This window comes from Mucilaginibacter celer, from assembly GCF_003576455.2.
Taxonomy (GTDB): Bacteria; Bacteroidota; Bacteroidia; order Sphingobacteriales; family Sphingobacteriaceae; genus Mucilaginibacter; species Mucilaginibacter celer.
The window spans coordinates 230,686-461,371 of sequence record NZ_CP032869.1 but is presented as its reverse complement, the minus strand read 5'-3'; the positions used below and the strand labels follow the sequence as shown (position 1 = coordinate 461,371).

At 43.5% G+C, this 230,686-nt stretch carries 215 protein-coding genes, 1 tRNA gene and 1 pseudogene (2 of these 217 running past the window's edge); 118 read left to right on the top strand and 99 right to left on the bottom strand.

The window, feature by feature from the left end; translation table 11 throughout:
* The 4 genes from HYN43_RS01880 to HYN43_RS01860 all read left to right on the top strand — a co-directional run.
* Positions 1-1,000, top strand: the 3' portion of a protein-coding gene (locus HYN43_RS01880; RefSeq protein ID WP_119407839.1) for a fatty acid desaturase. It extends 38 nt beyond the left edge of the window; the window shows 1,000 of its 1,038 coding nt (coding positions 39-1,038); its start codon lies off the left edge, out of view; the stop codon is at positions 998-1,000.
* Between the two features lie 225 nt (positions 1,001-1,225).
* Positions 1,226-1,666, top strand: a complete 441-nt coding sequence (locus HYN43_RS01870; RefSeq protein WP_119407837.1) for a hypothetical protein — start codon at positions 1,226-1,228, stop codon at positions 1,664-1,666.
* 135 nt (positions 1,667-1,801) lie between these two features.
* Complete coding sequence (locus HYN43_RS01865) at positions 1,802-2,710, top strand: hypothetical protein (protein ID WP_119407836.1); 909 nt, start codon at positions 1,802-1,804, stop codon at positions 2,708-2,710.
* A gap of 208 nt (positions 2,711-2,918) precedes the next feature.
* A complete protein-coding gene (locus HYN43_RS01860) occupies positions 2,919-3,200 on the top strand; it encodes a hypothetical protein (RefSeq protein WP_119407835.1) in 282 nt (93 codons plus the stop codon).
* A gap of 144 nt (positions 3,201-3,344) precedes the next feature.
* Here the strand turns inward: HYN43_RS01860 and HYN43_RS01855 are convergent, their stop codons facing one another.
* The gene (locus HYN43_RS01855) at positions 3,345-5,564 is read right to left on the bottom strand and encodes a putative Ig domain-containing protein (RefSeq protein ID WP_119407834.1); all 2,220 of its coding nucleotides are present in this window, start codon (positions 5,562-5,564) and stop codon (positions 3,345-3,347) included.
* 328 nt (positions 5,565-5,892) lie between these two features.
* Here HYN43_RS01855 and HYN43_RS01850 point away from each other — a divergent pair, with 328 nt between their 5' ends.
* From HYN43_RS01850 to HYN43_RS01815, 8 genes are all read left to right on the top strand, one after another.
* The gene (locus HYN43_RS01850) at positions 5,893-6,258 is read left to right on the top strand and encodes a glycoside hydrolase (protein WP_119407833.1); all 366 of its coding nucleotides are present in this window, start codon (positions 5,893-5,895) and stop codon (positions 6,256-6,258) included.
* A gap of 173 nt (positions 6,259-6,431) precedes the next feature.
* Positions 6,432-6,791 carry a glycoside hydrolase gene (locus tag HYN43_RS01845; RefSeq protein ID WP_119407832.1) on the top strand — a complete coding sequence of 120 codons (360 nt, stop codon included), beginning with the start codon at positions 6,432-6,434 and terminating at the stop codon, positions 6,789-6,791.
* A 229-nt stretch (positions 6,792-7,020) separates the two neighbouring features.
* Positions 7,021-7,377 (top strand): hypothetical protein, encoded by a 357-nt coding sequence (locus HYN43_RS01840; RefSeq protein WP_119407831.1) that lies wholly within the window; start codon positions 7,021-7,023, stop codon positions 7,375-7,377.
* 77 nt (positions 7,378-7,454) lie between these two features.
* Positions 7,455-7,826, top strand: coding sequence for a hypothetical protein (locus HYN43_RS01835; protein WP_119407830.1), 372 nt, complete (start codon positions 7,455-7,457; stop codon positions 7,824-7,826).
* A gap of 318 nt (positions 7,827-8,144) precedes the next feature.
* The gene (locus HYN43_RS01830; RefSeq protein WP_119407829.1) at positions 8,145-10,502 is read left to right on the top strand and encodes a TonB-dependent receptor; all 2,358 of its coding nucleotides are present in this window, start codon (positions 8,145-8,147) and stop codon (positions 10,500-10,502) included.
* Positions 10,503-10,504: 2 nt separating this feature from the next.
* A complete protein-coding gene (locus HYN43_RS01825) occupies positions 10,505-11,956 on the top strand; it encodes a PepSY domain-containing protein (RefSeq protein WP_119407828.1) in 1,452 nt (483 codons plus the stop codon).
* 8 nt (positions 11,957-11,964) lie between these two features.
* On the top strand, positions 11,965-12,186 hold the full coding sequence (locus HYN43_RS01820) for a heavy metal-binding domain-containing protein (RefSeq protein WP_119407827.1): 222 nt from the start codon (positions 11,965-11,967) through the stop codon (positions 12,184-12,186).
* 222 nt (positions 12,187-12,408) lie between these two features.
* Positions 12,409-12,702, top strand: a complete 294-nt coding sequence (locus HYN43_RS01815; RefSeq protein ID WP_119407826.1) for a hypothetical protein — start codon at positions 12,409-12,411, stop codon at positions 12,700-12,702.
* A 6-nt stretch (positions 12,703-12,708) separates the two neighbouring features.
* Here the strand turns inward: HYN43_RS01815 and HYN43_RS01810 are convergent, their stop codons facing one another.
* Positions 12,709-13,947: a DUF3179 domain-containing (seleno)protein gene (locus HYN43_RS01810; RefSeq protein WP_119407825.1), complete on the bottom strand. Its 1,239-nt coding sequence runs from the start codon at positions 13,945-13,947 to the stop codon at positions 12,709-12,711.
* A 194-nt stretch (positions 13,948-14,141) separates the two neighbouring features.
* Here HYN43_RS01810 and HYN43_RS01805 point away from each other — a divergent pair, with 194 nt between their 5' ends.
* From HYN43_RS01805 to HYN43_RS01795, 3 genes are all read left to right on the top strand, one after another.
* Entirely contained in the window at positions 14,142-14,849 is a 708-nt protein-coding gene (locus HYN43_RS01805) for a DsbA family oxidoreductase (protein WP_119407824.1), read from the top strand.
* A gap of 118 nt (positions 14,850-14,967) precedes the next feature.
* Complete coding sequence (locus HYN43_RS30575; RefSeq protein ID WP_205589853.1) at positions 14,968-15,636, top strand: hypothetical protein; 669 nt, start codon at positions 14,968-14,970, stop codon at positions 15,634-15,636.
* Positions 15,637-15,828: 192 nt separating this feature from the next.
* Entirely contained in the window at positions 15,829-17,055 is a 1,227-nt protein-coding gene (locus HYN43_RS01795; protein ID WP_119407823.1) for an MFS transporter, read from the top strand.
* Here the strand turns inward: HYN43_RS01795 and HYN43_RS01790 are convergent.
* The 14 genes from HYN43_RS01790 to HYN43_RS01725 form a co-directional block, all read right to left on the bottom strand.
* The gene (locus HYN43_RS01790) at positions 17,039-17,290 is read right to left on the bottom strand and encodes a hypothetical protein (RefSeq protein ID WP_162996255.1); all 252 of its coding nucleotides are present in this window, start codon (positions 17,288-17,290) and stop codon (positions 17,039-17,041) included. The genes HYN43_RS01795 and HYN43_RS01790 overlap by 17 nt on opposite strands.
* 103 nt (positions 17,291-17,393) lie before the next feature.
* Positions 17,394-17,852: an SRPBCC family protein gene (locus tag HYN43_RS01785; protein WP_119407821.1), complete on the bottom strand. Its 459-nt coding sequence runs from the start codon at positions 17,850-17,852 to the stop codon at positions 17,394-17,396.
* Positions 17,833-18,174, bottom strand: a complete 342-nt coding sequence (locus tag HYN43_RS01780) for an ArsR/SmtB family transcription factor (protein ID WP_119407820.1) — start codon at positions 18,172-18,174, stop codon at positions 17,833-17,835. The genes HYN43_RS01785 and HYN43_RS01780 overlap by 20 nt, the downstream gene beginning before the upstream one ends.
* Before the next feature lie 170 nt (positions 18,175-18,344).
* The gene (locus HYN43_RS01775) at positions 18,345-19,469 is read right to left on the bottom strand and encodes a glycoside hydrolase family 26 protein (RefSeq protein ID WP_119407819.1); all 1,125 of its coding nucleotides are present in this window, start codon (positions 19,467-19,469) and stop codon (positions 18,345-18,347) included.
* Positions 19,470-19,708: 239 nt separating this feature from the next.
* On the bottom strand, positions 19,709-21,466 hold the full coding sequence (locus HYN43_RS01770) for an alpha-L-arabinofuranosidase (RefSeq protein ID WP_205589852.1): 1,758 nt from the start codon (positions 21,464-21,466) through the stop codon (positions 19,709-19,711).
* Positions 21,463-22,707, bottom strand: coding sequence for an AGE family epimerase/isomerase (locus tag HYN43_RS01765; RefSeq protein WP_119407818.1), 1,245 nt, complete (start codon positions 22,705-22,707; stop codon positions 21,463-21,465). The genes HYN43_RS01770 and HYN43_RS01765 overlap by 4 nt, the downstream gene beginning before the upstream one ends.
* Before the next feature lie 380 nt (positions 22,708-23,087).
* Positions 23,088-24,278 carry a glycoside hydrolase family 130 protein gene (locus tag HYN43_RS01760; protein ID WP_119407817.1) on the bottom strand — a complete coding sequence of 397 codons (1,191 nt, stop codon included), beginning with the start codon at positions 24,276-24,278 and terminating at the stop codon, positions 23,088-23,090.
* 12 nt (positions 24,279-24,290) lie between these two features.
* A complete protein-coding gene (locus HYN43_RS01755) occupies positions 24,291-26,123 on the bottom strand; it encodes a sodium:solute symporter family protein (protein WP_119407816.1) in 1,833 nt (610 codons plus the stop codon).
* Positions 26,124-26,361: 238 nt separating this feature from the next.
* The gene (locus HYN43_RS01750; RefSeq protein WP_119407815.1) at positions 26,362-27,240 is read right to left on the bottom strand and encodes an AraC family transcriptional regulator; all 879 of its coding nucleotides are present in this window, start codon (positions 27,238-27,240) and stop codon (positions 26,362-26,364) included.
* 86 nt (positions 27,241-27,326) lie between these two features.
* Positions 27,327-27,869 (bottom strand): carbohydrate binding domain-containing protein, encoded by a 543-nt coding sequence (locus HYN43_RS01745; protein ID WP_119407814.1) that lies wholly within the window; start codon positions 27,867-27,869, stop codon positions 27,327-27,329.
* A gap of 79 nt (positions 27,870-27,948) precedes the next feature.
* On the bottom strand, positions 27,949-29,148 hold the full coding sequence (locus tag HYN43_RS01740; RefSeq protein ID WP_119407813.1) for an IPT/TIG domain-containing protein: 1,200 nt from the start codon (positions 29,146-29,148) through the stop codon (positions 27,949-27,951).
* An 18-nt stretch (positions 29,149-29,166) separates the two neighbouring features.
* Positions 29,167-30,804 (bottom strand): RagB/SusD family nutrient uptake outer membrane protein, encoded by a 1,638-nt coding sequence (locus HYN43_RS01735; protein WP_119407812.1) that lies wholly within the window; start codon positions 30,802-30,804, stop codon positions 29,167-29,169.
* Between the two features lie 24 nt (positions 30,805-30,828).
* Positions 30,829-33,993 carry a SusC/RagA family TonB-linked outer membrane protein gene (locus tag HYN43_RS01730; protein WP_119407811.1) on the bottom strand — a complete coding sequence of 1,055 codons (3,165 nt, stop codon included), beginning with the start codon at positions 33,991-33,993 and terminating at the stop codon, positions 30,829-30,831.
* A 626-nt stretch (positions 33,994-34,619) separates the two neighbouring features.
* On the bottom strand, positions 34,620-36,020 hold the full coding sequence (locus HYN43_RS01725; RefSeq protein ID WP_119407810.1) for an IS4 family transposase: 1,401 nt from the start codon (positions 36,018-36,020) through the stop codon (positions 34,620-34,622).
* On the opposite strand from HYN43_RS01725, the gene HYN43_RS30100 reads away from it, so the two are divergent.
* Positions 35,989-36,261 (top strand): hypothetical protein, encoded by a 273-nt coding sequence (locus HYN43_RS30100; protein WP_162996254.1) that lies wholly within the window; start codon positions 35,989-35,991, stop codon positions 36,259-36,261. The two genes, HYN43_RS01725 and HYN43_RS30100, sit on opposite strands and share 32 nt — an antisense overlap.
* 267 nt (positions 36,262-36,528) lie before the next feature.
* Here the strand turns inward: HYN43_RS30100 and HYN43_RS01720 are convergent, their stop codons facing one another.
* Positions 36,529-40,677 (bottom strand): hybrid sensor histidine kinase/response regulator transcription factor, encoded by a 4,149-nt coding sequence (locus HYN43_RS01720; protein WP_119407809.1) that lies wholly within the window; start codon positions 40,675-40,677, stop codon positions 36,529-36,531.
* 683 nt (positions 40,678-41,360) lie between these two features.
* Between HYN43_RS01720 and HYN43_RS01715 the strand changes: the two genes are divergently transcribed.
* The 3 genes from HYN43_RS01715 to HYN43_RS01705 are packed head-to-tail and all read left to right on the top strand — an operon-like array spanning position 41,361 to position 43,975.
* Positions 41,361-42,170 carry an MlaE family ABC transporter permease gene (locus HYN43_RS01715; protein WP_119407808.1) on the top strand — a complete coding sequence of 270 codons (810 nt, stop codon included), beginning with the start codon at positions 41,361-41,363 and terminating at the stop codon, positions 42,168-42,170.
* A gap of 10 nt (positions 42,171-42,180) precedes the next feature.
* Entirely contained in the window at positions 42,181-42,954 is a 774-nt protein-coding gene (locus tag HYN43_RS01710) for an ABC transporter ATP-binding protein (protein ID WP_119407807.1), read from the top strand.
* A 31-nt stretch (positions 42,955-42,985) separates the two neighbouring features.
* Positions 42,986-43,975, top strand: coding sequence for an MlaD family protein (locus HYN43_RS01705; protein ID WP_119407806.1), 990 nt, complete (start codon positions 42,986-42,988; stop codon positions 43,973-43,975).
* 538 nt (positions 43,976-44,513) lie between these two features.
* Here HYN43_RS01705 and HYN43_RS01700 read toward each other — a convergent pair.
* The gene (locus HYN43_RS01700; protein ID WP_119407805.1) at positions 44,514-45,689 is read right to left on the bottom strand and encodes an acyltransferase family protein; all 1,176 of its coding nucleotides are present in this window, start codon (positions 45,687-45,689) and stop codon (positions 44,514-44,516) included.
* Between the two features lie 249 nt (positions 45,690-45,938).
* On the opposite strand from HYN43_RS01700, the gene HYN43_RS01695 reads away from it, so the two are divergent.
* Positions 45,939-46,406 carry a hypothetical protein gene (locus tag HYN43_RS01695; RefSeq protein ID WP_119407804.1) on the top strand — a complete coding sequence of 156 codons (468 nt, stop codon included), beginning with the start codon at positions 45,939-45,941 and terminating at the stop codon, positions 46,404-46,406.
* Positions 46,390-46,887: a hypothetical protein gene (locus HYN43_RS01690; protein WP_119407803.1), complete on the top strand. Its 498-nt coding sequence runs from the start codon at positions 46,390-46,392 to the stop codon at positions 46,885-46,887. The genes HYN43_RS01695 and HYN43_RS01690 overlap by 17 nt, the downstream gene beginning before the upstream one ends.
* A gap of 455 nt (positions 46,888-47,342) precedes the next feature.
* Here HYN43_RS01690 and HYN43_RS01685 read toward each other — a convergent pair whose 3' ends face one another.
* Positions 47,343-49,232, bottom strand: a complete 1,890-nt coding sequence (locus HYN43_RS01685; RefSeq protein WP_119407802.1) for an SPFH domain-containing protein — start codon at positions 49,230-49,232, stop codon at positions 47,343-47,345.
* A 291-nt stretch (positions 49,233-49,523) separates the two neighbouring features.
* On the opposite strand from HYN43_RS01685, the gene HYN43_RS30095 reads away from it, so the two are divergent.
* The 4 genes from HYN43_RS30095 (at position 49,524) to HYN43_RS01670 (ending at position 52,091) form a co-directional block, all read left to right on the top strand.
* Entirely contained in the window at positions 49,524-49,676 is a 153-nt protein-coding gene (locus HYN43_RS30095; protein ID WP_162996253.1) for a hypothetical protein, read from the top strand.
* An 82-nt stretch (positions 49,677-49,758) separates the two neighbouring features.
* Positions 49,759-50,166, top strand: a complete 408-nt coding sequence (locus HYN43_RS01680) for a hypothetical protein (protein ID WP_119407801.1) — start codon at positions 49,759-49,761, stop codon at positions 50,164-50,166.
* Between the two features lie 974 nt (positions 50,167-51,140).
* Positions 51,141-51,647 carry a GbsR/MarR family transcriptional regulator gene (locus tag HYN43_RS01675; RefSeq protein ID WP_119407800.1) on the top strand — a complete coding sequence of 169 codons (507 nt, stop codon included), beginning with the start codon at positions 51,141-51,143 and terminating at the stop codon, positions 51,645-51,647.
* A 72-nt stretch (positions 51,648-51,719) separates the two neighbouring features.
* Positions 51,720-52,091 carry a hypothetical protein gene (locus HYN43_RS01670; protein WP_119407799.1) on the top strand — a complete coding sequence of 124 codons (372 nt, stop codon included), beginning with the start codon at positions 51,720-51,722 and terminating at the stop codon, positions 52,089-52,091.
* A gap of 61 nt (positions 52,092-52,152) precedes the next feature.
* Here HYN43_RS01670 and HYN43_RS01665 read toward each other — a convergent pair whose 3' ends face one another.
* Both HYN43_RS01665 and HYN43_RS01660 read right to left on the bottom strand, forming a co-directional pair.
* Positions 52,153-52,518, bottom strand: coding sequence for a response regulator (locus HYN43_RS01665; RefSeq protein WP_119407798.1), 366 nt, complete (start codon positions 52,516-52,518; stop codon positions 52,153-52,155).
* Between the two features lie 1,142 nt (positions 52,519-53,660).
* Complete coding sequence (locus tag HYN43_RS01660) at positions 53,661-54,017, bottom strand: response regulator (RefSeq protein WP_119407797.1); 357 nt, start codon at positions 54,015-54,017, stop codon at positions 53,661-53,663.
* Positions 54,018-54,371: 354 nt separating this feature from the next.
* On the opposite strand from HYN43_RS01660, the gene HYN43_RS01655 reads away from it, so the two are divergent.
* The 5 genes from HYN43_RS01655 to HYN43_RS01635 all read left to right on the top strand — a co-directional run bounded on the left by HYN43_RS01655 (position 54,372) and on the right by HYN43_RS01635 (position 59,721).
* Positions 54,372-55,733, top strand: coding sequence for a GntT/GntP/DsdX family permease (locus HYN43_RS01655; RefSeq protein ID WP_119407796.1), 1,362 nt, complete (start codon positions 54,372-54,374; stop codon positions 55,731-55,733).
* Between the two features lie 12 nt (positions 55,734-55,745).
* The gene (locus HYN43_RS01650; RefSeq protein ID WP_119407795.1) at positions 55,746-56,558 is read left to right on the top strand and encodes an alpha/beta fold hydrolase; all 813 of its coding nucleotides are present in this window, start codon (positions 55,746-55,748) and stop codon (positions 56,556-56,558) included.
* A 73-nt stretch (positions 56,559-56,631) separates the two neighbouring features.
* Positions 56,632-56,976, top strand: a complete 345-nt coding sequence (locus HYN43_RS01645) for a glycine zipper domain-containing protein (protein ID WP_205589851.1) — start codon at positions 56,632-56,634, stop codon at positions 56,974-56,976.
* Positions 56,977-57,199: 223 nt separating this feature from the next.
* Positions 57,200-58,372, top strand: a complete 1,173-nt coding sequence (locus tag HYN43_RS01640; protein WP_245447118.1) for a BamA/TamA family outer membrane protein — start codon at positions 57,200-57,202, stop codon at positions 58,370-58,372.
* A gap of 89 nt (positions 58,373-58,461) precedes the next feature.
* Positions 58,462-59,721, top strand: a complete 1,260-nt coding sequence (locus HYN43_RS01635; protein ID WP_245447116.1) for a multidrug effflux MFS transporter — start codon at positions 58,462-58,464, stop codon at positions 59,719-59,721.
* 247 nt (positions 59,722-59,968) lie between these two features.
* Here the strand turns inward: HYN43_RS01635 and HYN43_RS01630 are convergent, their stop codons facing one another.
* Positions 59,969-61,069, bottom strand: a complete 1,101-nt coding sequence (locus HYN43_RS01630; protein ID WP_119407792.1) for a DUF922 domain-containing protein — start codon at positions 61,067-61,069, stop codon at positions 59,969-59,971.
* Between the two features lie 271 nt (positions 61,070-61,340).
* Here HYN43_RS01630 and HYN43_RS01625 point away from each other — a divergent pair, with 271 nt between their 5' ends.
* From HYN43_RS01625 to HYN43_RS01575, 11 genes are all read left to right on the top strand, one after another.
* Entirely contained in the window at positions 61,341-64,430 is a 3,090-nt protein-coding gene (locus tag HYN43_RS01625; protein WP_119407791.1) for a tetratricopeptide repeat protein, read from the top strand.
* A 29-nt stretch (positions 64,431-64,459) separates the two neighbouring features.
* Positions 64,460-66,334: a porin family protein gene (locus tag HYN43_RS01620; RefSeq protein ID WP_119407790.1), complete on the top strand. Its 1,875-nt coding sequence runs from the start codon at positions 64,460-64,462 to the stop codon at positions 66,332-66,334.
* A gap of 39 nt (positions 66,335-66,373) precedes the next feature.
* Entirely contained in the window at positions 66,374-67,429 is a 1,056-nt protein-coding gene (locus tag HYN43_RS01615; RefSeq protein WP_119407789.1) for an HU domain-containing protein, read from the top strand.
* A complete protein-coding gene (locus HYN43_RS01610) occupies positions 67,426-68,139 on the top strand; it encodes a MotA/TolQ/ExbB proton channel family protein (protein WP_119407788.1) in 714 nt (237 codons plus the stop codon). The genes HYN43_RS01615 and HYN43_RS01610 overlap by 4 nt, the downstream gene beginning before the upstream one ends.
* Complete coding sequence (locus tag HYN43_RS01605; protein ID WP_119407787.1) at positions 68,136-68,534, top strand: ExbD/TolR family protein; 399 nt, start codon at positions 68,136-68,138, stop codon at positions 68,532-68,534. Before HYN43_RS01610 ends, HYN43_RS01605 begins: the two co-directional genes overlap by 4 nt.
* Positions 68,535-68,702: 168 nt before the next feature.
* The gene (locus HYN43_RS01600) at positions 68,703-69,521 is read left to right on the top strand and encodes an energy transducer TonB family protein (protein ID WP_119407786.1); all 819 of its coding nucleotides are present in this window, start codon (positions 68,703-68,705) and stop codon (positions 69,519-69,521) included.
* Between the two features lie 83 nt (positions 69,522-69,604).
* On the top strand, positions 69,605-70,936 hold the full coding sequence (locus tag HYN43_RS01595; RefSeq protein ID WP_119409213.1) for a bifunctional folylpolyglutamate synthase/dihydrofolate synthase: 1,332 nt from the start codon (positions 69,605-69,607) through the stop codon (positions 70,934-70,936).
* A 406-nt stretch (positions 70,937-71,342) separates the two neighbouring features.
* Positions 71,343-72,341: an L-glyceraldehyde 3-phosphate reductase gene (mgrA, locus tag HYN43_RS01590; RefSeq protein WP_119407785.1), complete on the top strand. Its 999-nt coding sequence runs from the start codon at positions 71,343-71,345 to the stop codon at positions 72,339-72,341.
* Positions 72,342-72,442: 101 nt separating this feature from the next.
* On the top strand, positions 72,443-73,420 hold the full coding sequence (locus tag HYN43_RS01585; protein WP_119407784.1) for a Gfo/Idh/MocA family protein: 978 nt from the start codon (positions 72,443-72,445) through the stop codon (positions 73,418-73,420).
* Complete coding sequence (locus tag HYN43_RS01580) at positions 73,421-75,511, top strand: M48 family metalloprotease (RefSeq protein ID WP_119407783.1); 2,091 nt, start codon at positions 73,421-73,423, stop codon at positions 75,509-75,511. It begins immediately after the preceding gene.
* A gap of 23 nt (positions 75,512-75,534) precedes the next feature.
* Entirely contained in the window at positions 75,535-76,047 is a 513-nt protein-coding gene (locus HYN43_RS01575) for a hypothetical protein (protein ID WP_119407782.1), read from the top strand.
* A gap of 56 nt (positions 76,048-76,103) precedes the next feature.
* On the opposite strand, the gene HYN43_RS30090 is transcribed toward HYN43_RS01575, so the two are convergent.
* Positions 76,104-76,280: a DUF6496 domain-containing protein gene (locus HYN43_RS30090; RefSeq protein ID WP_162996252.1), complete on the bottom strand. Its 177-nt coding sequence runs from the start codon at positions 76,278-76,280 to the stop codon at positions 76,104-76,106.
* Between the two features lie 62 nt (positions 76,281-76,342).
* Here HYN43_RS30090 and HYN43_RS01570 point away from each other — a divergent pair, with 62 nt between their 5' ends.
* From HYN43_RS01570 to HYN43_RS01550, 5 genes are all read left to right on the top strand, one after another.
* Positions 76,343-77,029: an SGNH/GDSL hydrolase family protein gene (locus HYN43_RS01570; RefSeq protein ID WP_119407781.1), complete on the top strand. Its 687-nt coding sequence runs from the start codon at positions 76,343-76,345 to the stop codon at positions 77,027-77,029.
* Positions 77,030-77,255: 226 nt separating this feature from the next.
* Positions 77,256-78,350, top strand: a complete 1,095-nt coding sequence (locus HYN43_RS01565; RefSeq protein WP_119407780.1) for an AI-2E family transporter — start codon at positions 77,256-77,258, stop codon at positions 78,348-78,350.
* A 380-nt stretch (positions 78,351-78,730) separates the two neighbouring features.
* Entirely contained in the window at positions 78,731-79,696 is a 966-nt protein-coding gene (locus HYN43_RS01560) for an MBL fold metallo-hydrolase (RefSeq protein WP_119407779.1), read from the top strand.
* Between the two features lie 20 nt (positions 79,697-79,716).
* Complete coding sequence (locus tag HYN43_RS01555; RefSeq protein ID WP_119407778.1) at positions 79,717-80,604, top strand: alpha/beta hydrolase; 888 nt, start codon at positions 79,717-79,719, stop codon at positions 80,602-80,604.
* Positions 80,605-80,697: 93 nt separating this feature from the next.
* Positions 80,698-81,576, top strand: a complete 879-nt coding sequence (locus HYN43_RS01550) for an alpha/beta hydrolase (RefSeq protein WP_119409212.1) — start codon at positions 80,698-80,700, stop codon at positions 81,574-81,576.
* 256 nt (positions 81,577-81,832) lie between these two features.
* On the opposite strand, the gene HYN43_RS01545 is transcribed toward HYN43_RS01550, so the two are convergent.
* The 5 genes from HYN43_RS01545 to HYN43_RS01525 all read right to left on the bottom strand — a co-directional run bounded on the left by HYN43_RS01545 (position 81,833) and on the right by HYN43_RS01525 (position 84,997).
* Positions 81,833-82,402: a hypothetical protein gene (locus tag HYN43_RS01545; protein WP_119407777.1), complete on the bottom strand. Its 570-nt coding sequence runs from the start codon at positions 82,400-82,402 to the stop codon at positions 81,833-81,835.
* A gap of 132 nt (positions 82,403-82,534) precedes the next feature.
* Positions 82,535-82,798 (bottom strand): Ada metal-binding domain-containing protein, encoded by a 264-nt coding sequence (locus HYN43_RS01540; RefSeq protein ID WP_119407776.1) that lies wholly within the window; start codon positions 82,796-82,798, stop codon positions 82,535-82,537.
* Entirely contained in the window at positions 82,795-83,502 is a 708-nt protein-coding gene (locus HYN43_RS01535) for a 2OG-Fe(II) oxygenase (protein ID WP_119407775.1), read from the bottom strand. Before HYN43_RS01535 ends, HYN43_RS01540 begins: the two co-directional genes overlap by 4 nt.
* A 4-nt stretch (positions 83,503-83,506) precedes the next feature.
* On the bottom strand, positions 83,507-84,364 hold the full coding sequence (locus tag HYN43_RS01530) for a bifunctional helix-turn-helix domain-containing protein/methylated-DNA--[protein]-cysteine S-methyltransferase (RefSeq protein WP_119407774.1): 858 nt from the start codon (positions 84,362-84,364) through the stop codon (positions 83,507-83,509).
* Positions 84,365-84,460: 96 nt separating this feature from the next.
* A complete protein-coding gene (locus HYN43_RS01525; protein ID WP_119407773.1) occupies positions 84,461-84,997 on the bottom strand; it encodes a GNAT family N-acetyltransferase in 537 nt (178 codons plus the stop codon).
* A 357-nt stretch (positions 84,998-85,354) separates the two neighbouring features.
* Between HYN43_RS01525 and HYN43_RS01520 the strand changes: the two genes are divergently transcribed.
* A complete protein-coding gene (locus HYN43_RS01520; RefSeq protein ID WP_119407772.1) occupies positions 85,355-86,425 on the top strand; it encodes an NADH:flavin oxidoreductase/NADH oxidase in 1,071 nt (356 codons plus the stop codon).
* Between the two features lie 123 nt (positions 86,426-86,548).
* Positions 86,549-86,968 carry an OsmC family protein gene (locus HYN43_RS01515; protein ID WP_119407771.1) on the top strand — a complete coding sequence of 140 codons (420 nt, stop codon included), beginning with the start codon at positions 86,549-86,551 and terminating at the stop codon, positions 86,966-86,968.
* A gap of 154 nt (positions 86,969-87,122) precedes the next feature.
* Here the strand turns inward: HYN43_RS01515 and HYN43_RS01510 are convergent, their stop codons facing one another.
* From HYN43_RS01510 to HYN43_RS01490, 5 genes are read right to left on the bottom strand one after another with little or no spacing between them, the layout of a single operon-like run.
* On the bottom strand, positions 87,123-87,527 hold the full coding sequence (locus tag HYN43_RS01510; protein ID WP_119407770.1) for a hypothetical protein: 405 nt from the start codon (positions 87,525-87,527) through the stop codon (positions 87,123-87,125).
* A gap of 55 nt (positions 87,528-87,582) precedes the next feature.
* Complete coding sequence (locus tag HYN43_RS01505) at positions 87,583-87,984, bottom strand: hypothetical protein (protein WP_119407769.1); 402 nt, start codon at positions 87,982-87,984, stop codon at positions 87,583-87,585.
* Positions 87,985-88,001: 17 nt separating this feature from the next.
* Complete coding sequence (locus HYN43_RS01500) at positions 88,002-88,451, bottom strand: hypothetical protein (protein ID WP_119407768.1); 450 nt, start codon at positions 88,449-88,451, stop codon at positions 88,002-88,004.
* A gap of 45 nt (positions 88,452-88,496) precedes the next feature.
* Entirely contained in the window at positions 88,497-89,903 is a 1,407-nt protein-coding gene (gene dacB / locus HYN43_RS01495) for a D-alanyl-D-alanine carboxypeptidase/D-alanyl-D-alanine endopeptidase (RefSeq protein WP_119407767.1), read from the bottom strand.
* Entirely contained in the window at positions 89,881-91,317 is a 1,437-nt protein-coding gene (locus HYN43_RS01490) for an APC family permease (protein WP_119407766.1), read from the bottom strand. Before HYN43_RS01490 ends, dacB begins: the two co-directional genes overlap by 23 nt.
* A 155-nt stretch (positions 91,318-91,472) precedes the next feature.
* Between HYN43_RS01490 and HYN43_RS01485 the strand changes: the two genes are divergently transcribed.
* From HYN43_RS01485 to HYN43_RS01465, 5 genes are all read left to right on the top strand, one after another.
* On the top strand, positions 91,473-93,713 hold the full coding sequence (locus HYN43_RS01485; protein ID WP_119407765.1) for a sodium-translocating pyrophosphatase: 2,241 nt from the start codon (positions 91,473-91,475) through the stop codon (positions 93,711-93,713).
* Positions 93,714-94,148: 435 nt separating this feature from the next.
* Positions 94,149-95,705, top strand: a complete 1,557-nt coding sequence (locus HYN43_RS01480; protein WP_119407764.1) for an amino acid permease — start codon at positions 94,149-94,151, stop codon at positions 95,703-95,705.
* A gap of 98 nt (positions 95,706-95,803) precedes the next feature.
* Positions 95,804-96,967 (top strand): MFS transporter, encoded by a 1,164-nt coding sequence (locus HYN43_RS01475; protein WP_119407763.1) that lies wholly within the window; start codon positions 95,804-95,806, stop codon positions 96,965-96,967.
* Between the two features lie 15 nt (positions 96,968-96,982).
* A complete protein-coding gene (locus HYN43_RS01470; protein ID WP_119407762.1) occupies positions 96,983-97,555 on the top strand; it encodes a MarC family protein in 573 nt (190 codons plus the stop codon).
* Between the two features lie 33 nt (positions 97,556-97,588).
* Complete coding sequence (locus HYN43_RS01465; RefSeq protein WP_119407761.1) at positions 97,589-97,915, top strand: hypothetical protein; 327 nt, start codon at positions 97,589-97,591, stop codon at positions 97,913-97,915.
* Positions 97,916-98,206: 291 nt separating this feature from the next.
* On the opposite strand, the gene HYN43_RS01460 is transcribed toward HYN43_RS01465, so the two are convergent.
* The 5 genes from HYN43_RS01460 to HYN43_RS01435 form a co-directional block, all read right to left on the bottom strand.
* A complete protein-coding gene (locus HYN43_RS01460; protein ID WP_119407760.1) occupies positions 98,207-99,376 on the bottom strand; it encodes an RsmB/NOP family class I SAM-dependent RNA methyltransferase in 1,170 nt (389 codons plus the stop codon).
* A complete protein-coding gene (locus HYN43_RS01455) occupies positions 99,373-100,632 on the bottom strand; it encodes an ABC transporter substrate-binding protein (RefSeq protein ID WP_119407759.1) in 1,260 nt (419 codons plus the stop codon). The genes HYN43_RS01460 and HYN43_RS01455 overlap by 4 nt, the downstream gene beginning before the upstream one ends.
* On the bottom strand, positions 100,589-102,118 hold the full coding sequence (guaA, locus tag HYN43_RS01450; RefSeq protein ID WP_119407758.1) for a glutamine-hydrolyzing GMP synthase: 1,530 nt from the start codon (positions 102,116-102,118) through the stop codon (positions 100,589-100,591). Before guaA ends, HYN43_RS01455 begins: the two co-directional genes overlap by 44 nt.
* 381 nt (positions 102,119-102,499) lie before the next feature.
* Entirely contained in the window at positions 102,500-103,459 is a 960-nt protein-coding gene (locus tag HYN43_RS01440) for an SRPBCC domain-containing protein (RefSeq protein ID WP_119407756.1), read from the bottom strand.
* A gap of 266 nt (positions 103,460-103,725) precedes the next feature.
* Entirely contained in the window at positions 103,726-104,085 is a 360-nt protein-coding gene (locus tag HYN43_RS01435; RefSeq protein WP_119407755.1) for a hypothetical protein, read from the bottom strand.
* Positions 104,086-104,238: 153 nt separating this feature from the next.
* On the opposite strand from HYN43_RS01435, the gene HYN43_RS01430 reads away from it, so the two are divergent.
* Entirely contained in the window at positions 104,239-104,574 is a 336-nt protein-coding gene (locus HYN43_RS01430) for a single-stranded DNA-binding protein (RefSeq protein ID WP_119407754.1), read from the top strand.
* 255 nt (positions 104,575-104,829) lie between these two features.
* On the opposite strand, the gene HYN43_RS01425 is transcribed toward HYN43_RS01430, so the two are convergent.
* Together HYN43_RS01425 and HYN43_RS01420 are read right to left on the bottom strand one after the other, a co-directional pair.
* Positions 104,830-105,885, bottom strand: a complete 1,056-nt coding sequence (locus HYN43_RS01425; protein WP_119407753.1) for an agmatine deiminase family protein — start codon at positions 105,883-105,885, stop codon at positions 104,830-104,832.
* Between the two features lie 292 nt (positions 105,886-106,177).
* Positions 106,178-107,047: a carbon-nitrogen hydrolase gene (locus HYN43_RS01420; RefSeq protein ID WP_119407752.1), complete on the bottom strand. Its 870-nt coding sequence runs from the start codon at positions 107,045-107,047 to the stop codon at positions 106,178-106,180.
* A gap of 320 nt (positions 107,048-107,367) precedes the next feature.
* Between HYN43_RS01420 and HYN43_RS01415 the strand changes: the two genes are divergently transcribed.
* The 6 genes from HYN43_RS01415 (at position 107,368) to HYN43_RS01390 (ending at position 114,671) form a co-directional block, all read left to right on the top strand.
* Positions 107,368-108,327 (top strand): lysylphosphatidylglycerol synthase transmembrane domain-containing protein, encoded by a 960-nt coding sequence (locus HYN43_RS01415; protein ID WP_119407751.1) that lies wholly within the window; start codon positions 107,368-107,370, stop codon positions 108,325-108,327.
* A 103-nt stretch (positions 108,328-108,430) separates the two neighbouring features.
* Positions 108,431-110,209 carry an aromatic amino acid hydroxylase gene (locus HYN43_RS01410; protein ID WP_119407750.1) on the top strand — a complete coding sequence of 593 codons (1,779 nt, stop codon included), beginning with the start codon at positions 108,431-108,433 and terminating at the stop codon, positions 110,207-110,209.
* Between the two features lie 164 nt (positions 110,210-110,373).
* Positions 110,374-111,078: an SDR family NAD(P)-dependent oxidoreductase gene (locus HYN43_RS01405; protein WP_119407749.1), complete on the top strand. Its 705-nt coding sequence runs from the start codon at positions 110,374-110,376 to the stop codon at positions 111,076-111,078.
* Between the two features lie 66 nt (positions 111,079-111,144).
* Positions 111,145-112,575, top strand: coding sequence for a PAS domain S-box protein (locus tag HYN43_RS01400; protein ID WP_119407748.1), 1,431 nt, complete (start codon positions 111,145-111,147; stop codon positions 112,573-112,575).
* Positions 112,576-112,587: 12 nt separating this feature from the next.
* Complete coding sequence (locus tag HYN43_RS01395; RefSeq protein ID WP_119407747.1) at positions 112,588-113,127, top strand: hypothetical protein; 540 nt, start codon at positions 112,588-112,590, stop codon at positions 113,125-113,127.
* A gap of 110 nt (positions 113,128-113,237) precedes the next feature.
* Positions 113,238-114,671, top strand: coding sequence for a DUF4932 domain-containing protein (locus HYN43_RS01390; RefSeq protein ID WP_119407746.1), 1,434 nt, complete (start codon positions 113,238-113,240; stop codon positions 114,669-114,671).
* Positions 114,672-114,678: 7 nt separating this feature from the next.
* On the opposite strand, the gene HYN43_RS01385 is transcribed toward HYN43_RS01390, so the two are convergent.
* Entirely contained in the window at positions 114,679-114,918 is a 240-nt protein-coding gene (locus HYN43_RS01385) for a hypothetical protein (protein WP_119407745.1), read from the bottom strand.
* 14 nt (positions 114,919-114,932) lie between these two features.
* Here HYN43_RS01385 and HYN43_RS01380 point away from each other — a divergent pair, with 14 nt between their 5' ends.
* Positions 114,933-115,343: a LiaF transmembrane domain-containing protein gene (locus tag HYN43_RS01380; protein ID WP_119407744.1), complete on the top strand. Its 411-nt coding sequence runs from the start codon at positions 114,933-114,935 to the stop codon at positions 115,341-115,343.
* A gap of 93 nt (positions 115,344-115,436) precedes the next feature.
* Here the strand turns inward: HYN43_RS01380 and HYN43_RS01375 are convergent, their stop codons facing one another.
* Complete coding sequence (locus tag HYN43_RS01375; RefSeq protein WP_119407743.1) at positions 115,437-116,642, bottom strand: hypothetical protein; 1,206 nt, start codon at positions 116,640-116,642, stop codon at positions 115,437-115,439.
* A gap of 218 nt (positions 116,643-116,860) precedes the next feature.
* On the opposite strand from HYN43_RS01375, the gene HYN43_RS01370 reads away from it, so the two are divergent.
* The 7 genes from HYN43_RS01370 to HYN43_RS01340 all read left to right on the top strand — a co-directional run bounded on the left by HYN43_RS01370 (position 116,861) and on the right by HYN43_RS01340 (position 122,561).
* Positions 116,861-117,712 (top strand): LiaF transmembrane domain-containing protein, encoded by an 852-nt coding sequence (locus tag HYN43_RS01370; protein ID WP_119407742.1) that lies wholly within the window; start codon positions 116,861-116,863, stop codon positions 117,710-117,712.
* A gap of 39 nt (positions 117,713-117,751) precedes the next feature.
* A complete protein-coding gene (locus HYN43_RS01365) occupies positions 117,752-118,087 on the top strand; it encodes a DUF4288 domain-containing protein (RefSeq protein WP_119409211.1) in 336 nt (111 codons plus the stop codon).
* Positions 118,088-118,108: 21 nt separating this feature from the next.
* Positions 118,109-119,143 (top strand): sensor histidine kinase, encoded by a 1,035-nt coding sequence (locus tag HYN43_RS01360; protein WP_245447115.1) that lies wholly within the window; start codon positions 118,109-118,111, stop codon positions 119,141-119,143.
* Positions 119,140-119,886 carry a LytR/AlgR family response regulator transcription factor gene (locus HYN43_RS01355; RefSeq protein WP_119407741.1) on the top strand — a complete coding sequence of 249 codons (747 nt, stop codon included), beginning with the start codon at positions 119,140-119,142 and terminating at the stop codon, positions 119,884-119,886. Before HYN43_RS01360 ends, HYN43_RS01355 begins: the two co-directional genes overlap by 4 nt.
* A gap of 173 nt (positions 119,887-120,059) precedes the next feature.
* Entirely contained in the window at positions 120,060-120,563 is a 504-nt protein-coding gene (locus HYN43_RS01350) for a Crp/Fnr family transcriptional regulator (protein WP_245447113.1), read from the top strand.
* Positions 120,564-120,637: 74 nt separating this feature from the next.
* Complete coding sequence (locus tag HYN43_RS01345) at positions 120,638-121,609, top strand: quinone oxidoreductase family protein (protein WP_119407739.1); 972 nt, start codon at positions 120,638-120,640, stop codon at positions 121,607-121,609.
* A gap of 244 nt (positions 121,610-121,853) precedes the next feature.
* Positions 121,854-122,561, top strand: a complete 708-nt coding sequence (locus HYN43_RS01340) for a L,D-transpeptidase family protein (RefSeq protein ID WP_119407738.1) — start codon at positions 121,854-121,856, stop codon at positions 122,559-122,561.
* A gap of 86 nt (positions 122,562-122,647) precedes the next feature.
* Here HYN43_RS01340 and HYN43_RS01335 read toward each other — a convergent pair whose 3' ends face one another.
* Together HYN43_RS01335 and HYN43_RS01330 are read right to left on the bottom strand one after the other, a co-directional pair.
* The gene (locus HYN43_RS01335; RefSeq protein ID WP_119407737.1) at positions 122,648-123,538 is read right to left on the bottom strand and encodes a flavin reductase family protein; all 891 of its coding nucleotides are present in this window, start codon (positions 123,536-123,538) and stop codon (positions 122,648-122,650) included.
* A 133-nt stretch (positions 123,539-123,671) separates the two neighbouring features.
* Positions 123,672-124,667 (bottom strand): fumarylacetoacetate hydrolase family protein, encoded by a 996-nt coding sequence (locus HYN43_RS01330; protein WP_119407736.1) that lies wholly within the window; start codon positions 124,665-124,667, stop codon positions 123,672-123,674.
* A gap of 534 nt (positions 124,668-125,201) precedes the next feature.
* Here HYN43_RS01330 and HYN43_RS01325 point away from each other — a divergent pair.
* The 6 genes from HYN43_RS01325 (at position 125,202) to HYN43_RS01300 (ending at position 131,527) form a co-directional block, all read left to right on the top strand.
* Positions 125,202-126,359: a homogentisate 1,2-dioxygenase gene (locus tag HYN43_RS01325; RefSeq protein WP_119407735.1), complete on the top strand. Its 1,158-nt coding sequence runs from the start codon at positions 125,202-125,204 to the stop codon at positions 126,357-126,359.
* A 97-nt stretch (positions 126,360-126,456) separates the two neighbouring features.
* Entirely contained in the window at positions 126,457-127,581 is a 1,125-nt protein-coding gene (gene hppD / locus HYN43_RS01320) for a 4-hydroxyphenylpyruvate dioxygenase (protein WP_119407734.1), read from the top strand.
* Between the two features lie 422 nt (positions 127,582-128,003).
* Positions 128,004-128,474: a YciI family protein gene (locus HYN43_RS01315; RefSeq protein WP_119407733.1), complete on the top strand. Its 471-nt coding sequence runs from the start codon at positions 128,004-128,006 to the stop codon at positions 128,472-128,474.
* Positions 128,475-129,128 carry a DNA alkylation repair protein gene (locus HYN43_RS01310; RefSeq protein ID WP_119407732.1) on the top strand — a complete coding sequence of 218 codons (654 nt, stop codon included), beginning with the start codon at positions 128,475-128,477 and terminating at the stop codon, positions 129,126-129,128. It abuts the gene before it with no gap.
* Between the two features lie 454 nt (positions 129,129-129,582).
* Positions 129,583-131,067, top strand: a complete 1,485-nt coding sequence (locus HYN43_RS01305) for a PAS domain-containing sensor histidine kinase (protein WP_119407731.1) — start codon at positions 129,583-129,585, stop codon at positions 131,065-131,067.
* Positions 131,068-131,083: 16 nt separating this feature from the next.
* Entirely contained in the window at positions 131,084-131,527 is a 444-nt protein-coding gene (locus HYN43_RS01300; RefSeq protein ID WP_119407730.1) for a response regulator, read from the top strand.
* A gap of 44 nt (positions 131,528-131,571) precedes the next feature.
* On the opposite strand, the gene HYN43_RS01295 is transcribed toward HYN43_RS01300, so the two are convergent.
* Positions 131,572-132,552: a type I phosphomannose isomerase catalytic subunit gene (locus HYN43_RS01295; RefSeq protein WP_119407729.1), complete on the bottom strand. Its 981-nt coding sequence runs from the start codon at positions 132,550-132,552 to the stop codon at positions 131,572-131,574.
* A gap of 131 nt (positions 132,553-132,683) precedes the next feature.
* Positions 132,684-133,913 carry an NADP-dependent isocitrate dehydrogenase gene (locus tag HYN43_RS01290; RefSeq protein ID WP_119407728.1) on the bottom strand — a complete coding sequence of 410 codons (1,230 nt, stop codon included), beginning with the start codon at positions 133,911-133,913 and terminating at the stop codon, positions 132,684-132,686.
* Between the two features lie 215 nt (positions 133,914-134,128).
* Between HYN43_RS01290 and HYN43_RS01285 the strand changes: the two genes are divergently transcribed.
* Together HYN43_RS01285 and HYN43_RS01280 are read left to right on the top strand one after the other, a co-directional pair.
* Positions 134,129-134,839: a hypothetical protein gene (locus tag HYN43_RS01285; protein WP_119407727.1), complete on the top strand. Its 711-nt coding sequence runs from the start codon at positions 134,129-134,131 to the stop codon at positions 134,837-134,839.
* Positions 134,840-134,926: 87 nt separating this feature from the next.
* Positions 134,927-135,361, top strand: a complete 435-nt coding sequence (locus HYN43_RS01280) for a hypothetical protein (protein ID WP_119407726.1) — start codon at positions 134,927-134,929, stop codon at positions 135,359-135,361.
* A gap of 65 nt (positions 135,362-135,426) precedes the next feature.
* Here the strand turns inward: HYN43_RS01280 and HYN43_RS01275 are convergent, their stop codons facing one another.
* On the bottom strand, positions 135,427-137,223 hold the full coding sequence (locus HYN43_RS01275) for a DNA polymerase III subunit gamma/tau (protein ID WP_119407725.1): 1,797 nt from the start codon (positions 137,221-137,223) through the stop codon (positions 135,427-135,429).
* A 108-nt stretch (positions 137,224-137,331) separates the two neighbouring features.
* Between HYN43_RS01275 and HYN43_RS01270 the strand changes: the two genes are divergently transcribed.
* Positions 137,332-137,916: a Uma2 family endonuclease gene (locus tag HYN43_RS01270; protein ID WP_119407724.1), complete on the top strand. Its 585-nt coding sequence runs from the start codon at positions 137,332-137,334 to the stop codon at positions 137,914-137,916.
* Positions 137,917-137,956: 40 nt separating this feature from the next.
* Positions 137,957-139,093, top strand: a complete 1,137-nt coding sequence (locus tag HYN43_RS01265) for a hypothetical protein (RefSeq protein WP_162996251.1) — start codon at positions 137,957-137,959, stop codon at positions 139,091-139,093.
* 33 nt (positions 139,094-139,126) lie between these two features.
* Here the strand turns inward: HYN43_RS01265 and HYN43_RS30085 are convergent, their stop codons facing one another.
* Positions 139,127-139,366, bottom strand: coding sequence for a hypothetical protein (locus HYN43_RS30085; RefSeq protein ID WP_162996250.1), 240 nt, complete (start codon positions 139,364-139,366; stop codon positions 139,127-139,129).
* A 93-nt stretch (positions 139,367-139,459) separates the two neighbouring features.
* Positions 139,460-140,080 (bottom strand): hypothetical protein, encoded by a 621-nt coding sequence (locus tag HYN43_RS01260; RefSeq protein ID WP_119407722.1) that lies wholly within the window; start codon positions 140,078-140,080, stop codon positions 139,460-139,462.
* 135 nt (positions 140,081-140,215) lie between these two features.
* Here HYN43_RS01260 and rpsF point away from each other — a divergent pair, with 135 nt between their 5' ends.
* The 4 genes from rpsF (at position 140,216) to mtgA (ending at position 142,175) form a co-directional block, all read left to right on the top strand.
* On the top strand, positions 140,216-140,578 hold the full coding sequence (gene rpsF / locus HYN43_RS01255; RefSeq protein ID WP_119407721.1) for a 30S ribosomal protein S6: 363 nt from the start codon (positions 140,216-140,218) through the stop codon (positions 140,576-140,578).
* Complete coding sequence (gene rpsR, locus HYN43_RS01250; protein ID WP_022833472.1) at positions 140,578-140,841, top strand: 30S ribosomal protein S18; 264 nt, start codon at positions 140,578-140,580, stop codon at positions 140,839-140,841. Before rpsF ends, rpsR begins: the two co-directional genes overlap by 1 nt.
* 16 nt (positions 140,842-140,857) lie before the next feature.
* The gene (gene rplI, locus HYN43_RS01245) at positions 140,858-141,301 is read left to right on the top strand and encodes a 50S ribosomal protein L9 (protein ID WP_119407720.1); all 444 of its coding nucleotides are present in this window, start codon (positions 140,858-140,860) and stop codon (positions 141,299-141,301) included.
* A gap of 205 nt (positions 141,302-141,506) precedes the next feature.
* Positions 141,507-142,175: a monofunctional biosynthetic peptidoglycan transglycosylase gene (gene mtgA, locus HYN43_RS01240; protein ID WP_425373719.1), complete on the top strand. Its 669-nt coding sequence runs from the start codon at positions 141,507-141,509 to the stop codon at positions 142,173-142,175.
* A 125-nt stretch (positions 142,176-142,300) separates the two neighbouring features.
* On the opposite strand, the gene HYN43_RS01235 is transcribed toward mtgA, so the two are convergent.
* The 6 genes from HYN43_RS01235 to HYN43_RS01210 all read right to left on the bottom strand — a co-directional run bounded on the left by HYN43_RS01235 (position 142,301) and on the right by HYN43_RS01210 (position 146,813).
* On the bottom strand, positions 142,301-142,735 hold the full coding sequence (locus HYN43_RS01235) for a hypothetical protein (RefSeq protein WP_119407719.1): 435 nt from the start codon (positions 142,733-142,735) through the stop codon (positions 142,301-142,303).
* A gap of 14 nt (positions 142,736-142,749) precedes the next feature.
* The gene (locus tag HYN43_RS01230) at positions 142,750-143,364 is read right to left on the bottom strand and encodes a YdeI/OmpD-associated family protein (RefSeq protein WP_119407718.1); all 615 of its coding nucleotides are present in this window, start codon (positions 143,362-143,364) and stop codon (positions 142,750-142,752) included.
* Between the two features lie 99 nt (positions 143,365-143,463).
* On the bottom strand, positions 143,464-145,275 hold the full coding sequence (typA, locus tag HYN43_RS01225; RefSeq protein ID WP_119407717.1) for a translational GTPase TypA: 1,812 nt from the start codon (positions 145,273-145,275) through the stop codon (positions 143,464-143,466).
* Positions 145,276-145,441: 166 nt separating this feature from the next.
* Positions 145,442-145,750 carry a type II toxin-antitoxin system VapC family toxin gene (locus HYN43_RS01220; protein WP_119407716.1) on the bottom strand — a complete coding sequence of 103 codons (309 nt, stop codon included), beginning with the start codon at positions 145,748-145,750 and terminating at the stop codon, positions 145,442-145,444.
* Between the two features lie 3 nt (positions 145,751-145,753).
* Entirely contained in the window at positions 145,754-145,996 is a 243-nt protein-coding gene (locus tag HYN43_RS01215; RefSeq protein ID WP_119407715.1) for a DUF2281 domain-containing protein, read from the bottom strand.
* Between the two features lie 28 nt (positions 145,997-146,024).
* On the bottom strand, positions 146,025-146,813 hold the full coding sequence (locus tag HYN43_RS01210) for an alpha/beta hydrolase (protein WP_245447111.1): 789 nt from the start codon (positions 146,811-146,813) through the stop codon (positions 146,025-146,027).
* A 169-nt stretch (positions 146,814-146,982) separates the two neighbouring features.
* Here HYN43_RS01210 and HYN43_RS01205 point away from each other — a divergent pair, with 169 nt between their 5' ends.
* The 7 genes from HYN43_RS01205 to HYN43_RS01175 all read left to right on the top strand — a co-directional run bounded on the left by HYN43_RS01205 (position 146,983) and on the right by HYN43_RS01175 (position 156,100).
* Positions 146,983-147,690, top strand: coding sequence for an esterase family protein (locus tag HYN43_RS01205; RefSeq protein WP_119407713.1), 708 nt, complete (start codon positions 146,983-146,985; stop codon positions 147,688-147,690).
* Between the two features lie 81 nt (positions 147,691-147,771).
* The gene (locus tag HYN43_RS01200) at positions 147,772-148,884 is read left to right on the top strand and encodes an ATP-grasp domain-containing protein (protein ID WP_119407712.1); all 1,113 of its coding nucleotides are present in this window, start codon (positions 147,772-147,774) and stop codon (positions 148,882-148,884) included.
* A 135-nt stretch (positions 148,885-149,019) separates the two neighbouring features.
* Positions 149,020-150,117, top strand: a complete 1,098-nt coding sequence (locus HYN43_RS01195; protein WP_119407711.1) for a carboxylate-amine ligase — start codon at positions 149,020-149,022, stop codon at positions 150,115-150,117.
* 125 nt (positions 150,118-150,242) lie between these two features.
* On the top strand, positions 150,243-151,070 hold the full coding sequence (locus HYN43_RS01190) for a type 1 glutamine amidotransferase (RefSeq protein WP_119407710.1): 828 nt from the start codon (positions 150,243-150,245) through the stop codon (positions 151,068-151,070).
* 175 nt (positions 151,071-151,245) lie between these two features.
* Positions 151,246-152,439 carry an ATP-grasp domain-containing protein gene (locus tag HYN43_RS01185; protein WP_119407709.1) on the top strand — a complete coding sequence of 398 codons (1,194 nt, stop codon included), beginning with the start codon at positions 151,246-151,248 and terminating at the stop codon, positions 152,437-152,439.
* Between the two features lie 42 nt (positions 152,440-152,481).
* On the top strand, positions 152,482-152,664 hold the full coding sequence (locus HYN43_RS01180) for a FeoB-associated Cys-rich membrane protein (protein ID WP_245447109.1): 183 nt from the start codon (positions 152,482-152,484) through the stop codon (positions 152,662-152,664).
* Between the two features lie 61 nt (positions 152,665-152,725).
* A complete protein-coding gene (locus HYN43_RS01175) occupies positions 152,726-156,100 on the top strand; it encodes a trifunctional glycoside hydrolase family 18/polysaccharide deacetylase/glycosyltransferase family 2 protein (protein WP_119407707.1) in 3,375 nt (1,124 codons plus the stop codon).
* A gap of 247 nt (positions 156,101-156,347) precedes the next feature.
* Here HYN43_RS01175 and ispF read toward each other — a convergent pair whose 3' ends face one another.
* Both ispF and porV read right to left on the bottom strand, forming a co-directional pair.
* Positions 156,348-156,833 carry a 2-C-methyl-D-erythritol 2,4-cyclodiphosphate synthase gene (gene ispF / locus HYN43_RS01170; RefSeq protein WP_119407706.1) on the bottom strand — a complete coding sequence of 162 codons (486 nt, stop codon included), beginning with the start codon at positions 156,831-156,833 and terminating at the stop codon, positions 156,348-156,350.
* Between the two features lie 2 nt (positions 156,834-156,835).
* Positions 156,836-157,996, bottom strand: coding sequence for a type IX secretion system outer membrane channel protein PorV (gene porV, locus HYN43_RS01165; protein ID WP_119407705.1), 1,161 nt, complete (start codon positions 157,994-157,996; stop codon positions 156,836-156,838).
* A gap of 244 nt (positions 157,997-158,240) precedes the next feature.
* Here porV and HYN43_RS01160 point away from each other — a divergent pair, with 244 nt between their 5' ends.
* A complete protein-coding gene (locus tag HYN43_RS01160; RefSeq protein ID WP_119407704.1) occupies positions 158,241-159,899 on the top strand; it encodes an SUMF1/EgtB/PvdO family nonheme iron enzyme in 1,659 nt (552 codons plus the stop codon).
* A gap of 480 nt (positions 159,900-160,379) precedes the next feature.
* Here the strand turns inward: HYN43_RS01160 and HYN43_RS01155 are convergent, their stop codons facing one another.
* The 30 genes from HYN43_RS01155 to HYN43_RS01005 form a co-directional block, all read right to left on the bottom strand.
* Positions 160,380-161,804 (bottom strand): RagB/SusD family nutrient uptake outer membrane protein, encoded by a 1,425-nt coding sequence (locus tag HYN43_RS01155; protein WP_119407703.1) that lies wholly within the window; start codon positions 161,802-161,804, stop codon positions 160,380-160,382.
* A 13-nt stretch (positions 161,805-161,817) separates the two neighbouring features.
* Positions 161,818-164,871, bottom strand: coding sequence for a SusC/RagA family TonB-linked outer membrane protein (locus tag HYN43_RS01150; RefSeq protein WP_119407702.1), 3,054 nt, complete (start codon positions 164,869-164,871; stop codon positions 161,818-161,820).
* Positions 164,872-165,000: 129 nt separating this feature from the next.
* Positions 165,001-165,501 (bottom strand): acyl-CoA carboxylase biotin carboxyl carrier protein subunit, encoded by a 501-nt coding sequence (locus HYN43_RS01145; RefSeq protein WP_119407701.1) that lies wholly within the window; start codon positions 165,499-165,501, stop codon positions 165,001-165,003.
* Between the two features lie 174 nt (positions 165,502-165,675).
* Positions 165,676-166,335, bottom strand: a complete 660-nt coding sequence (locus HYN43_RS01140; RefSeq protein ID WP_119407700.1) for a DUF4159 domain-containing protein — start codon at positions 166,333-166,335, stop codon at positions 165,676-165,678.
* Positions 166,335-167,045: a 16S rRNA (uracil(1498)-N(3))-methyltransferase gene (locus tag HYN43_RS01135; protein WP_119407699.1), complete on the bottom strand. Its 711-nt coding sequence runs from the start codon at positions 167,043-167,045 to the stop codon at positions 166,335-166,337. Before HYN43_RS01135 ends, HYN43_RS01140 begins: the two co-directional genes overlap by 1 nt.
* A gap of 14 nt (positions 167,046-167,059) precedes the next feature.
* Positions 167,060-168,400 carry a hemolysin family protein gene (locus tag HYN43_RS01130; protein ID WP_119407698.1) on the bottom strand — a complete coding sequence of 447 codons (1,341 nt, stop codon included), beginning with the start codon at positions 168,398-168,400 and terminating at the stop codon, positions 167,060-167,062.
* Positions 168,401-168,405: 5 nt separating this feature from the next.
* Positions 168,406-168,954, bottom strand: a complete 549-nt coding sequence (locus HYN43_RS01125) for an inorganic diphosphatase (RefSeq protein ID WP_119407697.1) — start codon at positions 168,952-168,954, stop codon at positions 168,406-168,408.
* 23 nt (positions 168,955-168,977) lie between these two features.
* Positions 168,978-169,622, bottom strand: a complete 645-nt coding sequence (locus HYN43_RS01120) for a DedA family protein (protein ID WP_119407696.1) — start codon at positions 169,620-169,622, stop codon at positions 168,978-168,980.
* Between the two features lie 55 nt (positions 169,623-169,677).
* Complete coding sequence (locus tag HYN43_RS01115) at positions 169,678-171,060, bottom strand: NADH-quinone oxidoreductase subunit N (RefSeq protein WP_119407695.1); 1,383 nt, start codon at positions 171,058-171,060, stop codon at positions 169,678-169,680.
* Positions 171,061-171,082: 22 nt separating this feature from the next.
* Positions 171,083-172,558, bottom strand: coding sequence for a complex I subunit 4 family protein (locus HYN43_RS01110; RefSeq protein ID WP_119407694.1), 1,476 nt, complete (start codon positions 172,556-172,558; stop codon positions 171,083-171,085).
* Between the two features lie 24 nt (positions 172,559-172,582).
* Positions 172,583-174,487, bottom strand: a complete 1,905-nt coding sequence (gene nuoL / locus HYN43_RS01105; protein WP_119407693.1) for an NADH-quinone oxidoreductase subunit L — start codon at positions 174,485-174,487, stop codon at positions 172,583-172,585.
* Between the two features lie 187 nt (positions 174,488-174,674).
* A complete protein-coding gene (gene nuoK / locus HYN43_RS01100; RefSeq protein ID WP_090533902.1) occupies positions 174,675-175,004 on the bottom strand; it encodes an NADH-quinone oxidoreductase subunit NuoK in 330 nt (109 codons plus the stop codon).
* Entirely contained in the window at positions 175,004-175,507 is a 504-nt protein-coding gene (locus HYN43_RS01095; RefSeq protein WP_119407692.1) for an NADH-quinone oxidoreductase subunit J family protein, read from the bottom strand. Before HYN43_RS01095 ends, nuoK begins: the two co-directional genes overlap by 1 nt.
* Before the next feature lie 57 nt (positions 175,508-175,564).
* Positions 175,565-176,062, bottom strand: coding sequence for a NuoI/complex I 23 kDa subunit family protein (locus tag HYN43_RS01090; RefSeq protein ID WP_119407691.1), 498 nt, complete (start codon positions 176,060-176,062; stop codon positions 175,565-175,567).
* Between the two features lie 4 nt (positions 176,063-176,066).
* Positions 176,067-177,110, bottom strand: a complete 1,044-nt coding sequence (nuoH, locus tag HYN43_RS01085) for an NADH-quinone oxidoreductase subunit NuoH (RefSeq protein ID WP_119407690.1) — start codon at positions 177,108-177,110, stop codon at positions 176,067-176,069.
* Positions 177,110-178,099, bottom strand: coding sequence for an NADH-quinone oxidoreductase subunit G (locus tag HYN43_RS01080; protein WP_425373711.1), 990 nt, complete (start codon positions 178,097-178,099; stop codon positions 177,110-177,112). Before HYN43_RS01080 ends, nuoH begins: the two co-directional genes overlap by 1 nt.
* Before the next feature lie 148 nt (positions 178,100-178,247).
* Complete coding sequence (nuoF, locus tag HYN43_RS01075; protein ID WP_119407688.1) at positions 178,248-179,603, bottom strand: NADH-quinone oxidoreductase subunit NuoF; 1,356 nt, start codon at positions 179,601-179,603, stop codon at positions 178,248-178,250.
* A 3-nt stretch (positions 179,604-179,606) separates the two neighbouring features.
* Entirely contained in the window at positions 179,607-180,131 is a 525-nt protein-coding gene (locus HYN43_RS01070) for an NADH-quinone oxidoreductase subunit NuoE family protein (RefSeq protein WP_119407687.1), read from the bottom strand.
* Positions 180,124-181,335 (bottom strand): NADH-quinone oxidoreductase subunit D, encoded by a 1,212-nt coding sequence (locus HYN43_RS01065; RefSeq protein WP_205589850.1) that lies wholly within the window; start codon positions 181,333-181,335, stop codon positions 180,124-180,126. The genes HYN43_RS01070 and HYN43_RS01065 overlap by 8 nt, the downstream gene beginning before the upstream one ends.
* Positions 181,336-181,402: 67 nt before the next feature.
* The gene (locus HYN43_RS01060) at positions 181,403-181,906 is read right to left on the bottom strand and encodes an NADH-quinone oxidoreductase subunit C (RefSeq protein WP_119407685.1); all 504 of its coding nucleotides are present in this window, start codon (positions 181,904-181,906) and stop codon (positions 181,403-181,405) included.
* Positions 181,906-182,448 (bottom strand): NADH-quinone oxidoreductase subunit B, encoded by a 543-nt coding sequence (locus tag HYN43_RS01055; RefSeq protein WP_119407684.1) that lies wholly within the window; start codon positions 182,446-182,448, stop codon positions 181,906-181,908. The genes HYN43_RS01060 and HYN43_RS01055 overlap by 1 nt, the downstream gene beginning before the upstream one ends.
* A 124-nt stretch (positions 182,449-182,572) precedes the next feature.
* Complete coding sequence (locus tag HYN43_RS01050) at positions 182,573-182,944, bottom strand: NADH-quinone oxidoreductase subunit A (protein WP_119407683.1); 372 nt, start codon at positions 182,942-182,944, stop codon at positions 182,573-182,575.
* A 188-nt stretch (positions 182,945-183,132) separates the two neighbouring features.
* Positions 183,133-184,833 (bottom strand): tetratricopeptide repeat protein, encoded by a 1,701-nt coding sequence (locus HYN43_RS01045; protein WP_119407682.1) that lies wholly within the window; start codon positions 184,831-184,833, stop codon positions 183,133-183,135.
* A gap of 17 nt (positions 184,834-184,850) precedes the next feature.
* Positions 184,851-185,777 carry a PstS family phosphate ABC transporter substrate-binding protein gene (locus HYN43_RS01040; protein WP_162996249.1) on the bottom strand — a complete coding sequence of 309 codons (927 nt, stop codon included), beginning with the start codon at positions 185,775-185,777 and terminating at the stop codon, positions 184,851-184,853.
* 222 nt (positions 185,778-185,999) lie between these two features.
* Positions 186,000-186,830, bottom strand: coding sequence for an energy transducer TonB (locus HYN43_RS01030; RefSeq protein ID WP_119407680.1), 831 nt, complete (start codon positions 186,828-186,830; stop codon positions 186,000-186,002).
* Positions 186,831-186,870: 40 nt separating this feature from the next.
* The gene (locus HYN43_RS01025) at positions 186,871-187,416 is read right to left on the bottom strand and encodes an ExbD/TolR family protein (RefSeq protein ID WP_119407679.1); all 546 of its coding nucleotides are present in this window, start codon (positions 187,414-187,416) and stop codon (positions 186,871-186,873) included.
* Positions 187,417-187,422: 6 nt separating this feature from the next.
* On the bottom strand, positions 187,423-188,046 hold the full coding sequence (locus HYN43_RS01020; protein WP_119407678.1) for an ExbD/TolR family protein: 624 nt from the start codon (positions 188,044-188,046) through the stop codon (positions 187,423-187,425).
* A gap of 90 nt (positions 188,047-188,136) precedes the next feature.
* Positions 188,137-188,973 carry a MotA/TolQ/ExbB proton channel family protein gene (locus tag HYN43_RS01015; protein WP_119407677.1) on the bottom strand — a complete coding sequence of 279 codons (837 nt, stop codon included), beginning with the start codon at positions 188,971-188,973 and terminating at the stop codon, positions 188,137-188,139.
* A 427-nt stretch (positions 188,974-189,400) separates the two neighbouring features.
* Positions 189,401-189,736, bottom strand: a complete 336-nt coding sequence (locus HYN43_RS01010) for a translation initiation factor (protein WP_119407676.1) — start codon at positions 189,734-189,736, stop codon at positions 189,401-189,403.
* 5 nt (positions 189,737-189,741) lie between these two features.
* Positions 189,742-190,629 (bottom strand): diacylglycerol/lipid kinase family protein, encoded by an 888-nt coding sequence (locus tag HYN43_RS01005; RefSeq protein ID WP_119407675.1) that lies wholly within the window; start codon positions 190,627-190,629, stop codon positions 189,742-189,744.
* Positions 190,630-190,842: 213 nt separating this feature from the next.
* Between HYN43_RS01005 and metK the strand changes: the two genes are divergently transcribed.
* The 10 genes from metK (at position 190,843) to HYN43_RS00965 (ending at position 201,420) form a co-directional block, all read left to right on the top strand.
* Positions 190,843-192,093, top strand: a complete 1,251-nt coding sequence (gene metK / locus HYN43_RS01000; protein WP_119407674.1) for a methionine adenosyltransferase — start codon at positions 190,843-190,845, stop codon at positions 192,091-192,093.
* Between the two features lie 151 nt (positions 192,094-192,244).
* Positions 192,245-192,763, top strand: coding sequence for a hypothetical protein (locus tag HYN43_RS00995; protein WP_119407673.1), 519 nt, complete (start codon positions 192,245-192,247; stop codon positions 192,761-192,763).
* Positions 192,764-193,214: 451 nt separating this feature from the next.
* Positions 193,215-193,346: a hypothetical protein gene (locus HYN43_RS30840; RefSeq protein WP_281024310.1), complete on the top strand. Its 132-nt coding sequence runs from the start codon at positions 193,215-193,217 to the stop codon at positions 193,344-193,346.
* Positions 193,347-193,577: 231 nt separating this feature from the next.
* The gene (locus tag HYN43_RS00990; RefSeq protein WP_119407672.1) at positions 193,578-194,456 is read left to right on the top strand and encodes a trypsin-like peptidase domain-containing protein; all 879 of its coding nucleotides are present in this window, start codon (positions 193,578-193,580) and stop codon (positions 194,454-194,456) included.
* A 10-nt stretch (positions 194,457-194,466) separates the two neighbouring features.
* Positions 194,467-194,682: a hypothetical protein gene (locus HYN43_RS30080; protein WP_162996248.1), complete on the top strand. Its 216-nt coding sequence runs from the start codon at positions 194,467-194,469 to the stop codon at positions 194,680-194,682.
* A 635-nt stretch (positions 194,683-195,317) separates the two neighbouring features.
* Positions 195,318-196,283 (top strand): tRNA modification radical SAM protein MnmL/YtqA, encoded by a 966-nt coding sequence (mnmL, locus tag HYN43_RS00985; RefSeq protein ID WP_119407671.1) that lies wholly within the window; start codon positions 195,318-195,320, stop codon positions 196,281-196,283.
* Positions 196,284-196,575: 292 nt separating this feature from the next.
* Positions 196,576-197,808 (top strand): acyltransferase family protein, encoded by a 1,233-nt coding sequence (locus HYN43_RS00980; protein ID WP_162996247.1) that lies wholly within the window; start codon positions 196,576-196,578, stop codon positions 197,806-197,808.
* 12 nt (positions 197,809-197,820) lie between these two features.
* On the top strand, positions 197,821-199,176 hold the full coding sequence (locus tag HYN43_RS00975) for an acetylxylan esterase (RefSeq protein ID WP_119407669.1): 1,356 nt from the start codon (positions 197,821-197,823) through the stop codon (positions 199,174-199,176).
* Between the two features lie 21 nt (positions 199,177-199,197).
* Positions 199,198-200,046 carry a hypothetical protein gene (locus HYN43_RS00970; RefSeq protein ID WP_119407668.1) on the top strand — a complete coding sequence of 283 codons (849 nt, stop codon included), beginning with the start codon at positions 199,198-199,200 and terminating at the stop codon, positions 200,044-200,046.
* A 39-nt stretch (positions 200,047-200,085) separates the two neighbouring features.
* Positions 200,086-201,420 carry an acetylxylan esterase gene (locus HYN43_RS00965; protein ID WP_119407667.1) on the top strand — a complete coding sequence of 445 codons (1,335 nt, stop codon included), beginning with the start codon at positions 200,086-200,088 and terminating at the stop codon, positions 201,418-201,420.
* Between the two features lie 70 nt (positions 201,421-201,490).
* Here HYN43_RS00965 and HYN43_RS00960 read toward each other — a convergent pair whose 3' ends face one another.
* Positions 201,491-201,961, bottom strand: a complete 471-nt coding sequence (locus tag HYN43_RS00960; protein ID WP_119409207.1) for an SRPBCC family protein — start codon at positions 201,959-201,961, stop codon at positions 201,491-201,493.
* 384 nt (positions 201,962-202,345) lie between these two features.
* Here HYN43_RS00960 and HYN43_RS30935 point away from each other — a divergent pair, with 384 nt between their 5' ends.
* The 8 genes from HYN43_RS30935 (at position 202,346) to HYN43_RS00920 (ending at position 211,990) form a co-directional block, all read left to right on the top strand.
* Positions 202,346-202,423, top strand: coding sequence for a potassium-transporting ATPase subunit F (locus HYN43_RS30935; RefSeq protein WP_109606956.1), 78 nt, complete (start codon positions 202,346-202,348; stop codon positions 202,421-202,423).
* A gap of 9 nt (positions 202,424-202,432) precedes the next feature.
* Complete coding sequence (gene kdpA, locus HYN43_RS00950; protein WP_119407666.1) at positions 202,433-204,148, top strand: potassium-transporting ATPase subunit KdpA; 1,716 nt, start codon at positions 202,433-202,435, stop codon at positions 204,146-204,148.
* 159 nt (positions 204,149-204,307) lie between these two features.
* The gene (gene kdpB, locus HYN43_RS00945; RefSeq protein WP_119407665.1) at positions 204,308-206,338 is read left to right on the top strand and encodes a potassium-transporting ATPase subunit KdpB; all 2,031 of its coding nucleotides are present in this window, start codon (positions 204,308-204,310) and stop codon (positions 206,336-206,338) included.
* A 113-nt stretch (positions 206,339-206,451) separates the two neighbouring features.
* Complete coding sequence (locus HYN43_RS00940; RefSeq protein WP_119407664.1) at positions 206,452-207,018, top strand: K(+)-transporting ATPase subunit C; 567 nt, start codon at positions 206,452-206,454, stop codon at positions 207,016-207,018.
* Positions 207,019-207,518: 500 nt separating this feature from the next.
* Entirely contained in the window at positions 207,519-208,646 is a 1,128-nt protein-coding gene (locus tag HYN43_RS00935; RefSeq protein WP_119409206.1) for a sensor protein KdpD, read from the top strand.
* Positions 208,647-208,648: 2 nt separating this feature from the next.
* A complete protein-coding gene (locus HYN43_RS00930; protein ID WP_119407663.1) occupies positions 208,649-210,370 on the top strand; it encodes a HAMP domain-containing sensor histidine kinase in 1,722 nt (573 codons plus the stop codon).
* Between the two features lie 288 nt (positions 210,371-210,658).
* The gene (locus HYN43_RS00925; RefSeq protein ID WP_119407662.1) at positions 210,659-211,219 is read left to right on the top strand and encodes an NUDIX domain-containing protein; all 561 of its coding nucleotides are present in this window, start codon (positions 210,659-210,661) and stop codon (positions 211,217-211,219) included.
* A gap of 39 nt (positions 211,220-211,258) precedes the next feature.
* Positions 211,259-211,990, top strand: a complete 732-nt coding sequence (locus tag HYN43_RS00920) for a lysophospholipid acyltransferase family protein (RefSeq protein WP_119407661.1) — start codon at positions 211,259-211,261, stop codon at positions 211,988-211,990.
* Positions 211,991-212,145: 155 nt separating this feature from the next.
* Here the strand turns inward: HYN43_RS00920 and HYN43_RS30690 are convergent.
* Together HYN43_RS30690 and HYN43_RS30685 are read right to left on the bottom strand one after the other, a co-directional pair.
* A pseudogene (locus HYN43_RS30690) lies at positions 212,146-212,373 on the bottom strand (cupin domain-containing protein); the annotation flags it as partial.
* A gap of 12 nt (positions 212,374-212,385) precedes the next feature.
* The gene (locus tag HYN43_RS30685) at positions 212,386-212,541 is read right to left on the bottom strand and encodes a cupin domain-containing protein (protein WP_245447105.1); all 156 of its coding nucleotides are present in this window, start codon (positions 212,539-212,541) and stop codon (positions 212,386-212,388) included.
* A gap of 181 nt (positions 212,542-212,722) precedes the next feature.
* Here HYN43_RS30685 and HYN43_RS00910 point away from each other — a divergent pair, with 181 nt between their 5' ends.
* From HYN43_RS00910 to HYN43_RS00900, 3 genes are all read left to right on the top strand, one after another.
* Positions 212,723-213,112: a putative quinol monooxygenase gene (locus HYN43_RS00910; protein ID WP_119407660.1), complete on the top strand. Its 390-nt coding sequence runs from the start codon at positions 212,723-212,725 to the stop codon at positions 213,110-213,112.
* Between the two features lie 280 nt (positions 213,113-213,392).
* Positions 213,393-213,866 (top strand): ribonuclease H-like YkuK family protein, encoded by a 474-nt coding sequence (locus tag HYN43_RS00905; RefSeq protein WP_022834144.1) that lies wholly within the window; start codon positions 213,393-213,395, stop codon positions 213,864-213,866.
* 60 nt (positions 213,867-213,926) lie between these two features.
* Entirely contained in the window at positions 213,927-214,763 is an 837-nt protein-coding gene (locus HYN43_RS00900; RefSeq protein ID WP_119407659.1) for a sulfurtransferase, read from the top strand.
* 143 nt (positions 214,764-214,906) lie between these two features.
* On the opposite strand, the gene HYN43_RS00895 is transcribed toward HYN43_RS00900, so the two are convergent.
* The 4 genes from HYN43_RS00895 to HYN43_RS00880 all read right to left on the bottom strand — a co-directional run bounded on the left by HYN43_RS00895 (position 214,907) and on the right by HYN43_RS00880 (position 219,049).
* Positions 214,907-216,247 (bottom strand): sigma-54-dependent transcriptional regulator, encoded by a 1,341-nt coding sequence (locus tag HYN43_RS00895; protein WP_119407658.1) that lies wholly within the window; start codon positions 216,245-216,247, stop codon positions 214,907-214,909.
* 255 nt (positions 216,248-216,502) lie between these two features.
* On the bottom strand, positions 216,503-216,703 hold the full coding sequence (locus HYN43_RS00890; RefSeq protein ID WP_119407657.1) for a YqaE/Pmp3 family membrane protein: 201 nt from the start codon (positions 216,701-216,703) through the stop codon (positions 216,503-216,505).
* A gap of 52 nt (positions 216,704-216,755) precedes the next feature.
* On the bottom strand, positions 216,756-217,307 hold the full coding sequence (locus tag HYN43_RS00885; RefSeq protein WP_119407656.1) for an acyl-CoA thioesterase: 552 nt from the start codon (positions 217,305-217,307) through the stop codon (positions 216,756-216,758).
* Positions 217,308-217,588: 281 nt separating this feature from the next.
* On the bottom strand, positions 217,589-219,049 hold the full coding sequence (locus tag HYN43_RS00880) for a glycoside hydrolase family 30 protein (RefSeq protein WP_119407655.1): 1,461 nt from the start codon (positions 219,047-219,049) through the stop codon (positions 217,589-217,591).
* A 397-nt stretch (positions 219,050-219,446) separates the two neighbouring features.
* Here HYN43_RS00880 and HYN43_RS00875 point away from each other — a divergent pair, with 397 nt between their 5' ends.
* The gene (locus tag HYN43_RS00875) at positions 219,447-220,490 is read left to right on the top strand and encodes a quinone-dependent dihydroorotate dehydrogenase (protein ID WP_119407654.1); all 1,044 of its coding nucleotides are present in this window, start codon (positions 219,447-219,449) and stop codon (positions 220,488-220,490) included.
* A gap of 483 nt (positions 220,491-220,973) precedes the next feature.
* On the opposite strand, the gene HYN43_RS00870 is transcribed toward HYN43_RS00875, so the two are convergent.
* From HYN43_RS00870 to HYN43_RS00860, 3 genes are all read right to left on the bottom strand, one after another.
* Positions 220,974-221,147, bottom strand: a complete 174-nt coding sequence (locus tag HYN43_RS00870) for a spore protein (protein ID WP_119407653.1) — start codon at positions 221,145-221,147, stop codon at positions 220,974-220,976.
* A 30-nt stretch (positions 221,148-221,177) separates the two neighbouring features.
* Positions 221,178-221,248 (bottom strand) — tRNA-Cys (locus HYN43_RS00865).
* Positions 221,249-221,295: 47 nt separating this feature from the next.
* A complete protein-coding gene (locus HYN43_RS00860) occupies positions 221,296-222,045 on the bottom strand; it encodes a TrmH family RNA methyltransferase (protein ID WP_119407652.1) in 750 nt (249 codons plus the stop codon).
* Between HYN43_RS00860 and tamL the strand changes: the two genes are divergently transcribed.
* Positions 222,036-224,396 (top strand): translocation and assembly module lipoprotein TamL, encoded by a 2,361-nt coding sequence (tamL, locus tag HYN43_RS00855; RefSeq protein ID WP_119407651.1) that lies wholly within the window; start codon positions 222,036-222,038, stop codon positions 224,394-224,396. The genes HYN43_RS00860 and tamL overlap by 10 nt on opposite strands.
* 156 nt (positions 224,397-224,552) lie before the next feature.
* On the opposite strand, the gene HYN43_RS00850 is transcribed toward tamL, so the two are convergent.
* Both HYN43_RS00850 and HYN43_RS00845 read right to left on the bottom strand, forming a co-directional pair.
* Positions 224,553-225,086, bottom strand: coding sequence for a hypothetical protein (locus tag HYN43_RS00850; RefSeq protein ID WP_119407650.1), 534 nt, complete (start codon positions 225,084-225,086; stop codon positions 224,553-224,555).
* 65 nt (positions 225,087-225,151) lie between these two features.
* Positions 225,152-225,649 carry a TspO/MBR family protein gene (locus tag HYN43_RS00845; RefSeq protein ID WP_119407649.1) on the bottom strand — a complete coding sequence of 166 codons (498 nt, stop codon included), beginning with the start codon at positions 225,647-225,649 and terminating at the stop codon, positions 225,152-225,154.
* A 157-nt stretch (positions 225,650-225,806) separates the two neighbouring features.
* Here HYN43_RS00845 and HYN43_RS00840 point away from each other — a divergent pair, with 157 nt between their 5' ends.
* From HYN43_RS00840 to HYN43_RS00820, 5 genes are all read left to right on the top strand, one after another.
* Complete coding sequence (locus HYN43_RS00840) at positions 225,807-226,166, top strand: cupin domain-containing protein (RefSeq protein ID WP_119409205.1); 360 nt, start codon at positions 225,807-225,809, stop codon at positions 226,164-226,166.
* Positions 226,167-226,272: 106 nt separating this feature from the next.
* A complete protein-coding gene (locus HYN43_RS00835) occupies positions 226,273-227,046 on the top strand; it encodes an SGNH/GDSL hydrolase family protein (protein WP_119407648.1) in 774 nt (257 codons plus the stop codon).
* A 193-nt stretch (positions 227,047-227,239) separates the two neighbouring features.
* Entirely contained in the window at positions 227,240-229,162 is a 1,923-nt protein-coding gene (locus tag HYN43_RS00830; protein ID WP_119407647.1) for an ABC-F family ATP-binding cassette domain-containing protein, read from the top strand.
* A gap of 116 nt (positions 229,163-229,278) precedes the next feature.
* Entirely contained in the window at positions 229,279-229,713 is a 435-nt protein-coding gene (locus HYN43_RS00825) for a hypothetical protein (RefSeq protein ID WP_119407646.1), read from the top strand.
* A gap of 38 nt (positions 229,714-229,751) precedes the next feature.
* Positions 229,752-230,686: the 5' portion of a type IX secretion system plug protein gene (locus HYN43_RS00820; RefSeq protein WP_162996246.1), read on the top strand. Its footprint extends 286 nt past the window's final position; only the first 935 of its 1,221 coding nucleotides appear in the window; it begins with the start codon at positions 229,752-229,754; the stop codon falls past the right edge of the window.

Below are 230,686 nucleotides of genomic sequence, written 5' to 3'. Positions count from 1 at the left end.
TGAACCTCATCGTATTCGTACAAAGAAGATTTTAAAGGAGTTTCCGCAACTGCGTAAGCTTATTGGTAAAAACCCAAAAACCATATGGGCCATTATTGGGCTTGTATCTTTCCAGGTAGTTTTAGCCTGGTTTGTACGCGACCAATCATGGTGGATTGTTTTCGGGGCAGCCTATCTGTTAGGTGCTTTTGCCGATCATGCCTTGTTTGTAATGATTCACGAATGCACTCACCAGTTGCTCTTTAAAAATCGTAATGCTAACCGCTGGGCATCTATGTTTGCCAATTTACCGCAAATTTTGCCAAGTGCCATTTCGTTCGAAAAATATCACATCAAACACCATGCTTTTCAGGGAGTACACGAGTTGGATGCCGATTTGCCAAACAAATGGGAAGCAAAACTGATCAGCAATTCATTTTTTGGTAAGGCCTTGTGGCTGTTACTCTTCCCGGTATTCCAATTGTTCCGTTTATCACGTTTACGCGAAATCCATCCGTTTGATAAATGGATCCTAACCAATTGGTTATTGCAGGCAGCATTTACTACCGCCATAGCTTACTTTATGGGTTGGCATGCAGTAGCATTCCTGTTACTAAGCTTCTCATTTTCGGTTGGTTTGCACCCGCTTGGCGCCCGCTGGATCCAGGAGCATTACCTTACCGTTACCGAAGAGCAGGAAACATACAGCTACTATGGCAATTTTAACGCAGTTGCCTTTAACGTAGGCTTCCATAACGAGCACCACGATTTCCCTTCTATCCCATGGAATAAGCTCCCCGAAATAAGGAAAACAGCGCCGGAGTACTACGATACCCTGCACTATCACACCTCATGGACCAAATTGTTTTTCCAGTTTTTGTTCGATAGGGAGATCTCGCTCTTTAACCGCATTGTGCGCAGAGACCGGGGCAAGGTAGCCTTAACAGATATATCCAAACCGGATGTTGACCTGATAAAAGCTGAAACCTCAAAACCTCAGCTTGAAGAGGTAGAAAAATAATATAAAAAGGGCCTTGCAAAGAGGCCCTTTTTCATTAACAAAAAACCTTTGCGCCTTTGCATTTTTGCGCATTTAAAAAACCACATTATTCGTATTTCTTTAATAATAAAACCCTTTGCGCCTTCGCGACTTTGCGTGCCTACAAACAGTCCAAACCAGTCTTTTTTATTTACCTTCTTGCTTCCATCCAAATAATTTACGTATTTTGCTAATAAAATTAGCAAAATGAATAACCTAAGCGTATCCGAACAATTGATAATTTTCAGTCGCTATATCGGTCAACAATTATTGATTTATAGCAATTTAAATAATCAAATCAGCATTGGTACGCTCAGCGGCGTAAAATCAGACGCCGTAGCGGTTACTGTTGATGGGGTAAACCGTTGGATACCTTTACACAATAATTTTAAACTTTGCGAAATCAGGTTACTATTGAAACCATTAAGAAAATTGACAGAAGATATAAAAACCACGGCTAATAGTCTGCCTGGCCCGGCTTTTATAACGCCATATTACCAACAACAGGGTTATGATATGCCTGTGTTTATATCAGCCGGCCATCCCTGCAACGGCAGGTATCTTCATGAACTTAACCTGGCCGATTATCGCACTACTGCCGAAATTTACCAACAAAACACTTTACTCAATGCATTTAATTCGGCTTAAACTGCCTGCTGGTATGAATGTTGCTAATGAACTACGGGCCTGTAACAATAAATTCATATCGCTAACAAAACCCAATAATTAATAACATCTTCATACTAAAAAACTTTATTTGCGTTATTATTCGCAATAGATAACATGAGCAGATCAAAAAAACTAAATATACTGGTGCCCATTGTTTCCCTGCTTTTTATGGGAGCCTTTGCCAAACACAGGCTGCTCGATAAACAGGATATAACAGGCACGCTGAGCAGCAAGGAAATGGACGAGATTTCGGGCATCGCGGCCTCAACCATCAGTCCGGATACCTACTACGTGCATAACGATAGTGGCGATACCAGTCGTTTTTTTGCAATAACGCCGGAGGGTAAACTTAAAACCACGGTTTATTTTACCGGAGATGCCAATAACCCGCAGGGTGTGGCAGATTGTGAAGACATTGCGGTTGGCCCCGGCCCTAAAAAAGATAAAAGCTACGTTTACCTTGGCGATATTGGCGACAATACCGGCAAAAGAAAATATATAACTGTTTACCGCTTTTTAGAAAACAAGGCCTGGGCAACCGGAGCACCGGCAACAACAACAGCAACTGCCGTACCGGTAAATTTTAAATATCCCGATGGCCCCAAAGATGCCGAAGCAATGATGGTTGACCCCATTGATAAGCAATTGCTGATAGTAAGCAAACGCGGCGATACCGTGGCCATGTACTCGTCGCCATTAAATTATAAAGCAAACGATACTTTAACACTTACCAAACGCGGCACGTTGTTCTTTCCGGGTTTCAGGCCGTTTAAATGGATCACGGCGGGAGATATTTCGAAAGACGGGCGCCAGGTGTTGTTAAAAAGCTATGATAAAGTGTATTACTGGCGGCGCCAAAATAATGAGCCGATATGGGAAACCATGAGCCGGAAATATCATGAACTGCCTTATAAAGGTGAGAAACAAGGTGAGGCTATTGGCTTTACTCCCGATGGTAAAGGGTATTACACAACGAGTGAAGGAGTATTTTCGCCGATATATTATTATAAATCGCCTGAATAAAGATAAAATGAGTTGGTGATGATCTTATCGAACATATTGGGAAGGATCTTTGCGAATGCTTTTGTTATAAGAATATCTTAACGCTGAATTGGCAACACCTTACAATAGATATTATTTCGGGTTGCTATACGTTATTTGTTATAATTAATAATGACCAAAAGATTGAGTTGAAACCCAACCTCTAACAATTTATTCCGTTAAAATTGCAATGAAAATAAAGAAGTATTTGGCTTACTCTGGTCTTTCATTATTTATATTTTACTTTGGGTTTTCTGCTTACAAAATCTATGTAATGTTGAATTATGATTTTAACGGAAAAATTCAAAATGTATCATACAAGTCTGGCAAATATCGACCAACAATAACCGTAAACAATCATCAATTTGATTTGGAGTGGATAAGATGGATCGGCGATGAAAGCAATGTTAATGTAGGAGATAGTGTTGTAAAACACAAAGGCAGTCTGTGGATGATTTTAACAAAAAAATAAACAGGTATGATGCGATTAATAGTATCCTTAAAACCCTGCTGATACTCCCATTTCAAACACATACTTAAACCGTTAACATTTTCAAACAAAAAAGCCACTCAGCATTAAAAACTGAATGGCTTTCTTGTTTTTATTATTGGGGCTCTACTTTTCCAGCTTAACCAGCAACACCCCGTGCGGCGCTACTTTAGCTGTAAATGTTTTCCCAGTACTTACTATAAATTTCTGCTGCCAAACATCGCGGTATTTGGTGAATCCCTTTAAAACATCGCCGTTTTTATCGAGGTCGATGGTTTGGTATTTATCCGAAACGTTGAAAATGCCGATGGCTTTGCTGCCGTCTTTCAGCTCCTTAACCCATATCTGGTAGCCATCTTTTTTAACCTGCGGCATAGCGCCTTTGCCCAATGCGTCCTGGTCAATAGCCAATACTTCATCGTTGGTAAGCAGGCTCAATGTAAATCTATCTAAATGGCCCATATCGCAACCAATCAGCAACGGTGCCGAAAGCAGGCTCCATAAACTGATGTGGGTATATTGCTCATCAAAGCTCAGGCGGGTATTATGCAAACTTGGCCCCCAGCCTACTTTACCCACAACCAGCATATCCGGATCATTAAAATGCCCCGGACCAGCGTACGGCGACGCTGCATCCTGCCTGAAACCGATATCGCTCATGCTTCTCCAGGTATCTTCAATATCGCCGGTGGTGCGCCAGCTGTTACCACCGGTTTCGGCACCCCATTTCCATACGTCGCCCCAGCCGTACTGGCAAAAACTGTACATAATATCGCGGTTAACTTTATTAAGTGAGGCGCGCATTACTTCGTAAGGTTTTTTCAGCGCGGCCAGGTCCGGGTTGGCAGGAGTAACTTCCGAGTATGAGCACCAGTCGTATTTCAGGTAGTCAAAACCCCAGTCGGCATAGGTTTTGGCATCCTGGTCTTCGTGCTGCCAGCTACCTAAAAAGCCGCCGCAGGTACGCGGGCCCGGCGATGAGTAAATACCGGTATGTAAACCTAAGCCATGCACAAAATCAGTAAGGCGTTTCATATCCGGGAATTTGCTGTTTGATACAATTGCACCGTCGGCCGCACGGTTTTCGGCTTCCCAGCCATCGTCAATGTTTACAAAATTCCAACCGTAGGCACTCAGTTTATCGGCCATGGCTTGTGCCGAGATTTTTACTTTTTCCTCGTTAACGCTCAACCCCCAGGCATTCCAGCTGTTCCAGCCAAGGGCCGGTGTAAGGCCAATTTTATCGCCAATGCTAATGGTAAATTCTTTTGATTTGGTACCAAGACTGTTGGTTACTGTTAAAGTAACTTTATAATCGCCAGCCTGACTAACCGAACCTGTTATGATGCCCGTAGCCGGATCGAGCTTCAAACCCTCAGGAAGCCCGGCTGCTTTATAAGCAAGCGGCTTTTTACCGGTAGCCGGGATCAGATACAGGAATGGATTACCCGGCCTTGCACCATAAACATCCGGACCATTGATTTTTGGTTTAGCCGATGGATAAGGCGTTAAGATATAAGGTGTGGTTTCGGTTTTAACAATGTCCTTACCCGATTTCCCGTCATGGAAAGTATAAGCAATGGTATACGATTTTTTGGCAAGCCTGGCTATTGTAAATGAATAAGTAAAAGGCTTGCCGGCAGTAAAGCGGGCAGGGTTTGTTTTTTCGTAAATAACGGCACCCGTTTCCGGATCGGTTACTTTAAAAGCCAGCTGGCCTTCGTATTGGTATTTGTTTACCGTTTGCAGTTTAACAGCCTTTGCCAGGCTGTTATTCTCCTCAAAGCTAAAATCGCTATCGGTATTAACCTGTACATTATCCATAACATCGGCCATAGCCAGGGTAAATTTTTCGCCGTAAATACCGCCGTCGCCGCCGGTATCAAATATGCGGATAGCCAGCACGTTTTCCTTATCCCATAAAATTGAAGGATCATTAGCTGCGATATTATACGTACGCGGACCGTAATGACCATCTTTAATAGTACCACCGTTACCGCCGTATTTGGCAATCAGTTTGCCGTTTAGGTAAACCTCGTCGTTATCATCAACACTGGCCAGGCTTAAGCGGACACTGTCTTTTAAAAACGATTTTTCTTTAAGTGATGAGGGAATGGTTACATGGATGCGGTACCAGCCGAAACCATCATAACTCGGGTGCCCCTGGCGTTCCCAATTGTGGTTTACATCAATATTCTGCCAGTTTTTATCATTAAAAGTTGGCGACGCCCATTGTGCCGAATCGCCCACGGCAAATTTCCAGCCCTTATTTAACTGAATCTCCTGTGCAGATACGGCAAGGCAGCCGCCAGCCAGCAAAAGCATGGTAAAAATGTTTTTTATCATTAATTGTGGTTTAAAAATTTAACTGAAAGGCACAAGGCCCGGTTAGTATATGCATTTTAAAGGTACAACGATTTTGAAAAATAAGAAATGTATTGATAACATTTATTTTAACAAATTTTGGTACAATTTTATCCGGTACCTGCAGACATCGTCATAAAATACTAACCAGGCCCATACGGTTGTAATAATCTGTTTAAAAGCCGTTAATCTGCTCTGGTCAGCATAGTATTTGTTTATGGATACATTAAGTTAACTAAAGTAAACTTAATGTACAGTTTACATTTTGGTTTAATGCCCATTTTACATTTACTACCAGAAAAACAACACTATGAAAAAAGCTTTTTTAACCATCGCCCTTTTAACCACATTTGTTGCTATTTGTGTTGCTGCCATTAACGGGTTTGCCGGTAAATGGGAAGGCAAACTGGAAACCGAAACCGGCGAAGTTTATCCTTTACTGTACAACTTTCAGATTGATGGCGATAAGCTAACCGGCACAGCTAAAACCCCAAAAGGTGATATGCCTATTGAAGAGGGTAAAATAACCGGTAACGATTTTAAGTTTACCGTAAGCATTGAAGATATCCATATTGCCCACACCGGCAAATTTTATGGCGATTCGGTTGGGGTTGATATTGAGTTTAACGGGTCAAAAGCGCACAGTACTTTAAAAAGATGCCCTCCAACTCCATAAAGGGAGAATTTGAGATTAACTTCTTAATCTCTTGATCCCATAAATCGCGGTTCAGAAAAAATCGGCGTAATAAAAACAATCGGTATAATCCCGGAAATAAAAATCAGCGAAATCATCGTAATCAAAAAAATCAACGGTTCTTTCATTATATTTATGAATCAAATTAACATTTTATGAAAAAGAAAATTTTTACTACTACCCTACTGGTAAGTTGCTTTATGATTGTACTTGCCGCCATAGCCGATTTAAATGGTAAATGGGCCGGTAAACTGGTAATGAGCGATGGCCAGGAATATCCTTTGCTATACAATTTTAAAGTTGATGGCGATAAACTTACCGGCACAGCCCTAACCCCCGAAGGTGATGTTGATATTAAAGAAGGCAAAACAAACGGTACCGATTTCTCATTCACCGTATCAACCAGCGGCATTGTAATTCCTCATACAGGCAAATTTATGGGCGATTCGATCAGCGTTGAACTGGATATCAATGGTGCAAAATCAACGTCGGTGTTGAAAAGGCCAAAGCAATAATTTAGAACAACATTTAGTCATGCCGAACTTGTTTCGGCCCCCCACTTGCAAAGCCGTTAGACATGCGTAATTATCCGGTGGGATCCCGAAACAAGTTCGGGATGACGTATTGATAAATAAAAACCTTACCCAACCGGTAAGGTTTTTATTTTTTATTAAACTTAAAAGCAATAAAATTGTATATAGTTTAAACTACAGCAAAATGAGATCTGCTTAAACTATATCAACAATGAAAAAAGAATTCCTGATTGTTAGCGCATTCGTTATCCTTGCGGCTTTCAGTTTTATTTCGATGGCCAATATTAACGGTAAGTGGACCGGCGCGTTAAAGCTTCCGGGCGATGGTGATTTTCCGTTAAGTTACACCTTTAAGGTAGATAGCGGCAAGTTAACCGGTACAGCCCATGCCCCGCAGGGCGATGTAGCTATTACCGATGGAATGATTAACGGCGATAATTTTTCGTTCAGTATCCCGGTGCCCGGGGGCACCTCACCACATACAGGCAAGGTTTACCAGGATTCGTTGAGCATGAACCTTGTTTATAAAGGCCAGCACCTGCATGCTACGCTCGTGCGCGGCAATTAATGGCGTTGTTTGCCATCAGTAACTGTTTATTTCAATTTAACGTTGCCAAATAAACGCTTTGGGTGTACCTTTGCGCCATGCTGCAACGTATTACAGCCTATTTACTCATCTTTTCGCTGATCACGGCAAACTTTTCGCGATTCTTTGTATTCGCGGGGTTTGAAATGAACAGGAATTACATTGCCACCAAACTTTGCGAAAACAGGAACAAGCCCTGGATGCATTGCGATGGTAAATGTTATTTTATGAAAAAGATAAAACAGGCAGAGGACAAGCAGGCCAGCGACGAAAGGCAGTCGCAAAAGAGCCTCTTTCAGGAGGTTTATGTCATCAGTTCAACTGATGTAAAATTCCACTCCAGCCTGTTGCGGGTTATTTCAACCCCTTACCTCAAAACCGTACCGGCCGACCGCCCGGCTACGATATTCCGCCCTCCGCAGTTAGGATAATCATTTCATTTTTTATTGTTTTTTGATTGATATATGGGATAGTTATGCTTCAGCATAGCTGTAAACCATGCTATTTCGAGTAAACTACGCGCTTTGCTGTTTGCGATAATCCTTGTTACGATTGGTGTTAAAAGCCGTCATGACAAGGCACGAAGCAATCCCAAACTGTACAGAGAAATTTGCTTAGTGGCCCTGTAAATCGGGGATTGCTTCGTGCCTCGCAATGACGTGAAGAAAATTCTATTTCCTTTTCAATCAAATTACACACCCTACTCTACCCATTTTTACACCGGGAGGCAACTCCTGTAATGCTATATAATGAAACGATATTTAACCCTACTTATAACATTTATACTGCTCAAAACCCAGACCTACGGTCAAGCTACTATACAAGGCACTGTAACTGATGCCATCACCCACGAGGCTATACCCGGCGCATCCATCTGCAAAGCGAATGAGAACAACGGGCAAAAACTGGGTATGACCAATGCTAAAGGCCACTTCAGCATTAATGTTGATGGCATAACACAGATCAAATTTACCATGGTTGGTTACAATACACAGATCATCGATGTATCTGCCGTAAAAGGCCAAAAGCTTGATATTGCATTAGAGCCCTCAACTGTCGATCTGCAGCCTGTGGTGGTTACAGCCAGTCGTGAAGGGCAGTCGCGCCAGGATGCACCTATCGCCATCAGCAAAATAAACTCCACCCAAATTAAAGATACCAAAGCCACAGCCCTTTACCAGCTATTGAATAAGGTAGCAGGTGTGTATATGGTTAATTTAGGTAACGAGCAGCATACCATGGCCATCCGCCAGCCTATCACCTATAATGCACTTTATTTGTATATGGAAGATGGTTTGCCTATCCGCCCTACCGGCATCTTTAACCATAACTCGCTTTACGAGATCAATATGTCGGGAGTTAAGGATATAGAAGTAGTTAAAGGCCCTGCGTCATCGCTTTACGGCAGTAACTCTATCGGCGGCGCGGTAAACTTTATTACCCAGGGGCCACCTACAGGTTACGCAGGTAATGTATCGGTACAAGGCGACAACTACCACTATCGCCGTGTTGATGCTGATGGCGGCTTTACCCAGGGCAAATTTGGCTTATATGTTGGTGGGTATCTCGCCCATCAGGGCGAAGGATGGCAGGATTATTCTGCATTTGATAAATACTCGGGCAATTTCAAAACCACTTATGATTTTAGCGCGAAAACAAAACTAACAACATCTGCGGCTTACAACTATCTGAATACCCAAACCCCGGGCAGTTTGGATAGCGCACATTTTTATGATCGCAGCTATGGTGCCAATCAGCGTTTCACCTATCGTAAGGTAAAATCGTTTCGTGCCACTACACGGCTGGATCAGCAGTGGAACGACAAGAACAGCACTTTTGTAACGCTGTTCTTCCGCCAAAACTCTACAGCACAGTTGCCGAGTTATTTTATTTCGGATGTAAGGGACAACAACGGCGTATACCAAAGCAGCAACGGGCAGGTGAACGACCAACGCTTTCACAGTTTCGGTTTATTGGCCCAGCACCGGGTTGATTTTGATTTTCTGCATTCAAGGTTAATTGGAGGTGTTTATGTAGATGACAGCCCGAGCTCGTACTATGCGCAATATCTCGATATTACCAAAGATGTAGCTAACAACTACTACACCGGCTTTACCAATACAGAGCGGTATATTGATGATTACAAGATCAAACTATTTAACACGGCCGCTTATGTTCAGTATGAAGTTAAACCAACCGAAGCCCTGCGCATTACCGGTGGTTTACGCTACGACAGGGTTCACTATAATTTTAGCAATGGCATCCCCGCAGGGCAAACCAAATACAAACAGCAGGAAACCAACAATTTTAATATTGTTGCCCCTAAGCTGGGCTTAACCTACAATTTTGGTGCAAACAAAGGCATCTACGCCAATTACAGCGTAGGTTTCCAACCACCCGAAACCGGCGACCTGTACAGCTCGCGCCAGTTAACGCCGCTTAAACAGGCTACTTTTGATAACTATGAGGCAGGCGGCTGGTTAGCGGCATTTAACAAAATGCTGTATTTTGAGTTGAGCGTTTTTGATTTGGAAGGCCACAACGAGATCATCAGCCAGTTATTGCCCGATAATACCACTCAAAATCAAAACGCCGGCGCAACACGGCACCGCGGCATTGAATACTCGTTAACTTTGGCACCGGTTAAAGAGTTAACCTTCAGGTTTAGCGGCACCAATGCCCGCCATACTTACGTTGAATACAGCGAAGTGCGCACCAACTACAGCACCGGCACCAATACCGTTATCAGCTACAACGGCAACCGCATGAACAATGCTCCTGCCTGGATTGCCAACTCCGAGCTTACTTATAAACCACAGTACCTGCCCGGTTTCAGGATAGCTACCGAGTGGCAGCACATTAACCGTTATTACACCGACCCGGCAAATACCAAAACTTATAGCGGTTATGATATTTATAACCTAAGGTTAGGATACGATGTAAAAAGCGGTGCTTTAAAACGCGCCGGTATCTGGTTTAACGTGCTTAACTTAACCAACAAGTTGTATGCAACAACGGTAACCAGTAATCAATGGGGCGATACTTATAATGCCGCACCACCGCGCACTTATACTTTGGGCATCAGTTATTCATTTTCAAAATATTGATCATGGCATCAGCAACAGTAAAAAGCAAATTTTATAAATGGCACCGGGTGCTGGGGCTAATATCCCTTGTCCCGGTAATATTCTGGACTTTGAGCGGGCTTTCGCATCCGTTCATGTCAAACTGGTTCAGGCCGTCAATAGCACAGGAGGTTTTTAAACCTCTTGTGCAAAGCCGGATGAAACCGACATTATCCTTACAGCAGGTGCTGGATAAAAACAATGTTAAAGCCATCCGCAATTTCGCGCTGGTAAACTTTAAAGGGAATACTTTTTACCAGGTTTTAGGGCAGGACAGTGTTTACAACTACTACTCGGCTAATGATGGTATTTTGTTGAGGGATGGAGATCGCCTGTATGCCACTTATCTCGCCCGCTATTTCACACAGGATTCGATATCGAACATCAAAAAGATCGACTATCAAACCACTTTCGACGAGCAGTACCAACCCATTAACCATTTGCTGCCTGTTTGGAAGATCAGTTTCGACCGGCCTGATGGCATGGATGTTTACATAGAAACCGGTCAAAGCCGCATGGGCACATTCAACAACAATACCCGTAAAGCGTTTTTGTGGGCTTTTGAACAATTCCATACCTGGCAGTTTCTGGCCGATATTGGTGGTGATACATTCCGAAATGTAATACTGCTTATTATTATGGTTGCTATGCTTTTATCGTTATTAAGCGGTATAACTGTTTATGGCTTATTCTGGAAAAAATTTAAATCTATCCGCCAAAATCAAAAAAACAAAGGGGCTGATGATAAACGCTTTGTTCACCGTTTTCACCGGCAATTAGGCCTTATTGTTTCATTTGTGATGTTCACATTTGTAATAAGCGGGGCGTTTCATCTTGCAGTTAAACTTCATAATACTGAAACTCCCAAAGCTGATTATGGTACGGTAATAAACCGCAACGAACTGGGTATTTCTAACTTACAGATCCCCCTGCCCGATAGCCTGATCGCCCATGCCGGTTTAGTTTCTTTTGCTGATAGCAGCTATTACCAGGTAACGGATACTAATAAGCAGATCCATTATTTTAATACTTTAAGCGGCAAAGAGTTGAATAACGGCGATGAACAGTATGCCCGTTTTTTGAGTGCCTACTATCATAACAGCAAACGCGCTATTCAAAAAGTTGATAACAATGCCAACGTAAAACCGGTTAAGCAATTTACAGAAGAGTACGGCTTCATTAACAAGCGTCTGCCCGTGCAACAGGTAAGCTACCCCGGTAACGAAAACTGGTACATTGAAACTACCAGTTCAAAACTGGCTACAAAAGTTGCGGGTATCGACAGGCTTGAAGGCTTTTCTTTTATATTTTTACACAAATATTTTGGCATGACCTGGGCGGGAAAAAACATCCGCGATATAGTGAGCATGCTGGCCGCCCTGGGCGTGTTGGTGGTATCATTATTCGGTTTTGCCTCATTCATTAAAAACAAATAAACCGATATATGAAAAAAAGCCTCATCCTTTTTGCACTGGCTACATTAGCCTTAGGTGCCTGCAACAGTACCGTTAAAAACACTGATAAAACTGATACTGCAGCTACCGCTAAGAAAAAAGGAAAATACACCTGCACCATGCATCCCGACCTTACTTTTAATAAACCCGGCGAATGCCCTAAATGTGGTATGGCTTTGGTTGAGCGGGATACAACCGAGGATAAGAAGTAAGTAGAACAGTATTTAAATTTTTCGTCATGCCGAACTTGTTTCGGCACCCCACAGGACAGGTGAACCGCTTGCTTAGCATGGTTGCTTGGCGAGTGGGGTGCCGAAACAAGTTCGGCATGACGATATTTTTTTAGGCCATGTTGCTTTTATAATTGCGTTTTTTATATTTCACCCCCTCAAAACTCCACCCTCCGTAACAAATAAATCACTAATTTTGGCCGAATGAAAAAGGTGGAAGTATTGAAATTGATCGACCTGGTTGACGAGATCAGGAAACTGGATGAGCTGATTCAGCAAAGCCGTGCAAAAAAAACTTCCGATTTTGTGATTAATCAATACGAAGCAAAAAAGGTTAAGCTGGTAGGTACCATCATCACCGAACTCGCCTCAACCCCTATTCAATCTGTTGAAAGTTACCTGCTTGTTCAAAAAATTCTGAGTAAATATTATCCTAACGTCAACGAAAGCGAATTGCTTAAAGACGATGATATCAGCAAAATAGCGGCTGCCATTTAAATTTTGTTATAGCAACATATCCAGAAAGGCAGTTTGCTCTGTAACGTTTTCCCCTTTCCAGAAGGTTGTTTTAGGATGAAAATGTTTCCACGAGTGCCAGTACTCCTGGTAGGCCTGTACTTTGGTTAAACGCTCGCCTTTTTGCGGGCCTGCAATGCAAAGCCCGTCCCAATCCCAAACAGATGCGGTTTCATCGTCGGTAAGCATGCCGTTGGTATCCAGTTTAAAATGAAGCGCTTTGCCTTTTACCAGGGTATTCCAGGCGTGGTAGCTTAGGCTGTCTTTTTCAATGCCTATTAATAAAGGAATGTGGTTAACCTCATCATTAAGCACTCTTTTTATGTGCATGTGCCGCCAGTTGTAGGCTTTGGCCTGGCCGTTAATGATTACACCTATCACCCAGCTTTTGCGGATCAGCGAGTCTTTGTTTTTGAGCGTGCTATCCTTGTCGATAGCCTGCACACGGTCGTAATTTTTCAGATCGGCATAATCGGTTGTATACAGTTTATCCGGTTGCAGAATCAGGGTTTCAGGATGTTTTTGCAGCCAGGATGAAAGGGTGAGCTGCTCATAAGGCAATTCGGTTAGTTGTTTTCCTTTAAGCTTACCTACCGCAGCGTTACCGGTTGCCTGGTACCACCATGTTTTGGTGCTTTCGTCTTCAATAATGGCATTATAATGCCTTGCACCCACCAGGCGGAAATTCTGCCGTACGCCATCAACCATGGGGCTGTATACCCTGCCGGTACGGCATATGGTACAATAAGTAACTAAAACAGGTTTATTACCTACCTCATCCTGTACTTTATGATGATAACCCAGATATATAAGCGGATAAGCCTTGGCTACGCCGTTATTCACCACACCGATAACAAGATAATTTAATGGTACCCGGTTTGAAAGGCCGTTGGCAAAACCGGGTTTTTCAGTTTCCTTAAACATGGTTTCGGCCTTGTACATATAATCGGTAATGTAAAAGCTGCCTACGCACAGCACAAAAACCGAGGCCTTTACTATTTTTTGCCTGAAGGCGTTTTTGGCGTAGTATTTAAAAAGGTACCAAACAATAAACAGTAAGCCAATGAGGCGGAGCGGCATAACCACTTTTTCGAGGTAGTAGCAAACCGTGATGGCATTCAGATCCTGGCTGCCGGGAAAAGGCATTAACAGGTAAGCATGCGCCAAACCCGGAATAACAAGCAATACGATGCCTATCCAAAATATTTTAGCACTATTCCACTTCATTTTCGTCGGGTAACCTCGCCGATGCCTGAGCCGGTGTTTCAATAATTTATAATCGGTTTATAATTTCCTAATTTATAAAAATTTGTAAATACAAATAGCATCAGCGATAAATAGTTATAACTAAATTTTACTTTGCCCTTACCTGTGAAGAAAACCGCATTTTATAAATTTGTTTAAACATTTAAAACAAGGTTATGAAGGTAGAAATATGGTCGGACGTGATGTGTCCGTTTTGTTATATAGGCAAACGCAGGTTTGAGCAAGCCTTAGCCGGGTTTGAACATCAAAACCAGGTTGAGATTGAATGGAAAAGTTTCCAGCTAAATCCCGATTTAAAAACCAATCCCGATATCAGCATAAATCAATACCTGGCCGAGATAAAAGGGTTCACTATAGATCATGCCAAACAATTAAATAACCACGTTACCCAGATGGCGGCAAACGAGGGGCTTACTTATAATTTTGATAAAGCAGTTGTTGCCAATAGCTTTAATGCTCATCGCCTGGCTCATCTCGCCAAAAAACATGGTCTTGGTGATGCCGCAGAAGAAGCTCTTTTTAAAGCCTATTTTACCGAAGGCCGCAATATTGATGATAATGAAACCTTAATTGAAATTGGCGTAGCTATCGGTTTGCCTGCCAACGAGATTAAACAGGCTCTTGAAACTCAACTTTATGCCGATGAAGTGAAGCACGACATTGCCGAAGCCCAATACCTCGGCGTACGTGGCGTACCCTTTTTTGTACTGAACCGTAAATACGCAGTATCGGGGGCGCAGGAAACCGGTATTTTCAGTGATACACTGAGTAAAGCTTTTGCCGACTGGCAACTGGAAAATCCTAAACCGATGCTTGATATTATTGAAGGCGAATCATGCGGACCTGATGGTGATTGCGGGTAATTACCGGATGAGCATATTTTTCGTGATAGGATCGTATCATTTTTTTCAACATTACGTACAAGGACGATAAATTGCTTATATTTAATCACTTAAAAATTATTGCAACTAAGCCTTGTTTATGAAAAAAATTTACTTCAGAGCCTTTATCTGCTTATACCTTACCACAACCGTTTTAAGCAGCTGTAAACTTGATCCGATCCTGCCTCCTGATAAAGAAAAAAATGCTATAGCCAAGAATCCCGATACGGGAACAGATCCGGGCACAGGAACTGACCCCGGTACAGGAACGGATCCGGGCACGGGTACCGACCCGGGAACGGGAACAGATCCGGGTACAGGTACTGATCCGGGTACCGGAACCGACCCCGGTACGGGTACTGATCCGGGCGGTGCAGATGATGGTTCAGATTATCCGCCTGCCAACCAGGGAACAATCTCGTACCAGGTTAACGGCGGGGCCAAAGTAACCAAGAGCGGTGCTTCAGTTATAACTAATGAACCGGGCGCAATTTTCCCTAAGGGATCAACAATAGTTGGCACGATAAGTACCAATCCAAGCGATTTATTTCAAATATCCATCAGCGATGTAAAAGCGGGAACTTATGATATTGCGGCACTAAACATAGATGTTGACGCAACATTTATGGGCGGAAAAATTAAATTTACTACGCTAAACCATTCAAGTGCTATTAAAGGTAATGCTATAGGCACATTTAAAGCCGAGTTAAAAAATTTCAGCAGCGGTAAAACTTATACCGTGGTGGGCTCCTTTAACGTAAAAGGCTAATTACTGATCATAACTCAACCATTAAAAGGTGATTGATTTGTCGGATGGCAATTAATCACCTTTTTTATAATCTGAGATATCCCATCTCAAAGTAAAAAACGATTTAGCTTAACTAAGTTATATTCAATTATATTATCTTTGTGACAAACACACATAGTGTCATTTTGACACATTTGATACTATTTTAACATAATGACTAATTCAGCTGCTTCTATAAATAAAATAGCCCTCCGTATTGCCGTAGGCGCAATGTTTTTTATGGCCGGATTAAGCTTTTCGAGCTGGGCTTCGCGGATAGCTACGGTGCAGCAAGACCTTGGTTTATCAGATGCAGGTTTAGGAGCGGTGTTATTTGCCCTACCGGTTGGCCTGATGTGCTCGCTTCCGTTTTCGGGATGGATTATCACCAAAATAGGCAGCAAAAAACTGGTTATTATCGCGCTTATTGTCTACTCCATGGCTTTGGTTACCCTTGGTTTGGCGCAAAACGCCTTTCAACTGGTTATTTGTTTAATGTGTTTTGGGTTTAGTAGCAATGCTGTTAATATAGCTGTAAATACGCAAGCCGTTGCCACCGAGCAATTGTACCAGCGTCCCATCATGGCTTTTTTTCATGGTTTATGGAGTTTAGCGGGTTTCACCGGGGCAGGGATAGGCACTTTCATGATAGCTAACGGCATTATACCCTTATATCACTTTATGGCTATGCTGATAGTGATAGCGTTAGGAGTATTGGTAGCAGCCCGCTATCTTAAAGACGATAAAGTTACCGATGCAGGCCCTGTTTTTGTAATGCCCGATAAATCGCTGATTAAACTCGGCATCATCGCCTTTTGTTCGATGATTTGCGAGGGGGCTATGTTTGATTGGAGCGTGATCTACTTTAAAAAAGTAGTGCTTGCCCCTGCTACAGTTGTGGGCATAGGCTTCACTACCTTTATGTTTACCATGGCCGGCGGTCGATTTATAGCCGATTGGTTTGCACATCGCTTCGGACTAAAACGTACCTTGCAGGTTAGTGGCTCATTAACGGCCATTGGTTTAACAATAGCCGTGATTTTTCCTTATGTTCCTACCGCCTTGTTGGGATTTTTATTGGTGGGCGCAGGCGTATCATCGGTTGTACCAATGGTATACAGCGCGGCAGGTAAATCAAAAACAATGGCGCCCGGGGTAGCGCTGGCAGCGGTATCGACTATTGGTTTCCTGGGCTTTTTGGTTGGCCCGCCGGTAATTGGCTTTATTGCAGGCATAGCCACTTTAAGAGCATCATTTGTGCTGATAGCCTGCATGGGCCTTTCGGTAGTAATTGTTTCAACCAAAGCCAAACTTGCCCAGGATGACAAACCGGAAAACATTACTGAAGAAACACCCGTTGATTTCAGCCCGCCTTTATCAGATATTAAGCCGCTGGATTAAGCAGATATTCAAACTGCTCATATCCGTTGTGAAAAATAAATTTCAGCCTGCGCTTTGGTACTACAATATCCAAAGCCATCAGCCCAATGGTTTCGGGCAAATTATCCCTTATCAGTTTCAAATCGGTAACATGGGGCAACTCTACAAAAATATCATCGCCCTGCGGTTTAATAACCCAGTTTTGCAGGTTAGCGTGAGCTAATGTTTCAATCCATTTTTGTTGATAGGTATTCATAACAACATCTTTAATAAATAAAAGACATTGTTGGTGCTTTTTTGTTTTAATCTTTACCGGCATTTACAACAAATCAATCATCGGCGTTCATGCAAACAGCATCTTATTTCATACCAATTAAATAAGCATTCAGTTTTTCGATGTTTTGTTTCAAGCCTTCATCAGCTTTGAAGGTTTTCACTACCTGAATAAATTGTTCGGTGGTTTCAAAAAGCATATGCCAGGTAAGGAAAGTTTGTTCGCCTTGAGCTTCAAATTGAATGGTGGCTAAAAACTTAGGACCGCTTACATGTTCATAAACTATCTTTTTAAACGGAATTACTTCTTTAAAAACACTCTTGTTTTTGTAATCGGTTCCATCCGGGCCGTGCATTACCAGCTCCCACTCGCCACCTGGTTCAATATCCATTTTACTGATGGTATTGGTAAAACCATTTGGCCCCCACCATTGGGCTATGTGTTTGGGATCTGTCCATACTTCCCATACCAATTCAACGGGTGCATCCAGGGTGCGGGTTAGGCGTAATTCACGATCGGCAGTGTTATTGGTTATGTTTTCCATTTCTTTCGGCTTTTAATTGTGCTACGTATTTTTCAAGGTTATCTAATTTATTTTCCCAATGCTGGCGGTACTGATCAACCCAGGCCGATACTTCGCCAAGCTGATCAAGCCGGGCTTCGCAGAAGCGGTCGCGGCCTTTTTGCTTTACATCAATAAGGCCACAATCAAGCAGGATTTGGATATGAAGCGAGATGGCCTGGCGGGTAACATCAAAATTTGCAGCTATGGTATTTACATTTTGCGGTTCGGTAGCAATCATGTTAATGATAGCCCGGCGGGTAGGATCGGCAATGGCCTGGTAAACGTCTCGTCTGGTTTTCATAATTGCGCAAGCATATACTTGCAAATATAAATGCAAGCACTTACTTGCGCAATAGCTTTTAAAAGATTTTTTTTCGAAGATTTGGCAATTACCTATCCGCATAAAAATTTAAGGATATTACCGGAAGGGGATTAGTTTTCACCCTGCTTTATGAATGGAATAAAGGAAAGCTATTCGCCCCTGTTTGGTTGCCCATAAACACCAAGGGGTGTTATCCTATTCTGAAAAATAACATTTGGGTTATTAAAAAACCTAACAAAGTCGACTGCGCTTTGCTGACCGGGAAATGGCACATAGTAATGATGCTCGTTACCATTTCGCCAGGCCATTACATAGCTTACTTTGTGTTTTTTTAGGGTTGGCAGCAAAACGTTTGTCCACCAGTTATCCATTGGGATGCCTTCATAACCGGTTTCGGGCAGGCAGCTTAGCTTATGATGTTTTTGGGCGATGGCATCAACAATACCAAGCCGCTTATCAAGTTTAGTTTGATAGGATGCCACACTGGTAGTACAATAATTATCAAAGCCGATAAAATCCACATAATCATCGCCCGGATATCGCTCCAGAAATTCCTCTTCCGATTCAAAATCGGCTGCCGAGTAAACGACCAGCAGGTTATGCAGTTTCTTTTTATCGCGGAGATAGCTAATGGTAAACTGCCAAACGGTTTTAAACTCATCGGGTGTGCAGGTGTTTTTACACCACCAAAACCAGGTACCGGTAAGCTCGTGAAAGGGGCGAAATAAAATGGGGATCGGTTCTCCCTCCTCGCCTTTCATACCCGAGAGGTGATTGGCGGCTTTGTCAAGATACGTTTTGTAGGCATCATGGTATGCCCCGCCGGGGATGAGTTCTTTAACGGTTTGCATGGTGGTATCCCAGGCTGTTTGGTCGTTGGCCGGGTTATCCATATGCCAGCAGAAGGTATTGATGCCGCCACGCTCATAAACCGTTTTTACAAACTGCTGCTGTTGCTTAAAGTCGATTCCGTTTATATCCCGAATGCTATCATGTTCTATTTTCGCCAAATCCCAGCCGTACATGGCGGGGTATGATCCGGTTAGGCTTTTCACGTCTGATCGATCCTCGTCGCCTCGCCAGCCAACACCATAAGCCAGATCATCATGATGGCCGAATATTACACCAGCATCAACCAAACGCTGCATACTGTAAAATAACTGCCGGGTTTGGGAAGTGGCTTTTTTATCGGATGGCTCAAAAAGTTGCGACATTGCAGGGCGGGGGCTTACAAATAACAGTAAAATAACCAATCCTTTTAAGTTTTTTGACATGATGGTAAATATCTTTCTTGATCGCCCCGCTCAAAAGCCGCGCATACTTCGCTTTGAAGATAATGTTAATATGATAAACGCACGGACAGAATATTTCGTTTTCTCTTTGCTTTCTTTACCTCAGAGCATTGGCGGGAGTTTTACCTCTCTGGGGTAAAGGATTGTTGTATCTGCAAGCTACAAAGCTTTTGCACCTCTGGTGCAGCCTCCAGAGCAGTTAACCAATATACAGCTTGGGTTTATTTTTTATCCGCCACCAAAAACACCACACCCCTTGCCGGTACCCTTACCTTGATACCTCCACTGGTTGCGCTTACGCTTGCCGATATATTTTTATAGTTAGCCGGGCCTCCAAAATCGCCTGTCGGGCCGCTGCCGTTTACCAACACCTTGCCCGAGAACTCGCCGTTATCTGTACCGCCTTTAAGCGTATAATAATAGTAGTTGCTACCCGTATAATAGTTTTTAAAGTTGATGTTCACTACCTGGTCGGTCGTACTTTTATTTACCAGCACCACGCCAGCCTCGCCCGAGTTAAAGGATGAGGCATAACTTACCACATCCGTGCTACCACTAACCGACGAACTGATCATCCTATCCCCAAAATACTTTTGAAAATAGTACATATAATAAAACGCAGGGCGGGGCGTAAAATCAGCCAGGCCTGTTTGCCCAATACTGAACAGCCCATGGTCATCGCCGGGATGATTGGTATCCCAACTATTAGCTAAGTCCCATCTGCTGGCCTGGCCATATTGATCTTTGATCAGTTCGCCCAAAACCATCACTGCGTGTACACCTGCAATATTGGAGATTTGCTGCTTTGAACCTGATGAAAAAATATTCCACTCGGTTAAGGCAATTGGCTTTTGAGCCGAACCTGCTGTTTGCAGTGCGCCTTTCAGGTAATCCATGGTTGTTTTGGATGATGCTTCAGCAGTATTGAGTATGGTAATGGCGTTTGAATTTTCGTTAAAGTTGGTATAGTAATTATGCCCGATGTAAAAATCAGCTTTATCTCCAATCTGGCCTAATACGCCAGGGTTCCAACCTGTAACAATGGTGGGATTGCCATTATCGGCACTTTCATGCAATACCGCGCCTATTTTGATAGTCGCCCCTACATCGGCAGCGGCTTTGCGCATCGAATCGGCAAACACTTTAAAATGCTTGCCGTATAGCTCGCCGGTAATGATGGCAGGCTGGCCGTCTTTATTTTTGCTTTGGTCAATGCGGTAACAGGCTTCCCAGTTGCCGTAACATTCGTTACCTACTTCCCAGTATTTGGTGCGGCCTTTATCAAACCTAACCCATTGCGCGGCCAAATGGGCGGCCGCGGCTACCGGATTGTCACCGGTACCATATCGGGCGTAAGCATAATTTACGGTAATAATACCTGTAGTATTCGTTTTTTGCAGCAGGCTGTAGTAATTACTCAAACTTAAGCTCCAGCTATCATTCACGTTTCCGCTCCAATAGCCGCTCCCGGCATCAACCGTACCATCGGGTTTTAAAAGATGCTCGGGCGCGTCGGCAGGTTTGCCGTAGGCGGACATATCCCAAAAGTAAACATCAGATAAACTGCCGCCCGGTGCGCGGATAATATTGGGTGAAAGATTAGTGATATTGTTAACCGTAACCCCATCTGTATACTGACCGGTAAAAGGGTTGATATTATTACCAAACAGGTATTTGGATACTTTGGATACTACCTGCGCAAAATCGGCAGTAACATTAATGGATGTGCTCGCTGTTGGTTTTGCGGCCGCGATGGTTGCCGGTTTGCTGAAAGTTTTACCCTGCCAATCGTCAAGAAAAAAGCCCTGCGAGGCGGCTATGGATGGATCAGTTGGTGCAGTTATTGGTCCGGTTGAGCCTCCATTTCCGGGATCAACAACCAGGGTTGGATCAGGGTTAGGTTTGCTTCCTTTTTTACAACTTAACAGTACAGCAAAGGCTACTAACGAAGCCATCAGCACAATTTTAGTATTTTTCATTTTGATACGTTTATCCGTTTAATAATTTCCAAACAGGCGCGGCTGTTGTGGTATGGGCATTTCCAAAGGCCGGCTTTGTCTTCGCCGGGCATAATGCTGCCATCGGCTTTGATCCCCCAAAACCACTCGCCGTTTTGTTTATCCAGTATTTTATTTTTTATAAAGGCCCAGTTGGCTACGGCCAATTCGAGGTATTTTTTATCGCCGCTTACCTGCCAGGCGTTATAAAAACCTACCATGGCTTCGGCCTGTACCCACCAGTGTTTTTCTTTGATGAGATGATCGGCTTCCGGCTCATACTCATACCATAAGCCGCCGTCGGTATCCAAACCCTTTATTGTTACTTCTGCTATCGCGATGCAAACCTCTCTTGCTTTCAATATCAATTCGTGGTTGCCGATAACCTCTGCTGCTTCCAATAAAAGCCAGGTTGCTTCAATATCATGCCCAAAGGATACCATATCTGATTTTCGGGTCCAATCCTCCTCAAAAAACAACACGAGGTGATGGTTGACCGCATCAATAAAATGATCGAAGAAGTTATTAATGATCGTTTCAATTTGTTTTTTCAAACTTTCATCCGGCCAAATGCGGTACAGATTCGAATACCCCTCCAACACGTGCAAGTGGGTGTTCATTGTCTTTTTTTCATTGGCATCTTTGGCGCTTAGGCGAAGATCATCTATGGGTTGCCAATCGCGGGTAAAGGCCTCGAAGTAGCCGGTTTTATCTATATCATAGCTTTTATCAACTAATAATTTATACAACTCAACAGCTTCGGTTTTGGCGCTTTCCTTTCCCGATGCTATGAAGTATTTGCTCAGGGCATAAATAACAAACGCATTCGCGTAAACCTGTTTTTTGGTATCCTGCTTTTGCCCCCTATAATCAACCGACCAGTATACACCTCCAAATTCATCATCCACAAAATAGGTTTGGATGTAATCATAAGCGCGATTAGCCATCTGCAGATAAACCTCATCCGGGTTTTGATTATATGCTGCCGAAAAGCTCCAAAGAATCCGGGCATTCAACACCGAGCCTTTGGGGGCATCGGCGGTAATTACGTTATCATTATCTATTTTGCCCCAAAAACCGCCGTTAACATCATCAACTGCGTTATTGATCCAATAGCTGAGGATGTTATTCAACTCATCATTTAGTTCGGATTGAAGAGTTGTTAAGACATCAAGCTGCTGTTTTTTTATGTTTTGTGGTTGATTGAATGTATTGTTAGTCATAGTTTTTTGGCAAAATAATTTCCTGCCCCTCCTTTTTGAAGGGGAATAACGCCGGATATTTTCAGCGCTAAAAGATGTATATTTTTATGTTATTATACCGCAGGTTTAAGCGTCCACGCTTGAACCTTAACGAGTGCGAGCGTCCACGCTCGCGTAAACCCGGCTGCAACGTAAGTGTGGACGCTTACCTTAGCTGTAGTTCAAGCGTGGACGCTTGAACTTGCGGAGGGCTGTTCAGTTCCCCTCTTGAGAGGGGGCGCGGTGGCAACGAGTGAGAGCAGGGGTGTGTTTCTACGCCATTTACTACCTACTTGATAACACACCCCTCCTCCCCTCTCAAGAGGGGAATCGCGCGAACCAGCCCTTTTAAGTATGTTCCCTTACGCCTCCTGCAACTTGCCCGAATCTTTATTTTTATCAATAATATTATAAACTACCTCAACCGATGATACTGAACGGAAACCATCCGCGGGCGTATGCATCACATAATCTACCAGTTTATCAACCGTAGTAGTTGCTACATGCATACGGGTATCTGACGAGGCATAATAAATATAAACCGAGCCATCCTCATCAGCTATCCAGCCATTGCAGAATACTACGTTTGATACATCCCCTACGCGTTCTTCCCCCTCTGGTGCAAGGAAATAACCTGCTGGTTGGTAAAGTACTTTGGTTAAATCATCCAGATCGGTCATGAACATATACAGTACGTAACGTAGACCAGCGGCAGTGTTACGTACACCATGCGCCAGGTGTAGCCAGCCTTTTTCGGTTTTTATGGGTGCAGGCCCTTGTCCGTTTTTGGCTTCGTAAACGGTATGGTAATTTTTATTATGGATGATGGTTTCCGTATCCAGAACGGCATTCTCCATGCTATCGCACAAGCCAAAACCGATCCCGCCTCCGGTACCCGCGCTGATAAAACCATCCTGCGGACGGGTGTACAGCGCGTATTTACCATCCACAAACTCGGGATGCAAAACCACGTTGCGCTGTTGCGGCGAGTTTGTTTTCAGATCGGGCAGGCGCTCCCATTTTACCAGGTCTTTGGTGCGGGCTATGCCACAGGCCGCTATCGCCATAGATTGATCGTGCGGTGGAGCTTCCGGGTCACGGCGTTCGGTGCAGAATAAGCCGTATATCCAGCCGTCTTCGTGTTGGGTGAGGCGCATATCGTAAACATTGGTATCCGGCTCGTCGGTTTCGGGGAGTTCTACCGGATAATCCCAGAATTTGAAGCCGTTGATACCATCCGCACTTTCGGCTACGGCGAAAAACGATTTACGGTCGGCACCTTCAACGCGGGCTATCATCAGGTATTTACCGTTATATTTTATCGCTCCGGCATTAAAAACGGCGTTGATGCCAAAGCGCTCCATTAAATAGGGGTTGCGCTGCTCATCCAAATCGTACCGCCAGGCCAGGGGCGTATGCGCGGCCGTGAGCACCGGCGATTTAAAACGGCTGAACACTCCATTACCCGTATCGGCTACTTCGTTTTGCTTGTTGATCACCTGCGCGTGTTCGGCCTGCAAGTGGGCCAACCGTTGCTTAAATTGCTGCGTCATATATAAATTTTATCAATAGTCGTTTAGTTTATTCCACCAGGTGCGTTTCAGTATTAAAACGGCTACGGCCAGTATGGCTATGGTAACCATTAACGATGTTTTTTGCGCCAGGATGAGGTACATGGGTAATATGGTAAGGCAGCATTGCGCCGTAGTACCAATTACCACATTGAACATATTCAGTTTGAAATTTTTATTTGGAACAAATGAAGGATCGGCCTCCATAACCACTTTTTTAACCGGCTCCCAAAAGCCCCAGGGGCGTACCGTTGTATAAAAGGATTTAAGCACCTTCATATCGGTAGCCGGAGCAGTATAAGTGCCGATGAGCGAACCCAACAGGGATACCGCAAACAAAGCCGGTACCCAATAGATCAGTTCTACCGCCGGGATCACTACCGAAAAAACCATGGCGCATAAAATCCCCGCCAGCATGCCGTAAAAAAAACCGTTGGCATTAAAGCGCCACCAATGCCATTTCAACGCGTTCGAGATGATATATCCCGCATACAGGGCCGATACGATCCATTGCAATACCGAATTCACATCTTTTACAAAAAAACCCAGTATCACCCCTACCGCCACCACAAATACGCCTACCAAATAATTGGCGGTAATTATTTTTTTGGTTGAGGCTTTTGGATTGATGTATTTGATGTAGATATCGTTTACAATGTAGGCCTGCGCCGCGTTCATAGTGCCGCTAAAGGTGCTCATGAAAGCTCCTAACAAACCCGCCAGTAACAATCCAACCAAACCAACCGGTAAAAAATCATTAATTACCGAGGGCAGGATCCGTTCAAAATCGATAGATCCGCTGGCATCTTTCAAATTCATCTGGCGATAAAACAGCAGGCCCAATATCGTTAAACTCACAATGAGCGAGTAACGAATAGGCAGCAGGATGATATTGACAAAGCCACTCATTTTGCTGGCCTCTTCGGGCGAGCGGGTAGAGAGGATCTTTTGCATATCATAATTTGGTGCCGGACCAGCTACTGCCGCGAAAACGCCTTTAAAAGTCATCATCATAAAAAACAAACCGAACAGCGAATAACCATCCGCCTTGATCTTATCATTTACCTCGTTGATAATTCCCGTCCAGCTTAAGCCCAGGTTTTTACCGAAGAACGGACTGTACCAACCTTCAGGAACATTCAGGTGATTGCCCTGTAACCTGGCCGCGGCTATAAAACCTATCCAAATACAGGCCACCGTCATGATGGCGTACTTTAACATATCGCCTAAAACGATACTGTGCATACCACCTATGATGGAGTAAAACATAGCAAACAGCGTAAATACAATACCATAAACATGCGGCACGTATTGCGGGGCCACGTTAAACGGCACATAAGCGCTTACCAGATTCCATGGGATAAAAATTTCAATGAACTTACCCAGACCTATAAAACCATAGGCCAAATATCCAAAGCAGCTTAACAGTGCAAAGGCTATCACTACTATATTTGAACCTGTTACACCCGCGCCCATACGGCCAAAACGCGTACCCAGCCATTCGGCACCGGTAGCGGCGTTTGATCTGCGCAGCCAGCGCGACAGGTACATCATTAAAAACACCTGGTTAAATACCGGCCAAAGCCAGGGGATCCAGATGCTTTTCATCCCATACACAAAGCACAGGCTTACCATCCACATGGTGCCACTGATATCAAACATATCCGAAGCATCACTCAGCCCCAGTTTGTACCAGGGTAATGATTTGCCGCCAAGCATATAGCTTTCCTTGTTTTCGCGGGCCTTTTTACGGTACCAAAGGCCAATAACAATGGTGCTTAACAAGTACAGAACTATAATGGCAACATCAACTAAGTGTAGTTTCATTGTCTGAATCAGAATTTACAGAATTTTTGAATTGACAGAATTAGGGTTATCAAAATTGGTTTTGAACAGAATTACGCCGAGCAGTTTTTATTCTGAAAATTCTCAAATTCTGAAAATTCTGATTCAGACCAAAAATGAATTTATTATCGGCAATTTTATAATACTATTTTAACATTCTTTTTAACAATATGCACCGGGTGATATATTTTTAACATACAATAACCCGGATGCAACAAGGCTAAATAAACACCCGGTTACCGGTGTAAGTTTCCCGGAATTCTTTAGGGATACACATCTTTTTCCGCTTAAAAATCCGGTTGAAATTGGAGATATTATTAAAGCCGCATTTATAGGCGATCTCGGCCACAGTGGTTGTCGAATCAATCAGCATCCTGGAGGCGTGGCCGAGCCTGATCTCGTTCAGACTATCAATAAAGGTTTTACCGGTACGCTTTTTAATAAACCTACTGAAAGACGCCTCGGGCATATTGGCTATTTTGGCTACTTCGGCAAGAGTTATCTGCTTGTTATAATTGATATTCATATGCTCGAATACCTTCTCTATCCTGCGGCTGTTGTAGTAAAACTTTTCGTTAGTAAAGCTTGGATCCGACAGCATTTTCATATTGCGGGAAATAGAAAGATCGTGCAGGATAGACAGCAATTCGAGCACCGAATCAAACCCTGTTTTTTTATCCAACTGCATAATCCTGTCTTTCAGCGCGTGAATAGTTTCGGCCGAGAAGGCTATACCCCGCTGCGAGCGCTCCAGCATGCTTTTCACAAAACTCAACTGATTACGCTTCAAGAATTTTTCGTCAAACAGATCTTTATGAAACTGGATAGTAACCTCGGTAATTTCCTCGCTATGGCATTGATGCGTAAACCAGGCATGATACAGATTAGGCCCTATCAGCGCAAGTTCAACCTCGTCAATTACCTCGATATGGCCGCCCACTACCCTTTTCGCTCCTTTGGCATTGATAATCAGGTTCAGCTCATACTCATCATGATAATGAAGCGGAAAATCAAACTTCTTTTTCACCCTCGAAAAAATGGTAAAACAATCGCTCGGTGTTAGCGGCGTTATCTCCCGCATTACATTACTTGTAGTCATAATCCAGCACTATAAAAGGTTATCAAATTGATGATACTAATTTAACCATTTTATATCATCTAAATAACACAAATCTATTTTTATTCTCAATTTTTCGTTACTACATCAGCAGATACTACTTTCACGGCTACATCATCAATTAAAAATGTGCCGGTGGCATACCCCATTGCCAAAAGCAGTTTTAGTTTTACAGCTCCGGCCGGTACCGGCACTTCCTTAACGGTCTGCTCCCAGGCATGATCGCCGGTTAGTGTAACCACATTGGTTCCATCGCCTACTTTTTTATCGGCCTTATCTAAAAACTCTACACTAAAAACGGCTCCGTTCCAGTCGTCTTTACCTTTTACTACGTTGATAGCTTTTAGCCATGCGCTTATTTCCAGCTTACCGGCCTTTTTCGGAATGTTTATCTGCTGATCGATACCCACCCAGTTAGTTGCATCAACAGCAATAATAGCACAACTACTTTTACCGCTTTTCATATCCCATGGAGTAATTTTGGCCGCGCCGGCATTCCAACCATAAGTATCATCTTCAAAACCACCGTTTTCAACAAGGTTCTTTTGAGCTTTAGCGCAAAGACTAAAGGCACAAAAAACGATAACCAATAGTATTTTAAAGTTTTTCATATACCAGTAAACATTTAAAAACCATCACCGGCCTTTGGTTTCCCGGTACCGGTGACGGGGTATTTAAATCAACATATATCTATTGTATCAAACCAACATCATCCAGGTAAAACAGCGTAGCCGTACCGCTAAACTCCTGGAAGATGATGGAGTTAATGGTTTTAGGAGCCGTAGCGCCGGTATTAACAAAGGCAGTCATCGGGATATTGAAGTTTACCCAGGCTCCTTCTTTTAATACTATGGCTACAGCATTATTAAAGTTGTAATCGAGCACAATGTGGATCACCTTGTTATCAGATCCCTTGCCGCCATAAACCGACATTTTGAAGCTTTTGGCAGCGATATTGCCCGGAGCCTGGAACACATAACCATCATAACCACCTGCATATTGCACTTTAATTGACGATGTACCGCGCACCACCGGCGATGAATTATTATTTACCGGCGAGTTGCTCCAGCCATAATTTGACCAGCCATTTTCAAAACCATCTTCATAAATGGCCTGCGAAAAGCCAAACGGATACAAGCCAAAGGTTGCCACGTTATTATTAGGGATACTAAGGTTAATACCATTTGATGCTAACGGCCCCTTTGCAGTACCACCACCCAAGGTTGCAGTTGTGGTTATCGACAGATCGCCCGGACCGGTTAAACCTGCCGGTACTTTAGCTACTATTTTGGTTGATGTTTTTGAAACGATCTCGGCATTGGTTGTACCAATTTTCACGCTACTTAAACCATCAAAAGTGGTACCGGTTATGGTGATCAACTCGCCTGCGCTGCCTGCCATATGGTCAACATCGGTAATACCAGGGAATGGTTGCTCCACCACAAAATCATATTCTATTTGCCCGTAACTGGTAACCAGTTTCAGTTTATTGCTCGTTGTCGATCCGCTAAAAGGAACCGTTTCGGGAATACTGAAAATAATACTGTTATCTGTAGCGAGCGCTATGTTAAAATAGATCTCGACATCGTTAATATAAATATGCTTTGTACTGCCCAGGTTTTTACCGATGATGGCATACAGTGTATAAATTTTGCCCGAATTGGTGGTCGAATCAAACGGCATCGGCCTTACTTCGGGATAGGTTAACGACGAATCGAGATTGATAGGGTGATTGATCAGCACACTATCGTTTTTGGTAAGCGTGCGCACTTTAGTTATAACCGGCGCGCCGGTACCGTAGTTTTTATCTTTTTTACAGGCGTTAAAACCCATCATCACCAATACGGCTAAGGTGAAGCAAAGATTTAAAGGTTTAAATATCTTTTTCATTTTACTGATCGGTTTAAATTATTTGAATTTATATGGCACCGGTGGTTCCAGTAATTTCGGATCGGTAGCGGTTTCAACCTGCGGAATAGGGAAGTTAAAAAACTCATCCTTAGCAGTTTTTTTGTCGCTGTACACCTGCGGTGGGGTATCGTTACTGTAAGTGCCGCGCTCCTGGTTGGCTATAACAGCCAAGGCTTTGGGGTGTTTAACAGTTAAAATACCCTGCCAGCCATCCATACGTTCCAGGTCGAACCAGTAGTCGCCCTCGATAGCCAGCTCAATGCGGCGCTCATGAAACATATTGGTTTTGGTAAACGAGGTTACCGGTGCGAGGCCCGCGCGGTTACGTACCATATTGTAGTATTTTAAAGCGGTTACATCGCTGGTGCTGTTGTTCGCACCCAAAATAGCTTCGGCAGCAATTAAAAGCACCTCGGCATAGCGCATCATATAAGTACAGTTGGCTGCCGATTGCGCCGCGCCTATGCCCCCGTTATCCGCGGGGGTACCCACCACGTATTTCTTAATACCGGCTTTGGTATTTTGCGAGTTAACGCTGGCCGGTACAGTAAAGCCGCCGCCTGCCTGGTTTATTTCCGGATAGAAATCACCCGCTTTCATAATGGTGCCGTGCAAACGGGTATCGCCCGGTTCGTAAGCGTTTTGCAGATCGATCGTCGGGCCTAAAACCGAATAACCATCACCAGTACCGGTAACACCCGCGATAGCAAACGAAGCCTGCTGCGGGTTACCATGCCCGTAAGCCGCACCACCTGCCCATTGTAAAGCAATAACCGATTCCTCGTTGTTGTTATTGGCAGTCTTGAACAGGTCGTTATAGTTTTTACCATCGATAAGGCCGGTATAGCCGTAAGTGGCTATCTGATCGTTGGTGATATTACCGCGGTAAAGTTTAAACTCGCCGCTGTTAATCACTTTTTCTGCTTCGGCGCGGGCGTTGGTGTAATCGTCCATGTATAAATAAACTTTAGCCAGTAAAGCCGATGCAGACCCGCTTGAAACGTGGCCTTGCGCAATGGTAGCGCCTACCCTTACTTTAGGGGTACAGTTGGCTTCGGCAAATTTTAGATCGTTGATGATAAACTTGTAGATATCCGTAACCGGGTTGGTGTTTACCTGGAAGTTGCCTACAAAATCGGTACTGTTTTCGATAATGGGCACATTACCCCAGATGCGTACGATGTGGAAGTATGCTAAGGCACGCATAAGGTGTGCCTCGCCGAGGGCGTTGTTCAATACCGCCTTATCTACCGAGGCCGAAGCTTTAACCGGCAGGTTATTGATTAAAGCGTTTGATTGCGCAACAACGGTGAACAACGAGTTCCAGGCATCGGCAATACGGGGATTGATGTCCGTAAGCGTAAAATTGAACAGACTGATCACGTCGTCGGAATAGGTACGAGCATTGCCGCCTGCCAACTCGGTTATAGCCCAGCCTGATTTGTTTACCCAGTTAAACCATGGCGAATTGTACAGCGCGTTGGTACTGGCCGTTACCTGATCGTTGGTTTGGTAAAAATTATCAACGGTAATGGCATCTTCGGGTGGGCGGTTAAAGAAATCTTTTTTGCAGCCGGTTGTAGCAACCAAACTTACCGCCGCAAAGCACATTAAATGTTTTATATATTTTTTCATAATGATCTTCTCCTTTTATATCAGTTAAAATTCGGCATTCAAACCAAAGGTTATTGTTCGTGGCGATGGGTAGCGGCCAAAATCAATATTGGTTAAAAACACATTCTGATTCATGGAACCTATTTCGGGGTCGAGCCCTTTGTATTTGGTAAAGGTGTACAGGTTCTGTCCGCTGGCGTAAACTTTAAGCCTGGTTAGCTTAACTTTATGCAGCCATTGCGATGGCAGGTTCCAGCCCAGTACCACATTCTGGATGCGCAGATACGATCCGCTTTCTAAAAACCTGTCGGATGTAAACAGGTTCGGGTTATCCAAACCAGCCCTTGGCGCAGGTGTTTTTGAAGTTGGATTGGCCGGTGTCCAGTAATTTGCCGCCGAAGCCAACTGGTTAACATACAAACCCGAGAGGCCCGAAATGGTATAGTTAAGCGCGTTCATGATTTTGGCACCGTACGAGCCGTTCAGGAAGATATTTAAGTCGATTGATTTGTACGAGAAGCTATTGGTGATGCCGTAAGTAAACTTAGGGTTAGGATTACCCAGGTAGGTTTGATCTTTTTGATCGATAACGCCATCGTTGTTCAGGTCTTTATAACGGATATCGCCATACCATGTGCCAGATTTGGCGACAGCGTTACCAAACTGCGGTTTGGAGTTGCGCAACTCATCTTCTGTAGTGAACAAACCATCGGTAACATAACCATAAAACTCGCCTACCGAATGGCCAACCTCGGTACGGGTAATGCCCCTGGTTAAGAAACCATTGGTAATATTGCCCGAGATGAACGGCGTTCCGTTAGCCAGCGACAATACTTTGTTTTTATAGTGCGAAAAGATAAGCGTGGTATTCCACCTGAAATTAGTGGTATTGATATTATGGCTATTGATGGTAAACTCAAAACCCTTGTTGCTCAGCTTACCGCCGTTAATGTATGGCGGGTTAACACCACCAAGGTATGAGCCTGCCGCGCCCTCGCCCACCAAAAAGGCCGGCAAAGCTGCCTGGAACAGGAATTTCTCTGATTTTTTGTCGAAGTAATCAAACGTGGCATCGATGCGACCGCCGAACAAACTAAAATCGACACCGGCATTGCTTTGGATAGCGGTTTCCCAGGTTAGGTTAGGGTTGGCAATTTTATCAACCAAAAATCCTGTACCAAAACCGGTAACTGATGGCTTCAGGGCCGAACCGTACAGGTAATTAGGGATACCCTGGTTACCCACCTGTCCGTAACCTATCCTAATTTTGATATTGTCGGCCACAGATTTGATGCCTGCCATAAAAGGCTCTTCAGATAAGCGCCATGATACGGCTGCCGATGGGAAGTAACCGGTTTGTTTGCCTGTTACAAATTTTGATGATTGATCGGAACGGAAGGTAGCAGTTAAGCTATAACGATTGTTGTAAGTATAATTAACACGTGAAATGAACGATTGCAAAGCCTGGCTACCCAAATACTCATCCACACGGGCCGATTTGGCATCGCCCAGGTTAAGGGTTTTTAAATCGTTGCTATAAAAATTCTGTACGTAGTTGGTGATGCCGTTCCACATGGCGTAGTTCAGCTCATAACCTAATGTGGCATTGATCACATGTTTTTTGGCAATGGTACGATTGAAGGTTGCCACCTCTTTCCATGTCCAATAGTGCGAATTGCTCCAGTACTCGGTTAGGTTGGCTGTTTTATTTTCGTAATCGCCGTATTTAAAGGTCGGGTTAAACTGCAAAGCTTTCGACCAATCGAAACCGCCGTTTATCTCCGAACGGAAGGTAATATCGCGGGTGATACGCAAATCGGCATAAATACTACCGTTTACATTGCTCCTTACCAGGTTATTGGTAAGCAAGGTAGCCTGTGCCACCGCGTTTGGCGTACCGCCATAACCGTTGGCATTTGGCCCGGTGCTGATAGCGCCGGCAAATGAACCATCTGGGTTACGCACAGCGATATCAGGTGCGCTTAGCAAGGCGGTGTAAATAATACCATTGTTATCGCTCAGCCCGCGGTCTTCCTCGTTGCGGGTACCGCCGATAGACATACCATATTTTAAAAAGCTTTTAACCTGCGAGTTTACATTTGAACGGATAGAGTAGCGTTTAAAACGGCTGCCCAAAATAGTACCATCCTGTTTATAATATCCGTTAGAGATATAGTAGTCTGTACCCTCTTTTCCTCCGGAGATGGAAAGCTGGTGGCTTTGCATCGGCGCAGTGCGGAAAACTTCGTCCTGCCAGTTGGTGCCGTTACCTAACAGATCGGGGTTGGCAAAATCGGGGCGACGGGTTACCTGCACGTTATCGGCCAATTCGTTTTGCAGTTTGGCGTACTGCGGCAGGGTCATCATTTTTAAAAACTTGCCCTGGGTTTGTATGCCGTAATAACCATCGTAACCAATGCGGGCGCTTCCGTTTTTACCACGTTTGGTGGTAACGATAATTACACCGTTTGATGCCCTTGAACCATAAATGGCAGTAGCCGAAGCATCTTTTAAAACATCGATAGATTCGATATCGCTCGGGTTGATTAACGACAGCGGGCTAACGCCCACCTCATCATTATTACCCAAAGCAACCGACCTACCGCTGGTGCTCCTGTTCAAAGCATCGCCCGAGATAGCTACCCCATCAATAACATACAAAGGCTCGTTTGATCCGGACAATGAAGTAATCCCGCGGATATGCACCGAGGTCTGGCTGCCCGGCGCGCCCGAGTTTTGAGTAATGGTTACACCCGAAACACGACCCTGCAGCATCTGATCGATACTGGCCTGCGGCACATTGGCAATATCAGCAGCTTTTACCGATGATATAGCACCGTTAACATCCTGCCGCTTTTGCGAACCATAACCAATAGCCACCACATTAATATCGGCAAGCGCGGTGGTTGATGATTTTAGGGTGATGGTAAATGTTGTTTTGTTACCGATGGCTACTTCCTGTTTTTCGGCACCTATAAAAGTAAAAACAAGCGTTTTGGCGTTAGCCGGTAAGGTTAGGCGAAATTTACCGGCTATGTCGGTAACTACAGCTGTTTTACTATCCTTAACGGCAACTGTAACGCCGGGCAGGGTAACGCCTCTTTCGTCTGAAACTGTACCCTGTACCACTGTTCCCTGGTTCTGCGCCGTCCCCCGGAGGCACATCAACACAAAGGAAAACAGCAAGGCTATTCGTAGAAATTTTCCCATAATTGATTATTTGGTTTGTATTGGTTTATTGTGATTTTTAAGTTTATACTATTACTACAGACCGGATATTACCCCACCTACCCTTACCGGTTTTGCGCGCAAACCGGTAAAAAGATCAATACATCGCCGCTACCCGGCTCTGCCTTTTTAAGGCTATGTACAATGGTTATCCTGCACGTTTAATTGGTTTATTGTTGTTTTTAGGTTTATACCCGCTAATGCTTTTGCATAAGGACGTGGTTAATATTTATTACAACGATGGTAAAATTATATGCAATCGAAAACCCGGTTGTGGATAAATAGGGGTACAAATGTCAACCCATATTTAAACACTGATTATCAGATATTTAATAAAAATTATTGCCATAAAAAGGGTTAAATAGTTACAAATGTGCACCTGTTTTGGCGGCGTGCTTAGAAAAACTTGTGTGATAATAGTATCACATGGTGCGAGTTATTGAAGATACTGGGTTGCTATTTTGAATGGGATTTGATGTTGAGTAACGCCGCCGCCCAGCTCCAGCAGAGTGGCAACTATCAAGCGGCCTCTGCCCGCCGTAACAACATATGGCGCACACAGGCCGGAGGCCTGAAAATAATCGACACTCGGCTGGAGCCCATAGCCGTTAACTTAAGGGGTTAAAGATATCATTGACAATACAGAAGCTTGCTTTTTTACCTTTCTTCGGTTCAATAAGCAGGCTTTTTATTATTGGGAAGATAAATAACCCAAGCCAGGCTTCGAACGTTATGTTATGGTTCATCACCATTCTTAACGCATATGCCCATAACCTGGCTTGTTTAAAGAACTTCCAATGAGAACAGGCATATTCTCTATTTTCTTTTTGGATAGAATCGTCGAGACATCGGAATATTTTCCAGTTGATCAATATCCAAATGAACCTTGCAAGGAGTAGGCACTCAAACCGTTCTTTTTTTACAGGCTTTACCCTGTGGAGGTTTAACAACGATTTCCAACTTTTAAAAATGAGTTCAATTTGCCATCTGAGACGATATAGTTCAATCACATCGTTTGAATTAAAGATAGCCGGATCTACATTGGTAATAAATACGCTGAACCGGCATCGCTGTTTGTATTCTTCAGAAAGTTCCCGCCCCCGGCTCTTTGCCTGTTTTTGAGCTTTTCTTATCCGTTCAGCCCAGGTCTGCTCTGCGACTGGTACTACGATCAGGCGGCATTCAAGCGCTTTTTTACCTTTGCCAAGTACAATTTCAGTTTCAAAGCATGCCTGTTTATTGGTCCGCATGCGCTCATAAAGTGAGGACCAGTCAATTACTTTGCCTGTTGCCTTATGAACAGGTTTCCATTTCGGTTGCAGTCTGTTAAGAAAAAAGGCTTTCCGCTCTGTAACTCCTCTCAAATAAGCCATTGTAACATAACCCAGGTCCCGGATATGTAGATCATCTTTAGCTATGCGGCATGCTGTTCTCTTTGAATAACTCTGATCATTTTTTGTTGCCTTGGTTAACTCCAGGTTCTCCCAATCTCCATTTTTGAGGTCAAAGGAGTATTGTATGTTCATTAGCGGATTGGTAACAGCTCCTCCATAACCCGGATAACTCTCTTTGTATTCATCAGGCAGGCAGAACTTACAAGAGTCGGTAATCAGTACCCGCGCGAATGGTTGCCAGGTATCGTGATTCCGGATAGCTAATCTGGTAGCCATTTGTTCGGCTAAAACCAGCTTCATAAATTCAACACCACTTTCGTTAAACCGTTTATGCAAGCCGACTTTGCTCAATGACTTACCGCTTTGCCTAATCAGGTCATCGCAACAATCCTGAAGGCTAATCTGGTGATCAATGCTATTGAATACAAGCGTATCAATAAATGCTTCTGGCTTAAGTTTAGAACTACGACGACAAAAACCGCTTTGGCGGGCGAGTTCAGCAATTTTATCAGCCTTAATAACCGAGCAGATGGAACTATTCAGGGTATCCGAATAATCTGAAACGAATCTACTTTTATCAAAAATGAAAGGAGCTTTTCCCTTAGCAAAAAGCACTTCGTCTGAAAAAAAGTGTTATATTTATACAAGAAAAGGCGGTCTTGCCTGGAAACAAACCGCCTTTTCAATAAATATTAAAACTATACAAATATGGGAAAATCTAATTGGTTTTGCCCTACGGCGAAGCCTCGCATTATTCTCTTTTCAAATTTTCTTCGACAAAAAAATCCTTAAGTTAACGGCTATGGGCTCCAGCCGAGCGTCTGCAGGGGAGTATAAAGTTAAGCTGAAAGCTTAACACAGTTTAGGACGAAGTTACGCTATCGCTAAACTTCGACCAGTCCGTATAGAATAAGCATCCTTGAGATTGGGGACTAAAGTTGAAAACTTTAGCCATTGTACACCACGGGTTACGCTATCGCTAAACCCGCGGCAGATAGTGGATAAATTTATAGTAACAACCGGGCAAACAAAATCCTGCCCAATCTAAAATCCACCCAAATCCCGGTTCAGAAAAAAAATCGGTGTAATCAAAAAATCAATCGGTGTAATCCCAGAAAAAAAATCATGGTTCAGACTCCGCCACATACTTCGACGGTATGCTGTTAAATTCAGCCTTAAAAGTCCGCACAAAATACTTTTGGCTTTTAAAGCCCACCTTGTGGCAAATTTGCGAGATGGTAAGGTGGCCGGTCTCCAACAATTGCGCGGCCCGTTTCAGGCGCATGGAGCGCACCAGTTCGTTAGGGGTTTTGCCCGTCATTTGCAGGATTTTTTTGTAGAGGGTATATCGGCTCACAAACATATCGCTGCTCAGTTCCTCTACCGAGAAATTGGGATTGGAGATATTGGCATCTATCAACAGCAAAACCTTTTTAATGAAAGCCTCCTCCGGCGAATCAACCTGTAGCTCGGTTGGCGTTACATCCACCTGCTTCTGGTAGGTTTTGCGCATTTTTTCCTGCTGATTGAGGATGTTTTTTATTTTGGAGTGCAGGATCTCGAAGTTGAAAGGCTTGGTCATATAATCGGTAGCCCCGGTTTCCAGGCCTTTAATTTGCTGTTCTTCGCCGGTTTGGGCAGTTAGCAATATTACGGGGATGTGTGAGGTACGGGTGTCGGCTTTTATTTTACGGCACAGGTCGATGCCGTTCATTTCGGGCATGCTGATATCGCTTACAACAAGGTTAGGATGTTGGGCAAGGGCTTTCTGCCAACCTTTTTTACCGTTTTCTGCTTCGATGATATTGAAAGCATCCTTCAGGTTATCTTTAATATAAAATCTAAAATCTTCATTGTCTTCTATCAGTAAAACTGTCGGCTTTTTGCAGTCGCGGTTTTCTTTGGATTGATTAGTTTTTGAGGCTTCCGGTTCTACCAGAAATTCAATTTGATGGTGCAGCAGGTTGCCGGTATCGGTAAACAGTTTTTCGTCGAGCTGCTGGAGGGGCAACAGCACGGTGAAGCAGCTACCCTGCCCGTTTTCGCTTTCTACAGAGATTTCACCATTGTGTAACCTTACAAATTCTTTGGTGATAGAGAGGCCTATACCGCTACCCTGGTTTAACATAGAGCCGGGAATATCGTTCTGAAAAAACGGGTCGAAGATTCGGTTTTGCTTATCCGAAGGGATACCGATACCGGTATCAATCACCCTGATCTCCAACTGATGCTCACCGCTTTCTACAGCATCTTTCAAACTCAATAACACGCTTACCTGCCCGCCCTCATGCGTAAACTTATAGGCATTGGATAACAGGTTAAACAAGATGCGCTCTATTTTATCATGATCAAAACTGGTGATAAAACTATCCGTATCAGTGTCAAACACAAACTTAATATGCTTTTGCTCCGCGATATCCGTAAACGACCACGACAGATCTTTAATAAACCCAATAATATCGCCACTCCGGGTATACAACTTCAACTCCTGGTACTCCATCTTCCTGAAATCCATCAGCTGGTTAACCAGGTTAAGCAGGCGCTTGGCATTGCGGGTGATCATTATTAGCTGGCGGCGGGTATCAACATCACTTACCTGTTTCAATATTTTATCAACCGGGGCCATGATCAGGGCCAGCGGGGTACGGAACTCGTGGCTTACGTTGGTGAAGAATTTGATCTTCATTAAATCAAGTTCGTGCATGCGCTGTGCTTCCTCGCGTTCTTTTTCTATCGAAAACTGCTCCCTTATTTTCCGTATACCACGCTGGCGGAAATAGAATAACACGCCGATAAAAATCAGCCCATAAGCGGCGTAGGCCCAGGTTGTTTTCCAAAACGGCGGCAATACTTTAATATGCAACACAATCTGGCCGCCTTTCCAAAACTCGTTACCCGCCGCACGTACTTTAAAAGTATAATCGCCGGGTTCGAGGTTATAGGTTGCTTTGCGCAGTTTATTATCAACCGTTATCCAGCCATCGTAAAAGCCATCCATAGCGTATTGCAACTTCACCTTGTCCGGATTAAAGTAGGTAAGCGCGGCAAACTCTATCGAAAATACGTTTTGGTTATAATTGAGTGTGATCTCTTTTAATTGGGAGATCGACTGCGGCAATATCACCCTACCGTTCACCTTCTCCCCCACCTCCAGGCTTTTATCAAACAACTGAAAATCGGTAAAGAGCAGGTTTGATGTGCTTTTATCAAATTTTAGGGCCGAGGGTTTAAAAATATTAAAGCCATTACCGCCACCGAAGATCAACTCACCCTCCCGCGTTTTGCCGGATGAGTTTTCAGAAAACTCACGGCCTTGCAAACCATCCAGTTCATTATAATTTATGAAATGAAATTTAAGTGCCGGGCTGTTCCTGTCTACCAAAATGTTGGATAACCCGTTCGGCGTGCTCACCCAAATATTATGACTTTCATCTTCGCGCAAATCAATCGTAGTATTATCCGGCAAACCATCTTGTTTGGTTAACGAGATAAACTTTTTAGTATCCGGATTATAAACATTAAGCCCCTCGCGGGTGCTGATCCAGATGAGGCCATGGCTATCTTCCAGTATATTGTTGGTGTTATTGTTTACCAGGCTATTAGCGTCTTTATCATTTTGCAGATGATGTACAAACTGGTTAGTGCCGTTCATCAGCACATCAACCCCATAAGCCGTTACTATCCAAATATTACCACGCCTATCCTGCATCAGGGCGCTTATATAATTGGAGTGAATGCTGTTTTTGTTGATATCGCCATCAAACTTGTAATTGGCCACTACCTCGCGCCGGGCATTCAGCTTATTTAAGCCTGCGGATAGCGTACCCACCCAGAGGTCACCCGCCTTATCTTCCATCAGCGAGCAGACCCGGTTTTCGGAAATACTGTTGGCTGCGCCATCCTGGTGGCGGTAGTGCTTAAAAGTTTTACCATCGTAACAATCCAACCCGCCGTAGTAGGTACCTATCCATAGCTTACCTTCATGGTCAAGCAGCATGGTTACAATTACGTTATTGGTAAGGCTTTTATCGTCGGCAGCGTTATGCAGGTATTGCTTAAAGCTATTGGCTTTGCGGTTCCAGTAAATAAGGCCGCCGCCATTAGTCCCTATCCAGATATTGCCGTGCTTATCCTCGGCAAAATTGTTTACATCGCTAAAAGGCAAACTGTTCGGATCGCTTAAATGATGGGTGTAGGTGGCAAATTTTATAACGTTTGGGTGATAATAGCTTACCCCGCGTTTATAAGTACCACACCAAACTATGCCGGTATTATCTTTATAAACACAGGTAACGCTGTTTTGACCAACGGTTTTATTATCATCCTCACGGTTTAATAAGTAACTGATATTGAAATCGTTTTTGTTCAACAAATTGATGCCCCCGTGATCGGTAGAGATCCACATCCGGTTGTTATCATCCTGCACCACATCCGATACCACATCGGTATTTAATCCCGCACCCGCCGCGCCCTTGCCTAAATGCTTAAATATGCCTTTCCGCATATCCAAATAAAACACGCCCGATGAATAGCTTGGTACAAATGCCCAGATATCATCCTGCTTATCGATATAAATTTTGTACGATGAACTTAAGCCCTGGGGTAATTGGCCCAGCGCTTTTCGGTAATTTACCTGATATGTTTTAGGATCGAGACGTTCCAACACCCCGCTATTGGATATTACCCAGATATTCCCTTTCGAATCGACAGAAAGATCAGTAACCATATCCGAGGAGATCGAACTACTATCATTCTCTTTATGCGTTAGGTTGATGAGTTTGGTTGTTACAGGATCATACTTATAAATCCCCCTGCCTTTGTTATGGTGCAAAAACCAGAAATGATCAAACCTATCGTGCTTGATAGCCGCTATGTATGGATCGTACAGTTTTATTTTGTACAGAAAATCCCGGGTGTTACGGCTAAATTTTTCGGTGGCTGGATCATAAAGGTTAAAACCCGTACGCGTTTCTATCCATAGTTTATTTTCCGGGCCAGGGGTTATGCTTACCACGTAATCATCGTCGATAGTGGTGGTATCATTGGCGGCATGTTTATAGGTTTTAAAGGTGTAGCCATCATATTTATTAAGGCCCGAAAGAGTACCGAACCACATAAAACCTTTAGTATCTTTATAAATACAGTTTACCTGGTTATGCGATAAACCATTGGTAATATCCAGCCGTGAAAACCTGAACGCGTTTGATTGCGCCACCAATAATGCCGGGGAAAGCAGCGTTATAAAGTAAACAATCAAAATTTTACACTTCATCAACTATAATTTTAGAGCGGTGCTACGCTATTAAAATTTTAAACTTTTAGGTTTGCAGGCAAATTGAGTTTTAACTTTTAACCCAAATGGTCAAAGGTTTATTTAGCTATAATTTAACCCGCCGGTAATACTGTATTTGATAATTTGCCCGCTTATTATTCAAACCTTTTACAGGCTCAAATTTGTAGCAACGGTTTATAATTGGCTTAATATCAAATGTAATTTAATACATGGGTAAGATATAATACTTTTTTTACAATATTTGATTTTAAATTAACCAGAATATCAGCAAAACAAACACAAAATCAACAAAATACGGCAAAAACAGATGATACTTTTCTTTCAATTTTATAATTGAGAGGGGTGTTATTAAATAGGTTTAAAAAGTTAACAAACAGTATTCGATAAATAACTCCGAAAGCCTCGCCGAAAACAGGAGGCACCTACGGAGCCAAATTATACGTTTGTTATAAGCTACAAACATGGTACTCCTACGGAGTTCGAACACAGCAGTCAAACTCCGTAGGAGTACCATGTTTGTAGAAAGACATATAGAAACATCAAGGCTCCGTAGGTGCCTCCTAACCTATAAGCAACAGGTTTGACAATTAGCCAGGCAAGCAAACAAGATGAGCCATTTTTTGTAGATTAACCATAAACGCAAAACAGCAGTACATTTTTTAATGGACAACACGCAAAGCATAACAAAGGCACCACAAAAAAAAGTATCAAAGCTTAAACAAAGCTTTGCCGACTTTTTTGTAACCCTTTACAATATCAACAAGTTCATATTCCGCTTTTTCAGGGAAGCTTTTGTGCCTCCGTTTGAGTTGAAAGAGGTTATACGCCAGTGCTACGAGGTGGGCGTACGTTCGTTTACGCTGATATCGGTAACCGGCTTTATAGTAGGTGTGATATTTACAAAGCAATCAAGGCCGTCGCTATCGCAATTTGGTGCCGAATCGTGGTTACCATCACTGGTATCTATCGCTATTATGCGGGCGCTGGCACCTTTGGTTACCGCGCTGATAGCATCGGGCAAGGTAGGATCAAGCATTGGTGCCGAGTTAGGCTCCATGCGTGTAACCGAGCAGATTGATGCCATGGAAGTATCAGGTACCAAACCTTTTAAATTTTTGGTGTGTACCCGCGTGCTGGCTACTACGCTCACTATCCCTATCCTATCAACCTATACCGGCTTTGTTGCCTTATTTGGCGGCTACTTAAACGTAACGCAAAATGAAGGCACCACCTGGACAACTTTTATCCAGGAAGTATTTGAACCGCTAACCTTTACCGATTTTGTGGCATCGCTCATCAAATCAATCGTATTTGGGTTTACTATAGGTATAGTGGGCTGTTACCAGGGCTATTATTCAAACAAGGGTACTGAAGGTGTAGGTAAGGCCGCCAACGGCGCTGTAATTACCGCCATGTTTTTGGTATTTATAGAGGAAGTTATTATTGTACAAATAACCGGCTGGTTCCGCTAATTAATTGATTATGAAAAAGGAAGCAATAAAGGTAGATCATACCAACCCGGTTATCAGCATCAGGGGCTTGAAAAAAGCTTTCCAGGATTATGCCGTGCTTCGCGGTATCGACCTTGATCTTTACCAGGGCGAGAACCTTGTGGTACTTGGCAGATCAGGCACCGGTAAATCTGTATTAATCAAAATCATATCGGGTTTGTTAAAGCCCGATGAAGGCGAAGTGGAAGTTTTGGGGCGCAATATTGCCACCATCAGCGATGATGAGTTACAGGCGCTGCGCATCAGGATAGGCTTTTCATTTCAGAACAGTGCTTTGTACGATAGCATGACGGTACGCAAAAACCTCGAGTTTCCCTTGGTACGCAACCGCCGTAATCTTACCAAAGGCGAGATCAATAAAAATGTGGAAACCGTGCTTGATGCTGTAGGCCTATCGCAAACCATTAACCAGATGCCATCCGAACTTTCGGGCGGGCAGCGTAAACGGATAGGCATCGCCCGCACGCTAATCCTCAACCCCGAAATTATGCTGTACGATGAACCAACAGCCGGTTTGGACCCCATTACCTGTATCGAGATCAATGATTTGATTAACGAGGTTCAGCAACGCTACAACACATCATCCATCATCATTACGCATGATTTAACCTGCGCCAAACAAACCGGCGACAGGATAGCCATGCTGCTTGACGGACAGTTTCAACGCACCGGCACATTCGACGAGGTTTTTGCTACCGACGACGAGCGGGTGAAACCTTTTTACGATTACAACTTTATTAAATAACAACAGTTAACACGATATCACCATCATTCACATGGATAAGGCAGATAACAGAAAATCGATTATAGTAGGCATATTCCTGGCACTGGGCCTCATACTATTTATACTGGGGGTATTTACCCTTGGCGGCCAGCAAAAAGCCTTTGTTAAAAACATAAATCTTAGTGCTGTATTTACCGATGTAGCCGGCCTTAAAAAAGGTAATGCCGTTTGGTTTTCGGGCGTAAAGGTGGGTACCATCAGTAACATTAAATTTATTGGTCCTTCAGAGGTTCAGGTATATCTTCATGTAGATCAGGCTACCCAGCAATACATTCGCAGCAATGCCACGGTTAAAATAGGATCGGACGGGTTGATTGGCAATAAGATTATTGTAATAGAAGGCGGCAGTCCGCAAGCTCCCGTTATTGAAGATGGCGCGGTGCTAAAATCAGAAAAACTGCTATCTACAGATGATCTGCTAAAAACCCTTCAGGATAATAACCAAAACCTGCTGGCCATCACTACAGATTTTAAAACTTTAAGCCACAGCATACTGCAAGGCAAAGGTACCGTTGGCGCATTGTTAGCCGACAGCATCATGGCCATACAACTACGCGCCGCTATGCGCAACCTGCAGGCCACCACCCAAAGCGCTTCGCTAATGGCGGTGCAACTGGATCAGTTTAGTCGTAAAATGAATACCAAAGGCGGTTTGGCCGATAAAATGCTTACCGATACAGCTACCTTCGGCCAGATAAAACAGGCAGCCGCACAATTACAGCAAACCGCCGCCAACGCTGCCACACTTACGGCAAACCTTACCAAAGCCAGCAATAAGTTAAACACTACCGATAACGCCCTGGGCGTATTGTTGAACGATCCTAAGGCTGCGGTACAAACGCAATCAGCCATCAATAACCTGCAGGCTGCATCTATCAAACTCAATGATGATCTGGAAGCTGCACAGCATAACTTTTTGCTGCGCGGATTTTTTAAGAAAAGAGATAAAGCTAAAGCAGATAGTTTGAAGGCTAAACCTTAAAAATATTTTCAAGGCGACGAGTTGACTCACCCCGACTACGCTTCGCTTGCCACCCCTCTCTGCCGCGCAAAGAGGGGATTTTTTTTGTTTTTCCCTTACCTTTTTTCCTAAACCCTCGTTACGGCGCAACCGTAGAGAGGGTCGACCAGTGTAGCGAAGTCGGGGTGAGTAAAACCGTCACCATGCTAATCTGCCAGCTGTTCAAAAGCTATTTTCAAAATCGGGCATGGAAACGGCTATTGCCAAATCCCCCCAACCTAACCAGTAAACTTCACACTAATGAACTAATGAACCACTTAACTAATGAACCACTAAATAGGTGAACCAAAAAAAATGCGTCCCGTATCTCACCCCGGAACGCAATTTCGATAACATCTCACCGATATCGATCAACTAAATCAGGTTAAATCTCAACCCTTAACTTTATACACTACACTTATATCGTGCCATTGTTTTAAATAATTAAAAATCAACACATTAAAACAAACTAACGCTACTACAGCGTACGTTAACGAACAGCTACTGTTACAATACCGGTTCAGATAATTTTATTTATCACCGGCAATTTGGTTAGCAAATACGCAAGCAAAAAACTAAATGCTACAGCCAGTGGTGCCACTATCAATAATTTATAGGCCGGGTCCATTGGCCATCCTATCGCCATTACCGATAATGAAATCACCAACAGCGGATGAAAAATATATACCCCGAAAGCTGCCCGCGAACCGGCTTTCATTAAGGCTGTTTGCCCGTTCCATTTATGTTTGGCGATAATTACTAACGCGGCCATAATAAAAATTCCGGTTAACTGCTCCCAACAGGCATACATTAATGATTGCCAGTGCCCCAGGCCGTTAAAAGTTTCAACCGGGCTATGTGTTACTTCTTTCACAACAAATAATACCGGGAACACCATTACAACCATCAATAAAGCAAGCCATGCAAACAACTTACCCGTTTTATATTCAAACCCGTTTAACCAGTTATTGCGTGAAGCTACAACTCCCATCCAAAACATAGCTATATATTGCGGGAAATGCCCTAACTGAAAACCAACAGGTTTAAGCACCCAACCTATCGGAAAAACAATCCTTACCAAATAAGTAACTACCGATAACCCTGCTGCAAACAGAATGATATTTAACGCAGTTGGCGACTTTTTGCCCGCATGGATTTTCCTTTTTTCAGGTAAATTCACCACCACAAAAACCAAACTAAACAACAGCAGGGCAGCCACAAACCATAACACTCCAAAGTCAATCCAGCCATCAAAACCACTTAGATACTGCAGGTAAGTAATCTGATGTCCATCTGCAAACCGGTAAACAATATAACTCAGCACCGGCGACAGGACAAACGAGTAAAATATCAGCGGGATGCCAAGCCGTTTCAACCTGTCGGCAGTAAAACGTGCGGCTCCTTTTTTTGGTAAAGACGAAGCTGTAAAATAAGCCGATATAAAAAAGAACAAACCCATAAAAAACGACTGGTTGGTAGCTACAAACAAAGTCATTGGGATAAGCGCGGCAGTATGTGTGGTTTTATCAGTAAAGTACCAACCGCCCGGCGCGCCATAGGTTATAAAAGTATGATGCAATATCACCAACACTGTAAGCGCTACCTTTAAATTATCAATATAAAGCAGTTTTGCGGGCCGCGCGGTGTTGGTTAAAGAATCAGAATGCGGGGTGGCATTGGCTGTTTGCATAGGCATTTTATAAGTAAATACAGCTATATGACACGGTTATTATTGCCTTGTTACAGCTATTTTATAAAAGATGCATCTAAACAGGTTGATTTACGTACAACATTGTATTTTAGCCGATTACAACACTCAATACAACCAAACAGAGTATAAATTCTTTTTGCAAAAGTTGTATATTTAATATCTTTGATAGATTGTTTACTTTACACTAATTAATTGACCCCCAATTTGAATACGCAGTGGCAAACTTCGGACTCAATGAGCCAAAGCAAGTTAATAGCCGTTAGCAGGTTGTATAACAACTATGCGGCCAAGCTTTTTGGTTACATTTTCGAAGTGGTAAAAAATCAATCAGTTGCCGAGCAGTACCTCGTAGCAGTTTTTAACGATGTACCTAACGAGATTGATGAGTTTTTGAAAACCGGCGTTAATGCCCTGTGCCGCCTGCAAATGATGGCCCGCAAAAAGCTATCGGAGTTTTTTGAAACGTTAGATAATGAAACCGACAGGCAAGCCTGGCAAAGTTTTCAACCATCGGCCAACAATAAATATGTTGCCATGATGAATCCCTTGCAACAACAGGTATTTTACGCCATCCATTATCAATGTAAAACTACCGCCCAAATTGCCGCCGAACTAAGCAGCACTAACGAAGAAATTAGGATGACATTAAAAGAATGTTTTACCATTATCCGAAACGGGAGGAACAATGAAAGATTACATTGATAGTGGTATACTTGAGGTATTTGTAATGGGCGCCGCTACCGAAGAAGAGGTGCGTGAGCTGATGTACATGAAAGCCAAATACCCCGAAGTAAACGAAGCACTGAAACAACTGGAAGCCGATATGGAAAAGGTAGCCATGAACATGGCTATAGTTCCGCCGCCGGGAACCTGGGATAAGATTGAAGACGAGATCAATGATCTAATCCGCCGCGAGGAAAGGTTAAACAAGCCTGTTCAATTCCGCACTTCAGACAACGGTTATAACAGGCAGCAAAAAACCGCCCCTGCCGATCAATATATTGAAGTTGAAGGAGCCTCAAGCCACATGCGCCTGCATAAATCATGGCGTTATGTATTCGCCGCCATTTTTGTATTAGGAAAGATCTTTTTAGGCTTCGCGATATATTTTTATCTCGAAAACCGCCAGGCACAGGAGCAGATCAAAGAATTGAAGAGCGAGGTAAAGGAATTACGTCGTTAGTGGTTGGAGATTGGAGGTTAGAGGCCTCTTGCTGATATTTATTAAGGCATCCTTTGGGATGCTTTTTTGTTTAAACAACTTTTGTAAAGCTTATAAACAACAAAAGGCACCCTCGCGGGTGCCTTCGTCATTGATCGGTTTAGGTTAAAAGCCTCGTCAATTATATCAGTGCAGCTGGTTCCTAAAGCAGGATACTATCACAGCAACCAACCTCTAATCTCCAACCTCTGATCTCTTAAAATAAGGTTTAGGTATAAAGAACAATTATCTTAAGCCGGAGACAGCAACTAATCACTAACCTCCAACCTCTAATCTCTCTTAAATAAAGGTTTAGGATTTTGAAATTTCATGTACTCTTCCTTCAAAAATCTCATATCACAAACCTTTACCATGATGCATAATTTGCAGGGATTACATAACCTGCCTGCAAATTTCTATGCATCCGGATATTTCAATTATTCGGCTTTGGTGCCTGTATTGCTTTTACCTTCATTTTCTATCTGAAGTTTTTTAAGCATTTCGGTACCTATCAGGGCGTCTATCATGCCGTTGTTACCACCGTCTTTACCACTCACCAATATTTCAGGTACTAACCTGATACCGGCTGCAGCTAAGGCTTCGGCCACACGTACTATGGCGTATTGTTCGGTACCCATGGCTTCGGTTTTTTGTTTGGTAACCTCAGCTTCTGATAAACCTATGGCCTTGATCTTGGCACCTTCGGCCATACCGTTCACCTCGGTAGCATTGGCATCGGCTTTGGCGTTTACGGTTTTGGCTTCGGCGTCGGCTTTGGCTATCGTAATCCTTACCTCGGCATCGGCTTTGGCATTGATGGTTTTAGCTTCGGCCTCACCTTTTGATGCGGCAACCCTTGATGCTGCCATCTGGGTGTTGATCTCAACCTGGCGGGTTGATTTTACTACCTCCGGCTGCATATCGGCACCGGCACGGGCGCTTTCAAATTCCTTACGTTCAATTTGCGCGTGGCGCTGAATCTCGTAGGTTACTTTTTCCTCTTCGGCCAACTTACGGTCGGTTAAGGTTTTCATCAGTGCTGCTGGTGGCACAATGTCGCCTATCAGGGTATCTACACCTATTACGTTATAGGTTTCCAGTACGCGGCCAATATGCTCGCGGGCATCGGTTTGCCTTTGGATACGGTTGGCCAAAAAGCCGATCACATCACTTTTTTGCGCCGAGTTACGGAAGTAGTTGGCAATGGTTGGCTCCAACACCTGCGATACCAGGTTTTTCATTTTACCAAACCTTGCAATCACCTTAGGCGCCTCGTTACGTGGCACGTGGATAATCTGCGATACATCCAAATTGAATGTAAAACCATCGCTTGACCGTACGGTGATTGTACACAGGTTTTTATCCAACTCGTGCGATTCGGTACGACTATCGGCCCAGTTCAGTACGATGTTGGTTGTCGGTACAATTTCAACAGCATGGGTATAAATATTAACCGGATGCTTACCGGGGTCTAAAGGTTCGTCCCATACACCTTTTTCGTTGCGTTTAACTATGTTACCGTGTTTAAAGTTATCGCCGCTGGTATCCTTCCCTTCCGGGCCAACAAAGGAGTTTACCACACCTACATAACCAATCGGGATATAGATCATATCAACCTGTTCAACACTTACAAACCATGGGTTTAAGTAATAGGTACCCGCCAGTATCACATCCTCCTGCAAACCTTTGCGGCCGCCGGCGTTAATGAACGCGATAGGATCCTGGTAGTTCTTATGCCCATGTACCGATTCGCCGGCTATCTCGCCTTTGTTCAGGGGTTCACCATCAAGCGTAGTGATGATACCAACTTTGTTTTCGTGGATCTGGGTAATCGGCACCATCTCAATATCAAACAAAAAGGCATTGATACGGTAGCTACCTGGTGTAAGAAAAGCCGCCTGCGGGCCTTTTTGGCCATTATTATCCAAAAAGGCTATAGCATCCTGAAACTTATCGCACTCTACCGGTTTACCCAATACACGGCCGGTATCAAAGGATGCACCGTCTTTTGCCTTCACCAGACCCAGTTTACCTTGCTCAATAATGGTAAAGGGTTGCATTATAATGGTATATTGCCATGGCCACATTTTCCAGTATAAACCCGGGGCTAAGGCTTTGGCCTGCATACCGGCCTCGCCTTGTGTGGCTATGATACGGCCATCTGGCAGGCGGCTGTTGCCGGTAAGGGCAAACTTTTTGATTACGAGGCCGATACGGTCGTCCGGAACGATAACCATGCCACAAAACACGCGCAAAACAAATTTGTACATCAGCAATAACGCTATGACGGGTATAACCCACCACAGACTAACAATTAGATTGTCCATTTTTTTTAAAGATTGTTTTTGATTTTTTTATTAACGGAACCCTTAAGGTGCGGGCCCTCACAATACTTATAGCTTACCTGGAAGAGTACCTTGGCTATATAGTGTCATTAAGACAGTTGCATTATTGCTTTGTTACGAAAAAACTTAAAAATATTTTACAACAGATGTCAAAACGATGTAATTAATTGATACACAGAAAGTAAATTTCAAGCAAATTTTCGCGGAAACATTTAAGGAATCCTCAGGTTAAACAAATATCACATTGTTTAATGCCCACTTAACATTACCGTTATGAATACTTCAAAAAGCAACCGGAAAGAGGGACAGGAAATCGCTCAATCACCAGATAAAAAAGCCAAAGAATTAAAAACCGAGGGCCCCTTAAGCGAAAAGGACGAAGTGAAAAAAGCTGAAGACAGAACGAATAGAATGGCGAAAAAATAAGTTTTCAATTATTTTTTGTTGTATCTGCTGTCTTGTTATTTCGATGGCAATTATATAGTTTTATCACACAATCAACCTGGTTATGATAAAACAAAGCCTTTTGCTATTTGCAGTTCTGTTAATGTTTCTTACATCCTGCGGCCCAAATGTTTCTGTTAGCACGCTTACGGGCAAGTGGAAATATATCAAAATAGAGCATCCCAATGCCAGCCCACCCGATACAGTGAAAAAAGCCGAACTGGACCAGGCGGTACCTTATATTCAGTTTACCCCCGAAATGAAATACCTCATAGTATGGGAAAACAAATTCCTGTCGCACGGATCATTTACCCTGAATGGTAAAAACCTGAATGTTACCGAAAAACTGCCCGACGGTAAAACACGCGATTTTGTTTTCACTGTTTCGGAGCTTACTGATAGCAAAATAGTTTTTGAAAGCAGCGGACCAGATGGATCAAAAGTTACGGCACTTAGGGCGAGCAAGTTTTAAGGCTAAAGGCTAAAGGCTAAAGGCTAAAGGCTAAAGGCTAAAGGCTAAAGGCTAAAGGCTAAAGGCTAAAGGCTAAAGGCTAAAGGCTAAAGGCTAAAGGCTAAAGGCTAAAGGCTAAAGGCTAAAGGCTAAAGGCTAAAGGCTAAAGGCTAAAGGCTAAAGGCTAAAGGCTAAAGGCTAAAGGCTAAAGGCTAAAGGGCAATGCCTCATAGTATCATTTGTTTTAACTTTTTTCATTTAATTTATGAAAAAGTTTAACAGGAAACGTTGGTCCGCGTTAGGATTGAAGTGTAAAGCCCACAGCGCGGGTAGGCACTGAGCGCTCGAAAGGCGAGGACTTGGAACGGAAAGCCCGGGCCGCAGGCTACGCCCATATTCGTATCATGCGTAAACGAATTTAACGTCTAACACACTTTTCCCCATTTATTTAAACTCAATTCCCTACCCTATCAAATTACAACGTTATAATTTTTTAAAATCTGTGATTCGTGCTTTCGCCTAACAGGTTTTCTATTATTTCCGTTTTAATTAATGTAAGGTATTTCAAATCATGTGGTGCGGTGACAACATTATAGGCGTTCGGAAGAAATAAAAAAAGCGGTGGCTCCTGCAATTCCCTCCCTTGGGAGCATAGCGTCAATTTAAGGAACCAGGCTTTTAAGTTCCCCTCTTGAGAGGGGCGCGATGGAAAGAGCGAGAGCAGGGGTGTGTTATACGAGCGATAAACCGAGCGCAGAATAACACACCCCTCCACCCCTCTCAAGAGGGGAAGCCCACAATCCCACCGCTTTTTTGTTAAATTAACGGCTATACTCCCCGGGGAGGGAATAAAAAAATCCTCCGAACACCTATGGTGAAAACACCAACCACCGGCTGAAACCAAATTTAAACCTGCATCTTTATCACATCAAACCATCTACAATAATTTATTTTCATTTTTTTTTGAAAGTTTAAAAACATAACTATATTTGTGCATGGAATTGGCAGAGGCAAGGTTAAAGTTTATTGAGGCATGGGGCAAGCTGGGATCTGAATGGGGTATTAACCGCACCATGGCCCAGGTACATGCCCTGCTCATGATCTCGCCCGAAGCCCTTACCACCGAAGAGGTAATGAACGAGCTAAGCATCTCGCGCGGAAACGCCAACATGACCCTGCGCGATTTAATTGACTGGGGCTTGGTTGAAAAACAACATAAAACCGGCGAACGTAAAGAATACTTTTATGCCGAAAAAGATGTATGGGTAATAGCCCGCCGCGTAGCAGAAGAACGTAAAAAACGCGAGCTTACACCTATTATTAAAATACTCGATCAGTTAAGTGAAGTAAAAGGCGACGAGAATGATCCTGCTTTTAAAACTTTTAAAACTTCGGTTACTGATATTAACAAACTGGCCAGTAACGTAAACAAAACCATGGATATGATGCTGAAAGCCGAAGAGAACTGGTTTTTTGGTTCGATATTAAAAACATTTAAATAAATTTTTTTGATTTAAAATTTCATTTTTTACTGAAAATTCTAAATAATTAAAAACAAATAAAACCATAACATCATGAATTACTTTATTTTAACCTACGTTGTTTATCTGCTGGCAAGCATAGCCTTAACCGTTTGGGTTGCCAAAGTGCTGTTTAAAAACGGAAGAATTTTTTTGGTGGATATTTTTCACGGCAACCAGGAACTGGCCGATTCTGTAAATAAACTGCTTGTTGTAGGCTTTTACCTGGTAAACATAGGCTATATGAGCCTTGCCTTAAAAGAGTACGGAGCTATAGCCAATATGCAAACGGTGGTTGAAGTATTAAGCTATAAAGTGGGTTGGATTATTTTAATATTAGGCGGTATGCATTTCCTAAACCTTATCATATTTTTTAAGCTGCGTAACCGCGCTAAAAGAGACCGGGCGTTTAATGTAAATGTTTAGTTTTTGTTTTTTTGTTTTGATTTGGCAGGGCGGGGTAGCAATTATCCTGCCTTGTTTTTTATCAGGCCGCGGCGTTTAGCTGTCGACTAATACTGCCTAACAAATCGTCAATATCAAAAGGTTTTGCAATAAAATCGTCGGGAGCACCGGCCTGGTTCAGTTTGCCGGGATTGTGGCTGGCCGATACCAGGATAACGGGGATAGCCCTGGTTTCAGAATTTTCCTTCAATTTGCGGCAAAGCTCGCGCCCGTCAAGGCTGCCAAGCATAATATCAAGCAAAATTAAATCGGGTGTAAACTTCTCAACGCGGTCAAAAAAATCCTTTCCGTCGGCCAGTACACTAACCTCATAGCCCGATTCTTCCAGGATGTATCGTATAATGTCTAAAATGTCCTTGTCATCATCCACCGCTAATATCCGTCTCATATATCAATATTTAAGTATCTGCAAAATAGGCTTAGTTATAACACGAATAATACGTACTAAATAACAACCAATATGCTATAGCAATTTTCATACCATTACTTATTTAACTAAGTACTTTAATTTCAATTGAGTATTACTGGCCTTTTTATAACATTTAAACCGGGAGCATTGAACATAATAACAAAAATGCAGGTTGTTTTGTACGGAAATAAGGTCGGCTTTTTCTAAAATAGCAGAATATAATACACTACTGCAGACGGCGGTTCTGCATGCTTTTGAAAACTGCCTGCAAATACCTGCCAGGCTAATGTATTTATTACCGGTTTAACCAGGTTGTGCAAATTATGTAGTTAAAAAAGCTTTGTATACATTAAAGCGGCGGGGAGTTTTAATCCTTATTGATAAATATATGTTCGGCTTTTTTGCACTTGGCACAAAAATATTTTCTGACAGGTAAAAAAAACAAAACATTTTTTACAAACCAGTTCCGCTTCATTTGAAAATGATATGGACTTCCACATTTGGAGCAATAGTAGGTTTTTCTCGGCTTAACTTCGTTATCTATCACAAATTTCTGAATAATAGAAAGCCAAAGTACAATAACTAAGCCATTATAAAAGAAGAAAAAAATTAAAAATGCTTTTCAGTACGCATTAATTTAATATTAAGAAATTATTTTAATTTAACGTAACACATACCTTTTCCGCTGGCATTTGTAGCACATGTATCGTTTTATGGGAAGAAAAAACAGCAGATTTTTTACCAAAAAAGATCGCGGAACGCGGTTGTCCAGTTCAGATTTACATCTTGGGCAAACCGGAAGTTTCTTCTGTTCCGCTTTCAGATTTTCATTTATTGAAAGTACCATAATACAACCAGGGGTTATTGTATTTAACTGAATAATTAATTCAACTTGCAACACAAAGTTAAAATAATTATCAATATACCAATCATTTAACTCAATTATTAATAACAATACTATTTTTTGTCAAAAAATTGAGTTAATTTACAATTAAGACTGTTTTGATGTATGTTTTTTACTTTTTTCGCAATAAGCAATAAGGCGTGTAAATGAAATCGATTGCATCAAAGTTTAAACTCTAAAAATAACCTGGCGGGGCTCTGTAATTATTTATTAAATTTTAAAGCAGGTTATTCACTTTTTCAACCAGTTCGGCTAAATCGAAGGGTTTGTTGATGGTGGCATCACAGCCATAACTAATCAGTTCGCTGTCGTTATTAACATAAGCAGAGAAGATAATAACCGGCGTATTGCCAAATTTAGGATGCACTTTAATGGTACGGCATATTTCGCCTCCATTGGTACCGGCCACGCGATAATCTAATATTACCAGATCGGGCTCAAAGCTTTCTATCAAAGGCAATACTTCTGTACTGTTTGCGGTGCTTTTAACCTCAAACTGCTCGTAAGTGAGCGTTTCATGCACAATATCCAATATATCCTGGTTGTCATCCAATACTAAAACACGCTTTAACATAATGCTTTTTAAAATAAGGGGGCCGAAAAGGTATAAAAGTATCGCGCTTGTTAAAATGCAGTAAACTACAATTAAAGTGAAGGCTTAAATCATCCTCGGGTATAATATACTACAAAGCTAACAGTTTTTTTTACAATTATATACAGACGCAAAACAAATTTAACCTATTTTTTAATATTTACCTTAATAGGATTTTATATACATATTCCTGTAACCTTTAATTAATAAAGTATCAAAAAAGTATATTTCGAAATTACTTAGCTATTAACACCCGCCCATGCTAAACTCAATTATTGTTATTACATTAGGAGGCAACTGAATTTGGCCTTCGGCCGCCTTTATAACAACAACCTAATGGCATTACTAACTATCTTTACCTGCATTGTTTTATTGGTTTTACTGGTTAGCTGGATAAAGGTTAACCCTTTTATCGCCTTCCTTATCGTATCCATTATAGCCGGCCTGCTGCTCGGTATCCCTATTAATAAAGTAACGGCTTCGGTGCAAAAGGGTATGGGCGATATTTTAGGCCAGTTGCTCATTATTATTTGTCTTGGAGCAATGCTGGGCAAACTGGTGGCTACAAGCGGCGCTGCCCAAAAAATTGCCGAATCGCTGGTTAAGGCTGTAAGCAAAAAAAACATCAATGCTACAGGAGAATTACATGGAAATACGAGCGCACAACGCATTCAGTTAGCACTGGTTGCCGCAGGTTTCATCATTGGCATCCCGCTGTTTTATGGTATTGGTTTTGTGCTGATGGTTCCGCTTATATTTTCGGTAGTTTATAAATACAAGCTTCCGGCGGTTTATATAGGCTTGCCCATGCTGGCCTCGCTATCGGTTACGCATGGTTTTTTGCCTCCCCACCCCTCGCCCTCGGCCCTGGTGGCGTTATTTCATGGCAACATGGCAACTACATTTATTTACGGATTGATGATAGCCATCCCGGCCATAATACTTGCCGGCCCTGTGTTTTCCCGGTTCCTGAAAAAAATACCATCCGAGCCACTGGCAACCTTCAGAGCCGAAGAACTGCCCGAAGATAAACTCCCGGGCACGGCTAACAGTTTTTTAACAGCCCTGTTGCCTGTTATTTTACTGATGCTTACCGCCTTGTTCCCCTATCTTAATATCCAGGACCCCGACGCCGCAAAAATCATAGCGTTTTTGGGCGATCCATCCATAGTAATGCTGATAGCCTTACTGGTAGCTACGTTTACCTTAGGCGTTAAACAAGGCAAAACCATGGGCCAGCTTGCAGGCAGTTTTACCGATGCGGTTAAAGATGTAGCCCTTATCCTTTTAATTATAGCAGGCTCAGGAGCTTTTAAAGAGGTTTTAACCGCCAGTGGTGTAAGCACACAAATAGCCGACCAGTTGCAGGCCCTCAACCTGCCGCCTTTGCTGCTGGGCTGGGTAATAGCCGCTATCATCCGGATCAGTCTGGGTTCGGCAACTGTTGCCGGGTTAACCGCGGCAGGTATTGTGGCACCGTTGGTTATTCAAAACCATGTTAATCCTAATTTAATGGTGCTTTCGATAGGCGCTGGTAGCCTGGCCTTTTCGCATGTGAATGATTCGGGGTTTTGGTTGTATAAAGAATATTTTAACCTTAGCATAAAAGATACCATCAAATCGTGGTCGGTAATGGAAACGCTTGTATCTTTTATCGGGCTTATCGGTGTAAGCATCCTCAACCTGTTCATCAAATAAAATCATCCAAAAATGAAAAAACTACCGGCTTACATAGGTTTATTAATTTTTATGCTGATAACAGGCACTACCGTTTTTGCTCAGCAAAGCCCATCGGCAGATAATTTTTACACTGCGCCGGATGGTGTTAAAGTTTATTATGAAGTTAAAGGCGATGGTTTCCCGGTGATACTTGTGCACGGCTTTTCGGGCACCAGCCAAGGCTGGAAAAAAGGACAGCTTTATGCCGATTTACTGAGCGCAGGCCACAAGGTGGTCATACTTGATCAGCGCGGCAACGGTCAATCTGATAAGCCGCATACCGATGCCGGCTACGCTAATGATGCCGAAGCTAAAGACATTATGGGGCTGGCTACAGCGCTCGGTTTAAAAAAATATGATATTGTTGGATACTCGCGCGGATCGATCATTACATCGCGTGTTTTTGTATTAGACAAACGGGTGCATAAAGCAGTGATGGGCGGCATGGGCGATGCCTATACCAATCCCGAATGGCCGCGCCGCATTCATGCTTACAAGGCGCTGATGGGCGATACAAGCTTTCATGATGTTGACGGGATGATTAAATACATCCGCAGTAATCCTTTTGATGAACTGGCCCTGGCCTATCAGCAAAAATGGCAACCATCAACCAGTAAGCAGGAGCTGGCCAAAGTAAAGATCCCTGTATTGTTGATTGACGGCACCGAAGATCATGATAACGGCGACGAAGTAGCCCTGCAAAAACTCATCCCAGGCTCAAAACTGGTACACGTACCCGGCGATCATAACAATGCCAGCCGCACGCCCGAATTTTCAAAAGCGGTAACAGAATTTTTAAAATGACCTTTCATTAATTAAAAACGGCCTGTTATTTGTATAGGTGTTACCGGTTAACACTTATTAAAAACATACCGCTATGAAAAAATTAATGATATATATGAGCCTGCTGATAGGTATTAGTCTGTTTGTAGATACCAACGCAGGTGCTCAAACCAAAAAAGGAATAAGTAAACAAGGTAAAGGAGCCATTATTGGCGGTGCCGGCGGTGCTGTTATAGGCGGCCTGGCTACGCACAGTGCCGGTGGAGCGCTTATTGGCGGCGCTATTGGTGCCGGCGGTGGTTATGTTATTGGTAATGAAGCCCGCCGCAGGGAAGAAAAAAGAAAACGCGCGGCACGTATTGCATGGCGCAGGGCGCATCCGCACCACCATTATACCACTACCAAAACTACGGTAACTAAAACAACAACGTATCATTAAGCATTAGTTGATCACCTTTAGGAAGCCCGCACACGTAATGTTTGCGGGCTTTTTTATTATTTTGAAGCAAGCACCCCGGTAAAAATGCACCTAAGCTGAAGCGTTTTTATTATCTTATCCGTTATTGTTAAAAATAGTTAAGCCAGCAAACAGAGTGTCGGCATTTTCCGTTTAATCAATAATGGTGAAAAGTTTATTGGTAGTACTTTTCTGTTTATTACCCATGGCAATGCAGGCCCAAAGCATTACCGATACCGCTGCGGGCTTTAAAAAAGATACCGTACCCCAGAAAGACGTTATTGATATTTTTCGCTCGCTTTTTGATATTAAACCCCGGCAAACCGCCCCGCAAAAAAAGAAGGTTTATTTCTCTTTTTTCCCTACCTCATCAAGCGATGGGCGCAGCGGCGGCAAGGCATTATTTACATCAACCACAGCGGGCTTTTACCTGGGCGACCAGGCCACAACAAATATTTCGAGTTTTGTTTTTACACCCTATTTTAATTTCAGGGGCAGGTATGGCTTACCCATCCGCTCAAACATATGGCTGGCCAATAACGAGTGGAATATACAAGGCGACACCCGCCTGATGGTATACCCGCAATATACCTGGGGCCTTGGCGGCAACCAGGCATCAACAGATAAATTTTTGGTTAACTACAATTACCTGCGTTTTTATCAAAGCGTTTTAAAACAAATTAAGCCCTATTTTTATGCCGGTTTAGGCTATAACCTTGATTATTATATCGATATAGAAAGCAACGGCGATCAAACCCTGCGAAAATTTACGGGCTACAGGTACGGCACCGCCGCCGACCAGGATGCCTTTTCATCGGGCATGACTGTAAATTTACTTTACGATTCGCGCAAAAACTCCATCAACCCTTTGCCCGGTGCTTATACCAATATTGTTTACCGGGTAAATACCAAAATCTTCGGCAGCCATACCAACTGGCAGTCACTTTATATTGATATGCGCAAATACCTGCAGTTAAGCAGCACAGGCCCCAAAAATGTACTGGCTTTGTGGGCTTTTTACTGGACAACTTTAACACCCCGCACTCCCTACCTCAACCTGCCGAGTTTGGGTTGGGAACCCTACCAACGTGCAGGCCGGGGCTTTCCGCAAAGCCGCTACCGGGGCGACAGGCTGGTTTATTTTGAAACTGAATACCGCCGCGATATTACCCGAAACGGCCTGCTGGGCTTTGTATTATTTGCTAATGTAAACGCCGTTACCGAGCCTGAAGATCATAGCTTTATGTACTGGCACCCGGCTGGCGGCACAGGTTTGCGTTTCAAGTTCAACAAAAAATCGGGTACCAATATCAGTCTCGATTACGGAGTAAGCCGCAACTTCTCGTCAATAAACCTTAATTTAGGCGAGACATTTTAGGTGCTTCGCAGTCAATAGTTGATGGTTCATAGTTCATGGTAGTATGCTCCATCTGCAGGCAGGGCTTTTCCTGCTATGAACTATGATCTATGAACCATGAACTAACATCCATCAACCCAACAACAATGACCAAACAAAAATATATTATACTGATCCTTATACTGGGATCGCTCACCGCACTTGGCCCTTTTTCTATCGATATGTATTTGCCGGCCTTTACGGCTATCGCCAATTACATGCACGTATCATCTGATGAGGTTACGCTTTCGCTATCCAGCTATTTTATTGGTATTGGAGCAGGGCAGTTACTTTACGGCCCGTTACTGGACAGGTTTGGCCGTAAACCGCCGCTTTACTGGGGGCTTGGGCTATACATCGCGGCATCGCTGGGTTGCTTTTTTACCACCTCGCTTGAAGTGTTGATTGTGTTGCGCTTTTTCCAGGCGGTAGGCAGTTGTGCCGCCAGCGTAGCCGCCATGACCATGGTGCGCGACCTCTTCCCGGTTGAGGATATTGCCAAAGTTTTTTCGATGCTGATCCTGGTGCTTGGCGCATCGCCCATGCTGGCCCCTACCATCGGCAGTTATATCAGCACGCATTTTGAATGGCAGATCATCTTCCTCATTTTAACCATTATAGCCGTACTGATCTTGCTGGCCGTGATCTTCCTCCTACCCGAAAGCTATCAACCCGATCCAACATATTCATTAAAGCCGGGTCCTATCATCGGTAATTTTTTAACAGTACTGAAAGACGCGCAATTTGTAACCTATGCCTTCGGCGGGGCGTTCGCTTTTGCCGGTTTGTTTGCCTACGTGTCGGCATCGCCTATTGTGTTTATTGATGGTTTTCACTTAACTAAAAACCAGTTTGGGTGGTTATTTGCCGGACTATCGGTTGGTTTTATAGGCTCGAGCCAGTTAAACAGCCTGCTTATCAAAAAATATAAAAGCGGGCAAATGATCAATGTTTCCATTATTTGTATGGTAATCATATCAACGGTGTTTTTCATCGGTTCTCTTAACCATTGGTTTGGATTGGCAGCTACCATAGCTTTAATATTTGGGGTACTGTGCTGCGTAGGCATTTGTGCACCTAATACCTCGGCGCTATCGTTGGCTCCTTTTACACAAAACGCGGGTGCAGCTTCGGCTTTAATGGGTGCTGCGCAGATGGCAGTTGGTGCCGGGGCCTCTATCGGCATTTCGGCTATTAAAATTCACAGCTCGTTGCCCATGTCGGTAGTGATGATCTCATCATCGGTTATTGCCTTGTTGATTGTGTTTGTTGGAAAACGATCTATAAAGCATAAGGTTGAGGCGAGCGGGGATGTGGTTGTGGGGCATTAAAACACGCTTACCTAACACAGGAACTCCATTCCTATTAAGCTGTTCGGAGTCTCCGACTATTAGTGTCCGACTTCGGTCAGCGGCACGAAGCATCTTCTAAAATAAGCACAGCGGCCATACGGGGCGAAGAAGATGCTTCGTTTCTCAGCATGACAAAGGTATAAATGCAATTTAACCTTCATAATCGCCAGATTTCATTACTCAGCTTGAAGGCGGGAGATGGTTGTATCTAATATCCATTCGTTTTTTACAACAACTCTTTCAACTCCTTATCAATTCTCGCATCCCACCTTTGCTGTGCCGCACCGTTTACGCCGTGATTGGTTTCCTTATCATAGTTGTCCTGCAACTGGTTCATCTCCCGGTACGAGTCAAGGTATTGCACGTTAATGTACCCATCATAATTATCGGCCGGTATTTTCATGCTTAGTAGCGCCTGTTGAAAATGCCGTGCTGCAATTTTGGCTATATCAAAATGCCTTTGCTCGTGGTTAAGGGCCGTGCTGTTACGCCCTTCGCTCCTTACCCAGGCGGCGCTTTTGGGCAAAAACACCCGCATGCTAATCCTGATCAGTACCACGCCTTTTTGCACTTCGGCTTGTTCAGTATAGCCAAATCCGGGCAGCACCTCGGCCACATATTTATTACCGTAAGGTTTATCCTTAAAATCATCCCAGGTTAGCGGGCGCTTAGGCGAATAGTAAATGGTATCGCCTTCAGGCTTTTCGGTATAATCGGTAAATATCAGTTTAATACTTTTGGCCAGTTTAATGTTGGTATCGGCTTCACGGTTCATCCAGTTATTAAACCAATTCAAACCGCCTTCAAACGCACGACTTATAAGTATCCCGATAGCATACTGCTGCGAAACGCTGCGGGTATAGCTTGTACTTGCCGGGTAGGTTATCAGCTTAACGGAACCATAATCTTTTTTCAATTCAAACAAAAGCTCAAGTTCCAGTTTTCCGCTCACCTGGTCGGTTCCTTTCTGCTCCTCAATAAGTCGTAATTTTTTTATGCGGATATTTACCGGGCGCAGATTTTTATCGGCCGGGATGGCATAATCAGCAAAGCGTTTTAAAGCTTCGCTTGCACCGTCCTTCACATCAATTTTGTATTTGGTAAACGGCGGCAATGTGGGTAAAAGCCAGGCAATCAGTTGGCGTTCGCTGCGGTCGTCAATAACATCGGCTATATAAAACTCCTTAACTTTTTCAGCTAATTGCCTGTTTGTTAAAACAATTGGGCCGTTTATTTTTTGTGCTTTTAAAATCGACGGAAAAAATATGATGACGCATAAAAACGCCACCACAACCACAGGTTTAGGCCTGCCCCTTAATATGTTCATAACCGGTAAAAATAAAAGGCCGGGGTATCGGTCGCCCGGCTATCGCAATGCTTTAAAAACAAATAAATTGTGTAACTTAAACGGTAATTATTACCTTTGAGTATCCGCAGCCGGAACCACGGCAACATTCAACAATTTTAAAGTTTTCCACACGCATATTATCTTAAGTATTACCTTCGTTTAAAGAAGTGTTATCCACATTTGTTAATTTCTATTGTGAAAAGCCTCTTTTTGGTTTAGCTATTTTCGCACTATCATTAGTACGCGCTTTATGATCAAAACAAGATACATCACCCTGCTCATTCCCGTATTTATCGTTTCAACCGCCCGGGCCCAGCAAAACCCATCCACTCAAATTTACCGCACCTACCACACAGCTATCGACCTGATGGACAAGGGCAAATTTGCGTCGGCTGCCGAGCAATTCCGCCTGGTTGAGGCCTACAAAATTAAAACAAGTACGCAGCCGCAATTCGAAACCGAACTGTCGCTTACCAAAGAAAACTGCCAGTACTATGAGGCCTATTGCGCTCTTAGCTTAGGTAACGACGATGCCGAAAGCATGTTCCTCCGCTTTATTAAAGAACACCCCGAAAACCCGCTTACCAGGCAGGCTTTCTTCCAGATCGGTAAATCGTACTTTAAACAAGGCAAGTATGAAGATGCCATCCGCTGGTTTAACAAAACCGAAGCAAGCGAGCTTAACGGCCATGACAATACCGAATACAAATTCAGGAAAGGTTATGCCTACTTTGAACTGAAGGATTATAAAAATGCCCAGTTACTTTTTGGCGAGGTAAAAAACAAACACTCGGAATTTACCGAGGATGCTACTTACTACTTCGCTTATATCGCTTATCTTAATAAAGATTATCACCTGGCGCTGGTAAACTTCGAAAAACTTAAAAACTCGAAGAAATACGAAAACAGCTATCCATATTACATCTCGGCAGTTTACTTTTTAGATAAACGCTATGACGATGTGATCAATTATGCCGTGCCTATCGTAAACAGCACCCATCAGCAAAACGAAACCGAAATGCTGAGGATCATCGCCGCATCATACTTTGCCAAAGCCAATTATGACAGCGCCGTAAAATACTACGCCCGCTTTGAAGACCGCGACCAGGGCCGCACCCAAAACACGCAGGACAGCTACCAGATGGGTTACACCTACTACAAGGTAGGCAACTACGCCAAAGCTGCCAGCGAACTGGAAAAACTGGTTGAACAAAAAGATGTTTACAGCCAAAGCGGTAACTATACCCTGGGCGATGTGTTCCTGAAAATGAACAATAAGCAAAGCGCCCGTAACGCCTTCCTGAACGCCTCGAAACTGGATTACGACAAGCAATTACAGGAAGACGCGCTTTACCAATACGCCAAACTATCGTACGAGCTTGATTTTAACTTACAGGCCTTAGGTGCTACAAGGTTATACCTGGCAACCTATCCGCGTTCAAAACGCATTAATGAGGTTAAGGTATTATTAGGTGAAGAGTTGTTGAACTCACGCAGTTATAAAGAGGCTGTAGAGATTCTGGAGCCTATCCCCAATAAAAATGAAGCGGCCCGCTTAGCCTACCAAAAAGTAACCTACTACCGCGGTTTGGAGTTTTATAACGAACGTGCTTTTGAAAATGCTATCGGCATTTTCCTGCGTTCATTAGCCGATCCTATCGACACCAAAACCCAGGCCTTAACCACCTATTGGATGGCCGAAGCCATGTACGAGGTGCGCAAATACGGCGAATCGGTAGAAAATTTTGAGAAGTTTTTGGCAATGCCCGAGTCTAAAGAAACCGACGTAGCCAACTACGCCAACTATGCTTTGGCTTACGCGGCCTTTGGCGATGAGCAGTATAAAAAAGCGGCCAACTACTTCGAGAAGTTTTTGCAGGGCGATGTAAAGGATGCCGCTACCCAAAACGATGCGATAACCCGCCTGGCCGATAGCTATTTTGTACTGAAAAGCTACAGCAACGCCATGACTTACTACAACCGCATTATAGCTATGTACAACCAGGGCGAGGATTATGCCTTGTTTCAGCGTGGTATGATCCAGGGATTACAAGGTGCGTTGGATACTAAAATTGCTACGCTGAACGATGTACTGAACAAATTCCCTAATTCGGATTATGCAGATGATGCCTCGTTTGAGATTGCTTATACCTACTTCCTGAAAACGGATGGTGAAAAAGCCAAAACCGATTTGCAGGCTATGATCCAGAAGTATCCGCGCAGCAGCTATATCCCGCGTGCGCTGGTTACCATTGGTTTGATTGATTACAACGCCGGCAATGATGATCTGGCCGTTGAATCGTTCAAAAAAGTGGTTCAGGATTACTCCTCAACAGATGAAGCAAAACAGGCCCTTAAACAGATCGAGAAAATCTATACCGATAAAGGCGATGCCCAAACATTCATTAATTACGCAGGCACCACCCCTATCGGCAACTATACCACTGCCGATCAGGAAAGCATCCTGATCACTGCAGCCAACAACCTCTACTTAAAAGGCGACTGGCAGGGTACCGTAAGTGGTGTTAATGCCTACTTTGATAAATTCCCAAGCAAACAGATCTACGAGAAACAGGCCCGCTTTATCCGCGCACAGGCTTTGGCAAACTTAGGTCGTACCCAGGAAGCGGTAGTTGATTACAACGTGATATTGAACGACTGGACCAGCGCCTACAGCGAGAAAGCCCTCATCAGCATGGCCAAACTGTACATGCAGCAAAAGAAATACAACGAGGCTGTAGTGTTCCTGAAACGTTTGGAAACTAATGCCGAATACAAGGCCGATTATACCTTCGCCATCACCAACCTGATGTACTGCTACTCGGAAATGTTAATGACCGACGATGCTATCAAATACGCCGAACTGGTTAAAACCAACGACAAAACATCGCAGGAAGATAAATTTAAAACCGGCCTGTACGAGGGAAAAGCTTACTTAGCTACCGGCGATACCGCCCTGGCTGTTAAACAGTTTACCTACACAGCAACCAACACCAAAACCGTTGCTGCCGCCGAGGCGCGATATAACCTTGCCTTTATTGAGTATGACAAAGGCAGGTACAAAACATCGCAAAAAATGTGTTTTGACCTGGCTAAGGAGATGCCGAACTACGATTACTGGGTGGCCAAAACCTATATTTTGCTGGCCGATAACTATGTTGGCTTAAAAGATACCTTCCAGGCTAAAGCTACGCTGCAAAGTATTATCGACAACTATAAGGCCGATGATGATATCCTGCCAACCGCCAAAGAAAAGCTGGATAAACTGAATGGCCGCAAAACAAAACAGGCACCTGTAAGCAAAGAGACCGCGCAGCCTGATACAACTAACAAACAGTAACAAAGAGTAATATAAAAAGAAGACAAGCAATGAACTCAAGATACACCTACACGCTGCTTACCTTATTGATAGCATTATACTTTGTTCCTGCACAAGCACAAACAAAGAAACCCGCTAAAAAAGCGACTGTAAAAATCGCCAGCAAAAAACCGGCGGCTAAACCGGAAGCCAAACCTGCGGTTAAAAAAGCAACCACCAAACCGGTAACCAAAAAGCCGGTTGATAATAGTAACTTAGGCGATGCCGCCGCAAAATCATTACAGGATACCACTAAAAAAGGTGGAGGTAATAACCCAAATAACGGAGGCAGCCTATCAGAAGAGATTGTGGTAACTACCGCCTACAAACCGGTACTGGCCGACGCGGTGAAAATTCGCCGTAACCCCGATCTGGAAGATAAAGTGCCCTTTAAAGCACCTTTGACTTATGCCCCGCTGGATAAGCGCCAGGAGCAAAATTCTGAAATAAGGCAATTAGACCCGATGAAACGCCCTGCCGAGCAGGATTCGGTATTAACCAACAACCTTGTTAAGGTTGGCGCGGGCAATATGAAAAGCCTTTTTGGTGAGGCTTATTTTGGTAATGGTCGCGATGAGGCTTTACAGGTTGGCGGTCACCTGAAGCATTTTTCACAATCGGGTTCGCTGCAAAAACAAACTGAAAGCCGCGATGAAGTTGGCGTGTTTGGCAAAAGCGTTATCGGCGATAACAATATATCGGGCAGGATAAACTACAACCGTGTTGGCACCTATTTTTATGGTTACGATCAGGAAGCACCAAGCAATACCTTTGTGCCAACCAAACAACACTTCAATACCCTAAGCGGCGAGGTTGAACTGGCCAAAAACTATAAAGATGTTGAAAACGATTTCACTTACGCCTTAAAGCTAAAAGGCTACGCCTTTAGCAATGCTTATGCCGCGCGCGAAAACAACGTGGTGATCTCGGGCTTTTTAAACCAGACTGTTAAACAGTTTTACGCAGGCTTAAGCGGATCGTTAGATCTGGCAAACCCTAAGGACAGTCTTTATAACCTGAATAACAGTATAGCGAGAATTAACCCTTACATCAAATTTCAGGGTGCTAATTACAAGATTGACGCGGGTGTTAACATTGTAAAAGAGTTTGGCGATTTTGATAAGTTTTACATCTTCCCGGCTGCAAAATTAGAGGTGCAGGTAGTACCTAAATACGTGCGCCTGTTTGTTGAGGCCAAAGGCGATGTAAACCGTTCTTCGCTTCGCGATTTTGCCATGACCAACCCTTTCCTGGGTCAAAACATTAATATCAAAAACTCGGTAGATCAGTTGGATATTGCTGCCGGTTTAAAAGGCACCATTGCTCCGGGTTTAAGCTTTAAAGCTTCGGTGTTCCGTAACAGCATTAAAAACATGCCTTTAATGGTAAGCAACTTCCTTGCCGAGGGTAATAAATTTACCGTAATTTATGATGATGGCAAAGCCCGTGTAAACGGTTTTAACGGCGAGCTTGATTTTAAAGCTACTGATGATTTTAACATCTTCGGCCGTGCCGAATTCAGGGATTACCACATGGCATCAGAAGCTGAAGCATGGAACCTGCCTAAGTTTACGCTTACCGCCGGTACTGCTATCCATATCGACAGCAAGGTTACCGTTACCGGTTCATTGCTGATCCGCGGCGATGCTTACGACAGATTAGAGGTGATCAACCCATCGCCTGCACCGGGCGCCCCAGGTACATCGTTCGTTAAACAAAACATTAAAGGCTTTGCCGATTTGAGCGGCAGCGTTGAATACCGTATTAACAGCAAGTTTTCGGTATTTGCACAGGCTAATAACGTATTAAGTGCCTCATACCAACGCTGGTTGTACTATCCTAACTACGGATTTAATATCTTTGGCGGCGTAAGCTATGCTTTTTAAGCCGCTTTGATGTTTTAAAATTAACTGTATTTTTACCGGATGGATATAGCCAACTATTTAAGCGAATTACTTGGCCGGCACACCGAAGTGAGTGTGCCCGGTCTTGGCTGCTTTTCGCAGCAACGTGTTAATGGCTATTATGATGATGCGCAGGGAACATTTTTCCCTCCGGGTTTTAAACTCAATTTTGAGCCGCAGCCCAAAGAAGATGAGATTCTGGCGCGTTACATAGCCGAAAAGAAAAAGATCTCGCTGGCATCATCAAAATACTTTACCGAAAAGTATATCAACAGCCTTAAACAGGAACTGGTTTTACACGAAGTAGCCTTTGCCGAGCTGGGCTGGTTTTACCTTCAGGATGGCCGTATAAGCTTCAGGGCACAGGAAAAACAGAGTAACGATCCGCTGTTTTTTGGTTTGGCCCCGGTTAAGATCAACAAAGCTAACTATGTACCGCCACCACCGCCACCTACACCATTACCTGCAGCCGTTCCGTTACAGCAAACTTTTACACCTCCACCGATAAATACCGCCTCCGGGCAGCCGGAATATGTGGAAGAGGAGATTGAAGAAAAACGCGGTATCAGCGTATGGATTATCATCGCCATAGTGGTAGTTGTGCTTGCCTGCGCAGCATTCGCGGTATACAAATTTAAACCGGGACTATTGCATCTTAAAAAAAACAATGATGCTCCCGCCGCTGTTGAAAAACCGAAAACTACGCCGGTTGTAAAGCCCGACAGCCTGAAAAAAGACAGCGTTTCCACAACACCTGATACTGCTAAGGCAATTTCCACAGGTGCTAAAGCGTTAGATAAACCGGTGGTAGTGACTGATACCACTAAAACCGAATACGCCATATTTATCGGCTCGTTTAAAACAAAAGCTAAAAGTGAAGAGGCTATTAAAGATTATAAACGCAAAGGCATCACGGCCCGTGCCTGGACAGGACCAGGTACGGGAATAAAAATTAAAATCATTATTGGTGGTTTTGCTACCTCGGATGAAGCTGAAACCGAACGGAAAAAATTAATAGCACAAGGAAAAATAGCTACAGATACTTACTCAAAATTAATTACTGACTCTACGAAATGACATTATTATTAATACAGCAATTAACAGATACAGCCAAACATCTTGCAGACACCGCCAACCACGCCGTAACAACAGCAGCCTTACCAGCCGAAGAACTTCGCTTTGGCGACCTGCTGATAAAAGGTGGCTGGGTAATGATCCCGATAGGTATTTTAGCAGTACTGGGACTTGTAATATTCTTTGAACGTTATTTCACCATCCGCAAGGCATCACGCAACGAATCGAACCTGATGGTGCAGGTACGGGCAAGTATCCATTCAGGTAACCTCGAATCGGCCATTGCCATTTGCCGTAACAGCAATACCCCGCTGGGCCGGATGCTGCAAAAAGGTTTATTACGCATAGGCAGGCCGATAAAAGATATTGAAGGCGCTATCGAAAACGTGGGCAAGCTTGAAGTATCCAAACTGGAAAAAAATATTGGCATATTGGGCATCGTAGCCGGTATAGCACCGATGTTCGGCTTTTTGGGTACCATTGCTGGTGTAATCAAGATTTTTTATGATATCTCAAAAACCGACAACATCAGCATGGGTGTAATTTCGGGCGGTTTATATGTGAAGATGGTAACATCTGCAGCCGGTTTATTTGTAGGTATCGTAGCTTACGTTTGCTACCACGTTTTAAATATGATGGTTGATAAAGTGATTTTGAAACTGGAAACCGATGCCATCGAATTTATTGACCTGTTAGAGGAGCCGAGCAAATGAATTTAAGGAAAAGACACAGGGGCGCATCGGCAGAGGTACATACATCGGCAATGAACGATATTATGTTTTTCCTGCTGTTGTTTTTCCTCATCGCATCAACGGTTACCAACCCCAACGTTATTAAGCTTGTATTGCCCAAATCATCAACCGGGCAATCGGTATCTAAAAAAACCATTACCGTATCGGTAACTAAAGATCTGCGTTACTACGTAGATAAAAAGGAAATTCCGGTAGATGCCCTGCAAACTACCCTTGGCGGCTACAAAACCATGGCTACCGAACTAACTATAGTTTTATACGTTGATAAAACTGTAGCCATACAGGATGTGGTACAGGTAATGGACATAGCCCAGAAATTGAATATTAAACTGGTTTTGGCAACAGAACCTAAATAGGCAGTTGGCAGTTTTTAGTTTGCAGTGGGCAGTTATTGCTTGTTGGTAAACTTCAAATTTTTCGACAGTTAGATTATTAATTTAGATAATGATGCAAAAGGCCGAAGCCAATTGCAAATCAACCATACAACTGCAAACGGCAAACTGCCCACTGCAAACTGAACAAAAATGGAGTACAGAGAAGAAAATAACTATCCGAAGGCATTTATTGCAACAGGCATTATTATGGCTGTGCTGATAGCGGCATGTTATTTTATCGTATTCAAAAACCCACCTGTTGAAGAAAACGGAACAGGTGGCATCCTGGTAAACTACGGCACCGTTGATGAAGGTATGGGCGATGACTACATGAGTACCGAAGAACCCTCGGTAGCCGAAAAAGCCAATAACACCAAACCCGATAAAGTTACCGAAGCCAAACCAACTGAAGAAAAACCAACCCCGCAAAGCAGCGAAAAAGCGGTAGTTACCCAAAATAATGAAGACGCGCCCGAAGTGGCTGCACCCGATAAAAAGCCAAGCCAAACGGTGGCAACCCCGCAACCGGTAAAAACTCCGCCGGCCAAACCAACCGTTAACCAAAACGCGTTATACAAAGGCAAAGCCTCAACCGGTACAGGCGAAGGTGATGGTACAGGTAAAACTCCGGGTAACCAGGGTAAACCTACGGGCACTACGCTTACCAACAACTATAACGGTACAGGATCGGGCAATGGTGGCAGCCTGAACATGGCGCAGCGTAACTTTGTGAGTCGCCCATCTGTAAGCGATGGCAACCGTCAAACCGGTAAAATTGTCGTTGATATCCGCGTTGATAAAGATGGCAACGTAACCTACGCTAAAGCCGGTGCCCGCGGAACTACGATATCTGATGATGCACTACTTCAAAAGTGCGAAGACGCCGTGCGCAACTCTAAACTTAACCCATTGGATAATGCTCCCGATCAGCAGCAGGGGACTGTGGTTTTTGTATTCAAGGTAAATTAATTCAGTTTGCAGTTTGCAAATCCTATTTGATAGTTTTGCCGTATGCAACTGCCTACTGCAAACAGGCAAAGCAAACTGAATCCATGGACTACAACGCAACCATCCAATACCTCTACACCCAGCTCCCGATGTTTACGCGCGACGGAGCTTCGGCATTTAAAAAAGACCTTACCAATACGCTTGAACTTTGTAAACGGCTGGATAACCCGCAGCATAAATTTAAAAGTGTGCACGTAGGTGGTACTAACGGCAAAGGCTCAACATCGCACATGCTGGCGGCCGTTTTGCAAACGGCCAGGTACAAAACAGGATTATATACCTCTCCCCACCTTAAGGATTTTCGTGAACGCATCCGTGTTAACGGGCAAATGATCGGCGAGCAAACCGTGATTGATTTTGTGGCCAATCATAAAGCCGATTTTGAAGAGATAGCGCCTTCATTTTTTGAGATGACCGTGGCTTTGGCTTTTGATGTTTTTGCAAAAGAAAAGGTGGATATAGCCATTATTGAAGTTGGCCTTGGCGGAAGATTGGATTCGACCAATGTGATCACCCCACTCCTATCCGTAATAACCAATATCGGTTGGGACCACATGAATATGCTGGGCAATACCCTGCCGCTGATTGCCGGTGAAAAGGCCGGGATTATTAAACCGGGAGTCCCCGCGATTATAAGCGAACGCCAGCTGGAAGTAGCTGATGTATTCACCAACAAAGCCAAAGAAACCGGAAGCAAGATCAGGTTTGCATCAGACGAGTGGGCCATGATGAGTCCGGAAGTCCGGAAGTCCGGAAGTCCGGAAGATAATGACGGATTGCTCGAAGTTTCCTTGAAAAAAAAGCCCTCCACTAACCAGACTTACGGACTTACGGACTTACAGACTTTCCGACTTGATTTAACCGGTACCTATCAGCTTAAAAATATAAAAGGCATTTTATCCGCCGTTGATGAATTGTGCAAACAAGGTTTCATTATTACTGATCAACATATTTATACCGCCCTTAAACAGGTTAAAACCCTCACCGGTTTGCACGGCCGTTGGGAAACACTAAGCCAAAATCCACTTACCATTTGCGATACTGGCCATAATCCGGATGGTATAGAAGAGGTGATGAAAAACATCGCGGCCGTTAAATACAAACACCTGCATATGGTAATAGGGATGGTAAATGATAAGGATACCGGGAAAGTGTTGACGATGTTTCCTAAGGATGCTACGTATTACTTTTGTAAACCGGATATCCCGCGAGGGTTAGATGCTGAAAGTATGAGGGCACAGGCCGAAGCCCATGGGTTAATTGGTGATACTTATACCTCTGTAAAAGAAGCTTTGTTATCGGCACAGAAAAACGCGGGTGTTGATGATCTGGTGTTTGTTGGGGGGAGTACTTTTGTGGTGGCGGAGGTTGTCTGAACCGGGATTTGGGGGGATTTTTAGGATTAATAGGATTTTTCCCCAACGTTCTTCGTCTTTTTAATCCTGGCCATCCCGAAAATCCCCCCAAATCCCGGTTCAGACAAAAATCAGCGAAATCAACGTAATCAAAAAACGTCAACGGTTCAAAATGCTAAGCAGGCGTACGTGCATGCGGCCGTGAGGACACGGCCGCCGGGGTAAGAAAAATCGGTGTAATCAAAAATCAATCGGTGTAATCGCAGATAAAAATCAACGGAATCAAAAAAATCACCGGTCAAAATCGGTGTAATCAAAAATCAATCCGTGTAATCTCAGAAAAACCAATCCCGGTTCAGACAAAAAACACCTTTATTAATCTGCCTAAAATTCTATTTTTACTGCCTAATCCTTACCTTAAAAAATAATGACATACATAGCATCTGCCGATAGGTATCAAACCATGCAATACCGCCGTTGCGGCAATAGCGGCATTAAACTTCCGGCTGTTTCGCTGGGCCTTTGGCACAATTTCGGTCATGTTGATGTGGCCGATAATTATCGTAAAATATTACACCTCGCGTTTGATAACGGCATTACCCATTTCGATCTGGCCAACAATTACGGTCCGCCGCCGGGCTCGGCCGAAGAAAACTTTGGCAAGATATTGAAAGAAGATTTTCGCGACTATCGTGATGAGCTCATTATCTCAAGCAAAGCAGGCTACACCATGTGGCCAGGGCCCTATGGAGATTGGGGATCGAAAAAATATTTGGTAGCCAGTTTAGATCAAAGTCTTAAACGTATGGGACTGGATTATGTAGATATTTTTTACCATCACCGCCCCGATCCAAATACGCCGCTCGAGGAAACGATGGCTGCTTTAGACCTGATCGTTCGCCAGGGCAAGGCTTTATATGTAGGCATTTCTAACTATCCGGCCGAATTAGCCTCAAAAGCTATTAAAATGCTGAAAGAACTGGGCACACCATGCCTTATCCATCAACCCAAATACTCGATGTTTGAACGTTGGGTTGAAGGCGGATTACTGAATGTTTTAGGTAACGAAGGCGTAGGCTGTATCCCCTTTTCGCCGTTGGCGCAGGGTATGCTTACCGACAAATACCTGCATGGCATCCCCGAAGATTCGAGAGCAGCAAGGCCTACCGGCTTTTTACAAAAAGGACACCTTACTGATGAACGCCTGAGCCAGATCCGCGACCTGAATAAACTGGCGCTTGATCGTGGCCAGTCGCTTGCGCAAATGGCCTTAGCCTGGATTTTAAAAGATGAGCGGGTAACTTCGGTACTAATAGGCGCAAGCCGCCCGGCCCAATTATCAGATTCATTGAAAGCTTTGGATAATATCGTATTTTCGGCAGAGGAGCTGGCAAGGATAGAGGAAATACTAACGCCAGCCCCCTAACCCCCTGAAGGGGAACGATAGTTGACTATTTTGGAATTCGAAAATTTTTAAAAACTTAAACATAAAAGTCTCCCCCTTCAGGGGGAGATTTAGAGGGGCCTATGAGCACAATAAACTGGGGCATCATCGGATGCGGCAATGTAACTGAAAAAAAAAGCGGACCGGCATTTAAAAAAGTACCCGGCAGTGATCTTGTTGCAGTAATGCGCCGCGATGCTGAAAAGGCCGCCGACTATGCCGCGCGCCACGGCGTAGCCAAATGGTACAGCGATGCCACCGAATTGTTGGGCGATAAAGATCTGAATGCAATCTACATTGCTACCCCACCGGCCTCTCACCTTGATTATGCGATACAGGCTTTGCAAAACGGGTTTAATGTTTATGTTGAAAAACCTGTAACCCGTAACTCGGCAGAAGCGAGGGCTATGGCAGCGGCAGTTAAAGAAAGCGGGCATAAACTTACCGTAGCGCATTACCGCCGTGCATTACCTATGTTTTTGAAAGTAAAGGAACTTATCGATACAAAAAAAATAGGTGATATCCGCACCGTACAGATCAGGATGTGGCAGGCCCGCAAACCTAAACTGGTAGCCGATGTGGAAACCAACTGGCGCGTACTGCCTGAGCTATCGGGCGGCGGTTATTTTCATGACCTGGCCCCGCACCAACTCGACCTGATGTTGTATTACTTTGGCGAGCCCGAAAAATACCATGGCTTTTCGCTTAATCAATCGTGCTCAACCCCGGCCGATGATCATGTTTGCGGGCAGATCCTGTTTAAAAACAACGTGGTGGTTAACGGCTCATGGTGCTTCAATGTGGCCGAAAGCGAAACCACCGATACCTGCGAAATCATCGGCACCGAAGGCAAAATAACCTTCCCCTTTTTTGGTAACTACATTACCTGGAAAACCGAAACCGAAGAAGAAACAATAACCATTACGCACCCCGAACATATTCAACAACCGTTTATCACCAAAATAGTAGCTTATTTTAAGGGCGACGGGCCAAACCCTTGTGCTATTGATGATGCCGTAGTGCTGATGGATATCATCGATGCATTTACACTAAATAAATAAATGAACAACCTAACCTTATCGTATCCACCCATGCCAGCAGGGGCGGATAAAAGTATTATTAAGCCCTCAAAGGCTTTTAAAAATCATGTGTATCTTTCAATAGGGGCTATACTATTGTTTATAATATGCTACCTGCTGCTGTTTTTAGGCGCAATTGGCATAGCTGTGGCATTTGGTTACCTGGGCGTATTTGTGATGCAGTTACATGCCACTTTTTTAACCCTGGCGTTCGGTCTTGCCTTAATCATTTCGGGCTTGCTGCTGGTTTACTTCGTGGTTAAATTTATTTTTAAGCGAACCCGTATCGACCGGTCTGATCTGATAGAGATAAAACCAACAGATGAGCCAGCATTGTTCGATTTTATCTATAAAGTAACTGCCGAAGCCGGTGCCCCAAAGCCGAAACGAATTTATTTATCAGCCGATGTTAATGCCGCGGTGTTTTACAACTCCAGTTTTTGGAGCATGTTTTTACCGGTGAAGAAAAATCTTAAAATAGGCCTCGGACTGGTGAATGCAGTAAATCTATCCGAATTTAAGGCAGTGATGGCTCATGAATTTGGCCATTTTTCGCAGAAGAGCATGAAAGTTGGCAGCTACATCTACAACTTTAACAGGGTAGTGTATGATATGCTGTACGATACCGACGATTATGGCAAAATACTCAATAGCGTCTCCAAACTGCACTCGGTATTCAGCATGGTGGCATTGATTAACGTGCGGATTATACAGGGCATGCAATATGTTTTAAAGAAGCTTTATGTAGTGATTAATAAAGCAAACCTGGCCCTATCGCGCGAAATGGAGTTTCATGCCGATTCGGTAGCGGCCTATGTAAGCGGTTCCAATCACATTGCAACCTCGCTAAAACGCATTGAAATAGCACAGGTATGCTATGATAACCTGATCAACTACTCGCGGGCTAACCTCGCTGACAATAAACGTACCTCCAACCTTTATCCGCAACACCTTGAATTTATTAAACAGTTTTGCCGTCATCAAAAAATAGGTCTCGACGAGATCAGTCTTCCTGTAATAGCAGATGGCTGGAACCCGCCTGATAACAGCGAGATCACCATAAAAGATCAATGGTCATCGCATCCAACTACTGAAGACAGAGAGTTGCGTGCCAACCAGATCAATTTGCCGGTGCCTCCGGTAGCAATACCCGCATGGGTGCTTTTTAAAGATCCGGCGGCAGTACAGGCACAGGTAACCAACCATTTATATGCCATAGTTAATACCGATCCGAAAGCCGAAGTGATAGATTTTGAAACTTTTAAACAGGATTTTTATAAACAGATTGATACAACTTCATATAACCCGGTATTTAACAACTACTTCGATAATCGTAACATAACCGAATTTGATATTGAAGAAACTTTAAAAACAATCGGCGCACCTGCTTTCAGCAGCTTCGATCTGTTGTTAAACATCGAAAACAGCAACCTGCCGCGTGTTGTAAACCGGATACAGCAGGACATCGATCTCCTTGCCCAGGTCAACCAGAACCCGTCAATTAAAACCTTCGATTTCAGGGGTGAAAAATATAGTGCCGATAATATTTACGACGTTGAAACAATACTTAAAGACGATCTGGCAAAAACCCAAAAACAAATAGAAGAGCTGGACAAAAACATCTTCCTGTTTTTTTATCACAAAGCAGATGCCGACCAGAAACAAATACTGATAGATAAACATCTTTACCTGTTCAAATTTCAAAAGGAGTTTGCTGCCGATTATGATTTTTATACCGATATTATGAAAGCCATCAGTCCTATTTATAGCCAAATGAAGCCCGATCAGATTGTAGATGCGCTTGCTGTGGTATACAAACAGGAACGACAGGTGAAAGCCCGCATAAAAGAAATTATTAATGACCCAGCCGGGCGGGCCTGTTACACCGATGGGCAGGTAACTATTTTGGACGAATATCTTTCAACCCAACATGTTTATTATAGTAATCCGGGATATGATAACGCCGCCATTAACAAGTTCCATGAGGCATTGAGTACCTATATTACAGGCATCTCCGATCACAATTTTGAAATAAAAAAGGATCTGCTTAATTTTCAGGCCGGATTATTTTAAATTAAAACTTAACCCAATCACAAATGAAAAAAATCTTTACCTTGATTATTGCTGCAATCACATTTGGCCTTACTGCAAAAGCCCAAACCTTCCATGTACCCGAAAATTATGTTTTAAAGGAAAAAGGCGATTATGCAAAATACGAAGAAGATGTAATTAAAGGCATCGACTGGCTACAGGATACTCCATGGGCGCTTGAAGAACAAAAACGCATGGAAACCAGCTCATTTTTATTGAAATGGATGCAGGGTAGTCCGTCTGTTAGTATCGAAGTAAATGCAAGCGTGGCCAAAATGACCGAAAAAAACCCGCAGCTGATTATGATCTTTATGGGCGGATACACTAAATACGCTTTACAAAACAAAACTGCATTTGATAAAAACAAGGCTAACCTGGCCGGTGTGAAGGCAGCCGTTGATAAATATAGTCTCGAAACCGATCATAAAAACAACAGCCTGCTTAACAAACTGGTTAAAATTGATAAAGAGGGCAAACTGCGCGATTGGATAGCTTCGGATTTTTATAAAACAAAATAATGGCTGTTCAATGCGATCCGGGTATTAAAAATCTCCGGATCGCGTTGGGCAATATCTTAGCTTTTCTTTTTGGGTACTTTGGCGCCTTCCTTACGGGCTTCAGATAGTCCTATGGCTATTGCCTGTTTTTTGCTGGTAACTTTTTTACCGCTGCCGCTTTTCAGCTTACCCTCTTTCATTTCATGCATGGTTTTCTCAACCTTTTCTCCCGCTTTTTCCGAATACTTTGCCATGGTATTAATTTTAAGTGAATAAATTAATTAGTTAACAATTCTTTTGCCAAAAGCCTATATTTATGAGCATGAAATACTTAGCCTTTATTTTAATTATAACAAGCTTTTTATCATGCCAAAAAGGATCGGGAGATTCAACAACGCGAAATGGTAAATTAGTTGTTTATAATAAGGGCGTGCCTGGTAATGTATCGGCCCAACTGGTTGAAAGGATTGACGAAGATGTTTTAAATTACAAACCGCAACTGGTTGTTATAATGATTGGCACCAATGATGTAAGCCACAGGGTGCCTTATGATCAGTACACGGCCAATATTACAACGCTGGTAACCAAAATACAGGCACAGAGCGGCAAAGTACTGTTATTAAGCCCGCCGCCACGCGGTACCGCCGAAATTACAACGCCAACGTACTTCATGAACGATAGGAATGATAAAATCAACCTCATCCTCGATTCGTTAAGTCAGTCGCTAAAATGTTATTACCTGGATATCAACGCTGCATTTAAAAATGCGGGGAGCCCCAATTCAACCGCCGGCAGTTACATATTGAACAGCGCTAACAGCCCCGACAGACCTGATGGCGTTCACCTGACTTTGGATGGAACAGCATTTTTAGCAAAAGAGGTTGCAAAATTTATTAAAGATAATAAGCTCGATAATATCAGCCTGGTGATCTGTTTCGGCGACAGCCTTACCGCGGGCAATAGCGGTGGTTATCCGCAATTATTGCAAAAGTTGTTAAATTAAACTCTCCCTGTTAATATTGACGGCGATTGCTCAAGGCGCGTACTACCAAGTTGCGGCTCAGTTGCTTATGAACCACGGCATATAAGGTGTCGTTAGCAATTTATAAATACGCTTAAAATCTTGTCAAATCACCGCTTACCGCTACTGGGGTCCCAATTATTCCTTATCTTCAAAACATCTGTAATGCTTACCTGTTAATGCATCAGAATACCCCAATACGCGCACTATGCCCACAAAAAAACTACTCGCTCCTTTTTACGAACGCATGGCTTTAGTACTGGTAGGCTTTTTGGCCCTGGGCTACCTTGTTATCACGGCTAAAGATCTGCTCGACCCATTGATCTTCGGTTTTATTTTCGCTATACTTTTACTGCCCGTTTGTAATTTCCTTGAGAAAAAACTCCGCATGCCGCGCAGTATGGCATCGCTTATATCCATACTACTGCTTGTGGGTGTGGTAACGGGTATCCTGTACCTGGTAGGCTCGCAAATTTCAAATATGGCTAATGATTGGCCGATGTTAAAAAAACAGGTAAACCAATCTATACAGGATATTCAACGATGGATTCAACACGCTTTTCATGTTAACGCCGAGAAACAGATGGCCTATGTTGACGATACTGCCAAAAAGCTGATGGAATCGGGCACGGATGTACTGGGCACCACCTTTGGGGCTATCTCATCGCTGATGTTGTTTTATGTGTTTATCCTCATTTTCACCTTCTTTATATTGTTGTATCGTCGCCTGCTTATCCGCTTTATGGTATGGGTTTTCAGGGATGAAAATGAGCATGTGGTAATGGATATTGTAGAAAATATTCAAAGCATTTTAAGGCAGTACATTTTAGGATTATTGCTCGAGATGGTGATAGTAGCGGGCGTTGCCATTACCGTATTTTGGATGATAGGCATCAAGTATGCGGCCCTGCTGGGTATTATTGTAGGCTTATTTAACATTATACCCTATATCGGTATTTTTACGGCGCTGCTTTTAAGTACCATCATCACCTTTGCCACCGGTAGTCTCAGCAATACCATCACCGTTGCGGTAAGTGTAATAGGCATTCATGCGGTTGACGCCAACCTGCTGTTGCCTACCATAGTGGGTTCAAAAGTACGGCTCAATGCGCTCATCTCGTTTATCGGTATTATTGTTGGCGAAATGATCTGGGGTTTATCCGGTATGTTCCTTTCTATCCCGGTTATTGCCATATTTAAAATCATCTTCGACAGGATTGAAACCCTTAAGCCTTGGGGTTACCTGCTTGGCGGCGATTACGAGTATAAAAAATCGGCTGCAAAGGCTATGAAAACCGAGTAAAATATTCTTAATAGGGGTAACCATATTAATTAAACTTTCGTTTAATGATAGTAAACTTATTGCTAAGTTTGTCACAATTTTGATACCCCTAACACAATGCAAATTGTAAAGAATGATTTGCGCCCGACATACACCTGCAGGCGCTGTAATGAACCTCTGAAAACGAGGAGGAAGCGTGGTTTGTTATTAAAAACCGCCCTCTTCTGGTTACCGATACGGAAATTTTTCTGCGAACGCTGCCTTAAAACACGTTACGTAATCTGATTGGTTAGCCACAGCCACTATTATTGTTATAAAACAGGTTAAATTTTTTACTTTGATTATTTAGGCATATCCTTAATTTAGTAGCGTACTACCTGGTAAAATTATATCTGCCTCAAATGATTATCAAACGTAAACTGCTGCTTATTTCTTTATGTGTTTTATTTTCAGTGGGATTTTGTTTCGGTCAGGCAAAAAATAAACCTGTTTTCAGGTTAGTGCCGCTGGGCGTGCTGGGTGGTATTGACGAAAGTAATTTATCGGCCTATATGCTGGCACCAACCGGCAGTAATAATTATATTTGCCTTGATGCCGGCACCCTGCATTATGGTATAGAAAAAGCCATCGCCTGCAAAAGTTTTAATGTTGACGGCGCCACGGTGCTTAAGCAATACATTAAAGGCTATTTTATATCGCATTCGCACCTTGATCATATCTCGGGGCTCATCATCAATTCGCCCGAGGATAGCACCAAAAACATCTACGCATTTAATGATTGCATCGAAACCATCAAAGCGCGCTATTTTACCTGGAAAAGCTGGGCTAACTTTGCCGATGAGGGTGAAGCGCCAACCTTAAAAAAATACCATTACAAAGTACTTGAACCCGGCGCAGCAACTGCCATCGAAAATACCGAACTGAAAGTACAGGCATTTCCGCTTGCTCATTCAAACCTAACCAGCACCGCTTTTTTGGTAAACAGCAATGATAGCTACCTGCTTTATTTAGGTGATACCGGTGCGGATGAAATTGAGAAAAGCAGCAACCTGCAAAATCTGTGGCAGGCCGTTGCCCCACTGGTGAAAGATAAAAAGCTGAAAGCTATTTTAATAGAGGTATCCTTTCCTAACCAACAGCCGGATAAAACCTTGTTTGGCCACCTCAGCCCCAAATGGCTCATGACCGAAATGGATAAACTGGCCACCCTAACAGGTTCCGAAAACATAAAAGGCTTAAACGTTGTAGTAACGCATTTAAAACCTCCTGTTACCAGTATCAGCCAGATAAAAACCCAGTTAAAAGCCGCCAATAAATTGCAGTTAAATCTTATTTACCCGCAACAAGGTAAGGCGCTTAACTTTTAAACCTGAAATACCATCCACCCATGAAAATATTAAAAAGTTATTTGTTTTTATTGCTGATCCTCTGCTCGGCAAATTTGTTTGGTCAGCAAAACGGCAAGGTTTTAGAAGAAGAAACCATCAAAAGCAAAATACTAAAGCGCAATGTAAATTACGCCGTTTACCTCCCGCCCGATTACGGTACCGCACACCGCACTTACCCGGTGGTTTACCTGCTGCACGGCTATACCGATAACCATACCGGCTGGCTGCAGTTTGGCGAAATAAACCGTTATGCCGATAAGGCCATTGCCGATGGCACTATCCCGCCCATGGTTATTATAATGCCCAATGCCGATTCGAGCTGGTACATTAACTCGTACGACGGCAAGGAAAAATATGAAGACTTTTTTATTAAGGAGTTTATGCCGCAGGTTGAAAAAATATACAGCATAAAGGCCGAGAAAAAATACCGCGGCGTAGCCGGGCTTTCGATGGGTGGCTACGGTACGCTGATCTATACCCTTAAGTATCCCGAACTGTTTGCAGCCGGGGCTGCCCTAAGTGCAGCCGTTTTTCCGGATGATCAGATTGTAAGCACTCCGGATGATACCTGGGAGCACATTTTTGGCCAGCTTTGGGGCCGCGGATTAAAAGGGAACGACCGGCTTAATAAAGCCTGGCAAAGCTATTCGGTTTTAGGCCTGGTGCAAAATAAGACTGCCGACGAACTGAAAAACGTTCGTTACTGGATTGACTGCGGCGACGACGATTTTTTAACCAAAGGCAATTGCCTGCTGCACATAGCCCTTACCGAGAAGAAAGTACCTCACGAGTTCAGAACACGAGATGGCGCACACACCTGGACCTACTGGCGCACCGGGATTGTTGACGCGCTATCATTCATTGGCGATAGTTTCAGGCAGAAATAATTGGGAGATGTGCGGATTTCAGATGTGCGAATATGCAGATTGAAATCCCTCATTAACACAAACTAAAATCAGGCTTCTATTCAAATGAATGTTATGAAAAAACTTTTACTGATATGTCTGCTGCTTACCACCGGTGCCGCTTTTGGGCAGCAAGCAGGCAAGGTAATTGAAGAGCTATATGTAAAAAGCGATATTTTAGACCGCAACGTAAAATACGCTATTTACCTGCCCTACGATTACGAAACATCAAACCGTACCTACCCGGTAGTATACCTGCTGCATGGTTATGGCGACGACCATACCAGCTGGCTGCAATTTGGCGAAGTGAACCGGTATGCCGACAAAGCCATAGCCGAAGGCAAAATCCCCCCTATGATTATTGTAATGCCTGATGCCGGTACCAGCTGGTATATCAATAATTACAACGGCAAACAAAACTATGAGGATTTCTTTTTTAAAGAGTTTATCCCCACCATCGAAACCGAATACCGTATTAAAAATAAAAAACAATACCGCGGAGTGGCCGGCTTATCTATGGGAGGCTACGGCACGTTGGTATACAGCATCAAACACCCCGACATGTTTTCGGCAGCGGCGGCCTTAAGTGCTGCGGTACGTACCGATGATGATTTTATGGCAATAACCGAAGCGCGGTGGAAAGAAGCTTATAGTAACGTAATTGGCCCTAACCTAAATGGAAAGGAACGTTTAAATAGTACATGGCAAGCTAATTCGGTGCTGGGCCTGGTGCAAAGCAAAAGCGCCGACGAACTTAAAAACGTACGCTACTGGCTTGATTGCGGTGACGACGATGCCCTGAGTAAAGGCAACGGCCTGCTGCACATAGCCCTTACCGAAAAAAAGGTTCCGCATGAGTTCCGCATCCGTGATGGTGGCCACACCTGGACTTACTGGCGTACAGGGATTGTAGATGCACTGGCGTTTATTGGGGATAGTTTCAGGCAGAAGTAGGTTAAAGCTTCCTTTTAGATTCAAAGATGTCATTTCGACGAACAAGCGTTGGGATTGAGCGTGGCGTGAGGAGAAATCTTGTACGCCCTGCAATAACCAACATGCTCATCGGACAAGCAGGACGTACAAGATTTCTCTTTCGCCCCCACGCTCTCACCCATCCCTGCTCTATCGAAATGACAATTTTCATCCATTTAAAACACGTGGACAAACAGCAGTTCGCTGTCACTCGTGATGGCATTTTAACATTACTTCATTAATCACTCAAAATATCGATACAACCTTTCTGTAAGGTTTTCAACCTGTTATCCAATGAAGCAAGCGCGGCGCTGTCACCTATATTTTTATATAGTGTTTTAATCAGGGTAAGCGTATTTTCATCGGCATCGCAGGCCTGGGCCTTTTCCAGTTGAGGGAGCGATTTTTTTACTGTTTTGATATAATCCTGGTTTGTTGAAGGCTTATCCAATGGCTTATCCGCATCCGGGATATTTTTAAGGTAGAGATAACCTAAAGCCCTATGGGCCACGTAATATTGCGGCTGTGCGGCCACCACCCGTTCATAAAGTTCGATGGCTTTTACGCTCTGGCTGCCATCCTCGTAAAGCTTAGCCGCCGAGTTATAGAAGTTGACACGTACTTTAGGTGCCAGCTTCAGCGTATCCTTCATCAATTGCTCAGCCAGGTCTGTTGCTTTATCTTCTTCGCCTTGTAACCGTGCTAAATTAAAATCCAGATATCTGTCGTATACCTCATCAGCGCTTTGGGCCTTTGAAATGGTCGCGGTTATCAACATAAAAAGTATCAGCACCAATGGCTTATGCATATTTGCAGGTTTGATTTAGTAAATAACGAAGAACAAAGGAGTTAATTACCCGGTAGTTAAAAGTATATTTCGCGCAACAGCACCGGAAGGCAAAGCTTTTCCTGAACCTATACATGTTTGCCTGCTTGAAAATCATTTCAACGATGTTTTCCACTTCAAATAATCCTCCTTCATGCACCTCCCGCAAGGCCGGTATCCTGCCCGCAAAGCTTCGTCTTCCGAGGCAAAGAAAACCCGGTTCTCCACTTTCATACGTTTACCGGCCGGGCATTTTAAAAGCCCGTATATTTTCAATTTAACAAAACCGCCAAAGCGTACTTCGCCTGCATCTATCAATTGTTTAAGTTTCCTGCTTCGTTCAAATCCGGAGGTTCCTAAATCAAGATGCCTTATCATTTGGCATCATGAAATATAATGCCCATACTGTGGCGCTTCCCTTCGGTAAGTTCACTCACACCATGTTTCATATTTACCCGGTGATAGCCCCTTAATCCTTTTGCCGGGCGGAAACTTGTGGTAAATATCAGCATATCGCCTTTACCAGGTTTCAATACAATAGCCCGCGATTGCTCTCTTGGTTTCTGTTCGGTTAGTACAAATTCACCGCCTTCATAATCCTTACCCGGCTCATCCAAAATAAAAACCAGTTGCATGGGGAAAAACACTTCGCCGTAAAGGTCCTGGTGCATGGCATTGTAACCGCCCTGCTCATATTTCAGGATGAGGGCGGTTGGCTTTACCTGTCCTTGCTGGTGGCAAAGTGCTATCAAGTTATCCAAACTACCAGGAAAAGCATGTTCTTTATTAAGCTGCAGCATCCAGTTATTGGCTACCGGGGCAAGATGCGGATAAACACTTTCCCGTAATTGCTGTATCAGCGCCGGCAACGGATATGCAAAATATTTGTACTCCCCTTTGCCGTAGTTATGTCTTTCCATTACTACCGTTTTGCGATAGCGTTGTTCATTTGCATAACCGGCTTTTAGCTCTTCGCATTCATCGCTTGTTAAAACACCTTTTACCTGTGCATAACCTTTATTATCTAAACCGGCTGCTATTTGCGGCCAGTCCAGTTCGTCAATTCTTTGCTTAACTTCCATATAATTATTGCATGGTAAAAGGTTCCTGAACTTTTGCGGCCTCCCAGCCTATCATAGCCGTTTTTCGGGTGGCTCCCCAATGGTATTGCCCAAACTCGCCTGTCGATCTGATTACCCTGTGACATGGAATTAGGAAAGCCACCGGGTTTGCCCCTATTGCGCTGCCTACAGCGCGGCTGGCCGTTGGCATTTGGATGGTTTGCGAAATATCCGAATAGGTATTTAAACCTCCCATCGGTATTTTTAACAAAGCCTCCCATACCTTGAGCTGAAAACCGGTACCCTTTAGATGCAACTTGATAGATGGCAACTCCGACCAATCTTTCTTAAACACAAACAACGCGTTTTGCTGGGCCATATCAACCATTTGCCGGTAAGTGGCATTCGGAAACTGGAGTAGCAGGTCGTCAAACGCCGCTTCCCTGTCATCGGCAAAAGCAAGGTGACAGATACCTTTGGCAGTTGAGGCCACGATGATATTACCAAAAGGACTTTCGGCAAAGCTGTAGTTAATTTCGAGGGCTTTGCCTCCGTTTTTAAATTCGGCCGGTGTCATCCCTTCAATATTGATGAAAAGATCATGCAGACGGCCTGTACCCGAAAGCCCGGTTTCGAAAGCAGTATCAAACAGGGTTGATTGCTTTTCTTTCAGGATGCCCTTAGCATAGTCAAGGCTCAGGTACTGTAAAAATTTTTTAGGACTGATACCGGCCCAATCTGTAAACAACCGCTGAAAATGGAAGGGACTGAGATTAACTTTCTCGGCCACCTCGTCCAGATCGGGCTGATTTTTAAAGTTAAGCTGAATGTATTTTATTGCCTCGGCAATGCGCTCATAATTTATTATTTCCTGTGTGCTCATAACGTTAATTATTATTTACACTACAAATGTATGGAGGCCACCAGGCCAATAAAACCCGGAACTTGCTAACCTGCAACAAGTAAATATAAGCTTTTACTATAAGGCTTTGTGCATTTTAACAATGGGCAATACCTGGCCATCAGGCATGGCCTGTTCTATATTTTCCAGTGCCGCATATCCCATAGCTTCGTACAACGGCACACCCGGGAGCGTTGCACCCAGTTGTAAACTTCTAAAACCGGCACTTTGCGCAGCAGCCTCGCAAACTTTCATAATGTGGCTCCCTATTCCGCGGCGGGCATAATCCGGATGCACAAAAAATGCCCTGATGCGGGCGGCATCCATTGTTGGATCAAGCAGCGGATCTTCAACCTCCTTATGCTGATCACCGCCGTAGAGGGTGTTGCGTTTGCTCCATCCCCCACAGCCAACCGTAATACCATCCAACAGGGCAACATAATAGGTACCGTCAATAACCAATTGCGTATCTACACCAAAAATATATTTAATGGCACTTTCAATTTGCTGAGGAGTATTATAAGCAATACTTAAGCCACGAACCGAAAGACCAATCAATTGCTGCAACTCCTCAATATCATCAAAAGTTGCCAGCCGTGTTGTAATAGCAGACATAGTGGTAAATGTAACGAACTGATAAGAATTTCAAAGCAATCAGAACAATCACATCCTCCTTAATTAAAAAATCTGTGGAATCGGTGCAATCATTCCATAATCGGTGTAATCCCAAACAAAAAATCAACAATCAAAATCGGTACAATCAAAAATCAATCGGTGTAATCCCAAACAAAAAATCAACAATCAAAATCGGTGTAATCAAAAATCAATCGGTGTAATCCCAAACAAAAAATCAGCGAAATCAACGTAATCAAAACCTATCAACGGTCACTTTTATCACCCTTATGTTTATTTTACAAAAAACCTACGCGCGCACTGCTTGTTGTTAAGCATATTTGTAAAAAACAAATACACATGTCTACACTGTTTTCTCCTCTCCAGATAAAAAACATTCAATTTAAAAACCGAATCGTGGTATCGCCCATGTGCGAATACTCGAGCGTTGACGGCTTTGCCAACGACTGGCACCTGGTACACCTTGGCAGTTTTGCCACCGGCGGCGCCGGACTTATCATCACCGAGGCTACTGCAGTATCGCCCGAAGGACGGATCACTTTTGCCGACCTTGGTTTATACAAAGATGAACACATCGAAAAACTAAAACAGATCACCGATTTTATTAAAGCACAGGGAGCTGTTCCGGGTACCCAACTGGCGCATGCCGGCCGTAAAGCAAGCCATGAGCAACCATGGGTTGGCGGCAAGCAAATTCCTTCAACCGGGCCAAACGGATGGAAAAGCGTTTCGTCAAGCGACATACCTTTTATCGATACAGAGGAAGCTCCCCTGGCATTGGATAAAGCAGGAATTGAGAAAGTAAAAGCAGATTTTAAAGCTGCTGCTGTAAGGGCTATTGCCGCCGGTTTCCAGGTAATTGAGCTGCATGGTGCACATGGTTACCTCATTAACCAGTTCCTTTCTCCTTTCAGCAATAAACGTACGGATGAATATGGCGGCAGTTTTGAAAACCGTATTCGTTTATTATTAGAGATAATCGACGAAGTTAAACAAGTTTGGCCGGCAGAAAACCTGCTTTTTGTACGCATCTCGGCTACTGAATGGGTTGATGGCGGCTGGACAACTGATGACTCGGTTGCCTTAGCCAATATTTTAAAAGAGCAAGGCGTTGACCTGATTGACTGCTCAACCGGCGGCAATATCCCTAATGTTAAAATACCATTAACACCGGGTTATCAGGTTGAATTTGCAGCGAAAATTAAAAAAGAAAGTAGTATACTTACCGGAGCTGTTGGCCTTATTACCAAAGCCCAGCAGGCAAACGATATTATAAAAAACGAACAGGCCGACCTGGTATTTTTTGCCCGTGAAATGCTGCGCGACCCGCATTTCGCGCTCCGCGCCGCGCACGAACTTGGCGACGATGTGAAATGGCCGGTTCAATATGAGCGGGCGAAGTGGAGTTAATTGAAGGGATTATGGTCCATGGTGAATAGTCCATGGATGTGTATACTAAATTAAGCAAACAAAACTATGGGCCATCAACTATGGTCTATGGACTAAATAACCATAATACAAAAACCACAAACTATGAAACGTACAGCAAACGCACATTGGAACGGTACACTACAGGCAGGCCAGGGTGAAATTACTACCCAGAGCACCGTATTGAACAAAACCCAGTATTCATTTAAAACCCGTTTTGCCGATGGCATCGGTACCAACCCTGAGGAGTTATTAGCTGCTGCACACGCAGGCTGCTTTACTATGGCTGTTGGCGCTGCTTTAACCCAGGCAGGTTTTACACCAAACGATTTAACTACAGATGCCATCCTTGATCTGGACATGCAGGCTTTGGAAGTAACCGGCATCCATTTAGAGTTGAAAGGTTCACTGATTGACGGCGTATCTGAAGAGCAGTTTAAACAAATTGCCGAAGGCGCTAAAGCCGGCTGTATCATTTCAAAAGCACTGAGCGTGCCAATTACTTTGAGCGTTACTTACGCGTAAGTGAGTTTTTCTTGTCATCCTTGAGTGAGTAAAGGCAACAGCCTCTAAAGGCTGGATGAGATTCGCCCACTTGTCATGCTGAGGAACGAAGCATGACAAGAGAGCGAATACCACATAAGAGGCTGCTGCTTTCACTCAGGATTGTAAAGGTTAGCTACTTCTGTATCAACGCCAGCAAGCCCTGCGGTGTTTCGTAAGTGGTTCCGTTGTAATTTAAAGCTTTAACCCCAACGCAAACAGTGTCTACAGCTTTGTTTGTATGGGTTATATAGATTTTGCCCCTTACATCGGGTTCAGTGCCGTCATTCACCATCTTAAGGCCGGTTAACAATTGCATTACACTGTCAATGCCTGGCTTTTTATCAAAGCTTTTTTCTTTCCCTTCGGGGAAGTAGTAGTCAAACTTATCGCAGGTAATCCTGAACTGGGTTTCGCGGCCAAGTTCGGTGAATTTGAATTTGATGGTTTGTACATCATCGGCGGCATTGGATTTGCTTTTGCAGGCAAATAAGCAAACAGCAATAAACGCGACGATTACTACAGCGTTAAACTTTTTCATAAACAGGTTTTAATTTGATAATAAACCTACAAAATATAGGGTGATTTATTCAAACTCAAAGTTCAAAAACCGTATCCCGGCTTTCATCTTCGGGAATCTGCAATACTAATATCTGTTCAGAAGTATTAATTTCGAAAGGGCAAATTTCGGTGTGCTTTTGTTGACTTTTAACATCCGAACAGGTGTAATGACGCTCAACTCTGTAATTGATGGTAACCTGTCCTTTTTGTGTTTCAGCATCGTAATCAGTACCTGTTACTTCTAAATCAACAATCTCGGGTGATCCTCCTTCGCCTGCATGGTTAAAACGAAGATTGAACGCGAGATTTTTTAAATTAGGCTTCCCTTTGTTATCAGGTGTATTTAGCACCTCTGTTATAAAAGCAGCTACCGAAGTCTGTTCGTGATCAATAATTTGATGGAGGCTTTCCGGGAAATCAAAACTCAATCTGGTCATAGGGGCAAATTTGGTATTTATCGGCCAGAATAAACAACATAAATATCATCCTGGTAAGGAGCGTATGATTGTACATCTTCGGCATAGCAGATATCAAGCGCCTTAACAAAAGCCCAATATTGGGCTTTTTTGCCAAAATGGATCTGTACACCAACAGATTTGTTTTTTGTTTTAAGGATAGTTCTTATCTGTATCCGGGCAAATTCAAGTAAAGATTGATCGCTATTGGTATTACCCGTTAAATTAACATTCACATAGCTTCTTTCGGGCGGAAACTTGAACTGGTATGCCTTTGGTAAGCGCTTATTCCAATCCGGGCTAAAAAATACCACATCCATTGCCTTTAGCTTTTGAAAAGCTTTATGCTGATGCAGAAATACCATACAAAATACGGGCAGCAACAACAAGCTGATAAGTCCTGGAGTATAAATAATACGTTGGCGGGGTGTTAAGGTTAAGATTTTCATGATCAGGCTTTTCGATAAAACAAAAACGCCCGATCATAAATGTTATTACTTCAACTCATCCAGTACACGAAACATTTTCTCCTTTATCCCCCTACCCGATCCACTGTAGTTATTCACCATAATTGAGAAACAAAGCTCCCGGCCGTTTTTGGTTTGATAACCGGCATAGCAAAGCACGCTGTTAATACTGCCGCTTTTCATTTTCATACCATTATAAACCGGCAAACTTGCATACAGATCGGCAAACCAGCTCTCCTTTTTGGCCGATTGCAGGATGCGGGCCAGCGTAAGCGTGGTTACCCTATCGCCGGGCGAAAGGCCGCTGCCATCATAAATATTGATACTTTTAGCATCAATACCGCGGGCCTGCCAAAACTCCTGTACCACATCTACGCCGTTACTGGTGGTAGGCTTTTTGCCATGTTTCCAGGCGAGAGTTTTAAGCAGTTGCTCGGCATACAGGTTAATGCTTTTCTGGTTAAGCCAGTAAACTATTTTACTTAAAGCCGGCGATGAAATGGTTGTCAGATTTTTTGCGATAACAGGCACAGGCAGATTTTTAGCACTTAAAGTGGCTGCAGATTCCGGCTCGTTACCTATCATAATCCCCAAACTCCGGAGCGTATCATTTAACCGCAAAGCGGCCTCGTAAGCAGCATCAGGTATGGCAGCCGAAATACTTTTCTTGTCCTGATCAACGGCGTAGGTACCTCTTAAGTACATCACCTTACTGCCAACCGGCAAAAAGGCATAGGCATTATCACCGCTGCCAGCCGCACCGTTGGTAAGTTCACTTTTAAAAGTCAAATAGGGCATTGCAGGCACTGTACGCAAAATACCTACCGGGTTGCCAACCACGCCGGTACGCAGCTTGATATCAAACTGGTTTTCGCGCCAGCAAAGGCCCGATGTGCCTGCGCCGTAATAGTTGCCGATATCCTGCCAGATCCAGCCTTCGGGGATAGATTGCGTACCGAAAAGACTGTCGTCGCCAATAACCCGGCCGGTTACATTTTTGATGCCGGCTTTTTGCAGGGCATCGGCCATGGTGGCCAATACGCGGTTTTCTTTGGTTTGTTCATAGCGCCAGCTGCCCAGGGTTGGGTCGCCGGCGCCTTTAATGATGATGTCGCCGTTAAGGGTTCCATCGGCACCTATTTCTCCCGAATATCCTAACTCGGTTTGATACTGAAAATCGGGCCCAAGGATATTGAAAGCCGTAATACTGGTTATTGTTTTTAAGGTTGATGCCGAAGCCAGGCCCATATTGGGGTTGCCGGCAAATACCTGTTCGCCGGTTTTGGCATCAAGCACGGTTAGTGAAACCGAGGCGTAGCTGCATTGGCTATCGGCCTGTAAACGGCTAAAAGCAGCAGATAATTTTTGCTGAAGCGTTTGCGCCGCAACCGATCCTCCAAAAAATAAAAAACTAATTACCAGTAAGCGCCTCATCCTGTTGTTTAACGTTCCGTTGCGAAATATAATATATCGGTACGCCTATCAATACAATACCAAGCCCGATAAGCGTATAATTTTGCTTATAAACAAGCAACAGGATACAAAACGCTATGCCCATAATAATGTACAAAGCTGGTAAAAACGGATAAGCAATGGCTTTATAAGGCCTTTCGGCTTCAGGTTTTTTGGCCCTCAAAATAAATATACCTAATATGGTGAGTACGTAAAATACCACAACTACAAACGAGATCATATCCAGCAAATCTCCATAGCGGCCGCTTAAACAAAGCAGCGAGGCTACCACACATTGAATCCACAAGCCAAACTGCGGTACACCGAATTTATTCAAGGTACCAGTTTGTTTAAAAAACAAGCCGTCTTTTGCCATAGTGTAATAAACACGCGCGCCCGAAAGGATTAAACCGTTATTACAGCCAAATGTTGAGATCATGATCATCACTGCTATAACGTAAGTACCGGCGTTGCCAAAAATTACGTGCGAAGCGGCCACAGCTACCCTGTCCTTATCGGCGTTAACAATATCATGTAAGGATAGCACACCGGTATAAACCACGTTGGCCATTACGTAAATAAAAGTTACAATGATTGTTCCCCACATCATGCTCAGGGCCACATCACGTTTGGGATTCTTCATTTCGCCGGCTACAAAGGTTACGCTGTTCCATGCATCGCTGCTGAAAATAGAGCCTACCATAGCGGCGGCTATCGCGCCTAAGGCGGTACCTGTAGTTAGTTGGGTAATAGTGCCATCTTTGGCCAGATTATGCAAATCCCAGGCATTAGTCCAGTTAGCATTCCATATATCAGCTTTAAAAGCAAACAAACCGAAAATGATTAAGCTGAACAGGCTGATAAGCTTGGTTAGCGTAAAAACCGTTTGGATAGCTTTACCACCTTTTACACCTCGTGTATTAACATAGGTAAGGCAAATAATCAATATAATTGATACTATCTGCGCAGCGCTTATTTTTAAAGATCCAAATTGAAAAAGAATATTCTCTTCGCTTAGCGGCTTAAATATGTAAGCAGCAAACTTGCTAAATGCCACACCTACAGCCGCTATAGTGCCTGTTTGTATCACCGCGAAAAAACTCCAACCGTATAAAAACGCCGTTAGTTTATTATAGGCCTCTTTAAGGTAAACATACTGGCCGCCCGCTTTTGGGAACATACCGCTCAGTTCGCCGTAGCTTAAGGCCGCGGTAAGTGTCATGACGCCGGTGATGAGCCAGATGGCAATGAGCCAGCCCGCCGAACCTACATAACGTGTAATATCGGCACTTACAATAAAAATACCTGAACCAATCATGGAGCCTGAAACCAGCATGGTACCATCCAGCAGGCTCAGCTCGTGTTTCATTTTGGGTTGCGATGAGTTTTTCGCCATATATTATTTTAGGGTTTAAATCCCTAAACTATTCAAAAAACTTTAATATTGACAGTAAGCTTGGTAAATAAATAAAATTACTATTTTGCAACAACCAATTATTATTTAAACAAAGTGCTGAGCACGGTACTACTTACTAAACCAAATTTGTGACTATGGATTTTTTGAACACTTACTTAATCTATTTAATTCCGGTGATGGGGCTGATCGGTATACTGGTTATGGCCGGTAAAGCCGCGTGGGTTACTAAACAAAATGCCGGCGACGGCGATATGGTTACACTGGCAGGCTACATTGCCGATGGTGCCATGGCTTTTTTACGTGCCGAGTGGAAAATACTCGGAGGCTTTGTTGCAGTTGCCGGCTTACTGCTGGCTTGGTCGGGCACTACAGTTGCCACTTCAAGCTGGGTAATAGCCGTATCTTTTTTGATAGGCGCGTTTTTATCGGCCTTTGCCGGATACCTGGGTATGCGCATTGCAACTAAAGCAAACGTACGTACCACGCAAGCGGCACGTACCAGTTTGGCACAGGCATTAAAAGTATCATTTACAGGAGGCACAGTAATGGGCCTGGGTGTTGCAGGTTTGGCTATTATTGGTCTGGGATCGTTATTTATTGTTTTTTATACCATATACGTCGTAAACGTTACCGGTAGCAGTGTTAACGGCGAAGCTATGGCAAAAGCGCTTGATGTTTTGGCCGGTTTTTCATTAGGTGCCGAATCGATAGCGCTGTTTGCCCGTGTTGGCGGTGGTATTTACACCAAGGCAGCCGACGTGGGTGCCGACCTTGTAGGTAAGGTTGAAGCCGGCATTCCTGAAGACGACGTGCGTAACCCGGCTACAATTGCCGATAACGTAGGCGATAACGTGGGCGACGTTGCCGGTATGGGGGCCGACCTTTTCGGATCGTACGTGGCTACGATGCTGGCTACGATGGTGCTGGGCCGCGAAATTGTATCGCATGATAATTTTGGAGGTATTGCACCGGTATTGTTACCGATGGTTATTGCCGGCCTTGGATTGATATTTTCAATTGCAGGTGCGGCAATGGTAAAAATCAAATCAGAAACCGACAGTGTGCAAAACGCGCTGAATATAGGCAACTGGGCATCAATTATATTAACTGCCATAGCTACTTATTTTGTAGTACAATGGATGTTGCCTTCGGGCGAATTTCACATGGTGCGTGATGAAGTTAACGGCGTTATGAAAACAGGTATAGTGCCATTTACCAAAAACGGTGTTTTTGGTTCGATAGTAGTAGGCCTTGTGGTAGGTACATTAATGTCTATCATTACCGAGTATTACACGGCAATGGGTAAACGCCCGGTATTAAGCATTATCAGGCAATCATCAACCGGGCATGCTACCAATATTATCGGCGGTTTATCAGTGGGTATGGAATCAACCGTATTACCTATCCTTGTTTTGGCATCGGGCATTTACGGTTCATACTATTTTGCAGGCCTGTATGGCGTAGCTATCGCAGCCGCGGGCATGATGGCTACCACCGCAATGCAATTAGCTATCGACGCTTTCGGCCCAATTGCCGATAATGCCGGTGGTATTGCCGAAATGAGCCGCCTGCCCGAAGAAGTTCGTCACCGTACAGATAATTTGGATGCTGTTGGTAATACCACCGCGGCAACCGGTAAGGGCTTTGCTATCGCTTCGGCAGCATTGACTTCACTGGCGCTATTTGCCGCTTTTGTGGGCGTTGCGGGTATTGAGCATATTGATATTTATAAGGCCGATGTTTTGTCGGGCCTGTTTGTAGGCGGGATGATCCCATTCATTTTCTCGGCTTTATGCATCTCGGCTGTGGGGCGTGCCGCTATGGCGATGGTTGAGGAGGTTCGTCGCCAATTCCGCGAAATTCCGGGGATCATGACCTACGAGGGTAAACCTGAGTACGAAAAATGCGTGGCTATTTCTACCAAGGCCTCTATCCGCGAAATGGTTGCTCCGGGCCTCATCGCGCTGATCACCCCTATTATTATCGGTTTTGCCTTTGGCCCCGAGGTATTGGGCGGTTTGCTGGCCGGTGTTACCGTATCGGGCGTGTTGATGGGTATTTTCCAAAGCAATGCCGGTGGTGCCTGGGATAATGCCAAAAAATCGTTCGAAAAAGGTTGTGACATCAACGGCGAGATTTTTTACAAAAAATCTGAACCACATAAGGCATCAGTTACCGGTGATACCGTAGGCGATCCGTTTAAAGATACCTCAGGCCCATCGATGAATATTTTGATTAAATTGATGTCGATAGTTTCGTTGGTTATCGCGCCGCATTTAAATCACTCGGGTAAAGTAACTGCAAGTAATTTAAAAGGTTTTGATAAACAGCCGGCGGCTACGCATGTGGTTGTTAAAGCAGATGGGAAAGTTTAATATTTCTCTTTAATATATTGGAAAAAGCTGCCGAAAGGCGGCTTTTTTGTTGTCTGAATCAGAATTTACAGAATTTGAGAATTAACAGAATGTCAGAAAGTTTATTGTGAGAATCCTAAAATTCTGTAAATTCTGATTCAGACAATATTTAAAGGGGACTTAAGTTGGAAACTTAAGCTATTTTATACCACGGGTTACGCTGCGCTAAACCCGCGGCAGATAGACAGACAGTTAAACTTTCCAATCCTGTCAATTCTCAAATCCTGAAAATTCTGATTCAGACAATCTCTACCTATCTAATCTACTTTAACAGTTTAATATTTTGATAATTAATACTTAACTGTTGTTTCATTCGGCTCTTTATGTTTTCAATAAATTTAAGTACGTTTGGGGAAATGTAAATTTTTAATTTTTGACTGATCTTACTAATTTAAAATGAAGTTATTTATCAAAAAACCGCTTGCGCAACTCATGGCTGCTTCGGCAGAAACTGAAAAGTCGCTTAAGCGTACTTTGGGCGTTGGTTCGCTTATCGCACTGGGCATTGGCGCTATTATTGGCGCGGGTATTTTTGTGCGTACTGCCGCTGCAGCCGGCGAACATGCAGGACCAGCCGTTACCATCTCTTTCCTTATCGCGGCCGCAGGTTGCGCGCTGGCAGGTTTATGCTACGCGGAGTTTGCCAGTATGATCCCTATCGCCGGATCGGCTTACACCTACTCTTATGCTACCATGGGCGAGTTTGTTGCCTGGATCATCGGTTGGGATCTGGTGCTTGAATACGCGCTTGGTGCCGCAACCGTGGCCATTGGCTGGTCGCAGTATTTCAATGAGTTTTTAACAACCTTCTTTAACGTGCACGTACCTTACGCATGGTCGCACTCGTTTATGGAGGTTTCAAATACTACCGTAGGCATGTATGCCGGCGAAGTAGGTACCAGGGGTATTGTTAACCTCCCTGCTATTTTGATATTATTCCTGTTAACACTGTTATTGATCCGCGGTACTGCCGAATCGGCAATTGTAAATAACATTATCGTTGTTGTAAAAGTAGCTATCGTATTAATGATCATCGGTTTAGGCTGGCACTTCATTAATCCGGCATTCCACACTCCATATACTATCCCTGCCGATGCAGGTGTTATTAAGGTAAGCGCGGGCACGGTTGATTATTCTGATACCTTTAACCACGGATGGCTTGGCGTATTACGCGGTGCCAGTGTGGTATTCTTCGCGTTTATCGGCTTTGATGCTGTTTCAACAGCTGCACAGGAAGCTAAAAACCCGCAAAGGGATATGCCAAAAGGTATCCTGATCTCCCTGGTATTTTGTACCGCGCTTTATATCCTTTTCTCACACGTGTTAACCGGTTTGGTATCATACAAAGATTTCCTTATTCAAGGTAAAGAAGCTTCTGTAAGCTACGCTATTAAAACCGCTATGCCTGGTTATGGCTGGTTAGCATCGTTTGTTACCGTATCGATATTAGCAGGCTTTTCTTCGGTGATCCTGGTGATGCTGATGGGCCAAACCCGTGTGTTTTATACCATGAGCACCGATGGTTTGATTCCTAAAGTGTTTTCAAAACTTCACCCTAAATTCCGTACGCCTTACAAATCACAATGGTTATTCTTTGTGTTTGTATCATTGTTCGCCGGTTTTATTCCTGATAAATATGTAGGTGATATGGTGAGTATAGGTACCCTGTTCGCTTTCGTATTGGTATGTATTGGTATCTTTATTTTAAGAAGAACAGATCCAAACATCGAGCGTCCGTTCAAAACCCCTGCATACATGATTGTTTGCCCGCTTGGTGCAATTATTTGTTTATGTATGATTGCCAGCGAAGGTTGGGAGAACTGGGCAAGGCTTATTGTTTGGTTACTGATTGGCTTTATCATTTACTTCCGCTATAGCATTAAACGCTCGCACGTGCGCCACGGCAAAGTTGAAGGTGCTGCCGATCCTATCAACCCTAAATTTGTTGAATAGTATATAACAATGTTATGATAAACAAAAAAGGTTCTGAGCATTCAGAACCTTTTTTGTTACATTCAGTTTTTCACCGGGCTAACCAATAAAACCATTTGATGAAAGGCGATAAAAACCTGTGGGTATTAGTATTTGTATGCGTAATCAACTCGCTGGGATTTGGCATTATTGTGCCTGTACTTTACTCGTACGGTAAAACCTTCGGCGTCACGGGCGAAACACTGGGTGTGCTTACGGCATCCTTCTCTATTGCGCAATTTTTTGCCACCCCGGTTTTAGGTTCGCTATCTGATAAATGGGGCAGGAAGCCTTTACTGGTGATCAGTTTGGCGGGTACGTGTATCTCCTTCATCCTTTTTGCCGAGGCCCGCAGCATGATCATGCTTTTTGCAGCCCGGATTTTGGATGGGCTTACCGGCGGCAACGTATCGGTAGCGCAGGCCATGATATCAGACAATGCCGGGCCAGATAACCGGGCCAAACGTTTCGGGATCTTGAGTTCGGCATTTGGGTTCGGCTTTGTGATAGGGCCCGCCGTTGGCGGCTTTTTAAACCAGTATGGTATGCAGGTACCTTTTTACTTTGCGGCCGGCATCTCGTTGATCGGTACGCTTTGCAGCCTCTTTTTTTTAAAGGAAACCAACCCGCCGGATAAATCTAAAAAGGCATCAGAAAAATCGAGGTTCACCTTTGCCTCGCTGATCACTACACTGAAAAGACCAGCCATAGGCACAGCGGTTTTTACGGGCTTTCTATTAACCATGGGGCAGTTTACCATGATTATTGGCTTTCAAACTTTTAGCGTTGATATATTGAAGATCAATCCTACGCAGATAGGAATCCTGTATGCCGGCTTTGGGGTAACCGGTATTATCATGCAGCTTTGCGTACCGTTGTTTACCAAATGGCTTTCATCAAAATCAATGATCCTGTTGTTGTCTACTTTTCTTTGCCTGGTGGATATGTTTGTAGCTGGTTTAACCAGCCATTTCATTCCTTTTGTAACCGGCATTTACATTTACGGCCTGTTTAACGGATTGCGCAACCCAATGCTTAATGCAATTATTGCCGATCATATCGACCATAAAGAACAGGGCAAGATATTGGGCATCAACCAGTCGTACGCTTCCATTGGCCAAGCGCTTGGTCCTATTACCGCGGGCTTTGCAGCTTTGCTATCGGTACATGCAATTTTCTTCTTATCTTCATGCTATATTTTGGCCGCGTTTGTTTTAAGCTTCCGGTTAAAGCGTAAAGAATAAAAAATCCCTAAAGCCATGCCGCACCCATTTGTTTTTAAGGAGATCCTTTCGGTAACGATGATCCTTTTTGCCATTATCGATATTTTGGGCGCTATACCGGTAATTATCCAGTTAAGGCAACGCGTAGGCCATATCGAATCAGAAAAGGCCAGTATAGCCGTATTGGTGCTGATGGTCACGTTTTTATTTGTGGGGGATGAACTGCTGGCGGTTATCGGGCTGGATATTTCATCATTTGCGATAGCCGGTTCGTTGGTGATATTTATCATCGCGATGGAAATGGTGTTAGGCGTTGATTTTTTTAAGGAGGAGTTGCCGCAGGCTGCTTCTATTGTGCCCCTCGCCTTTCCGCTGATTGCCGGGGCAGGTACTATGACTACCTTGCTATCGCTTAAATCGCAATATCAAACGCAAAATATCCTTGTAGGGATTGTGTTGAATACACTTGTTGTTTACCTGGTGCTTAAAAATGTGAAATGGCTTGAGAAGCTTTTGGGGCCGATTGGGTTGAGTGTATTGCGGAAAGCTTTTGGGATTATTTTGCTGGCGATTGCTATTAAGTTGTTCAGGAGTAATACGCATTTGTAAATTCTAATCAACCTTGATAAAATACCTAAACCGATGGAAGAAGAAGTAAAAAGAAAAGCTTACCTGGAAGCTTCAAGATTAAAAAATGCGGGGCATGATAATGAAGTAATATATGCCCGATTAGAAAAACAGGACGTTCCTACGGAGTTGATAAAGAAGATACTGATTAATTTAACAGTTCAAAAAGTACATGACGTTAACGCGGAGCGAAAACCATTTTTCAATTTAGCATTGGCTAAGATAGGCATAGGAGTTGCTTTAGCTGTTATATGTATGTTTGTTGCACCCGGCCAAACCATTTTACCCATTGGACTAATAGCGGGCGGTATTGTTGCAGCCGCGATTAACAAACCGGTTTAATCTTCATATCGGCGGCCAGAGGCAATACTGGTCGAAGTTTAGCGATAGCGTAACTTCGACCTAAAATGTCGGAAGCATTCTGCTTCCGATGCACGACATTAAATATCCATCCGAATTTAAAAAACTCAAATAGAACGCACTAAAGTTAAGCTGAAAGCTTAACACAGTTTAGGTCGAAGTTACGCTATCGCCAAACTTCAACCAGAAATCGGAGATTTAGCATATCGTCGGCCAGAGGCCGTGAAATAGTTGCCACCCGGCTGGAGCCGGGCGGCGGCGGGGGGGGTGTTTTTAAACAACCGGAGGGCTCAACCTCGCCACAAACATCGTATCCGCTTTCCGCTCGTACCCTTTCAACACAGCTTTCTCTTCCAATTTCAACCCTAATTCACTCACCAAATAATCCACCACATCTTCATTCTCCCCCTTAAAAGCCGAACAGGTGATGTAAATAAGCGGCTTACCCGGCTTAAGGTATTTCACCACGTTTTGAGCGATACTTTTCTGTAGCTTTTGAAAAAACTCAATCTTATGCGCATCAAACTGGGCTATCATTTCGGGCGTACGCCCCCAGGTGCCTGAACCGCTGCATGGCGCATCGAGGATAATGCCATCGAAAGCGTAATCATGCATTAGAGAGTCTATATTCTGAGTAAGATCAAGGGCTTTTTTTTGATACTTGGTGAGGCCTGCCAATTGAAAACGTTCATCCAAATTGGCTAATATCGACTCACGGATATCGGATACTACCAGTTTAATATTCGGCTCATCTTCATGCAGTAAAAGCGATTTACCGCCCGATGCCGCGCAGGCATCCCACCAGCTATCCCAGCGCTGTGGTTTAAAATAGTTGCCGGTTTGTTGTGAGGAATAATCCTGCACCTCAAACCAATGTTGTTTGGCAAATATGGTTTCCAAACGGGTGCCATTAGGCAGGGAATAGCAGCCGTTGCCTTCATCTTTAAATACCACCTGCGCTTTGGTTAATTCGGCTTTAACCAAATGGTCGTAACCATTGCGCACGCGGATAAACAGATCGGGCTGGCAGAAAAATGATTTCAGGAAGGCTTGTTTATCGATCCCCTCCGAAAGTTCGTTACTCCAGGGGAAAACATCTTCGAGTTTAAAATCAGGATGAGTGGTTTTTACGATGGCAATTTTATCGTCATCACTAAAACCAACACAGGCAGCCCAATCGGGCTTAAAGTTTTGCAGGAAGGAATTGAGTTGGGTATTACACAGAAACTCGGCAACCATCAGGCGCTCATCTTCGGGCAAATCGGGCAGTGCCCGGCCTAACCTGAAGTAGTTGTACACCAACCTGCTGGCCACTCTCCTATCCGTAGAGCCCATTTGTTTGTTTTGACGATAAAAGCCTGGTAAAAATTTACTTAGTGGCGTATCGGCCGGGTATTCACCCAAAATTCGCTGAAACGTTTTAAGCTGATTTATAGCCTTCATTCTACCTGTTTTAACTCAAAGTTAGTGTATGTTAATATATTTACATGGGTATTTACCCACCCCAATGCAGGTTTCTTTATAAAATGGAAACTGTTGTGCAGTCCCTTAAAATCAGTTTGCTCAATATCGGCCAGGCCTTTATCAGCAAAAAGCAACTTACCGAAATACAAACCTTCATCAAAACCCTTTATGGCGTATTCGGTCGGTTCAACGTGGTAAGCCTTGCGATAGTTGCGTAAAAATGTAACTGTCGCGCCCGATTTGTAGTTTATTTTTTCGGAAGAGGTGATATGCGTATGCAAACGCTCCAAAAGTTGCGGTTTCAGGAAGCTGAACTTCTCCCAGCTTGGATGCCCGAACAGTATTACCGGGTAATGTTTGTTCAATGTATCCAGCGATCGTAAGGTAACACCAAGGAAAGCCTGATCGGTAGCGGGCACCACAAAAACATTTTCCTCGGTTTTGGAGAGCTGTGGTAACAAACTGCTCAAATTTCCCCGTACAACAAACAGGCTTATTATTTTAACCTTCTTTTTAGTGAGGCTATCAATAGCTTTTTTGAAGTTAACAGCATAGTCTTTTTCCTGGCTAAAGCCCGAGCGAAGAATAAAGATTTTTTTAGGCTTAACCGTTTTGCTAATGTATTCGGCAGCACCCCAGGCATGGTACTCTAACGGTGGGATAACCGTTACCAAATTAGGCTTGTTTATAGTAGCCGGATTAGCAGGTGAAAGCGGTGACACAATAACGCCCTTTGAATATGATAGCGCGGCATTAAAAGCTCTTACCCCCTCGGGAAATACAGGTCCCACAATTAAATCTGCCGAACGAACAGCCGGATTTAGTGCAAGCGTACGCGTTTGCGTCGTTTCATCCTGCGAGTCAAACAATTGAAGCTTAAAATTACTTCCATCCGCGGTGAGCGAATCGAGAGCAAGTTTAAAACCCTGATAATACTCAACAGACATATTGGCCTTACTTAAACCTGCCGGGCTGTAGCGCTGTGCAGGGTTTAAGTGTTCCAAACCAAATGGCAAAATCATGGAGATAGTAGCAACCTTAGGCTCAGGAGCTTTCTCCGGTTGTTTTACAGGTGTGCTTTCGGGCTTTTTGGTAACGTTATCAACCGGCTTTTTTACGGTAGTTGCTACCGGCCGCACCTTTGGTGAACATGCGGCCAGTAACAATGCTATGGTAAAAAATAGTAACCGCTTATTCCCACTCAATAGTGGCAGGCGGTTTTGAGCTGATATCATATACTACCCGGTTAATTCCTTTTACGTTATTGATGATCTCGTTGCTGATTTTAGCCAGCAAATCGTATGGCAAATGACACCAGTCGGCGGTCATCCCGTCAACCGATTCAACAGCGCGTAAGCAGATCACGTTTTCGTAAGTACGCTCATCGCCCATTACTCCTACCGATTGTACCGGTAAAAATATCGCGCCTGCCTGCCAAACTTTATCGTAAACCCCGGCACTGCGTAAATTGTTTATATAAATCGCATCGGCTTCCTGCAAAATGGCAACTTTTTCGGGGGTGATATCACCCAGGATCCTGATAGCTAAACCCGGACCAGGGAAAGGATGGCGGCCTAAAATATTAGGATCGATACCTAAAGCTTTACCTACTTTCCTTACTTCATCTTTAAATAAAGTATTCAACGGCTCAACAACTTTAAGCTTCATAAAATCAGGCAATCCGCCTACGTTATGGTGCGATTTGATAGTAGCCGAAGGGCCTTTAACCGAAACCGATTCGATCACGTCCGGGTAAATAGTACCCTGGCCAAGCCATTTCACATCCTGAACCTCGTGCGCGGCATCATCAAATACTTCAATGAACACACGACCGATGGCCTTACGTTTCTTTTCGGGATCGGTTAAGCCAGCCAGCGCATCATAAAAGCGTTGTTTAGCGTCGATGCCTTTTATATTAAGGCCCATGTGTTTGTATGATTCAAGCACCTGCTCAAACTCATCTTTACGCAATAAGCCGTTATCAACAAATATACAGTGCAGGTTTTTACCGATGGCGTGGTGTAATAACACCGCAGCAACCGACGAATCCACACCGCCTGAAAGACCAAGCACCACTTTATCATCGCCTAATTTTTCGCGAAGGGCAGCAATGGTAGTCTCGATGAACGAATCTGGAGTCCAATCCTGTTTGCAACCACAAATGTCAACCAAAAAGTTTTGCAGCAATTGCTTGCCGTCAATACTGTGGGTAACCTCGGGGTGAAACTGGATACCGTAAGTTTGCGTACCTGTTACCTGGTAGGCGGCAACCCTTACGCTATCTGTACTGGCAATAACCTCAAAATTTTCGCCGATGCTCGCGATAGTGTCCCCATGCGACATCCAAACCTGCGAACCGCCCGGGATATCCTTAAACAACGGGTTTTCCTGGTTGATGTATTCCAAATTAGCCCTGCCGTACTCGCGGGTACTTGATGGTAATACTTCGCCGCCATGAAAATGCGCAACATATTGTGCACCATAGCAAACCCCTAAAATAGGGCGCGTAGTATGGAACTGCGCAAAATCAAAATGAGGCGCATCTTCCTGCCTTACAGAATAAGGACTGCCGGAAAGGATGATACCTTTTACGCTGCTGTCAATTTCGGGATAATGATTGAAGGGGTGGATCTCACAATAAATATTGAGCTCCCTGACACGGCGCGCTATAAGCTGGGTGAATTGCGAGCCAAAGTCAAGAATGAGGATTTTTTCTTGCATGGGCAAAGATAGGATTTTGATTTCGGAATTGGGAGTTGGGATTTCGGATTTTTTATTTATTGGGATTTTGACCGTTGATGTGTCTGAACCGGGATTTGGGGAGATTTTTTGGTTTAAGGGATTTTGTCTGAATCAGAATTTACAGAATTTAAGAATTAGCAGAATGGTGGCAAGTTATATTGATCTCTTGCGCTCATCTGTGATGAGTGCTTAATGTGGGTTCGCATCTGTGATGCGTGTCACGCGATGCAATCGCGAACCCATGTTAAGCACTCGTTTTTAAACGAGCGCAAGAAAAAAATCCTATTCATCCTACAAATCCCCCCAAATCCCGGTTCAGACAAAATCAGCGAAATCAACGTAATCAAAATAATCAACGGTTCAGGACTGATACGTCAACATCCAATTGATCCCAAACTTATCTGTCAACTCTGCAAAATACGCCCCGAAAAACATATCGCTCAATGGCATGCTCACCTTGCCTCCTGCCGATAGCTCGTTAAACAAACGCTCGGTTTCTTCCCGGCTTTCAGGCTCTACGTTGATGTGCATATTGTTGCCTGTGTTAAGCTTAAAGCCCATGCTTTCGGGCGCATCTGTAGCCATTAGCACATGGCCGCCCATAATCGTAAGTTCGGCGTGGATGATAAGTTTTTTATCTTCTTCTTTCATCTGTACCTCGGCAGGTAGTTCGATATCACTGAATCGGGTTAGTTTTTTACCGGTAAACTCGCCCCTGAAAACATCTTTATAAAAAAGAAAAGCTTCTTCAGTATTGCCGGGAAAGTTAAGATAAGTGGTAACCCTTGGTGCATTACTGGTTTTCATTTGCTTGCGGAGTTTGAAACCCGCGGCCAGGTAATCATCCAGATTGCTTAAGCCTGCCGTAAATCCTTCCTGGAAGCCCATGCCCACTATCTTTTCCAGATCGGTTAGCTGATTAAAGTAGATATCGATATTAACAGTAGTACGTTCACGTTCTCCTGTAAAATTCTTTTCCCAGTTCATAACAGGGAAATCGGTATCGGTTAGCCCTTCTTCATCACAAAAGGAAACCTCATTGGTTATTCTTTGCGGGATTACAATAGTTTTAAACTCTTCCTTACACCACGAGGAATGCTCGGTATGCTCCGGGCCAACCATCTGGTAGAGCCAACGGCCACCTTCCCTGAAATCCATTTCCTTGGTTTCGGCCCTGTATGGCTCTGGAGCCCACCACTGGTCGAGCATTTCGCTTTCCGTCCAGGCGCGCCAAACAAGGTCAAGCGGGGCATCAAAGGCTCTTACTACGTTTAGTTTTTTGTTTTGCAGATCTTTGGTGAATACGGCTTCGTTTGTCATTACTGTTTTATTTTAGGTTTGATTGAGTTATCTAAACTGGCATAAACGATTACATATTTGCAACCATTTGATTGCAAATATAAACGCAACCAATCAGTTGCAGAAATTTATTTCAAAAAACCTTGATTGGTAGAATGTCTGAACTCGAATTTGGGGGAATTATTTGAATTTTTCGAATTTGCCTAACATTCTAATAATTCACCAAATTCGCTTAATTCGAGTTCAGACAAATTATTGACTACTTATAGTAAACTGCCAACTGAAAACTACTCCCCTCCTCTTTTCACCAACAAAACCTCATCGTTATCCAACAACAAATACCCGTACTCATAATTAAAATAATAGGTTGAGCCGTTTTTTGTTTGATAAATACTGGTGATATAATCAAAATCAAAACCTTTGGCCGTAAGTTTTTTTCGGGTAGTTTTGGTTTTTCCGGTTGGATTCAGTTCTTCCAGTATCCGCCGGTTGCGCTTTAAGGTGTTGTTGATATTACGCACCAGGTTATAGCTGTTGCTGTTAAGCTGGTTATTATAATTATTGCGGCACAGATCGTTACAAAACTTTTTATCGGCACGACCTTGCAGGGGCGTACCGCAATCTAAGCAAACTCTTTCCTGGTTCATACTATAAAGGTAGGCATTTAATTATCCGTTTGCAAACGCTTACAAACGGATACTATCGACTATAAACGGTTAATAACCGGGTAATTTTTCTTCCCCTCCCCACCTTTGTATCGTTAACTCAAACGAATCAAAAAACATTTAAATAATAAAACGATGAACTCATTAAGAAACAGTGTACGCCTGGTAGGCAATTTAGGCATGGATCCCGAAGTAAAAGTTTACGATACTGATAAAAAGATGGTACGGCTATCTATAGCCACCAACGAAACCTATAAAAACGACAAGGGCGAAAAAGTAACAGATACCCAATGGCACAACCTTGTTTTTTGGGGGATGCAGGCTAAAATTGCGGAGGACCTGTTAAAAAAGGGCGATGAAGTAGCCATTGAAGGGAAACTAACCAATCGCAGCTATACCGATAAAGAAGGCATTAAGCGCTACATATCTGAAGTAGTGGTTAATGAATTTTTGAAAGTTGGCCGTAACTGAAGAGCAGGTGATTTGAAACAAAAACCTGTTGGGCGATGGGGCGCAAAGCCGGTAAATGATATCGGGATGGTACCTCCGAAAGAATAACCAGGTAACCCTGTCGACTGATATTTCAGGGGGCAAAAAATTAACAGCAACATTGACAATGGCGTATACACACGCGGCTTTAAACCTAAACCTTAGCTTATCACAAAGCTGTTGCCGGTGTTGTTGTTATAAAAAAGCCCTCCTTTTTAGGGTAGGGCTTTTAAAATCTTATTCCGGTTCCTGCTGACTCAGGCAGTGGAAACTGCCCAGCCCCCAGATAATATCCGTACTATCAATCCCAATCACTTTCCTATCAGGAAAGCATTGCGTTAATATATCAAGCGCCTTATCATCATTTTTTGAACGATAGGTAGGTACAATCACCGCCGAATTAGCAATATAAAAGTTAGCATATGATGCCGGCAAACGGGTATCGTCGTAAATAACCGCATCCGGCATCGGCAGTTCAACTACGTTTAATTGTTTACCATTAAGCAGGCGCATAGTTTTCAGCGCTTCGAGGTTTTCCTGCAACAGGTGGTAGTTATCATCATTCTTATCTTCCTCAACAACGGTAACTACGGTATCCTCGTTTACAAAACGGGTGATATCATCAATATGACCATCAGTATCATCGCCAACAATACCGTCGCCCAGCCAAAGGATCTGCTCGGCTCCATAATAGTTTTGCAGGTAGCTTTCTATCTGCGCCTGGTTTAGGTGCGGGTTACGGTTTTTATTGAGCAGGCAGGCAGTGGTAGTTAAAATAGTGCCTTTCCCATTAAAATCAACCGAGCCGCCTTCCATTACAATGCCCGGATTAAATACCGGCAAACCGAAATGATTACCAATTTTGGTAGGGATCACATCATCCAGATCGAACGGAGGATATTTACCTCCCCAGGCATTATAGCCCCAATCAACAATAGCCTTTTGTTTGGTAGCCGGGTTAATCAAAAACGCCGGACCATGATCGCGACACCAGGCATCGTTGGTTGGAAATTCAAAGATCTCGATCTTGTTCAAATCCACACCGGCGTTCTGCAATTGAAAAATTACAGATGCTTTCATGTCGGCATCGGCTACGTTGATGCGCACCAACTCACCGTCGGTAACAACCTTTATAAATTCGATATAAGGCGCGTAGATGGTATCTATTTTGCCCGGCCAGGAAGCTTCTTTATGTGGCCAGCTTAGCCAGGTAGCGGTATGCTTCGCCCACTCGGCAGGGAAGGAAAAACCTTGTGAGGCAGGCGTTAGTATGGTTGAAATTTGTTGACTCATAATTGGTTAATGCAAATGTAAGTGTATTAAACTATAAAACCCGTCATTGCAGTAAGCTACGCCTGTGAAGGGTATATAACGTTAAGCGGGCGGGCCTGTCACCCTGAGCTTGTCGAAGGGTCGCGCGCAGAGGCCCTGCCCACCATGCTTCGACGGGTTCAGCATGACACCCAGTTTAAACTTGTCTTGGGTAAGAACGAAGCAATCCCCAATTAGCAGAGCGACTCTGTATAGTTTGGGATTGCTTCGTTCCTCGCAATGACGGGTATATTATAACCGTAAACTAAAAAAATTAATCCTCGTCCAATAAACGTTTAGTGATTGGCTGATAGCTGTCAATCCTCCTATCACGTAAAAACGGCCAGTGGCTCCTATAATAATCCGATTTATCTAAATCCAATTCCCGTACAATAACCTCTTCCTGATCGTGAGTGGTTTGGTGGATAATAGCACCAAACGGATTAGCAAAGAATGAACCTCCCCAAAATTTAACGCCGGCTTCTTCACCTACACGGTTAACGCTTACCACATGTACACCATTAGCTACCGCGTGCGAACGCTGGATGGTTTGCCATGCGTTGTACTGCTCAACGTTGGTAGCTTCGTCCTGCGTAGTAGCCCAGCCAATGGCAGTTGGGTAAAATAAAACATCAGCACCCATCAGCGCAGTAATGCGGGCTGCTTCAGGATACCATTGATCCCAGCAGATCAATACGCCGACGCGGGCAAATTTGGTATTGAATACCTTGTAGCCCAGATCGCCGGGGGTGAAGTAAAATTTTTCGTAAAAACCCGGATCATCGGGGATATGCATTTTGCGGTATTTGCCTAAGTAAGCACCGTCGGCATCAAGTACCGCTGTGGTGTTATGGTAAACGCCCTGTGCACGTTTTTCAAATAATGATGCAATGATCACTACGTTAAGTTCGGCAGCAACCTTCGATAGCTCGTCGGTTGATGGGCCGGGAATGGCTTCAGCCAGCTTAAAATTGTCGTAGTTTTCTTCATCGCAAAAATAAAGGGAGGTAAAAAGTTCCTGTAAACAAACTATTTGCGCGCCTTTTTGGGCGGCTTCCCTTACCTTAACAATTGCCTTTTGCAGGTTCTGCTGTTTATCAGCAGTACAGCTCATTTGCACTATACCAACTTTTACTTTACTCATCTCTTGAAAATTTGCGCAAAAATAACACTTTGTTTGTTAGGATTACACCGGTTTTATATTATGATTTCACAGATTACCTTACGATTACATAACCTGTTTTAACTATTTATTTTACAACTATTTAAGCCTTTTGCTGTAATAATTTAAAACATGGGCTGCAAATATTCTCCGGTTAGCAGCACCAAAATCCTCCTCAGGCACCATGCCGCAATAATTACCTCATTTACTGGTTTTAATGTTTGTGAAAACAAAATGAAGTTTTTTTGTTAATTGACTATCCGATACATCGAAATAAAAAAATAACATAGCTTTGCAGCCGAATGACACAAACAGAAGACATCATTGACGAAGGTGCCGAACATAAAACCTGGAAAGGTAAACTTTGGGGCGTTGTAAAAGTAATCCTGATCATTGTAGTAACCGGCGGCCTGCTTTACTATGTTTTCAGCAAAGTTCCGTTTGCTAAAATTAAATACCGCCTGGCCCATGCCGATCGTGCGTGGCTGGCTGCTGCGATAGCCTGTTATGTTGGCTCGATGCTGTTTTCATCATGGCGCTTGCTAAGCTACTTTAAATCTATCGGCTTACGGCTCGACTGGCGTTTTAACCTCCGTCTGTATTTCCTTGGTTTGTGTTATAACGTACTGTTACCGGGCGGTATCGGCGGCGATGGTTACAAAATTTACCTGCTGCACAAACGTTACGGTTTGCCAACCAAAAAAGTTTTCTGGGCTATCCTGTTCGACAGGCTGAGCGGTTTTTGGGCGATAGGTGCCATTGTAGTAGGCCTCATTATTTTAATACCAAGTTTCCCTTATCACCTGGCCTGGCCACTTAGCATAGTATCGGTTGGTAGTGTGATTTATTATTTTGTAGCCCGTAAGTTTTTTAAAGAATACACCCACAACTTTGTCCAGGCACATTTAAAAGCCATTGGTGTACAGAGCATGCAATTACTTTGTATTGTTTGCTTACTGCTTGCGCAGGATTTTAACGGCAAATTTGCGCCATACCTGCTATCATTCCTTTTCTCATCCTTAGCGGCAATTATTCCGTTTAGTTTGGGCGGCGGTGGTATCCGTGATGCATTGTTCCTCACATTGGCCCGCCAGTTTAACCTTGCCGAAGACATGGCGGTTTACCTGAGTTTTGGTTTCTATCTTATATCAATTATGGTGGCTTTGTTTGGTGTGTACTATGTACTCGCCCCTAAGCGTTTGGATGCCGGAATTAAGAAAAGTGAAGAACCAAAAGACGAAAATCACCCGATAGAAGAATAATATTCTGTTTTATTGCCCATTTTAAAATAATAACCTGAAACTTGTTTTCATGGCAACCATCTGCTAAACTTGGCGTTATTATATCATAAACCGCCGTTTATCCATGAGCCATTTTAATGATTTTAATAACCCGCAGGTTGCGGCATTGCCCGGTCATTTAAAACAATTTATAGTTGATCAGCATTACGAGCACTACACCCCTATAGATCATGCAGTGTGGCGCTACGTAATGCGCCAGAATTATAGCTACCTTAAAGATGTAGCCTACTACCCGTACATTCCCGGGCTGCAAAAGGCCGGCTTAACCATCGAGCAGATCCCTAATTTACAGGAGATGAACGATGCCCTGGGTAAAATTGGCTGGGGAGCCGTTACAGTAGATGGTTTTATCCCTCCGGCTGCTTTTATGGAATACCAGGCCTACCGGGTATTGGTTATTGCTGCCGATATCCGCCAGTTAAAGCATATTGAATATACGCCTGCGCCCGACATTATTCATGAATCGGCAGGCCATGCGCCAATTATTGCTGATAAGGATTACCACGAATATTTAAGCTATTTTGGTTCGATTGGTGCCAAGGCCATGTTTTCGGCAGAGGATTTTGAACTGTATGAAGCTATCCGCGCGCTATCTATATTGAAAGAAATGCCGGATGCTGATGAGCAGGAGATTATAAAAGCCGAAGCCTATGTGGCCTACTGCCAGGAAAACATGGGCGAACCATCAGAAATGGCGCTGCTAAGCCGCCTGCACTGGTGGACCGTGGAGTATGGTTTGATCGGTACATTAGAACAACCTAAAATTTATGGCGCAGGCCTGCTTTCCTCCATCGGCGAAAGTTCAACCTGTATGCAAAAAGATATTGAAAAACTTCGGTACACAATCGATGCGGTGAAATACTCCTACGATATTACCAAGCCCCAGCCGCACCTTTTTGTAACGCCCGATTTTCAAAACCTCATCAACGTATTGGAAGAATTTGCCTATACCATGGCTTTCCGCAGGGGCGGCGTTTTCGGACTGCAGAAAGCCATCGACAGTAAAAACACCTGTACGGCGGTCTATACTTCCGGCTTGCAGGTATCAGGTACGTTTACCGATTTTAAAACAGGCGCCGATGGCAAACCTTATTTTATTAAAACAACCGGAGCAACGGCTTTGGCGTTTGCTAATAAACAACTGAAAGGCCATGATAAAGGCTACCACAAGGATGGTTTTAGCTCGCCGGTTGGGAAATTGAAAGGATATGATAAAGACCTTGAAGATTTCTCGGCAGAAGAGCTGAAAGTAGCGGGGATTGAAAAAGGCAACTCCGCCAATCTTCAGTTTGAAAGCGGAATCAGCCTAACCGGCAAAATAAAAAACATCCTTATTGAAGGTGATAAGACCATCCTGATAACTTTTGTTGATGTGACTGTTACTGATAAAGATGGCTCGGTATTGTTTGATCCTGCCTGGGGTGTTTATGACATGGCTGTTGGAAGCGAGATCACCTCGGTATTTTGCGGCGCTGCCGATAAAGAGGCTTATGAAGATATCGCCTACAAATCAAAAACAGAAACCCACCACCCTGCTTACGATCAAAAAACTAAAGAACTGCATAAGCTTTACCAGCAGGTACGCGATTGCCGAACTAAGCATGCCGACTACGGCTATCTTGGCAACGTATGGCAACAACTACAAAAAGATCATCATGACGATTGGCTTTGCGCGTTAGAAATTCTGGAAATACTGGACCATGAAGATATCGAGCCGGTAATCTGTGCGGAGATCAGAAGTTTCCTGGAGCAAAAGGCTACCGGCGAGCCTGAATATAAAAAACTGATAAATGATGGTTTTTATTTGATCAGGCATCCGGTTGAGCAAAAATTGGTAGTTTAGCAATTCAAACACCGCGTCATTGCGAGGAACGAAGCAATCCCCGATTAGTAGAGTGACTATAAAAGTCCCCTGTAAAGTTCGCGATTGCTTCGTTCCTCGCAATGACGTGTGGTAATAAAATCCGTTTAACACAATCATTCCCCCTTTAGGGGGTTAGGGGGCATATGAACATCATAATAACAGGCGCAAGCAGCGGCGTAGGTTTTGAAGCTGTAATTGAACTGATCCTATCGGGCAGTAATAAAGTGATTGCCCTGGCGCGTTCGCAGGATAAGCTGGAGCGCTTATTGGAAATAGCCCATGGCCTTAACCCGGATTGCCAGTTGTTTGCCTTAAAATTTGATATTGTGCACGATGATTATGAAGGCCTGCTGCAGTTTATAGCATCGCATTTCGATAATCGTGTTGATATCCTGGTCAACAATGCAGGTGTACTCATCAACAAACCTTTCACCCAGCTTTCCGAGTCGGATTTTGTGGAGATGCTGCAAAGTAATTTCATCGGCCATGTAAGGGCTATTCAATCCCTGTTGCCTTTAATCCCCTCGGGCGGCCATATTGTAAATATCGGTAGTATGGGCGGCTTCCAGGGGAGTGCCAAATTTCCGGGCTTAGCGGCTTATTCGGCCAGTAAATCGGCCTTGCATACGTTAACCGAGTGTTTGGCGCAGGAACTTGCTGAGCAAAATATCAAAGTAAATTGCCTTGCCTTAGGCTCGGCCCAAACCGAAATGCTGGAGCAGGCTTTTCCGGGTTATGAGTCGCCGGTTATGGCTTTTGAAATGGGAAAATACATTGCCGATTTTGCCTTAACAGGCAGCAAATTTTTTAACGGAAAGATAATACCTGTGGCTGCAACTACCCCATAAAATATTATGTAATATCATAAACATTTTTATAACTTAGTTATTATAACTATGTTAAGAGTTTAGCGTATGAATGCCAAAATCATATCACTGTTTACGCACTCAAAAGATGTTTTTTTTGTGATGGATATGGATGGTATCATTCTCCATACCAACCAGGCTTTCCGCAACACTTTTAATTATACCGAACATGACCTTGCCGATTTAAATTTCGAAGCAATCTGCCACCCCGCCGATAAAGAGCGCAAGGAAGAAAACCTGGGCAGTTTAATGCGCGATAAAAAGCTGGTGGGCTACCAAAGCCGCATAAAAGCAAAAGACGGTTGTTATTTTAGTATGATCTGGTCGTTAATATTAGGCGAGGATGAGAACCTGATTTACGCAACCGGCAATGTACTTGCCGCCGCTCCCTGCGAGCCCGGCCACGATATTGTACAACATACCATTCAAAGCCTTAACGAAGGTTTTGTAGTGCTTGATGCCGGTTGGAATATAGCCGGTTATAATCCGGCTTTCCAGGCCATGGCCAACCTTGAACATGCCGCATTGCAAAAAGTCAATTTTATGCAAATTGAAAGCCTCGGATTAATTGACCGGGTAGCGGAAGCATTTTCGCAGGCGTTGGCCGAAAATAAATCAGTACAGGTACAGTATTTAAACGCACATTCAAACAGCTGGCTTCGTATCAATATCTATCCATATAACCGGCAACTGGCGGTTTTTGTGCGTGATATTACCGAAATAAAAATGCAGGAATGGGTATTAAAGCTTGAAAAAGATGTACTGGAATTAAACGCCTCAACCCAAAACAGCCTTGCCCAAAATACTGCCGAACTGCTTAAAGGCATAGAAAACATTTTTCCGGAAATGCTTTGTTCGGTTTTGGAAATTGATGATCATGATAAGCTGGTTTCCCTTGCCGCTCCAAGGTTACCAAAAGCTTATTGCGATTTGATAGAAGACATGCCCATAGGGCCAAACATTGGCTCGTGCGGTACAGCGGCATTTCATCGTAAACAAATTATAGTAAGCGATATCGAAAACGATCCCCTTTGGGCAAACTACAAACACCTGGCCCAACCCTACGGTTTAAAAGCCTGCTGGTCTACCCCGGTTATCAGTTCGAAGGGGGCAAAAGTGCTGGCAACTTTCGCTATTTACTATCATGTTTCGCGCGAACCTACAGAACTTGAATTAAGTATAATTGCCCGTACCGTTAATATTTTGCGGGTGCTGATTGAAAGTAAACGAACCGAAGAAAGCATTATGGAGCAAAACCACAGGCTGCAAACCATTGCCAATATCAGTTCGCACGAGTTGCGCCGCCCGGTTGCAACCATTATGGGCCTGGTTAATTTATTTGATGATGAGGATCTGCAAAATCCATTGAATAAAGAGATCATGACCCACCTCGATACCACATCTCAAGAGCTGGATGGAGTAATACACTCTATTGTAGAGCGCACTGTTTATATCAAGGCCAGCGGTACGGATGATTAACTAACGAACTTAATGATTGGATATATTGTTAAAGAAGCTATGCAACAACAGTTGACTGATGCAACTGTAAGCCTGCTTGCTATGGCACGTGAACTGACCTGGAACAAAATTTCAGACAATTGCTTGTATATAATTTCGGAAGAGGAAGAAAACAATTTAAATGCTAAGGAGAGCCGTAAAATCAGAAAATCGTTAAACGACAAAAAAAAGCCGGAACAGTTATCGGCTTTAATGCCGAAGCTAAATGAACTTTTCCCCAATCTGCACAACATTACACTCTATATCTACCGGGCTGAGCCGAATAAAACTGTAATAGAAATTAGTTACTATCCCAAATCACTTTTGCATCCCCTGAATTTTGAAGAGTTAAAGGATGTACCCTCAATGCTACATTGCCAAGTAGCCATCCCAAATTACGCCGATGCTATAGTATTAGGAAAAGAACAAAAATTCAACATTAACTGGCCACTCGCCCCCATCGATCATCGCTTAAAGGAATTTTGGCACAGATTGAAATACAAATATCACAAGTTATTAGAGGGTAATATATAGACAGTTAATAAGCCTTTGTAACATTTTTAACCCAAGCAACATTTCCTTACACAACAATATAAATTATTGCACCGGTATTTGTACATTGGGAATCTAATACAAAATAACCTATGCGCCTTTTATTCACATCTCTTTTTCTATTTCTTTTTACCACCGTATTTGGTCAAACGCTTACCGAAACCTATCCTAAAACATTATTTTGCCCCGATGATACCGTGAGGTTCGCCATATCGGGCTTTCCGGGCAGCGATCCTTATTGCGTTAGCACCAACAAAACCAGTCCGGGTAATGATGCCGCACCCGGCTCCTATTTTACCTTATATTATGGTAAAGATTCTGTTAGGTTTTATTATCATAATAAACTGCCTTATGCTCAAATCATTTTCGTTAACCTGCAATCGCCAAAGGGCAAAAGCACTTTAAGGCTTCATTTTAATGATTTGTTCAGTTACTTCCCCAAGGCTTACAGGACTAAAAACCTTAACAATGTGCAGTTTGATATCCCCGAACCTTATGAACTGGCCAATATCATCTGGACACTATCGCCTGCGGGGCAAAAGGCTACCGATTTAAACAAAACCGGCGATTATTACAACCGAGTGGTGGATTGGTTTAAACCCTATATGAATCACCCCATATTTAAAGCGCTTGCCTTTCCGGATAGCCTGTATTCAAACAAATACTATGAATTCAGGGAGAATAGTTTTGCCTTTAACTTTCAGGATACTACCTCAGGTTCATCAAATGCAAAGCTGTTATTTAATGGTCCTTACTATTATGTTTTCGGAGATGAACTGGCCGACAGTAGTTTATTTGGAAAGTTAAAACCACTGATTGAGGATTTTGCCGTAAAATCAAACTTCCGGAAGTTTTACAAGCAAAACCTGCCGTACTACAGGCAGCAGCTTGCCCGGCAAAAGGAACTGCTACCGGTAAAACAGATGTGGGCCTGGATGGAAAATGAATTCCCGAAGCGTAAATATCAGTCGTACCGTGTAGTTTCGTCGCCTCTTATCGGCGGTTCGCACAGTACGCAGCGCTATTCGACTTTCGACTATGATAAGAAAAAACCTTTTGGCGAAAGTGTAATGTTTATTTGCGGAACCGACAGGTACGACAACGATAAAACCCTCACCGAAAAACAACGCGAAGGCCTGATGACGGGTATTGTATTTACCGAAATTGATCATAACTATGTAAACCCGGCAACATCACAATATGCCAAACAAATTGACAGCATATTTTCAAAACGGCAGATCTGGGCAAAAGCAGGCAACAGCAGCGATTTTTACGGCAGCCCGATCAGTGTGTTTAATGAGTATATGACGCATGCCGCCTTTTGCCTGTACATTGCCGATAGCTATGATAAACCGGTAGCCGATTTTGTGATAGCCAAACGCGAATCATTAATGGTTGACCGCCGCAATTTTGTCCGCTTTAAAGAATTTGACCAGGAGTTATTACACCTCCATCGCGAAAATAAAAACCTAAAAACCGTTGAGCTTTACCCCATGATAGTGGCCTGGTGTAAAACGCAGCAATAAGCTTAGCTTAAACAAATACAAGAAAACCACCGGTGCAAAGTATCACCGGTGGTTTTCCCCATCTTCGCTTTCCTGCTTCCTGAATCTCGCTTTCCTGCTTCCTGCTTATAATCTCCTGCCACTTACCGCTGCCACTCAATCCCGTTCCTTTTTCACCGCCTTTATCCACCACTTTACCGACATCTCCCCCAACATCGCCAACTATTGGTTGACCGCCCTGCCCTGTTGCTGTAGTTTTGGGTAACATTAAAACTTAAAACAATGAACAACGATATAGCAACCCCTCAAGCAAATAACAAAAATGGCAAGGTCATGTTAGGGGTAATTTTATTAGCAGCAGGCGCTTTATTACTGGTTGATCAGTTTAACGCTTTTATTATTCCCGATTGGTTGTTCAGCTGGCCAATGTGGTTTATAGCATGGGGTGCCATTATGGGCGCTAAGCACAATTTTCAGAAACCATCATGGATTTTTATGATCCTTATAGGTATCATCTTTTTAATAAACGAAAATGTACACAATGCCGATAACATTACCTGGCCGGTAGGGCTGATTGTATTAGGCGCCTGGATTGCCTTGCGCCCTGCCAAACAAGCCGACCGTGATTTTTGGGAAAACAACGAAAAAGCCAAACAACAATTCAATTTCGAAGAGCCTAAAACCGAGGCTTAAAAGCAATCAACCCATCATATATATATTGAAAAACCGGGGCATTTTTAAAAAGCCCCGGTTTTTTTGTTGATATGCAGATAAGTTGTTAATTGTTTACCGGCTAATATAAAACCACTGTATTTTTAAAAGCCCGGGCTTCAAGTTTACCTCAACCATATCGCCAACCTTAACTTCATTGTAAAGCGATTTGCTAACCTCAACTTCCTCGCTTTCTTTTGGGCCCCATTTACTTAGCGTTAAATTGTACGAAGTGTGTTTACCTGTCGAGATCCGTTGGCTCATTACCTGTGCTGCATAAACTTTGGGGGCTGCGTAATCAAAATTGCAATTAACAATAACAGGCGCCGTGAAACCATACAACAAAACAAATACTACGGCAGTAAGCCAGGTGGTTTTGTTTGAACGGGCTTTTTCTTTTGCGCCAATCAATATCACCACAAACAAAGCTGCCAAAATAACTGCCACCGTACCGGCAGGCAAAAGCACATCTGCAAAACGTGCCGGTTTAAAATCAAGTAACGTCCTTATGAACAATCCCACCACCGGCAATACCAGGGCTGTACCTAACGAAGGGTATACAGCCTCTTTTTTATTATCGCCATTGTAAAGCGTAACTACGTCTCTTTTTAAGAAAAACACAAACATCACCGCCAAAGGCCATATTAAACCTGTTAAAATAGCATAATCATAAGGTTTAGGATAAGCGAACATCCAGATACATATTGCAGTAGCGGCATAATTAAAATATGAGCAGAATTGCTTTAACCGCTTCAGCTCGGCCAGCCTTTCTTCGCCTGTAAAGCCGAAGCTGTTATCGTTTTGGATCTCGTTTAGTTCGGCCTGCTGTAGCTCGGCATCCAGGTCGCGGCAGTTCATGGTTACCCATCTCCATATTTCACCGGCGTCTGCAAAATAGGTATAATCGGCCAGGCTTATTTTTTTATCGGATTTGTTGACGGGTTTAATGGTTAGCCTTTTACCCTGCACAACAGTATACCCTTCAATATTGGGTAACAGTAATTCTCTGCTGCTAAAGTACCCCACCCTTTTTACGCCTCCATTATTGAGTATAATTTTAGATGCCTTTATTTCGAAATAAAAATATCCGCTTATTGCAATCAAAACTAACCCGATTACCAAAAGCCACCAGTTTTTATCGGCAGTTGCCGTATAAATTGAGTAAGCACCGGCAAATAACAAAGCCGTAATAAAGATGTACAAAAATATTTTCCACCCGATATGTAAGGTGTATTCCTTTTCAAACGCCATGCCCCGTACAGGGCCAAATTCCTGGTTCATTTTTTATGATAAAGTTTAGTATGTGGTTATTTTGTGATAAAAACCGTTGCAACTTACAAATTTTTATTTTTGCCGCATGTTAATTTATCAAACACAAACTTTTTCACCGTTAAAATATCCCCTTTCACCGAGAACTTGAAATATGCCGCCAGTTTTTGTTTGCCCCAACTATAATGTTACCTTAGTTTTGGATATGATTTCAATTTGCAGATAATACAATGAACAACGATATAGAACATAAAGATCCTAACAAAGGCAAGGCTGTTGCCGGGATCATTTTACTTGCTGTAGGCGGCATCTTGCTGTTGCAGCAATTCCGCATATTCTTCATACCCGATCATATCAGTTTATGGCCCGTTTGGTTAATTTTCTGGGGGGTATACATAGGTTCGAAACACAACTACAAAAAAGCATCGTGGATTTTACTGGTGGGCCTGGGCACCATATTCCTGATAACCGAAAACATTCCGCATTCGGGCCGCATAGTTGGGCCTTTAGCGGTAATAGGCTTTGGCATGTGGCTGATATTAAGGCGTAACAAACACTTTGATCCGCAGGCATGGAAAAACGAGTTTAAAACCAACGACTGGGACAAATGGGGCAAAAAAGAAGCCTACAGATTTGACGAAACCGGCAATGTTGATTATACCGTAAAAGATGAAGGCGATGTACCTCCGGCTGATGACCCTTATGCACAGAAACAACAGCAATACAACTCCAAATATTCGGGCGATGATTATATCGATACCGTATCCATATTTGGCGGGGTTAACAAAACCATCCTCTCAAAAAATTTCCGCGGCGGCGATATTGTAAACATATTTGGCGGTGCCGAGCTTGATTTTACCCAGGCCGATATTAACGGACGCGTGATTATTGATATCACCCAGATTTTTGGCGGTACCAAAATCATCGTACCATCCAACTGGCAGGTAGTATCAGATCTGGCAGCAGTTTTTGCCAGTGTTGATGATAAACGCATCCGCAGCACCGCCAGCGTGGGCAGCGAAAAGGTACTGGTGCTTAAAGGGGTATCCATATTTGCGGGCGTTGATATCCGCAGTTATTAATTAAACCGATCAGGGCTATTAACAATAATGATAAACAACATGAACTGGTACGTAGCAAAATTAGTTTTCAGGGTGATAAGCGGCGATGGCGACCATCAGGCGCAGTTTGATGAACAATTACGTTTGATTAGTGCGGATAACGAATTGGTAGCCTATGAAAAAGCAACCCGCATTGGCCATGCCAACCAGGATAGCTTTAAAAACATCGAAAAGCAAACCGTAAAATGGCAGTTTATTGATGTGGCCGAACTTAACCAGCTGCCCGGGCTTACCGATGGCACCGAACTATATTATAACATACACGAAACACCCGATGCCGACCTTTATATTGCCTGGGCACATCATAAATCGGCACTATTAGGCGTTAGGAACTAAACCTTAAACACATTATCAGTTTTGGAAATACCAAACATACAAACCTCAAAACTATACGCAGCATTTGTTGTGTGCGGCCTGGCATGGGCTGCGCTGCAAACTTATATTATCCATAGTTTTGGTTTTGTTTGGTTTATTACCATAACCGATGGTTTACTTAGCGCCGTGCTGCTATCCTGCGCCTGCTGGCTTATCAACAATAACCTGCGCTATTATCAGCCGGGCAGGGGTAGTTATATCAACCTGTTTATATGGTGTGTTGCCCTGGCGGGGATTTGCACCGCAGGCTGCCGTTATTTGCTGCCGCTGATCAATACCGACCAGATTTATAATAATTTCCTGTCGCAATCGCTCATTATTCGCTTTTTTACCGATTTTTTGGCTATCGGCTGGATGGCCATGATCAGCTTGCTATGGTATTCGCAGCTTGACCAGAAGGAAACCCTTAAACGCAAAACCGAAGCTGAACAACTGGCCCGCGAGGCAGAATTATACAACCTGAGGCAACAACTGCAGCCTCACTTTTTGTTCAACAGCCTTAATTCCATCAATGCGCTTATCGGCTTTAAACCCGATGAAGCGCGCAGGATGATTCACCAGCTATCCGACTTTTTGCGGGGCACCCTGAAAAAAGACGATCAGTTACAGGTTTCCTTAAATGAGGAACTTGCTCATCTTAACCTTTACCTGGATATTGAAAAAGTACGTTTTGGTCACCGTTTACAAACAGAGATTAGCTGCGATGCTTTATGCGGCACCGCTACCTTACCCTCCATGCTGCTGCAGCCACTGGTTGAAAACGCCATAAAATTTGGTTTGTACGATACCATTGGCGAAGTAACCGTAAGCATCCGCGGCGAAATTGAAGATGGTTATTTAACTTTAATGGTTCAAAACCCGTACGATCCTCAAACATCAAAACCTAAAAAAGGTACCGGTTTTGGTTTGCGGGGTGTACAACGTAGATTATATTTGCTTTACGCCCGCAACGATTTGATGGAAACCCACGCGAGCGATGATCTGTACACAACCATTATAAAAATACCGCAGCTATGAAGCGAGCTTTAATTATTGACGACGAACCTTTGGCCCGCATGGTAGTAAGGGAATACCTGCTTGATTTTAAAGAAATAGAACTGATACAGGAATGCAACGACGGCTTTGAAGGCCTCAAGGCCATTCAGCAACACCAGCCCGATTTGGTTTTCCTGGATATCCAGATGCCTAAAATAACCGGCTTTGAAATGCTTGAATTGGTTGAGCAGCCCCCTGCTGTAATTTTTGCCACCGCCTTTGATGAGTATGCCATAAAAGCTTTTGAAGCCCATGCGGTTGATTACCTGTTGAAACCCTTCAGCAAGGAACGTTTTAATAAGGCGGTTGAAAAGTATCTGTCGACAGCTGCACCCAAACCTGCCGTTAAACAAACCGAAGAACTGCTGGAAACTGCTGCCACACAATCGCCGGCACAGCACGAACGGATTGTGGTAAAAACCGGCACCAAGGTAAAAATCATCCCTGTAGCCGATGTAGAATACCTGCAGGCCGATGATGATTATGTAAGCGTGATAACCAAAGAAGGTTCGTATCTCAAAAACAAAACCATGAGCTTTTTTGAACAAACGCTCGATCCTAATTATTTTGTGCGCGTTCACCGTTCATACATTGTAGCTATCCAGCAAATTACCCGTATTGACCCGTATGAGAAGGATGCACATTTAGCTATCCTGAAATCGGGCGCCAAGATTCCGGTTAGCAAAACCGGGTATGTGAAATTGAAACAGGTGTTGGGGATATGATCAGCCCCACCCAAACCCTCCCCGGAAGGAAGGGCTTTAGAATATTTTAATTAAAAAGTCTCCCCTTCCGGGAGAGATTTAGAGGGGGCTAAATGTTTTTTCACTTCAAAGACCAATTCCCGCATTTAAATTTGTATTGGGACAAATACCTCCCCCATCAAAAACGGCTTGAAATGCCGGCCAAAACCGTGTTGCTTGAAGAAGGAAAAATATCCCAACAATATATTTTTATTGAAAAAGGCTGCGTGAGGATGTTTTTTAACAGCAATGGCGATGAAAAAACCGTCCAGTTCTTTTTCGAAAACGAAGGACTAACTTCGCTCGAGAGTTTTGTAAACGGCACTCCCGGTGCTTTCACCGTCGAAACGCTTGAACCTTCAATAGTTTACCTGCTCCATAAAAAACACGTTAACCGGTTAATGGACGAGATAAGCCACGAGCCAGGCTTTTTAAAAATGATGCTCCGGATCTTCGCCCGAAGACAGATGCATTATAATAATGAGTTGATCTCATTTATCCGCGATACACCAGAGCAACGTTACCAAAATCTTTTAAACAACCGCCCTCATATTGTACAGCGCATCCCTCAACACTACATTGCCTCGTATCTTGGGGTGAGTACGGTACACTTAAGTCGCATTAAAAATAAACTGGCCAAAGGCAAGCCTCATTTTTAACTTGATAACATATGTTATCGCTGCCGCGTGGGCATGCTCATAATTTTGTCTCATCACACAAAAAGAGATAAATTATGAAAGCAGCAGTTATATATCAAAAAGGCAACATGCCTCAATATGTTGATTTTGCAGAGCCGGCAGTTTACAACGATGATGAACTATTGGTAAGCGTTAAAGCAGTAGCTATAAAACACTTTGATAAGGGCCGGGCAGCAGGTACACACTATTCAAGCGATGCACCTCAAACGGGCGGAAAAGTGCCGGGCGGCGACGGCGTTTGCCTGCTGCCCGATGGTACCCGGGTTTACGCCATTGGCGAAAGTGGTATGCTTGCCGAAAAAGCTGTTATTAATAAAAGCAGGATAGTGAAACTGCCCGCCGAACTGGATGACGCCACGGCCGCCGCACTCCCCAACGCTGTTATTGGCGCGGCGATGGGCTTAAAGTTTAAAGCCGGAATCCAGCCTGGCGATGTGGTGCTGATAAACGGAGCTACCGGGTTTACCGGACGGGTAGCCGTACAGATAGCGAAGCATTATGGTGCCGGGAGGGTAATAGCTACGGGCAGAAACCAGCAATCATTGAACGATTTACTTGCGCTTGGTGCAGATGAAGTGATCTCCGTTTTGCAGGATGATGAACAATTTACCAAACAGATAAAAACGATTCATGAACAGACGCCCATTGACGTGGTTATTGATTACTTATGGGGACATACCGCCGAAATGATTTTGACCTGCCTGAAAGGAGGAGGCTCCTTCACTAATCGTATCAGGTATGTATCAGTTGGCAGCATGGGTGGCGATCTTATCCAATTATCGGCAGCTAATATGCGAAGTGTTGATTTACAATTGAGCGGCTCGGGGCTCGGGGCCTGGTCAAAACAACAAGTGGCCGAACTTTTCCGGGTTATTCTTCCTGAAATGTTTCATTTAGCTGCAGATGGGAAACTTAAAATTGAAACGATAGCTGTTAAATTGGAAAATATAGCCGATTTGTGGGAGCTGGATGTACCGGGTGGTAAGCGGTTGGTGGTGACTATTTGATACCGCGTACTTACCACGATGTCATTTCGACGAGCAAGCGGGGAGATTGTAGGATAGAGAGAAGAGAAATCTTCTACACCATGTTTTCGAGAATAAAAATCCGCTTTGCAATGCGTAGACGATTTCTCCCTCGCCCCAACACTTATGTCTCAGCTGCTCAGTCGAAATGACAATTTTTATTTTTCCTCACCTTCATAATCAATCCTCCTGTTTTTCGTTATCCAATAAAAACCAATCACAATAAATGCCTAAGCTCATAGCCCTGCTGCTATCACTACTCTTAATAGCACCACCTAAAACCGGTATTCCAGATAGCAAACGTGCCAGTGATGTACGCGAAAAGGTGTGGCCCAAATTACAACAGGAACTTAAAAGTAAAGGATTCGCCAGCAATGGTCTACAGATTTACATCCGCATCATTAAAGATTTAAGCGCATTGGAGCTTTGGGCAAAACAAGGCAACAAATACCAGCTATTTAAAAATTACGAAGTATGCAGCTACTCGGGCGGTTTGGGCACCAAAACCCGCGACGGCGATGGTAAAAGTCCGGAAGGATTCTATACCATCCAGCCAAAACAACTTAACCCGGTAAGTAATTATTACCTGGCCATTAATGTGGGCTATCCCAATAAGGTGGAACAACTGAAAGGCTATACCGGCAGCGCCATTATGGTACACGGCCATTGCGAATCTATCGGCTGTTACGCCATGACCGATGCCCGGATTGAAGAAATTTATACCATGGTTTACCAGGCCTTTGCAGGCGGACAGCAGCAAATAAGGGTTGATATCTTCCCTTTCAGGATGGAAGAGGCACGACTCAAAACCTATGCCGCATACTACCCAAACCAGACTCCTTTTTGGCGAACTTTAAAACCTGGGTATGATTTATTTGAAAAAAACCGCATACCGGCAGAATATCACGTTAAAGGGAAAGACTATGCCTTTTGAACCATGATTTACTTGATTATTGGATGATCATGATATGATGTTGTTTAATTTGCACATCTTAAATCTACAGATCCGCACATTAAAAATTATTCAATCAGCAATACCATCAATGCATCTTCCACCCTACCTTCGTCAAGTAGTTGTTTAGCCTTTAAATGTAACTGCAATTCGCGCGTTTGATTATCGCCGATGGTAGCATCAAGTACCTCCTTTATTTCGGATGTAAGCGCAAAAGCCTCTATCGCTTCATCGCCCGGAATAGTTTCAAGATTACCTAATTGTCCAAGATTGTTGCCTGTAAGCACCCTCGAATTGCGGATGGCAAAGGGCAATGCATCCACGCCGATGCCTATTTTAACGTTTGGCTTGGCTACTCTAAATAAATTATCTGCCGTAACGCGGCAATACCAATCGCCACCGAGGCGGGCAACCAAATCCATTTTGGTTTGATCTATCCCTCCGTTCTCAGCTAAAACAGCATCATTTATGTGCATAAGTTTTATTTCGGCCAGCACAAGGTTTCCGGCTCCTGCCCCCTCTCCTAATGCAATCACATTTTTCACCTCACACTCCAGTTGAACGTATGATTCGGCCACGCGCGGAGGTTTAACAAGTTCTGATGCCAGGGGTGTTAACCCCGATTTTACAAACTCATTCACTCCTTGTGAATACTCCACACTCGAGAGCGAAGTTTGCTGTACCATATCATAATTAACAATATTAATAACGCATTCGGGTACCTCATGTATATTTTCGAGCGTATGTTTAGTAGTGTTATCCCGTACCCTGCGCGATGGTGAAAATACGCACATAGCTGGATTTATGCTGAAGATATTGAAATAACTAAACGGGCTTAGGTTTATATTCCCAGCCTTATCAATGGTTGAGGCAAGGCAAATGGGCCGTGGAGCAATTACAGCGTTCAGATAGCTTTGAAGCTGCATTGCTGAAAGATCGGTTGGGTTGATGGTGGGCATGAGCGCGCTCTTAAAGACGTCATTGCGAGGCACGAAGCAATCCCAAACTTTACAGGGCGGACTTGCATGACCGCTTTGTTACCCGGGGATTGCTTCGTGCCTCGCAATGACGATGGGTTATATGCTGTGGAGATTATTTTTTTAACTTCAATATCGAAAAATCACTATTCGCCTTTTTAATGATATTGCCCAGCATACCAAGGCCGGTTATCTCCATTTCAACCAAATCATTGGGTTGCAGCCATTGGGGTTCGCAGTCGGCATTGTTGAGTAAGCCAGTACCGTTCAACTCTAAAAAACAACCGGTGCCAACTGTGCCCGAACCAATCACATCACCGGGTAGCACATCGCAGCCGTAGGCGGCACGCTCAATAATTTCGGCAAAGGTCCAGTCCATATCGGCCATGTTTCCGGCCGATACCTGTTTGCCGTTCACTACGCACTTCATTTCAAGGTTATAATTATTGCCGGTATGTCCGGGCTTTGCAGGTACTTTGTACTGCTCAAGTTCATCAGGTGTTACCAGCCAGGGTCCGATAACCGTCGAAAAATCCTTGCCCTTAGCCGGGCCAAGGTTCAGCAGCATTTCTTCCATTTGCAGGGTACGGGCACTCATATCATTCATAATCATATACCCGGCAATAAAGCTGTCGGCTTCGGCAGCAGTAATATTGCGGCCTTTTTTGTTCAGCACAACAGCCACCTCTAATTCAAAATCAAGCTTTTGAAAATGATCGGGCATGCATTCAATTTCGCCGGGGCCCTGTATGGCGTTATGGTTGGTGAAATAAAATATAGGGTACTGATCAAACTCGGGTATCATATCTAACCTGCGGTTTCGTCTTGCAGCAGCTACGTGCTGCCTGAAAGCGTAACCATCCCTGCAGGATGCCGGGTGCGGAACAGGTGCCATCAATTCAAAAAACAACTCCTCTTTAGCCTCTGTTTTCCCTTTTCTTATGTCGTTGTTAACGCGCATGGCACGCTCCATCAGTTCGGGGCCTCCCCATAAAAACTCGTTCATGTTATCAGGAATCAGCTTATCGCATGAGTTAAGATTATAAATATGGCCATTAACAAAAACGCCGAGGTGTTCGCGGTCTTCAGTTTTATAGGATACTAATTTCATAAGGATGGCTTATTGGTATAGGTCAAAGCTAATGATTTTTGGGTGAATGGTTGATTGAGTTGTCTGAATCATAATTTTCAGAATTTGAGAATTAACAGAATGAAATATCTAAACTAAATTTAGAAGAATACAGAATAACAGTGATTTTTAATATAATTACTAATTACACAATACTTTCATCAACTTATCTTCATTCTAAAATTCTGAAAATTCTTACATTCTGAAAATTCTGATTCAGACACCTGCTATTTGCTTCTTAAATAAATACGCCCTACCTTTATATCATGCTACGCATCCAAATGCATTTCCTGTTTTCGCTGGGCCTTACGTCCATGAGCGATGCATCATCTTTCAGGGATGCTGTGCTTGCCAAAATTGTGCTGGCGCAGTACTAATTACCAATTAACTTCCTTTCCTTTATTTCACTTAGCCATTTTTTAATGGTTAAAGCTATGCGTTTTGGGCTTTTTTCCGGCCTAAACACAAATCAGCATTTTATACGTTTTATTGTTAACCAATTAACAATTATAAGCCATGCCCGTTTATCATAGTTTAGGATCAATTCCGCCTAAGCGGCACACGCAATTCCGTAAGCCCGATGGCAGTTTATATGCCGAAGAGCTTGTATCAACCGAGGGTTTTTCGAGCCTTTATTCGCTGGTATACCATGCCCATCCGCCCACCATTGTAAAATCATTAGGCGAGCCTTACAGTGTAGAACCTAAAATAGCGCGCGAAAAACACCTGAAGCATACCAGCCTCATCGGCTTTAATATCCAGCCGCAGGATGATTACCTGCAAAGCCGCAAACCGGTACTGGTAAACAGCGATCTGCATATCTCGCTGGCCGCCCCACGCAAAAGTATGGTTGATTATTTTTACAAAAACAGCCAGGCCGATGAAGTGGTATTTATCCACGAAGGTATAGGGACGCTGAAAACCGGCTTCGGCAATATCAAATTTCAGTACGGCGATTACCTGGTGATACCGCGGGGCACCATTTACCAAATGGAGTTTGACAGCGAGGCCAACCGGCTTTTTATTGTAGAAAGCTTCAGCCCCATCCGACCGCCAAAACGTTACCGCAACCAGTATGGCCAACTGATGGAACACTCACCCTATTGCGAACGGGATATTAAACGCCCGGCCGATTTACAAACCTTTGATGAACATGGCGATTTTAAAGTGCTTATTAAAAAACAAGGGCTGATTTACCCCTACATCTATGGCACCCACCCTTTTGATTTTATAGGCTGGGACGGCTTTCATTATCCATGGGAATTATCCATTCATGATTTTGAACCGATAACCGGCCGGCTGCACCAACCGCCGCCTGTACATCAAACCTTTGAGGGAAATAACTTTGTGATCTGCTCATTTGTGCCCCGTAAGTTTGATTATCACCCCCTCTCTATCCCTGCCCCGTACAATCACAGCAATGTAGATAGCGACGAGGTTTTATATTATGTAGATGGCGATTTTATGAGCCGAAAAAGCGTGGTAAAAGGACAGATCACCCTGCATCCCGGCGGTATCCCGCATGGCCCGCATCCCGGCTCGGTCGAAAAATCGATAGGAAAAGAATCAACAGACGAACTGGCTGTGATGATCGATCCCTTCCGCCCGCTGATGCTTACCGAAGAAGCCATCGGCATTGAGGATGAAAATTATTATAAAAGCTGGCAGGAATAAGGTGAAAGGCGAAAGCTGAAAGGTAAAAGCTAAAAGGTTTTCAGAGCCCGGGCTTAAATCACTAATTCAATAATCCACTAAATCACTAATTAAAAAAATGACAACACAAACTTTAGATAAGCCAACAACCGCTACCGATTTTCTGCCCCTTAACGGTACCGATTATGTTGAATTTTATGTAGGCAATGCCAAGCAGGCAGCTCATTATTATAAAACAGCCTTTGGCTTTCAAAACCTTGCATATTCGGGCCCCGAAACCGGCGTGCGCGACAGGGCATCGTACGTTTTACAGCAAGGTAAAATCAGGATAGTGCTTACCACTCCCCTGCACTCCGATCATCCCATTGCCGATCATATTAAAAAGCATGGCGACGGCGTAAAAGTGCTGGCCCTTTGGGTTGATGATGCGTACGATGCCTTTGAGCAAACTACCAAACGCGGTGCCGAACCCTATCAGCAACCGCAAACCCTAACCGACGAACACGGCGAAGTACGCACCAGCGGCATTAAGCTATACGGCGAAACGGTACATATGTTTATTGAGCGCAAAAACTATAAAGGCTTGTTTTTACCCGGATACGAAAAATGGGAAAGCCGCTACAATCCAACCGATGCCGGCTTGTTATATGTTGACCACTGTGTGGGCAACGTAGGCTGGCATAAAATGAACGATTGGGTTAATTTTTATGAAGAGGTTTTAGGCTTCCGCAACATCCTTACCTTTGATGATAAAATGATCTCGACCGAATATTCGGCCCTGATGAGCAAGGTGATGAGCAACGGAAACGGCTACGTTAAATTCCCGATTAACGAGCCGGCCGAAGGCAAAAAGAAATCGCAGATTGAAGAGTACCTGGAGTTTTATGAAGATGAGGGCGTACAGCACCTGGCCCTGGCCACGCATGATATTGTAGCTACCGTAACCGAACTGCAAAACCGCGGTGTTGAATTTTTAACGGTGCCCACAACCTATTATGATGATCTAACCGACAGGGTAGGCCATATTGATGAGGATCTTGAACCTTTAAAAAAACTCGGCATCCTTGTTGACCGTGATGACGAAGGCTACCTGTTACAGATTTTCACCAAACCTGTTGAAGACAGGCCTACCCTTTTCTTCGAAATCATACAGCGCAAGGGAGCAAAATCATTCGGTGCCGGCAATTTCAAGGCTTTGTTTGAGGCGATTGAGCGCGAACAGGAAGCAAGGGGAAACCTTTGATTTGATTTCGGATTTGGGAATTTCGATTTCGGATTTAGGGATATTTAATTTTTGATTTGGAGCCGGGCAAAAGCCCGGCTTTTTCATGTTTTATTATTAATGCTATTCTACCCGTGTTGGCGTGTCTCCACGCCAACCACCAATATAGTAAGTATGGCAGGTTGCCTTGAACGCATGACAACCCTATGTAAATTATCCGGCTTTGCTATTGTCAAAAAAATCCGGTAATTTAAAGTTATAAACCGCGACACATCGACACCGAAACCGGGAAACTCTGGGACAGCTTAAACGAGGCTGAAAAACAGGAACTATTAATTGCCTTTGATGAAAGTTTTCTTGATGAAAATCTCATTCCCCATACTTTCGTAAAATCCACGCATCAAAAATGGCTACTATAACCAGTTTATAATTAATTTTCAGTCATGAAAAAACCGCTACTTCTTATTACACTATTGGCTTTTGCCGTTAACTGTCTTGCCCAAACAACGCCCGCAACAAAGCCCAAATACGACGCCGCCCTTGCCAAAAAACTTGGCGCTGATGATTACGGCATGAAAAAATACGTTATGGCCTTTTTAAAAGACGGGCCAACTCAACTTAAAGACTCCACCGCGAGGATGCAGCTGCAAATGGCACATCTTAAAAATATCGGTCGCCTTGCTGCTGAGGGTAAACTGGTTGTTGCCGGTCCGTTTATGGACGATCAGCCTGTAAGAGGCATCTTTATTTTTAATGTCGAATCTGTTGAAGAGGCCAAAAAACTAACCGAAACTGATCCGGCCATAAAAGCAGGCACTTTAGTGATGGAATTACACCCGTTTTACTGCAGTGCAGCGCTGATGCAGGTTGTACCGATTCACAATACCATCCAAAAACAAAGCATTACCGATTAAATGGATGTGCAGATCATCATCGACCTGCTTAAAGAGCAGGCCGATGCCTCCTATCTTAAAGGTATGCAACGTTTTGGCATTGACAACGCCACGGCGTTGGGCGTACGGGTACCTCATATCCGTAAACTGGCCCGGTTAATTAAAAAGGACCATGCATTAGCGCTGGCCTTATGGGATACCGCGATTCACGAAGCCTGGCTACTGGCCACTATGATAGCCGAGCCCAAACTGCTTACTCTCGAAGTGATGGATGCCTGGACCAACGATTTTTACTCGTGGGATATATGCGACCAGGCCTGCGGTAATCTCTTTATTTATACCCCCTTTGCGCTTGACAAGGCTGCAGAGTACAGTAACCACACCGGCGAGTTTGTAAAACGCACGGCCTTTGTTTTAATGGCCGAATACGCTGTACATCATAAAAAAGCCCCCGACGAAATATTTATCAATATGCTCCCTATTATTGAACGCGAGGCCGGTGATAGCCGAAATTTTGTAAAAAAAGCCATAAACTGGGCGCTAAGGCAAATTGGTAAACGGAATAATATATTAAAGGCCCGAGCTATTGATACAGCACATAACATATCCCACCAGCATACACGTGCGGCAAAATGGGTAGCTAACGATGCGCTTCGTGAACTATTAAGCAAATAAAACAACCTTCGTTTTCTAATCAGTTAAAACAAGTCAAAGCGCCTGTAAAATAGGACATTAAACTTTAGCTGCCCAGCCATTGTTTTTATTATTTATCTTAAACCGGCAAACCTTTTTACATTCCCATTACCGATAAGTATTTTATTGCAAATACTTTCACAACCGGCATCCTGCACTTTATTTATATAATATTACGTATATATTTTTATTATTACACTTCAAATAAGAATACCTACAACTACAACGATTAAAAAATACAAACAACAGTAAAAGAATACGTTATACAATATCAAAAAATATTACATTTGAACTGGCGTAGATTTTTATTTATGACTGATAAAAAATTCAACAAGTTCACACCTAAGGGTTGTAATTTTTATCATTTAAAATCATGGCACATATTTTACATGTAACACATGGCAAAATAAATTGAATTAGTGAACTTAAAGTTGATATGAGTTTTTTTGAAAAGGGCCCCCCCTTTGGTAATGATGCACATTTAACCCGATTGATTGACGATCTGAATGTGGGTTTCTGGGAATATAATTCAGTTTCAAAAGAGGTAAAATGGTCGGCCGGGTTTTACAGTATATTAGGTTATCAGCCTAATGAAATTGACAGTTCGGCCCAGGTTTTTTTTGAACACCTATTGTATTACCAGGATAAACCTGTTTTTTTTAACGCATTGCATCAAAGCCGGTTAAATCAGAACCCTCCTCCTATATCCATAAGGCTGTTAACTAAAAAAGATGGCTATCAGTGGTTTGAAAGCACAGTAAAAAAACAGGATGACGGCTATACAGATACCGTATATGGGTTACTGATTAATGTAAACACCTACAAACAGCAAAGCATAGCATCAGCAGGCAGCCAATTTACCCAACACGAAGCCTTTAAAATTGCACGCCTCGGTAATTGGGAAATAAATACGCTTACCCCTACGGCCATCACGCTATCGGCACAGGTTTATGATATTTATGATATTCAGAACCACCTGCAACTTAATGTAGAGGAGTTTATCAGTTTTTTTGAACCTCCTTACCGGCCTTTATTGCAGCAGGCTATTGATAGCGCCATTCAGTTTTGCCACCCATTTGATGCTGACTTACTGTTACGTTCGGCAAAAAACAACCTGTTGTGGCTAAAAGTAAAGGGCGTGCCTGTTATTGACGATTATGGCCGCTGCATAGCCGTAAAGGGTATTGTACAGGATATTGACAGCGAAAAGCGCAAATTGCTTAAGCTGGAACAATCGGTAAATTTACTTACCGACCAAAACCGGCGCTTGCAGAACTTTGCCTACATCGTTTCGCATAACCTCAGATCGCATACCGGCAACCTGCAGTTTATGGTTAACCTGTTTGAGCAAACAGAGGAAGAGGAAGAAAGGAACGAAATATTTTCGCACCTCAAAACCATCAGCGATAGCCTTAACCTTACTATTGAGCATCTTAACGAGATAGTTAAAATTCAAACCGAAATTACAAACGAGCGCAAGTTGGTTGAGCTTGAACCGCTGTTTAAAAACATCCGTTCGGCTTTAAAAAACAATATCGAATCTATAAACGCCATTGTTGAGTACGATTTTAGCCAATGCACCGAAATAAGCTATATACCGGCTTATATGGAAAGTATTTTGCAAAATTTGCTCACCAACTCGCTAAAATACTACCATCCTGGCAGGCAACCGGTTATACAATGTTATACGCTGAAAGAAAACAATCATATCTACCTTATTTTTGAAGATAACGGATTGGGGATAGATCTGGCCAGGCATGGCGATAAAATTTTTGGCATGTACCGTACCTTTCACCGGCATGCCGATGCCCGCGGGATAGGTTTGTTTATTACCCGCAACCAGGTTGAGGCCTTAGGCGGAACCATCAGCGTAGAAAGCACCGTAAATGTTGGCACAAAATTTACTATCAAACTGGTGTAGTAAAAATTTGAGAGAGATGATTGAAGAAGAAAATCCGGTGAGTACCTGGATTGTTGATGACGACCCGATTTACGTTTATGGAATCAGGAAATTAATGAGTATCAGGGGCGCAAATGCACAGGTGAGCCATTTTCCCAACGGCCTGGAAGCCATAAATCAACTTAAAAATTTATCAGAATCACACCAAACACCAGACATGATTTTGTTGGACATCAATATGCCAACCATGGATGGCTGGGAATTTATGAACGAATTTGCGGAAATAAAACCCCGGTTAGGGAAAGAAATTACCATATATCTTGTTAGTTCATCAGTTGATTTGAATGATATTAACCGGGCTAAAAGTATTCCCGGAATAACTGATTATATATTTAAACCGGTAAAGGGCACGCATCTTACCGAGATTTTTGCGAGCGCCCAGCAAAAGGTTAACGAAAGGATAAAAAAATACGGAACCTGAACAGGTTCCGTATTTTTTTATGAAGGCAGTAATATCAAGTGCCACTATTCAATATAGCTTTCTAATATTTTAAAGCCTCCGGTGGTTTCCAGTTCAACTTTATCGATGCTTTTAGGCAACAGGATACATTCGCCCATTTTAACGGCATAAGCCTGATCGTTGTATTTAAGGGTATAGCCGCCATCAACACAAACGTGTATTACAAACGAATCTAAAGCTGAGTAATCTTTAGCTGTGCTTTCGTCAAAATCAAGCACGTTGGTGGTAAAATATGGGCAGGTAACCAGTTTTACCGTTTCGTTTTCTTTAGGCTCGTATTTGGTTTTGTATTCAGGATAAAGCTTATAATCAATTGCAGCCAAAGCCTCTTCGGTATGCAGTTCGCGTTTGTTGCCTTTATCGTCTACGCGGTCAAAATCATAAATGCGATAAGTGATATCTGATGTTTGCTGAATTTCGGCTATTAGCAATCCTTTGCCAATGGTGTGCACCCTACCGGCTGGTAAAAAGAATACGTCGCCTGCGGCAGCCTCTTCCCTGTTCAGGATATCCATAATGTGGCCGCTGTTTAAAGCGTCTACATATTTTTCTTCGGTCATTTCCTTGTTAAAACCGGTAATCAGCGTCGAACCTTTGTCGGCCTCAATAATATACCACATTTCGGTTTTACCAAATGAGTTATGACGCGCCATACTCAGTTTATCATCAGGGTGTACCTGTACCGAAAGATCATCATTGGCATCAATAAATTTCACCAGTAACGGGAAGATGTTGCCAAAATGATCATATACCTTTTTACCAACCAGTTCGTCTTTATATTGCTCCAGCAAATCGGCTAATGATTCGCCCTCGAGCGGGCCCGAAGCTACCACCGAAACATCCGATTTTACACCTGATATTTCCCAGGTCTCGCCGCAGTTGGGCAGATCGCCAAAATCTTTATGTAAATAGGTTTTTATTTTCTGGCCGCCCCATATTTTGTCTTTGTATATGGTTTTAAATTTTAATGGATATAATGCCGACATAGTGTTATGTATTTGCCCGCTAAGTTAGGAGTTAAATGGATAATTGGAAACGCTAAATTGATTTACTTAAAAATCTATCCATACAAAAAAGGCCCGCTAAACGCAGGCCTCTTGTATAGGTTACGGTTTTATTATAAACCCAATTTTGCTTTCAAATTCTCGTCAATCGCAGCCAAAAATTCTTCGGTGTACAGGTAATCGGTACCGTGCTCAACTTTTGGTTTAATGGCGATAGCCAAATCTTTGGTCATTTTGCCGCTTTCAACAGTTTCGATACAAACCTGTTCTAAAGCCTGGCAAAAATCAATCAATTCCTGGTTGCCATCCAGTTTACCACGGAATTCCAAACCACGGGTCCATGCAAAGATAGAAGCGATTGGGTTGGTTGAAGTTGGTTTACCGGCCTGGTGATCACGATAGTGGCGGGTTACTGTGCCGTGAGCAGCTTCAGCTTCCATTACAGTACCATCAGGAGTAACCAGCGTAGAGGTCATTAAACCTAATGAACCAAAACCTTGCGCAACGGTGTCTGATTGTACGTCGCCATCGTAGTTTTTACAAGCCCAAACAAAGTTACCGTTCCATTTAAGGGCCGATGCAACCATGTCGTCAATCAGGCGGTGTTCGTAAACAATACCGGCTTCGTCAAATTTCTGCTTGTAATCGTTTTGGTAAATCTCTTCAAAAATATCTTTAAAACGACCATCATATTTTTTAAGGATGGTGTTTTTGGTTGATAAGTATAAAGGCCAGCCTTTAGCCAACGCCTGGTTAAAACAAGCATGCGCAAAACCTTTGATAGATTCGTCGGTGTTGTACATGGTTAAAGCAACACCGTCACCTTTAAAGTTAAATACCTCGAACGATTGTTCAGGGCTGCCATCTTCGGGTGTAAATTTAACGGTAAGTTTACCTTTACCTTTGGTAACAAAATCGGTAGCGCGGTACTGATCGCCAAAAGCATGACGACCGATGCAGATAGGGGCTGTCCAGTTAGGTACCAAACGTGGCACGTTTGACATTACGATAGGTTCGCGGAATACGGTACCATCCAAAATATTACGGATTGTTCCGTTTGGTGATTTCCACATTTGTTTCAGGCCAAATTCTTTAACGCGGGCCTCATCAGGTGTAATGGTGGCACATTTTATACCCACGCCGTATTCTTTAATAGCGTTGGCTGCATCAATGGTTACCTGGTCGTCGGTTTGGTCGCGGTACTCAATACCCAGATCATAGTATTTAATATCCAGATCAAGGTAAGGGGTGATCAATTTATCTTTAATGAATTTCCAGATTATCCGGGTCATTTCGTCGCCATCCAGCTCAACTACCGGATTTTCTACTTTTATTTTTGACATGCCTGATGTAGTTTATTTAGTTAACAAATGGCCCCAAATATATAAATTGACTTTATCAATTTAACAAATAACACAATGAAAAATAATTGATTTCGTTATAATGACAATTATATAGTAGGGTATAGTTGTTTTTATAAAGTTTGGTGCTATTTTTATAAAATTAAATCGTTCACAAAAAACAGGTGCCTTCCTAAGGCAGGCACCGCAGTTTATTTATGATAAAATATATACTAAAAACCTCCATCATAATCCTGTTTTGTTCTGTATCATTTTTTGCCAAAGCACAGGTAGGTTTTGATTATGCACAATATGATGTGGGTTTTGCTGCCGGTATTAACCAGGGCAGTTCAACAGATGTGCAGACGATAAAATCTACACCATCTATCAGTCTTAACTTTAACTATAACCAAACCCCATTTGTAAACTACATTTTTGAAGCTCAGATTGGCCGTTTAAAAGGTGGCGGCCCAAATACAAGCACAGAAAGGCAGTTTGAAAACCATTTCAGCGCCTATTCGTTCAGGATTCAATTGCAGGCCGGCGAAATAATTGATTACTCGCAAAGCGCTTTCGCCAACGGGTTAAAAAACTTCTATGTATCGTCGGGCTTAGGCTACATTAATAATAACGTTGTGGTACGTACTGACGATAAGCCTATGAGCGACGTAGGCCTTTATTTGCCGGGCGAAAAAAAGAATGAAGAGATTTTTATTCCCCTGCGTATTGGGTATGAATTTAAGCTTTTTAACAGCTACAGCCAACCGGGCGTAAAAATCGACATTGGCTATCAGTATAACTTTATTATGGGCGATCAGTTGGATGCATACATTGCAGGCACCCACAATGATGCCTACTCCATGTTTACCGTTGGCTTTAAATTTGCCATAGGCGGCGTAACTTCGTACAGAAAACAGATCCATTATTAAGCTTAAGGTAAAATCATTTTTTTGAGGGTTTATTTGTTTTTGGCAGGATTTTTACTGTGTATATTTATACTATAAAATCAAAACCCTATGAACAACGATGAAATTGACGAAGCGGGTTTCAATGACGATCTGCCTGATCGCGACGAAACCCTGAAAGACGAACTGGGCGAAACCATCGATAAAGATGATCTGAACTATAACCCGGACACCAACAGCTACGAATATGATGTAGCGAGCGACGACCCGGATTATGACCATCCCGACCCCTACAATACCACAGCCAAAAACGGCGAAGATTTTAACTCGACTTATGATGAGGCCAACCCTTACGATGTTGAAGGCGAATTTGACGAAGACCGCTCGCTGGAAACTGACGTAGACGAATTAGGGATGCATATCGACCATGGCCAAAGCGTACGATTAGACCCGGCCGATGCCTTTTTAGCCCATACTCCGGAAGATGACCGCGATGACCTTGACGAGGAGGGATACCCGAAAAACGATCATAAATTTAAGAAATAGGCTAATATTTTGGCATGATGCTTCTTAGCAGATTCATCATGCCAAAACATTTCACGCATTTGCTGCTAATCAAAATCGAGGTTAAAGCGTGTTTTTAACTCCATTAACTGTGGATTGCGTGCCGCCATGTGCTGAAACTTCTCGGGTGTGGTATAGGGTTTACGTACCACCTGCTGCTCGTCAACACGGGCATTTACCTCAATGCTAAAGTTTTTAAGTTCCGATCGCAGGTAGTTTAACATTGCCGGGCGCTCATCCCTGAAGCTGGTTTCCTGCACCATAGTGCCCACTATAATTTCGAACACGTAGGGCCTGAGCATTTTTGGCTTGTTAGCTGCAAAAATGGTGGCGAGATTTTTTTTTCCTTCGTTTTTTGCCTTGAGGGCAAACTCATCCCAACATTTTAAAAAGGCATCCATCGTAAAATCCTCCCTGCTGTCGCCTTTTATGTAAGGATCTTCCTCCTCTTCAACTACACTACCGTCTGCTGTTCTGATTTCACCTGTTAACGATGGTGTAAGCGTGCTTCGCGTAGGCATTACTACTTTCGGCTTTTCAGCAACGGGCGTTACTTTTGCAGGCGATGAAACGGACTCGGCAGGTGCTTTATCAGATGTACGGTTGGCTGGCGGCGCTACGTTAACTACGGGTTGTGGCGTAGTAGCAGGCGTTCCGTTTATGGCTATGGTTGCTGAGGTATCAGGTTTTTTTTTTAGTCCCCCGTCATCAGCGGAAGTTACAGTGAGTGGCGTGGTTGCCAGGTTAAAAACCGAAGGCAGATGGCACATTTTAAGCAGCGCAAGCTCCACCTGCAATCGCTGGTTTTTACTGAGTTTATAGCTGATATCGCACTGATTAGCAATATTCATGGCCGAGAGTAAAAACGATACCGAGGCCTGCTGCGATTGCTGCAGGTATTTGGCTTTAATGCCTTCACTAACTTCGAGCAGTTTTAAGGTTGATTGATCCTTACCCACCAACAGGTTACGAAAGTGCTCGGACAAGCCTGCTATAAAGTGAGCACCATCGAAGCCTCGCGAAAGGATCTCATCAAAAAACAACAGTGCTTTAGCGGTATCCTCGGCCAGTAAACTGCCGGTTATATTAAAGTAATAATCGTAATCAAGAATGTTCAGGTTATCAATAACCGAACGGTAAGTAACCTTTCCGCCCGAAAAACTAACAATCTGATCAAACATCGATAGGGCATCACGCAAACCACCATCTGCCTTTTGGGCAATAATGTGCAGGCCATCGGGCTCGTAGCTGATATTTTCTTTACCCGCAATCGAGGCCAGATGATTAGCCATGTCCTCTACCCTGATACGGTTAAAATCAAAGATCTGGCAGCGGGAAAGAATGGTTGGTAATATCTTATGCTTCTCGGTGGTAGCTAAAATAAATATGGCATAATGAGGCGGTTCTTCCAGCGTTTTCAGGAAAGCGTTAAAGGCTGCCTGCGATAGCATGTGCACCTCATCAATAATATAAACTTTGTAACGGGCGGCCTGTGGCGGGATGCGCACCTGCTCAATGAGGCTGCGGATATCATCAACCGAGTTGTTTGATGCAGCATCCAGTTCGTGAACGTTAAATGAGTTACCATTTTCAAAAGCCTTGCACGATGCGCATCGACCGCAGGCTTCGCCATTAGGCTGCAAATCGGTACAATTAATGGTTTTGGCCAGAATTCGGGCGCAGGTAGTTTTGCCCACACCACGCGGACCACAGAACAAAAATGCCTGCGCCAGCTGGTTATTTTTAATGGCGTTTTTGAGCGTATTGGTTATATGTTGCTGACCAACAACGGTTTCAAAAGTAGCCGGGCGATACTTACGGGCCGAAACAATGAAATTATCCACAAGTGCTAAGGTAGTGAGAAATTAGGTTTACTGAAAGAGGCCAATTGCTAAAATTTTGAACATGGGTGTCGGATAAAATCGTTATTTTTGAAATAAGTACTAATTGTTATGCAATTATCCGATCTCGACTTAACAAAAACTTATACATACGCCGACTACCTGAAGTGGACGTTTGACGAGCGCTTGGAGCTTATTAAAGGCAAGATTTTTAAAATGAGCCCGGCTCCGGGCTCGGTGCATCAACGCATTTCATTGCGTTTAAGCAGATGGATCGGGAATTATCTTGAAGGTAAATCATGTGAAGTTTTTTCGGCTCCGTTTGATGTGAGATTATTGCGAAAAAGCGAGTACGATAAAGAGATTATAACTGTTGTGCAGCCGGATATTTCAGTAATTTGCGACCCTGCCAAAGTTGATGAACGAGGTTGCCTCGGAGCTCCGGACATTATTGTTGAAATACTCTCGCCAGGAAATAATAAAAAGGAACTGAAGAATAAATATGATGTTTACGAAGAATCAGGAGTGCTTGAATATTGGATTATCCATCCGGCCGAAAAAACTTTTCTGAGGTATACACTTATTGAAAATAAATATCAGGCATCACGCTTGCTAACTACCGGAGATGAAGTTAGTACACCTGTACTTCCAGGTTTTATTTTAAATCTCGATGATTTGTTTGCCGAAAAACGGTAAACCAGACATATTTTTCCCTTTTATCCTTTCTATCCTCCCCATGAAAATTGCAACCACCTCACAAAGAAACAATACTGCACCCAAATCAAAAATCTACGCTAAATATGAAAAACTTTTAGCCGAAATTGAGAAGCAAAAACAATTTAAGATAAATATGGCTGAAGGTTTGCAAAAAGCCTACACCAAAATAGAGCATGATTTACTGCCGCTTGAAGATGAAGCGCAATTGCTGATGCGCGATTTCCTGATCAGAGTGGATGAACTTGCCACCCAGATCGGCGTTGGCAAGTATAATGAAGAATACCTGGTAAACTATATGGGTAACGAATTGGATAGCCTGCTCGATATCTTCGGACATCAGGACGCTGTACTATCTAAACTTCATGAAAAATATACCGGCTACTCGTTAGATGAACTCGCGGCCGATGATGATGCTGTTGGCCTGGCTAAATCAATAAGCGAATTGGTTGGTGTTGATATAGATGTGAAAGAAATGCTAAAAAAAGGCCAGGAAGCTTATTTTGAAGAATTCAGAGAAAAATTTGCCGAACAGATCAACAGCAGGCGCGAGGATTTTTTTAACAACCTTGATACCGAAGCCGAAAATAAAAAAAAGAAACCCGGGACCAAAAAGGTTTCGGACGAGACTGCCGATATAGCTAAAGACGCGCGCGGTATTTATATGCGCCTGATAAAAAAGTTCCATCCCGATTTGGAAAGAGATGCCGAATTAAAAGAACAAAAAACCGAAATTGTTAAGCAGGTAACCAAAGCCTATCAGGAAAATGACTTTTTTACCTTATTAAAGCTGCAACTTACCCATATTGATGATAATGAAACCGATGTGGCGGCAAGGGCTGATAATATGTTAAAACACTACATTAAGTTATTAGAAAGTCAGCTTTTGGAATTAAATCAGTCCATACACCAAATCCACTACAGCAACGGTACTACCGTAGCCGATTTTATTGATAAAAATGGAAAATTCAGCCCTCAAAAGTTTTCGGCCCAGCGCCGCCGGGCCGAAAAGCAAATTAACCAGTTAAAAACTGCACTTGCCGATTCAAAAAAACGCCCTAAAGGTTGGTTTAAGGAACAGATGAGCATGATAAAGGATATAGTTATGCAGCACATGATGCACGATATGTTTGGCGACATGTTTAATAACTTCAGGTAAAGATATTTTTTGAATTAACTAACCGGCGAAAACTTACTGCCAGTCATCATCAGGTAAATGATCATCATCTTCCGGGTCGGGTTCACCGCGGTCATTATCTACCTGTATTTCGTGCAGATCGTCCTTGTCGTCAAGTACATCGTCAAAATCTTCATCCTCTTCGTCATTCCAATCGCCTTGTAAAGGATCATCTCCGCCGCCGTACATTAAAATTTCATCAAAGGTGAGTGTTGATTTTGCTGTGTTCGCTGTTGAGTGAGTCGCGGTTTGCATAGCTTATGGGTTTTTCTCAATAAACCCCGCACCCGCTTATAAGTTTTAAAAAAAAGCGCTTTGCAGGTATTTTTACAAAGCGCTCTTTTTAGGTTATAAAAACGATATTGAGATTATCTCTTTTACTATATAATACCCATTTGCCTGCGGGAGGTATACCTCCATATCTTTCCAGGTTACTTCAATTTTTTTACCGGCTAACTTAGCAGCTTCGGCACCCATAAATTTCTCAGAGCCACCAAACTGCCTCAACCAGATAAATGATTTTTCAGATCCGGCTTTATCTGTTATAACAAGATAATTGAAGCCTCTATTATCAATGCGTTTAAAGGTACCGGTAACTGATTGTGCCACGTTTCCTTCCTCATCGCTACCTTTTGCCATTTTCATGGCCAGTTGCATAAATGATCCGCATTTTTGCTTCATCAGGTTTTTACCAATGTTAATACCTACATCATGCATGGCTGCCTGATTGGTCATGTCAACATTTTGTTCTTTGGCTACCTCAACCAATTGATCGGCATAGCTTTCAAAGCAATTCATAAAGGCATCGTTGGCTTCTTTTTTAGTTTTAATTTTTGATACATCAATTTTTGAAATGCTTTTGCAAAGCGAATCTAACAAGCGCTGTTGCGCAGGGCCAATTTCCTGAGCGTTTACTTTTACGCCGGCAAGCAAAAAAACTGTGATAATCAGGATCAGGTTCTTTTTCATCGTATTATTTTTTTGCCAAGATACTACCCCGGCTTCAATTTGTTTGCATTAAATAAAAACATTTGATATATACAAATCATATTTGTACATTTGCAGCCCCGTTTAGTGCGGGTAAATAATTAAAAATCAAGTATAATGCAACAGTACGAAATCGTGATCGTTCTAACCCCGTTGCTTTCAGAAGAAGTTGCTAAAGAGGCAAATGCCAAATTTAGCAAAATCTTAACTGATGGCGGAGCCGAAATTGTCCAGGAGGATAATTGGGGTTTGAGAAAATTAGCGTACCCTATCCAAAAGAAAACTACAGGGTACTATCACTTAACTGAATTTAAGGCTCCAGGTGAATTAATTAACAAATTGGAGGTTGAGTTAAGGCGCGATGAGCGTGTTTTGCGTTTCCTGACCATTGCTTTGGATAAACATGCCATTGCTTACAATGACAAAAAACGCAGCGGTGCTTTCAACAAAAAACCTAAAGCAGAGGAGGCAGCAAACTAATGGCTAACGAACAAATTAAATACGTTACCGCTCCAAAAGTGGAGGATAACCGTAAAAAATACTGCCGTTTTAAAAAGAACGGTATCAAGTATATCGATTACAAAGACGCAAACTTTTTATTAAAGTTCATTAACGATCAGGGTAAAGTATTGCCACGTCGTTTAACCGGTACTTCATTAAAGTTTCAGCGTAAAGTGGCCCAGGCTGTTAAACGTGCCCGCCACATCGGTTTATTACCTTACGTTACAGATTCATTAAAATAATAGGAGATTTAAGAAAATGGAAGTTATTTTAAAACAAGATGTAAAAAACCTGGGTGATAAAGACGATATCGTAAACGTGAAACCAGGTTATGGCCGTAACTACCTTTTACCAAAAGGCTACGCCATATTAGCTACCGAAAGCGCACGCAAAGTTTTAGCCGAAAACCTAAAACAAGCTCAATTTAAGCAAGAAAAAATCCGTAAGGATGCTGATGCTGTTGCAGCTAAATTAGAAGGTGTTAAACTTACTATTGGTGCTAAAGCCGGCGAAACCGGTAAAATTTTCGGTGCTATCAACACTATCCAGGTTGCTGATGCATTGAAAAAAGAAGGCTTTGACGTTGATCGTCGCCGTATCACTTTTGATCAGGAGCCTAAATTTGTTGGTGAATACGTAGCCAACATCAACCTGCACAAAGAAGTTAAAGTACAGGTTCCGTTTGAAGTAGTAGCGGAATAATTTATATTTCGGAATTCGGAGTTTCGATTTCGGATTTCTGTAAAAAATTATAATTTTTGAGGGTGTTTCGTTAATAACGAAACACCCTCTCTTTTTATAAGGAAATATTATAGCAGTGTTAAAGTTTTTCAACAAAAACCAAAAATCAAAGTCGGGCAAACGCAACTCAAAAGCGGATTCGAAATATTACGGCATACCTAAACTTATATTCAGAATTGTTAAGCTGGTATTTATTTTATTTTTTGGATTGAGTTTGTTGGGTGTGATCGCCTATCGCTTTATAAACCCTCCTTTTACCTGGCTGATGATAGAGCGCGGGTTTCAGCGTAAATCTGCCGGTAAGGAATGGAAGATAGATAAAAAATGGAAAGACTTTGACGAGATCTCCGACAATATGAAACGCGCCGCCGTTGCCGCCGAAGACCAGACCTTTCTTGAGCACCACGGCTTTGATTTTAACGCCATCGAAAAAGCTATCGAAAAAAACTCGCACAGCAAAAAATTGATTGGCGGTAGTACCATATCGCAGCAGGTAGCTAAAAACGTTTTTTTATGGGAAGGCCGCTCATTGTTGCGCAAAGGCATTGAGGCTTATTTTACCGTGCTGATAGAAACCTTCTGGAGCAAAAAACGCATAATGGAGGTTTATTTGAATGAGATTGAAATGGGTGATGGTATTTATGGTGTTGAAGCCGCTTCGCAAGCCTATTTTAACAAATCGGCAGCAGATTTAACCAGGCAGGAAGCCGCGGCTATAGCGGTGATTTTCCCGAGCCCTTTAAAATGGTCGGCTACTAATCCTACCAAGTATTTGAAGCACAGGCAATATTTGATCATGAAGAATATGCGGAGGTTAGGGCCGTTGGATTTTTAGGATCGAAGGGGGCTTCTTGTATAAATCAAATCATTGCGCACTTTGGCTAAAGCCAACTGTCATAACATGATTAACCGTCCCTTAAAAGGGACGGCAATGAAAGAGAATTTATTAGGTGGAATTTCTTAGATCTTATTCCATCGGGGCAATTTGCCAAAGAATTCTAAATGTCTTTTCAGCAATAAGTTCTCAATAACGGATGGGCAATCATCATTTTTATTATCGCTTGTTACATACCAATAAACATCCAACGCTTCAATATCCTCAATCAAAATCTGGCTTGGCCAGGAATTTTTTCGGGCAACCTTTCCAAACTGATGTCCATTAACAATTCTATCTTTTATTCCTCCGAGCCCTGCTCTTCTAACAGACACCAAACCGTCACTACCTCGTTTACCTGATCTACCTATGTAGATAAGTTCGATTCTACCTTTGGCTAACGCGTAAACTAAATAAACCCCACTCTTATTTGAAGGCGCGTTACAAACCTCCGATAATTTTACTTTACTTGTAAAGAAAAAATGTCCATTATCTTTGTATCTATTTAATTCATCAAACATTACGATACTATCTTTTACTTTTTATACTTCCAATGCCTTGACTTCCCTTCAGCAAGCCATTCTGCCGCTGTTTCCATGCGCTTAAGCCTTGTTGCTTCGCTTTTTGCCTCAGTTATCCATTCTATGTATTCCTTCTTCTGCGAGTAGCTAAACTGGTTTAAATTAAGCCAGGCTTGCGGGTGAGCTTCTAAAAAGGTTACAAAATAATCGGGCACCACCAATTCATCGCGTTGGGCTGGTGTTTTTTTCTGTGATGCCGGACGCGGCTTATTATCTTCATTCAAAGATACCGCCTGTTGTATAAATTCGATAAGCACCTCCTTTGGCGGCAGATCATCAATAGAGGTTAACCGCCCGAAGCTACCTGCTGCCTGATCGGCCAGGCTTAATATTTTTTGCGGATCGTACAATAACGATGCCTTCCAAAAACCGAACGAGCAATGCTGCTTAAACGCGGCCATATTGCACACCACGCCTTTGTAATCAAAAAACGGCATACTCCATTTCATGGTTTCGGTAATGCCGGGCGCTGCTTCATGCACCACGGCGCGAATGTATTTTAAAATAGGCTGAGCAAAATCGTCAGATTTTTCGATGTAAGCACCTATACGGTTATCGTAGTGTTCCATAAAACTAATTTAGCGATTAGGCTGATTATGCCAAAAACACGTCGCAAAAAAGCCCCTCCGAATGATCGGAGGGGCTTAAAAAAAACATATTATAATCAATTATTGATTAACAAACCTTTTAGCGTTTACTTTACGCTCGTTTTCGGTTAGATAGATCTTACGTAAACGCATGCTTTGCGGTGTAACTTCGATGTACTCATCGGCCTGGATATACTCCATCGATTCTTCTAACGAGAATTTGATAGCCGGCGCAATACGTACGTTATCATCACTACCTGATGCACGCATGTTGGTTAACTGTTTACCTTTAACCACGTTAATCACCAAATCGTTATCGCGGATGTGCTCGCCAAGGATCTGGCCTTCGTAAATATCAACACCCGGATCAACGAAGAAACGGCCACGATCCTGTAATTTATCGATAGCGTAGGCAGTTGTCTGGCCTTTTTCCATCGAGATCAATACACCGTTTGAACGGCCTGGGATAACACCTTTCCAAGGCTCGTAAGCTTTAAAGCGGTGCGCCATGATAGCCTCACCTGCAGTAGCGGTCAATACGTTGTTACGTAAACCAATGATACCACGTGACGGGATCTCAAACTCTAAATGTTGCAAATCGCCTTTTGGCTCCATGATCAACAGGTCGCCTTTACGTTGAGTAACCAACTCGATAACTTTACCGGAAACATCGGCAGGAACGTCAACGATCAGGGTTTCAACCGGCTCGCATTTAACACCATCAATGTGTTTAACGATAACCTGCGGCTGACCTACCTGTAACTCATAGCCTTCACGACGCATAGTTTCGATCAATACCGACAAGTGAAGGATACCACGGCCATAAACCAAATATGAATCAGGCGATTCGGTTTCAACAACTTTAAGCGCCAGGTTTTTCTCCATCTCTTTGTACAAACGGTCACGTACGTGACGTGAGGTAACAAATTTACCTTCTTTACCAAAGAAAGGCGAGTTGTTGATGGTGAACAACATGTTCATGGTTGGCTCATCAATTTTGATAACCTCTAATTGCTCAGGGTTTTCAAAATCGGCAATAGTATCACCGATATCAAAACCATCGATACCTACAACAGCGCAGATATCACCCGATTTTACTTCGGTAGCTTTTACTTTACCCAAACCTTCGAAAGTGTAAAGTTCTTTGATCCTTGATTTTTGGATAGTGCCATCGCGTTTTACCAACGATACCGGCATGTTTTCTTTGATGGTACCACGGGCAACACGGCCGATAGCGATACGGCCTACGAAAGATGAGTAATCTAACGATGTGATCTGCATTTGTAGTGTACCTTCGGCAATAGGCGCTGGTGGAATGTTTTCCAAAATAGCGTCCATCAACGGGAAGATATCTTCCGTTGGTTTTTTCCAATCGGTGCTCATCCAGCCTTGTTTTGACGAACCGTAGATAACCGGGAAATCCAGCTGTTCTTCGGTAGCTTCAAGGTTGAAGAATAATTCAAATATTTGCTCGTAAACCTCTTCAGGGCGGCAGTTTTCTTTATCAACTTTGTTTACAACCACAATTGGCTTAAGGCCCAAAGCCAAAGCTTTTTGAGTTACGAAACGGGTTTGAGGCATGGCGCCTTCAAAAGCGTCGCAAAGTAATAATACACCATCAGCCATTTTCAATACACGCTCAACCTCGCCACCAAAATCGGCGTGACCAGGGGTATCGATAATGTTGATCTTAACATCTTTATACCTTACAGATACGTTTTTTGAAACGATGGTGATACCACGCTCACGTTCAAGGTCGTTGTTGTCAAGGATTAACTCTCCGGTTTGCTCATTGTCCCTAAAAATGGCACAGCTGTGCAGGATTTTATCAACCAAAGTAGTTTTACCGTGGTCAACGTGCGCGATGATCGCAATATTTCTGATTTTTTGCATGAAAATGCCTCTATAAATTTGGCGCAAAGGTACGGTTAAATTATGAGATTATAAAGCGTTTAGCGCTTATAGTTTAGAATTAACATTGAGTTTACCAAACTACGCTTACGGGGTAAGCCGCAAAATGCTGATCGGCGGAGATAATTGTAAGATTCCCGGTAATAGCCTAAGCGATAATTAGCCGATCAAAAGGATCGCGATGATGATGTTCCAACTTGCCCAGTTGTTGAAGATGTTTAAACTCTATTGCCAGATCATTAAATCTGTTACTTGCAATAAAATCAGGAAGTGACTCAAAGCTCAAAGTTAAGTTCAGCTTGTTCAAACTTATCTTTATCGAAACTTCCCATAAAGTGGCGGTGCTGATAAATTTAACGGTGGTTTTGTCTTCAACGATAGCTTTTGCAGTTGAAGATAATTCAGTACTCCCATCTATGTACCACAAAAAAGCATGAGTATCTAAAAGATAATTCATGGCTTACATGTAGTCTTTAAAATCATCTAAAGGGGCGTCAAAATCATCAGCCATATAGCCAATAATCCCTTTCCCTCCTCCAAAACCTGGCTTAATTTTAAATACTTTGTTTTCAGTTATACTATTTTGCCCAACAAAATCGCTTACACTAATCCCGTTCTCGCTAAGTAAAGCGTCAATATATCCCTTAAGCTTAAGGTTATCAGGCAATACTTCAAATTTTTTTGCAATTATCCCTGTTCCCATAATAAAGCTAATTTACAAAAATTATACCCTATCTCCCAAAAGCCCAAACCAAAAACTTAGCCATCGCCTTACCCCAAGTAGCCGTATCATGCATCCCTCCTACCACTTCAACATACTGAATTTCTTCAGGACGTTTAAAGCCCTTAGCTTCCATTTCACTGATCAGGTCGGTAGTATCATCAATAGCATCGATGATGCCGTTTTTATTCCTATCGCTGGTTTCGTCTTTAGTGCCGGTTTGCAGCCAGGCCTCAATGGCCGGTTTAGCCTTAGTTTCGCGGATTACCTGGTGCATCAGCCTGTCGGCATCGGTGTAGCCTTTGGCGAGGTCTTTTCCCCTCCACCAAAATGAACCCGAAAACACGCCTGCTTTGTTAAACAGATGAGGGTTGTTCCAAACAATATCAAAAGCGGATAATCCCCCTAAAGAAAAACCGGCGAAAGCTGTGGTATCAAACGCATCAAAACCTGTTAACTGTTTTAACTGCGGTAGTAGTTCCTGTTTTATAAACCGGGTATAAATATCGGCTTTAGCTCCCCTACCCTTAAAATCGGGCTTGCCGGCAATACCATATTCATCAAGCCTGTTTTCGCCCGCGTGAATAGCTACAACCAATACAGGTTTTAAGCGGTGTGTATTGTATAAAGTTTCGAGGGTATCTCGAAGGCCGAGGCTTTCCACTTCCTGGCCGTCGTTAAGCAAAAGTAAATTCAATGGTTCAACAATATCACTATCTTCCGGTTTCAGGATAGTTAAGGTTACTTCCCGTTCAAGCAATTTGGAAGCTATGGTTATATCTTGTCGCGTTATTGTCATTTCAGTATCAAGCCAGCCCGGGTACATCTCTCTCTGTTTAAAATTAAAATTAAGGGCGCAAAAATAAGCTATCCTTTTTACTTTTTTGGGCGGATGATTAATATTATCAGGCTGTTGCCTATGTCAAACAAAGCTGTTAACTTACAGTCATTATAAAAACTACACGCTTTTGACAGAAAAATATCACCGTTGGCATTCCCCCAATACCAATACCGATCTGGAAATGCTGGTATTTGGCACCCGGGGTTACCCGGTTATCCTGTTCCCTACCACTAAAGGCCGCTATTATCAAAACAAAGATTTTAGATTGATTGAAAGTGTGCGCTGGTTTGTTGATAACGGCCTGGTTAAAATTTACTGCCCCGATACCATCGACGACAGGAGTTGGTACAACAAAGGCATCCACCCCGCCGACCGTGCCAAAACCTACGATGGTTACGACCGCATGCTGGTTAACGAACTTGTGCCCTGGGCCATGCACGAAACCGGCGTTAACCGCGTAGCCGTGGCCGGCTGTAGCTTTGGCGGATACCATGCCGCCAACTTTGCCTTTAAACATCCCGAAAAGGTAAAACACCTGTTTAGCATGGGCGGCGCGTTCAACATTAAAATGTTTACCGATGGTTATTATGACGATACCATTTTTTACAACAACCCGGTTGATTTTTTGCCCGGCAATAACCATAGTGATTTATGGAAGATGAACATCATTCTCGGCACCTCCGAGCACGATATCTGCAAAGGTTATAATATCGAACTATCAAACATTTTAAAGCAAAAGAATATTAAACATTGGCTGGACATTCGCCCCTTTGCCAACCACGACTGGCCCATATGGCGCGAGATGTTTCCGCATTATTTATCAACCATAAAGTAATTAGTGAATTAGTGAGTTATTGAATTAGCGAATTATGAAATAGCAACCCAAAAAAAACAATAAAATAAACTACCATCTATCATGAAAAAAATTGGCATCTTATTCGGACAGGAAAACACATTTCCGCAGGCATTTGTCGACCGTGTAAACCAAAAAGCAGAAAAAGGCATCAGCGCCGAGTTTGTGCGGCTTGATAAAGTAATGCAGGCCGAACCGTTAGACTATTCGGTGATCATCGACCGGATTTCGCAGGATGTACCCTACTATCGCGCCGCCCTTAAAAACGCTGCTATTTGCGGCACCGCGGTTATCAACAACCCTTTTTGGTGGAGCGCCGACGAAAAATTTTTCAACAACGCGCTTGCCGTTAAAATTGGTGTACCTGTACCCAAAACCGTGATCCTGCCATCAAAAGAACTACCAGATGATACCACCAACCTGTCGTTCCGTAACCTGGCTTACCCGCTTGATTGGGACGGTATATTTAACTATGTGGGTTTCCCCGCCTATATGAAACCTTTTGACGGTGGCGGTTGGAAAGAAGTTTATAAACTGGAAGACAGTAAAGACTTTTTTGATAAGTACAACAAAACCAAACAATACGTAATGATGCTGCAGGAAGAGGTTGTTTTTGACGACTACTTCCGCTGCTATTGCATTGGCGGCAAACATGTGCGCATTATGCAATACGAACCACGCAACCCGCACCACTTACGTTATGAACACGGCAAAGCACCCGCAGCTAAAAAACTGTTGGATACCGTTAAAAACTATGTAATAAAACTTAACCAGTATTTAGGCTACGATTTTAATACGGTTGAATTTGCCGTGCGCGACGGCGTACCTTATGCTATTGATTTTTGCAACCCTGCCCCCGACGCCGACGTGAACAGTGTAGGTCAGGAAAATTTTGAATGGGTAGTAGAAACCGCAGCCGACTATGCTATTGAACGCGTCAAAAAACAAAAGGATGGTTTAGATAACCTTACCTGGGGCGAGTTTGTAAAAACTTCGGCAGCTAAAACGCCGTTGGTAGCGGCGGTTACCAAAGCTGTTAAGGCCGATGTTTCGGTGGCCGTGGTTGACCATGCTATTGAGGTAGAAGGGAAAACTAACGTTGCTAAAGCTAAAGCACCTGCTAAAACAGCTGCTGTAAAAGAGAAAGCCGCGCCTAAAAAGGCGGCTAAAAAATAAGGGGCCGTGCGATTCCCCTCTCGAGAGGGGTGTAGGGGTGTGTTATCGCGCGTAGAAACACACCCCTGCCTTCACACCTACCTTACGCGCCCCCTCTCAAGAGGGGAATTATAAAATATCATAACCAAACCAATTATGAACGAGTTTACCTTAGGTGTTGAAGAAGAATTTATGGTGATTGATCCCGTATCGCGGGAGTTGAAATCGCACGAGCAGAAAATTGTGGATAGCGCGCAAAAAATCCATGAAGACCAGGTAAAGGCCGAAATGCACCAGGCCGTAGTTGAAGTAGGCACCCACATTTGCCGTAACACCCAGGAGGCTCGTAAAGAAGTAAGCAAACTCCGCACCACGGTGGCCCAACTGGCCGGCGATATAGGTCTGCGCATTGGCGCTGCAGGCACCCACCCCTTTTCGCACTGGCAACACCAATTGATTACCGACCATCCAAGGTATTTTGAAATAGTGGATGAGATGCAGGAAGCGGCCCGCTCCAACCTTATTTTTGGTTTGCATGTGCATGTGGGCATCCAATCGCGCGATATGGCCATTCATATTGCCAACCAGGTGCGTTACTTTTTGCCGCATGTGTACGCGCTGTCAACTAACTCTCCGTTTTGGGAGGGACGTAATACCGGCTTTAAATCGTTTAGGACAAAGGTTTTTGATAAATTTCCGCGCACGGGCATCCCCGATTATTTCAATAGTATTGAAGAGTACGACCGCTATATAAAACTGCTGGTGAAAACCAATTGTATTGATAACGCGAAGAAGATCTGGTGGGATATCCGCGTACACCCGTTTTTCGAAACCATCGAATTCCGCATTTGCGATTGCCCGATGCTGGTTGATGAAACAATCGCTTTCACCGCCTTATTCCAGGCACTTTGCGCCAAGTTGTACAAACTTCGCGCACAAAACATGAAGTTTATCAACTACTCGCGCGCGCTCATTAACGAAAATAAATGGCGGGCGGCACGCTATGGCATCGACGGTAAAATGATTGATTTTGGTAAAGAGATGGAGGTAAACACCCGCTCGTTAGTACTTGAATTATTGGATTTTGTGGATGATGTGGTAGATGATCTCGGCTCGCGCGATGACCTTAAATATGTGCATAACATACTGGAACACGGCACCGGTGCCGACAGACAACTGGCCATTTACCAGCAAAATAATAACTTTGCCGATGTGGTTGATTACATCACATCGCAAACTTTGAAGGGGTTGTAAAGCCCAACAGCCCCACCCAACCCTCCCCGGAAGGGAGGGCTTAAGAAAGCTTAACGTATGCTAAAATTAAATAATGGAAATAAGAAAGTCTCCCCTACCGGGGGAGATTTAGAGGGGGCCTGCTTATGAAACCAGCAATAAAAGTAGCCATACTTGATCTGTATGATGGGATAGCAAACGAAGGCATGCGCGGTTTCCAGGATATTTTGAAACGGTACAAGGCCAAACATGATCTTGACCTGGAGTACCAGATCTTCGACGTACGCAAAAAATGCGAAATGGCCGACCTCAACTTCGATATCTACATCTCGAGCGGTGGACCGGGAAACCCTTTAGATACCGAAGGCACCGAGTGGGAAAAGAAATATTTCAGGCTGATTGATAAGCTGGAAGACCATAATCTGGGCAATAACGGCGATAAAAAACACGTGTTTTTTGTATGCCATTCGTTCCAGCTGATGTGCAGGCATTATAAGCTGGGCGATATCAATATGCGCAGGTCGCCATCATTCGGGATATTGCCGGTGAACAAAACAGCGGAGGGGGTTAACGAGCCACTATTTAAAAATCTTGCCGAACCGTTTTACGCTGTCGATTCGCGTAGCTGGCAGGTAATCAACCCGGATGAAAAGCGGTTTAAAGAATTAAACATGCAACTGGTAGCGATAGAAAAAGAGCGCCCGCATGTTGATTTACCCCGCGCCATGATGGCTATCAGGTATAACGATTACTTTTTCGCCACACAGTTTCACCCAGAGGCTGATGCTACGGGCATGAAGGGGATGCTGATGCGCGACGAGAAAAAGCAGGAAGTAATTAATGAACACGGCGAAGTTAAATACCGCGAAATGCTGCAGCGCCTCGACGATCCGGATAAGATAACGCATACACAAAACACTTTGATACCTAATTTTTTGGATACAGCGTTGGAGAACGTTTTGGGTGTTGTGTGAGTTGATTTCGGAATTCGGATTTTTTTTATTGGGATTACACCGATTGATTTTTGATTACACCGATTTTGTCTGAACTGTGATTTATAGAATTAAAAGATTCCGCGATGAACGCAAAATCTTATAAATCATAAAAATCTCCCCAAATCCCGGTTCAGACAAATATAAACCAATACTTATGAACCCGTCAGCCAGAAAAACATTTAATGATGCTTTCAGCGATGAAAAGTATCAGCAATTTCTTGCCAAACTGAACGAAAGCCTGAAAGAGCCTGTCCCCTTTCGCGTAGCAGAAACGCCTGTGTTTTTAACTGCCGACTTCGGGGATAAACTTGTGGCAGCAGGCAATGATATTATCAACACCATCCTCCAACCCAACTTTAAAGAACTTACTGAACGTGCCATCCCCGATTTCTGGCGTGTAGCCAATGAGAATGACCACCCGCATTTTATCGCGCTCGATTTTGGGATCTGTAAAGATGAACAGGGAAACATAGTACCTAAACTGATCGAGTTACAGGGCTTTCCGTCGCTTTATGGCTTCCAGGTGCATTTGGGAGATACCTATCGCGATGTTTATGAGATTGCGGAAGATGAAACTATCTTCTTCGGCGGGTTGGATAAGAAAAGCTATCTTGATCTGCTGAAAAAAACCGTCCTCGGTCCATACCAACCCGATGAGGTAGTTTTAATGGATGTAAACGCTCCTGAACAAAAAACCGCGGTTGATTTTTATCTCACCCAAAAATATATCGGTACCCCGGTGGTATCCCTAAGCGATTTGATACAGGAAGGCAAAAAGCTTTACTATATGGCCGGCGATGATAAAAAGCAAATCAAACGTATTTATAACCGCCTGATATTTGATGAGATAGCCGGCGATCCGGATATATTTACCAAAGTGGCTGATATCCGCCAGCCCCTTGAGGTAGAATGGATCACTCATCCCAACTGGTTTTATCGCGTAAGCAAATTCACCATGCCTTTTTTAAGCGGCAATTACGTGCCCAAAACACAGTTTTTGCACCAGGTGGAACAAATTCCTGCCGATCTGGAAAACTATGTACTTAAACCGTTGTTCTCCTTTGCAGGTCAGGGCGTGATCATCGATATTAGTAAGGCCGATATTGAAGCTATAACCGATCCTGAAAATTGGATTCTGCAGCAAAAAGTAGCTTATGAGCCGGTAGTACAATCGCCGGAAGGCGGTGTTAAGGCCGAGATCCGATTGTTGTACCTCTGGCCTGATGGCGACGAAAAGCCAACGCTGGCTATAAACCTGGCAAGGTTAAGCCGCGGAAAAATGATTGGCGTACGCTATAACAAGGATTATAACTGGGTGGGTGGCACAGTAGCCTTCATGCCATTGTAAAAATCAATACTAATAAGTAGCGATATACGTATATGTTAAATAATGCTTAATTTTGTAAACATGAATATGCAAACCATCATTGTTATACTACTTTTTGCAGGCGCGGTTTTTTACCTGGGCCGCATGATGTATAAAAGCCTTACAACCAAAAAGGCTTGCGGTGGTAACTGCAAATGCGGGGTTGATTTTTCGGGCATCGAGCCGGCTAAAACGGCTAAACGCTAAGCAATACCATTCATACAATCTTCATAAGTAACCTATACTTTTAACAAAGTAAAATCACTTAATGTCATCAAGCAAGCAAGTTTTTCAGGCTGATAACCCGGGTAGGTGGAACCGTTTTAAATGGCTTAGCCGCGTACTGCTGGTAGTATTGGTCATTGGTATTATAGCCGTAATTGTCACTATCCGCTCCACTTATTACCCCGATCTTCCAAACCTTAACCCGGCTCCTAAAAAAATGTCGAAAGAGGAGTTGGATCAGCTTAAAAGATCAACCAAATTTAAATCTTTCCGCATCCAGAAATCGGAGATCGAGGCACTCGAAAAAGCCAGGAAACAGCATCAGCTCAAACAGCCTAACAATAAAGACCGGATAAACGCCGCCTTCTATCGCGCCTGGGAACCACAGGCCTATAACTCATTGGTGGTAAACCTATCGCACCTTGACATGGTTGTGAGCGAAGGTTTTTCTATCGCCCCGAAGGTTGATACCGTTATTACCAAACTGGATACGGGTTTGATGAATCTCAATAAAAAGTACAACAAGCCCATCGTTGTATCGCTATCAAACTATGTAAACTATGATAATGCCCATGGCGGTTACGATACTAAAGACGTTGACCGTATTGTTGATAACAAAAAACTACGTGACGGCTTTATTAACAGTATAGTAAACTCATTAACTAAATATAAGTTAAAAGGCATTAACGTTGACTTTGACGAGCTACGCGACCGCAACAGCAAAAACTACGTAGCTTTTCAGAATGAACTTTACCAAACGCTGCATGCCAAAGGCTTCCTGGTTACACAAAACGTAGTGCCCGAAGATGAAACATTTAATATTTCAAGGCTTCAGCATGTAAACGACTTTCTGTTTATCATGGCCATTGATGAACATTACGAAGCTACCAATGCCGGCGATATATCAAACCAGCGCTGGGTTGAGCAGATCCTGGATGATGTTTGTTCGAAAGTTCCATCAGAAAAAATCATATTAACCTTTGCCGGCGGCGCTTACGACTGGCGCGAAAGCAGCGTGGGTAAAACCATGGGCTACCAGCAGGCTATCAGTACCGCCGAAGAGCAAAAAAGTAAGATAACCTTCGATCCAAATTCGGCCAACCTGCATTATACCTATATGGATAAGGACAGCCTTGACCATGTAGTTTATTTTACCGACGCGGCTACCAATTTTAACGTGATCCGCATGGCCGACGACTGGGCAACCGGAGGCGTGGCCCTTTGGCGCTTAGGTGCAGAAGACCCACGATTGTGGACTTTCTTCCAGAAAAACCTATCAATCGATTCGCTGAAGAAAACCGGCATCGACATGAAGAAACTTACCACTGTAGGTTTAAATAACCGGGTAAATGTTGATTATGACGGCGATGGCGAGGTACTTGACCTCATCACCACCCCTACTACCGGTTTAATTGATGTAAAGATGGATAGCGCCACCTATACCATCCTCGATCAAACCTATAAAAAACTGCCAACTAAGTATGTGATCCGCAGGTACGGTTATGCACCTAAAAAAGTGGTATTAACTTTTGATGACGGTCCGGACCCTGATTTTACGCCGCGCATCCTCGATATCCTGAAAAAAGAAAATGTACCCGCTGCATTTTTCGTTGTAGGATCGATGGCCGAAAAAAACATCCAGATCCTAAGGCGTGAGTATGAGGAAGGATATGAGATAGGTAATCATACGTTTTTTCACCCTGATATTTCAACCATCAGTTTGCAGCGAGTAATACTGGAGCTTAACTCAACGCGTAAGCTTATTGAATCGGTAACAGGCCGCAGTACCATTTTGTTCAGGCCGCCGTTTAATGCCGATGCCGAGCCGCAAACGCTGGCCGAGGTTATCCCGGTTGCCGAAAGCCGCCGCCAAAGCTATATCACCATTGGCGAATCTATCGACCCGTGGGACTGGCAGCCCGGTGTTACTGCCGATAGCATTATCGCCCGTACCATCCGTCAAAAAGATAACGGATCGATGATACTGTTGCACGATGCCGGTGGTGACACCCGCGAGGAAACTGTGAAAGCCCTGCCTGCAATAATCCATTACTTTAAAGCGCACGGTTACCAGTTTACCACCATTGCCGATGTATTGGGCAAAACCAAAGCCGATTTAATGCCGCCGATTAAAGCGGAACCAGGCATTTTCGGGCCGGCTTATGATATGTTTGTGCATGGGTATTACTACCTGAACTGGACGCTGGTTTACATCTTCCTGTCGGCTATATTCCTGGCCATCGGGCGTATTGTGTTAATCGGTATTTTAGCGGTTAGGCAGCGCAGCGAGGATAAAAAATCGAAAAAATTAAACCGCGATACAGATGTAATGCCTGCGGTAAGCATCATTGTACCGGCCTATAATGAAGAGGTAAATGCCGTAGCTACTATTCAAAGCTTGCTGAAAACCGACTATCCATCATTCGAGATCATTTTTGTTGATGACGGATCGAAGGATAAAACATATGCCGTTGTAGAAGCTGCCTATGCCGGTAACCCGCTGGTTAAGATCTTAACCAAACCAAACGGCGGTAAAGCCTCGGCCCTGAACTTTGGTATTACCCATGCTCAAAACGATTTTGTGGTTTGTATTGATGCAGATACGCAGCTTAAAACCGATGCCGTTTATCAGCTGATGACCTACTTTACCGATGCTGAAATTGGCGCGGTGGCAGGCACCGTAAAAGTGGGCAACGAAAACAATATCATCACCCGCTGGCAATCGATAGAATACATCACTGCCCAAAATATGGACCGCCGTGCTTTTGACCTGATCAATAGCATCACCGTAGTACCGGGTGCTATCGGAGCATTCCGTAAATCGGCTATCTTTAAAGCAGGCGGCTTTACTTACGATACACTTGCGGAAGATTGTGATTTAACCATGCGCATCCTTAAACAAGGCTACGTGGTACGCAACTGCGCCGAGGCTGTAGCCTATACCGAGGCTCCGGAAACCATCAATATGCTGCTTAAACAGCGTTTCCGCTGGAGTTTTGGCGTAATGCAAAGCTTTTGGAAAAACCGCGACGCGCTGTTTAATAAAAAGTATAAATTTTTCGGGATGGTGGGGATGCCGAATATCCTTATCTTCCAGATCATATTGCCATTGTTCTCGCCGCTGGCCGATTTAATGATGCTGTTTGCCTTATTTGGCGAAAAGCCCGAGAAAATGCTGATATACTATGCAGCTTTTGTTATTGTTGATTTTATAGTGGGCATCATCGCCTTCCGGATGGAGAAAGAGGATTACAGGAAGCTTGTTTATATTATTCCGCAGCGCTTTATGTGGAGGCAGCTAATGTATTATGTGCTGTTTAAATCGGTGCGTAAGGCATTGAAAGGTGAGCTGAGTGGCTGGGGGGTATTGAAGCGTACCGGGAATGTGAAGGTTGAGGGGGATAAGAATAAAGTTTAGAGTTTCGCGTCCCCTCAGGGTCTCTCGCAGAGTACCTTGAGGTATACGCAATGCAAGTCTCATACACGGACTACGAGTTTTAGAGTTAGTAGTAATGTAGCGTGCAAAAGAGCGAAAGACCCTCAGGGTCCTCTGCGAGAGACCCTGACGGAACGGGAGATAAAAAGGCCCGTAAATAAAAAATTACGGGCCTTTTTTTACTCTGTAAAAATGATAATAATTCAAACACCTACACCTTTGCCTGGTATTACGCCCCCCGCTCAATCAAACAAACAGCATAAGCCACAACCCCCTCTTCCCTGCCAATAAATCCCATTTGCTCGTTGGTAGTAGCTTTAATAGAAATATCCTCTTCCTCAATACCCGCCGCTTCGGCAATATACCCTTTCATAGCAGGGATATGCGGATTGATCTTTGGCGCTTCAAGGCACACCATGGCATCGATATTGCCAATAACATAGTTTTTTTCTTTCAACAATGCTACGACATGCTGCAACAGGATCAGACTGCTGATCCCTCTCCAGCGTTCGTCTTTATTAGAGAAGTGAAAGCCGATATCGCGCAGGTTAGCTGCACCTAATAAAGCATCGCAAATAGCATGTAACAATACATCGGCATCCGAGTGACCGTAAGCACCGGCATGGTGCTCCAGCTTAACTCCGCCTAAAACAAATGGGTGATTTTCTTTTAACTGGTGTACATCAAACCCAAAACCTACTTTTATTTTACCCATTATTACTTTGTAGCACCAAAATTTGCCGATAGCGTAAAACGCAGCGTATTAGCAAGGGCGCTGTTTTGCTGGCTGGCCGCCAGGTATGAAAAATCGAAATTGAAAACGTTGTATTTAAAGCCTACACCCATGGTAAGGTAGTGCCTGCCGCCCTTCATCGGGTTTTCGTAAAAATAACCGGCACGCAGGGCAAACTGCTTATTGTACCAGTACTCAAAACCTGGTGATAGGGTGATTTCTTTTATTTCTTCGCTGAAACCGCCCGGAGCATCGCCAAATGATTGAAAAACACCGGCCGGAACCGAAACATCATTATCATGTCCCTTTATAATATTACCGTTGCCATCCTTTATAGGCGGGGTTGGCACCAACAGCTTATTCAGATCGAGCGCAGCGGTAAACTCGTTAATATCGTCAAGTTTCCAGGTATTGGCTATCCCTATTTTAAGGTTGGTTGGCAGGAAGTACTTTGGTCCCACGTCGCTAAATCCAATTTTTGTGCCCACGTTGGATATATTGGTACCAAAAGCAAAGGTATTGCCATCGCCGTAAGGAGCGCGGTAGTACAGGGAGATATCGGCCGCAAAGGCATTCCCAGCTTTGGTGGTTTGCCCCGCATTGGTTGCAAATGCCACGCTTGAAATATTAGAGTGGATGTAACGACCCGTTAAAGCGAGCGAAAAATTGTCGCCGAATTTACGGGCAAACGAAACATCGAGCGAAAACTCATTAGGCGTATAGTTACCCTGCTGGTTGGCATTATCATCGGCCAGCGGGATAGAACCGTAGTTAAAATAACGAAGGGAAGCACCGAGGGTATTACGATCGTCAATTTTATGTGCATAGCTTAGGTACGACAGGCTGATATCGGGAACCAGATGGCGCAACCAGGGGCTGTATGATAATGACAAAGCATCGTCACTTTCTAAAAAAGCAAGTTTAGATGGATTCCAGAAGTTGGCATTAACATCGGGCGTTAAAGCTACACCTGCATCACCCATTGCACCTGAGCGTGAATCGGGCGAGATGTTCAGGAAGGCTACTTCGGTAGGTATGGCATTAATGTTACTTCCGTTAGTATTGGTGCCGGTTTGCGCCGCTACTGCTACAGGCAATAAAAAAGGGGCAAGTAATATAACGCGGCTTAATGTAAAAAACTTCATTTATAGGAGTTAGGTGGTACAGTATTTGTATTAAACAAAAATAAGGTAAAAGTTTGATCTGTATTTTTTAAGCTACCTTTTTATTGAAAGTTAAATCAAAAAAATCAGATCGGCGCAACTAATTTCATTAAATTTTCGTTAAAAGGCCTGATAACTGTACTATTTATTTATAAATAATGGCATACAAAACTAAGTACTGTATTCATTTTTTTATAAATTTACGACTTAATATAACTGTAAAAATATGAAAATACTTTTTACTAAAACTGCTCTGGGACTGTTGGCTTTAGGTGCCGTGATGAGTAGCTGCAGTAAACGTGAGCAATCGCAAAAAACCGGTATCACCTATAATGATAAAAACAACGGTGGTTATCAACGTTTCAGGCAGGCGCACCCTGCTCCCGGTCCGGGCCTTGTACCTATTGAAGGTGGTACCTTTGTAATGGGCGGCAGTGCCGATCAGGATGTAACTTATGATTATAACAATGTTAGGCGCAGGGTTACCGTTCCGTCGTTTTATATGGACGAAACCGAAGTATCCAACCAGGATTGGCTTGATTACCTGCACTGGATTGATATCACCTTTCCGGCAGATCGTGAATTGTACTATAACGCTGTACCCGATACCCTGGTATGGCGCCGAAAATTATCATATAACGAACCTTACGTAGATAACTACCTTCGCCACCCCGGCTTTCAGGATTACCCGGTTGTTGGTGTAACCTGGGATCAGGCGCAGGCCTACTGCTCATGGCGTACCGACCGTACCAACGAAAATATTTTGCGCGAAACAGGCCGTATGGTAGCCTGGAAAGATATGGGCAAAAAAGGCGGCGGCGGCGATGCGGGCATAGCTGCTAACGGGCAACCATTCAACACCGATATTTACCTGAACGGCCAGATGACAGGTGCAGGTATCGACGGTAAAAAGATGATGCCAAACCTGAGTCCTAATGCACAGGCAGGCACCGGTAAAGGCGGCAAATCTGTACGCCCGGTACGTATGGAAGACGGCATCCTGAAACAAAACTATCGTCTGCCATCAGAAGCTGAATGGGAATATGCAGCTTTGGCTTTAGCGGGCAATACGCAGTTTGAAAATATTGACGACGGTAAAGTATATCCATGGAACGGTCTTGGTGTGCGTTCGGCCAAAAGCAAAACACGTGGTTTGATCATGGCCAACTTTAAACGTGGCGCCGGTGACAACGCGGGTGTGGGTGGTTACCTGAACGATAAGGCCGACATAACAGCCCCTGTACGTTCATACCAGCCTAACGATTTTGGTTTGTACAACATGGCAGGCAACGTTAACGAGTGGGTGGCCGATACCTATCGCCAAACATCCTTTGAAGAGTTTGAAGATTTTAACCCTTTCCGTGGTAACGAATTTACAAACAAACGTTTGGCCGACCCTTCAAAAGGCCGCTACGCTAAAGACAAATACGGCAAACCAATTAAAGATCCGGCACACTCTAACAAAAAACTGAAATACGCCGATCTGCTGGCATTGCAACAACAAAGTGCTGCGGCACAGGCTGCCAGCCCTAACGCGCCACTTGCCAATACACAAAACGGCTCATTGCCAATTGACTCGCTATTACCTAAAAATTCGGGTAAAGCTTATAACCCTGATGCAAGAGGCGAGAAAGACGAAGTTAACAAAGCTCTTTACGGAACTACAACCCTTGTAAACGATCACTCGAAAATTTACAAAGGCGGATCATGGAATGATATGGCTTACTGGCTAAACCCGGCCACACGCCGTTTTATGGATCAGGACGAAGCAAGTGCCGAGGTTGGTTTCCGTTGTGCCATGACCATGGTTGGTGCGCCTGAGATTAATCCTAACGGTAAGCCGCATTATCCGGTTAAAAAGGCTAAGCCTTATAAAGCGAGGTAATTTTAATTTGCAGAAATATTAGGCAAGGCCCTTCAGTGATGAGGGGCCTTGTTTGTTTTTAGAGAGTGTTCCAGTTAATATTGCCCGAAAAGAGCATGATATTACCTGATATGCGTTTTGGGATAATTTATCTTCAACATGGTTTTTTTCTAAATTGACTCATGCATAGTGCGATCACTTCTAAATATGAATAGCCTAAAATCCGGGCAATTATCAAACTGAAAGTAAAGCCACAGACTCACCTTGCCTGCGTTCTTCGTAATTCATCCCGGTTGGATATAATGTAACAAAGAAAAATAAGTCCTCAACCTTGATTTGCATACAAGAGGTGAAAGTGTTGAATATTGATGCCGTGTTGTAACTTTACATTGAGTAGGTATTATGGGCCACTATTTAAAAGGAAAGGCTAAATACACTCATCGTTAAAACAAAAAATCCCGATGATAAAATCACCGGGATCATTATTACTGATTTTGCAGATTATTGATACCCCTCATTTTGCGGCAATGAAGGATTTGCATCGCGCTCGCGTTTTGGAATCGGGAATACCAGTTTAGGAGAATTCCACGGGAACGAATCAACAACATCTCCATTTTCATCGGTAGTTACAGTTGTTTCTTTATAACGTTTTAAATCCCATAATCTGAACCCTTCAAAGGCCAGTTCAACACGGCGCTCATGCTTTACAACAGCAAACAACGCAGTTGCAGTAGTTGCTGTAGTTCCTGCTAATTTGGCGCGGTTTCGTACAATATCTATATCAGCCTTTGCTCCTGATAAATCCGGAGCCGCTTTTCTTATCCTCGCTTCGGCTCTTATCAAATATATTTCGGCCAATCGAACTAATATTACGTTACCGAAGGTGTTATTGAATTTAGCGGTATAGTTATCAGAGCCATCATAATAAAACTCATCGGCTCTTTTATCTCCGGCTTCATACCTTGCAAAATGCTGTTCGTTTATGATCGTTTCGCCCCTTCCACTGTAGTCAGAACTGGCAAAAACTTCGTTTAAAGCATTAAAGCCCGATTGATTGGAGATTTGGATGGCAAAGATATCTTCAGTGCTGTTAAACACACGTGTAGGCTGTGTGGGATGCTGAAACTCGCTTCCGAAATCGCTAACCAATGAGAACGCTCCTGAACTGATAATCTTTGTCGCTTCCTCTTCTGCCGCCGTAAAGTTTTCCTGGGTAAGATATATCCTCGCCAATATTGCCGATGCTGCAAATGAATCGGCATACGGAGTTCTTGATGACGGGCTTGGATCGTTGGTAAGCTTGGCTTCGGCAACCTTAAGATCAGCGATAGCCTGTGCATATACTTCGGCAACTGTATTACGAGATACCCTTTGAATGCCCGGAATGCTTGTAGTGGGCGTTAAAACAATAGGTACCGCCAAATTTGAAGCCGGAGTGCCATCGTTCCATGCCTTGCCAAAACAACGTGCCAGGTCGAAATAGGTCATACCACGTAAAAACTTGGCTTCGCCCTCTACCCTGTCTTTATTGGCGGCATCAACCAGGTTAAGGTTGGCCAAAACGTTATTACATACGTTAATGGTATTGTATCCAACATCCCATACTCCTTCAACAAAGGCATTATTAATAGTTATCGTCTTATTCGCCAACTCGGTATATTCAGAAAATGTGCCGAAATAGGAAAAATCGCCGTCATCGGCCAAAAAATCATTGGTTGATTGGAATCTGCCTCCATATAATCCTCTCAGTCCGGCTGCGGTATATGCTCCAATAAGCACGCCCTGCACATCTTTTGATGTTTTTATAGCCTGATTTTGTTCAACATCATCTTTAGGCTTTATATCCAGTTGCTTTTGGCAACCGGTGCTATACAGCATTACTAACGAACTTAATGCTATAATTGAATATTTAGATCTTTTCATCATTGTCAAGCTTAAATTAAAATCCTACGTTAATACCAAAGGTGATTGTTTTGGCCTGCGGAGCGGCATAAAAATCATACCCTTGCGTAATATTACCCGAAAAGGCATCCGAGTTTAACTCAGGATCCCAACCCTTGTACTTTGTCCAGGTTAGTAAGTTTGTTGCCTGAGCGTACACCCTTAAACTGGATAATTTGATTTTGCTAAGTAAAGCTTTAGGGAAATTATAACCCAGGATAACGTTCTTTAAACGCACGTATGATCCATCATCCAAAAACCTCGAGCTTGGGCTAATGCCATTACCGCCAAACAAACGCGCCTCGGGAACATTGGTGATTTGTCCTGCCTTTTTCCACGATTGGAGCTGATCGACAGTTTGATTATCGAAACCATTATTGAAACCAACAGACATATACTGCCCGCCGCCGTTGTATATTTTGTTACCGTGTACCTGTTGTAAAAGGAAACTTAAATCAAAGCCCATATAGCTTACTGAGTTGTTTAAACCGGCTATATATTTAGGGTTAGGGTCGCCAACCACTACTGGTACTGCCTCATTGTAATCACTTGTTTTGGTTCTGTCCCTTTTGCCATTACCCAAATCGGTGTTTTTGTAGTAGAGCGCGTCTCCATTAGAAGGATCGGCACCGGCAAATTCCGGCGCATAAAAAATACCCAGCGGTTGCCCCTCAATTGCACGGTTTACCTGGTCGCCACCGCCAAGCAATACCTGGCCTTTCAGATCATTAATCTTGTTTTTGTTGAATGATAAGTTAAAGCTTGTTGACCAGGTAACCTTACCCACAAGGTTTTTCGAATCGATCTGAATCTCCAAACCTTTATTTTGCAGTTTGCCAAGGTTTTGGGTTATTGTTGTAAAACCAGAAGTGGCGGGCACCTGCACGTTCAATAAAAGGTCTTTAGTTTTTTTCAGGTAAACCTCAAATGAACCTGATAACCTGCCGTTGAAAAATCCTACATCCACACCAAGGTTTGAGGTAGCTGTAGTTTCCCATTTTAAATCGGGGTTAGGCAATTGTGTTGGGCGCGCACCTGCTACACCTGCATATCCAAATGCCGAAAATAAACCACGCGAAGGAAAGTTACCAATTTCGGAGTTACCGGTTATACCGTAGCTGGCCCTAAGTTTCAAATCAGATACCAGCTTTTGGTTTTTCATAAATCCTTCCTGCGAAATTACCCAGCCAACAGAACCTGCCGGGAAGAAACCATAGCGATGACTATCACCAAACCTGGACGAACCATCTACACGACCGCTTAAGGTAAGCAGGTATTTATCATCAAACTTATAATTTGCCCTTGCAAAATATGAAAGCAATGAATAAGCAGTTGAGTTTGATGCAGCACCGGTGATATCTGCTGCGCTATTCAGCTTTTTATAAGCATCAGAGGGAAATTGCTGCCCGTTAATAGAATTAAGATCATTTTGCTGCCTTTGATAAGTCATACCGCCAACCGCATCAATGCTGCTTTTACCCAAATCTTTTAAAAAGTGGAAAAAGTTATTGGTATTAAAGTTTAACGAAGTAACTGATGAGTTGAACCCGACACCATTACTTGTGCCCGAGTTACGGAGCGTAAGGCTGCCTGAATAATTATCTTCTGTAGAGTTTAAGATATCCATGCCAACCTCTGTTCTGAAAGTTAAAGATGGCACCAGTTTAATTTCACCAAAAACGTTACCAAGGTTCCGGTAATCAGTAGTGATAAAATAGCTGCTTTCAGAATTTAGCAAGGGGTTAAAATAAGTTGGAAAGTTGCCATTAGGGTTACCTGTGGCTGGGTCAAGCGCTCCGCTCAATAAACCGGTACGAGGGTCGATAACGGGCGTTATCGGCGCTAATGCAACAATTTGCTCTGGAGTTGAAAACGCGTTATCATTATCCAAACGATGGTTTACCGTGCGCGAAACGCTTAAATTAGCACCAATGGTCAACCAGCTGTTTGCCTGGTTTTCAATATTGGTACGTAAGCTGTATTGATTGATCTGGTTTTTAAGGATCCAGCCTTTTTGATCATTATAGGTACCCGAAATATAAAATTTAGTTTTCTCGGTACCGCCAGAAAATACAAGGTTGTAATTCTGTACGGGAGCGTGTTGAATAATTTGTTGCTGCCAGTCGGTATTTACTTTATAAGTTTTGTAATCATCATTACCGGCCGAATAGCGCAGTAACCTGCCTTCGATAGTAGCGGTAGAATAGCCACCGGCTTTGCCTGCTTCTCTTAATAAGGTAACATATTGCTGAGCATTTAAAAACTCACGCTCGCCGGTAGGTTTACTGAAACCGTAATATTGATTGTAGGTAATTTTAGTTGCGCCGGCTTTACCCTTTTTAGTAGTTACCAATACAACACCGTTTGATGCCCTTGAACCGTAAATAGCGGCCGCCGATGCATCTTTAAGGATGTCGATAGATTCGATATCGTTTTGATTTAAATCAACCAGGGGATTGGTTGAAGCGCCATTGCTTGAAAAATCATCAACTGTTATCGGCAAACCGTCAACCACATATAAAGGTTGGTTACCTGCTGATACAGATGAGGCACCACGAATCCGCACCTGTATGCCCTGCCCCAGTTTACCGTTCTGCGCCTGGATATAAACACCCGGGCTGCGGCCTTGGATAGCCGATTCCAAACTCGGCACGGGGATGTTCTCAATATCGCCGCCTTTTATTTTTGAAACCGAACCTGTTAATGATCGTTTGCTCTGCGTACCGTAGCCCACTACCACTACTTCGTTCAAAATTTTTGAATCGGTAGTTAGTTGTGCGTTAACTGTTGTTCCCTTGATGGCAACATCGAGCGAAAGATATCCCAAAAATTTAAAGTTGAGCACTTTTGCGGTTTCCGGCACGGTAAGTTTATACCCACCGTTAATATCAGTTTGGGTGCCTATCGACGACCCTTTTACGGTTACGCTCGCTCCGGGTATGGGCGATCCGTCTTTCTGATCTGTTACCTTACCTGTAATAACTTTGGTTTGGGCAAAACCAAAGGCAATACAAGTACATAACAACAGGATTGTTAGTAGATGTTTCTTCATAAAAGTTAATATTGTTAATTAAAGAAGTAAGTTCGTAAAAAAAATATGTAGAAACAACAAAAACCTTAAAAATACGTTGCGCTTTTTATAAAAATGTTATTATCGCACATTTAAAACCATAACCATAAGTTAAAACAACATTAATATCTGTCCCTTTTCTACTTTATCGCCCGGCTTTATCGTTATTTGCTGTACTATGCCCATATCGGCAGGAGCTTTAATGATATTTTCCATCTTCATTGCTTCCAGCACAAACAGGTTATCGCCTTTTTTTATCGCGTCTCCCTTGTTAGCAAATATTTTAAGCACTAAACCGGGCATAGGTGCCTTTACTTCGCTAACCTTTGTACTGCTCAGGCCGCTAAGCCCAAGCTGCTCGAGCAATAAATCAAACCGGTCTTTCGCTGTAATATGATAAATGTTATTGTTAACCTTTATTTCGGCAACTTTTTGGCCGGCGTCAAAACTCACCACTTCAACATTGTATGACCGGTTGTTTTCTATAATATGATAACTCCCCTCCGCTACCGGCTTTATATCGGCATTGCGCTTAACTCCGTTAACAAGCACCCCGTTCATGTTGCTTTCGGTTTCAATATTGTAACGGTCGTTAATTTTTAGTTGATACATCAGGAGGAGATTTAGTATGGGTAGTGATTTATAATACGGTTTGTATAAAATTAAAGTTATTAATTTTATTTACATGCAGATCATCATAAACACAACTGTTAACTGACATTATCCGCCATAATTTGCCGGATGTCAATCTTGCTCAAAAAAAGGAAATGATATTTTGCGTTTATATCAACGCGTAAAGGTGTATTGAATAAGGTTAGCGCCCATTTTAAGCGCTTTTTGCCGCGCTTCCTGGGTATCGCCGGCATAAGTGCCAAAATCTTCCCAACCGTTGCCTAAATCGCACTCATAGGTATAAAAGCAAACCAGCCTGCCGTTATAAATTAAACCAAAGCCCTGGGCACGCTTACCATCATGCTCGTGAATTTTGGGCAGGCCATTAGGGAAATCATATTTTTGATGGTAGATGGGGTGATTAAGCGGCAACTCAACAAAATCAAGTTCGGGAAAAACCTTTTTCATTTGGGGGCGGATATACTGGTCGAGCCCGTAATTATCATCGATATGCAAAAAACCGCCGCCTGTGAGATATTTGCGCAGGTTACGTGCCTCCTGGTCGGAAAAAATAACGTTGCCGTGCCCTGTCATAAAAGTGAAGGGATAATTGAACAGCGAAGCGCTGCCTACCTCAACCACTTCGTCATCATCATCAAAATTGGTTTTGAGGTTTTCGTTGCAAAATTTAATCAGGTTAGGTAACGCGGTGCGGTCGCCGTACCAATCGCCTCCGCCGCTGTATTTAAGGCGGGCAATTTTGTAGGCAGGTGCGTGGAAACTGCTCATGGCTATCACAAGCATGCAAACTGTCAGGATACGTTTTACCTTCATCATAACCGGTTTAAAAAGTTAACCTCAAAACAAGCTTCCAATGCTGCGGTTTCGGTACGCAGGCGGCTTGTACCTAAAGTTATCGGTTTAAATCCGCTTTGCAAAGCTTTATCTATTTCGGCAGGTGCAAAATCCCCCTCCGGTCCTATTAATATTAAACACCGCCCATGCAGACTCAATTCGTCCTTCAGCTTGTATTTCTCCCCAGGTTCGCAATGGGCTATAAATTTTTGGCCATCAAAAGGCTTATCAAGCAGCTGGTTTAACGTTAAAGGCTCGTTTAATACCGGATGATATGCTTTAAGCGATTGCTTGATGGCAGCAGTAATGATCTTATTCAGCCTGTCAACCTTGGCCTCTTTCCGCTCGGAGCGTTGTGCGATAATAAGTGATACTTCGTCGATACCTATTTCGGTGGCTTTTTCTAAAAACCACTCCAAACGTTCGATATTTTTGGTTGGTGCTACCGCGACGTGCAGGTAATGATTGCGCTTATCGAACTCCGTTTTTACAGCAGTTATTTTGAGAATAGTGCGCTTTGGATGAGGATCCTGAATAAGTGCATCATATAATCCTCCCCTGCCGTCAATCAACTGAACCAGGCTGCCTGCCTCGAGGCGCAATACCCGGATAGCGTGTTTACTTTCTTCTTCGTTAAGAAAATACTGAGGATGCGAGGGATCGATATCGGGCGTATAAAAAAGATGCATTGCGGGTGAGCAGATTAATGTAAATCTACTGCATCTTCTTCATTTATCAGTAACTCGAGCTTAACTGATTCGATATTCTGATCGGATTTTTTTAAAACCGTTATGTTGTACCCGTTTGATTCGCGTTGCTCGCCCACATCAGGAATTTTGCCGAATATATCGCCAATCCAGCCGGATACGGTATCAAAATCGCCGTCTTCGGGTAAATCGTGCGGCAGGTGTTCGTTTACATCGTAAATAGGTGCAAGCGCGTTAACTATAAACTCGCGTTCGTTCACTTTTTCAACGATCGGCTTTTCTTCATCGTATTCGTCCTGGATATCGCCTACCAGCTCTTCAACAATATCCTCAAGCGTAACCATACCCGCAGTGCCACCAAACTCATCAAGCACAATGGCTATCTGGATGCGTTTCTGTTTCATCTCGGCCATCAGATCATTGATCTTTTTGGTTTCGGGGATAAAATATGGTTTGCGGATAATATCTTTCAGGATAATTTCATCATTACGGGCCAGCAAAGGCAGGATATCTTTGGCGTGTACAATACCGATGATCTTATCTATCACATCATCATAAACGGGCATCCGAGAATAGCCCTCGTTAATGATCATATCCAGCAGCTCTTCTTTAGTCGAGTCAATATCCAGACCCGAGATTTTGGTACGCGGCACCATAATATTTTTCACCACGCGCTCGTTAAAATCAAACACATTCTGAATCAACTCATGCTCGTTCGAATCGATAGCACCGGTTTCCTTGCCCTGTTCAAGCAGGTATTGAAGCTCTTCCGAACTGTGATGCGTTTCGCCGCCTTCAACTGCATTTATGCCTAATAATTTTAAAATAAAATTGGCAAAGTTATTAAGTACCCAGATAAACGGCCTGAAAACAACAAAGAAAAACCTAAGCGGTAAAGAAACAGCCATTACCGTGCGAACAGATTTTTGGATAGCCAGCGATTTAGGTGCAAGCTCGCCAAAAACAATGTGCATTATGGTTATAAAACTGAAGGCAAGAATATGGCTTGCAGTAATATATCCCTGTGAAAGGGTGATACCTACCGCCAGGAAAGCACGGATTACAAGGTTTGTGGCAACCTCTTCGCCCACAACACCAAGTGCCAGTGAGGCAATGGTAATACCCAGCTGCGTAGCAGCCAGGTAACCATCTAAATTATGCAGTATGCCGCGGGCTACTTTGGCTACGCCGCTGCCGCCCTTGGCTTTAATTTCAATTTGCGAACCCCGAACCCTCACCATGGCAAACTCGGCGGCTACAAAAAAACCGTTTAGTAATACCAGGAATATGGTAGCGAAAATGTAGAATAAATTGATCTCGTAATGTGCGGGGTCCATTTAAATTATGATTGGTAAACAGGGAACGTATTTTTATACAATTCCAAACTTTCGGCTATTACTTTATGGGCATAGCGCACACCCAGCAAATGTTCGATAGTTACGTTTTTACCTTCCAGCTTTTTATAATCTTTAAAGAAACGTACAATCTCGGTCATGGCGTGCGGAGGCAGCTCGTTTAAGTCGTTAATATAGTTAACCGACATATCATTTTTTGCTACCGCGATGATTTTATCGTCCTGCTCGCCATTATCAACCATGTGCATTACGCCCACTACCTTGGCCTCGATGATCGACATCGGGAAAACGTCGATCGAGCATAGTACAAGGATATCCAAAGGGTCTTTATCGTCGCAATAGGTTTGTGGTATAAAACCGTAGTTAGCAGGGTACATTACCGATGAAAACAGTACACGGTCTAACTTCAACAAGCCCGATTCCTTATCAATTTCATATTTAGCCTTCGAACCTTTAGGGATTTCGATGATGGCATTTACCACTTCAGGAATGTTATCGCCCGGCGAAACCTGGTGCCATGGATGTAGAGTGCTCATGTATTATTTATATATAACGTTTATTAATCTGTTTTGTCCTTTTTTTCAAGGATCTTCCTTCTAACGAAAGCAATAACTAACGGAATTGTTGTAATTATTATCAATCCGAGGATGATGTACTGCAGGTAATCTTTAAGTTGAGGAAACCTTCTGCCTAAAAAGAAACCGCTTAACGTGAATACACATACCCAGGTTACGCTGCCGATAAGGTTATAGAGGCTGAACCTTTTGATATCAACCTTAACAACACCTGCAAATATAGGAGCAAATGTTCTAACAATAGGGAAAAATCTGCCTAAAATAAGCGCCATGCCGCCGTATTTGTGGTAAAAGTCGCTGGCCATGGTCACATATCGCTTCTTAAAAAACAACGAATCGCTTTTATTAAAAAGCACCGGCCCCGTTTGGAAGCCAAACCAATAGCCTGTAAAATTCCCTAATATACCCGCCCCTATCAGCGATAGTACCAATGTTGATATGGAAACATCAACCTTCCCGGCCGCGCACAACAGACCTGCCATAAACAGCAGGTAATCTCCCGGCAAAAAGAATCCGAAAAACAAACCGGTTTCGGCAAAAACAACAATAAGCAAGAGATAAAAACCACCCCTGCTTATTATGGATTGAGCGTCAGTTAAATTTTGAAGGTATTCCCAAAAACTTTCCATTCACTATATCTGTAAAACTACAAATATTAAATCAATTTGCAGTTATCAATACTGATTAAATGAAGCGGGCAATTAAATCGGGATAAATGCCTATTAGAATTGTAGCAATGGCCGAAACAGCGAATACTATTTTGTAGTAAACCGGAATGCTCAGTTCATTGCGCTCGGCTGTACGGAAGTACATGGCTATAATCACCCTGAAATAGTAGAAAATACTGATGATAGCATTTACCACAGCTACTATTACCAAACCGATATGGAAGCGCGAAACCGCACCTGTAAACATAAAAAACTTACCTATAAAACCCGCGGTTAAAGGAATACCAGCCAGCGAAAGCATAGCTACCGTAAGCACGAAAGCCAGGAAAGGGTTTCGTTTACCAAGGCCGTTAAAGCTGTCGAAGTTATCGCTGCCGTTTTGCTGCTGTACCAATATCAGTGCACCGAAGGCGATAATTGAGGCGATAGAGTAGGCAGTTGCATAAATCAATACCGAGTTAGCCGAAGCTGAACCTAACGATACGATGGCAAACAACAGGTAACCGGCGTGCGAGATACTTGAGAAAGCCAGCATGCGTTTAAAACTTTGCTGATATAATGCGGTGATATTGCCGATAAACAGGGTGATGATGGTAATAACAATCAGGATCGGCGTCCAGAAATCTGATAGCGGTTGGAAACAAGCCGAAAACAGGCGCAGGAAAGCGGCAAAACCCGCAGTTTTCACTACTGTAGACATGAAGGCTGTAATGAGGGTTGGCGATCCTTCATATACGTCCGGTGTCCAGAAATGAAACGGAGCAGCACCAACTTTGAAACATAAACCAACAATAATTAACGCGATGCCTGTGTAAAACATCGGATCGATATGTGGATGCTCACCTACATAACCGCGGATAGCATCCATATTGAATGAACCTGATGAACCGTAAAGTAATGCAATACCAAATAGCAGGAAACCTGTAGAGAAAGCACCCATCAAAAAGTATTTCAAGGCAGCTTCGTTTGAGGCAAAATCACTTTTCTTGATACCTGCCAGGATGTATAAACTAACCGACATGATCTCGATGCCGATAAACATCATTACCAGGTTATTGAACGATACCATTATGATGATACCTGCCAACGAAAATAAAATGATGGCATAGTATTCCGCGGTATGCCTGCTGATCTTTTCGAAATAACCTTTTGAAAGCAGCAGGATCAATATGGTTGAGATGATGGTTACAGATGAAAATACAACTGAGAAGTTGTTAAACAGCAACATGCCGTGGTAAAGCGTTTCGGCGGTGTCTTTTGGTTTCCAGTCGCACAACGCAGCACCTAAAGCAACCAGTAAACCTATAACAGTAACCGGCAGTAAAGCCTTTTCAGCTTTATATAAACCTAAATACAGAAGCGCTATAGGTAAAACAGATATGATGATTATAGTATTCATTCTTTTCTTTAAAATCTTAAACCTACATTGTAAACTTAGCACCTATGGTATTTACCAGCTGCGTAACAGCAGCTTCAGATATATGCAGGATAGGTTGCGGATAGATGCCCAGGGCAATAACCAAAACGCAGATGAGGCATAAAGTGAATTTTTCAACACCACTTACATCTTTAAAAGTTGCGGTAAGCGGGTTGGTTTCGCCCTGCATTACTTTTTTGTACATCCTCAGCATGTAAACGGCGCCTAAAATGATAGTCGAACCTGCAAAAGCAGCAATCACCAGGTTACCAAAATGGCCGGCACCGAATGTAAACACACTTTTCAATAACAGGAACTCTCCAACAAAACCATTGGTTAAAGGCAGACCTACGGTACCCAAAACAATGATCAGGAAGCCGATAGCAAACCTCGGCGCTACTTTAGCGATACCGCCAAGTTGGTCTGTATCTTGAGTGCCCATGCGGCGGATAATGATATCCCAGATAAAGAACATACCTACCACGTTGATACCGTGGTTAAGCATTTGCAGCATGGCACCTTGTACACCCTGAATGTTCCAGGCCAAAATACCTGCAGCAATAAGGCCAACGTGCGCAATTGAAGAGTAAGCTACCAAACGTTTACCTTCTTTTTGTTTAAAGGCGATGATTGAAGCGTATACTATACCGATAACGGCAAGGATAATAACCAAAGTTTGAAAATGGAAGAAACCAAGCGGGGCGTTAGGAATCATCCAGCGGATAACACCGTAAATACCCATTTTAAGCATAATACCAGATAACATCATGGTACCGCCCGAAGGCGCTTCAGTATAGGTATCCGGCTGCCAGGTGTGCAGCGGGAACAAAGGCATCTTGATAGCAAAGGCCAGGAAGAATGCCCAGAACACCCATGTTTGATGCTTAACATCTAACGACATGCTGTAGAAGTTATGCAGATCAAAAGTGCCGGCAGGCGATTGCAGGTACAGGTAGATCAATGCTACCAGCATAAACAATGACCCGGCAAAAGTGTAGATGAAAAACTTAATGGTAACCCTGATCCTGTTCTCTCCGCCCCAAAGCGCGCAGATAAAGTAGATAGGGATCAATGCTGCTTCCCATCCCACGTAAAACAAAAAGCCATCAAGCGCTGTGAATACTACCAGCAAGCCGGCCTGCATAAATAGTATCAATCCATAAAAAGCGCCTTCCCGGTTATATTCGTGATTATAGGTAGTTAAAATGATAATTGGTACAAGCAGGGTGGTTAATAAAACCAACACCATGCTGATGCCATCAATACCCGCGCTAAAGTAAACACCAAATTTAGGGATCCAGGGTGCATCAATAGCAAATTGGGTTGAAGCATCCGGAACAAACTTGCTTAAAAATATAAGCGCTATTACCAGTTGGGCAACAGAGAAGAATAAAGCTGCATGCTTAGCAACCCCATTTTTAAGCAGGGCTACTATTACTGCGGCAACTATTGGCAAAAAGAGTAATATACTAACGGTCATGTTATGTTGCTAAACGCTTATCGTTTATATTTTAGTTAATCCAAATACGCTATACAGTAGCACGGCAATAATGCCAAGCACCATTACAAATATGTAGAAGCCTACGTTACCGGTTTGCAGTAAACGTAAACCTTTACTGGTTTCGAGCGTGCCTTTACCAATGCCGTTCACCAAACCGTCGATACCTAAACGCTCAACTATATTATAGAAGAAGGTAGACAGCCAATCCAACGGTTTGCGGATGATCAGGTCATAAAGCTCATCCAGGTAAAACTTGTGGTATGAAATGCTTGTTAACGCCGGGCGCTCTTCGCTATCTGCTACCGGTACGCTTCCGTTTTTAGCGTATTTCATATAGGCATAAGCCATAGCAGCGAAAGCCAATACTACTGAAGTCCCCATCAAAGCATACTCTAATGATTCAGACAGATGATGCTCGCCCAGGATCTCGTTCGATTTTTTGAACACCGGCTCAAGGAATGCAGCCAACTCGTGGTGACCATGCAACACTTCCGGTACACCGATAAAACCAGCTAAACAAGAAAGGATAGCCAATACAATTAAAGGGATGGTCATGGTTGGAGGCGACTCATGTAAATGATGTTCCTGCTCATGTGTACCACGAAACTTTCCGTAAAAAGTAAGGTACATCATCCTGAACATGTAGAATGAGGTTAACATCGCAGTTAACACACCAATGCCCCAGAAAATCGGGCTATGTGCATAAGCATGTGCCAGGATCTCATCTTTAGAGAAGAAACCCGCTAAAGGAGGAATACCCGCGATAGCAACGGTACCGATCATCATTGTGGTGAAAGTAATCTTGATCTTACCTTTCAAACCACCCATTTTACGCATGTCCTGTTCACCACTCATAGCGTGGATAACAGAACCCGCACCAAGGAATAATAATGCTTTGAAAAACGCGTGAGTTAATACGTGGAAGAAAGCACCGGTGTAAGCACCAACACCTAAACCCAAAAACATATAACCTAACTGCGATACTGTTGAATAAGCCAGTACCTTTTTAATATCTGTTTGCGTAAGTGCGATTAACGCTGCGATAAGCGCCGTTGCCAAACCTACATAAGCAATGATCTCGGTAGTATCGGTAGCCAGTGTAAACAAAATGTTTGAACGGGCAATCATATAGATACCTGCTGTAACCATGGTAGCCGCGTGGATGAGGGCCGAAACCGGGGTTGGGCCGGCCATCGCGTCTGGCAACCAGGTAAACAATGGCAACTGTGCAGATTTACCGCAGGCGCCAATGAACAAACATATTGCGATTATCTCAACGCCCTTTTTTGATGTGGCGATAGCTGGCAATACTTCTGAAAACGAGAGGCTGTTGTAGAAGTGGATGATGCAGAACATACCCAGCAAAAAGCCCAAATCACCGATACGGTTCATTACGAAGGCTTTTTTAGCGGCATCGGCATAATCCGGATTGGTATACCAGAAACCGATAAGCAGGTATGAGCATAAACCTACGCCTTCCCATCCGATGAACAATATCAGGTAGTTTGAACCTAAAACCAGCAATAACATGAAAAACACGAACAGGTTAAGGTAAGCGAAGAATTTACCAAAACCTTCATCATCGTGCATATAACCTATCGAGTACAGGTGGATCAGGAAACCAACACCGGTAATGATGAGCAGCATGATCGCACTCAGTTGATCGATCAGGAACGCGAAAGGGAATTTCAATGTACCAACAGCAAACCAGGTAAAGTAGTTAACATTAATAGGTACGCCTGTTTGTTTTACCTGGAAAAAAGCAGCGATGCTTAAACCAAATGATACCAATACCAGCAAACTGCCGATAAAGGCAATTACACTTTTTGATAATGAATTACGGCCAAGTCCGTTAATAATAAAACCGGCTAAGGGTAATATTGGAATAAGCCAGATTAATTTATCCATGTTCGATGTTGTACGTTTTAAGCGTTAAGCTATACGTGTTTAATTATCAGATCCGTCACCGACTTTTATTATCTGCTCAAAAGCAAATAGCTTCGTCTATAATAATGACGCGTTTTATATTCTATTTAGCAAAGCAACTTTTCATTCAAAATCCGAAATCGAAATTCCGAACTCCGAAATCAAAGTCCTACCATTTCAACCTGTTCAGCACGTTGATGTCTATCGAGTTGGTGTTACGGTAAATCATTACGATGATAGCCAAACCAACTGCAACTTCGGCAGCGGCCAGCGCCATAATAAAGAATACGAATACCTGACCGGTGGCATCCCCCCTGTATACCGAAAACGCGGTAAGCAAAAGGTTAACCGAGTTAAGCATCAACTCAACCGACATGAAGATCACGATAGCATTACGGCGGATTAATACGCCCATTACGCCTATAGCAAAAATGATGGTGCTTAATAAAATGTAGTGATTAAGCGGCACGGCGTGCATAGTATTTGTTAAACTTTCCATTATGCTGCTTTAGGTTCTTTTTCTTTAGTGGCCAATAATACCGCCCCTACCATTGCCGAAAGCAACAATACCGACGATACTTCGAAAGGCAGTAAAAACTCATCAAATAATACCTTACCCAGGTTTTTCACCAAACCCAGATCAGGGTTTTGCAACAATACCGGGTTTGATGTACCAACCAGTTTAAGCGATGATGCAACGGCTACAGCTAAAATACCGCCACCAAATACGCCTGCTATTTTCACCATAAAAGGTTTAACAGGTTCGCTATCTTTATTAAGGTTGATAAGCATCAGCGTGTACAGGAACAGTACCAGGATGGCACCCATGTAAACAATGAAATTTACAATCGCCAAAAATTGAGCGTTAAGCAAAATGTAATGGATGGTGAATGTAAAAAAGGTAAGAATTAGATAAAGGATACTATGTACCGGATTTTTGGCCGAGATTACCAATATCGAAAAGAATATGGACAAAAATGCGATGAAGTAAAATGTACTCATGTTTTTATTTACAAAATACCTTTACCCTGTTAGGCAGGGCAAAGGTATAAAACTTCTTTATTGATTTAAGGGCGCCTCTACTAATTTGTCTTTACCGTAAATGAAATCTTTACGCAGGTAATCGGCAGGTACAATATCCCCGTCAAGGTAAATTGCTTCTTTAGGGCAGGCCTCTTCGCATAAACCACAAAAAATGCAACGCAGCATGTTAATTTCATACACAGCGGCATATTTTTCTTCGCGATACAAATGCTCCTCACCTTTCTGGCGCTCGGCGGCAGTCATGGTAATAGCTTCGGCAGGGCATGATAAAGCGCACAGGCCGCAGGCGGTACAACGCTCTTTACCATTCTCATCGCGTTTAAGCGAGTGCATGCCACGGAAGTTTTCAGAAAACTCACGTTTTTCTTCCGGGTAAGCGATAGTTACCGGCTTTTTGAAAAAGTGTTTCATGGTGGTTGATAAACCGCCCACAATAGCCGGCAGGTAAGCGCGCTCTAAAAAGTTGAGTGGCTTAACTTCCAGTACTTTTCTTTTATTACTTAATGGTTCCATTTAATTAATATCCAAAGTGTGTAAGTAATGTGCTGCCCACGCCGGTAAGCACTATGTTAGCAATGGCTAATGGTATTAAAATTTTCCAACCCAAATCCATCAACTGGTCATAACGGAAACGCGGGATTGTCCAGCGTACCCACATGAAGAAAAAGATAGAGAAGAATATTTTTCCGAATAATACAACTACACCAATGATGGCAGCAGGGTTAGCACCAAGGCTTGCCGCAACATTATCCATAAACGGATAGTTATAACCACCCCAGTAAAGGGTAGCCATTACTGCCGATGAAATGAACATGTTGATATACTCGGCAAACAGGTAAAAACCTAACTTCATTGATGAGTACTCGGTATGGTAACCGCCTACAAGCTCGGTTTCGCATTCAGGTAAGTCGAAAGGAGAACGGTTGGTTTCGGCAAAAGCACATACCAGGAACAGCAAAAAGCCAAGCGGCTGACGCCATACGTTCCAGGCAAAACCGTGTTGCTGTTCAGCAATTTCTTTCAGAGATAAAGTACCGGTAAGCATCAACAGGGCGATGATGGATAAGCCCATCGAAATTTCGTAGCTGATGTTTTGCGATGCAGCACGGATAGCACCCAATAACGAGTATTTATTGTTTGATGCCCAGCCACCGATCATGATGCCGTAAACACCTAATGATACCACACCAAAAATGTACAATACACCTACGTTGATATCGGTAACCTGAAGATTAAAAGTATTACCGCCAATGGTAATTGCCGAACCCCATGGAATAACGGCAGAACCGATACAGGCAGTTAAAATAGCCAGCGAAGGGCCGACAATGAACAGGAAACCTGTAGCGTTGGTTGGGATGATCTCCTCTTTCAAAAACATCTTACCACCATCGGCAAGGGGTTGTAAAATACCCCACGGACCCGCGCGGTTAGGCCCTATCCTATCCTGGAAAAACGCAGCTACTTTACGCTCGGCGTAGGTTGAGTACATAGCTACAACCAGGCTGATAGCGAAGATCACTACGATCAATACGATACTAAATATTAATTGTGGCGTTTCCATTATAAGCGGGTCTCCCTTTCAAATTGTTCTTTATTAGCCTCTATCAATACCGGGTTGGTTTTAACAACCGGCAGTGGTGTAAACTCATAGTGGTTAGCACTGATCACCGATTGATGAGATACTTTACGCGGACCTTCAATTACCCAATCGGCAGTTTTCTTTTTGTCGAAACGGCAGGTATTACAGATAAACTCTTCAACCTCTCCATAAACATCTTTACGGCCGGTTACCCTGATCACGTCTTCACCTTTGTACCATAAGGTAACTTTACCACAGCATTTATCGCAATCGCGGTGTGCTTCAACCGGTTTGGTGAACCATACACGGTTTTTAAAGCGGAAAGTTTTATCGGTTAAAGCGCCTACCGGGCAAACATCTATCACGTTACCCGAAAAATCGTTATCAACAGCTTTGCTGATATAGGTAGAAATTTCAGAATGATCGCCCCTGTTCAGGATGCCGTGCAAACGGGTATTGGTGATCTGATCGGCAGTGAACACGCAACGGTAGCAAAGAATGCAACGGGTCATGTGTAACTGGATCTTATCACCGATATCAATTTTCTCGAATGTACGACGGTCGAACTCGTAACGGGTTTTGGCAGCGCCGTGCTCAAAGCCCAGATCCTGCAGGTGGCACTCGCCGGCCTGATCGCACACAGGGCAATCAAGCGGGTGGTTGATCAGCAACATCTCTACTACGCCTTTACGGGCTTCAACAACCTCGGGCGAAGTGATATTTTGCACCTCCATCCCATCCATAACACCGGTACGGCATGAAGCCACCAGCTTAGGCATAGGGCGGGGGTCTTTTTCAGATCCTTTGGTAACCTTAACCAAACAGGTACGGCATTTACCGCCACTACCTGCCAGTTTAGAGTAATAGCACATAGCAGGCGGAACAATATCGCCACCTATCTGCCTTGCGGCATTCAGGATGCTTGTTCCGGGTTCTACATCAACGGTTATTCCGTCTATTGTTACTTTCATTGACATTTAATAATAACGTCGTTTGTTAATTTCTAAAATCTCTGTTTTTAAACCGAAGTTCAAAAACCCTCGTCGTTGCTAACCCACCTTGCAAATTCGCCCTGTATAATTGGGGATTGCTTCGTACCTCGCAATGACGCTTTATTATTTACGCAGTCTCTACAATTTTCAACGGATCAGCATAATGCGCTATACCGTAGTTTCTTGACGTTGCTTCGCTTGCGTTAGTTACGTGCCATTCAAACTCATCCCTGAAGTGGCGGATAGCACTGGCTACCGGCCAGGCCGCAGCATCACCCAGCGGACAAATGGTATTTCCCTCTATCTTTTTAGATACATCAACCAGCAGGTCCATGTCGCTCATTTTGCCATGGCCGTACTCTAAGCGATGTAATACTTTTTCCATCCAGCCTGTACCCTCACGGCAAGGCGAACATTGTCCGCAGCTTTCGTGATGATAAAAACGGGCGAAGTTCCAGGTATTCCTAACGATACAGGCATCCTCATCATAAGCGATGAAACCACCCGAACCCAGCATGGTACCGCTCACAAAACCACCGTCAGACAGTGATTCGTAGCTCATCAAACGGGCTTCATTATTGATGGTTTTCAGGATGAGGTTAGCAGGCAAAATCGGTACTGATGATCCACCGGCAACAACCGCTTTCAGGCGTTTGCCATTGGCAATACCACCGCAATACTCATCCGAATAGATAAATTCTTCCACCGGTAAACCCAACTCAATTTCGTAAACACCCGGTTTTTTAAGGTTACCACCGGCCGAGATCAGTTTAGTACCTGTACTCCTACCAATACCTATTTTAGCATACTCGTCACCACCTTCGTTAATGATAGGCACAACGGCCGCGATTGATTCAACGTTGTTAACCACCGTTGGGCAACCATACAAACCAGCGATAGCCGGGAATGGCGGTTTGATACGCGGGTTACCGCGCTTGCCTTCCAATGATTCTAACAAAGCGGTTTCTTCACCGCAGATATAAGCGCCACCACCTGGTTGAACGTAAAGTTCAAGATCGTACCCGGTACCTAATATGTTTTTACCTAAAAAGCCTTTTGCTTTTGCTTCCGCGATGGCACGCTCCAGGATCCTTACCTGTGGCATCATCTCGCCGCGCAGGTAGATGTATGATGTATTTGCACCAAGCGCAAAGCTCGATACGATCATCCCCTCAATTAATAGGTGAGGGATGTAAGTCATCAAATAACGATCTTTAAAAGTGCCTGGTTCCGATTCGTCACCATTGCAAACCAGGTAACGTGGTACTCCTTCGGGTTTTGCCAAAAAGCTCCATTTCATACCGGTTGGGAAGCCCGCACCGCCACGACCACGTAAGCCCGACTTTTTAACCTCCTCAACAATTTCTTCAGGGGTCATTTTCAATGCTTTCTCAACAGAAGCATAACCACCTTTTGAGCGGTAAACATCAAATGTATTGATGCCGGGTACGTTTATATGTTCTAAAAGTAATTTCCGTCCCATAGCTTAATTCTTAGCTTTCGCTTTTAAATCACTGATCAGTTTATCTACCGACTCGTTGGTCAGGTTTTCATAAAAAGTGTATTCAGGGCCAATTTGCAATACCGGGCCAAAGCCGCAGGCTGCAAGGCACTCCACCCCTCTCCAGCTAAATAAGCCATCGGGAGTAACTTCGCCTTCTTTTACGCCAAGGGTTTCTTCAATATGATCCATGATCTTTTCGGCACCTACCAGACAGCAGCCGCTTGTACGGCAAACTTCCAGTACGTACTTGCCTTGCGGGCGTAAAAAGTACATGGTGTAAAAAGTAGCTACCTCATATACCTCAATAGGCAGGATGCTTAAATATTCGGCAACCTTATCCATTGCAGGGGCACTCACCCAGCCAAACTCGGCCTGTACCAGGTGAAGGATAGGCAATAAGCCCGATTTTTGTTTTCCCTGTGGATAACGGCTAACTATCTCATCAAATTTGCTGATCAGTTCCGGCGAAAATTCAACCGGTTCCTGTGCTTCGTCAACTCTAAGCATCTAACTCTCCGGCTATAATGTTTAAACTACTCATGTTAATAATAGCATCTGATAATAACATACCGCGGCTCATTGGTGCATACATCTGGTAATTGATGAAGCTTGGCCTGCGGAAATGCAAACGGTATGGCGAACGACCGCCATCATTAACCAGGTAAAAACCCAGCTCACCATTTGCGCCTTCAACCGAATGATACACCTCAGTGGTTGGGGTTGGGATCTCGCCCATCACAATTTTAAAGTGATAGATCAAAGCTTCCATGTTGTTATATACTTCCTCTTTCGGAGGCAGGTAAAATTCAGGTACGTCGGCGTGGAAAATAGTGCTGTCCTCTTTATCAAGCTTGGCCAATGCCTGCTCAATAATCCTCAAGCTCTGCCACATTTCTTCGTTACGAACCAAAAAGCGACTGTAAACATCGCCGGTATCACCTACGGGTACTTCAAATTCAAAGTCTTCGTATGATGAGTATGGGTTCATGGCTCTTACGTCATAATCTACACCGGTGGCACGTAATATCGGGCCAGTCCAGCTGTAGCTTAACGCTGTTTCGGCAGTTACTTCTGCTACACCGCGGGTACGGTCAACAAAGATCCTGTTACGGTTAAACAGGGTTTCAAACTCTTTAAGGGTTTTAGGGAAGTTCTTTAAAAATGCACGCAGCTTATCAAAAGCTTTGCTATTAAAGTTACGCTCAAAACCGCCTATACGACCGATGTTGGTTGTAAGACGTGAACCGCAAACCTCTTCGTATATCTCATAAATAGCCTCACGATGCTCCATCATGTAAAGGAAGCCTGTGAAAGCGCCGGTATCTACACCCAATACACCATTACAAACAATGTGATCGGCAATACGGGCCAACTCCATTACAATTACACGCAGGTAATCAACACGTTTGGGAGTTTGAATATTTAAAAGCTTTTCAACCGTCATGTGCCAGCCCATGTTATTGATGGGTGACGAGCAGTAATTTAAACGGTCGGTAAGTGGGGTGATCTGGTAAAACGGCCTATGTTCGGCAATTTTTTCGAAGGCGCGGTGTATGTAACCAATGGTTGATACGCCGCTAACAATACGCTCGCCATCCAGCTGGAGCACGTTTTGGAACACACCATGCGTTGCCGGGTGCGTTGGCCCCAGGTTTAGGGTTGATAGTTCGCTTTGCGGATCGTTATCTGTAAATACAGGATGGTTTTGCATCAGTATTATTTATTTTCTTTATGATCATGCAGCGCTTAACTAAAAAAGCAAGCGCTACAGTATTTTACTATCTTCCGAAATAGAAGTCTTTCTTATCAACACGGTTAGGATCTTCCAACGGAAACTCCTTACGCATCGGGAAAGCGGTCATATCATCTACGTTCAAAATACGGCGCAGATCCGGGTGACCATCAAATATTACCCCGAAAAAATCGTAGGTTTCACGTTCCATCCAGTTGGCACCATCCCAAAGCACAGTAGCACTTGGAATATGCACATCACCATCAGTCAAAAACACTTTTATCCTGATACGGGTATTGGTAGTAAGACTGTGCAGGTGGTAAATAACCCCTATCTGTTTTTCCTGTTCAGGATAGTGAATAGCGGTAATATCTGTAAGGAAAGCGAATTTTAATTCAGCGTCTGTTTTCAGGAAAGTCAGCAGGTCGATGATCTGCTCGCGGCCGGTTTCAACAGTTAGCAACTCGTATGGCTCACCAACAACGGTTACCTGGGTATCAAATTTATCGGCAATTGCCTTGATCAGTTGTTCGTTAGGGATCTTAGCCATTATTGAATTCCGTATTTAGCTAATAATGCCTGGTATTTAGGTTCGCTCCTTCTACGCAGCGTTTCCGTTTTTACCAGTTCCTGAATATTCATAAAACCATCAATAATTGCTTCGGGACGCGGAGGACAACCTGGCACGTAAACGTCTACCGGGATAACCTCATCAATACCCTGCAATACCGAATAAGTATCAAATATACCACCGCTTGATGCGCAGGCACCAACGGCAATAACCCAACGCGGTTCGGCCATTTGCAGGTAAACCTGGCGAAGTACCGGGGCCATCTTTTTCGAGATAGTACCCATTACCATCAACAGATCGGCCTGGCGCGGCGAAAAGCTCAGCCTTTCAGCACCAAAACGCGAAAGATCATAGTGGGAAGCCATAGTGGCCATAAATTCGATACCGCAGCATGAAGTGGCAAAAGGCAATGGCCACAGTGAATTTGAGCGAGCTATACCTATTGCTTTATCAAGCGAGGTAGCAAAAAACCCGGCGCCTTCAACTCCGGCAGGGGCATCAACTAATTGAATATCACTCATTGAACTATATTGATAGAGAAATCATCATTCGCAAAGCGCAAATAACGAGAACAAATTTACAATAATAACGATGTAAAAGGTACACAATGGCCTTGCAGGGGCTATATTTAGAATCGTTCTAAACTTAGTCCCAATCCAGCGCACCCTTCTTTATTACGTAGATAAAACCCAATAAAAGGGTAGCCATGAAGATGAACATTTCGATAAGACCGGTTGAGCCTAAAGCCTTAAAGTTCACTGCCCATGGATACATAAAAATAACCTCCACATCAAACAGCACAAACAGGATAGCTACAAGGAAATATTTAATGGAGATGGGAGTACGGGCGTTACCTACTACTTCAATACCCGATTCAAACGGGGTTAGTTTATCTTTAGTTTTACGTTTAGGGCCAATTTTGTGCGTTACAAACATGGTTGTTACCACAAACCCTAAAGCCACCAACATTTGGAAAATGATGGGTAAATAATTAATTGGTAAACTGTGTGCTTCCATGCTGCAAATATACTAATGGATTAATAATAAAAAAGTACGATTTGTGATGTTGTTAAGCATTTCTATTATTCATTATTAATCTTAATAGGCAACAAAGCAATAGTAGTACTTTTTTCTAAAAGCGTTATCTCCGGAAAACAAAAAGGGCCTCTTTTTCAAGAGGCCCCCTTTTATATGGACAATATCAATTATTTACTTTTTCCAGCACCACCCTTACGTTGGAAGTAAGCAGCAGCACTTTTGTTGGTTGGATCTAACTCACGCGCTTTAGAGAAGTTTTCAGACGCTTTGGCATCATCTTTCTCTTTAAACTGGTAAATAGTACCCAGGTAAGCATAAGCCTCAGCTAAGCTCTTTTTGGTTTTCTCATCCGGTGCACCTTTAGCGTTAACCACTTCAATGTATTTTTCATAGAATGGTTTTGCATAACCGGCAATGTTATTACGATCTTTCTCTTTCAAATCGTTAACACGGGCGCGGTACAAAAATGCATCTGCAAAAGGAGTAGCGGCTGTTTTGTCAATTACATAGCTAAATGCGCTGTCGGCACGGGTCAGCAATGAATCCGCATTAGGCAATTTTGCATCGTAACCGTAGTAATAGCTGATACCTTCGTAAAAATAGTCGGTCAGTTTAACGCTGCGGCCACCTTTAACGGTAACTTCCCTGTAAGCATCACCAGCCTGCGCATACTTCTTTTGGCGGAAGTATGATTTAGCGATCTCAGCATAAACATCAGTCTGGCTGCTATCAAGCGTTAAAGCTTTTTTTAGCGTTAAGATACCAAGCGAATCCTGGTTTGAAGCAATCTGCAAACGGCCCTGGTATAGGTAATCACGAGGGATAACACGTTTCGGATCGGCTTTCTGGAACCAGGTATTGATAGCGGTTAAGCCTGCAGGATAATCCTTATTTTCATAAGCCGAATAGGCGATATAACGGTATACCCTTGCATTGGTGCTTGCCGATTTTGAAAGATCGGTTGCTACCTGCTGTAAGGTTTTATAGTCACCGGCCAGGATCAGGAAGTCGGCATAACGCATTTGCGATTCGATAGACTGATCGGTTAAGCTCAGGTATTGTTTGTAATGATCAACAGCCTCTTTAATTTTAGCAGAAGCCATTTTAGGATCAGTTAATGACCAACGCAAATCTGTTTCAGCCCATTCGCGGTAAGCAGGACCATAGTTTGCATTGATAGCCAAAGCATCTTTAAACTGCTGCTCAGAACCATCAAAGTTATTGGCAAATTTGTATAAAACACCTGTTGCAACTTTTGCAGCAGGATTTTTAGGATCGAGTGACGAAGCATCCGAGTAGTTTGAATAAGCATCATTGCTATTCAATACCGAACGGTAGGCATCGCCCAAAGCAATCAGCAAATCAACATCTTTTGGGTTGATAGCTTTACCTTTGGTTAATACGGCAATTGCAGCATTTGCATCGGCAGTTGATACCTTTTTATCAGATGTTGTTGGCAACAGGTATGATAAACCTACATAGGTGTAAGGTTTAGTATCTTTAGCTGCCAGGGTAATAGCCTGGTTAAAGTTTGTAGTAGCGCCGCTATTGTCTTTATCTAAACGGGCTACTGCACCTAAGCCTGCATAGTTTAAAGCCGATTTTGGATTGGCTGCTATACCTTTATTGAAAACGACTTTCGCCGAATCTGAATAGTCCTGTTTAATGTACACCCAACCTAAATAAAAAAAGTTTTCGTCTTTAGTTGGTTGTGTAGTAGTAAGCGTTTTGAGCATCGACTCTGCTTTCTGATATTGTTCGGCGTCAATAGCTTTTTTGGCGTCGGCAAGACTCTGCGCAAAAACTGATGATGAACCTAAAAATACCAGTCCTAATGAAGCCTTAGCTACTTTACTGATCATTTTCATCTTTATTTAGTTATAGTTTACTTTTTTAAATTTATCTCTCTCGGCGGTATCGAATCTGGCAATAACCCCGATTTAAGTATAATCCTCTGCCCTACATCGCCGGCTAAAAACGTGGCAAAACCTGCAGCCAAGCCAACTTTGCTTGAGCAATTGATCATATACAATCCCCTGCTCAACGGGTACTGTTTTAAGACAAGAGATTCCTGCGAAGGTTTAAAATAACCCGTAGGATACTGCTTGCTGGCCTCATCCCTTACCCCTACAATTTTCACCTTATTGACGTAAGGCACCAACGCGTCTACCGGGTTATTTAACCAACTGAAGCCGATAATGCCAGTTGCCTCGGGGTGTTCGCTAACATATTTGATAACATCGGTATTTGATTTAAGCGCGTAGATGTTACTTTGCTTAAGTTCTTTGTTACCCGAGAAATTCTTCAAATACCTTACCAAACTTGAATTTGGATTATCAAACACGATAGATTTTGTTAAATCTCCCTGCCCGTTTAATCTCCTTTTAAGTTCGGCTACCGTAATGGTAGTATCGTTTGATGCATTATTAACAATTAATGTAACGGCATCTACTGCAAAAGGTATGGTCTCAACGCTTAATTTACGGCTTTTAATAATGTTCTGTTCGGCAGTATCAAGCTCGCGCGATAAAATCGCAACCCTAACGCTATCATTTAACAACATATTTACCGCCTGGTTTTCGGTTTTGTAAACAAAAGCCGGGTTAGCGTCGGGATACCTGCTGCGGTACACGTATTCTTCCTGCTCAATAATTGGCGAAAAAGATTCATCGGCTACAAAAGTGGCTTTACCTGCGTTGAAAGTATCCTGCGATACAGCCGCTTTCTGTTCTTTTTTTCGATTACAAGCCTGTAATCCCGCTCCTAAAAGCGCTAAAAGCAAAATCAGTTTAACGCTCTTATTAATCTTCATATTGATCTTTCCTGAATAGACGTGAAAAACGCAGAACTGCATAAATTATTATAAATGCCCCGAAAAGTATACGTTGATATGGTTGTAACTGCAATGGGAGCCTTTCCCAAAACATAATCATCAGTCCTAAAACAACAAAGCAGATAAATGCGGCTGTTCCTAAAATAAGCAAAAACCGCCTTTTGGGCGATTTTTGCTCTTTATTGTAATTAAATGGCATGCTTATTCTTCAGATGCTAAAGTAAAGCTGATTGGAACGCTGTACTGTACACGAACCGGACGACCGTTTTGTATACCAGGTTTCCATTTTGGTGAATTTTTCAATACACGAACTGCTTCCTCGTCGCAACCGCTACCAATGCCTCTAACAACTTTGATATCGGTTAATGAACCGTCTTTCTCCACAACGAAGGTACAGATAACACGACCTTGTACGTTGTTTTCGCGGGCAACGGCCGGATAACGGATGTTTTTGCCTAAGTATGCACCAAATTTCTCTAAACCGCCGGCAAATTCAGGAACCTGCTCAACCGAAGTAAAGATCTGGTTAGGATCGGCTTCAACAACCTGTTTCACATCTGAGTTACCTACCGGCTCATCAATCCTGATTTCGGCGTTAGGATCACCTTTCTGGTCTTTCTGACCAGGGTCGGCAACTGCAAGTTCTTTTACAGTTGGTGGGTCTTTCTCCTTAACCTCGTTATCTGGTTTTACAACCGGAGGAGGGAAACGCACCTGGTCAACCTTTGGTTTTGGTGGTTCAGGTGGCGGCGGAGGTGGTTTTTTGGTTTGGTCAACCGGTGGCGGAGGTAACAGAACCACGTCTGTTATCTTCACTTTTTGGTCTTTCTCTGGGATAAGACCTTTGATCTTGTTGATGATAGTTGGCAAGGAAACTACAAAAACGAAGAATACGATTGCAAGAATTAAGGCCTTGCTGGTATTTTTTGAGTTCTCTTTCCTTAGCTCGTAAGCGCCATAGGCTTTGTTACGATTACTAAAAACAACGTCGATCCATTCCTGCTTTAGTATGTCTAATTTTGATCCTAACATCTGTTAAGGCTTTAATGGAAGTTAATAACGTTATTTAATATTATTTATTATCGTTGTACAAGCCGTCTTTTTTCAACAGTTCAATCTCCGGTGCTGAGATATCAACAATACCATAACTCTGGATATTGGCGATATTGATCTCGTCAAGCGTACTAACCATGTTTTTGTACTTTGATTTGTCGCTTGGTTTGATCACAACGAACATGTATTTACCTGTTTTTTGCTGTACTTCTTTGCTTTTTTCAATTAACGTTTTACGCAGCCCGTTAGGACCAAAATTGTCAATTGTAGGCGCTGATTTTCCCGGCTCGCCGATATACCACTCCAATTTATCATCGCTGCCCAATAGAATGGTCATCGAACGTGAAGCGGCAATATCCAGCTGATCTTTAGTTTTCTCATCCTTATCAGGCATGGCCAAGTCCATCGCTTTTGCTTTTGCAAGCGTGGTGGTCATGATGAAGAAGGTGATCAGCAGGAACGCCAGGTCAACCATCGCGGTTAAATCTACACGGGTTGATTGCTTTTTACTGCGAACCTTCCCGCCTTTGTGTTTGCCTCCCCCGGAGGTATCTAATTCTGCCATGATCTTTTATTTTGCAGGAGCACCACCGGCACTACCTAAATCTGTAATTAAACTAAACTTGTTAACTTTTTGCTTTTGCAAAATACCGATAACGTCTTTAATAACCGGGTACTCTTCTTTGCTATCACCTTTAATAGCCAAACGAAGCTCCTTGTTATGTAAAGCTTTGGTAGCTATACGGGCCTGGCGAATCCAGTTGGTTAACTCGCCTGATACAGAATCGCGAGGGATACCTGGCTGTGCAAATTTCTTTTGCTGATCAGCAGTTAAGGCGATAAATTGCTTTAACTGGCTCATTGGCACACCAAACGAGGTAATGGTTGAAAACCTTGTTTGCTCATCAGGTGTAAAGGTCATGTGATAGATTGAACCCATCTGGTTCAATGTTTCCTTGCGGATATCAACACCTTCAACACCGAAGAATGCTTTTTGAGAGCCTACAGAAATTGTAGCAAAGTCAGACTCAGGTACCGGCTGCTGGATTGAAGATTTTGGTATATCAATAGGTACCGGATCTTCGGTTTTTACTTTTGCAGTTAATATAAAGAAAGTAAGCAACAGGAACGCCACGTCGCACATTGCGGTCATGTCGATTGCTGTACTCTTTCTTGGGACTTTTATCCTTGCCATGTTAAATTTCTTAAAAATATATAGTGTTCAGTATTATAACTTATTTCGCCTCTAACTTATTGTGCATGAGGCATAAGCACTACAATATTTTTATTTGTTTTTGTGCGAAGCTGCAAATGTTTGAACGATGCTGAAACCGGTCTCGTCGATAGCGTAAGTCAATTTATCAATTTTTGATGTAAACACGTTGTACATGATAATTGAGATAGCTGAAGTAGAGATACCGAATGCAGTGTTGATCAAGGCTTCAGAGATGTGTGAAGAAAGTTCAACCTGGTTAGGTACACCGGCAGTTGCTAATGAAGAGAACGCACCGATCATACCAACTACTGTACCTAACAAACCGGTTAATGTACCGATAGATACCAAAGTAGCGATGATGGTTAAGTTTTGCTCAAGCATTGGCATTTCCAAAGCAGTAGCTTCTTCGATGTCTTTTTGGATAGCTAAAGTTTTTTGATCTACGTCAAGTCCTGTTTCAGCTTCCATTTCACCATATTTTTTCAATGCTGATTTGATAACGTTAGCAACAGAACCTTTTTGTTTGTCGCACTCTGCAGAAGCACCTGCAATGTCTCCTTTATTTAAAAGGTTCTGAATTTTTCTTACAAAGCTATCAACGCTGCCAGTACCAGAAGCTTTACCGATAACTACGAAGCGCTCGATCGAGAACACGATAACCATTAATAAAAACGACATAATTAAAGGTACGATAACACCACCTTTGTGGATAGTACCGAAGATGTCAGAAGGATAACCGTTTTCTACGTCGCCGCCTTTGAAGTGGCTTGGATCACCAAGGATAAAAACGAATATACAAATAGCTACTGCCAGACAGATTGGAATAGTTAAAGAAGCAAACATGCCCGATGCACTTGAGCTTTCTTTCTTAACAGGAGTAGTTGGTTTTGTTGGTGCGTTTGCCATTACTTTGAATTTTTAGTTTTTGTTTTTGTTTATTTTATAAGTTAGTTAAAATGCGCTGTTAGTTGGGAATAACAAAAATAGAATTTTATTGAATTAAAAAAACCATTTATGTTATTCTTTACAATTTTTTAATACAGAATATCATTCTGTATCGGGTTGGTGTTTATTAACGCAACATTACAAATTTATTGTGTGTTGCCAACACAATTATTTGCAATGAAAACCATTTTTTTTAAAAATAGCAAGCGATAACACATAAAATTTATGTTACCAAGCTAAAATAGTATCGTTTTTTATAAAGTTTATAATTTATTGCCCACGCTTTTAACTACGCAGCAAGGTTTGTAACACAGAGTTTCATTTTTTGTTTAAAACCGGGTCTTTTCAAATTCGGCCTTAAACAAAAGTTTATAACTTTTAATAGAAATTATCCGCCGGCCTTTTTAGCCTTGTAGCCATCTGTTTGCAACAAGGCGAGTATTTTGTCCCTGAAATCGCCCTGGATCAATATTTCACCATCCTTTGCCGAGCCACCTACGCCGCATTTGGTTTTCAGTTTTTTGCCAAGGGCTTCCAGGTCGGCATCGGTACCTATAAAACCGGTAATACGGGTAACCAGCTTGCTGCCTCCCTTACGATCGAGGTATATTTTGAGGTTTTGCTGCTGCGATGGTAAGGTTTGGGCCTCTCCTGCCGTGTCGTCCTGGTATTGAAAATCCGGATCGGTTGAGTAAACTACGCCGGTAAAGTTTTTTTTGGCCATGGCTTTCAGTTTTTATATTGTGAACCAACTATAACTTTTAACGAGTGCGGAAGGATATTAATATCCACCCCTACCCCGGCCATTTGCGGCTCGCCATCCAGGTGAATAGGGCCGGTATGTTCGCGTTTGATATTGATTTGCCTGCCGCGGATAATTTTAACGTATTTTGAGCTTTCGGTTGCCTTTAACATCATGCGCATGCTCATTTCCGGAAACCTCCACAAAGGAAAGGGTTTAATTACACAAACATCAAGCAATCCATCCTGCAGGCTTGCTTTTGGTGAAATATGCACATTATTACCATATTGCGATGAGTTGGCGATGCTAAGCATAAAGGCCTCATAATCGTATTGATTACCATCAATCTCGAGGTGATAGTTTTGCGGCCGGTAGTTCACCACTTCCTTTATCGACGATTGGATGTAGCTGATAAAGCCACGCTTTTTACCGTGCGAAAAAACCTCGCTGATATGCGCATCGAAACCCATCCCTGCCATATTGAAAAAGGCCTGCCCGTTAATCCTGGCCGAATCGATCAGTTCCATCCTGCCCTGTGCCAGGTTTTTAATAGCTTCTTTGGTATCCATCGGGATGCCTAAAAACCTTGAAAGGCCGTTTCCCGAACCGAAGGGCACTATACCTAAAGCCGTATCGGTACCTACAATGGCCGATGCCACTTCGTTAACCGTACCATCGCCGCCAACTGCCACCACCATATCAAAGTTGCCTATCGCCTCGCGGGCTATAACCCGTGCATGCGATACGCCATCGCTAAAAGCTATAACCGGCTCAAGTGTACCGGCATCAATAGTTTCATTAATCAGTTCAGGCACCCCGTCCTTCTTCTTCCCGCCCGAAATTGGGTTAATTATAAATAACGCTTTCCGTTTCAACTATATATTATTTCAATCTTCAAAAGTAAATGTATTTTCGGCTTTGTGAAATTTGTTTTATTTTTACCGCCCGAATGTGGACTGATTTAATGTTCCTGAACACCAGGAACCGGATTGCAACCACGTAAAAAAGTGCTAAAACCATGCTTCTTTTTTTCACCCGATCCGCCCGTAAACCCTCCCGTCGAAGATAATTTTACTTATTTAAATTTTATGTCATATTTATTTACTTCAGAGTCCGTATCAGAAGGTCACCCGGATAAAGTAGCTGATCAGATCTCGGACGCGCTGATTGATCATTTTTTAGCATTTGATGCCGAATCGAAAGTTGCCTGCGAAACGCTGGTAACCACAGGCCAGGTTATTTTAGCCGGCGAAGTAAAATCAAAAGCCTACCTGGATGTACAGAAAATTGCCCGCGAGGTGATTAACAAAATCGGGTATACCAAAGGCGAATATATGTTTGACGGCAGCTCGTGCGGGGTGCTATCGGCCATCCACGAGCAATCGCCGGATATTAACCAGGGCGTTGACCGTAAAGCCAAAGAAGAACAAGGCGCCGGCGACCAGGGCATGATGTTTGGCTACGCCACCGTTGAAACAGACAACTACATGCCGCTGGCCCTGGATATTGCCCACGCTTTATTAATTGAGCTGGCAGCCATCCGCCGCGAAAACAACGAGATCAAATACCTGCGTCCCGACGCAAAATCGCAGGTTACTTTAGAATATAGCGACGATAACAAACCACAACGCATCGACGCCATTGTGATCTCGACCCAGCACGATGATTTTGACGAAGAACAGGCTATGCTTGCCAAGATCAGCGCCGATATCATCAGCATCCTGATCCCCCGTGTTAAAGCTAAATACCCTAAATACGCACATTTTTTTAACGACGATATTAAGTATCACATCAACCCAACCGGTAAATTTGTTATCGGCGGGCCGCATGGCGATACCGGCTTAACCGGTCGTAAAATTATTGTGGATACTTACGGTGGCAAAGGCGCGCACGGTGGTGGTGCCTTCTCGGGTAAAGACCCATCAAAGGTTGACCGCTCGGCTGCTTACGCTACCCGTCACATTGCCAAAAACCTGGTAGCTGCCGGTCTTTGCGATGAGGTACTGGTACAGGTATCGTACGCAATTGGCGTTGCCCAGCCAATGGGTATTTACGTAAACACCTACGGCACTGCCAAAGTTGACCTGCACGACGGCGACATTGCCAAAAAGGTAGAAGGCATTTTTAACATGACTCCTTACGCCATCGAAACCCGCTTTAAACTGCGCAACCCAATTTATAGCGAAACCGCAGCTTACGGTCACTTCGGCCGCCCTAACGAAACTGTTGTTAAAACCTTTGTAGGCCACGACGGCGGCAAACTTGAGCGCGAAGTTGAACTGTTTACCTGGGAGAAATTGGATTATGTTGAGCAGGTGAAAACTGCCTTCGGGTTGTAATAACCAGCCCCCTCTAAATCTCCCCCGGTAGGGGAGACTTAATGACATTGCCCCTTTTAAGTCCTCCCTCCCGGGGAGGATTTAGGAGGGGCTTTTTTAATTCAAATAAATACATAAATTTATGGCCTAATACCACCTTCACAATTTTTTAATGCACGCTAACACCCGCAATGCCATTTTTGCTATTATTTACTTTGCCATTTCGGGATTGATAACCGCCTGGTTTATCGGGATGAAGTTTGGGTATATCGCCTCGCCACTAACCATTGTATTAGCCAATTTTGTATCAGTATTTAAATGGGCCGCAATGGTGATAGCGGCTATATGGCTGCTAAAACGCAACAAATGGGTATTTATAAGGCGCGTAGGTTTTGCCTGCTTTACCGGTACCTGTATGCTGCTTACTGTTTTTATTACCCGGCACCTACCTATCGGCAGCTGGCAGCAGTTCACCTATCCTGTATTTTTGGCTTTGTTTGTGATGACGGTGCTGTGCTTTAGGGCGGTGTATGTTACCGGGTTATCTGTTAAATGGTTTATTGGATGGTTGATTTGTTTGGCGATAGGGATGGTGTTGCAGACAAGGGTGGTGTTGGGGTTGCATCCTTCGTTGGTGACGAATGAGGTCTTTCGGAATTTTGACTTCCGGCAAAAAAACCAAAATTGCTGATTTGCCATTTTTTTGAAAAGCAGCAGTTGTACCTTTTTTAATACGAAATACGCCGAACGGTAATTTTCCGAAACCGCCAAATTCTTACATTTTTACTTTCTAACCAAAACAAATCAAATATCCAATAATCAAAGAGTTAAACTTCAAATGCTATATTTTGCAATTATTGCGCTGATGCCTTTCGGTGCCTTCAACCGATATTTTGATGATTTTTTGTGACTTTATTGAGGCCGAAACATTAGTCTGGAGATACTGACAAAATAGTGCCACCATTATTGCCGGTATCCAAAGGTAAATTTGAACTTTCCGCCCGCACCAGTACTACGAAGAGAGCAAACAAATACACAAGCGGGATTGAGTAAGCATGTCATTTTAAAAACTTACGAAGTACATTGATAGTGCAGATTATCAAAGACAATATCTTCGAGTCGGCACACAAGGTAACCGAAAGATGATACCCACGAGGCGCGACGATCCTGAAAATACACCCGATATGTTTACCCTTTGCCACGCGGACAAATGGATGGAGATGGAACGCGAACGCGAAGCTCGGCAAATGCAATTTGGGGAATTGTATCTTTAAGGCGACGTCTGGATACTGTTTGCAATGATATTATAAGCTTCAAAATGCTCCTTAGTCTTCGACGACGCTTTGTATTCTATATTGTACTATCTAAATTAAACACAAAAACGTCTGAGTTTTAGTTTAAACAAAACATTGACATATTTTCTTTATAATTGTTTACATTTCAACGTTGTACGATAAAATAAAATTGTAAATTACGCGACGTTTTTAAGAAAAATACAATTTTAAATGTTTGCATCAGCATGTGACTTGGCAAAGGGATTTACGAAACCGGTAATCATCTCTTCAAAAAAACATAATGGAAAATGTAATTCCGGCATCGGCTCTTTTGTTATAATTAATGAAGATGGGTGGTTCGTTACGGCATGGCATATTATTCAGAACATTTTAGAACTTAGTCACGCTGGTCAATTATATGCGGAAACTGTACAGAAGCGAAAAGAAATAGAGCACAACGAAACGTTGAAAAAACACGTTAAAATGACTCAATTGAATCAAATCAAGTTACAACCCGATATGATAACAAATTCGTCTTCCTGGTTTGGCTTTGACAATGTTATCCTGGCACCTGTAATACATGGAATACAAAATGTTGATTTGGCTGTCGGTCAACTTCTAAACTTCAATCCTAAATCAGTGCCTACATATCCGAAATTTAAAAATCCGCAACAACAAATGCAACCTGGCTCAAGCCTTTGTAAATTGGGATTCCCTTTCCATGCAATTGAACCTTCTTTTGATGAGGCAACTAATAGTTTTAGCTTGCCACCCGGAAGTGTACCAGTTCCTTTCTTTCCTTTAGAAGGAATTTATACACGGCAAGTTGTAATTCCAAGTAATGGAAACCAATACCCACTTAAATTTGTTGAAACATCATCACCGGGCTTAAAGGGACAAAGTGGTGGTCCCACTTTTGATACAGATGGTAATATATGGGCAATTCAAAGTCAAACAAGACATTATAGGCTTGAATTCGGCAATCAAAACATCAAAACAAAAGAATCAGAGTACCTGGCAAATCAATATTTACACGCAGGTTGGGGTGTCCACGCAGAAACAATAATAGGATTATTAAACGAAAAAAACATTAAATATAACCTATCCTAAACAACATTTTATGGCAACAACATTTTTTAAAATAACAAGCGGAAATTCCGCTACTTATTTATCTCCTCCCAATGGACATGATAATTTTTTTTGGGAATCGGAAAGCACGAGGTGCTTAAACGAAAAGCTTACTACAGCCTCTCCTTCTTCATATTCTTCCATCGACTTAATGGGAAACTTTGTTGATCAAAAAAATAAAAAAACAAAACGAAAAGCAAGTAAATAAGATTGAACGATTTTGAACCAACCAAAAGTCACGCTTTAATTAACTAATTCATCGTTACAAAGAGGCTGTATAATACATCACGATACAGCCTCTCTATTTAGGCAAGAAATTCAAATTGGCGATTTTTTTTCGCCTTGTCCCGCAGGCAGATTCAATACTTAGCACTACGGACAAAGCTTGGCAGCGTCCATAAACTATGACTGCTGTACGGTGGCCGCCTCTACGGAAACACGATAAAGTTAAATGTTAATCCTTGATTATTTTTTTTCCCGGTTTGGGTAGAACAGGTTCCGTAATCAAAGGTTTCTTTGGTTTAGGTTCCGTAATCAAAGGCTTTTCTGGTTTATTATAATTATTAGTCATATTTGTAAATATACTTTATCAACAGGCGTTTGTCAATGCTAAAGAATTAATTACTTACTAATAAAATAATCCCCCTGCTGCCGCACGCGTGCCGCGTGTGCCCCGCATGCTTAGCTCAACAACATACCAATCTCCTTTTGCCAGCACACGCGCCACCAGCCCCCCACACGCTAAGCTCTCCCAACACCACTTCCCTAAAAATCACTATCTTTGCACCCTGATAGGCAAAATCACCAAATCGGTGTAATCACCCCAATCAACATAATCAGTAAATGCAAACAATAACAACCTGGGAAAAAGGCTATAACAATTACGGGCCATGGCTTAAAGAAAAATACAAAGGCCATCGTGTGTTTAAAGTAATTGTTGACGGCGGCTTTACCTGCCCTAACCGCGATGGATCTAAGGGGTATGGTGGTTGTACTTATTGTAATGTTGATTCGTTTACGCCATCGGTTAGCAGGAACGCACCAACGGTGAGGCAGCAGGTTGAAGAAGGGATGGAGCGTGCCCGTAAAGGCAACAAGGCCGATAAGTTTATCATTTACTTTCAGCCCAATACCAATACATACGCTCCGGCGCATTACCTTAAAATGCTGTATGATGAGGCGCTAAGCTACGGCACCGAAGATATTGTAGGCCTATCGGTAGGTACCCGCCCCGATTGCATCGACGCCGAAAAGATAGCTCTGTTGGAAAGCTATACCGACCGCTTTGATGTCGACCTTGAAATGGGCATGGAAAGCATCTATAACGATACCCTGAGCCAGATCAACCGCGGCTGCAGCCACGAAGAGCTGATAAAAGCCCTTAAATTGGTTGAGAACTCCAAACTGGATATTTGCGTGCACACCATCTTCGGCTTCCCCTGGGAAACTAAAGAAATGATGCTGAAATATGCCGACGAGATAAACCGTTTTCCGCAGATAAAATTTGTAAAATTCCACCACCTGCATATTGTTGAAGGCTCGGTAATGGGCGTAAAATACAAACGCGAACCATTCCACCTCTTCGGCATTGATGAATATGCCGACTTTTTGTGCGAACTGCTCCCGCTTGTACGCCCGGATATCGTAATCCAGCGCCTCTTCGGCCTCAGTGACCGCGAGCTGCTCATTGCTCCAAACTGGGGATTAAAAAAATCAGAGATTCAGTATTATATTGATCAGAGGATTTTGAGCAGAGGCGTGGTGCAGGGAAGTAGTCTGAACCGGGATTTGGGAGGATTTTTAGGATAGGCAGGATTTTTTTTTCTGTTCCATAAATTATCTGAATCAGAATTTACAGAATTTTAAAATTTTCAGAATTACCTGTCTGTTTTGATTTTCCATTCTATTCTGTTAATTCTCAAATTCTGTAAATTCTGATTCAGACAAAAACGTTTAACGAATAAGCAAATCCCCCTGCCAATAAAAACTGCCACCGCAACTAACTCCTGCCACTAACAACCGTCACTTCTTAAACATTGGTATCCATTTTGCAATTATTTTCGTATAATTAAATTGATCTAAAAGTTAAAATACGTCTGTTTTGTCACAACGAGCACAATCTAATTACATTCCTGCTTTAACCGGTGTTAGGGCGATGGCTGCATACCTGGTTTTCATATCTCATTTTGCTTATGTGTTTGATGAAAAATTTCCCCATTCTGTGCAACGCTTCTTCAACGAGTTCCATATCGGGGTAACCATTTTCTTCGTGCTTTCGGGTTTTTTAATCGCTTTCAGGTACTTTGATAGTTTTAAGCTTACTAAAGATTGGTTTAAGCAATACCTTAAAAACCGGGTGGCGCGTATTTACCCCATGTACGCTATACTCACCGTAGGTGCGTTTATTGCTTATCATTTTACGCAAAACCAAACGGTTACGGCAGGGCAGAATCCGGCTGTGATGTTTGGGTTGAATATTGTTTTTCTCCGGGGATTTTTTGATCAGTTTAAGTTTACCGGCATAGCCCAGGGCTGGTCACTTACCGTTGAGGAATGTTTTTATTTTTCGGCGCCGTTTATTTTCCTTATCGCTACCAAATACAAAAAGTTTTATATCCAGCCCGTTGCGGTTACCGGTTTGGGCGTTTTGCTGGTGCTGATATTTAGCCATATTGATTGGTTTGGTTTCTTCGGGAATTTCACTTTCATGATGTTGTATACCTTTTTAGGTAGATGTTTTGAGTTTTTTGCGGGTATCCAGCTGGCTTTAATCGTTCGTAAACAAAAGCTTGATGGCAGCAGCAAAAAAAAGTTCACCTACCTTGGTTTCGGATTGATCTTTTTTTGTGTATGGATCATGTCAACCCTTCCTATTCCGCAAGGTTACGAGGCTGGTTTGCATAACCCGTGGGGCATTGCAACCAACAATTATTTGCTGGCCATTTCTATAGCTGTATTCTTTTACGGCTTATTGACCGAAACCACGTTGCTAAAAAAGTTCCTGTCACATCCCTTTATCGAGTTGCTGGGCAAAAGCTCGTACATATTTTACCTCATTCACCTGGGTTATATGTACAACTTTATACACGAGGGCATGAACAGCCTTAACGATTATGTTTTCGAATTATATGATAAGTGGGGTGTAGATTGGCATTCGCCATTTGAGTACGATAGTTTAAACCTTTTATACGCGTTCATCGTTTTAAATGTCATTTCAATTACGCTGTTTAAACTGATTGAGGAACCGCTTAACCATTATATCCGTAAATCTGATTTCCTGATCAGAAATAAGGTACGTAACCCCGAAAATGATTCGGCAAAAATTAGTGTTTAACATTATTGTTTGATGGTGAAAAACTTTAAAAAACTACTGCTTATAACTTTTGGCTTACTGCTGTTTGCTGCCGTACCGGCAATGGCCCAGCACGCTACTGAAGAGACAACAGAAAAAGATTCGGCCGCTACCGAAAAAAAGGGTAACGGCGAGGAAGAGGTTTCGACAGAACTTACCATCAACAGTAAAGACGGCGCCTTTAATTCTGCGGCATCATTTAGTTTCGAAGTAAAAAACACCTACAATTCCAGCCAGGAGGGTACCATCTCCTATATTATTACTACCGATAAGGGACAAACTGTTAAAACCCTCTCCAAACCGGTAAATCTGGGCAAAAAAAGCACCTCGAAATTTGACTTTGATGTATCCGGGTTAAAAACGGGTTTTTATAAGCTGAACATGATGATTAACGTGAGCGATTATGACGATACTACCCGTCGCGCTTTTGGCATCAGGCCCGATGAAATAAAATCGCAATATGCCCGCCCGGCCGATTTTGACCAATTTTGGCAAACCGCCAAAGATGAGCTGGCCAAGGTAAAGCCCAATTACAAAATAACCGAGGTACCATCCATGAATACCGATAACCGCAAGGTTTACGAGATAGAAATGAAGTCGCTGGATAATCTCACCATCCGCGGTTATATGACGGTGCCTATCAGCAAAAATAAAGGCAAAAAATTTTCGGTGCTGTTGGGTTTGCCCGGTTACCAGGTTAAGCTGTACCCTATTGTGGGTTTAGATCCGGACCTGGTGATCATCACCCTAAACACCCGCGGGCAAGGCACCAGCCGCGATGTGATCCATACCGAGCGCGATGCATTTATATCCTACCGTATTGAAGACAAAAACAAATACGTAATGCGCGGTGTGATTATGGATTGCGTACGCGCCGTTGATTTTATTTACGCCCAGCCCAATTTACGGCACGATCAAATCCTGGCTACAGGTGGCAGTATGGGCGGATATCTTTCTATCGCGCTTGCCGGTTTAGATCATCGCATAACGCTTTGCTCGGCGCAAAACCCCATCATGAGCGATATCCGCAACCTGGTTGGTTCGGTAGAGTGGCCCATCAACGATATTAAAAAATACGTGCTCGGCAAACCGGGCGTAACGTTTGATCAGGTGCTGAACAATCTTGACTATTACGATACCAAAAACTTTGCTACCACCATTAACTGCCCCACCATATTGGGTTTAGGTTTGCTGGACCCTTATGTACCGCCCAATAATGGTTATGCGGTATACAACTCCATGCATACCGATAAACACCTGATGGTATTTAAAAACCTTGCCCACGAGGTAAGCCAGGTTTATAAAGATTATGAGGGCCGTTGGATGCGCGACACATTTGGATTATTTTAGTACGATATTAGCCTATACACTATGACTTTGAAAAATACCATATTAAAATACATACTTACCCCTGCCCTGCTTTGCTCGCTTTTTGTGAATGAGAGCTTTGCCGACGGCTTCCCGGTAAGGCCGGGGCGTATTTCGCTCTCGCCATCGGCAACCTACTTTTTTGCCAATAAGGCCTGGGATGCCAACAGCCACAAGGGCGCATTTGATGATAACGGCAAGTTTACCTCCTGGAGTTACTCGCTTTATACCGAATATGGTATCAGTCGCAAGTTTACATTATCGGTACTGGCTCCCTATGTAATGAACAATTTCAGCAGCGACCAGGGCACATTTAAAAGTTCTGGATTCCAGGATCTGGAGGTGGGCATCAGGTATTATCTGGCCAATATCAATTACAAATACTATTTCAGTTTAAAAGCTACGGCCATCCTCCCCATGTACACCAATACCACTTTGGGCTATAACCAAAAAGGCGGCGAGCTTAAGCTGGCCTTTGCAGGTAGCGGGCACTTGTTTGGCAAAAACTCATTCTTTGTTTTAGAGAACGGAGTACGCGAATATTTTGGTTACGAAAGTGTTTTTCAAGACAGGTATAACGCCACCTATGGCTTAACACTGGATAAAAAATTCCGCGAGCAGCTTTCGCTCAGCGTTGGTGGTTTTTATGCAAGCAGCATCAATAAAGATTTTAACGCTAACCCGAGTGCCGGTAAAAACTTTGCCTTTAACCAGGTATCCTTAAGTTACGGGCACTCGTTCAGCAAAAACTTTTCGCTGTTTTTAACCGGCGGGCGTTTTATTACCGGCCGCAATACTGCTGTGGGTACAAACGTTTCGGCCTCACTTAATTACCGGATAGATACCCGATAATTTTTTTGTAACTTCAACCTTATCATCCCCCAATTAGTTGTGAATATTTTTAAATCCCCCATAGCCATTTTGGTTGGCGCTGTCTTGTTGTTTACAGGCACAGTACAGGCTGGTATTAAACCCAACCCGCCAAAAAAAAACATTATCACAGCAGATGAAGAAGTAAGCACCACGCTTACACCACACAGCAAGGATGCCCTTTTCAGCGATAATGCTTCTTATACTTTTGATGTAAAAAACGGTTACAATACCGTACAGGAGGGTAAGGTATCGTACCGGGTTACTACGCCTACAGGCGTGTTGGTGGCCAAAGATTCGGTAAGTGTTAAAATAGCTGCACGCAGCAGCAACAGTTACAACTTCAACATCCCGGCTATGAAGCCCGGCTTTTATAAAATCAACTTCATGATCAACGTGAGCGATTATGACGATACCACCCGCAGGGTATTCGGCATCCGCCCGCAGGAGATCCGATCAAACCACAGCCGTCCGGCCGATTTTGATACTTTCTGGCAAACCGCAAAGGACCAGCTTGCAGCCGTAAAGCCCGATTTTAAGATGACCGAAAAGCCCGAAATGGAAAAAGATAACCGCCTGGCCTATCTCATCGAAATGCGATCATTAGATAACATTATAGTGCGCGGCTGGCTCACCATACCCAAAGCCGGACCAAAAGGCCGCAAATTTTCGGTACTGGTTGGCCTGCCTGGCTACCAGGTTAATTTAATGCCAATGTTTGGCCCCGATGAGGATATTGCCGTTATAACCCTAAATGTGCGTGGGCAGGGCAACAGCCGCGATGTGGTGCATACCAAACGCGAAGATTTTATTACCCTAAACGTTGAAGACAAAAACAAATACGTTATGCGCGGCGTAATTATGGATTGCATCCGGGTGATAGATTTTATTTACTCGCGCCCCGAGCTGGATCATAACCGCATTGAAGTATCTGGCGGCAGTATGGGCGGTTACCTCGTTGCGGCATTGACCGGTTTGGATAGCCGGGTTAATATTGCATCGGCACAAAACCCTATTCTTTGCGATATCCGTAACCTGGTTGGCTCGGTAGAGTGGCCTGTTTATGATTTTAAAAAATACGCAGCCGAAAAACCGGGTTTAAGCTTTGATAAGATCCTGGATAACCTGGATTATTACGATATTAAAAACTTTGCACCCAACATTAAAGCCCCGATATTGGTGGGCGTTGGTTTGCTTGATCACTTAGCCCCGCCTAATAATGAGTTCGCGTTTTACAATAACATCCCGGCCAAAAACAAAAAGATCATGGTGTTTAAAGATCTGGGCCATGAAGTGCCTATGGATTATGTGATGCAGGAAGGGCATTGGATGCGGGATACGTTTGGGTTGTTTTAATATTAATAAGCCGCGGGTTTTCCTGTGCTAAACCAGTGGAAAATAACAAAAAGTAATTTCGTAGCTATTGTTATTTATATACCCCAAACAATCCTTCAATTGCCTTGGTCCGATAATCAAATATCCCCTCAACTTTTCCTTTAACAAACACAGCGTTGGCAAACCTGCCTATTGGGCCGTAAGGAATGGCATAATGCAGCAGATCGGTCATGTGTACACCATCTTCAATTGCCTTAAAGTGGTGTTGATGATGCCACAGTGCATATGGGCCGAAACGTTGCTCATCAACAAAATACTTTTTATCATCTACATGGGTGATCTCCGTCATCCAATCCATTTTGATACCTAACAGCGGCGAGATCTTGTAGGTAATGATCATACCTGCGTACATTTTTGTATCGGCGGTATAGTCGGACGTTACCACAAACTTCATATCGTTTGGGGTGATTTTAGCCAGGTTTAGTGGCGACGAAAAGAAATCCCAGGCTTCATCAAGGCTGATAGGGATATTTTGTTCTCTTTTTAAAAGGTATGTTTTCACTATGAGGTAACAAAAATCAGATACAAATGTTATAATTAAAAGGCAGATAACAAAGCGCCTGAGTAACTTGAAACTTAACATCCCCGCTTAATTATATACAGTGGCCCTAAATTACATTTTTCAAGTCCCACTTTGATAATCACCTATCAAAATGATAGTTCATTTCTCTCCAAATAAATAAAACCCCAAAGCAAAATCTATATAAACATTTAACAATCAATAATTTATACATATTTTAAATTTCTTGGCATCCGCTTGGCAAAGCCCTTTGCAAAAACACGCAAAAAATGGATGCTTTACTCACAATCGCTTACCTGGCCACATTTGTAGTGGTATTCTGGATCTTTTTTAAATCGGTAACCTACTTCGAAAAAATTTAACCCCATGGCAGCATTATTCATCGTAGCAATAGCCGTGTTCATTTACATGGTATACGTACTCCTCAAACCCGAAAATTTTTAAAATTAAACTATGAACACTGAACTAACGGGTGTAATTTTCACCTACCTGCTCACCTTAGCCATCGCCATTCCCCTTGGCCGCTACATAGCTAAGGTATTTAAGGGCGAAAAAACCTGGCTCGATTTTATGGCCCCGCTTGATCGCCTCATTTTCCGATTCAGCGGCATTGATACCAAACGCGAAATGAACTGGAAACAGCACCTGCTGGCCCTGCTTACCATTAACAGCGTTTGGTTAATATATGCCTTTGTTTGCCTGATGGCACAAGGCCATTTGCCGCTTAACCCCGATGGTAACCCCGGTCAATCGGCAGATACCGCTTTTAATACCGCTATCAGCTTTTTGGTTAACTGTAACCTGCAACACTACTCTGGCGAAAGCGGTGCCACTTATTTTACACAACACTTTGTGTTTATGTTCCTGCACTTTGTATCGGCTGCAACAGGTATTGCCGCGCTGGTAGTAGTGTTCAGGGCCATGAAGGATAAAGTTACCGATAAACTGGGCAACTTCTGGGAATACTTTGTAAAATCGATAACCCGTATTTTATTGCCTATCTCCTTCGTAATAGCCGTAATCTTCGCCTTTAACGGCATGACTACCAGCTATGCAGGCAAAGACACCTTTATCAGCATGCAGGGCGATACCGTACATGTTTCCCGCGGACCGGTTGCCGCCATGGTTGCCATTAAACACTTGGGCACTAACGGTGGTGGCTGGTTCGGCGCAAACTCGGCCCACCCTATCGAAAACCCTAATTATTTAACCAACACCGTAGAGCTGGTGGCACAGGTTGCTATCCCTATTGCCCTGGTATTTGCATTAGGTTTCTATCTCAATAAAAAGAAATTCGCCTATGTAATATTCGGTGTGATGACCCTGGGTATGCTGATGCTGCTCATTCCAACCATGAATGCCGAACTGAACGGTAACCCGGCCATTGCCAAAATGGGCATCAGTCAACCAACCGGTGCTATGGAAGGTAAAGAAGTAAGGTTTGGCCCGGCCAACTCGGCTTACTGGAGCATTGTTACTACCATCATCTCTACAGGTTCGGTAAACTCTATGCATGATAGTGCCATGCCGGTATCAGGCACTATGATGATGCTGGGTATGATGATTAACTGTTTTTACGGCGGTTGCGGCGTAGGTTTCCTCAACTTCTACATTTTTATTATCGTAGCCGTATTTATATCCGGGTTGATGGTTGGCCGTACGCCGGAATTTTTGGGCCGAAAGATAGAGGCCCGTGAAATGAAGATTGCTTCGCTGATTGCCTTACTGCACCCATTCATTATCCTGGTTGGTTTGGCCATTTCATCATACTACGTAGTGAACGTTGCCGGTGCCGATTGGGCGGTTAAACCTTCGGCCTGGTTAAATAACCCGGGTACGCATGGCTTTTCGGAGATGTTGTACGAGTACACTTCGGCGGCAGCCAACAACGGCTCGGGCTTTGAAGGTTTAGGCGATGGTAATATTTTCTGGAACTATACTACCGGCATTGTGATGATCCTGGGCAGGTTCCTGCCGATAATCGGTCCGCTGGCTATTGCGGGTTTATTGGCTAATAAAAAATATATCCCTGAGTCGGCCGGTACATTGAAGAGCGATACTTCAACCTTTGGGGTGATGATCTTCGCGGTGATTGTGATCATTGCAGCACTGTCGTTCTTCCCTGCATTAGCATTAGGCCCAATTGCTGAACATTTTTCATTGAAGTAAAAAGCAGAAAAGGAAAAAGCTTGGGATTGCGCGATTCCCCTCTTGAGAGGGGCGGAGGGGTGTGTTTCTCAGCACGCTAAGAAACACACCCCTGCCACCGCAAAACCCATCGCACCTCCTCTCAAGAGGGGAACTTAAAGCTCAAAAGATAATATAATCATGAACTCAAATCAAAATACATTGTTCCAGGGCGATCAGATGAAGGAGGCTTTTAAACAATCCTTCATCAAACTAAACCCACGCGCCCTGTTCCGTAACCCGGTAATGTTTACCGTGGAGATCGGTACCGTTGTAATGCTTATTGTAAGCCTGTTTTCGCTTACCAATAAAGGCCAGGGCAGTTTTGCTTACAACTTTACCGTATTTATCATCCTGTTGTTAACCGTACTGTTTGCCAACTTTGCCGAGGCCATTGCCGAAGCGCGTGGCAAAGCACAGGCCGAAAGCCTGCGCAAAACCCGCGAAGAAACACCTGCCCGCCTGCTGGTTAACGGCAAGGAAGAAAGGGTAATGTCGTCGCAACTAAAAAAAGGCGACGTGTTTATTTGCGAGGCCGGTGATAATATCCCTACCGATGGCGAGATCATCGAGGGTATCGCTACCATCGATGAATCGGCCATTACCGGCGAATCGGCCCCGGTTATCCGCGAGGCGGGTGGTGATAAATCATCCGTAACAGGCGGTACCAAAGTATTATCTGATAAGATCAAAGTACTGGTAACTACTCAGCCCGGCGAAAGCTTTTTGGATAAGATGATCGCGTTGGTTGAAGGTGCATCCCGCCAGAAAACCCCTAACGAGATCGCCTTAACCATCCTGCTGGCTGGCTTTACGCTGATATTCGTTATCGTATGCGTTACCCTGAAGCCTTTTGGCGATTACTCTAACACGCCCATCACTATAGCTGCTTTTATATCGTTGTTTGTTTGTTTGATCCCTACCACTATCGGTGGCCTGCTATCGGCCATCGGTATTGCTGGGATGGACAGGGCGCTACGTGCCAACGTAATCACAAAAAGCGGTAAAGCTGTTGAAACCGCGGGCGACTTAGATACCCTGCTACTTGATAAAACCGGTACCATCACCATCGGTAACCGTAAAGCAACCAATTTTTGGGCTGCAAGCGGTGCGGATGAGCAGGAGTTTGTAATGGCCTGTGTATTGAGTTCATTAGCCGATGAAACCCCCGAAGGTAAATCGATAGTAGAACTGGCCGAGACAGGTGCTCACAAACTGAAAGTTCACGCCCCTGCCGATTCGGTGTTTATCAAATTTACCGCCGAAACCCGTTCAAGCGGTTTGGATACTCCCGATGGTTTACGCATTCGCAAAGGCGCTTTTGACTCCATCCGCAACATGGCTTTAAAAGCCGGCAACCCTTTCCCTGCCGATGTGGAAGAGCAGGTTAAAAAGATCTCCTCAAACGGTGGTACCCCACTGGTGGTTGCCAAAAACGAAAAGATAATGGGTGTGATCGAACTACAGGATATCATCAAAACCGGCATTGCCGAACGTTTTGAACGCCTGCGCAAAATGGGTGTTAAAACGGTAATGGTAACCGGTGATAACCCGCTTACTGCCAAATTTATTGCCGAAAAGGCCGGTGTAGATGATTTTATTGCTGAGGCTAAGCCGGAGGATAAAATGAACTACATTAAAAAAGAGCAGCAAGGCGGTAAACTGGTCGCCATGATGGGCGACGGTACAAACGATGCCCCTGCCCTTGCCCAGGCCGATGTTGGCGTAGCCATGAACAGCGGTACACAAGCCGCCAAAGAAGCCGGTAACATGGTTGACCTGGATAACGATCCAACCAAACTGATCGAGATCGTAGAAATAGGCAAACAACTGTTGATGACCCGCGGTACACTCACCACTTTCTCCATCGCTAACGACGTGGCTAAATACTTCGCAATTGTTCCGGCGCTATTCATGGTATCTATGCCGGCTTTAAAGGCGCTGAACATTATGGATCTGCACAGCCCGCAATCGGCCATACTTTCGGCAGTGATATTTAACGCCATCATTATCCCATTGCTGATACCATTGGCTTTACGTGGTGTGGAATATAAACCAATTGGTGCAAGCGCCCTTTTACGCCGCAACCTGCTTATTTACGGTTTGGGCGGTATCATAGTACCTTTTATAGGTATCAAATTAATTGACTTAGCAGTATCATTATTCATATAAAATTAAATGAGAGCCGGGGACGTGGGGTATGGATTTAAGGCGACAGATAAGCTTTAATCCCCATCCGTCGCAAACCCCACGTTCCTAAAACTCATCTTTAAAAATTAAATAAAATGAAAACGTATTTGTTGCCATCCATCAAGCTTACTTTAATACTCATTGTATTAACCGCAGGCATATATCCCTTAGCTATTGCAGGTATCGGTAAATTTACCCCCGGCAAGGGCGATGGCGAAACCATCACTTACAAAGGCCGTGTAGTTGGTTACGCCAACATCGGTCAGAAATTTACTAAAGACGAATATTTCTGGGGCCGCCCGTCGGCTGTTGATTATAATGCTGCCGGTTCGGGAGGCTCTAACAAAGGTCCTTCAAACCCCGATTATTTGAAACAGGTTGAAGGTCGTATTGATGATTTTATGAAACACAACCCCGGTGTAACCCGCTCACAGATCCCTGCCGAACTGGTAACCGCATCGGGAAGTGGTTTGGATCCGGACCTTTCACCCGCCGGTGCCAAAGTACAGGTTGCCCGTGTGGCTAAAGCCCGCGGTTTATCTGCCGATGCTTTGAATAAACTGGTTGATGAACATACTGAGCAGCCTTTGTTGGGCATGTTTGGCCCGGCTAAAGTGAACGTTTTGAAGCTGAATGTTGCATTGGATGGCCTTAAAAAATAAAAAACAATCTGCCGCGGGTTTAGCGCAGCGTAACCCGTGGTAAACTATAGTGTAAGTTTCCAACTTACCCCTCTACACCATGCATACGGCTTAGGTGTTCATGAAAAGATAAGGGTAAAAAGTTGTTGGTGACAACACCAAAGCTATTCGGAAGAAATAAAGAAGCGGGGGATTGTGCGATTCCCTCCCTTGGGAGGGTGTAGGGAGGGGTTTCTACACCCTGCATATTCGTCGGGCAAGGCGTAAAAACCCCTCCCTGCCATTGCGCAATCCATAACACCCCTCCCAAGGGAGGGAATGAAAAAATCTTCCGAACACCTATGGTGACAACACCAACAAAGGCGAGTCATCCTGAGGAACGAAGGATCTTCTGCAACAGGCATATCGGCTATACTGGGCGAAGAAGATCCTTCGTTCCTCAGGATGACAAAAAGCTTATTAAAACTTAAATTTATAACAGCAATACAACCAGTTGAATTTGAAAAACAATTCAAATGATTATGGAAAACACCAAAGAGCAGTCCGTTGAGCATTTCCTGGAGCTGATCAAAAAATCGCGCCGGGGTAAGTTCAAAGTGTACATAGGCATGAGTGCCGGGGTGGGCAAAACCTACCGCATGTTGCAGGAGGCCCAAACCCTGATGCGCAACGGTATCGACGTAAAAATTGGTTACATCGAAACCCATAACCGTAAAGAAACACATGCCCTGCTGGAAGGCTTGCCGGTAATCCCCCGCCGGAGATTGTTTTACAAAGGCAAGGAACTGGAGGAGATGGACCTGAAAGCGGTGATCAGTCTGCGACCGGAGGTAGTTATTGTTGATGAGTTGGCGCATACCAATATTGAAGGCAGCAGTAACGAAAAACGCTGGCAGGACGTACTGGAGATATTGAACGCGGGTATCAATGTGATCAGCGCCGTGAACATCCAGCACATGGAAAGCCTGAATGAAGAAGTGGAACGGATAACCGGCGCTACTATTCACGAACGGGTACCCGATAAGGTTTTGCAACTTGCCGACGAGGTGGTAAACATCGACCTTACCGCGGATGAACTGATAGAGCGCCTGAAAGAAGGCAAGATCTACGATGAAAAAAAGATCCCAACAGCGCTGAACAACTTTTTCCAGGTAGAGCGGATCTTACAGCTGCGGGAACTGGCCCTGCGCGAGGTGGCCCACCAGGTGGAGAGGAAGATTGACATTGAAGTGCCAAAAACTATTAAGCTGCGGCCCGAACTGTTTTTGGCCTGCATCAGCACCAATGATGCCTCGGCCAAGATCATCATCCGTAAAACGGCGAGGCTGTCATCTTACTATCGCTCCAAATGGTATTTATTATATGTACAAACCTCGGGAGAGAGCAGCGATAAAATTAACTTAGCCGCGCAAAGACACCTCATCAATAATATGAAACTGGCTACGCAACTGGGCGGCGAGGTACTTAAAATAAAAAGCGACCATGTGGCCCGCACCATTTGGGAAACGGCCGAAAAATATGATATTACCACGATTTGCATTGGCAAGCCGAGGTTTAAATTTTACCAGCTTATCATGAAAACAGCCGTGTTTACACAGCTACTAAATAAAATGTCGAAAACGGATATTGACCTTGTAATACTTTCATAACCATGACCATTAAAAATAAACTCCGCACAGGTATCGGCTTCCTGTTCACACTGGCATTAATTTGCTGCGGAATGTCGATATATTTCCTAAACAGGCTCTCGGCTGATGCCGGGGCCATATTGAAGGACAACTATAAAAGCGTAATGTATATGCAAAATATACTTACAGCTATTGATTCGCAGGCTGATGGTTTACCCGCCAAACAGCAGAAAACTATCAATGACAATCTGATACTACAGGAACATAATGTAACCGAGGTTGGCGAGCAGCAACGTACAGATTCGGTACGATCTGTATTTGAACAGCTCAAACTGGCCGGTAATAATCCCGTTGCCGAAAAAAGCCTTCGTTTTAGGCTGCACCAACATGTTTACGGTATCATGAAACTAAATATGGACGCCATATCCCATAAAAATGATGTAGCCAACGCCACCTCCAAACGGGGTACCTGGCTGGTGGCTTTTTTTGGTGCCTTGTTGTTTTTAGTAGCGTTTAGCTTTGCCGTTAACTTTCCCGGATACATCGCCAACCCCATCAAAGAGCTTACGGCCCGTATCAGGGATGTATCTAACAGGGATTATCATCAACAGATTCATTTTGAATCGGACGATGAGTTTGGCGAACTGGGGCAGGCTTTCAATAACATGACCCGCAAGCTGGATGAGTTTGAGAACAGCAACCTTGCCAGTATCCTTTTCGAGAAGAAAAGGATTGAAACCATCATCAACTCCATGCAGGATGCCATCATCGGTTTGGATGAAAAACAGGTGATCATATTCGCAAACCAGGTTGCCTGTAACCTGATAGGCATGAAAGCCGAACAACTAACAGGTGAATACGCACCCGACATCGCTTTAGAGAACGACCTGATGCGTAAACTACTGGTGAACGATCAGGCCAAGCTGCGTATTTTTGCAGATAACCATGAGGGTTTCTACTCGCGCGAGTCGCTATCTGTAAACAATAAAGACAAGGTAATAGGAAAAGTAATCATCCTGAAAAACGTTACCGAATACCAGCAACTGGATGAGGCGAAAACCAATTTCATTGCCACCATCTCACACGAGTTAAAAACGCCTATCTCATCTATTAAAATGAGTTTAAAGTTACTGGAGGATGAGCGTATTGGGGATGTAAACGCCGAGCAACGTCAGCTGATCAGCAATATTGATGATGATACCCGCAGGTTATTGCTTATTACCGGCGAGTTACTGGATATGGCCCAGGTAGAAACCGGCAAACTGCAGTTGAACTTCGGCAGCACCCACCCGCAAAACATTGTGGATTATGCGGTGAAAGCCATTAAGTTTATTGCCGATCAAAAGCATGTAGAGATCAAGGTTAAATGCGATGAGAGCCTGCCCAAGGTGCATGCCGACCTGGATAAAACTACCTGGGTGTTGATTAACCTGCTATCGAACGCCATCAAATACAGTCACGAAAAATCTGTTGTGGAGTTAACGGTCAAGAAGCATAAAAATGATGAGATCGAATTTTCGGTAACAGATCATGGTAAGGGGATTGAAGAGCAATACCTGCCAAGGCTATTTGAACGTTACTTTAAAGTACCAAACGCATCTTCAGAGCAGGCCGGTACCGGTTTGGGATTGGCTATAGCTAAAGATTTTATTGAAGCGCAGGCCGGCAAAATTAGCGTGGATAGCGAGATTGGTTCGGGCAGTACGTTTTGTTTTACGTTGAAGCGGGCTATTGCGGCGGCATAGACCGGTTGGCGGTCGTGTCTCCACGACCGCAGGGGTATTTTTTAAATTCCCTCACTCGGGAGGGGCGCGCAGGAAAGTGCGGTGGCAGGGAGGGGTTTCTACACCCTGTCCAATTATTATGTATAGCGAAGAAACCCCTCCCTACACCCTCCCGATGGGAGGGAATCGCGCAGCCCTATGCTTTTTCACTCGTCTCCCCTCCCCAAGGTCGTACCTCCACAACCGCCCCACCCGCCAAAAATTCAAATTAATTCTCCCAATCCCCACCCGATGCACTATTTTTAAACCATGCATCACCCCGAAAACAATCCCTGGAAAATAACGTCCGAAAAAAATATTTACGATAACCCCTGGATCAATGTTACCGAGTACCAGGTGATCAACCCATCGGGCAATCCCGGTATTTACGGCAAGGTTCACTATAAAAACCTGGCCATTGGGGTTTTGCCTTTGGATGATGAGCTGAACACCTACCTGGTAGGCCAGTTCAGGTTTACGCTTAACCAATACAGCTGGGAAATGCCCGAAGGCGGCGGCCCGGAAGGTACGGATCCGCTGGCCTCGGCCAAACGCGAGCTACTGGAAGAAACCGGCTTAAAAGCCTCGCAATGGACAGAGATTCAGCGCCTGCACCTCAGCAACTCGGTAAGCGACGAGCTGAGCATTTTATACGTAGCCCGCGGCCTTGAACAGTTTGAGGCCGAACCTGAAGAAACCGAGCAACTCATCGTAAAAAAAATCCCATTCACCGAAATGTACCGCATGGTGTGTGATGGCGAAATAACCGATGCCATGACGGTAGCCACGGTTTTGAAAGTACAGTTGTTATTAACAGAAAACCGTTTGTAAACTATCCCATTAGTAAAAAAAATATAACTTTGATCATTGATGAAAAAGTTATTAGGATATTTTTTAACGCCGCTAACCGCCATTGCATTTTCCCTGTGTTTAGTTATATTCCATCCTTTGCAGTGGATCGCTTTTCGCTTTTTTGGCTACGCCGCACATAAAAAGGTTGTTGACGTGTTAAACCTGTTTTTGTTAAGAACCTTTTATATATTGGGCGATACGGTAACGTTTATCAATGAGCAAAATTTGCCTCTTGATCGCCCAATGATATTTTTAGCTAATCATCAGAGTTTGCTTGATATCCCGCCGCTTATCTATTACCTCCGTAAATATCACGCCAAGTTTATCTCTAAAATTGAGCTTACCAAAAACATTCCATCCATCAGCTATAATCTTAAACACGGTGGTGGCGCAAATATTAACAGGGAGGACGCCCGCCAGTCGATGACTGAATTGATGAAACTGGGCGAGCGGATGAAAGCCAATAACTGGTCGGCAGTTATATTTCCTGAGGGTACCCGCTCAAAAGATGGTTCGGTTAAAACATTTCACTCGGCGGGTGTTGCCGCTATTCTTAAAAAATGCCCTGATGCATTATTGGTTCCAATTGCTATAAACAATGCCTGGAAAGTGATGAAATACGGATACTATCCGCTTAACACGTTTACCGCAGTGACCTGGACAGTGCTTGAACCTATTGAGCCCGGCAAAACTCCGGTAGCTGAGCTGGTACTTGAAGCGGAGAACAGGATAAAGGCGGCGATAGCCTGATTTGATATAAAAAGCATGGGGATTGTGCGATTCACTCCTTTGGGAGGGTGTAGGGAGGGGTTTCTACGCCCTGCACAACCGTTATGCATGGCGTAGAAACCCCTCCCCGCCACTACACAATCCATCACACGCCTCCCGAGGGAGGGAATTAAAATCTATCCCCTATACTCCTCCTCGCTCACCTGCTCCATCCAATCCACAGGCGAACCGTTTAATTTTTCCTGAATAGCGATATGGCTCATTGCCGTGGTATCGGTAGCGCCATGCCAATGTTTTTCATCCGGCAAAAAATAAACCACATCGCCCTGGTAAATATTTTGTTTAGCGTCACCCTCACGCTGTACCCAACCTGCACCTGCGGTAACTATCAAAGTTTGCCCATACGGATGTGTATGTCAGGCCGTACGCGCACCCGGCTCAAAAGTTACCAAGGCCATAGCCACGCGCGAAGGCTCGGGCGGACTGATGAGCGGATCGATGCGTACAGTGCCTGTAAAATATTCTGCGGGGCCTTTGCCCGATGGTTGCGAGCCGTTTCGTTTAATTTCCATTTTTTGTTTTTGTTAGATGTTTGATAAAGCCAAAAATAATCAACCTGTTTTCAAGACTGTGGGTAATTTACCCCCTATCAGTAAAAATGGTAAGTAAAACAGTAGTTGATATAACAATACTACAGGATAGTATAAGGATATTTGATAACGGGTACTGTTAACCATTATTCATTCAACAAAGATGAAAGCATTAATACTAACCTTAACTACAGTTTTTGTGATGATCCTTGCCCAACAGAATGTTTCGGCCCAACAAGCCGCGCGGGTAGTACATATAGCGAAATTAGAAATAGATCCGGCCCAACTGGGTAGCTATACAGCCGCGCTAAAAGAGCATATCCAAACCGCTATTAAAGTTGAGCCCGGCGTATTAACCCTGCATGCCGTAGCCGAAAAGGGTAATCCTGCACACATCACGGTTTTTGAAATTTATGCTGATACCGCGGCTTATAAGGCGCATTTACAATCGCCCCATTTTAAAAAATATAAAACCGGTACTAAGGATATGGTAAAATCGCTCGAGCTGATTGATGTAACGCCGATTGTTTTGGGGGCGAAGGAGAAGCTGTAGAAGGAATTGTCTGAATCAGAATTTACAGAATTTGAGAATTAACAGAATATGCCAGAGAAATTCTGAAAATCCTATAATTCTGTAAACTCTGATTCAGACATCTCAACACACTCCGGCCAAATCCGAAATCTAACCTCCGAATTCCGAAATTCAAACTGTTAATAATCAGCTAAATGTTAACAAATAAATCACATGTTATTTACGTTAGTATGAATACTAATCGCTTATTTTTATAGACCCGTAAAACAGGTCATTCAAAATTTACCTAAATAACTTTTATATGACCTGGAGAAAATTCAGTGGCGAAGTAATCCAATCGCCAATTATGGAAGAGGTTGAAAAAGCAATAGAGCGTGAATCTCTTCTCGGCAACAAGCTTAAAGTATGTATCGGCACCGACTCGCAAGTTAAGGGATCTGTAACAGATTTTGCAACGGTTATCGTTTTTCTGCGCGAAAAACGTGGTGCATTTATGTTCATCCACCAGGAACGTACCTCGCAAAAAATGAGCATCAAAGAAAGAATGCTGAGCGAAGTACAAAAATCAATCGACATTGCCTACAAGCTTTGCGATCTGCTCGACCTGTACGATGTTGACCTTGAAGTGCATGCCGATATTAACACCAACCCGATGTTTAAAAGTAACGCAGCCCTGCACGAGGCTATGGGTTACATCCTGAGCATGGGTTTTGTGTTTAAAGCTAAGCCCGAGGCCTTTGCCAGCTCGTACTGCGCCAACAAAATAGTGCAGTAAAATTACCGAAAAACGGGCGGTGTATCTATATTTGGTATTATAACATACCAGATAATACCTATGTCGTCATTAATAGAAATCAATGATCCGGCTTTGGCCGGCAAGGATACTATTCTTATTGATGCCCGTGCAGGGCAGGATTCATACCAGCGCTACCTGGCTGGTCACCTCAAAAACGCGGTTTACGCCGACCTTGACCAGCACCTTACCACTAAACCGGAAGATCCCGCTTATGGCGGCCGTCACCCACTGCCCAATATACAGGAGTTTGCTGTACAATTAGGCAACTGGGGAGTTACGCCTGCCAGCCATGTGGTGGTTTATGATGATAAATCAGGCGCTTTCGCGGCCTCGCGTTTATGGTGGATGCTAAGGGCTATAGGGCACCAGAATGTTCAGGTATTGAACGGCGGGTTGCAGGCCGCTAAAAATGCCGGGGTTGAGCTAAGTACCGATCCATACACACCCACGCCGGCTGACCCTTACCCGGTAACTCATGAGTATGCCAACACTGTGGAGATTGAAGAAGCAGGCCAGGCTGCCAAAGATCCATTAAGAGTGGTTATAGATGTACGCGAAACACCTCGTTACTTAGGGCAGACAGAGCCTTTGGATTTGATCGCCGGGCATATCCCAGGCGCGTTAAATATGCCATATACAAATAATCTGGGTGCGGATGGTAGGTATTTACCTGCCGATGAATTACGCAAAGCTTATGATGCCGCTATTGGCGATGTAGCGCATGACCAGATTGTTGTTCATTGCGGGTCGGGCGTTACAGCTTGCCATACCCTGTTAGGTTTGGATTACGCGGGTATTACAGGGCCTAAACTTTATGTTGGTTCCTGGAGCGAATGGTCGAGAAGGGATTTACCGATTGGGAAGGAAGAAAGGTAAAATAAATATATTTCCGCAGCCGCTCGGCTCCTGCCGGGTGGCTGCTATTTCCAGGCCTCAGGCCTGCGATCAGTAGTCGGCCAGAGGCCGCGTGATAGTCGACACTCGGCTGGAGCCGAGCGTCTGCATCTTTTTTTTATTTTTTATTCTAAATTATACTCTTTCAACTTCCTGTAAAGCGTAGCCACACCAATATTCAGCAAATGTGCGGCCTCAGCCCTGTTACCGTGCGTGTGGTTAAGCACCCGCTGGATGTGCAGCTTCTCTACCGATGAAAGATCAAAAGCCGAAATAGGCGCACCGCTTTTTACCTGCTGCTGTTGTACCTCATAAGGCAGCAAACTTTCATCAAGTATATTGCTATCGGTAAGAATCACCGCGCGCTCCACAACGTTTTTCAACTCGCGGATATTACCTGGCCATGCGTAGGCTTCCAGCTTTTCAACAAATTCATCGCTTAAAACATTTACCTGCTTTTTTACTTTAAGCGCGAAGTGCTGCATAAAATATTCGGCCAACAATTTAATATCTTTTTTACGCTCGCGCAGAGCCGGCAAGGTGATCTGAAAAACCGAGAGGCGATAATACAGATCAGAACGAAAATGCCCCTCGTTGCTCTCGTTCAATAAATTACGGTTGGTAGCTGCCAAAATACGCACGTTAACCTGCGTTGGCTTAGTATCCCCTATCTTAATAAACTGCTGCGACTCCAGCACCCGCAACAGTTTTGCCTGCAAATCATGATCAAGCTCCCCTATCTCATCTAAAAATATGGTTCCACCGTTTGCTTCTTCAAACAGGCCTTTTTTATCTTTAACAGCGCCGGTAAACGAACCTGCCTTATGGCCAAACAACTCGCTCTCCAATAACTCTTTGGTAAAAGCGCTGCAATTTACAGCCACAAACGATTTTGCACTACGGTTACTGGCCTGGTGAATAGCCTCGGCAAAAATCTCTTTGCCCGTACCTGTCTCGCCCAATAATAAAACTGTGGTATCGGTAAGGGCTACCTTTTGCGCCAGTTTAATAACATCGGTTATAGCGTTTGATTTACCGATCAACCTGTCGAAACCAAAGCGGGTGTTCAACTTGCTTTGCAGCTCCATCACCTGTTGTTGCAGCATGGCTTTATCCATGGCCTTGCTAACCAGCGGGATGATCTTTTCGTTATCATCGCCCTTGGTGATATAATCAAAGGCACCGGCTTTAATAGCCTTTACGCCATCGTTAATAGTGCCGTAGGCGGTGAGTACAATAATTTCGGTTGTGGGATAGTTTTTTTTGATGGTTTCAGAAAGGGTGATCCCATCAATATCTGGTAGTTTAACATCGCTCAAAACAACCTGTACACTTTCCTGCTGTAGCTTTTTTAAGCCCTCTTTGGCGGTGCCGGCCGTAATAACTTCGTGCCCTTCCAATTGTAAAATACGCGCTAACAGGTTGCGAAGGCGTTCTTCGTCGTCGATAATTAATAGTTTACCCACCGTTGATGTTTTGATTACGTTGATGCAATAGCGGCAAAGATAAACCGTTGATGGGGATGATTACGTTGATTTCGCTGATTTTTTTGTCTGAATCAGAATTTGCAGATTTTTTGTCTGAACTCGAATTTGGGGGAATTATCAAAATTTATCGAATTCGCTTAACATTCTGTTAATTCCTTAATTCTGTAAATTCTGATTCAGACAATTCTGATTCAGACAACCAGCAAACTACTCACTTAATCAACCATTCACCATTCACCAACGATACCGCCGCGTTGCCCGCATCAGTTGCCTGTGGCGTTTGGCATCATAATAATCGCTGGTTACCAGGATTGAATGGATTACACCCGGAATCCAAAAAAACAGGGTTAAAAATATATTTAATATAAAGGCACCTATCCTGCCGGTGGTTAGTATGGCAAGTGGTGGTAATAAAAAGCACAAAAAGTATCGCATGGCTGTGGTTTTAATGTTTAGTTAACATTTAGACCATACCATTGGCAATTTGTTACTGTTTAATTTCTTCGCCCAGGTTGGGTGGCAATTCATTGCCAAAAAACAATGCCTTGAGTTCGGTAGCATCGTTAGGGTTCATCTTACCACCTAATATCAGCCTCAACTGGCGGCGGCGCAATGCACCTTCGTATAATGATTGTTCTTTTTCTGTTTCGGGGATAAGCTCTGCTACAGTGGCTTTCTGCCCATCTTTATCCAAAGCCACAAAGGTGTAGTAGGCTTCGTTGCTTTTTACTTTAGTGCCCGATGGGATATTCTGAGCCCAAACGTCCATCCTCACCTCTACCGAGGTGGTGAATGCCCTGGTAACTTTCGCTTCTATACTTACTACATCGCCCAGCTTAATTGGCGCTTTAAATGATACATTATCTACCGATGCCGTTACTACTATCCTGTTGCAATGTTTTTGTGCGCATATCGCCGCTGCAATATCCATCCAGTGCAGCAACCTACCCCCCATCAGGTTGTTTAAGGTGTTGGTATCGTTGGGTAATACCAGTTCATTCATGATGGTGTAAGAGTCTTGCGGCGATTTTGCAGTCATGGTAAATTGTTTAACAGCAAAGATAGAAGATTAATAGAGGAATGCCATTTTGAAACAAGGAACGGGTGAGAAATCTGGTACGTTCTGCTTTTACAGCTGCATTATTGCCTGGCAAGTGTAAAAGATTTCCCGTTCCCGCTCATACAACCCCCTGCCCCGTTCGCCGAAACAAGCGTAAGCCCCGGGCCGGTACCAATCCCCATAAATGATAATGGTGGATCACGAATGACCCACCATACCAGAGATTTAGTTGATTGATTAACTAAAGATTTTTATAAAAATTACTCCACAACAAGTGTTGCAATTGAGTGCGGCAGGGCAGTAACACCGGCCGCTTTTCCTTTTATCCAAAGGCTGTAATCTATTTTTTCGTCGGTTTTGTTCATCACTACTACGGCAACCGAGCCATCAGGGTTTTGGTAAGCTGTAGTTAACAGTTTGTCGCGGCTGGCCACTGCGCTGATGCGTTTGGCTCCCGGATGAATGTATTTGGAGAAATGACCAATGTAATAGTATGAGCTGGTATAAATCAGGCTGCCATTACGCAAATCGGCATGTACCGGTGCGAAGCAGAAGTTGCCCACGTGGTTTGGTCCGCCTTTTTCATCAAGCAATACGTTCCAGTCGGTCCAGGCGGTAGTACCGGCATTAAAATCGTTAATCATTGATAAGCCGTAGCGTTCGCCCAGCGACCAGTCGTTAATTTTATTGAAATCAAATTTTTCGATACAGCCTTCTGTAAATACCAGGTTTTTGTTTGGGAACGATTCGTGCGTGCGGCGGGTAGCCTCAAAATTCTGCCCGGCACCTGTCCAGGTTTCATACCAGTGGAAGCCAATGCCCCAGATATATTTGGCCGCAGCCGGATCTTCAAGAATGGTGCTGGCGCGTTGGTAAAGTAAATCGCGGTTATGATCCCAAACAATCAGTTTTTTGCTTGCCAGGCCTTGTTTTTGCAGGGTTGGGCCTAAAAAGTTCTTCACAAAATCACGTTCTTCTTCGGCAGTGTACATGCACGATTCCCAGCTTTGCTTAGCCATAGGCTCGTTTTGTACCGATAAGCCCCAGATTGGGATACCTTCCTTTTCGTAAGCTTTAATGAATTTCACATAAAAGTTTGCCCAGCTTTGGTCAAACTCTTTCTTAAGCTTGCCGCCATGCAATACATCGTTATTATCCTTCATAAAAGCCGGGGGGCTCCATGGCGATACAAATAAGGTTAACTTACCGCCTGCAGCTGCGGTAGCTGCTTTAATAAAAGGGATGCGGTAGGTTTTATCGTGGCTGATATCAAATGTTTTCAGCTCCTTATCGCCGGCCTTTACATAGCTGTAACTATCGCTCGAAAAATCGCAGCTTTGGATATTGGTACGGCCAAATGAATAACCGATGCCTTTATTTTTATCATAATAGGCAGTTAAAAACTCCTTCTGCTTATCCTTGGGCAGTTTGGCAAAAGTTTCGGCCGAGGCATCGGTTAAAGCGCCGCCAATACCTATCATAGTTTGAAAGGTTTTAGCCGGATCGACAAAAACGGCAACCTCGGTTTCGGCAGGCTGCGGCTTATTGCTAAACTTAAGGGTTTCGGTTTCCTTAAACCTGTAACCGGCGTTTTGTTCAGAAACAATCACCTTAACAGATTTATTGGCAACCGAATAAGCGGCCTTGCTTTGCGCTACGGCAAAGTCAGCCCTTAATAATCCGCCTGCTATAAAACAGGCAATTAAATACTTTTTTTGCATGGGTTTAATTAAATAGGCTTACCGGCTTGGTTTAGGCCTGGACTATGGCTACCGGAGTTTTCAAATTTATTAAAGTTAATTAAAAAAAAGCAAAAAGCTAATGATAAATTATTAAAAAAAGATGACCTTGCTTTTAAATTGATACGCATTAATACCAAATCATTTTAAAATATAAATATCTAACAGTCAATCTATTAACTATACATACAAGAAGATATCTGTCAGCTTTTTGATGCGCTACAATGCATTAAAAATAATAGTGTATTTATTACACAGGACGCCCTTTCATCGCGGTTAATTTATACGCACGCAAAGGCACCGGGTTGCTAAGAAAGCCTTTCGGTATTCCTGTAGCGGCATGCTTAAATAATAGCCCATAAAGTACTAACTTCGCGGCATGTATCAGCTCATCAAACCCATCCTGTTTAAGTTCGACCCCGAAAAGGTGCATTACTTTGTTACCCGCAACCTGAAACGCTTTAACCGTTTTCCGGGCGGCAAGGCATTGAGCAAAGCAATATGGGATGTGGAAAACCCCAAACTTGAGCGTGAGGTTTTCGGCCTAAAATTCAGAAACCCGGTTGGTTTAGCTGCCGGCTTTGATAAAAATGCCGAGATGATGGGCGAGATGGCTAACCTTGGTTTTGGCTTTGTGGAGATTGGTACGGTTACCCCGCTGCCACAACCAGGTAATGATAAACCCCGCATGTTTCGCCTGCCGCAGGATAGCGCCCTGATAAACCGGATGGGTTTCAATAATTTTGGCGTGGATGTAGCTGCCGAAAGGATTGCAGCCTTCCGCCGCGACCCTAAAAATGCCAATAAAAACTTAATCATTGGCGGTAACGTTGGCAAAAATAAAGTAACCCCTAACGAAGATGCGGTAAGCGACTATATTAAATGCTTTGACCGTTTGTTTGATGTGGTTGATTATTTTGTGGTGAACGTTAGCTCGCCCAATACCCCCGGCCTGCGTGCCTTACAGGAAAAAGGACCATTGATGGAAATTCTGAACACCCTGCAAAAACGCAATAACAAAAACGGCATCAGCAGGCCAATCCTGCTTAAAATAGCACCAGATTTGACGGATTCGCAGCTGGATGATATTGTAGAGATTGTGCGGGAAACCGGGATAGCCGGGGTGATAGCCACCAATACTACCATCAGCAGAGAAAATCTGGCATCACCATCAAAATTAAAAGATGAAATGGGCGGTTTGAGCGGCAAGCCGGTAACCAAACGCTCGATTGAGGTGATCCGTTATCTGCATCAAAAATCAAATGGTTCATTTCCTATTATTGGGGTAGGCGGGATCCACTCTGCTGAAGATGCTTTGGAGAAGCTGGAGGCAGGTGCATCATTGGTACAGTTATATACCGGTTTTATTTACGAAGGGCCAGGGTTGATTGGCAGGATCAATAAAATGTTGCTGAACCGTTGATTTTTACGATTACGCTGATTTCGCTGATGCTTGCCTGATTACCCTTATCCTTGTTTTCGTGTCTCCACGAAAACGCCCTTGCCTGCCTTGGTTATTAGTTAATACATTGCGGAATGTTCTTCGTTAACTCTTACAGGGGGTACTTGCGTCGTGCAAATTCCTCCATCCTAACAATCACAGTTCAGATAAATATTACATTGACATGCGTCCCGTGAAGGCACGGGCACCGGGATAAGGAGCTACTGAACCGTTGATCAGAATTGATTACGTTGACTGCGCTTATGCTTGTTTATAAAACATTTGAACCTTGCTCAACAAAAAACCCCATCAATCCCCGAAATCATCCAAATCCCGGTTCAGACAAAAAAATCAGCGAAATCAACGTAATCACATAAATCAACGGTCAAAATAAAGGTTCAAAAAAAAATCCCGCCGGAAACCGGCAGGACTTTCAATTTTTTTCTTCTTAAAAGAAGAAGGAGATTATTTACCTAATGCAATTTCTAAAGCTGCATTGTTTTTCGCGATCTGGCTGGTTTTTTTCTCAGCAGAACGGCTTCCGTATTCAAGGTTAGTAGCCAGTTTCAGGAACTGAACTTCTAAACGTGAAAAAGTTTTGTTTCTCCTATCTTTTCTTTTTAAACGAGTAACGCCCATTGTCTTTTATTTTAAATTTTTTTAACCCTGAGGTCGGAAGCGGATTCGAACCGCTGTAAAAGGTTTTGCAGACCTCTGCCTAGCCACTCGGCCATCCGACCCTCTTTTTAAGGACTGCAAAGATAGTAATTATTTTTAGTGAACAAATTTATTTCAACGAATTTCGTTTAATTTCTGAACAAAGTATCGCAGTAGCAATGGCAACGTTCAGCGATTCGGCATGGCCGACGCGCGGGATAGTTACTTTTTTGCTGATAAGTGCCTGTACATCGGGGCGTAAGCCATTACCCTCGTTACCCATAGCCAGCAAACCTTCATTGCCAAAATTTGTGGTGTACATATTTTCGCCGTCAAGCATGGCTCCAAAAACAGGGAGTTTTATTTGAGGCAGGGTGGCTGCCAGATCTGTATAATGTACGTTAACCCTGGCCAGCGAGCCCATGGTGGCCTGTACAACTTTGGGGTTATAAACATCAACTGTATCTTCCGAGCAAATAACATCGGCGATGCCAAACCAATCGGCAGTGCGGATAATGGTGCCCATATTGCCGGGATCCTGGACGCCATCAAGCACCAGCGAAAACCTGTTTTTTAGCGTATTATAATTTAAAGCGGGCCAAATTGGCATTTTTACCAAACCAATTACCTCCTGCGGGGTTTTCAAACTGCTGATCTTTTCCAGATCGGCTAACGAAATCTCCTGAAAATTTATTTTTCGGGATAAATTCAGCATTTTTGGAGCAATTGCGGGGGTATGGTAAATAGTATCAACCTGGTATGCGGTGTTTACAAACTCGATAACCGATTTGTGACCCTCTACCAAAAACAAACCATGCTCTTTCCGGAATTTTTTATGTTGTAAGGATTTTAATAAACTGATCTGTGATTTTGAAAGCATATACCAAGCCTGTTGTTTACCGCCTTACAATATTAAGTATTTTGCTGGTTATAATCGGTTCGGGCTGCAGCATAACGCGCGGCATCCGTAAAGATCAGGCCCTGGTGCGCAAAATCACAATAAATGGTATCGATAAGGAATTTGCCGAAGCCGCTGTAAATTATGTAGATAAAGAGCAGCAGCCCAATAACAAGCTTAACCTGCAGCTTTACTACATGTTTAGCAACAAGGGCAAAAAAGATATTGGCGAGGCACCGGTAATTTTAGACAGCGGTTTGGTTGAATATTCGCGCTTTCAGATTGAAAAGTATATCCAAAACAGGGGCTACCTTAAGGCAAAGGTTACGGATAGCGTGGCCATTAAAAAACAAAAGGCCGAACTGATTTTTAATGTACAGGAGGGGCCGATGTTCCGCATCCGTAAATTTACCGATAGCATTGCCGATGGCAACATCCGGTTTTTGTACAACTTAAACCGCAATAAATTATCGCACATCCAGCCCGGCGGACGTTTTGATACCGATAGCCTGGCGCACGACCGTGATGAGCTGTATATGCTGATGAAGCGTAATGGCTTTTACGATTTTTATCGCCAGTATATCAACTTTACCTACGACTCAACCTTTAACCGCAGCGTGGTTGATGTTAAAATGATTATCGATAATCCGCCCGGCAAAACAGAGCATACCATTTACAATATTAACAATACGCTTATCACCATATCAAACAGTTATGGCCGCACAACCGGAAAGGCAGATACCATCCAGGTTGATTCGCAGTTCAGGTTTGTTGATTATTCCAAACGGTTTTCGCCAAGGGTGGTAACTGATTATGTTTTTCAAAAAAAGGGGCAGCATTATAATGTCGATCTGCAAACCATCACTACGGCGCGCTTATCCGAACTTAACGTTTTCCGGAACGTACCCAATCCCACCTACCAAAAGCTTAGCGATAGTTCAAATCGGCTTAACTCACGGATAGATATTGTGCCCCTGAAACGTATGAGCGACCGTGTGGAGGGCGAGGTGCTGTTTAGCGGCGGGCGTTTTGGCTATAACGTAGGTAATACTTTTACCGATAGAAACCTGTTTAAACAGGCGGCTATATTGCAATTAAAAGCCAACTGGAGCATCCTGTTTGACAATGGCAACGATGTAGGTACTGATCATAGTATTATTCAAAACCAGGAGCTTAGGCTGGGTGCGCAGCTCACCTATCCGCGCCTGCTGCTACCGTTTAAGTTTCCGTTGTTAGGTAAATTCGCGGTGCCGCACACTACATTCTCGTCAAACTATTCGTTGTTTTACCAGAAAGACCTGGTTAAACGCGAAAGTTTCATCAACTCGCTCACTTATGATTTTTCGGAAACCACCAAAAAAACACACATCATTACGCCGATAAATATCGAGTTTTCAAGAGGTATAATTGACCCGATTGCACGGGATACCTTGCTAAATAAAAACCGCTATTCGTACGTATATCTTATCGGCCGTACAACGTTTACCACCGGTAGCCAGTACACCTTTCAGGTTAATGCGGCTAAGCTAAATGGTTACGAGGATTTTACCTATTTTAGAAGCAGTTTGGATATTGGCGGTAACTTTTTAAACCTGCTTGCCAATCTTACCAATGCCCGTAAAGACAGCCTTGGGCAACGCCAGTTATTTGGATATACATTTTCCCAGTACACCAAGGTTGAACTTGATTTACGCTTTTATCGCAACTTTGGTAACGAAAAGCAGTTCATACTACGATTTAATCCGGGCGTTGGCGTGCCTTACGGCAACAGCAATCAACTGATATTTGAGAAGAATTTTTATACCGGCGGAGCCAACGATATCAGGGCCTGGCTGCCGCGCACACTTGGGCCGGGACAATTTAACCGCGCTGCTTATTATGGTACAGATGTTAACACCCGGAACCGCTTAAAATACCTCGATCAGTTTGGCGAGGTTAAATTTGTTAGCAATGCCGAATACCGCTATAAACTGGCCGATAACTTTTTCGGTGCAAAGCTAAAAGGAGCTTTCTTTTTAGATGCCGGCAACGTATGGCGTTTACATAAACAGGCCGATAACCCCAACGGCGAGTTTAAACTCAATAACCTTTGGCAATCAACAGCTATGGGTATTGGCACGGGTTTACGGTTTGATCTGGCTTTCTTCGTATTCAGGCTGGATGCCGCCTTTAAATTTAAAGACCCTCAATTTAGCGGCAGCGACCAATGGGTACTCTTTAACCATGCCGGCGAACTGTTTAGCAAAGGCACCTTCAAAAATAACTACAAGGCAATTAACGGCGAAGATTACAACTTTATGCAGCTGAATTTTGGTATTGGAATGCCTTTTTAGAAGCCAAAAGCTGAAGGCTGAAAGCCCAAAGCTTTTTAAATTTAAAGTGACAGGCATAAGGCCGAAAGATTTGATTGGTTTCCAGGCTGCGAACGATTTGTGCTTTTTGTTCTTTTCTTCGCTTTCTGCTTTAAGCCTTCGGCTTTCAGCTCCCAATCAAAACATGTTCTTCAGCCCGTCAATGATGCTTTCAAAAAATGTTGGGATGCTCAGGCCGTTGTGGTAGTTGAAGTACAGGAAGATACAGAAAATTACCACGGCTATAATAATAAACCGCTTAAACATATAGGCCAGCAGTACCAGCAGCAGAGGGATGGCAACCAGCAGCACCCAACTGATGTGGAAGGGGCTCAGTTTGCTGTCGTGCTTGTAAATATAGTACAGTATGGCATGGGTACCGCTGTCGTTCATGTGTTTGGCATATAAAAAGCTTGATCTGTCGAGTTTGTGACGGTAAAAGGCGGTGCCTTTATCAAATTTCAACTCTTCGGTAAAGCCATTCATTACAAAGGTGAAAACGCCGTTTACATTTTCCTGTATTACACCGGCGGTATCGGTGGCCACTACGGCAACTTCATCAACCGCGAAGGGGTTTTCTTTAATAACAAAGTGATTAATGGCTACTTTATCGGCAAATGCAAAACTGTGAGCCGCGGCGATCAAACAAAAAACAAGCAGAAGTTTTTTCATGGGTTTGATAAATAGTCTTTATCTGTGTTGTAAATATTTGCAATAAAAATAGTGTTTTTTATCAGCTATTGATTGAGGAAATATATACTGGCATTAAGCACCGTGGCGAAGCTTACCCAAAGCAGGTAAGGCACTAAAAGCCAGGCGGCAAGCCGGTTAAACTTGCCGAACCAGTATATGCAAGCGATAATACTAAGCCATAGCAGGGCGATAACGATTAGTGCTCCCATTAACTGATGCATCCCAAAAAACACAATCGACCATGAAAAATTAAGGACGAGTTGAATAACATAAACTAAACGGGTTGTGGCGTAAGCCGGCTTTTGATGACGATGCGCCCAAACTAAATAGGCGGCAGTTGCTATCATGATATAAATTGCCGACCATACAGGTGCAAACAGCCACGGCGGTGGATTAAAACCTGGCTTTTTTAAGGTACTGTACCAGCCGGCAATCTCGGGCCGGGTGAATAATGAGGCTGTTATACCTATCGCGAAAACTATTAGCAGGCTGATGAGGTAAGGGAAAAATCTGAAGCGTAAGGCAGCTATTGGTGTGGGCATAATTTGCTAATTAACCGGTAAAGCCGGGATAGGTTTTACAAACCGTTATATCAGTAAAAATACATTTTGTGCCGGCTTAATTAAAGCGCAAGTAATGTTTCAGAATAAAGGCTTTAAAATATATCAGTTATCGCGGCTAAATGTTAGTTTAGCCGGTATGATAAAAGCATACAGGCTGTATACCGGCGATGACGGTCATTCGCATATTGAACAAGGTAAGGTTGAGTTAGGCCCGCTAAATGAGGCTCTGGCTGTAAGGTTTGCGGAATCGGAACCGCACGCTTTTTACGATTGGCATAACGCGCCGGTTGAGCAATATGTGATCACCCTTACCGGTATTCTTGAATTTGAAACCTACCCCGGCGAAAAATTTATATTAAAACCCGGCGAAATTTTGATAGCCCAGGATACTACCGGTACTGCCCATCAATGGAAACTGATTAATGATGAACCATGGAAACGGGTTTATGTTACATACGATCCGGCAAAGCCGATAAATTTTGTGGCGGATAAATAATCTGCCTTTGTAATATTCCTTTCACAAATGCCGATACAAAACCTAAGAAAGTTTCAATAACTGCGGTAAATCTGTAATTTCGGCAAATACCTTTTATAAACCATAAATGAAAAATACCGAACAAAACTACCGCCGCCATTTTTTGAAAACAGCTGCTGTGGGCACCATTGCCTCTATGGGCATCCCCGCCATTGTTTCATCAGCATTAGCTAACGAAAAACCGGCCAAAAAGCTAACTTTTAACCAGGGCGACGTAGTGCTTTTTCAGGGCGACTCAATTACCGATTGGGGTCGCGATCATAACAAAACCGAACCCAATACCACCAGTGCCTTAGGCTCGGGCTATGCTTTGCTTACCGCATCGCAACTGTTGCTTAAACATGCCGATAAAGGATTGAAAATTTATAACAAAGGTATCAGCGGCAATAAAGTATACCAACTGGCCGAGCGCTGGGATACCGATTGTTTAGCCCTTAAGCCTAATGTGCTCAGTATTCACATCGGCGTGAACGATTTTTGGCATACGCTTACCGGCGGCTATAAAGGCACCATTGATACTTATATTGCCGACTATAAAAAATTACTTACCCGCACTAAAGAGGCCCTGCCCGAGATTAAACTGGTGATCTGCGAGCCTTTTGCCGAAAAAAATGTGAAAGCTGTTGACGATAAATGGTACCCGACATTCGATCTGTTCCGCAAGGCAGCAAAAGATGTAGCGGCCGAGTTTGATGCCGTATTTGTGCCCTACCAATCGGCCTTTGATAAAGCCGAGCAAACCGCCCCTGCCACTTACTGGAATCTTGACGGTGTACACCCCAGCGTAGCCGGCGAAGCCCTGATGGCGCAAACCTGGCTGAAAGCCACGGGAGTTTTATAGAAGCTAAAAGCCTAAGGCAGAAAGCTTAAAGCAAAGAATAAAAAAGCCGAAGGCGGAGCTGTGAAGGCTTTCAGCCTTCGGCTGTTTGCTTTCTGCTTCGAAAATGCCTTCGGCTTTCTGCTTTTAGCTCATAAAAATGCCTTCAGCTTTGAGCCTTCAGCTTTAAGCTCAAAAAACGTATCTTTGCGCGTAAATGATTGCTATAAATAACCTTACGTTCGAGATTGGTGCGCGGGCCCTTTATGATGAAGCCAACTGGCATATTAAACCCGGTGAAAAAATCGGTTTGATTGGTGCCAACGGTACCGGTAAAACCACCCTTTTAAAAATTATTGTAGGCGATTACAAACCTACCTCCGGAACGGTATCTATGGCTAAGGACCTTACCATGGGTTACCTTAATCAGGATCTGCTTTCTTATTCATCTGATAAAAATATCGTACATGTGGCCATGGAGGCCTTTGAGCGCCAGAACCAGCTGCACGATGAGATAGAAAGCCTGCTTAAAAAGCTTGAAACGGATTATAGCGAAGAACTTTTAAATAAACTGAGCGACAAGCAGCACGAGTTTGAACTGCTTGACGGTTATAATATCGAATACAAAGCCCACGAAATTTTGGCCGGTTTAGGTTTTAGCGATGACGATTGCAAACGTAAACTGAGCACCTTTTCGGGTGGCTGGCGCATGCGTGTAATGCTGGCCAAAATTCTTTTACAGGCACCGGATATCTTGCTGCTGGATGAGCCTACCAACCACCTCGATTTACCGTCGATCCAGTGGCTTGAGGATTATTTAAAGGCATTTACCGGCGCTATTATCATAGTATCGCACGATAGGTGGTTTTTGGATAAAGTAATCAACCGCACCGTCGAGTCTCGTAAAGGTAAACTGACCGTTTACGCGGGCAATTACTCTTTTTATCTCGAAGAAAAGGCCCTGCGCGAAGAAATTCAGCGTGGTGAGTTTAAAAACCAGCAATCAAAAATTAAACAGGAAGAGCGTTTGATCGAGCGTTTCCGTGCCAAGGCCTCTAAAGCTAAAATGGCGCAATCGCGCATCAAAATGCTGGATAGGATGGAACGGATTGATGATGTGGATGATGATAATCCAACAGTAAACTTTGCTTTCCGTTTCAGCAAACAATCAGGCAGGCATGTAGTAACCTTAGAAGACATCGTTAAAAAATACCCTGCAATTGATATTTTAAACGGCGGCGAAGCCGTAATTGAAAAAGGTGATAAAATTGCCCTGATAGGTGCTAACGGTAAAGGTAAATCAACCTTGCTACGCATTATAGCGAACGCCGATAAAGACTTTACAGGTACCATGACCACCGGGCATAACGTAAGCACTACGTTTTTCGCCCAGCACCAGTTAGAATCATTACACCTCGAAAACCAGATTTTACAGGAGCTGCAGGCCTTCGCGCCTAAACATACCGATACCGAACTGCGCACCATTTTAGGTTCGTTTTTGTTTACGGGTGATGATGTATTTAAAAAGATCAAGGTGCTATCGGGGGGCGAAAAATCGCGCGTAGCTTTGGCCAAGGCGCTTACAGCGGATGCCAATTTCCTGATACTGGATGAGCCTACCAACCACCTGGATATGCAATCGGTTAATATCCTGATCCAGGCTTTGGAACAGTACGAAGGTACTTTCATCGTGGTATCGCACGATAGGTACTTCCTGGACAATGTGGCCAATAAGATCTGGTTCATTGAAGATCAAAAAATCAAGATCTATCCGGGTACCTATGCCGAGTTTGACGAATGGAACGCCAAACGCAAACTTGAACCCAAAGCCGCGGCACCTGCGCCTCAGCCTAAAAAGGAAGAAAAAAAGCCCGAGCCTGTTAAACAGCCTCAAGTCGAAAACAAGCACCAGCAGCTTAAAAAGCTGAACCAGGACCTGGCCAAAATGGAACAACAGATTACCGATCTTGAAAAAGAAGTTAAACAACTGGAAGCCCAACTGGCCGACGAGAAAATATATAACGATAACGCCAAATTAAAGCAAACCAACGCCGCCTACAGCGCCAAACAAGCCGAACTGAAACAGGTTCAGGATAAATGGGAAGCATTGGCCGAGCAGATTTTGGAGTTGGAATCGTAAATCCCAACCAGCCCTTTTAAAGAGGGCTTTGATTGGCTTGTCATAAAAAAGTCGCTGTTGCAAAGCAACAGCGACTTTTTTATATTGCCTGCCCGAACTTCAACCTAAATTACTACATGACAAATCAATACCGCGGCCTTTCTATAGCTATACTCATATTTAACTGCCTTATCCTTATAGGTGCCGGCCATGGGGTTGGCCCCATAATAATATTTGAAGTGATGTTGCCATTTACAAAAAAAGAGAACATTTCATTCAATCCCCTGGGGAGTTATGATGATTCGATAGCGGTAGCCACCCTGATTATGTTTATCGGGCAACTTTTGTTGTTTATCGCTACACATAAAGAAAACATTATTATGAGACTTATATCCCTTTTGGTGATGTGGATGGGTTTGCTTTTTCTTACACACGATGTTTTTAATGGCGATGGGCTTTCGAAGTTTACTTTAGCATCGGCCACACCTTTCTTAATATTGTCGGCTGCTTTGTTTAGCTTTGATGTGAGGCAGTACCTGCAAAAAGATCAAACTGATAGTGAATTAGAATGAAACGTATCCAATTTTTTTTGAGTGTGGGAATCTTGCTCATGCTTGCTCATCAGGGCTTTGCCCAATCCACATATAACAACAACGTTTACTCATCAGCCATAAAAAGCGTTGAGTTTTACAATACCAGCAAACAAGGTGCCTTCCCGGTTATTAATTTAGGATCGGACGAGAAAGTGTTGCTTACCTTTGATGACCTGCGTGGCGGCAGCCGTAATTATTACTATACCATTGAGCATTGCGACGCCAACTGGAATTCATCAAACCTATCACCTGCCGAGTACCTGCAAAATTATATGGACGACCGCCTGTATAACTACAGCTACTCAACCGGTACCATGCAGAAATATACCCATTACGAACTTTCGTTGCCTAACAATAACATCGCTCCCAAAATATCGGGCAATTACGTACTGAAGGTTTACGAAGACGGCGACCAAAACAAAATGGTACTTACCCGCAGGTTGTATGTATTGGGTAAGCGCGTTTCTATCATGGCGGATATCCTGCCATCAGCCAATACAGTCACCCGTCAAACCAATCAAAAGATAAATTTTACCATTGATTATTCGGGCCTGGTGGTGCAAAACCCGGCTTATGCCCTGCGTACTTTTATTATGCAAAATGCCCGTACCGAAACAGCGGTGCTTAACGGGCAGCCTACCTATATCCGCGGTACGCAAATGCTTTATAACGATGTAAGTATTAATGATTTTCCCGGCCGTAACGAGTTCAGGCTATTTGATACCCGTACGCTTAAACTCAACTCGCAAAGGGTAGCCAAAATTTATAAAGATTCGGTAAACGTAGTGGTGCTGCTTGGCGATCCGGTGCGCGATCAGCCCAATTACCTCTTTCAGTACGATAATGATGGTAAATTTTACATCCTGAATAACGATGGTACCACGCCAGCCACCGATGCCGATTACGCCCACGTGTATTTCACCCTCTCAACCAACAAAGATCCTAAAGACGG

Coding starts and splice junctions, on each gene's coding strand:
- HYN43_RS01065 (WP_205589850.1), bottom strand. CDS start 181,335: ATGCAAAACCATCCTGTATTTACAGATAACGATCCGCAAAGCGAACTA.
- HYN43_RS30935 (WP_109606956.1), top strand. CDS start 202,346: ATGGCAGCATTATTCATCGTAGCAATAGCCGTGTTCATTTACATGGTA.
- HYN43_RS01705 (WP_119407806.1), top strand. CDS start 42,986: ATGGATAAGGCAGATAACAGAAAATCGATTATAGTAGGCATATTCCTG.
- HYN43_RS00975 (WP_119407669.1), top strand. CDS start 197,821: ATGGTGAAAAACTTTAAAAAACTACTGCTTATAACTTTTGGCTTACTG.
- HYN43_RS00840 (WP_119409205.1), top strand. CDS start 225,807: ATGATAAAAGCATACAGGCTGTATACCGGCGATGACGGTCATTCGCAT.
- HYN43_RS01555 (WP_119407778.1), top strand. CDS start 79,717: ATGAAAATATTAAAAAGTTATTTGTTTTTATTGCTGATCCTCTGCTCG.
- dacB (WP_119407767.1), bottom strand. CDS start 89,903: ATGAGGCGCTTACTGGTAATTAGTTTTTTATTTTTTGGAGGATCGGTT.
- HYN43_RS01285 (WP_119407727.1), top strand. CDS start 134,129: ATGATAAAATATATACTAAAAACCTCCATCATAATCCTGTTTTGTTCT.
- HYN43_RS01760 (WP_119407817.1), bottom strand. CDS start 24,278: ATGACGCAGCAATTTAAGCAACGGTTGGCCCACTTGCAGGCCGAACAC.
- HYN43_RS01765 (WP_119407818.1), bottom strand. CDS start 22,707: ATGACTAACAATACATTCAATCAACCACAAAACATAAAAAAACAGCAG.
- HYN43_RS00900 (WP_119407659.1), top strand. CDS start 213,927: ATGTCGTCATTAATAGAAATCAATGATCCGGCTTTGGCCGGCAAGGAT.
- HYN43_RS01080 (WP_425373711.1), bottom strand. CDS start 178,099: ATGAAAGTAACAATAGACGGAATAACCGTTGATGTAGAACCCGGAACA.
- HYN43_RS30575 (WP_205589853.1), top strand. CDS start 14,968: ATGAAAAAAATTTACTTCAGAGCCTTTATCTGCTTATACCTTACCACA.
- HYN43_RS00830 (WP_119407647.1), top strand. CDS start 227,240: ATGATTGCTATAAATAACCTTACGTTCGAGATTGGTGCGCGGGCCCTT.
- HYN43_RS01375 (WP_119407743.1), bottom strand. CDS start 116,642: ATGAACCAGGAATTTGGCCCTGTACGGGGCATGGCGTTTGAAAAGGAA.
- HYN43_RS01870 (WP_119407837.1), top strand. CDS start 1,226: ATGAATAACCTAAGCGTATCCGAACAATTGATAATTTTCAGTCGCTAT.
- HYN43_RS01745 (WP_119407814.1), bottom strand. CDS start 27,869: ATGAAAAACTTTAAAATACTATTGGTTATCGTTTTTTGTGCCTTTAGT.
- HYN43_RS30080 (WP_162996248.1), top strand. CDS start 194,467: ATGGCAACAACATTTTTTAAAATAACAAGCGGAAATTCCGCTACTTAT.
- HYN43_RS01840 (WP_119407831.1), top strand. CDS start 7,021: ATGAAAAAAGAATTCCTGATTGTTAGCGCATTCGTTATCCTTGCGGCT.
- HYN43_RS30685 (WP_245447105.1), bottom strand. CDS start 212,541: ATGGAAATTAAACGAAACGGCTCGCAACCATCGGGCAAAGGCCCCGCA.
- HYN43_RS01410 (WP_119407750.1), top strand. CDS start 108,431: ATGAGCCATTTTAATGATTTTAATAACCCGCAGGTTGCGGCATTGCCC.
- HYN43_RS00970 (WP_119407668.1), top strand. CDS start 199,198: ATGACTTTGAAAAATACCATATTAAAATACATACTTACCCCTGCCCTG.
- HYN43_RS01655 (WP_119407796.1), top strand. CDS start 54,372: ATGGCATTACTAACTATCTTTACCTGCATTGTTTTATTGGTTTTACTG.
- HYN43_RS01560 (WP_119407779.1), top strand. CDS start 78,731: ATGATTATCAAACGTAAACTGCTGCTTATTTCTTTATGTGTTTTATTT.
- HYN43_RS01770 (WP_205589852.1), bottom strand. CDS start 21,466: ATGAAAAATACTAAAATTGTGCTGATGGCTTCGTTAGTAGCCTTTGCT.
- nuoH (WP_119407690.1), bottom strand. CDS start 177,110: ATGGAAACGCCACAATTAATATTTAGTATCGTATTGATCGTAGTGATC.
- HYN43_RS01195 (WP_119407711.1), top strand. CDS start 149,020: ATGAACGAGTTTACCTTAGGTGTTGAAGAAGAATTTATGGTGATTGAT.
- HYN43_RS01685 (WP_119407802.1), bottom strand. CDS start 49,232: ATGGACAATCTAATTGTTAGTCTGTGGTGGGTTATACCCGTCATAGCG.
- HYN43_RS01695 (WP_119407804.1), top strand. CDS start 45,939: ATGAGCCAAAGCAAGTTAATAGCCGTTAGCAGGTTGTATAACAACTAT.
- HYN43_RS00990 (WP_119407672.1), top strand. CDS start 193,578: ATGTTTGCATCAGCATGTGACTTGGCAAAGGGATTTACGAAACCGGTA.
- HYN43_RS01095 (WP_119407692.1), bottom strand. CDS start 175,507: ATGAGTACATTTTACTTCATCGCATTTTTGTCCATATTCTTTTCGATA.
- HYN43_RS01070 (WP_119407687.1), bottom strand. CDS start 180,131: ATGCTTAGAGTTGACGAAGCACAGGAACCGGTTGAATTTTCGCCGGAA.
- kdpA (WP_119407666.1), top strand. CDS start 202,433: ATGAACACTGAACTAACGGGTGTAATTTTCACCTACCTGCTCACCTTA.
- HYN43_RS01395 (WP_119407747.1), top strand. CDS start 112,588: ATGATTGGATATATTGTTAAAGAAGCTATGCAACAACAGTTGACTGAT.
- HYN43_RS00940 (WP_119407664.1), top strand. CDS start 206,452: ATGAAAACGTATTTGTTGCCATCCATCAAGCTTACTTTAATACTCATT.
- HYN43_RS00930 (WP_119407663.1), top strand. CDS start 208,649: ATGACCATTAAAAATAAACTCCGCACAGGTATCGGCTTCCTGTTCACA.
- HYN43_RS01050 (WP_119407683.1), bottom strand. CDS start 182,944: ATGGAAGCACACAGTTTACCAATTAATTATTTACCCATCATTTTCCAA.
- HYN43_RS00875 (WP_119407654.1), top strand. CDS start 219,447: ATGTATCAGCTCATCAAACCCATCCTGTTTAAGTTCGACCCCGAAAAG.
- HYN43_RS00910 (WP_119407660.1), top strand. CDS start 212,723: ATGAAAGCATTAATACTAACCTTAACTACAGTTTTTGTGATGATCCTT.
- HYN43_RS01845 (WP_119407832.1), top strand. CDS start 6,432: ATGAAAAAGAAAATTTTTACTACTACCCTACTGGTAAGTTGCTTTATG.
- guaA (WP_119407758.1), bottom strand. CDS start 102,118: ATGCAAGAAAAAATCCTCATTCTTGACTTTGGCTCGCAATTCACCCAG.
- mnmL (WP_119407671.1), top strand. CDS start 195,318: ATGCAAACAATAACAACCTGGGAAAAAGGCTATAACAATTACGGGCCA.
- HYN43_RS01265 (WP_162996251.1), top strand. CDS start 137,957: ATGAAAATTGCAACCACCTCACAAAGAAACAATACTGCACCCAAATCA.
- HYN43_RS01865 (WP_119407836.1), top strand. CDS start 1,802: ATGAGCAGATCAAAAAAACTAAATATACTGGTGCCCATTGTTTCCCTG.
- HYN43_RS00935 (WP_119409206.1), top strand. CDS start 207,519: ATGGAAAACACCAAAGAGCAGTCCGTTGAGCATTTCCTGGAGCTGATC.
- HYN43_RS01125 (WP_119407697.1), bottom strand. CDS start 168,954: ATGAGCACTCTACATCCATGGCACCAGGTTTCGCCGGGCGATAACATT.
- HYN43_RS01710 (WP_119407807.1), top strand. CDS start 42,181: ATGAAAAAGGAAGCAATAAAGGTAGATCATACCAACCCGGTTATCAGC.
- HYN43_RS01470 (WP_119407762.1), top strand. CDS start 96,983: ATGCCGCACCCATTTGTTTTTAAGGAGATCCTTTCGGTAACGATGATC.
- nuoF (WP_119407688.1), bottom strand. CDS start 179,603: ATGGGACGGAAATTACTTTTAGAACATATAAACGTACCCGGCATCAAT.
- nuoL (WP_119407693.1), bottom strand. CDS start 174,487: ATGGATAAATTAATCTGGCTTATTCCAATATTACCCTTAGCCGGTTTT.
- HYN43_RS01155 (WP_119407703.1), bottom strand. CDS start 161,804: ATGATGAAAAGATCTAAATATTCAATTATAGCATTAAGTTCGTTAGTA.
- HYN43_RS01325 (WP_119407735.1), top strand. CDS start 125,202: ATGCCCGTTTATCATAGTTTAGGATCAATTCCGCCTAAGCGGCACACG.
- HYN43_RS01305 (WP_119407731.1), top strand. CDS start 129,583: ATGAGTTTTTTTGAAAAGGGCCCCCCCTTTGGTAATGATGCACATTTA.
- HYN43_RS00835 (WP_119407648.1), top strand. CDS start 226,273: ATGAAAAATACCGAACAAAACTACCGCCGCCATTTTTTGAAAACAGCT.
- rpsR (WP_022833472.1), top strand. CDS start 140,578: ATGGCTAACGAACAAATTAAATACGTTACCGCTCCAAAAGTGGAGGAT.
- HYN43_RS01295 (WP_119407729.1), bottom strand. CDS start 132,552: ATGTCGGCATTATATCCATTAAAATTTAAAACCATATACAAAGACAAA.
- HYN43_RS01720 (WP_119407809.1), bottom strand. CDS start 40,677: ATGAAGTGTAAAATTTTGATTGTTTACTTTATAACGCTGCTTTCCCCG.
- HYN43_RS01300 (WP_119407730.1), top strand. CDS start 131,084: ATGATTGAAGAAGAAAATCCGGTGAGTACCTGGATTGTTGATGACGAC.
- HYN43_RS01665 (WP_119407798.1), bottom strand. CDS start 52,518: ATGAGACGGATATTAGCGGTGGATGATGACAAGGACATTTTAGACATT.
- HYN43_RS00850 (WP_119407650.1), bottom strand. CDS start 225,086: ATGAAAAAACTTCTGCTTGTTTTTTGTTTGATCGCCGCGGCTCACAGT.
- HYN43_RS01790 (WP_162996255.1), bottom strand. CDS start 17,290: ATGAATACCTATCAACAAAAATGGATTGAAACATTAGCTCACGCTAAC.
- HYN43_RS01565 (WP_119407780.1), top strand. CDS start 77,256: ATGCCCACAAAAAAACTACTCGCTCCTTTTTACGAACGCATGGCTTTA.
- HYN43_RS00890 (WP_119407657.1), bottom strand. CDS start 216,703: ATGCGATACTTTTTGTGCTTTTTATTACCACCACTTGCCATACTAACC.
- HYN43_RS01230 (WP_119407718.1), bottom strand. CDS start 143,364: ATGGAACACTACGATAACCGTATAGGTGCTTACATCGAAAAATCTGAC.
- HYN43_RS01855 (WP_119407834.1), bottom strand. CDS start 5,564: ATGATAAAAAACATTTTTACCATGCTTTTGCTGGCTGGCGGCTGCCTT.
- HYN43_RS01815 (WP_119407826.1), top strand. CDS start 12,409: ATGAAAAAGGTGGAAGTATTGAAATTGATCGACCTGGTTGACGAGATC.
- HYN43_RS01355 (WP_119407741.1), top strand. CDS start 119,140: ATGAAGCGAGCTTTAATTATTGACGACGAACCTTTGGCCCGCATGGTA.
- HYN43_RS01430 (WP_119407754.1), top strand. CDS start 104,239: ATGAACTCATTAAGAAACAGTGTACGCCTGGTAGGCAATTTAGGCATG.
- HYN43_RS01020 (WP_119407678.1), bottom strand. CDS start 188,046: ATGGCAAGGATAAAAGTCCCAAGAAAGAGTACAGCAATCGACATGACC.
- HYN43_RS01505 (WP_119407769.1), bottom strand. CDS start 87,984: ATGACCAGATTGAGTTTTGATTTCCCGGAAAGCCTCCATCAAATTATT.
- rplI (WP_119407720.1), top strand. CDS start 140,858: ATGGAAGTTATTTTAAAACAAGATGTAAAAAACCTGGGTGATAAAGAC.
- HYN43_RS01600 (WP_119407786.1), top strand. CDS start 68,703: ATGGAGTACAGAGAAGAAAATAACTATCCGAAGGCATTTATTGCAACA.
- HYN43_RS01650 (WP_119407795.1), top strand. CDS start 55,746: ATGAAAAAACTACCGGCTTACATAGGTTTATTAATTTTTATGCTGATA.
- HYN43_RS01150 (WP_119407702.1), bottom strand. CDS start 164,871: ATGAAGAAACATCTACTAACAATCCTGTTGTTATGTACTTGTATTGCC.
- HYN43_RS01660 (WP_119407797.1), bottom strand. CDS start 54,017: ATGTTAAAGCGTGTTTTAGTATTGGATGACAACCAGGATATATTGGAT.
- HYN43_RS01350 (WP_245447113.1), top strand. CDS start 120,060: ATGCCGGCCAAAACCGTGTTGCTTGAAGAAGGAAAAATATCCCAACAA.
- HYN43_RS01615 (WP_119407789.1), top strand. CDS start 66,374: ATGGATATAGCCAACTATTTAAGCGAATTACTTGGCCGGCACACCGAA.
- HYN43_RS01775 (WP_119407819.1), bottom strand. CDS start 19,469: ATGTCAAAAAACTTAAAAGGATTGGTTATTTTACTGTTATTTGTAAGC.
- hppD (WP_119407734.1), top strand. CDS start 126,457: ATGACAACACAAACTTTAGATAAGCCAACAACCGCTACCGATTTTCTG.
- HYN43_RS01290 (WP_119407728.1), bottom strand. CDS start 133,913: ATGTCAAAAATAAAAGTAGAAAATCCGGTAGTTGAGCTGGATGGCGAC.
- HYN43_RS01025 (WP_119407679.1), bottom strand. CDS start 187,416: ATGGCAGAATTAGATACCTCCGGGGGAGGCAAACACAAAGGCGGGAAG.
- rpsF (WP_119407721.1), top strand. CDS start 140,216: ATGCAACAGTACGAAATCGTGATCGTTCTAACCCCGTTGCTTTCAGAA.
- HYN43_RS01420 (WP_119407752.1), bottom strand. CDS start 107,047: ATGAGTAAAGTAAAAGTTGGTATAGTGCAAATGAGCTGTACTGCTGAT.
- HYN43_RS01465 (WP_119407761.1), top strand. CDS start 97,589: ATGGAAGAAGAAGTAAAAAGAAAAGCTTACCTGGAAGCTTCAAGATTA.
- HYN43_RS01130 (WP_119407698.1), bottom strand. CDS start 168,400: ATGGACCCCGCACATTACGAGATCAATTTATTCTACATTTTCGCTACC.
- HYN43_RS01055 (WP_119407684.1), bottom strand. CDS start 182,448: ATGAGTGATATTCAATTAGTTGATGCCCCTGCCGGAGTTGAAGGCGCC.
- HYN43_RS01310 (WP_119407732.1), top strand. CDS start 128,475: ATGGATGTGCAGATCATCATCGACCTGCTTAAAGAGCAGGCCGATGCC.
- HYN43_RS01415 (WP_119407751.1), top strand. CDS start 107,368: ATGACACAAACAGAAGACATCATTGACGAAGGTGCCGAACATAAAACC.
- HYN43_RS01620 (WP_119407790.1), top strand. CDS start 64,460: ATGAACTCAAGATACACCTACACGCTGCTTACCTTATTGATAGCATTA.
- HYN43_RS01370 (WP_119407742.1), top strand. CDS start 116,861: ATGAACAACGATATAGAACATAAAGATCCTAACAAAGGCAAGGCTGTT.
- HYN43_RS01510 (WP_119407770.1), bottom strand. CDS start 87,527: ATGAAAAAGTTTAACGCTGTAGTAATCGTCGCGTTTATTGCTGTTTGC.
- HYN43_RS01110 (WP_119407694.1), bottom strand. CDS start 172,558: ATGACCGTTAGTATATTACTCTTTTTGCCAATAGTTGCCGCAGTAATA.
- HYN43_RS30095 (WP_162996253.1), top strand. CDS start 49,524: ATGAATACTTCAAAAAGCAACCGGAAAGAGGGACAGGAAATCGCTCAA.
- HYN43_RS01805 (WP_119407824.1), top strand. CDS start 14,142: ATGAAGGTAGAAATATGGTCGGACGTGATGTGTCCGTTTTGTTATATA.
- HYN43_RS01330 (WP_119407736.1), bottom strand. CDS start 124,667: ATGAAATTAGTATCCTATAAAACTGAAGACCGCGAACACCTCGGCGTT.
- HYN43_RS01060 (WP_119407685.1), bottom strand. CDS start 181,906: ATGGCTAAGATCCCTAACGAACAACTGATCAAGGCAATTGCCGATAAA.
- HYN43_RS01700 (WP_119407805.1), bottom strand. CDS start 45,689: ATGCCTATGCAAACAGCCAATGCCACCCCGCATTCTGATTCTTTAACC.
- HYN43_RS01425 (WP_119407753.1), bottom strand. CDS start 105,885: ATGAGTCAACAAATTTCAACCATACTAACGCCTGCCTCACAAGGTTTT.
- HYN43_RS01010 (WP_119407676.1), bottom strand. CDS start 189,736: ATGGCCAAAAAAAACTTTACCGGCGTAGTTTACTCAACCGATCCGGAT.
- HYN43_RS01820 (WP_119407827.1), top strand. CDS start 11,965: ATGAAAAAAAGCCTCATCCTTTTTGCACTGGCTACATTAGCCTTAGGT.
- HYN43_RS01315 (WP_119407733.1), top strand. CDS start 128,004: ATGAAAAAACCGCTACTTCTTATTACACTATTGGCTTTTGCCGTTAAC.
- HYN43_RS01280 (WP_119407726.1), top strand. CDS start 134,927: ATGAACAACGATGAAATTGACGAAGCGGGTTTCAATGACGATCTGCCT.
- HYN43_RS00995 (WP_119407673.1), top strand. CDS start 192,245: ATGCACGCTAACACCCGCAATGCCATTTTTGCTATTATTTACTTTGCC.
- HYN43_RS01260 (WP_119407722.1), bottom strand. CDS start 140,080: ATGAAAAAGAACCTGATCCTGATTATCACAGTTTTTTTGCTTGCCGGC.
- HYN43_RS01525 (WP_119407773.1), bottom strand. CDS start 84,997: ATGTCTGCTATTACAACACGGCTGGCAACTTTTGATGATATTGAGGAG.
- HYN43_RS30085 (WP_162996250.1), bottom strand. CDS start 139,366: ATGCAAACCGCGACTCACTCAACAGCGAACACAGCAAAATCAACACTC.
- HYN43_RS01740 (WP_119407813.1), bottom strand. CDS start 29,148: ATGAAAAAGATATTTAAACCTTTAAATCTTTGCTTCACCTTAGCCGTA.
- HYN43_RS01585 (WP_119407784.1), top strand. CDS start 72,443: ATGAGCACAATAAACTGGGGCATCATCGGATGCGGCAATGTAACTGAA.
- HYN43_RS01795 (WP_119407823.1), top strand. CDS start 15,829: ATGACTAATTCAGCTGCTTCTATAAATAAAATAGCCCTCCGTATTGCC.
- kdpB (WP_119407665.1), top strand. CDS start 204,308: ATGAACTCAAATCAAAATACATTGTTCCAGGGCGATCAGATGAAGGAG.
- HYN43_RS01120 (WP_119407696.1), bottom strand. CDS start 169,622: ATGGAAAGTTTTTGGGAATACCTTCAAAATTTAACTGACGCTCAATCC.
- HYN43_RS01460 (WP_119407760.1), bottom strand. CDS start 99,376: ATGAAGGCTATAAATCAGCTTAAAACGTTTCAGCGAATTTTGGGTGAA.
- HYN43_RS01690 (WP_119407803.1), top strand. CDS start 46,390: ATGAAAGATTACATTGATAGTGGTATACTTGAGGTATTTGTAATGGGC.
- HYN43_RS01680 (WP_119407801.1), top strand. CDS start 49,759: ATGATAAAACAAAGCCTTTTGCTATTTGCAGTTCTGTTAATGTTTCTT.
- HYN43_RS01825 (WP_119407828.1), top strand. CDS start 10,505: ATGGCATCAGCAACAGTAAAAAGCAAATTTTATAAATGGCACCGGGTG.
- HYN43_RS01405 (WP_119407749.1), top strand. CDS start 110,374: ATGAACATCATAATAACAGGCGCAAGCAGCGGCGTAGGTTTTGAAGCT.
- HYN43_RS01575 (WP_119407782.1), top strand. CDS start 75,535: ATGAAAAAAATCTTTACCTTGATTATTGCTGCAATCACATTTGGCCTT.
- HYN43_RS01785 (WP_119407821.1), bottom strand. CDS start 17,852: ATGGAAAACATAACCAATAACACTGCCGATCGTGAATTACGCCTAACC.
- HYN43_RS00885 (WP_119407656.1), bottom strand. CDS start 217,307: ATGACTGCAAAATCGCCGCAAGACTCTTACACCATCATGAATGAACTG.
- HYN43_RS01635 (WP_245447116.1), top strand. CDS start 58,462: ATGAACCATGAACTAACATCCATCAACCCAACAACAATGACCAAACAA.
- HYN43_RS01015 (WP_119407677.1), bottom strand. CDS start 188,973: ATGGCAAACGCACCAACAAAACCAACTACTCCTGTTAAGAAAGAAAGC.
- HYN43_RS01235 (WP_119407719.1), bottom strand. CDS start 142,735: ATGTTTGATGAATTAAATAGATACAAAGATAATGGACATTTTTTCTTT.
- HYN43_RS01730 (WP_119407811.1), bottom strand. CDS start 33,993: ATGGGAAAATTTCTACGAATAGCCTTGCTGTTTTCCTTTGTGTTGATG.
- HYN43_RS01810 (WP_119407825.1), bottom strand. CDS start 13,947: ATGAAGTGGAATAGTGCTAAAATATTTTGGATAGGCATCGTATTGCTT.
- HYN43_RS00860 (WP_119407652.1), bottom strand. CDS start 222,045: ATGCTTTCAAAATCACAGATCAGTTTATTAAAATCCTTACAACATAAA.
- HYN43_RS01570 (WP_119407781.1), top strand. CDS start 76,343: ATGAGCATGAAATACTTAGCCTTTATTTTAATTATAACAAGCTTTTTA.
- HYN43_RS01675 (WP_119407800.1), top strand. CDS start 51,141: ATGGAATTGGCAGAGGCAAGGTTAAAGTTTATTGAGGCATGGGGCAAG.
- HYN43_RS01610 (WP_119407788.1), top strand. CDS start 67,426: ATGACATTATTATTAATACAGCAATTAACAGATACAGCCAAACATCTT.
- HYN43_RS01030 (WP_119407680.1), bottom strand. CDS start 186,830: ATGTTAGGATCAAAATTAGACATACTAAAGCAGGAATGGATCGACGTT.
- HYN43_RS01605 (WP_119407787.1), top strand. CDS start 68,136: ATGAATTTAAGGAAAAGACACAGGGGCGCATCGGCAGAGGTACATACA.
- HYN43_RS01735 (WP_119407812.1), bottom strand. CDS start 30,804: ATGAAAAAATATATAAAACATTTAATGTGCTTTGCGGCGGTAAGTTTG.
- HYN43_RS01145 (WP_119407701.1), bottom strand. CDS start 165,501: ATGTATCAACTAAAAATTAACGACCGTTACAATATTGAAACCGAAAGC.
- HYN43_RS30840 (WP_281024310.1), top strand. CDS start 193,215: ATGATACCCACGAGGCGCGACGATCCTGAAAATACACCCGATATGTTT.
- HYN43_RS01595 (WP_119409213.1), top strand. CDS start 69,605: ATGGACTACAACGCAACCATCCAATACCTCTACACCCAGCTCCCGATG.
- HYN43_RS01850 (WP_119407833.1), top strand. CDS start 5,893: ATGAAAAAAGCTTTTTTAACCATCGCCCTTTTAACCACATTTGTTGCT.
- metK (WP_119407674.1), top strand. CDS start 190,843: ATGTCATATTTATTTACTTCAGAGTCCGTATCAGAAGGTCACCCGGAT.
- HYN43_RS01200 (WP_119407712.1), top strand. CDS start 147,772: ATGAAAAAAATTGGCATCTTATTCGGACAGGAAAACACATTTCCGCAG.
- porV (WP_119407705.1), bottom strand. CDS start 157,996: ATGAAGTTTTTTACATTAAGCCGCGTTATATTACTTGCCCCTTTTTTA.
- HYN43_RS00845 (WP_119407649.1), bottom strand. CDS start 225,649: ATGCCCACACCAATAGCTGCCTTACGCTTCAGATTTTTCCCTTACCTC.
- HYN43_RS01755 (WP_119407816.1), bottom strand. CDS start 26,123: ATGAAACTACACTTAGTTGATGTTGCCATTATAGTTCTGTACTTGTTA.
- HYN43_RS01530 (WP_119407774.1), bottom strand. CDS start 84,364: ATGAGCACACAGGAAATAATAAATTATGAGCGCATTGCCGAGGCAATA.
- HYN43_RS01550 (WP_119409212.1), top strand. CDS start 80,698: ATGAAAAAACTTTTACTGATATGTCTGCTGCTTACCACCGGTGCCGCT.
- HYN43_RS00825 (WP_119407646.1), top strand. CDS start 229,279: ATGACAAATCAATACCGCGGCCTTTCTATAGCTATACTCATATTTAAC.
- HYN43_RS01380 (WP_119407744.1), top strand. CDS start 114,933: ATGAACAACGATATAGCAACCCCTCAAGCAAATAACAAAAATGGCAAG.
- HYN43_RS01780 (WP_119407820.1), bottom strand. CDS start 18,174: ATGAAAACCAGACGAGACGTTTACCAGGCCATTGCCGATCCTACCCGC.
- HYN43_RS01435 (WP_119407755.1), bottom strand. CDS start 104,085: ATGAACCAGGAAAGAGTTTGCTTAGATTGCGGTACGCCCCTGCAAGGT.
- HYN43_RS01390 (WP_119407746.1), top strand. CDS start 113,238: ATGCGCCTTTTATTCACATCTCTTTTTCTATTTCTTTTTACCACCGTA.
- HYN43_RS01520 (WP_119407772.1), top strand. CDS start 85,355: ATGTCTACACTGTTTTCTCCTCTCCAGATAAAAAACATTCAATTTAAA.
- HYN43_RS01630 (WP_119407792.1), bottom strand. CDS start 61,069: ATGAACATATTAAGGGGCAGGCCTAAACCTGTGGTTGTGGTGGCGTTT.
- HYN43_RS00905 (WP_022834144.1), top strand. CDS start 213,393: ATGACCTGGAGAAAATTCAGTGGCGAAGTAATCCAATCGCCAATTATG.
- HYN43_RS01490 (WP_119407766.1), bottom strand. CDS start 91,317: ATGGCGAAAAACTCATCGCAACCCAAAATGAAACACGAGCTGAGCCTG.
- HYN43_RS30090 (WP_162996252.1), bottom strand. CDS start 76,280: ATGGCAAAGTATTCGGAAAAAGCGGGAGAAAAGGTTGAGAAAACCATG.
- HYN43_RS00925 (WP_119407662.1), top strand. CDS start 210,659: ATGCATCACCCCGAAAACAATCCCTGGAAAATAACGTCCGAAAAAAAT.
- HYN43_RS01860 (WP_119407835.1), top strand. CDS start 2,919: ATGAAAATAAAGAAGTATTTGGCTTACTCTGGTCTTTCATTATTTATA.
- HYN43_RS00870 (WP_119407653.1), bottom strand. CDS start 221,147: ATGGGCGTTACTCGTTTAAAAAGAAAAGATAGGAGAAACAAAACTTTT.
- HYN43_RS01210 (WP_245447111.1), bottom strand. CDS start 146,813: ATGACAATAACGCGACAAGATATAACCATAGCTTCCAAATTGCTTGAA.
- HYN43_RS01750 (WP_119407815.1), bottom strand. CDS start 27,240: ATGACTACAAGTAATGTAATGCGGGAGATAACGCCGCTAACACCGAGC.
- HYN43_RS01185 (WP_119407709.1), top strand. CDS start 151,246: ATGAACCCGTCAGCCAGAAAAACATTTAATGATGCTTTCAGCGATGAA.
- HYN43_RS01340 (WP_119407738.1), top strand. CDS start 121,854: ATGCCTAAGCTCATAGCCCTGCTGCTATCACTACTCTTAATAGCACCA.
- HYN43_RS01140 (WP_119407700.1), bottom strand. CDS start 166,335: ATGAAGGTAAAACGTATCCTGACAGTTTGCATGCTTGTGATAGCCATG.
- HYN43_RS01180 (WP_245447109.1), top strand. CDS start 152,482: ATGCTTAATTTTGTAAACATGAATATGCAAACCATCATTGTTATACTA.
- HYN43_RS01335 (WP_119407737.1), bottom strand. CDS start 123,538: ATGCCCACCATCAACCCAACCGATCTTTCAGCAATGCAGCTTCAAAGC.
- HYN43_RS01045 (WP_119407682.1), bottom strand. CDS start 184,833: ATGAAAATGATCAGTAAAGTAGCTAAGGCTTCATTAGGACTGGTATTT.
- HYN43_RS00920 (WP_119407661.1), top strand. CDS start 211,259: ATGAAAAAGTTATTAGGATATTTTTTAACGCCGCTAACCGCCATTGCA.
- HYN43_RS01545 (WP_119407777.1), bottom strand. CDS start 82,402: ATGCATAAGCCATTGGTGCTGATACTTTTTATGTTGATAACCGCGACC.
- HYN43_RS01480 (WP_119407764.1), top strand. CDS start 94,149: ATGAAGTTATTTATCAAAAAACCGCTTGCGCAACTCATGGCTGCTTCG.
- HYN43_RS01175 (WP_119407707.1), top strand. CDS start 152,726: ATGTCATCAAGCAAGCAAGTTTTTCAGGCTGATAACCCGGGTAGGTGG.
- HYN43_RS01455 (WP_119407759.1), bottom strand. CDS start 100,632: ATGATATCAGCTCAAAACCGCCTGCCACTATTGAGTGGGAATAAGCGG.
- HYN43_RS01640 (WP_245447118.1), top strand. CDS start 57,200: ATGGCAATGCAGGCCCAAAGCATTACCGATACCGCTGCGGGCTTTAAA.
- HYN43_RS01645 (WP_205589851.1), top strand. CDS start 56,632: ATGAAAAAATTAATGATATATATGAGCCTGCTGATAGGTATTAGTCTG.
- HYN43_RS01485 (WP_119407765.1), top strand. CDS start 91,473: ATGGATTTTTTGAACACTTACTTAATCTATTTAATTCCGGTGATGGGG.
- HYN43_RS01835 (WP_119407830.1), top strand. CDS start 7,455: ATGCTGCAACGTATTACAGCCTATTTACTCATCTTTTCGCTGATCACG.
- HYN43_RS01090 (WP_119407691.1), bottom strand. CDS start 176,062: ATGGAACCATTAAGTAATAAAAGAAAAGTACTGGAAGTTAAGCCACTC.
- mgrA (WP_119407785.1), top strand. CDS start 71,343: ATGACATACATAGCATCTGCCGATAGGTATCAAACCATGCAATACCGC.
- nuoK (WP_090533902.1), bottom strand. CDS start 175,004: ATGGAAAGTTTAACAAATACTATGCACGCCGTGCCGCTTAATCACTAC.
- HYN43_RS01160 (WP_119407704.1), top strand. CDS start 158,241: ATGAAAATACTTTTTACTAAAACTGCTCTGGGACTGTTGGCTTTAGGT.
- HYN43_RS01475 (WP_119407763.1), top strand. CDS start 95,804: ATGAAAGGCGATAAAAACCTGTGGGTATTAGTATTTGTATGCGTAATC.
- HYN43_RS01345 (WP_119407739.1), top strand. CDS start 120,638: ATGAAAGCAGCAGTTATATATCAAAAAGGCAACATGCCTCAATATGTT.
- HYN43_RS01385 (WP_119407745.1), bottom strand. CDS start 114,918: ATGTTACCCAAAACTACAGCAACAGGGCAGGGCGGTCAACCAATAGTT.
- HYN43_RS01365 (WP_119409211.1), top strand. CDS start 117,752: ATGAACTGGTACGTAGCAAAATTAGTTTTCAGGGTGATAAGCGGCGAT.
- HYN43_RS01040 (WP_162996249.1), bottom strand. CDS start 185,777: ATGAAGATTAATAAGAGCGTTAAACTGATTTTGCTTTTAGCGCTTTTA.
- HYN43_RS01540 (WP_119407776.1), bottom strand. CDS start 82,798: ATGATAAGGCATCTTGATTTAGGAACCTCCGGATTTGAACGAAGCAGG.
- HYN43_RS00880 (WP_119407655.1), bottom strand. CDS start 219,049: ATGCAAAAAAAGTATTTAATTGCCTGTTTTATAGCAGGCGGATTATTA.
- HYN43_RS01190 (WP_119407710.1), top strand. CDS start 150,243: ATGAAACCAGCAATAAAAGTAGCCATACTTGATCTGTATGATGGGATA.
- HYN43_RS01220 (WP_119407716.1), bottom strand. CDS start 145,750: ATGAATTATCTTTTAGATACTCATGCTTTTTTGTGGTACATAGATGGG.
- HYN43_RS01830 (WP_119407829.1), top strand. CDS start 8,145: ATGAAACGATATTTAACCCTACTTATAACATTTATACTGCTCAAAACC.
- HYN43_RS01440 (WP_119407756.1), bottom strand. CDS start 103,459: ATGACAAACGAAGCCGTATTCACCAAAGATCTGCAAAACAAAAAACTA.
- HYN43_RS01400 (WP_119407748.1), top strand. CDS start 111,145: ATGAATGCCAAAATCATATCACTGTTTACGCACTCAAAAGATGTTTTT.
- HYN43_RS01625 (WP_119407791.1), top strand. CDS start 61,341: ATGATCAAAACAAGATACATCACCCTGCTCATTCCCGTATTTATCGTT.
- ispF (WP_119407706.1), bottom strand. CDS start 156,833: ATGGGTAAAATAAAAGTAGGTTTTGGGTTTGATGTACACCAGTTAAAA.
- typA (WP_119407717.1), bottom strand. CDS start 145,275: ATGCAAAAAATCAGAAATATTGCGATCATCGCGCACGTTGACCACGGT.
- HYN43_RS01500 (WP_119407768.1), bottom strand. CDS start 88,451: ATGAAAATCTTAACCTTAACACCCCGCCAACGTATTATTTATACTCCA.
- HYN43_RS01135 (WP_119407699.1), bottom strand. CDS start 167,045: ATGCATCTTTTTTATACGCCCGATATCGATCCCTCGCATCCTCAGTAT.
- HYN43_RS01535 (WP_119407775.1), bottom strand. CDS start 83,502: ATGGAAGTTAAGCAAAGAATTGACGAACTGGACTGGCCGCAAATAGCA.
- HYN43_RS01515 (WP_119407771.1), top strand. CDS start 86,549: ATGAAACGTACAGCAAACGCACATTGGAACGGTACACTACAGGCAGGC.
- HYN43_RS01115 (WP_119407695.1), bottom strand. CDS start 171,060: ATGAATACTATAATCATCATATCTGTTTTACCTATAGCGCTTCTGTAT.
- HYN43_RS01715 (WP_119407808.1), top strand. CDS start 41,361: ATGGACAACACGCAAAGCATAACAAAGGCACCACAAAAAAAAGTATCA.
- HYN43_RS01580 (WP_119407783.1), top strand. CDS start 73,421: ATGAACAACCTAACCTTATCGTATCCACCCATGCCAGCAGGGGCGGAT.
- HYN43_RS01670 (WP_119407799.1), top strand. CDS start 51,720: ATGAATTACTTTATTTTAACCTACGTTGTTTATCTGCTGGCAAGCATA.
- HYN43_RS01215 (WP_119407715.1), bottom strand. CDS start 145,996: ATGGGAACAGGGATAATTGCAAAAAAATTTGAAGTATTGCCTGATAAC.
- HYN43_RS30100 (WP_162996254.1), top strand. CDS start 35,989: ATGAAAGGAGCTTTTCCCTTAGCAAAAAGCACTTCGTCTGAAAAAAAG.
- HYN43_RS01270 (WP_119407724.1), top strand. CDS start 137,332: ATGCAATTATCCGATCTCGACTTAACAAAAACTTATACATACGCCGAC.